At 71.2% G+C, this 229,264-nt stretch carries 195 protein-coding genes and 14 pseudogenes (2 of these 209 cut by a window edge); 106 read left to right on the top strand and 103 right to left on the bottom strand.

Annotated elements, in window-relative coordinates:
• Both murJ and ligD read right to left on the bottom strand, forming a co-directional pair.
• Positions 1–768, bottom strand: the 5' portion of a protein-coding gene (gene murJ / locus WAB15_RS36180) for a murein biosynthesis integral membrane protein MurJ (protein ID WP_407288887.1). 936 nt of this gene lie to the left of the window's left edge; only the first 768 of its 1,704 coding nucleotides appear in the window; it begins with the start codon at positions 766–768; its stop codon lies beyond the left edge, outside the window.
• 10 nt (positions 769–778) lie between these two features.
• Positions 779–1,672 carry a non-homologous end-joining DNA ligase gene (ligD, locus tag WAB15_RS36175; RefSeq protein WP_399145568.1) on the bottom strand — a complete coding sequence of 298 codons (894 nt, stop codon included), beginning with the start codon at positions 1,670–1,672 and terminating at the stop codon, positions 779–781.
• A gap of 30 nt (positions 1,673–1,702) precedes the next feature.
• Between ligD and WAB15_RS36170 the strand changes: the two genes are divergently transcribed.
• Positions 1,703–2,716: a Ku protein gene (locus WAB15_RS36170; protein ID WP_399145567.1), complete on the top strand. Its 1,014-nt coding sequence runs from the start codon at positions 1,703–1,705 to the stop codon at positions 2,714–2,716.
• Between the two features lie 49 nt (positions 2,717–2,765).
• Positions 2,766–3,140, top strand: a complete 375-nt coding sequence (locus WAB15_RS36165) for an RNA-binding S4 domain-containing protein (protein WP_399145566.1) — start codon at positions 2,766–2,768, stop codon at positions 3,138–3,140.
• A gap of 22 nt (positions 3,141–3,162) precedes the next feature.
• Here the strand turns inward: WAB15_RS36165 and WAB15_RS36160 are convergent, their stop codons facing one another.
• Positions 3,163–3,615, bottom strand: a complete 453-nt coding sequence (locus WAB15_RS36160; protein ID WP_407288886.1) for a YchJ family protein — start codon at positions 3,613–3,615, stop codon at positions 3,163–3,165.
• A gap of 195 nt (positions 3,616–3,810) precedes the next feature.
• Here WAB15_RS36160 and WAB15_RS36155 point away from each other — a divergent pair, with 195 nt between their 5' ends.
• On the top strand, positions 3,811–4,005 hold the full coding sequence (locus WAB15_RS36155; RefSeq protein WP_030412631.1) for a hypothetical protein: 195 nt from the start codon (positions 3,811–3,813) through the stop codon (positions 4,003–4,005).
• 157 nt (positions 4,006–4,162) lie between these two features.
• Positions 4,163–5,896 (top strand): hypothetical protein, encoded by a 1,734-nt coding sequence (locus WAB15_RS36150; protein ID WP_407288885.1) that lies wholly within the window; start codon positions 4,163–4,165, stop codon positions 5,894–5,896.
• Between the two features lie 30 nt (positions 5,897–5,926).
• Here WAB15_RS36150 and WAB15_RS36145 read toward each other — a convergent pair whose 3' ends face one another.
• A complete protein-coding gene (locus WAB15_RS36145) occupies positions 5,927–7,432 on the bottom strand; it encodes a PLP-dependent aminotransferase family protein (protein WP_399145563.1) in 1,506 nt (501 codons plus the stop codon).
• Positions 7,433–7,539: 107 nt separating this feature from the next.
• Between WAB15_RS36145 and WAB15_RS36140 the strand changes: the two genes are divergently transcribed.
• From WAB15_RS36140 to WAB15_RS36130, 3 genes are all read left to right on the top strand, one after another.
• Positions 7,540–8,217, top strand: coding sequence for a YczE/YyaS/YitT family protein (locus tag WAB15_RS36140; RefSeq protein WP_407288884.1), 678 nt, complete (start codon positions 7,540–7,542; stop codon positions 8,215–8,217).
• Positions 8,214–9,014 carry a glycerophosphodiester phosphodiesterase gene (locus WAB15_RS36135; protein WP_407288883.1) on the top strand — a complete coding sequence of 267 codons (801 nt, stop codon included), beginning with the start codon at positions 8,214–8,216 and terminating at the stop codon, positions 9,012–9,014. The genes WAB15_RS36140 and WAB15_RS36135 overlap by 4 nt, the downstream gene beginning before the upstream one ends.
• Positions 9,015–9,231: 217 nt before the next feature.
• Positions 9,232–9,612, top strand: coding sequence for a VOC family protein (locus tag WAB15_RS36130; RefSeq protein ID WP_399145560.1), 381 nt, complete (start codon positions 9,232–9,234; stop codon positions 9,610–9,612).
• An 84-nt stretch (positions 9,613–9,696) separates the two neighbouring features.
• On the opposite strand, the gene WAB15_RS36125 is transcribed toward WAB15_RS36130, so the two are convergent.
• Positions 9,697–10,125 carry a DUF6234 family protein gene (locus tag WAB15_RS36125; protein WP_407288882.1) on the bottom strand — a complete coding sequence of 143 codons (429 nt, stop codon included), beginning with the start codon at positions 10,123–10,125 and terminating at the stop codon, positions 9,697–9,699.
• A gap of 250 nt (positions 10,126–10,375) precedes the next feature.
• Between WAB15_RS36125 and WAB15_RS36120 the strand changes: the two genes are divergently transcribed.
• Positions 10,376–11,119, top strand: a complete 744-nt coding sequence (locus WAB15_RS36120; protein WP_407288881.1) for a methyltransferase domain-containing protein — start codon at positions 10,376–10,378, stop codon at positions 11,117–11,119.
• A 137-nt stretch (positions 11,120–11,256) separates the two neighbouring features.
• On the opposite strand, the gene WAB15_RS36115 is transcribed toward WAB15_RS36120, so the two are convergent.
• Together WAB15_RS36115 and WAB15_RS36110 are read right to left on the bottom strand one after the other, a co-directional pair.
• The gene (locus tag WAB15_RS36115; protein ID WP_399145557.1) at positions 11,257–11,667 is read right to left on the bottom strand and encodes a hypothetical protein; all 411 of its coding nucleotides are present in this window, start codon (positions 11,665–11,667) and stop codon (positions 11,257–11,259) included.
• A 214-nt stretch (positions 11,668–11,881) separates the two neighbouring features.
• Positions 11,882–12,520 carry a TetR/AcrR family transcriptional regulator gene (locus WAB15_RS36110; protein ID WP_399145556.1) on the bottom strand — a complete coding sequence of 213 codons (639 nt, stop codon included), beginning with the start codon at positions 12,518–12,520 and terminating at the stop codon, positions 11,882–11,884.
• A 72-nt stretch (positions 12,521–12,592) separates the two neighbouring features.
• Here WAB15_RS36110 and WAB15_RS36105 point away from each other — a divergent pair, with 72 nt between their 5' ends.
• Positions 12,593–14,197: an FAD-binding oxidoreductase gene (locus WAB15_RS36105; RefSeq protein WP_407288880.1), complete on the top strand. Its 1,605-nt coding sequence runs from the start codon at positions 12,593–12,595 to the stop codon at positions 14,195–14,197.
• Positions 14,198–14,296: 99 nt separating this feature from the next.
• On the opposite strand, the gene WAB15_RS36100 is transcribed toward WAB15_RS36105, so the two are convergent.
• From WAB15_RS36100 to WAB15_RS36065, 8 genes are all read right to left on the bottom strand, one after another.
• Positions 14,297–15,016 (bottom strand): helix-turn-helix transcriptional regulator, encoded by a 720-nt coding sequence (locus tag WAB15_RS36100; RefSeq protein WP_399145554.1) that lies wholly within the window; start codon positions 15,014–15,016, stop codon positions 14,297–14,299.
• Positions 15,017–15,026: 10 nt separating this feature from the next.
• Positions 15,027–15,965 (bottom strand): alpha/beta hydrolase, encoded by a 939-nt coding sequence (locus tag WAB15_RS36095; RefSeq protein WP_407288879.1) that lies wholly within the window; start codon positions 15,963–15,965, stop codon positions 15,027–15,029.
• A gap of 390 nt (positions 15,966–16,355) precedes the next feature.
• On the bottom strand, positions 16,356–17,444 hold the full coding sequence (locus tag WAB15_RS36090; protein ID WP_407288878.1) for a RimK family alpha-L-glutamate ligase: 1,089 nt from the start codon (positions 17,442–17,444) through the stop codon (positions 16,356–16,358).
• Between the two features lie 24 nt (positions 17,445–17,468).
• Complete coding sequence (locus tag WAB15_RS36085; RefSeq protein ID WP_399145551.1) at positions 17,469–18,158, bottom strand: DUF4328 domain-containing protein; 690 nt, start codon at positions 18,156–18,158, stop codon at positions 17,469–17,471.
• A 153-nt stretch (positions 18,159–18,311) separates the two neighbouring features.
• Positions 18,312–19,826 carry a transferase gene (locus tag WAB15_RS36080; RefSeq protein ID WP_407288877.1) on the bottom strand — a complete coding sequence of 505 codons (1,515 nt, stop codon included), beginning with the start codon at positions 19,824–19,826 and terminating at the stop codon, positions 18,312–18,314.
• 145 nt (positions 19,827–19,971) lie between these two features.
• A complete protein-coding gene (locus tag WAB15_RS36075; RefSeq protein WP_407288876.1) occupies positions 19,972–21,195 on the bottom strand; it encodes a cytochrome P450 in 1,224 nt (407 codons plus the stop codon).
• Positions 21,196–21,215: 20 nt separating this feature from the next.
• On the bottom strand, positions 21,216–22,607 hold the full coding sequence (locus WAB15_RS36070; RefSeq protein ID WP_407288875.1) for an NAD(P)/FAD-dependent oxidoreductase: 1,392 nt from the start codon (positions 22,605–22,607) through the stop codon (positions 21,216–21,218).
• Positions 22,604–22,858, bottom strand: a complete 255-nt coding sequence (locus tag WAB15_RS36065) for a ferredoxin (protein WP_399145547.1) — start codon at positions 22,856–22,858, stop codon at positions 22,604–22,606. The genes WAB15_RS36070 and WAB15_RS36065 overlap by 4 nt, the downstream gene beginning before the upstream one ends.
• 179 nt (positions 22,859–23,037) lie before the next feature.
• On the opposite strand from WAB15_RS36065, the gene WAB15_RS36060 reads away from it, so the two are divergent.
• From WAB15_RS36060 to WAB15_RS36045, 4 genes are all read left to right on the top strand, one after another.
• Positions 23,038–23,712, top strand: a complete 675-nt coding sequence (locus WAB15_RS36060; protein WP_407288874.1) for a TetR/AcrR family transcriptional regulator — start codon at positions 23,038–23,040, stop codon at positions 23,710–23,712.
• The gene (locus WAB15_RS36055) at positions 23,709–24,365 is read left to right on the top strand and encodes a hypothetical protein (protein ID WP_407288873.1); all 657 of its coding nucleotides are present in this window, start codon (positions 23,709–23,711) and stop codon (positions 24,363–24,365) included. Before WAB15_RS36060 ends, WAB15_RS36055 begins: the two co-directional genes overlap by 4 nt.
• 141 nt (positions 24,366–24,506) lie before the next feature.
• Positions 24,507–25,880, top strand: coding sequence for an MFS transporter (locus tag WAB15_RS36050; RefSeq protein WP_407288872.1), 1,374 nt, complete (start codon positions 24,507–24,509; stop codon positions 25,878–25,880).
• A 304-nt stretch (positions 25,881–26,184) separates the two neighbouring features.
• Positions 26,185–26,562: an RNA polymerase-binding protein RbpA gene (locus WAB15_RS36045; RefSeq protein WP_006601711.1), complete on the top strand. Its 378-nt coding sequence runs from the start codon at positions 26,185–26,187 to the stop codon at positions 26,560–26,562.
• 110 nt (positions 26,563–26,672) lie between these two features.
• On the opposite strand, the gene fxsA is transcribed toward WAB15_RS36045, so the two are convergent.
• The 5 genes from fxsA to WAB15_RS36020 form a co-directional block, all read right to left on the bottom strand.
• Complete coding sequence (gene fxsA / locus WAB15_RS36040; protein ID WP_407288871.1) at positions 26,673–27,269, bottom strand: FxsA family membrane protein; 597 nt, start codon at positions 27,267–27,269, stop codon at positions 26,673–26,675.
• 83 nt (positions 27,270–27,352) lie between these two features.
• A complete protein-coding gene (locus tag WAB15_RS36035; protein ID WP_399145542.1) occupies positions 27,353–28,108 on the bottom strand; it encodes a polyprenol monophosphomannose synthase in 756 nt (251 codons plus the stop codon).
• On the bottom strand, positions 28,105–29,778 hold the full coding sequence (lnt, locus tag WAB15_RS36030; protein ID WP_407288870.1) for an apolipoprotein N-acyltransferase: 1,674 nt from the start codon (positions 29,776–29,778) through the stop codon (positions 28,105–28,107). Before lnt ends, WAB15_RS36035 begins: the two co-directional genes overlap by 4 nt.
• A gap of 518 nt (positions 29,779–30,296) precedes the next feature.
• Complete coding sequence (locus tag WAB15_RS36025) at positions 30,297–31,937, bottom strand: amidohydrolase (protein WP_407288869.1); 1,641 nt, start codon at positions 31,935–31,937, stop codon at positions 30,297–30,299.
• A gap of 56 nt (positions 31,938–31,993) precedes the next feature.
• Positions 31,994–32,434, bottom strand: coding sequence for an Lrp/AsnC family transcriptional regulator (locus WAB15_RS36020; protein WP_077194248.1), 441 nt, complete (start codon positions 32,432–32,434; stop codon positions 31,994–31,996).
• Between the two features lie 208 nt (positions 32,435–32,642).
• Between WAB15_RS36020 and WAB15_RS36015 the strand changes: the two genes are divergently transcribed.
• Positions 32,643–33,068 carry a hypothetical protein gene (locus WAB15_RS36015; protein ID WP_399145539.1) on the top strand — a complete coding sequence of 142 codons (426 nt, stop codon included), beginning with the start codon at positions 32,643–32,645 and terminating at the stop codon, positions 33,066–33,068.
• Between the two features lie 37 nt (positions 33,069–33,105).
• Here WAB15_RS36015 and WAB15_RS36010 read toward each other — a convergent pair whose 3' ends face one another.
• The 3 genes from WAB15_RS36010 to WAB15_RS36000 form a co-directional block, all read right to left on the bottom strand.
• Positions 33,106–34,257 carry a phosphotransferase family protein gene (locus tag WAB15_RS36010; RefSeq protein ID WP_407288868.1) on the bottom strand — a complete coding sequence of 384 codons (1,152 nt, stop codon included), beginning with the start codon at positions 34,255–34,257 and terminating at the stop codon, positions 33,106–33,108.
• The gene (locus WAB15_RS36005) at positions 34,254–35,387 is read right to left on the bottom strand and encodes a hypothetical protein (protein WP_407288867.1); all 1,134 of its coding nucleotides are present in this window, start codon (positions 35,385–35,387) and stop codon (positions 34,254–34,256) included. Before WAB15_RS36005 ends, WAB15_RS36010 begins: the two co-directional genes overlap by 4 nt.
• Positions 35,388–35,582: 195 nt before the next feature.
• Positions 35,583–36,755, bottom strand: coding sequence for an acyl-CoA dehydrogenase family protein (locus WAB15_RS36000; protein ID WP_407288866.1), 1,173 nt, complete (start codon positions 36,753–36,755; stop codon positions 35,583–35,585).
• 357 nt (positions 36,756–37,112) lie between these two features.
• Between WAB15_RS36000 and WAB15_RS35995 the strand changes: the two genes are divergently transcribed.
• Positions 37,113–38,402: a glycoside hydrolase family 18 protein gene (locus WAB15_RS35995; RefSeq protein WP_399145534.1), complete on the top strand. Its 1,290-nt coding sequence runs from the start codon at positions 37,113–37,115 to the stop codon at positions 38,400–38,402.
• 78 nt (positions 38,403–38,480) lie between these two features.
• Here the strand turns inward: WAB15_RS35995 and WAB15_RS35990 are convergent, their stop codons facing one another.
• Positions 38,481–39,137: a TetR/AcrR family transcriptional regulator gene (locus WAB15_RS35990; protein WP_407288865.1), complete on the bottom strand. Its 657-nt coding sequence runs from the start codon at positions 39,135–39,137 to the stop codon at positions 38,481–38,483.
• A gap of 240 nt (positions 39,138–39,377) precedes the next feature.
• Here WAB15_RS35990 and WAB15_RS35985 point away from each other — a divergent pair, with 240 nt between their 5' ends.
• The 5 genes from WAB15_RS35985 (at position 39,378) to WAB15_RS35965 (ending at position 44,880) form a co-directional block, all read left to right on the top strand.
• A complete protein-coding gene (locus tag WAB15_RS35985) occupies positions 39,378–39,887 on the top strand; it encodes a DUF6230 family protein (RefSeq protein WP_407289352.1) in 510 nt (169 codons plus the stop codon).
• The gene (locus WAB15_RS35980; RefSeq protein ID WP_407288864.1) at positions 39,878–40,891 is read left to right on the top strand and encodes a DUF6114 domain-containing protein; all 1,014 of its coding nucleotides are present in this window, start codon (positions 39,878–39,880) and stop codon (positions 40,889–40,891) included. Before WAB15_RS35985 ends, WAB15_RS35980 begins: the two co-directional genes overlap by 10 nt.
• Positions 40,892–40,982: 91 nt before the next feature.
• A complete protein-coding gene (locus WAB15_RS35975; protein ID WP_407288863.1) occupies positions 40,983–42,296 on the top strand; it encodes a GAF domain-containing protein in 1,314 nt (437 codons plus the stop codon).
• A 68-nt stretch (positions 42,297–42,364) separates the two neighbouring features.
• Positions 42,365–43,888 (top strand): aldehyde dehydrogenase, encoded by a 1,524-nt coding sequence (gene adh, locus WAB15_RS35970; protein WP_407288862.1) that lies wholly within the window; start codon positions 42,365–42,367, stop codon positions 43,886–43,888.
• A 437-nt stretch (positions 43,889–44,325) separates the two neighbouring features.
• Entirely contained in the window at positions 44,326–44,880 is a 555-nt protein-coding gene (locus tag WAB15_RS35965) for a hypothetical protein (RefSeq protein WP_407288861.1), read from the top strand.
• A 146-nt stretch (positions 44,881–45,026) separates the two neighbouring features.
• Here WAB15_RS35965 and WAB15_RS35960 read toward each other — a convergent pair whose 3' ends face one another.
• From WAB15_RS35960 to WAB15_RS35945, 4 genes are all read right to left on the bottom strand, one after another.
• Positions 45,027–45,632, bottom strand: a complete 606-nt coding sequence (locus WAB15_RS35960; RefSeq protein WP_407288860.1) for a hypothetical protein — start codon at positions 45,630–45,632, stop codon at positions 45,027–45,029.
• A gap of 82 nt (positions 45,633–45,714) precedes the next feature.
• A complete protein-coding gene (locus WAB15_RS35955; protein WP_407288859.1) occupies positions 45,715–47,604 on the bottom strand; it encodes a trypsin-like serine peptidase in 1,890 nt (629 codons plus the stop codon).
• A gap of 130 nt (positions 47,605–47,734) precedes the next feature.
• Positions 47,735–49,294: a S1 family peptidase gene (locus WAB15_RS35950; RefSeq protein ID WP_407288858.1), complete on the bottom strand. Its 1,560-nt coding sequence runs from the start codon at positions 49,292–49,294 to the stop codon at positions 47,735–47,737.
• Between the two features lie 210 nt (positions 49,295–49,504).
• Positions 49,505–50,008, bottom strand: a complete 504-nt coding sequence (locus tag WAB15_RS35945; protein WP_399145525.1) for a hypothetical protein — start codon at positions 50,006–50,008, stop codon at positions 49,505–49,507.
• A gap of 572 nt (positions 50,009–50,580) precedes the next feature.
• Between WAB15_RS35945 and WAB15_RS35940 the strand changes: the two genes are divergently transcribed.
• The 3 genes and pseudogenes from WAB15_RS35940 to WAB15_RS35930 form a co-directional block, all read left to right on the top strand.
• Entirely contained in the window at positions 50,581–54,435 is a 3,855-nt protein-coding gene (locus tag WAB15_RS35940; RefSeq protein WP_407288857.1) for a polymorphic toxin-type HINT domain-containing protein, read from the top strand.
• A 25-nt stretch (positions 54,436–54,460) separates the two neighbouring features.
• Positions 54,461–54,958: a hypothetical protein gene (locus WAB15_RS35935; RefSeq protein ID WP_399145522.1), complete on the top strand. Its 498-nt coding sequence runs from the start codon at positions 54,461–54,463 to the stop codon at positions 54,956–54,958.
• Positions 54,959–55,297: 339 nt separating this feature from the next.
• A pseudogene (locus tag WAB15_RS35930) lies at positions 55,298–55,420 on the top strand (DNA-binding protein); the annotation flags it as partial.
• A gap of 135 nt (positions 55,421–55,555) precedes the next feature.
• Here the strand turns inward: WAB15_RS35930 and WAB15_RS35925 are convergent.
• A pseudogene (locus WAB15_RS35925) lies at positions 55,556–56,335 on the bottom strand (SAM-dependent methyltransferase); the annotation flags it as partial.
• Positions 56,332–57,090: a TetR/AcrR family transcriptional regulator gene (locus WAB15_RS35920; RefSeq protein WP_407288856.1), complete on the bottom strand. Its 759-nt coding sequence runs from the start codon at positions 57,088–57,090 to the stop codon at positions 56,332–56,334. The gene WAB15_RS35920 and the pseudogene WAB15_RS35925, both read right to left, overlap by 4 nt.
• Positions 57,091–57,360: 270 nt before the next feature.
• On the opposite strand from WAB15_RS35920, the pseudogene WAB15_RS35915 reads away from it, so the two are divergent.
• From WAB15_RS35915 to WAB15_RS35905, 3 genes and pseudogenes are all read left to right on the top strand, one after another.
• Positions 57,361–57,591, top strand: a pseudogene (locus WAB15_RS35915) (transposase); the annotation flags it as partial.
• 241 nt (positions 57,592–57,832) lie between these two features.
• A complete protein-coding gene (locus WAB15_RS35910) occupies positions 57,833–58,672 on the top strand; it encodes an IS5 family transposase (protein ID WP_407288855.1) in 840 nt (279 codons plus the stop codon).
• A gap of 493 nt (positions 58,673–59,165) precedes the next feature.
• On the top strand, positions 59,166–59,726 hold the full coding sequence (locus tag WAB15_RS35905) for a hypothetical protein (protein WP_407288854.1): 561 nt from the start codon (positions 59,166–59,168) through the stop codon (positions 59,724–59,726).
• 389 nt (positions 59,727–60,115) lie between these two features.
• Here WAB15_RS35905 and WAB15_RS35900 read toward each other — a convergent pair.
• From WAB15_RS35900 to WAB15_RS35890, 3 genes and pseudogenes are all read right to left on the bottom strand, one after another.
• Positions 60,116–60,489 (bottom strand): annotated as a pseudogene (locus WAB15_RS35900) (transposase); the annotation flags it as partial.
• Between the two features lie 81 nt (positions 60,490–60,570).
• Entirely contained in the window at positions 60,571–61,143 is a 573-nt protein-coding gene (locus WAB15_RS35895; protein WP_407288853.1) for an IS3 family transposase, read from the bottom strand.
• Positions 61,140–61,439: a transposase gene (locus WAB15_RS35890; RefSeq protein ID WP_407288852.1), complete on the bottom strand. Its 300-nt coding sequence runs from the start codon at positions 61,437–61,439 to the stop codon at positions 61,140–61,142. Before WAB15_RS35890 ends, WAB15_RS35895 begins: the two co-directional genes overlap by 4 nt.
• 68 nt (positions 61,440–61,507) lie before the next feature.
• Here WAB15_RS35890 and WAB15_RS35885 point away from each other — a divergent pair.
• From WAB15_RS35885 to WAB15_RS35875, 3 genes and pseudogenes are all read left to right on the top strand, one after another.
• Positions 61,508–61,777 (top strand): annotated as a pseudogene (locus WAB15_RS35885) (IS630 family transposase); the annotation flags it as partial.
• Between the two features lie 644 nt (positions 61,778–62,421).
• Complete coding sequence (locus tag WAB15_RS35880; RefSeq protein ID WP_407288851.1) at positions 62,422–62,637, top strand: hypothetical protein; 216 nt, start codon at positions 62,422–62,424, stop codon at positions 62,635–62,637.
• 226 nt (positions 62,638–62,863) lie between these two features.
• Positions 62,864–63,018: pseudogene (locus tag WAB15_RS35875) on the top strand (transposase); the annotation flags it as partial.
• Between the two features lie 298 nt (positions 63,019–63,316).
• Here the strand turns inward: WAB15_RS35875 and WAB15_RS35870 are convergent.
• Complete coding sequence (locus WAB15_RS35870) at positions 63,317–64,555, bottom strand: FAD-dependent oxidoreductase (RefSeq protein ID WP_407288850.1); 1,239 nt, start codon at positions 64,553–64,555, stop codon at positions 63,317–63,319.
• Between the two features lie 96 nt (positions 64,556–64,651).
• Between WAB15_RS35870 and WAB15_RS35865 the strand changes: the two genes are divergently transcribed.
• From WAB15_RS35865 to WAB15_RS35855, 3 genes are all read left to right on the top strand, one after another.
• Entirely contained in the window at positions 64,652–65,668 is a 1,017-nt protein-coding gene (locus WAB15_RS35865; RefSeq protein ID WP_407288849.1) for a helix-turn-helix transcriptional regulator, read from the top strand.
• A gap of 357 nt (positions 65,669–66,025) precedes the next feature.
• The gene (locus WAB15_RS35860; RefSeq protein ID WP_407288848.1) at positions 66,026–66,409 is read left to right on the top strand and encodes a hypothetical protein; all 384 of its coding nucleotides are present in this window, start codon (positions 66,026–66,028) and stop codon (positions 66,407–66,409) included.
• Positions 66,410–67,101: 692 nt separating this feature from the next.
• The gene (locus WAB15_RS35855; protein WP_407288847.1) at positions 67,102–68,361 is read left to right on the top strand and encodes a hypothetical protein; all 1,260 of its coding nucleotides are present in this window, start codon (positions 67,102–67,104) and stop codon (positions 68,359–68,361) included.
• Between the two features lie 386 nt (positions 68,362–68,747).
• On the opposite strand, the gene WAB15_RS35850 is transcribed toward WAB15_RS35855, so the two are convergent.
• The 4 genes from WAB15_RS35850 to WAB15_RS35835 form a co-directional block, all read right to left on the bottom strand.
• Positions 68,748–69,554, bottom strand: a complete 807-nt coding sequence (locus WAB15_RS35850) for an alpha/beta hydrolase family protein (protein WP_407288846.1) — start codon at positions 69,552–69,554, stop codon at positions 68,748–68,750.
• A gap of 122 nt (positions 69,555–69,676) precedes the next feature.
• Positions 69,677–71,221: an FMN-binding glutamate synthase family protein gene (locus WAB15_RS35845; protein WP_399145514.1), complete on the bottom strand. Its 1,545-nt coding sequence runs from the start codon at positions 71,219–71,221 to the stop codon at positions 69,677–69,679.
• 704 nt (positions 71,222–71,925) lie between these two features.
• Positions 71,926–72,270: a hypothetical protein gene (locus WAB15_RS35840; RefSeq protein WP_399145513.1), complete on the bottom strand. Its 345-nt coding sequence runs from the start codon at positions 72,268–72,270 to the stop codon at positions 71,926–71,928.
• Between the two features lie 498 nt (positions 72,271–72,768).
• Positions 72,769–73,887, bottom strand: coding sequence for a serine hydrolase domain-containing protein (locus WAB15_RS35835; protein WP_407288845.1), 1,119 nt, complete (start codon positions 73,885–73,887; stop codon positions 72,769–72,771).
• A gap of 187 nt (positions 73,888–74,074) precedes the next feature.
• Here WAB15_RS35835 and WAB15_RS35830 point away from each other — a divergent pair, with 187 nt between their 5' ends.
• Positions 74,075–74,734 (top strand): TetR/AcrR family transcriptional regulator, encoded by a 660-nt coding sequence (locus WAB15_RS35830; RefSeq protein ID WP_407288844.1) that lies wholly within the window; start codon positions 74,075–74,077, stop codon positions 74,732–74,734.
• A gap of 108 nt (positions 74,735–74,842) precedes the next feature.
• On the opposite strand, the gene WAB15_RS35825 is transcribed toward WAB15_RS35830, so the two are convergent.
• Complete coding sequence (locus tag WAB15_RS35825; protein WP_407288843.1) at positions 74,843–75,373, bottom strand: DinB family protein; 531 nt, start codon at positions 75,371–75,373, stop codon at positions 74,843–74,845.
• 119 nt (positions 75,374–75,492) lie between these two features.
• Between WAB15_RS35825 and WAB15_RS35820 the strand changes: the two are divergent.
• Both WAB15_RS35820 and WAB15_RS35815 read left to right on the top strand, forming a co-directional pair.
• A pseudogene (locus WAB15_RS35820) lies at positions 75,493–75,615 on the top strand (IS5/IS1182 family transposase); the annotation flags it as partial.
• 572 nt (positions 75,616–76,187) lie between these two features.
• Positions 76,188–76,634: a hypothetical protein gene (locus WAB15_RS35815; RefSeq protein WP_399145506.1), complete on the top strand. Its 447-nt coding sequence runs from the start codon at positions 76,188–76,190 to the stop codon at positions 76,632–76,634.
• Positions 76,635–76,825: 191 nt separating this feature from the next.
• On the opposite strand, the gene WAB15_RS35810 is transcribed toward WAB15_RS35815, so the two are convergent.
• A complete protein-coding gene (locus WAB15_RS35810) occupies positions 76,826–77,395 on the bottom strand; it encodes a GNAT family N-acetyltransferase (protein WP_399145590.1) in 570 nt (189 codons plus the stop codon).
• Positions 77,396–77,443: 48 nt separating this feature from the next.
• On the opposite strand from WAB15_RS35810, the gene WAB15_RS35805 reads away from it, so the two are divergent.
• The gene (locus WAB15_RS35805) at positions 77,444–78,064 is read left to right on the top strand and encodes a TetR/AcrR family transcriptional regulator (protein ID WP_407288842.1); all 621 of its coding nucleotides are present in this window, start codon (positions 77,444–77,446) and stop codon (positions 78,062–78,064) included.
• Positions 78,065–78,098: 34 nt separating this feature from the next.
• On the opposite strand, the gene WAB15_RS35800 is transcribed toward WAB15_RS35805, so the two are convergent.
• The 5 genes from WAB15_RS35800 to WAB15_RS35780 all read right to left on the bottom strand — a co-directional run bounded on the left by WAB15_RS35800 (position 78,099) and on the right by WAB15_RS35780 (position 80,964).
• Entirely contained in the window at positions 78,099–78,527 is a 429-nt protein-coding gene (locus WAB15_RS35800; RefSeq protein WP_407288841.1) for a hypothetical protein, read from the bottom strand.
• Between the two features lie 168 nt (positions 78,528–78,695).
• A complete protein-coding gene (locus WAB15_RS35795; protein ID WP_407288840.1) occupies positions 78,696–79,088 on the bottom strand; it encodes an ArsC/Spx/MgsR family protein in 393 nt (130 codons plus the stop codon).
• 49 nt (positions 79,089–79,137) lie between these two features.
• Entirely contained in the window at positions 79,138–79,791 is a 654-nt protein-coding gene (gene folE, locus WAB15_RS35790) for a GTP cyclohydrolase I FolE (protein ID WP_407288839.1), read from the bottom strand.
• A gap of 1 nt (position 79,792) precedes the next feature.
• Complete coding sequence (locus WAB15_RS35785) at positions 79,793–80,221, bottom strand: hypothetical protein (protein ID WP_407288838.1); 429 nt, start codon at positions 80,219–80,221, stop codon at positions 79,793–79,795.
• Between the two features lie 173 nt (positions 80,222–80,394).
• Positions 80,395–80,964: a DUF2231 domain-containing protein gene (locus WAB15_RS35780; RefSeq protein ID WP_407288837.1), complete on the bottom strand. Its 570-nt coding sequence runs from the start codon at positions 80,962–80,964 to the stop codon at positions 80,395–80,397.
• Positions 80,965–81,114: 150 nt separating this feature from the next.
• Here WAB15_RS35780 and WAB15_RS35775 point away from each other — a divergent pair, with 150 nt between their 5' ends.
• The 5 genes from WAB15_RS35775 to WAB15_RS35755 all read left to right on the top strand — a co-directional run bounded on the left by WAB15_RS35775 (position 81,115) and on the right by WAB15_RS35755 (position 84,363).
• Entirely contained in the window at positions 81,115–81,795 is a 681-nt protein-coding gene (locus tag WAB15_RS35775; RefSeq protein WP_407288836.1) for a helix-turn-helix transcriptional regulator, read from the top strand.
• Between the two features lie 430 nt (positions 81,796–82,225).
• Entirely contained in the window at positions 82,226–82,831 is a 606-nt protein-coding gene (locus tag WAB15_RS35770; protein ID WP_399145500.1) for a hypothetical protein, read from the top strand.
• Positions 82,828–83,205, top strand: a complete 378-nt coding sequence (locus tag WAB15_RS35765; protein ID WP_407288835.1) for a peptidase inhibitor family I36 protein — start codon at positions 82,828–82,830, stop codon at positions 83,203–83,205. The genes WAB15_RS35770 and WAB15_RS35765 overlap by 4 nt, the downstream gene beginning before the upstream one ends.
• A 290-nt stretch (positions 83,206–83,495) precedes the next feature.
• Positions 83,496–84,038, top strand: coding sequence for a hypothetical protein (locus WAB15_RS35760; RefSeq protein WP_407288834.1), 543 nt, complete (start codon positions 83,496–83,498; stop codon positions 84,036–84,038).
• Between the two features lie 37 nt (positions 84,039–84,075).
• Positions 84,076–84,363, top strand: a complete 288-nt coding sequence (locus WAB15_RS35755; RefSeq protein ID WP_407288833.1) for a hypothetical protein — start codon at positions 84,076–84,078, stop codon at positions 84,361–84,363.
• A gap of 160 nt (positions 84,364–84,523) precedes the next feature.
• Here WAB15_RS35755 and WAB15_RS35750 read toward each other — a convergent pair whose 3' ends face one another.
• Positions 84,524–84,655, bottom strand: coding sequence for a hypothetical protein (locus tag WAB15_RS35750; protein ID WP_399145494.1), 132 nt, complete (start codon positions 84,653–84,655; stop codon positions 84,524–84,526).
• A 647-nt stretch (positions 84,656–85,302) separates the two neighbouring features.
• On the opposite strand from WAB15_RS35750, the gene WAB15_RS35745 reads away from it, so the two are divergent.
• From WAB15_RS35745 to WAB15_RS35735, 3 genes are all read left to right on the top strand, one after another.
• Positions 85,303–86,397 carry a hypothetical protein gene (locus WAB15_RS35745; RefSeq protein ID WP_407288832.1) on the top strand — a complete coding sequence of 365 codons (1,095 nt, stop codon included), beginning with the start codon at positions 85,303–85,305 and terminating at the stop codon, positions 86,395–86,397.
• Between the two features lie 957 nt (positions 86,398–87,354).
• Positions 87,355–88,050, top strand: coding sequence for an LPXTG cell wall anchor domain-containing protein (locus tag WAB15_RS35740; protein WP_407288831.1), 696 nt, complete (start codon positions 87,355–87,357; stop codon positions 88,048–88,050).
• A gap of 110 nt (positions 88,051–88,160) precedes the next feature.
• Positions 88,161–88,763, top strand: coding sequence for a hypothetical protein (locus WAB15_RS35735; protein ID WP_407288830.1), 603 nt, complete (start codon positions 88,161–88,163; stop codon positions 88,761–88,763).
• A gap of 89 nt (positions 88,764–88,852) precedes the next feature.
• Here the strand turns inward: WAB15_RS35735 and WAB15_RS35730 are convergent, their stop codons facing one another.
• The 5 genes from WAB15_RS35730 to WAB15_RS35710 all read right to left on the bottom strand — a co-directional run bounded on the left by WAB15_RS35730 (position 88,853) and on the right by WAB15_RS35710 (position 94,400).
• On the bottom strand, positions 88,853–90,964 hold the full coding sequence (locus WAB15_RS35730; protein WP_407288829.1) for a hypothetical protein: 2,112 nt from the start codon (positions 90,962–90,964) through the stop codon (positions 88,853–88,855).
• 7 nt (positions 90,965–90,971) lie between these two features.
• Positions 90,972–91,409: a hypothetical protein gene (locus WAB15_RS35725; protein WP_407288828.1), complete on the bottom strand. Its 438-nt coding sequence runs from the start codon at positions 91,407–91,409 to the stop codon at positions 90,972–90,974.
• Positions 91,406–92,869: a PrsW family glutamic-type intramembrane protease gene (locus WAB15_RS35720; protein WP_407288827.1), complete on the bottom strand. Its 1,464-nt coding sequence runs from the start codon at positions 92,867–92,869 to the stop codon at positions 91,406–91,408. Before WAB15_RS35720 ends, WAB15_RS35725 begins: the two co-directional genes overlap by 4 nt.
• Entirely contained in the window at positions 92,866–93,231 is a 366-nt protein-coding gene (locus WAB15_RS35715) for a hypothetical protein (protein WP_407288826.1), read from the bottom strand. The genes WAB15_RS35720 and WAB15_RS35715 overlap by 4 nt, the downstream gene beginning before the upstream one ends.
• Positions 93,232–93,821: 590 nt before the next feature.
• On the bottom strand, positions 93,822–94,400 hold the full coding sequence (locus WAB15_RS35710; RefSeq protein ID WP_407288825.1) for a TetR/AcrR family transcriptional regulator: 579 nt from the start codon (positions 94,398–94,400) through the stop codon (positions 93,822–93,824).
• Positions 94,401–94,469: 69 nt separating this feature from the next.
• Between WAB15_RS35710 and WAB15_RS35705 the strand changes: the two genes are divergently transcribed.
• The gene (locus tag WAB15_RS35705; protein ID WP_407288824.1) at positions 94,470–95,804 is read left to right on the top strand and encodes an alpha/beta hydrolase; all 1,335 of its coding nucleotides are present in this window, start codon (positions 94,470–94,472) and stop codon (positions 95,802–95,804) included.
• A 106-nt stretch (positions 95,805–95,910) separates the two neighbouring features.
• Here WAB15_RS35705 and WAB15_RS35700 read toward each other — a convergent pair whose 3' ends face one another.
• On the bottom strand, positions 95,911–96,930 hold the full coding sequence (locus tag WAB15_RS35700) for a helix-turn-helix transcriptional regulator (RefSeq protein WP_407288823.1): 1,020 nt from the start codon (positions 96,928–96,930) through the stop codon (positions 95,911–95,913).
• 161 nt (positions 96,931–97,091) lie between these two features.
• On the opposite strand from WAB15_RS35700, the gene WAB15_RS35695 reads away from it, so the two are divergent.
• Entirely contained in the window at positions 97,092–97,799 is a 708-nt protein-coding gene (locus tag WAB15_RS35695; RefSeq protein ID WP_407288822.1) for an NIPSNAP family protein, read from the top strand.
• 50 nt (positions 97,800–97,849) lie between these two features.
• Here WAB15_RS35695 and WAB15_RS35690 read toward each other — a convergent pair whose 3' ends face one another.
• The 8 genes from WAB15_RS35690 to WAB15_RS35655 all read right to left on the bottom strand — a co-directional run bounded on the left by WAB15_RS35690 (position 97,850) and on the right by WAB15_RS35655 (position 105,118).
• Positions 97,850–98,605, bottom strand: coding sequence for a glycosyltransferase family 2 protein (locus tag WAB15_RS35690; RefSeq protein ID WP_407288821.1), 756 nt, complete (start codon positions 98,603–98,605; stop codon positions 97,850–97,852).
• A 345-nt stretch (positions 98,606–98,950) separates the two neighbouring features.
• A complete protein-coding gene (locus WAB15_RS35685) occupies positions 98,951–99,379 on the bottom strand; it encodes an RNHCP domain-containing protein (RefSeq protein WP_399145482.1) in 429 nt (142 codons plus the stop codon).
• Positions 99,380–99,402: 23 nt separating this feature from the next.
• Positions 99,403–99,762, bottom strand: coding sequence for an RNHCP domain-containing protein (locus tag WAB15_RS35680; RefSeq protein WP_407288820.1), 360 nt, complete (start codon positions 99,760–99,762; stop codon positions 99,403–99,405).
• Between the two features lie 482 nt (positions 99,763–100,244).
• Positions 100,245–101,084, bottom strand: coding sequence for an urease accessory protein UreD (locus tag WAB15_RS35675; protein ID WP_407288819.1), 840 nt, complete (start codon positions 101,082–101,084; stop codon positions 100,245–100,247).
• Positions 101,081–101,791 carry an urease accessory protein UreG gene (gene ureG / locus WAB15_RS35670; RefSeq protein WP_407288818.1) on the bottom strand — a complete coding sequence of 237 codons (711 nt, stop codon included), beginning with the start codon at positions 101,789–101,791 and terminating at the stop codon, positions 101,081–101,083. The genes WAB15_RS35675 and ureG overlap by 4 nt, the downstream gene beginning before the upstream one ends.
• Before the next feature lie 33 nt (positions 101,792–101,824).
• A complete protein-coding gene (locus WAB15_RS35665) occupies positions 101,825–102,499 on the bottom strand; it encodes an urease accessory protein UreF (RefSeq protein ID WP_407288817.1) in 675 nt (224 codons plus the stop codon).
• A gap of 44 nt (positions 102,500–102,543) precedes the next feature.
• Positions 102,544–104,442: an urease subunit alpha gene (locus WAB15_RS35660; protein ID WP_407288816.1), complete on the bottom strand. Its 1,899-nt coding sequence runs from the start codon at positions 104,440–104,442 to the stop codon at positions 102,544–102,546.
• A complete protein-coding gene (locus WAB15_RS35655; RefSeq protein WP_407288815.1) occupies positions 104,435–105,118 on the bottom strand; it encodes an urease subunit gamma in 684 nt (227 codons plus the stop codon). The genes WAB15_RS35660 and WAB15_RS35655 overlap by 8 nt, the downstream gene beginning before the upstream one ends.
• Before the next feature lie 1,146 nt (positions 105,119–106,264).
• On the opposite strand from WAB15_RS35655, the gene WAB15_RS35650 reads away from it, so the two are divergent.
• The 4 genes from WAB15_RS35650 to WAB15_RS35635 all read left to right on the top strand — a co-directional run bounded on the left by WAB15_RS35650 (position 106,265) and on the right by WAB15_RS35635 (position 110,104).
• On the top strand, positions 106,265–107,032 hold the full coding sequence (locus WAB15_RS35650) for a GntR family transcriptional regulator (RefSeq protein ID WP_384427446.1): 768 nt from the start codon (positions 106,265–106,267) through the stop codon (positions 107,030–107,032).
• An 83-nt stretch (positions 107,033–107,115) separates the two neighbouring features.
• Positions 107,116–108,474, top strand: a complete 1,359-nt coding sequence (locus WAB15_RS35645) for an ABC transporter substrate-binding protein (protein ID WP_407288814.1) — start codon at positions 107,116–107,118, stop codon at positions 108,472–108,474.
• A complete protein-coding gene (locus WAB15_RS35640; RefSeq protein ID WP_407288813.1) occupies positions 108,471–109,334 on the top strand; it encodes an ABC transporter permease in 864 nt (287 codons plus the stop codon). The genes WAB15_RS35645 and WAB15_RS35640 overlap by 4 nt, the downstream gene beginning before the upstream one ends.
• Positions 109,331–110,104 (top strand): ABC transporter ATP-binding protein, encoded by a 774-nt coding sequence (locus WAB15_RS35635; RefSeq protein WP_407288812.1) that lies wholly within the window; start codon positions 109,331–109,333, stop codon positions 110,102–110,104. The genes WAB15_RS35640 and WAB15_RS35635 overlap by 4 nt, the downstream gene beginning before the upstream one ends.
• 88 nt (positions 110,105–110,192) lie before the next feature.
• On the opposite strand, the gene WAB15_RS35630 is transcribed toward WAB15_RS35635, so the two are convergent.
• Positions 110,193–110,807 carry an Lrp/AsnC family transcriptional regulator gene (locus WAB15_RS35630; RefSeq protein WP_407288811.1) on the bottom strand — a complete coding sequence of 205 codons (615 nt, stop codon included), beginning with the start codon at positions 110,805–110,807 and terminating at the stop codon, positions 110,193–110,195.
• Here WAB15_RS35630 and WAB15_RS35625 point away from each other — a divergent pair.
• The 3 genes and pseudogenes from WAB15_RS35625 to WAB15_RS35615 form a co-directional block, all read left to right on the top strand.
• Positions 110,778–111,098, top strand: a pseudogene (locus WAB15_RS35625) (MBL fold metallo-hydrolase); the annotation flags it as partial. The gene WAB15_RS35630 and the pseudogene WAB15_RS35625 overlap by 30 nt on opposite strands.
• Positions 111,095–111,340, top strand: a pseudogene (locus tag WAB15_RS35620) (carboxylesterase family protein); the annotation flags it as partial. The pseudogenes WAB15_RS35625 and WAB15_RS35620, both read left to right, overlap by 4 nt.
• A 228-nt stretch (positions 111,341–111,568) precedes the next feature.
• Positions 111,569–111,778: a hypothetical protein gene (locus WAB15_RS35615; RefSeq protein WP_407289378.1), complete on the top strand. Its 210-nt coding sequence runs from the start codon at positions 111,569–111,571 to the stop codon at positions 111,776–111,778.
• Here the strand turns inward: WAB15_RS35615 and WAB15_RS35610 are convergent.
• Positions 111,768–112,478, bottom strand: coding sequence for a TetR/AcrR family transcriptional regulator (locus WAB15_RS35610; RefSeq protein ID WP_407288810.1), 711 nt, complete (start codon positions 112,476–112,478; stop codon positions 111,768–111,770). The genes WAB15_RS35615 and WAB15_RS35610 overlap by 11 nt on opposite strands.
• 199 nt (positions 112,479–112,677) lie before the next feature.
• Between WAB15_RS35610 and WAB15_RS35605 the strand changes: the two genes are divergently transcribed.
• The 12 genes and pseudogenes from WAB15_RS35605 to WAB15_RS35550 all read left to right on the top strand — a co-directional run bounded on the left by WAB15_RS35605 (position 112,678) and on the right by WAB15_RS35550 (position 130,038).
• Positions 112,678–113,634: an NAD-dependent epimerase/dehydratase family protein gene (locus tag WAB15_RS35605; RefSeq protein WP_407288809.1), complete on the top strand. Its 957-nt coding sequence runs from the start codon at positions 112,678–112,680 to the stop codon at positions 113,632–113,634.
• A gap of 389 nt (positions 113,635–114,023) precedes the next feature.
• Complete coding sequence (locus WAB15_RS35600; protein ID WP_407288808.1) at positions 114,024–117,113, top strand: BTAD domain-containing putative transcriptional regulator; 3,090 nt, start codon at positions 114,024–114,026, stop codon at positions 117,111–117,113.
• Between the two features lie 388 nt (positions 117,114–117,501).
• Complete coding sequence (locus WAB15_RS35595) at positions 117,502–119,541, top strand: ATP-binding cassette domain-containing protein (protein WP_407288807.1); 2,040 nt, start codon at positions 117,502–117,504, stop codon at positions 119,539–119,541.
• A 17-nt stretch (positions 119,542–119,558) separates the two neighbouring features.
• Complete coding sequence (locus WAB15_RS35590) at positions 119,559–119,897, top strand: MazG-like family protein (protein WP_407288806.1); 339 nt, start codon at positions 119,559–119,561, stop codon at positions 119,895–119,897.
• Positions 119,898–120,080: 183 nt separating this feature from the next.
• Positions 120,081–120,785, top strand: coding sequence for a DUF2470 domain-containing protein (locus tag WAB15_RS35585; protein ID WP_399145589.1), 705 nt, complete (start codon positions 120,081–120,083; stop codon positions 120,783–120,785).
• Between the two features lie 368 nt (positions 120,786–121,153).
• On the top strand, positions 121,154–122,521 hold the full coding sequence (locus WAB15_RS35580; protein ID WP_407288805.1) for a polyketide synthase: 1,368 nt from the start codon (positions 121,154–121,156) through the stop codon (positions 122,519–122,521).
• Positions 122,422–122,637: pseudogene (locus tag WAB15_RS35575) on the top strand (hypothetical protein); the annotation flags it as partial. The gene WAB15_RS35580 and the pseudogene WAB15_RS35575, both read left to right, overlap by 100 nt.
• Before the next feature lie 159 nt (positions 122,638–122,796).
• Positions 122,797–123,213: an acyltransferase domain-containing protein gene (locus WAB15_RS35570; RefSeq protein WP_407289351.1), complete on the top strand. Its 417-nt coding sequence runs from the start codon at positions 122,797–122,799 to the stop codon at positions 123,211–123,213.
• On the top strand, positions 123,186–125,093 hold the full coding sequence (locus WAB15_RS35565) for an acyltransferase domain-containing protein (RefSeq protein WP_407288804.1): 1,908 nt from the start codon (positions 123,186–123,188) through the stop codon (positions 125,091–125,093). Before WAB15_RS35570 ends, WAB15_RS35565 begins: the two co-directional genes overlap by 28 nt.
• 172 nt (positions 125,094–125,265) lie before the next feature.
• Positions 125,266–126,195, top strand: coding sequence for a class I SAM-dependent methyltransferase (locus WAB15_RS35560; RefSeq protein ID WP_407289350.1), 930 nt, complete (start codon positions 125,266–125,268; stop codon positions 126,193–126,195).
• Positions 126,196–126,437: 242 nt separating this feature from the next.
• Entirely contained in the window at positions 126,438–128,675 is a 2,238-nt protein-coding gene (locus tag WAB15_RS35555; RefSeq protein WP_407288803.1) for an SDR family NAD(P)-dependent oxidoreductase, read from the top strand.
• Positions 128,676–128,688: 13 nt separating this feature from the next.
• Positions 128,689–130,038, top strand: a complete 1,350-nt coding sequence (locus WAB15_RS35550; protein ID WP_407288802.1) for a cytochrome P450 — start codon at positions 128,689–128,691, stop codon at positions 130,036–130,038.
• A 54-nt stretch (positions 130,039–130,092) separates the two neighbouring features.
• On the opposite strand, the gene WAB15_RS35545 is transcribed toward WAB15_RS35550, so the two are convergent.
• Together WAB15_RS35545 and WAB15_RS35540 are read right to left on the bottom strand one after the other, a co-directional pair.
• A complete protein-coding gene (locus tag WAB15_RS35545; protein WP_407288801.1) occupies positions 130,093–131,079 on the bottom strand; it encodes an MsnO8 family LLM class oxidoreductase in 987 nt (328 codons plus the stop codon).
• Positions 131,080–131,218: 139 nt separating this feature from the next.
• The gene (locus WAB15_RS35540; protein ID WP_407288800.1) at positions 131,219–132,046 is read right to left on the bottom strand and encodes an alpha/beta fold hydrolase; all 828 of its coding nucleotides are present in this window, start codon (positions 132,044–132,046) and stop codon (positions 131,219–131,221) included.
• Between the two features lie 206 nt (positions 132,047–132,252).
• Between WAB15_RS35540 and WAB15_RS35535 the strand changes: the two genes are divergently transcribed.
• Positions 132,253–133,122: an alpha/beta fold hydrolase gene (locus WAB15_RS35535; protein ID WP_407288799.1), complete on the top strand. Its 870-nt coding sequence runs from the start codon at positions 132,253–132,255 to the stop codon at positions 133,120–133,122.
• Positions 133,123–133,154: 32 nt separating this feature from the next.
• Here the strand turns inward: WAB15_RS35535 and WAB15_RS35530 are convergent, their stop codons facing one another.
• Complete coding sequence (locus WAB15_RS35530) at positions 133,155–133,547, bottom strand: glyoxalase (protein WP_407288798.1); 393 nt, start codon at positions 133,545–133,547, stop codon at positions 133,155–133,157.
• Positions 133,548–133,985: 438 nt separating this feature from the next.
• On the bottom strand, positions 133,986–135,026 hold the full coding sequence (locus tag WAB15_RS35525) for a hypothetical protein (protein WP_407288797.1): 1,041 nt from the start codon (positions 135,024–135,026) through the stop codon (positions 133,986–133,988).
• Between the two features lie 403 nt (positions 135,027–135,429).
• On the opposite strand from WAB15_RS35525, the pseudogene WAB15_RS35520 reads away from it, so the two are divergent.
• Positions 135,430–135,510, top strand: a pseudogene (locus WAB15_RS35520) (VOC family protein); the annotation flags it as partial.
• A 43-nt stretch (positions 135,511–135,553) separates the two neighbouring features.
• The gene (locus WAB15_RS35515) at positions 135,554–135,601 is read left to right on the top strand and encodes a hypothetical protein (RefSeq protein WP_407289349.1); all 48 of its coding nucleotides are present in this window, start codon (positions 135,554–135,556) and stop codon (positions 135,599–135,601) included.
• An 81-nt stretch (positions 135,602–135,682) separates the two neighbouring features.
• On the opposite strand, the gene WAB15_RS35510 is transcribed toward WAB15_RS35515, so the two are convergent.
• The gene (locus WAB15_RS35510) at positions 135,683–136,222 is read right to left on the bottom strand and encodes a helix-turn-helix domain-containing protein (protein ID WP_407288796.1); all 540 of its coding nucleotides are present in this window, start codon (positions 136,220–136,222) and stop codon (positions 135,683–135,685) included.
• Between the two features lie 53 nt (positions 136,223–136,275).
• On the opposite strand from WAB15_RS35510, the gene WAB15_RS35505 reads away from it, so the two are divergent.
• Both WAB15_RS35505 and WAB15_RS35500 read left to right on the top strand, forming a co-directional pair.
• The gene (locus WAB15_RS35505) at positions 136,276–137,544 is read left to right on the top strand and encodes an alpha/beta fold hydrolase (protein ID WP_407288795.1); all 1,269 of its coding nucleotides are present in this window, start codon (positions 136,276–136,278) and stop codon (positions 137,542–137,544) included.
• Between the two features lie 137 nt (positions 137,545–137,681).
• Entirely contained in the window at positions 137,682–139,214 is a 1,533-nt protein-coding gene (locus tag WAB15_RS35500) for an alpha/beta hydrolase (protein WP_407288794.1), read from the top strand.
• A 22-nt stretch (positions 139,215–139,236) separates the two neighbouring features.
• On the opposite strand, the gene WAB15_RS35495 is transcribed toward WAB15_RS35500, so the two are convergent.
• On the bottom strand, positions 139,237–140,037 hold the full coding sequence (locus WAB15_RS35495; protein ID WP_407288793.1) for a hypothetical protein: 801 nt from the start codon (positions 140,035–140,037) through the stop codon (positions 139,237–139,239).
• A 783-nt stretch (positions 140,038–140,820) separates the two neighbouring features.
• On the opposite strand from WAB15_RS35495, the gene WAB15_RS35490 reads away from it, so the two are divergent.
• Genes WAB15_RS35490 through WAB15_RS35475 form a run of 4 tightly spaced genes read left to right on the top strand, consistent with a single transcriptional unit; the run spans position 140,821 to position 147,931 of the window.
• Positions 140,821–142,236, top strand: coding sequence for a Dyp-type peroxidase (locus WAB15_RS35490; protein ID WP_407288792.1), 1,416 nt, complete (start codon positions 140,821–140,823; stop codon positions 142,234–142,236).
• A gap of 6 nt (positions 142,237–142,242) precedes the next feature.
• Complete coding sequence (locus WAB15_RS35485; RefSeq protein WP_399145454.1) at positions 142,243–144,372, top strand: flavin monoamine oxidase family protein; 2,130 nt, start codon at positions 142,243–142,245, stop codon at positions 144,370–144,372.
• Positions 144,369–146,270, top strand: coding sequence for an alpha-keto acid decarboxylase family protein (locus WAB15_RS35480; RefSeq protein ID WP_407288791.1), 1,902 nt, complete (start codon positions 144,369–144,371; stop codon positions 146,268–146,270). The genes WAB15_RS35485 and WAB15_RS35480 overlap by 4 nt, the downstream gene beginning before the upstream one ends.
• Positions 146,267–147,931: a flavin monoamine oxidase family protein gene (locus WAB15_RS35475; protein WP_399145452.1), complete on the top strand. Its 1,665-nt coding sequence runs from the start codon at positions 146,267–146,269 to the stop codon at positions 147,929–147,931. The genes WAB15_RS35480 and WAB15_RS35475 overlap by 4 nt, the downstream gene beginning before the upstream one ends.
• A 108-nt stretch (positions 147,932–148,039) precedes the next feature.
• On the opposite strand, the gene WAB15_RS35470 is transcribed toward WAB15_RS35475, so the two are convergent.
• Positions 148,040–149,767 (bottom strand): acyl-CoA dehydrogenase family protein, encoded by a 1,728-nt coding sequence (locus tag WAB15_RS35470; RefSeq protein WP_407288790.1) that lies wholly within the window; start codon positions 149,765–149,767, stop codon positions 148,040–148,042.
• A gap of 82 nt (positions 149,768–149,849) precedes the next feature.
• A complete protein-coding gene (locus tag WAB15_RS35465) occupies positions 149,850–150,407 on the bottom strand; it encodes a PadR family transcriptional regulator (protein ID WP_399145450.1) in 558 nt (185 codons plus the stop codon).
• Positions 150,408–150,662: 255 nt separating this feature from the next.
• Between WAB15_RS35465 and WAB15_RS35460 the strand changes: the two genes are divergently transcribed.
• Complete coding sequence (locus WAB15_RS35460; RefSeq protein ID WP_399145449.1) at positions 150,663–151,121, top strand: DUF779 domain-containing protein; 459 nt, start codon at positions 150,663–150,665, stop codon at positions 151,119–151,121.
• Between the two features lie 171 nt (positions 151,122–151,292).
• On the opposite strand, the gene WAB15_RS35455 is transcribed toward WAB15_RS35460, so the two are convergent.
• The 3 genes from WAB15_RS35455 to WAB15_RS35445 form a co-directional block, all read right to left on the bottom strand.
• On the bottom strand, positions 151,293–152,240 hold the full coding sequence (locus WAB15_RS35455; RefSeq protein WP_399145588.1) for a hypothetical protein: 948 nt from the start codon (positions 152,238–152,240) through the stop codon (positions 151,293–151,295).
• Positions 152,241–152,419: 179 nt separating this feature from the next.
• Entirely contained in the window at positions 152,420–152,938 is a 519-nt protein-coding gene (locus WAB15_RS35450) for a lytic polysaccharide monooxygenase auxiliary activity family 9 protein (RefSeq protein ID WP_399145448.1), read from the bottom strand.
• 50 nt (positions 152,939–152,988) lie between these two features.
• Positions 152,989–154,029 carry a LacI family DNA-binding transcriptional regulator gene (locus tag WAB15_RS35445; RefSeq protein WP_399145447.1) on the bottom strand — a complete coding sequence of 347 codons (1,041 nt, stop codon included), beginning with the start codon at positions 154,027–154,029 and terminating at the stop codon, positions 152,989–152,991.
• Between the two features lie 277 nt (positions 154,030–154,306).
• Here WAB15_RS35445 and WAB15_RS35440 point away from each other — a divergent pair, with 277 nt between their 5' ends.
• Entirely contained in the window at positions 154,307–155,254 is a 948-nt protein-coding gene (locus WAB15_RS35440; protein ID WP_399145446.1) for a nucleoside hydrolase, read from the top strand.
• Positions 155,251–156,732 (top strand): MFS transporter, encoded by a 1,482-nt coding sequence (locus WAB15_RS35435; protein ID WP_399145445.1) that lies wholly within the window; start codon positions 155,251–155,253, stop codon positions 156,730–156,732. Before WAB15_RS35440 ends, WAB15_RS35435 begins: the two co-directional genes overlap by 4 nt.
• 125 nt (positions 156,733–156,857) lie before the next feature.
• Here the strand turns inward: WAB15_RS35435 and WAB15_RS35430 are convergent, their stop codons facing one another.
• Positions 156,858–158,000, bottom strand: coding sequence for a hypothetical protein (locus WAB15_RS35430; RefSeq protein WP_407288789.1), 1,143 nt, complete (start codon positions 157,998–158,000; stop codon positions 156,858–156,860).
• A 327-nt stretch (positions 158,001–158,327) separates the two neighbouring features.
• Here WAB15_RS35430 and WAB15_RS35425 point away from each other — a divergent pair, with 327 nt between their 5' ends.
• Together WAB15_RS35425 and WAB15_RS35420 are read left to right on the top strand one after the other, a co-directional pair.
• Positions 158,328–158,738, top strand: a complete 411-nt coding sequence (locus WAB15_RS35425; RefSeq protein WP_399145443.1) for a DUF2795 domain-containing protein — start codon at positions 158,328–158,330, stop codon at positions 158,736–158,738.
• A gap of 116 nt (positions 158,739–158,854) precedes the next feature.
• Positions 158,855–159,322 carry a DUF5709 domain-containing protein gene (locus WAB15_RS35420; RefSeq protein WP_407288788.1) on the top strand — a complete coding sequence of 156 codons (468 nt, stop codon included), beginning with the start codon at positions 158,855–158,857 and terminating at the stop codon, positions 159,320–159,322.
• 86 nt (positions 159,323–159,408) lie between these two features.
• Here the strand turns inward: WAB15_RS35420 and WAB15_RS35415 are convergent, their stop codons facing one another.
• The 10 genes from WAB15_RS35415 to WAB15_RS35370 form a co-directional block, all read right to left on the bottom strand.
• A complete protein-coding gene (locus tag WAB15_RS35415; protein ID WP_399145441.1) occupies positions 159,409–160,158 on the bottom strand; it encodes a hypothetical protein in 750 nt (249 codons plus the stop codon).
• Positions 160,151–160,795 carry an RNA polymerase sigma factor gene (locus WAB15_RS35410; protein WP_407288787.1) on the bottom strand — a complete coding sequence of 215 codons (645 nt, stop codon included), beginning with the start codon at positions 160,793–160,795 and terminating at the stop codon, positions 160,151–160,153. Before WAB15_RS35410 ends, WAB15_RS35415 begins: the two co-directional genes overlap by 8 nt.
• 154 nt (positions 160,796–160,949) lie before the next feature.
• The gene (locus WAB15_RS35405) at positions 160,950–161,375 is read right to left on the bottom strand and encodes a hypothetical protein (protein WP_407288786.1); all 426 of its coding nucleotides are present in this window, start codon (positions 161,373–161,375) and stop codon (positions 160,950–160,952) included.
• A 120-nt stretch (positions 161,376–161,495) separates the two neighbouring features.
• Positions 161,496–162,413, bottom strand: coding sequence for a serine/threonine-protein kinase (locus tag WAB15_RS35400; protein WP_407288785.1), 918 nt, complete (start codon positions 162,411–162,413; stop codon positions 161,496–161,498).
• Positions 162,410–164,230, bottom strand: a complete 1,821-nt coding sequence (locus tag WAB15_RS35395; protein ID WP_407288784.1) for an ABC transporter ATP-binding protein — start codon at positions 164,228–164,230, stop codon at positions 162,410–162,412. Before WAB15_RS35395 ends, WAB15_RS35400 begins: the two co-directional genes overlap by 4 nt.
• Before the next feature lie 578 nt (positions 164,231–164,808).
• A complete protein-coding gene (locus WAB15_RS35390) occupies positions 164,809–165,225 on the bottom strand; it encodes an Asp23/Gls24 family envelope stress response protein (RefSeq protein ID WP_407288783.1) in 417 nt (138 codons plus the stop codon).
• A 51-nt stretch (positions 165,226–165,276) separates the two neighbouring features.
• Complete coding sequence (tsaD, locus tag WAB15_RS35385) at positions 165,277–166,374, bottom strand: tRNA (adenosine(37)-N6)-threonylcarbamoyltransferase complex transferase subunit TsaD (protein WP_407288782.1); 1,098 nt, start codon at positions 166,372–166,374, stop codon at positions 165,277–165,279.
• A gap of 138 nt (positions 166,375–166,512) precedes the next feature.
• The gene (locus WAB15_RS35380) at positions 166,513–167,316 is read right to left on the bottom strand and encodes an ABC transporter ATP-binding protein (RefSeq protein WP_407288781.1); all 804 of its coding nucleotides are present in this window, start codon (positions 167,314–167,316) and stop codon (positions 166,513–166,515) included.
• Positions 167,313–168,380: a FecCD family ABC transporter permease gene (locus WAB15_RS35375; protein WP_407288780.1), complete on the bottom strand. Its 1,068-nt coding sequence runs from the start codon at positions 168,378–168,380 to the stop codon at positions 167,313–167,315. Before WAB15_RS35375 ends, WAB15_RS35380 begins: the two co-directional genes overlap by 4 nt.
• Positions 168,377–169,462 (bottom strand): FecCD family ABC transporter permease, encoded by a 1,086-nt coding sequence (locus WAB15_RS35370; protein ID WP_407288779.1) that lies wholly within the window; start codon positions 169,460–169,462, stop codon positions 168,377–168,379. Before WAB15_RS35370 ends, WAB15_RS35375 begins: the two co-directional genes overlap by 4 nt.
• A gap of 163 nt (positions 169,463–169,625) precedes the next feature.
• On the opposite strand from WAB15_RS35370, the gene WAB15_RS35365 reads away from it, so the two are divergent.
• The 7 genes and pseudogenes from WAB15_RS35365 to WAB15_RS35335 all read left to right on the top strand — a co-directional run bounded on the left by WAB15_RS35365 (position 169,626) and on the right by WAB15_RS35335 (position 179,175).
• Positions 169,626–170,597 (top strand): ABC transporter substrate-binding protein, encoded by a 972-nt coding sequence (locus WAB15_RS35365; protein WP_399145430.1) that lies wholly within the window; start codon positions 169,626–169,628, stop codon positions 170,595–170,597.
• Positions 170,594–171,391, top strand: a complete 798-nt coding sequence (locus tag WAB15_RS35360) for a 2,3-dihydro-2,3-dihydroxybenzoate dehydrogenase (protein ID WP_407288778.1) — start codon at positions 170,594–170,596, stop codon at positions 171,389–171,391. Before WAB15_RS35365 ends, WAB15_RS35360 begins: the two co-directional genes overlap by 4 nt.
• A gap of 64 nt (positions 171,392–171,455) precedes the next feature.
• Positions 171,456–172,694, top strand: coding sequence for an isochorismate synthase (locus tag WAB15_RS35355; protein WP_407288777.1), 1,239 nt, complete (start codon positions 171,456–171,458; stop codon positions 172,692–172,694).
• 17 nt (positions 172,695–172,711) lie between these two features.
• Positions 172,712–174,337 (top strand): annotated as a pseudogene (locus WAB15_RS35350) ((2,3-dihydroxybenzoyl)adenylate synthase); the annotation flags it as partial.
• A 27-nt stretch (positions 174,338–174,364) separates the two neighbouring features.
• Positions 174,365–174,997 (top strand): isochorismatase family protein, encoded by a 633-nt coding sequence (locus WAB15_RS35345; RefSeq protein ID WP_399145587.1) that lies wholly within the window; start codon positions 174,365–174,367, stop codon positions 174,995–174,997.
• 6 nt (positions 174,998–175,003) lie between these two features.
• Entirely contained in the window at positions 175,004–175,234 is a 231-nt protein-coding gene (locus tag WAB15_RS35340; protein WP_399145427.1) for a phosphopantetheine-binding protein, read from the top strand.
• Positions 175,231–179,175: an amino acid adenylation domain-containing protein gene (locus WAB15_RS35335; RefSeq protein WP_407288776.1), complete on the top strand. Its 3,945-nt coding sequence runs from the start codon at positions 175,231–175,233 to the stop codon at positions 179,173–179,175. Before WAB15_RS35340 ends, WAB15_RS35335 begins: the two co-directional genes overlap by 4 nt.
• A gap of 109 nt (positions 179,176–179,284) precedes the next feature.
• On the opposite strand, the gene fes is transcribed toward WAB15_RS35335, so the two are convergent.
• Both fes and WAB15_RS35325 read right to left on the bottom strand, forming a co-directional pair.
• Positions 179,285–180,547 (bottom strand): enterochelin esterase, encoded by a 1,263-nt coding sequence (gene fes / locus WAB15_RS35330; protein WP_407288775.1) that lies wholly within the window; start codon positions 180,545–180,547, stop codon positions 179,285–179,287.
• A 128-nt stretch (positions 180,548–180,675) separates the two neighbouring features.
• Positions 180,676–181,047 (bottom strand): protein kinase family protein, encoded by a 372-nt coding sequence (locus WAB15_RS35325; protein WP_407288774.1) that lies wholly within the window; start codon positions 181,045–181,047, stop codon positions 180,676–180,678.
• A 370-nt stretch (positions 181,048–181,417) separates the two neighbouring features.
• Here WAB15_RS35325 and WAB15_RS35320 point away from each other — a divergent pair.
• A pseudogene (locus WAB15_RS35320) lies at positions 181,418–182,054 on the top strand (TetR/AcrR family transcriptional regulator); the annotation flags it as partial.
• 12 nt (positions 182,055–182,066) lie between these two features.
• Here the strand turns inward: WAB15_RS35320 and WAB15_RS35315 are convergent.
• On the bottom strand, positions 182,067–183,548 hold the full coding sequence (locus tag WAB15_RS35315) for an LVIVD repeat-containing protein (protein WP_407288773.1): 1,482 nt from the start codon (positions 183,546–183,548) through the stop codon (positions 182,067–182,069).
• A 160-nt stretch (positions 183,549–183,708) separates the two neighbouring features.
• Between WAB15_RS35315 and WAB15_RS35310 the strand changes: the two genes are divergently transcribed.
• On the top strand, positions 183,709–184,413 hold the full coding sequence (locus tag WAB15_RS35310) for a DUF305 domain-containing protein (RefSeq protein ID WP_407288772.1): 705 nt from the start codon (positions 183,709–183,711) through the stop codon (positions 184,411–184,413).
• A gap of 103 nt (positions 184,414–184,516) precedes the next feature.
• Here WAB15_RS35310 and WAB15_RS35305 read toward each other — a convergent pair whose 3' ends face one another.
• Positions 184,517–185,380 (bottom strand): DUF6214 family protein, encoded by an 864-nt coding sequence (locus tag WAB15_RS35305; RefSeq protein WP_407288771.1) that lies wholly within the window; start codon positions 185,378–185,380, stop codon positions 184,517–184,519.
• 215 nt (positions 185,381–185,595) lie between these two features.
• On the opposite strand from WAB15_RS35305, the gene WAB15_RS35300 reads away from it, so the two are divergent.
• Positions 185,596–186,966 carry an FAD-dependent oxidoreductase gene (locus tag WAB15_RS35300; protein WP_399145416.1) on the top strand — a complete coding sequence of 457 codons (1,371 nt, stop codon included), beginning with the start codon at positions 185,596–185,598 and terminating at the stop codon, positions 186,964–186,966.
• 47 nt (positions 186,967–187,013) lie between these two features.
• Here WAB15_RS35300 and WAB15_RS35295 read toward each other — a convergent pair whose 3' ends face one another.
• Positions 187,014–187,385 carry an ArsR/SmtB family transcription factor gene (locus WAB15_RS35295; RefSeq protein ID WP_407288770.1) on the bottom strand — a complete coding sequence of 124 codons (372 nt, stop codon included), beginning with the start codon at positions 187,383–187,385 and terminating at the stop codon, positions 187,014–187,016.
• A gap of 178 nt (positions 187,386–187,563) precedes the next feature.
• On the opposite strand from WAB15_RS35295, the gene WAB15_RS35290 reads away from it, so the two are divergent.
• From WAB15_RS35290 to WAB15_RS35260, 7 genes are all read left to right on the top strand, one after another.
• Positions 187,564–188,667 carry an NADH:flavin oxidoreductase/NADH oxidase gene (locus tag WAB15_RS35290; protein ID WP_407288769.1) on the top strand — a complete coding sequence of 368 codons (1,104 nt, stop codon included), beginning with the start codon at positions 187,564–187,566 and terminating at the stop codon, positions 188,665–188,667.
• A gap of 159 nt (positions 188,668–188,826) precedes the next feature.
• Entirely contained in the window at positions 188,827–189,912 is a 1,086-nt protein-coding gene (locus WAB15_RS35285) for a WD40/YVTN/BNR-like repeat-containing protein (RefSeq protein ID WP_407288768.1), read from the top strand.
• A 102-nt stretch (positions 189,913–190,014) separates the two neighbouring features.
• Entirely contained in the window at positions 190,015–190,692 is a 678-nt protein-coding gene (locus tag WAB15_RS35280) for a uracil-DNA glycosylase (protein ID WP_399145412.1), read from the top strand.
• 26 nt (positions 190,693–190,718) lie between these two features.
• Positions 190,719–191,771, top strand: coding sequence for a phospholipid scramblase-related protein (locus WAB15_RS35275; protein WP_407288767.1), 1,053 nt, complete (start codon positions 190,719–190,721; stop codon positions 191,769–191,771).
• Positions 191,764–192,798, top strand: a complete 1,035-nt coding sequence (locus tag WAB15_RS35270; RefSeq protein ID WP_407288766.1) for an N-acetylglucosamine kinase — start codon at positions 191,764–191,766, stop codon at positions 192,796–192,798. The genes WAB15_RS35275 and WAB15_RS35270 overlap by 8 nt, the downstream gene beginning before the upstream one ends.
• Positions 192,799–192,893: 95 nt before the next feature.
• Positions 192,894–193,850 carry a sirohydrochlorin chelatase gene (locus WAB15_RS35265; RefSeq protein ID WP_407288765.1) on the top strand — a complete coding sequence of 319 codons (957 nt, stop codon included), beginning with the start codon at positions 192,894–192,896 and terminating at the stop codon, positions 193,848–193,850.
• 219 nt (positions 193,851–194,069) lie between these two features.
• On the top strand, positions 194,070–194,411 hold the full coding sequence (locus tag WAB15_RS35260) for a nuclear transport factor 2 family protein (RefSeq protein ID WP_399145408.1): 342 nt from the start codon (positions 194,070–194,072) through the stop codon (positions 194,409–194,411).
• 16 nt (positions 194,412–194,427) lie between these two features.
• Here the strand turns inward: WAB15_RS35260 and WAB15_RS35255 are convergent, their stop codons facing one another.
• Both WAB15_RS35255 and WAB15_RS35250 read right to left on the bottom strand, forming a co-directional pair.
• Complete coding sequence (locus WAB15_RS35255; protein WP_407288764.1) at positions 194,428–195,474, bottom strand: lactonase family protein; 1,047 nt, start codon at positions 195,472–195,474, stop codon at positions 194,428–194,430.
• Between the two features lie 113 nt (positions 195,475–195,587).
• Positions 195,588–197,090, bottom strand: coding sequence for an FUSC family protein (locus WAB15_RS35250; protein ID WP_407289348.1), 1,503 nt, complete (start codon positions 197,088–197,090; stop codon positions 195,588–195,590).
• A gap of 265 nt (positions 197,091–197,355) precedes the next feature.
• Here WAB15_RS35250 and WAB15_RS35245 point away from each other — a divergent pair, with 265 nt between their 5' ends.
• Together WAB15_RS35245 and WAB15_RS35240 are read left to right on the top strand one after the other, a co-directional pair.
• Positions 197,356–197,835, top strand: coding sequence for an Lrp/AsnC family transcriptional regulator (locus tag WAB15_RS35245; protein WP_407288763.1), 480 nt, complete (start codon positions 197,356–197,358; stop codon positions 197,833–197,835).
• 51 nt (positions 197,836–197,886) lie between these two features.
• A complete protein-coding gene (locus WAB15_RS35240; protein ID WP_399145405.1) occupies positions 197,887–198,615 on the top strand; it encodes an HAD family hydrolase in 729 nt (242 codons plus the stop codon).
• Positions 198,616–198,817: 202 nt separating this feature from the next.
• On the opposite strand, the gene WAB15_RS35235 is transcribed toward WAB15_RS35240, so the two are convergent.
• Positions 198,818–199,897 carry a sugar ABC transporter substrate-binding protein gene (locus tag WAB15_RS35235; RefSeq protein WP_399145585.1) on the bottom strand — a complete coding sequence of 360 codons (1,080 nt, stop codon included), beginning with the start codon at positions 199,895–199,897 and terminating at the stop codon, positions 198,818–198,820.
• A 372-nt stretch (positions 199,898–200,269) separates the two neighbouring features.
• Between WAB15_RS35235 and WAB15_RS35230 the strand changes: the two genes are divergently transcribed.
• From WAB15_RS35230 to WAB15_RS35220, 3 genes are all read left to right on the top strand, one after another.
• Positions 200,270–201,157 carry a phenylalanine 4-monooxygenase gene (locus WAB15_RS35230; RefSeq protein ID WP_407288762.1) on the top strand — a complete coding sequence of 296 codons (888 nt, stop codon included), beginning with the start codon at positions 200,270–200,272 and terminating at the stop codon, positions 201,155–201,157.
• A 131-nt stretch (positions 201,158–201,288) separates the two neighbouring features.
• Positions 201,289–202,458, top strand: coding sequence for a lactate 2-monooxygenase (locus tag WAB15_RS35225; RefSeq protein ID WP_407288761.1), 1,170 nt, complete (start codon positions 201,289–201,291; stop codon positions 202,456–202,458).
• Positions 202,455–203,456, top strand: a complete 1,002-nt coding sequence (locus WAB15_RS35220; protein ID WP_407288760.1) for a 2-hydroxyacid dehydrogenase — start codon at positions 202,455–202,457, stop codon at positions 203,454–203,456. The genes WAB15_RS35225 and WAB15_RS35220 overlap by 4 nt, the downstream gene beginning before the upstream one ends.
• A gap of 121 nt (positions 203,457–203,577) precedes the next feature.
• On the opposite strand, the gene WAB15_RS35215 is transcribed toward WAB15_RS35220, so the two are convergent.
• The 6 genes from WAB15_RS35215 to WAB15_RS35190 form a co-directional block, all read right to left on the bottom strand.
• On the bottom strand, positions 203,578–206,643 hold the full coding sequence (locus WAB15_RS35215) for a non-ribosomal peptide synthetase (RefSeq protein WP_407288759.1): 3,066 nt from the start codon (positions 206,641–206,643) through the stop codon (positions 203,578–203,580).
• Between the two features lie 585 nt (positions 206,644–207,228).
• A complete protein-coding gene (locus tag WAB15_RS35210) occupies positions 207,229–208,506 on the bottom strand; it encodes a cytochrome P450 (protein WP_407288758.1) in 1,278 nt (425 codons plus the stop codon).
• Entirely contained in the window at positions 208,503–209,123 is a 621-nt protein-coding gene (locus tag WAB15_RS35205) for a GTP-binding protein (protein WP_399145398.1), read from the bottom strand. The genes WAB15_RS35210 and WAB15_RS35205 overlap by 4 nt, the downstream gene beginning before the upstream one ends.
• On the bottom strand, positions 209,104–209,457 hold the full coding sequence (locus tag WAB15_RS35200) for a DUF742 domain-containing protein (protein ID WP_399145396.1): 354 nt from the start codon (positions 209,455–209,457) through the stop codon (positions 209,104–209,106). Before WAB15_RS35200 ends, WAB15_RS35205 begins: the two co-directional genes overlap by 20 nt.
• Positions 209,454–209,858, bottom strand: a complete 405-nt coding sequence (locus tag WAB15_RS35195) for a roadblock/LC7 domain-containing protein (protein ID WP_384427578.1) — start codon at positions 209,856–209,858, stop codon at positions 209,454–209,456. Before WAB15_RS35195 ends, WAB15_RS35200 begins: the two co-directional genes overlap by 4 nt.
• A gap of 3 nt (positions 209,859–209,861) precedes the next feature.
• Entirely contained in the window at positions 209,862–211,418 is a 1,557-nt protein-coding gene (locus tag WAB15_RS35190) for a sensor histidine kinase (RefSeq protein WP_407288757.1), read from the bottom strand.
• Between the two features lie 475 nt (positions 211,419–211,893).
• Between WAB15_RS35190 and WAB15_RS35185 the strand changes: the two genes are divergently transcribed.
• Positions 211,894–212,613, top strand: coding sequence for an alpha/beta fold hydrolase (locus tag WAB15_RS35185; protein WP_407288756.1), 720 nt, complete (start codon positions 211,894–211,896; stop codon positions 212,611–212,613).
• Positions 212,614–212,679: 66 nt separating this feature from the next.
• On the opposite strand, the pseudogene WAB15_RS35180 reads toward WAB15_RS35185, so the two are convergent.
• The 4 genes and pseudogenes from WAB15_RS35180 to WAB15_RS35165 form a co-directional block, all read right to left on the bottom strand.
• Positions 212,680–212,877 (bottom strand): annotated as a pseudogene (locus tag WAB15_RS35180) (IS481 family transposase); the annotation flags it as partial.
• Positions 212,878–212,943: 66 nt separating this feature from the next.
• Positions 212,944–214,209, bottom strand: a complete 1,266-nt coding sequence (locus WAB15_RS35175; protein WP_407288755.1) for an APC family permease — start codon at positions 214,207–214,209, stop codon at positions 212,944–212,946.
• 224 nt (positions 214,210–214,433) lie between these two features.
• Positions 214,434–215,603: an FAD-dependent monooxygenase gene (locus WAB15_RS35170; protein ID WP_407288754.1), complete on the bottom strand. Its 1,170-nt coding sequence runs from the start codon at positions 215,601–215,603 to the stop codon at positions 214,434–214,436.
• Between the two features lie 4 nt (positions 215,604–215,607).
• Positions 215,608–222,810, bottom strand: a complete 7,203-nt coding sequence (locus WAB15_RS35165; RefSeq protein WP_407288753.1) for an amino acid adenylation domain-containing protein — start codon at positions 222,808–222,810, stop codon at positions 215,608–215,610.
• 382 nt (positions 222,811–223,192) lie between these two features.
• Here WAB15_RS35165 and WAB15_RS35160 point away from each other — a divergent pair, with 382 nt between their 5' ends.
• A complete protein-coding gene (locus tag WAB15_RS35160; protein WP_407288752.1) occupies positions 223,193–224,215 on the top strand; it encodes a Ppx/GppA phosphatase family protein in 1,023 nt (340 codons plus the stop codon).
• Positions 224,216–224,260: 45 nt separating this feature from the next.
• Here the strand turns inward: WAB15_RS35160 and WAB15_RS35155 are convergent, their stop codons facing one another.
• On the bottom strand, positions 224,261–226,336 hold the full coding sequence (locus WAB15_RS35155) for a SpoIIE family protein phosphatase (protein WP_407288751.1): 2,076 nt from the start codon (positions 226,334–226,336) through the stop codon (positions 224,261–224,263).
• 262 nt (positions 226,337–226,598) lie between these two features.
• Here WAB15_RS35155 and WAB15_RS35150 point away from each other — a divergent pair, with 262 nt between their 5' ends.
• The 3 genes in view from WAB15_RS35150 to WAB15_RS35140 are tightly spaced (at most 10 nt apart) and all read left to right on the top strand, a layout consistent with a single transcriptional unit that may run on beyond the window.
• Positions 226,599–227,126: a (2Fe-2S)-binding protein gene (locus WAB15_RS35150; RefSeq protein WP_399145387.1), complete on the top strand. Its 528-nt coding sequence runs from the start codon at positions 226,599–226,601 to the stop codon at positions 227,124–227,126.
• Between the two features lie 10 nt (positions 227,127–227,136).
• Positions 227,137–228,132, top strand: a complete 996-nt coding sequence (locus tag WAB15_RS35145) for an FAD binding domain-containing protein (RefSeq protein ID WP_399145385.1) — start codon at positions 227,137–227,139, stop codon at positions 228,130–228,132.
• Positions 228,129–229,264 carry the 5' portion of a xanthine dehydrogenase family protein molybdopterin-binding subunit gene (locus WAB15_RS35140; protein ID WP_407288750.1) on the top strand. Its footprint extends 1,108 nt past the window's final position, so 1,136 of the gene's 2,244 nt are visible here — the first part of the coding sequence; its start codon is at positions 228,129–228,131; its stop codon lies beyond the right edge, outside the window. The genes WAB15_RS35145 and WAB15_RS35140 overlap by 4 nt, the downstream gene beginning before the upstream one ends.

The following is a 229,264-nucleotide window of genomic DNA, read 5'->3' as shown; positions in this document are numbered from 1 at the left end:
GGCGGCCCGTACGAACGGGATCAGCGCCAGGCCCTGGAGGGCGATACCGCCCGTGGTGACGATGCCCAGCAGGTCGATCTGACCGGGGGTGATGTCCTCGATCCGGTCGGGCCCGGCCAGCAGGCCGAGGTAGACGCCGAACATCGCGATCAGCACGATGTTGTTGAGCACCGGCGTCCACATCATCGCGCCGAACCTGCCGCGGGCGTTGAGGACCTGCCCGAAGATGAAGAAGAGCCCGTAGAAGAAGATCTGCGGGAGGAGGAAGCGGGCGAAGACCACGGTGAGTTCGAAGGCCGCGTGGTTCCGGGGCGTGTCGGCGGTGTAGACGGCGACGATCTGCGGGGCGGCCCACACCGACAGCAGGGTGCCGACCGCGAGCACGCTCAGCACGAGGGTGACCAGCCGCTGTTCGTAGGCGCGGCCGCCGTCGGCGTGCTCGGCCCTGGCGCGTACCAGCTGCGGCACCAGCACGGAGTTCAGCGCGCCGCCGATGAGCAGGGTGTAGATGCTCATCGGGACGACGTTGGCGGTGTTGTACGTGGTGGCGAGCAGTCCGGTGCCGAGCGCGGCGGCCTGCAGCACCGTCCGGATCAGCCCCGTGGCGCGGGAGACCACCGTCCCGGTGGCCATCAGGAGCGAGGAGCGCGCCACCCCTTTCCCGGCGTCCTGCTCACCGCCGCCGTCGCCCCGGTCCCCGTCCGCGCCGGATATCCGCCCATCCGGCGCGCGTAGCTGCATGGTGTCGTCCGAAGTCCCGTCGATCATGAGGGTCAATCTATGCCGCTTTGGGAAGTGGACGGGCGCGGTCGGGGTCGAGCAGCGGCGCGTGCAACTCGCCGTGGCGTTCGCAGCGGGGGGCGATCTCGCTGAAGAGGAAGCTGAGTTGCTCCGGTGAAGTGCAGTCGGCGATCTCGTCCCAGGTGACGGGCGTGGAGACGGTGGGGGTGGCGCGGGCGCGCAGGGTGTAGGCGACGGCGGTGGTCTTGGCGGCGGCGTTCTGGGAGAAGTCGATGAAGACCTTCCCGGGGCGCAGGGACCTGGTCATCTTGTCCACGACGAGGTCCGGCAGGGCCCGTGCGGCCTCGGCGGCGAGCCGCTTGGCGTAGGCGGTGGTCCGCTCGGACGGGGTGGGCTCGATGGGCGCGATGAGGTGCAGGCCCTTGGAGCCGCTCGTCTTCGCGTAGACCTCCAGGCCGTCGGCGGCCAGCCGCTCGTGCAGCCACCGCGCCGCGGTGCAGCACTCCACGATCGTGGCCGGTGCGCCCGGGTCCAGATCGACGACGAGGCGGTCGGCGAGGCCCGGCGCCCGGCTCGTCCACTGCGGTGTGTGCAGCTCGACGACCAGGTTCGCGGCCCAGACCAGCGCGGGGAGGTCCTGCAGCAGGACCTGGCGGGTGGGCCCGGACGTCGAATGGGGGACCTCGCAGGTCTGCACCCAGGTGGGGGTGCCGGGCGGCACGTTCTTGGTGAAGAAGCGCTGGCCGTCCGGCCCGTCGGGGTAGCGCAGGAAGGACAGCGGCCGGTCGTGGAGGTGCGGGAGCAGGGCGTCGGCGGTGGTGGTGCAGTAGTGCAGCACCTCGCCCTTGGTGGTGCCGGTCTCGGGATAGAGGACCTTGTCCAGGTTGGTCAGCGAGAGGCGTCGCCCCTCCACGATGGTGATCGGCGACATACGATGAGAATCCCACACAAGGGATGAAATATGCGTTCTATATGGAATGGGTCTATATCGTTCGGGCTGGTCACCATCCCCGTGAAGACGTACAGCGCCACCGACCGCACCTCCTCGGTCTCCTTCGTGCGCATCCACGAGAAGGACGGCGCTCCGGTCCAGTACCGGAAGATCTGCGAGCTGGACGGCGAGGAGGTCCCGAACGAGGAGGTCGGCAAGGGCTATCAGCCGCCCGGCGACGACACCGTCGTGCCGATCACCGACGACGATCTCTCCCAGCTGCCGATGCCGACCGCCAAGACGCTGTCGATCCTGTCCTTCGTCGACCCCGCCGAGATCGATCCGCTCCAGATGGACAAGGCCTACTACCTGGGGCCCAACGGGGCAGCCGCCGTCAAACCGTACGCGGTGCTGCGGGAGGCGCTGGAGCACCATCGGAAGGTCGCGATCGGCAAGGTGGCGATGCGGGGGCGGGAGTCGCTGGCGATGCTGCGGGCGCACGACGGCGCGATCGTGATGCACCAACTGCTGTGGCCGGATCAGATCCGGCCCGCCACCGGTGTCGTACCCGACGAGGTCGAGATCCGCGAGAACGAGATGACGCTGGCCGAGACCCTGATGGACTCCCTGGGCGAGCTGGACCCTGCCGAACTCCACGACGACTACCGGGAGGCCGTCGAGGAACTGGTCGCCGCGAAGCTGGAGGGCGAGGAGCCGGTCGCCCCCGCGACGCCGTCCGGCGCCCAGGTCATCGATCTGACGGCGGCCCTGGAGAAGAGCGTGCGGGCCGCACAGGGGGGCGGGAGGCAGGCCGAGGAGTCGGCGTCCGTGACGCCGATACGGGGGCGGAAGGCGGCGAAGAAGACCGCGACGAAGAAGACCGCGGCCGGTGGCGCGGAAAAGAAGACCGCGGCGCGGAAGACGACGACACGGAAGACCGCGGCGAAGAGCACCGCGAGCAAATCCCCGGAGAAAACGGCGGCCAAGAAAGCCACACCCAAGAAGGCCGCGGCGAAGAAGACCACGGCCAAGAAGTCCGGCTGACCGCCCGCCGCTCGGCCGCCGCGCGCCGCGACCGTTCTAGAGTCTGGGTATGGCTTCAGACGAGGGGACCACCCGCATCGACAGCTGGATCTGGTCCGTACGGCTCACCAAGACCCGTTCGCTGGCCGCGGCGGCCTGTCGCGCGGGGCACGTACGGGTCAACGGCGAGCGGGTCAAGCCGGCGCACGCCGTGCACAACGGCGACGAGGTCCGACTGCTGCACGCCGGACGGGAGCGGATCGTGGTGGTCTCGCGCCTGGTGCGCAAGCGGGTGGGCGCGGCCGTCGCCGCCGAGTGCTTCGTCGACAACAGCCCGCCGCCCCCGCCGCGCGAGATGACGGCGCCGGCCGCGCATCGCGACCGCGGCACCGGGCGCCCCACCAAGCGCGAGCGCCGCGAGATCGACCAGTTGCAAGGTCGCTGAGCCGGCCCGGCGGGGCGGCGGCCTACGCGGGCGGCAGCGCGTCCAGATAGACCCACTCGCCGCTCTCGCGGACGAACCGGCTGTGCTCGTACTGGCTGTCGGTGTGCCCGTCCAGGCTGAAGTGCGCGCGGAACTCCACGGTGCCTTCGGTGTGGAAGGCGGTGCCGCCGATCGCGCCGAGGATCTCCAGCCCGGTCCAGTGCTGCGCCGGTTCGAGGTCGAGGGCCGCGGGGCGGGTCGTCGGGTGCCAGGTGCGCAGCAGATAGCCGGTGTCACCGACGACGAAGGCGCTGTAGCGCGAGCGCATCAGCCGCTCCGCGGTGGGGGCGGTGGCGCGTCCCTGGTGGAAGGCGCCGCAGCAGTCGCGGTAGCTCTCGGCGCGTCCGCAGGGGCAGGGCGCATCGGGGGTGACGGCCGCCGGGCGGCGCGGCGCGCGCGACGGCCTCTTGGGCGGCTTGTTCTTCGGCTTCGACACCCGACGATTGTGCCGGTCGGCGGAGGCGGATCGCGACACGCCGGGGACACGCCGGGGCGACACGCCCTGAAGCTGCGCCCAAATAGGGAATTTCAACGATAAATCACCCATTCGCAGCTTTTGATGGCTTGATACGGGCTGTGAGGCTGGAAGAACTCATGGTGACCGTCCCCACCACCCAGGAGAGAACCCCCCATGATTCTGTCCATTTCCGGCGTCGTCCTGCTCGGTGTCATCGTCTTCCTCTTCTTCCGCAAAGACGGACTCAAGCTGTCCCATGCGCTCGTCTCCGCGCTCTTCGGGTTCTATCTCGCCAGTTCCGCGATCGCGCCGAGTATCAAGGCCGGCGGGGCGAGCCTGGCGAGCCTCCTCGGGGGGATCAAGCTCTAGGGAGATGTCTCCCCGATCTCCTCCGCCGGCTCAACTCCACGGGTCCCGCCCGAACGGGCCGCACCAGTTCCCGTCCGGGCGGCACCGCGTTCCGCACGCCCCGGCTCGCCGCCCACGCCGAGCCGCCAAGACCACCGCACGAGCAACAGGAGAAGATGTGGCACGGCGTCCTCTGCCCCGCATCCTGACCGACCGCGCACCGCTCGCCCGTATGGCCAACAGCGCATCGCTCGCCCGCAGTCGCGAACTCGCGCGCACCGCCGCCGACGGCGCCTCCGACGTGTTCCATCCGCTGATCACCATCGGTCGGGGGCTGCACCGGCTGGCGACGGCCGGCCGGGGACGCTGGGCCGAGACGCCCAAGGAGAGCCGCGGTCCGCTGCTGTGCTTCGTCGGCGCGTGCGTACTGGTGGTCGCCTTGGTGCCGTACGGGCCGCTGCTCGCCCTGATCGCGGCCATGGGGGCGGGCGCCTGGGCGGGGCGGGAGCGCACCACTGTGGAGAGCGGTCCCAGCGAGACGGAGACGGAGCGGCTGCGGGCGCTGTACGAGGCGCTGGTGCCGTACCTCTCCGCCGAGGGCGATCCCGGTCCCCTGTACGCGCACGGCGGCGACTGGCAGCGGACCTTCGACGAGTTCGCCTTCGACGGCGCCGGGCGCCTGGAGCGGCTGCGGCTGAAGTACCCGGCGTACTTCACCGACGGCGAGGACCGGGCCCGGGCCCGCATCGAGCAGGTGCTGTACGCCAAGGCGGGCCGCGGCCGGGAGTACCACTTCGCCTGGGACGAGCTGGCCAATCAGCTCACCGTGACCGTCCTGGCGGCGCTGCCCGCCGATATCGCCGCGCAGCGCTTCGTCACCTCTCCGGGCGAGACGGTGCTCGGCTTCACCGACCCGGACTCGGTGCAGCGGACCCTGCCGGTCGCCGCCGGCCCGGAGCGGCGCGACGCCCCGCCGGTGGTCTGGCGCACCGGACCGCGCTCCGCCGAGCCGCATCTGCTCGCCCTGGGGCAGCCGGCGACCGGCACCACGACGCTGCTGCGCTCGATCGCCCTGCAGGCGCTGCAGCACGGCGACGTACTGGTCGTCGACGGCACCGGCACCGGCGAGTTCGGGTGTCTGGTCGGGCACCCCGGCGTGCTGGGTGTGGAGAGCGGGCTGGCGGGGACCCTGAAGCGGCTGGAGTGGGCCTCCCACGAGACCGAGCGCCGACTGGTCGTCGCGAACCGGGCGCGGCAGGCCGGCCGGCCCGCGCCGGAGGACACCCGGCGACCGCTGTGGATCATCGTGGACCGCCTGACGGCGCTCACCCATATCGCGGCCGCGGAAGGCCGGGACGACCCTCAACGGTGGCTGCAGGTGCCGCTGCGGCACGGCCGGGCGGCCCAGGTCACGGTGGTCGTGGCCGACCAGTTCGACAGCGCCGATCTGCTGAGCGACCCGGTGCGGGCGCACACCAAGGCGCGGGTGGTGCTCGGTCCCGCCACGGTGGACGAGGTACGGACGGTCCTCGGGGCGCCGCCGCACACCACGCCGACGGCACAGGTACCACCGGGACGCGGCTATGCGCGGCTGGGGACCGCTCCCGTCGTGCGGCTCCAGGTGCCGGCCACGCCCGACCCGTTCGACGACGCGACGAGCGAGGCGCACCGGCAGGCCGTTCTGGCGCTGCTGCCCGAGCGTGCGGCCGCGGCCGACACGGAGGCCGATACCGCGGCGGCGGCAGGCGCGGCGGACGGCCGTCCCGCGGGGGGCGATCCGGCGCCGACCACCGAGCCGGCCGGGCCCGCCGCCGAGCCGGTACGAGCGCCCGCGCGAGTGTCGATCGTCAAGGGCGGCGAGTCCCGCACGGTCAAGAGCGGCTCGGTGGAGGCCGTGCGCGCGGAGCGGTGAGCGCCCGGCACCGGCGCTCCCGGCGCTCCGTCAGGCGACGAAGGTGTGCCGCAGCTCCGCTTCCGCCGGGGCGCCCGTCGCGACCAGCCGCGCCGCACCCGCCAGTCGGGCCGCGGCCTCGTCGGCGACCGCGCCGTTGACCGTGAACGGCAGCCGTACGAAGCCCTCGAAGGCGCCGTCCACACCGAACCGGGGGCCGGAGGGGACCCGCACCCCGAGCCGCTCCCCCGCCTCGGCGATCCGGGAGCCGGAGAGCCCGCCGGTCCGCACCCACAGCGTCAGCCCGCCGCGCGGCACGCTGAACTCCCAGTCGGGGAGGTGCCGCTGGAGGGCGGCGACGATCGCATCGCGGTTCTCCCGAGCCTGGTCCCGGCGGATCTCGACGGCCTGCTCCCATCCGCCGCCCTCCAGCAGCGAGGCGATGGCGAGCTGTTCGAGGACCGGTGAGCCCAGGTCGGAGTAGGCGCGGGCGGCGACCAGGCTGCGGATGATGTCGGGGGCGGCGCGCACCCAGCCGATCCGCATCCCGGCCCAGAACGCCTTGCTCGCCGAACCGACGGTGATCACCGCGCTGCCGGCGGGGTCGAACGCGCACACCGGGCGGGGGGTTTCGGTGTCCTCGTCCAGCCGGAGCTCGGTCATGGTCTCGTCGACGACGAGCAGCGTGCCGGCCGAGCGGGCGGCGTCGACCATGCGGCGGCGCTGGTCCTCGGTGGCGAGGGTGCCGGTGGGGTTGTGGAAGTCGGCGACGACATACGCCATCCGGGGCGCGGCGTCCCGCATCACCTGGCGCCAGGCGGGGATGTCCCAGCCGGCCAGCCGTTCCCCGAGGGCGACCGGGACCAGCCGGGCGCCGGCGTCCCGCATCAGCTGCAGGATGTTGGCGTACGAGGGCGAGTCGACGGCCACCCGCTCGCCGGGGCCGGTACACAGGCGACAGATCGCGGCCACCGCGCCCATCGCGCCCGTGGTCACCATGATCTGTTCGGGCATCGTGGGGATGCCGCGGGCGGTGTAGCGGTCGGCGAGCGCCTGGCGCAGCACCGGCAGGCCGGCCGGGTAGTCGCCGTGGGTGTGGGCGTAGAGCGGCAGATCGGCCATGGCGCCCTGGACGGCGCGGGTGAGCCAGGGCTCGGGGGCCGGGAGGGCGGCGCAGCCGAGGTCGATCATGGAGCCGGCGGCCTCCGGGGGCAGCGGTTCCAGGCCGCGGGTGGGCAGCGGATTGCCGGCCGGGACGGCGGTCCAACTGCCGGAGCCGCGCCGGGACTCCAGGAAGCCCTCGGCGCGCAGCGCTTCGTAGGCGGCGGCGACGGTGGTGCGGCTGACGCCGAAGGCCGCGGCCAGCTCCCGCTCGGCGGGCAGCCGGGCCGCGACCGGCACCCGGCCTTCGAGCACGAGCAGGCGTACGCCGTCGGCGAGGCCCCGGTAGGCGGGCAACTTGCGTCCGCCGACGGCGAGTTCGGCGGCTCGCGGGTCCTGCGACCGGAGCAGCCGGGCGAGTTGGGGCGCACCCACCGCTGAAGTCCACTGAGCCATGAAGATCAGTCCACCTTCCCCGAATTGGCTCTACTTCCCGAGCCCGGACATGCCACATGGTGTCATGCGTCGGTCCAATCTTGCCAGGAGGGGGAATTTTCGTGTCCATGACCAGGGGATCCGGCCCACGGAGGGGCCTGCTGGCACGTCGGCTGATCCAGCTCTACACGGGACTGACGCTGTACGGCGTGAGCATGGGACTGATGGTCCGCGCCGACCTGGGCCTGGAGCCGTGGAGCGTACTCAACCAGGGCATATCCCGGCATACGGGCCTCTCGATCGGCACGGTCACCATCGTGTCGGGCGCCCTGATCCTGCTGCTGTGGATCCCGCTGCGCCAGCGCCCCGGCCTGGGCACGGTCTCGAACGTGGTGATCCTCGGGATCGTCATGGACGCGACGATGGCATGGGTGCCCGAGCTGTCCTCGTACGGCGCCCGCATCCCGCTGCTGGCGTTCGCCGTCCTCCTCAACGGCGCGGCGACCGGTCTGTACATCTCCGCCCGTTTCGGCCCGGGGCCGCGCGACGGGCTGATGACCGGGCTGCACCACCGGACCGGCCGCCCGGTGCGGCTGGTGCGGACCTGCATCGAGGTGACGGTGCTCGCGGTCGGCTTCCTGCTCGGCGGCTCCGTCGGGGCCGGCACCGTGGTCTACGCGCTGGCCATCGGACCGCTGGCGCAGCTCTTCCTGCGGCTCTTCGCGATCAAGGGGCTGCCCGAGACCCCGTCGCGGGTGGTGGCCCGCGCCAGGACTTCACCCGAGCGCGCGATACTGCCGGAGTGACCCCCGCGATACGCCTCCGCCACGCCTACCTCGACCACCCCGCGCCGCTCCCCTTCGCCCACCGGGGCGGGTCCGCGGACGGCCTGGAGAACACCGCCGCCGCCTTCCGCCGCGCGGTCGACCTGGGCTACCGCTATCTGGAGACCGATGTGCACGCCACCTCGGACGGAAAGCTGGTCGCCTTCCACGACCCGACGCTCGACCGTGTCACCGACACCCGCGGCGCGATCGGGCGGCTCCCCTGGCGGGCGGTGCGCCGGGCCCGGGTCGCCGGCCGGGAACCACTGCCACTGTTCGAGGAGCTGCTGGAGGAGTTCCCCGACGCGCGCTGGAACGTCGACCTCAAGGTGGAGGCCGCACTCTCCCCGCTGCTGGAGCTGCTGCGCCGCGCCGACGCCTGGGACCGGGTGTGCGTCGGTTCGTTCTCGGAGGCCCGGGTGGCCCGGGCGCAGCGACTGGCCGGCGCCCGGATGGCCAGCTCGCTCGGCACCCGCGGCGTGGCGGGCCTGCGACTGCGCTCGTACGGCCGCGGGGCGCTGCCGCTCGACCGCCTGCTGGGCGCGGCGGTGCGGCGCAGCGCGGTCTGCGTCCAGGTCCCCGAGCGGCAGTCCGGCATCCCGGTGGTCGACCCGCTGTTCCTGCGCGCCGCGCACGCACTGGGCATGCAGGTCCATGTCTGGACGATCAATGACGCGGATCGGATGACGGCCCTGCTGGATCTCGGCGTGGACGGGATCATGACCGACGACATCGAGACCCTGCGGAAGGTGCTGACCGAGCGAGGGTGCTGGGCCTAGGCCACTCCCCCTGGGCGGATCCGCCGTGAGCTGCCCCGCCTGCGCGGCCTACGGTCCTCGCCCGGCGGCCCGGCCGGGCGAGGCGAGGATCCCCAAAACCCTTCGCACCCGCTCGCCCCGCCCGGTACGGTCTCGCGCGTGTGCCCACTGCGCAGAGCCCAAGAGCTCCGCGTGCGGCCGCCCCGGCAGCTCCCCACGCTGAAAGCAGGTTTCTTCCATGGCATGTCGTATCAGTGAGCTCGTGCTCGGTTGCCGCGACCCCGAGGGGCTGGCGCGGTTCTGGTGCGAGGTCCTGGACTTCGTGGTGCTCGATCGCGAAGGGGACGACTGCTTCGAGATCGGGCCGCGCGAAGGGTTCGGCGGCCCGCAGCCGACGATCATCCTCAGCCGCAGGGACGAGCCGGAACCGGGGAAGACCCGGCTGCACATCGACGTCAACCCCACCGACCGCGATCAGGACGCCGAGCTCGAACGCCTCCTGAAGCTCGGGGCCCGCCCGGCCGACATCGGCCAGACCGGCGAGGAGCCGTGGCACGTCCTCGCCGACCCCGAGGGCAATGAGTTCTGCCTGCTCAAGGCCCGCCTCAACCCGCTCTGACGGCTCCGCGCCCCCGGTGCGGCCCACGTGGCGGCCGGGGGCGGTCGGGTGGGCGAGTCTCCCCGTCAGCAGAGTCGGAGCGACTCAGTTACACCTCCCGCTACCGCTGTAGCACGGGGTGTAGCCCGCGCTCGGGACAGGCGCGGGATCCGGGTGGCTCCGGTCGTAGTCGTGCTGCGCCAGCACGAACAGCACAGCCACCGCTCCGGCGGCCAACAGCTGCGACACCACGGTCCACGGCGCGCGGAACAGCGCCGCGAGCCCGGCACATACGATCACGGCGACGAAGAAGTGCTGCATCCAGGCGAGTTGCGCAAGCTGCGCCGTCTCGATCCGGGATTGCTCCCCCTGCGCGGCCCACACCTCCATGCCGTACCCGAAACCGGCCAACAGGAAGACCGCGACTTCCACCACGAACAACGCAAGGCCGATGACAACGTCCCGTGCGCGAGGTGTCCTGCGCGACCAGGGCCACCTACGCCGGGGCGAAGGCTCAGGGAGTGCGTATGTCATGGCCACATCTTGACGGGCCGTCAGGGGGCGCGCATGAGTACGCGTACTCATGCCGTGCGGTCGACTCGGCACCGACACCCGCACGCCCTCTCGTACAGGAGGCCGGGACACGGTCCGCACCTTCGTAGCTTCTGCCAATACGACGGCTTCCCGGGGTTCGTAGAGACTGCCGGGACACATCAGAGGCCACGGCGTTTCCCGGGGCGCGCGCCGAGGCCGACGGCATGACCGAACACGGGAGGACAGCACGATGAGTGTGCAGCAGTATGACGAGATCGGCGAGGCGTACGAGGGCTTCAAGTCCCTGCCGCTGGAGCGGTACGCGGCGGTGCCCAGCTTCCTGGCCATGGTCGGGGACGTGCGTGGCAAGTCGGTGCTCGACCTGGCCTCCGGCACCGGCTTCTACAGCAGGGAGTTCAAGCGGCGCGGCGCCGCGGAGGTGCTCGGAGTCGACATCTCCGGCGAAATGATCGCCGTGGCCCAGGGGTTGGAGGAGCGCGAGCCGCTGGGTGTGCGCTACGAGGTGGGTGATGCGTCCGAACTGCGGCCCCTCGACCAGCGCTTCGATGTGGCCGTGGGGGTCCAGCTGCTCAACTACGCGGAGGACGTGGCCACCATGGAGCGGATGTGCCGCCATGTGCACCGGAGCCTGACGCCCGGCGCGGAGTTCTTCATGGTCAACCAGTCGCCCGACTTCCGGTTCGACGGGCCGTCCCCGGAGAAGTACGGCTTCCGCAGCGAACTGGCGGGCGAGGAGGCCGAGACAGGACCGCGCGTCCGGACCACGGCGCTGCTCGACGGCCACCCGGTCAGTTTCGTCTCCACACTGCCGCGCCGCGAGGTCCGCGAAGCGTGTCTGCGTACGGCCGGGTTCAGCGAGCTGACCTGGGTCCAGATGGAGGTGTCCGACGCCGGCGTGCGCGAGTTCGGCGCGGACTACTGGGCGGACTTCCGCGCCAACCCCCCACTGGAGATGCTGCGCTGCCGCGCCTGACGACCGACCGGACATTCCGGTGGCCCGCGGCCCGACCCCCCTTGGGAATGAGCCAGAACGGGAGCCGGGCCGCCGGTCGTTGATCCGGGCCGCTCCGGGGCCCACGATGAGGCCGCGGCGGTGCCACGACGCGGAGGTCAGCGTGCGGGCTTGGGGCGCCGGGGCCTCGGGCGGCCGGGCCAGCGCACCCAGCGCAGCGCCTCGGCTTCCTTCTCCGGCAGCAGGCCCGCGCCGATGAGCGCGGCCCGGCCCGCCTGCTCCGCACCGATCCGGTAGGCGCTCGCCCAGGAGTCCGTCTCGTGGAAGTAGCCGTCCGTGAGCAGTACCGCGGCCGACACCTCACCGAGCCCCTGCGCCAAGCCCTCCCGGATCGCAGGGAGGAATTCGGCGGGCAGCCGCCGCTCGGACACGGCGCTGAACAGTTCCAGTTCGCCTTCGCCGCCCGGAGGTTCGAAGTCCGCGACGAAGTGCGCGAACGGCCCGCAGCACCCGCGGTTCATCTGCACGCAGACGCTCACGCCGGGCACGGGAACGGGAAGTCCGGTCATGGGGCCACCGTAGGGACGCCGCCATCGCGCGGCCAGCGGATTACGCCGGGGCGCGGCCCGTTGCGGTAGAGCCAGCCGTTGCGTATGGGGTTGCGGTGCATTCTTCTCGGGGTCTTCGAGCTTCGAGCGGCAGGTCGTACACAGGAGGTTCGCGCCGGCGCCCTGACGGTGGCAGGACGGACCTCTCCGCGCGGGCGAAGAGGAACCGTCCTGCTCACGCGCTGTCGTCGTCGGTGGCGAGAAGGGTGCGGCCGGCCGCGAAGAGTCGTGCGCAGCGTTGTGTCATGGCTTCGGGTGACTGGTCGGGGTGGTTGACCCACCAGCGGACCAGGGCGGTGCACAGGCCGCGCCAGGCGTATTTGAGGGCGTCGGCGTCGAGCGGGTCGCTGGATCCGGCGGCGTGGAGGAGGTCGGCGGTCCCGATCGCGGCGAGGTCGTCGATGGCGCCGCGGTAGTACGCCGCGCGGCGGGCGGCGTCACTGTCGGGCGGCAGCGTGGCGTCGTAGAGGACGAACCAGGCCTCGCGCTGCCCGTCCAGGGCGGTGAACAGGGCGTGCAGCACGCGCAGGGAGGTGGGCGGCGCGCCGGAGGCATGGTCGGCCATCGCGGCGCGGATGGCGTCCAGCAGGCGGTCGCCGACCGGGTTCAGGCAGGCGAGGTAGAGGTCCTGCTTGCTGCCGAAATAGTTGTGCAGCAGCGGCTTGGTGACGCCCACGCGAGCGGCGATGGTGGCCACGGTGGTGGCCTCGTAGCCCTGGCTGCCGAACTCCTCGGTGGCCGCGGCCAGCACCTGTCGTTCGCGCACGGCCCTGGGCACGCCCTTGGTGCCGGCCCGGTTGGGGAGCGTTGTCATGGCCTCGATATTACCCTAGGGTAATTTTCCGTTGGGTAAATTGCCTGCCCGGACCTCGCTGGGAGCACACTCATGCCTGCCACCCCGTCCCACCCCGGCACCGCCCGCACCCGTTCCTGGTGGGGCTGGGGCCACGCCGACGCCCACCCCGACGACGCCGAATGCACCGCCATGGGCGCCCTGCTGCCGGGCACCCTGGCTCGCCCGCTACCGATACCCCGGGTCGCCGACCTGCCCCTCGCCCGCCCCGGCGCGACACCCCCGCCCGCACTGGCGCACCTGGTCACCGTCGATCACGAGGCGCGCGCCGCCCACGCCATGGGCAAGGCCTACCGCGACGTCATCCGGGCCCTGCGCGGCCGGCCCGGCCGGATCCCCGACCTGGTCGCCCGACCGACCGACGACCAGGAGGTGGCCGACCTGCTGGACTGGGCCGGCGGGCACGGCGTGGCCGTCATCCCCTTCGGCGGCGGCTCCTCGGTGGTCGGCGGCGTGGAGTACCGCGGCGACGCACACCGCGCCGTGATGTCGCTCGATCTGACCTCGATGGACCGGGTCCTGGAGATCGACACGGCCAGCCGCTCGGCCCGTATCCAGGCCGGCGCGCTCGGCCCCGTACTGGAAGAGCAGCTGCGGCCCCACGGCCTCACCCTGCGCCACTTCCCGCAGAGCTTCGAGTTCTCCACCCTTGGCGGCTGGTTGGCCACCCGGGCCGGCGGCCACTATGCCACCGGCCGCACCCACATCGACGACTTCGTGCAGTCCCTGCATGTGGTCACGCCCGCCGGAGCCGGCGCATCCTGGCGCCTGCCCGCATCCGGCGCCGGACCGTCACCCGACCGCCTGTTCCTCGGTTCCGAGGGCGCGCTCGGCGTCATCACCGAGGCGTGGATGCGCCTGCAGGAACGCCCGCGCTACAAGGCCTCGACGTCCGTGGCCTTCGCCGACTTCGACCAGGCGCTGGACGCGGTGCGTGCCCTCGCCCAGTCCGACCTCGCCCCGGCCAACTGCCGCCTGCTCGACTCCGGCGAGGCACTGCTGTCCGGCGCCTCGCACGACGGCTCCGCCGTTCTCGTCCTGGGCTTCGAATCCGCCACCACCCCCGTCGACGCCCGCCTCGCGAGCGCCCTTGACGTGGTCCGCGCCCACGGCGGCCACTGCGCGGCATCGACGGCGGACCGCGACGCCCCGTCCGACGCGGCCGTGAACGCCTGGCGTTCGACGTTCCTGCGGATGCCCTACCTACGCGACGGCCTGGCCCGCATGGGCGCCGTCGTCGAGACCTTCGAGACCGCCGCCACCTGGGACACGATCCCCGCCCTGATCGACGCCGTCCGCACCGAGGTCGGCGCCGCCGCCCTGAAGGCCACCGGACACCCGGCCACCATCAACTGCCGCCTGACCCACGTCTACCCCGACGGCGCCGCCCCCTACTTCACCGTGGCCGTCGCCGGCCGCCCCGGCGACGAGGTCGAGATCTGGGACGACATCAAGGCCACCGCCAACGACGTCCTGCACCGCCACCGCGCCACCATCACCCACCACCACGCCGTCGGCCGCGACCACCGCCCCGCCTACGACCTCCAACGCCCGGAGCCCTTCACCCTGGCACTACGCGCCGCCAAGGACGCCCTGGATCCCCACCGCATCCTCAACCCGGGCGTCCTGATCGACTAGCAGGACAACGGCGGCAAACCGGCGAGGGCGGGTGTCAGCCGCCTGGTGCTGTCGTCTGCCACGACACGGCATGCTGCCATGGAGTCGCCCTTCGGATCCTCATGGCGGGGGTGTGAGTGAGGCCAGTGCGGTGGGCTGCACCGCATCGGCGGCGGCCGAGCCGAGCAGCAGTTCGGCCAGGTCATGGGGTTGCGCCTGCTCGCCGATGGGAGCCGCTGCGGCGATCCGGTCCAGCCGGAAGCCTCGACCGGCCCGCCGTGTGCGGCACCAGGCGATGAGGTACCACCGGCCGTCGGCGGTGAGCAGTCCGGCCGGTTCCACTACCCGGTCGCTTTCGCGCCCTGCCGCGTCGACGTAGGACAGCCGCAGCGCCATATTGTCGGTGAGAGCCTGTTCCACTGCGGCGCGGACCGCGGTGTCGGTCCGCGCCGGCAGCGCGACGATCCGTGCGGCCAGATCCCGGGACGCCGCCGCGGCGGGGCCGGTCATCGAGGCCGCGATCTTCTGGTACGCCGTACGGGCCGCACCGGCGTAGGGGGCGGAGGCGTCGGCCGCGGCCAGTGCGGCGGCCAATGCCGAGGCTTCCTCGGCTGTGAAGTGGATCGGCGGCAGAGTCATCGCCGGGTCGATCGTCCAGCCCCCGCCTCGCCCGGGTATGGCGCGCACCGGGACACCGGACTCCATCAGCGCCTGGAGGTCGCGCTGCGCCGTGCGCGTGCTGACCTCGAAACGCGCGGCGAGCGCCGCGACCGTGAGCGGCCGCGGCGCCGACGCGCGCAGCTCTTCGACCAGCGCATAGAGCCGAGAAGTGCGGTTCATCGGGCCGACGCTACCGTCCCGCGCCGGCCAGGAACTCCCGCTCACGCTCTTGTTCCCGCTCGGTGATGGTCAGCGGGAACAGCGTGAAGCCGTGCATCGCGCCGGCGACGACGCCGAGTTGCACGGGCGCACCCGCCGCCTGCCACCGCCCGGCCAGGAACAGTGAGTCGTCCAGGAGCGGATCCTCGGTGCCGACGACGATCCGGGCGGGCGGCAGGCCGGCCAGGTCGGCGAAGAGCGGCGAGACCTCCGCATCGCGGCGCTGCTCCGCCCCCATCCCGGGCGTGAACAGCTCATAGCCGCCCCGCAGTGTGTCGGTGTTGCTCAGCAGCCGCCTGGAGCCGAACGACCGCTGGCTCGGTGTCATCGACAGGTCGTACAGGCCGAAGAGCAGGTGGGCCGCCCGGAAAGCGCCGGTGATGCCGTGCCGGTCGCGAAGGCGCAGCAGCGTCACGACACTCAGGTGGGCGCCGGCCGATTCCCCGCCGATCAGCAGCCGTTGGGTACCGAACTCGGCTGCGGCGTTGGCCACCAGCCATCGCGCGACCGCTTCACAGTCGTCGGGCCCGGCCGGGAACGGGTGCTCCGGCGCCAGGCGGTACTCCACGCTCACCACGGCCAGCCGCGCCTCCACGGCAAGCCGCCACAGCTTCTCGTCCTGCCCGCCCGCGGAGCCGAACGCCCAGCCACCCCCGTGCATGTGCAGGTACACGCCGTCGACATGGTCCGGCACGAACGCCCGGACTCTCACCCCGCCCGCAACGACGCGGTCCTGGCCCTGCGGCAACCTCACCGGTGGCGTCTGACCACCGAGCCGGTTGCGCCGCAGGAGCGCCAGCACATTTGCGTCCGGCGCCGCCCCACGCGTCGGACGGCTCGCGGCAGTGGCCTCGAATTGCTCGTTGAATGCCAGGGTCTCGGCGAGGCAGTCCTCATCGGTAATCGTCATGCCGCCGACACTCGCAGCCGTCCGCGACAACACCCTGTCACCGTTTCCCGGTGACCTGTGTCACTCCCCCGCCGCGCCACCCGACATCTCCGTTCAGCCCATGACCGGCGCATGCGGCCAGGGGGCCGACGTGGTCAACGGGCCACGGCGAAGACGCTGATGAAGAAGGGCGCCATGTAGAGCAACAGGAACGCTCCCGCTACGGCCGCCACGACGAGTACGGCCTTCATCGCGCTTTCCACGGCCCGATGGTCGCGGGTGGGTCGTATGGCGGCTCGGGGATCACTCTCGTGTTCCGTCACGGATCCATCCTGCTGGTCACGGTGGTGGCAGGTCATCCGTAGAAGTACTCACGTCACGAGGCCAGGAGCCGTGTCATGGGTGCCCTGATCACAGCATGGCCAGGTGCGCTTCCACGTAGGGGACCGCAACCGACTCCGCGGGGTGCGCCGAGCCGAGCATCGGATGCACGTTGACTTCGAACACCACGCCGCCGTTCTCCACGGCGAGGTCGACGCCGGCGAAGGGCAGCCCCATGGCCTTGGTGGCCAAGACGGCCAGTTCGCAGAGTTCCGCGGGCAGTTCATCGGTCGGCATGGGGGTGCAGCCCGCTCCCTGGGACTCATTGCAGGGGGAATCCGGATCCTCCTGGACATGTTCGCACGCCTGCACGGGGCGTCCGTCCAGCACGGTCACACGGAATTGATGGCGCAGCCCGTCGGAGTTGAAGTTTTCGGCATCCCGGGAGATCAACCAGTCCTGCTCGGAACGGGCGTAATAGTCGATCGCGGCACGCAGTTGCTCATCGGTGGTGATGTGGAAGACGTCATTTCCGCACGTACCCAGCACCGGCCGAGCCCAGACGTTCCGGCCCAGTCTCTCGAATGCCGCGGCGGCTCTCTGCGAGCTGGGCCGGGACAGGGTGATGGACTCCATCTGCGGGATACCGTGCCGGGTGAACCGTTCCACCGTGAGGTTCTTTTCGGTGGCCACCCGCCACGCACCGGCGTCCGTTCCGAGTGAGGCCACCCCGTGCCGGCTCAGCAGTCGCTGGAACGGGGCGAAGCCCCGGCGCTCGGGAGGCTGGATCTCGTAGATGAGTACGGCCGAAGGTGTCACCATCAGGCCCTCGGCCGGCACCTCCAACCGGACGCCCACGTCGGCGATCTGCGTCCGCCCGGTCCCACCGGCCATGAAGTGCCGCGCATCGATCAGTACAGGCGGCCGTCCGGTGAGCAACTCGACGGCGGCGGCCAGAGCGGAACGACTGCCCTCCATCGAGCAGTGATCGGTCATCAACACAACCTCGCGTGTGCCCATATCGGCCTGCTCCCCCTCGCCCACTGGGTCGCGCTCCGCGGCACCCGCGCCGCGAAGCCCGATCCTGCCAGTGTCACTACGGAAGGCGATAGCGCGATTACGGACAGCCCCGCTCGCATGGATCGAGCCGCGAAAGCGGACCACGGCCGAGGCGACCACGGTGGCCAGGCGACCCCGCTTCCCTCACACCGCGTTCTGGGCGAGCCCGTCGGTCTGCCAGGTGGTGATACGCCTGAGGATGAGGATCACCAGCACGCCGGCCACCAGGTAGAGCGCCGCGAGCAGGGTGGTCACGTTCGCGGTGGCCAGCACGTCCTGCTCGGTGGCCTGTTCTGCGGACATTCGCCACTGGATCGGCTTGACGAGAGAGGCGGCCACGAACGACGCCCACCAGGCGTTGATCAGGGCGAGGGGGACGGGTCGCCGGGAGGCGCTGGCCTTCCAGATGTCCGACACGATCTGGTACGGGTACCACAGGTTGACCACCGGGGCGATCCAGGCGCCGACCACCAGAGCCCTGGACCGGCGGTGCGCGGCGGCTCCGCCCATCAGCTCGGCGTTGATCCGCGCCCGCCACAGCCATATCAGGAACGCCACGCCGCCCGCGATCCACACCAGCAACGACGGCCAGGACACGAGCGTCGCGAGGGCGTCGGAGTCGACGGCGAGGAGGTCCGCGTCCGTCACCCTCCCCGCCAGGTAGTCGTGGACGACGAGGTAGTTGCGCCAGCTGGACACCGACACCAGTACCTCACGCACGAGCTCTAACGAGATCAGTAATGTCGCGGCGGTGGCTGCGCCCGTCACCGGCCTGTACGGCTGCGCGCCGACGGAACTCGCGCCGGCCGGCTCGCCCTGCTGTGCACCGTCCATGATTCCCCCGAAGCACGCACGAAACCACTGAGAACTCTTTGGGGTCGGGATGCTACGGCGCGCGACCCTGACATGTCCCCCGATTGCCGGGAAGTCTTGCCGGACTTTCACACCGACGCCGCGGGCCGGCTCGAATCCAGCCACAACGCGGTGCTACCCGAGGCCGAAAAGCTGCAGCGTCCGGACCACCAGCCACCCCAACAGGCCCATTGCCGTTACCAGTTGGATGCCCTTCCACAACGACGTCTGTGTGGCGAAATGCGCCCGCCAGGCCATCGTCCGTCTACGGACCCCCACCGAGGCCAGGGCGGCCTTCATGGCGCGGGCCACGTGGTGGGTGGGCGTAAACGTGATCAACCACGCCCGAGCGGCTTCTTTGGCGCGGGCCACTTGGCGCGCGAGCATGCCTCGCGAGGTCTTGGCGCCGGGCACGGGTCCTACCGGGTGCACATGGGGCGCCCACTGGGAGTCGAAGGTGATGACGGCGGAGGCCGAGGGATCGCCCACAGTCACCTCGTCCAGCCGGATCGGCGCCGGCAGGAGTTCGTCCAGGCGTTGGGCCACGCCCGACAGCCCGTCCAGCGCCAGCAGGACCAGCTTCCGCGCGGGCTGGGTTGCGCGCGCCTGCTCCACCTCCCACCACAGTCCCTCGCTCAACCCCAGTCGCAGCACGATGAGTTGGGACAGCTCCATCATCCGCAGGACCGCGGGCTGCCAGTCATCGTGCGGCAGATAGAAGCGCGCCGCGCCCAAGCGCGGCAGTGGCTCCCCTGGTCTGCCCACCGCGATCACGGGGCCGAAGGCGCCCAACGCCCCCGCGAGCTGCTCCTCCCGCGAATGAAGGGTGACCGTCGCCTGGTCGTCGACCCGGGCCGCGGTGTCGTCGTCGGCGAAGCCGCGCAGGTAGAGCACGGGCTTGCGGCCGTCGGCCAGCAGTGCCTGGGCCGCACCGCGTGCCGAGCGCGGGCGGGTGTAGCGCAGGATCAGGACTCCGGCCCCCAGCGCGGCCAACCCGCAAGGCAGAAGGAGCACTTGCATCGCCAACTGCATCTTGAAGCCTTGTTGCTGAGCCATGCTGACCGCGAGGAAACCAGCCGTGAACAGCCCGTATCCGACGCTGCCGGCCATCAGGAACACCGGCCGTCGCCACCACGGCTGACGCGGGGCCAACTGGCCGACCACCTCGACGATCTCCGCGACGCCCGACCGGCGGCGACGTCGCAGCCACAGCACCGGCACGAGCAGCACCCCGGCGGGCACCGCCCAGCACAGCACTGTCGTACTCGACGAGTTGACGTCCCGGTCGAGCCCCGCCTGCTCCTGCTCGACCTGCGCCGCCAGCCCGGCGACCCGCTCACGGGCGAGGGAGACCCTGCCCTGCCGGGCGTCGCCGGTGGCAGCGGAGACCGCCGACCGGCTCTCCCCCGGCGGCGCGTGGTCAGCGAACCACGCGGCGCCATCACCGACCTCATTGCGTGCGGACACCTCCCCGTCGGCGTAGCGGTCCAGGGCGGCAGTGAACGCCGCGGCCCGCGCCGGGGCATCACGGAAGCGGTCGCGGGCGCGCAGGTCCATGCCCGCGGTGATCGCCAAGTGCAGCGCGACATACACCGTGACGACCGCCACCACCGTGACCAGCCGTGCGAACGCCCGTAAGCGCGAGGTCACCTCCCCCACCCCCTACCTCGACGGAGCACCGCCGCCCGGCGACAAACCGCGTCCCGTAGTACCACTTCGGCCTGCCGGCTGTGGGCGGTTTCGCGAGCCTCTCCCTCTCCCGCCTTGCCCGGCCGTACCCCGCCGCGGAACGTGGTCAGGTCAAGCGCGAATCGGGCACCAGCCGATCGAACGAGACCGCAAGGCGTTCCGGGCCGCGGAGGATGGCGTTCTCTCGGTAGGGCGGGGGGTCGGCGAGCAGGCGGGGGGATTCCAGGCGGCGGGCGAGAGCGGTCAGGGCCATCTGGGCTTCGGCGCGGGCGAGGGTGGCGCCGATGCAGTAGTGGATGCCGCCCCCGAAGCCGAGGTGGGCGTTGTCGGGTCGGTCGGGTACGAAGCGGTCCGGGTCGGGGAAGCGGTGGGGGTCGCGGTTGGCCGCGGCGAGGAGCAGTCGGACGCGTGCGCCCTTGGGGATGGTGGTGCCGGCGAGGTCGATGTCGGCCAGGGTGCTGCGTCCGGACATCTGCACCGGCGGGTCGTAGCGCAGTACCTCCTCCACGAGCGGGGTGGCGAGCTCGGGGTCGGTGCGCAGCCGGGCGAGCGCGTCGGGGTGGCGCAGGAGTGCGAGGGTGCCGTTGGCGATGAGGTTGACGGTGGTCTCGTGGCCGGCGATGAGGAGCAGGCCGAGCGTGACGCGGAGGTCCACCGGGTCCATGGGGCCGTCGGGTCCCTGGGCGCGCATCAGGCCGGAGAGCAGGTCGTCGCCGTCGGTGGCGTCGTGGCGTGCGATGAGTCCTTCGAGGTACTCGATCAACTCGCCGCGCGCCTGCTGGAGTTCGCGGAGCTCTTCCTCGGTCTGGGTGTCGACGGGGTCCAGCCCGCGGGTGAGACGGCGGGCCAGGCTGCCGAAGAGGCGTTCGTCCTCGCGGGGCACGCCGAGCAGTTCGCAGATGACGGTGACGGGCAGGGGGTAGGCCAGGTCGCCGACGACGTCGAGCTGTCCTGGCTGCTCGCTCATGTGCGCGTCGAGAAGCCCGGTGACGAGTGCGTCGATGTGGTCGCGCATGCGGGTGACGCGCGGGACGAACTCCTCGGTGACCAGGCGGCGGAGCTGGTCGTGCCGGGGCGGGTCCTCGACCAGCAGGCTCTTGCGGATCTGCTGCTGTTGCGGGTTGCGGCGGTCGGCGCTGATGCGCGGGTCCCGGAGCAGCAGGCTGATCTCGCGGTGGCCGCTGACCAGCCAGGTGCCGTCCTCCATGCACACCACCGGCCGGCTGCGGAGCTGTTCGTAGCAGGGGTAGGGGTCGGCGCGGTTCTCGTACCGGAGGGCCTGGGCGAACAGGACCGAGGCCGAGTGCTGCGTGGTGGTTGCTGTGGTCATGGTGGGTCTCCCCTCACTCTTCACTGGTGTCCGGCCAGGACGGACGGACTGGTCGGCGGGGTCGGCGGGGTGGGCGGCTGCCCTGGTGCGGAGGCGGCGGGTTGCGGGACCGCGGTGGGTTGCGGGGCGGCGGTGGAGCGCGGGAATTGCGCGTCGACCGGCCGGAGGCAGTCCGGGCCGTCGGTGGCGTTGAGGGCCGGGGGGAAGGGGGCGCGGGCCTCGATGAGGGCGGCGTAGCCGTCCAGCACGCGGGGGCTGTCCACCGCGACGGCGGCGACCAGGCGGCCCCGTCGGCCGTAGGCGGCCACGAAGCGCCGTTGGTCGAGCGCGCCCTGGGTGACGACGACCTGGTCGGCGACGGCGGGCAGCCCCACGCACTTGAGGTTGACCTGGAACTGGTTGGACCAGAACGCCGGCAGGGGCTGGTGGCTGCGGTGGTCGCCCGGCTCGTGGGTCATGTTGTGCGCGGCGGTACGTGCCTGGGCGACGGCGTTGTCCCAGTGGTCCAGGCGCAGGAGCTGCCCGGGGTGGAGCGGGTGCGGCCAGCGGGCGACGTCGCCGGCGACGAAGACGTCCGGCATCGGCGTCCCGTCGTCGGTCAGCGCCCGGCAGGCCTCGTCGCAGACCACCCCGCGGGCGTCGGCGGCCAGGCCGGAGCCGGCCAGCCACTCGGTGTTGGCGAGGGCACCGGCGGCGACCACGGCCACCTCGGCCGGCACCACGGTGCCGTCGGAGAGGACCGCCCGCCGCAGCCGCCCGTGAGCGTCGCCTTCGAGCGCGTGGACGGTGGTGTGCAGTCGCAGGTCCACTCCGGCGTCGCGGTACCAGCGGGCCGCGGCGGCGCCGACGACACCGCCCAGTGCGCTCGCCAAGGGGGTTTTGCTGCGCTGGGTCACGGTCACGTCGAGCCCCAGGTCGCGGCAGGACGAGGCGACCTCGCCACCGGTGAATCCGGCGCCGACGACCAGCACCCGCTCCGGCCCCGCGGCCAGCGCCGCGCGCAGCCGGTCGGCGTCGTCACGGGTGCGCAGCGTGTGGACCCCGTGCAGGGTGCCGCCCTGCCGCTCGGGCCAGGGACGGGCCCGGGTGCCGGTGGCGATCAGCAGTCGGTCGTAGTCGACCTGTCGCCCATCGGCCAGCATCACTCGGCGTTCGCGCAGGTCAAGGCCGGTTGCGGGGGTGCCGAGCAGCCAGCGGGCGGCGATGTCGCGCACCCGGGGAAGCAGGGTGCGGTCGGTGGGCAGCCAGCCGGACAGGACCGCCTTCGACAGCGGCGGACGGTCGTAGGGCGGGTGCGGCTCGTCACCGATGAGCGTGAGCTCGCCGGTGAAGCCCTCGTCGCGGAGCGCCTCGGCGGCGCGCAGCCCGGCCAGGGAGGCGCCGACCACCACGATGCGTTCGGGGGCGTTCATCGCGCACGCTCCGGGGTCGGGGGCACGGGCTCGGTGGCCCTGCCCAGGGTGATGGCCTGTACGGGGCACGCCGCGGCGGCCCGGGCGACCTCGCTGCGCGTGCTCGGGTCGGGCGCGTAGTCGTACTCCAGCGCCTCCTCGCCGTGGAACCGGAAGACGGTCGGCGCGGCGTAGACGCACTGCCCATAGCTCTGGCAGCGGTTGAGGTCCACCACAAGCCGAGGGGTGTCCGGCGGGGAATCGGGGGTCATTTCTTCGCTCTCCTCCCAGTTCAGAGGGGGTTCCGGTGGCTCTTGAGGCCGTCAGTCGCGGCCTTCGGGCGGCTCGCCGGATCCGATCGCGGATGCTATTCAGATAGCGACCACTATTCGGACTGTACATGCTATCCGAGCGTTGACATAGCGATTGCTATCCAAATAGCATCGACAACATGAGCAGTGAGAGTGACGAACCGGTACGGCAGCGACTGACCCGCGCGGAGGCCAAGGCCCGCACCCGGCGGCTGCTGCTGGACGCGGCGGCGCGGGTCTTCGCCCGCAAGGGCTTCACCGGGGCCTCGGTGGAGGAGATCGCCGAGACCGCGGGCTTCTCCATCGGCGCGCTGTACTCGAACTTCAACGGCAAGGAGGCGCTCTTCCTGGAGCTGATGGCCGAACGCGGTCTGGGCCGCGTCGCCGAGGCGGCCCAGACCCTGGACCGGCACGAGGCGGGCACCGGGGAGGCCGCCGCCGAACTGGGCCGTCTGCTGGTGCACGTCGCCGACAAGGACATCGACTTCGCCCCGCTCCAGGCCGAGTTCTGGCTCTACGCGGTGCGCAACCCGCACGTCCTCGACACCATGGCCGGCGCGCTGCGCGCACCGCGCCAGGAGCTGGAGGGCCTGGTGGCCACCTGGCTCACGGAGCAGGGCGCCCCCTCCGAGGTCGGTGCCGATGCCGTGGCCACGGTGGTGGCGGCGCTGTTCCAGGGCCTGGTGCGGCTGCGGCGGGTGGACCCCGACAGCGTCCCCGAAGAGCTCTTCGGCCAGGCCCTGCGCTGGTTGTTCACCGGTATCGGCGCCGCCCCCGACCGGGACCGCCCCGCCCCCGAGGAGCCGGCGTCATGAACCCGGACCGGCACGAGCCGACCCCCGCCCGGAACATCCGCCGGGCCTATGCCGTGGCCGGCCTGGTCATGGCCCTCATGTGGATCGGCGAGGGCAACGAGCCCGCCTGGGCCCACGCGGTGCGCGCCACCTTCCTCCTGCTGCTCCTCCCGCCCCTGCTGCTGCGGACCAACCGCCGCCTGTCCACCGCGTTCCACGAGTCCGCGCGCCCCGGCCCGGCGCTCGCCCGGCTGATCACCGCCCGGGTCCTGATCGTCGCCGCGGCCCTCGTCGCCGGCGCCCTCCTCGGCCACCTGCTGGACCCGCACACCCCCGTCGACACCAGGGCGCTCGGCATCCGGCTGCTGCTGGTCGTGCTGACCGTCCCGCTCCAGATCCGCGCCGCACGGCGAGCACGCGCCGCCGGCGCCCACCCTTCGGCCCGCCCCACGCTGTCGGCGCCCCGGCTGATCTGCGGCAAGCTGAGCCTCATCGCTGCCGCGTTGCTGACGGAGACGCTCCTCGACCCGTATATGGCCAACGCCCAGTTGCTGATCGCCGCCGCCATCGCCGTCGGCGTGGCCGCCCTGGGGCCCAAGATCCACCCCCAGCTGCTGGTCCCCCGGCCCACCGACACCGCCCGGGAGCCGAGCCCGGTCGGCACGGCCGCCTGACCCCGGCCGACGACTTCCGAACGCGGCCGCTGCAGGGCACGTATTCGTGGGTGACGGTGCCGACGGTGCGCCGTATCGTCGACTCACCTCAGAACCGGCGGAAAGCGTCGGCGGGGATGACTGACGGGGGTCGGGGTGGGCGTGCGGAGCGCACAGGTCGGGGCGGGGGACGTGGACGAGGCGGCCGCCCGGCGCCGCGAGCAACGCGGCTGGTACTGGTACGACTGGGCGAACAGCGTCTACTCGACGAGCGTGCTGACGGTCTTCCTCGGCCCCTATCTGACGTCGGTGGCGAAGGCCGCGGCGGACGCGGACGGCTTTGTCCATCCGCTGGGCATCCCGGTGCGGGCCGGCTCCTTCTACGCGTACACGGTGTCGGCGTCGCTGCTGCTGTCCGTACTGGCGATGCCGCTGGCCGGGGCGCTGGCCGACCGGACCGGGCGGAAGAAGCCGCTACTGGGCGTCTGCGCGTACACCGGAGCCGCGGCGACCACGGGGATGTTCTTCCTGGGCGGTGAGCGCTATCTGCTGGGCGGGGCGCTGCTGATCCTGGCGAACGTGGGCTTCGTGGTGTCGTCGATGCTCTACAACTCCTTCCTGCCGCAGATCGCCCGGCCCGACGAGCGCGACGCGGTCTCCTCCCGGGGCTGGGCGTTCGGCTACGCGGCCGGGGCACTGGTGCTGGTCGCCGACCTGGCGCTCTACGGCGCACACGACTCCTTCGGCCTCTCCGAGGGCGAAGCGGTGCGCATCTGCCTGGCGTCCGCGGGGCTGTGGTGGGGGGTGTTCTCGCTGATTCCGCTGCGCCGGCTGCGCGACCGGCGGACGGGGGCGGGCATCGCCACGGCGGGCCCGGCCGGTGGCACCCCGCTGGGCCGGGGCTGGCGCCAGCTGCGGGAGACGCTCGGCGATATGCGCCGCCACCCCCTCACGCTCGCCTTCCTCCTGGCCTACCTCGTCTACAACGACGGCGTGCAGACCGTGATCACCCAGGCCTCCGTCTACGGCTCCGAGGAGCTGAAGCTGGACCAGACGACGCTGATCGTGGCGATCCTGCTGGTGCAGGTGCTGGCCGCGGCGGGAGCCCTGCTGATGGGGCGCCTGGCCCGGCGCTACGGCACTCAGCGGACGGTGCTGGGCTCGTTGGCGGCCTGGACCCTGACGATCGCCGTCGGCTATTTTCTGCCCGCGAGGGCACCACTGTGGTTCTTCGCCCTGGCCGTCGGCATCGGCCTGGTCCTGGGCGGCAGCCAGGCGCTGTCGCGCTCGCTGTTCTCGCATCTGGTGCCGCCCGGCAAGGAGGCGGAGTACTTCTCCGCTTACGAGATGAGCGACCGGGGCGTGAGCTGGCTGGGGCCCCTGGTTTTCGGGGTGACGTACCAGCTGACCGGCAGCTATCGGGACGCGATCGTGTCCCTGGTGGCGTTCTTCGTGATCGGTTTCGTCCTGCTGGCGAGGGTGCCGGTGAGGCGGGCGATCATGGCGGCCGGAAATCCCATACCTGACCGGATTTAGTCCCGGAGGGTGTGGGGCGGTAGTGTACGCCTTTGGCCCACCAGGCGGACCGTTACTGCGCGCTCAAGCATGAAAGGCGTTGGGTGACATCTGCTGCCAGATGTGACAAACCGGGCGTCGGTGGGTACAACAAGGGGCGGCACGAAGGTAGGCAGCGGCGCACAGCGCCTCCGTCAATGGCGGTGGTGGGCGACGGGTGGGCTCATATCCCGATACGGGAATCTTCACCGCCGACCGGACGTTGACCGGATGACGACGACAGCGACACCTGTCCTGTGGGCGACAAGCCCGGGAGGCACGATTCATGAGTGAGCGAGCTCTCCGCGGCACGCGACTCGTGGTGACCAGCTACGAGACCGACCGCGGCATCGACCTGGCCCCGCGCCAGGCGGTGGAGTACGCATGCCAGAACGGACATCGATTCGAGATGCCGTTCTCGGTTGAGGCCGAGATTCCGCCGGAGTGGGAGTGCAAGGTATGCGGTGCACCCTCGCTTCTGGTGGATGGCGATGGCCCTGAGGAGAAGAAGGGTAAGCCCGCGCGTACGCACTGGGACATGCTCATGGAGCGGCGCACCCGCGAGGAGCTGGAGGAAGTGCTGGCCGAACGGCTGGCGGTCCTGCGCTCCGGCACCATGAACATCGCCGTGCATCCGCGCGACACCAACCGCAAGTCCGCCTGACGGCAGACCTGCGACACGCAACACGCAAGGGCCGGGGCCACTGCACTTCGCAGTGGCCCCGGCCCTTGGCGTATCCGCCCGCGGCTCGGGCGGCCCGGACCCTGCCGTGATCAGCCCATGAGCGGCGGGTCCTGGCGGCGCTCCGGTCCCTCGGACCGTGCGGCGTCGTCCTCCCGGATCACCTCGCCCTGGACGACCTTGCCGTCCGGTCGGTGCATCCGGGCCTGCTGGAAGGCGTCACCGAACGAGCCCGGCGCGTAGGTCGCCCGCCGATCCAGCAGCTTCTGCACCCGGCCCTGGATCAGCTTCGCGGTGGGCGGGAGGAGGCAGAGCAGCCCCAGGGCGTCCGACACCAGCCCCGGCAGCATCAGCAGCAGTCCCCCGGCTATCGGGAGCGTGCTGCCGGTGCCGGAACGGTCGCTGCCGGACGCGGCGGGCTTGGGGGGAGCCGTCGGGTCGGCGGGCTGAAAGCTCTCGGTGAGGTTCTTCCAGGCCCGACGGCCGGCCCGCTTGATCACATAGCCGCCGACGAGCACGCCCGCGACCAGCAGCAGAAAGACGGTCAGACCGTTGGTGGCCCCGGCGACCACGGTCAGCAGCCAGATCTCCAGCACCATGAAGGCGGCGATGCCCAAAGGCACGAACCGGCGGGCGCGCGAGCGCCGGGGCGGGCGGGGACCGGTATCTGCGGTGGCTCCGAACGTCATGCCTCAAGTGTGCCTGGCGCGCCCCCCGGCACCCCCCGGGGGTTACGCGTGGGATCACGTACGGGACGCGCCGGCCAGGCCTCTCAGCGGCGGCGGAGCTTGTCCACCCGGGAGCCGACGCCCCAGGCCGTGACCCGCCACAACGCCTCCACGACGATGTCGCGGCTCATCTTGCTGTCGCCGTGCTCCCGCTCGACGAAGGTGATCGGCACCTCGACGACGTGGTAGCCGGCCTGCACGGCGCGGCGGGCGAGGTCGACCTGGAAGCAGTAGCCCTGGGAGGCCACCTCGTCCAGCCCCAGGCCCTGGAGGGTCTCCGCGCGAAAGGCCCGGTAGCCGCCGGTGATGTCGCGCAGTGGCAGGTCCAGCACCAGCCGGGAGTAGGTACTGCCCCCTCGGGAGATGAACTGGCGGTACTTGGGCCAGTTGACGGTGCGCCCGCCGGGCACCCATCGCGAGCCGAGGACCAGATCGGCGCCCTTGAGGGCGGTGAGCAGCCGCGGCAGCTCCTCGGGCTGGTGCGAGCCGTCGGCGTCCATCTCGACGAGCACGCCGTAGCCGTTGTCGATGCCCCACCGGAAGCCCGCGAGGTAGGCGGCGCCGAGGCCCTCCTTGCCCTTGCGGTGCAGGACGTGGACCCGGTCGTCGTCGGCGGCCAGCTCGTCGGCGAGCTTGCCGGTGCCGTCGGGGCTGTTGTCGTCCGCGACGAGGACATGTGCCTCGGGTACGGCGGACCGCACCCGCGCGACGACGGGCTTGATGTTCTCCGCCTCGTTGTACGTCGGGATGATCACCAACGTGGTGCCGAGCGGTCCGTACTGCCGCTGACCGTCTGTCACTGCTGCCCCTTCTCGTCCTTCGTACGCCCGCGCCGGCCGACGGCTAGCGCGGCGGCGCAGGACAGAAGCCCCACGATAGCGAGCGCCCACTCAGGCGCCGCACCGACGCGGTCGGCGAGCGTCGTTTCGTCCCGCAGCGGGATGCGCGCGGAGACCACGCCCTGGGTGAACTCCGGAATCCGGTGGGTGATGGTGCCGTCCGGCGCGACCACGGCGCTGATCCCGCTGGTGGCCGCGGTGACCACGGCGCGGCCGTGCTCGACGGCGCGCAGCCTGGACATCGCCAGCTGCTGTTCGGGCTGGCCGGTGCGGCCGTAGGTGGCGTTGTTGGTCTGAATGACCAGGGCCCGGGCGCCGGCCTTCACGGTGTCGTGCACGATCTCGTCGTAGGCGACCTCGAAGCAGATGACGTCGCCGAGCCTGGCGGGGCCTACGTTGAGCACGCCGGTGTGGTCGCCGGGGTAGAAGTCGCGGGGCACCCGCTGGAACCGCGTGATGATCTTGCTGAGCTGCTCCCGGAAGGGGACGTACTCGCCGAACGGCACGGGGTGCTGCTTGGTGTACGAGGCCCCCGGCCCCTTCTTCGGGTCCCAGACGATGCCCTCGTTGAAGACGTAGCCCTCCTTGGAGGGGTGGTCGACGAGCGCACCCACCAGGACGGGCACCCCGATGGCCTTCACGGCCTCGTCGATCCGGTCGTAGGCCTGCGGGTACTGGAACGGATCGAGGTCGGAGGAGTTCTCCGGCCAGATGACCAGGTCGGGCTTCTTCGCCCGGCCGGCCTCGATGTCGGCGGCGAGCTTCTCGGTGGCCGTCGCGTGGTTGTCGAGGATCCTCATCGGGCGGCCCAGGAAGTCCATGCCGGGCTGCTGGACGTTGCCCTGGACGACGGCGATGTCGACGGTGTCGTCGGCCTTCGTGGGGACCGGAACCAAGGCACCGGCCAGGGCCACCGCGCCGGCCAGCCCGAACGCCTCCAGGGCGGGGAGCGCCCGGCGCAGCCCGCCCTTGCCGCGCAGCCGCCAGAGGGCGGCGGCGCCGGCGGCCAGCAGGGCGCCGGTCAGTGCGACGGCGAAGGTCACCAGCGGGGCCCCGCCGAGCGCGGCGAGCGGGGTGAAGGGCGAGGCGGTGTTCGCGAACGCCAGCCGGCCCCAGGGGAAGCCGCCGAGCGGCAGCCGGTCACGCGCCCACTCCTGGGCGACCCACAGGCAGGCGGCCCACAGCGGCCAGGCGGGCAGCCGGGACGTCGCGGCGAGCGCCGCCCCCAGCACCGTCATGAAGAGCGCCTCGGCGATCGAGAGGCCCACCACCGCGTCCCAGCCGACGACGTGCAGCCACTTCAGCAGGATCAAGAAGAACGGCAGCCCGAACACCAGGCCCGTCCAGGCGCCCTGGCGGGCGGTCCGGCCCCGGGCCAGCAAGGAGAGCGCGGCCACCGCCACCAGCGACAGCGGCCACAGGTCGTACGGCGGGAAGGCGAGGCCCAGCGCGACACCGAAGACCACCGCGAGGCCGGTGCGCGGGGCCTCACGCCGGGCCAGCGCGGCGCACCGCCGGGCCCGTCCAGGGCGCGTCGCCGCGGCGGCGGAGCCGGCCTCGGCGGGCGGCACCGGGTCGCCGGGCATGGCGCCGCCGGCGGCTTCTTCGGTGGTATCGGAACCCGATGGCACGGTCGCGGGCCTCCTGCAAGACGGTCGTGCGGTGTGAGCTGACCGTACATCGGGTGGCCGGGTATGCGGATGCGGGGTGCACAAAAGGTGAATGCCGCGCGCAGGGCCGCGGCGGGTGCGGAGCGGGGCCCGGCGCCCTTCGGGCCGACCTGGGACCCGCTGGCTGCGGGTCGACCGAGAGCCGTTGTCTACTGAGCGTCCGGGCCCCATCCGGGTCGCACCTGCCGACCTGACAAGACTTTCCGTCGCCCCGTGTCGCTGGTCCTGGACCTGGCTCCCAGTGGCGGTGCCCAATTGGCGCACCGCCCCATGGCCCAGCTGCGTTCGACGACTGCGCGGAGGTCTCCCGGTCGGACGTCCTGTGGTGGACTCGGCCGAACCTACCGGCCGTCGACCGCCTGCTGTCAACAGGTCCTCCGCCTGCGTCGTTTTCGCGTCGTCCCAGGTCAGCCGCGAACACCCCTTGGGAGGGCGGGCAGCGGCAGGCGCGGGCCGCTACGGCACGAGTCCGTGCGATGTCACTCGTTCGGCCGCTCGAAGACCGTTCGGCCGGCGACGACGGTGCGCAGGCACACCGGAAGGTCGCCGCCGGGGGTGAGATCGGGCAGACCGGGGGTGCCCGAGCGGGGGTCGGTGGACCAGCGCTCCACCCGCTCGTCCGGCGCCTGGACGAGCAGCTCGCCGGTGCGCCAGACCGCGTAGTCGGCGGGCGCGCCGGGCACCAGGACGCCGGCGTCATCGCGGCCGACGGCCCGCCAGCCGCCGCGGGTGTGCGCGGTGAACGCGGCGCGGGCGGAGATGCCGTGGGCGCGGGTGCGGTGGAAGACCGCGGCGCGCACGGTGCCCCAGGGGTCGAGCGGGGTGACCGGACTGTCGGATCCGAGCGCGATCGGCACACCGGCCTTGAGCAGCGCGGCGTACGGGTTGAGGGTGCGGGCCCGCTCGGCGCCCAGGCGGGCGGCGTACATGCCGTCCGGCCCGCCCCAGGCCGCGTCGAAGGCGGGCTGGACGGACGCGGTCAGGGCCAGTTCGGCGAATCCGGCGATGGTGGCTTCGGTGAGCATCTCGGCGTGCTCGACGCGGTGCCGGGCGGCCCGGATCCGGTCCGTGCCGACCTTCTCGGCGGCGGCCCGTACGCCGTCGACGACGCTGGTCAGAGCGGCGTCGCCGATGGCGTGGAAGCCGGCCTGCAGCCCGGCCTCGGTGCAGGCGGCGACATGGGCGGCGACCGCGTCCGCGTCGAGCCGGGCGGCACCGGTGTGGTCGGCGTCCGCGTACGGGGTGTGCAGATGGGCGGTGTGCGAGCCGAGCGAGCCGTCGACGAAGAGGTCGCCGGCGGCGCCGATCGCCCCGAGCTCACGGATCCGCTCCGCGTCCTTTGCAGATGCGACGGCTTCGGCCCAGTAGCCGACGACGCGCGGACCGGCGCCCTCCCGGGCGAGGGCGAGCAGGTCGAGGAAGTCCTCCTCACCGGAGATGTCCGGGCCCGCGCACTCGTGGACGCTGCCGATGCCGAGCGAGGCGGCGCGGGCCAGCGCCGCGGCCTGGGCCTCGGCGCGCTGAGTCGGGGTGACGGTGGCGTACGCGGCCCGGCGGACGGCGTGGTGCGCGTCGCCGGTCAGCGGCGCCTCGGCGTCGAAGCCGGACTGCCCGCGGACGCCGGGGACCAGATCGAGCAGCGCCGTCGTCACGACCGCTGAGTGCACATCGACGCGGGTGAGATAGAGGGGACGGCCGCCGGTGGCCGCGTCCAGCTCCGCGCGGGACGGCGGACGCCCCTCCGGCCAGGCGCTGGCGTCCCAGCCGTGCCCCAGCAGGATCCGGTCCGCCGGGCGGGCGTCGGCGTACGCGCGGATCCGGGCCAGCGCGTCGGACAGCGTGGCGGCACCGGCCAGGTCGAGTCCGGTGAGCGCGAGCCCGGTCGCCGTGGTGTGCACATGCGCGTCCGTGAACGCCGGGGTGACGAGCGCGCCGTCGAGGTGGAGGACCTCGTCGACGCCCGCGGCGAAGGAGTCGGCGGCGCCCTCCTCGCCGACCCAGGCGATGCGGTCGCCCTCCACGACCATGGCGGTGGCGAAGGGGTCCGCGGGGCTGTGCACCTCGCCCCCGCGCAGCAGGACGGTGCGGGACGGTGCCGAATCGGGGGTGCGCTCGCTCATACCGGACAGTTTGGCCCCTGTGCGCTGCCTCTTCGCGCGCGGGGGGCGATTGCCGGTCAGATGCGCGGCGGGCGGGCCTCGTACGGGGTCGACAGCACGACCGTGGTGCGGGTCGAGACGCCGGCCAGCGTGCGGATGCGGGTGAGCAGATGCTCCAGTTCCAGCGGAGTGGAGACCCGGACCTTGAGGATGTAGTTCTCGTCGCCGGCCACGCTGTGGCAGGCCTCCAGCTCGGGGACCTCCGCGAGGCGGTCGGAGATGTCGTCCGGCGCGCTGGGGTCGAAGGGTTTGACCGAGATGAAGGCGGTGAGCGGCAGGCCCACGGCTTCGGGGTCCACGATCGCCGCGTAGCCCCGGATGACCCCGCGCTGCTCCAGGCGGCGCACCCGCTGGTGCACCGCCGAGGTGGACAGGCCGGTGGCCTTGCCCAGGTCGGTGTAGCTCATCCGCCCGTCCTTGACGAGCAGATCCACGATTTGTCGGTCCAACTCCTCCACCCGTTCAACCTACTGTGCGCGGGCGCATATGCGCATCGCGCGCCGGATCGTGGACACCTCCGCGCCGGTCCATGTGACCAATGCCACACGAGTGAACCGGTGTCGGCGGGGCGCCGGCGATTATGCGCCCGGCATGGAGGGAATTGCTGCTGGTGGCCAGGCCGCCCGCCATAGGAAGCCGGCGGTCCGATCGGCCCACCCGAGGGGGATGGACATCATGCGACGCCTTAAGCAGGACACCGCTGCCGCGAGCATCAGCGCCCAGGAGGGCGACAGTCTCGGCTTCTCCGGCGACGACGGCGCGTACGACGCCTTCGAGACCTTTGAGATCTTCCGCGTGACCTGCCCCGACTGCCTGCAGCCGATCGCGCTGCTGGCGGACGAGGACGCCCTTCCCGAGCACGCCCTGTGCCCCACCCCCTGGAACCCGTTCGGCCTGACGGTCTGCCAGGGCTCCGGCCGTCCGGCGTCCGAGGCCCCGGAGACCGGCGACACCCTCGACACCCAGGAGCAGGACGCGGCGATGCTGCTGACGCTCCCCGAGAGCCTGGACTGGCGCCGTCAGCCGTTCTCGCACATCGGCGGCCCCGGTACACAGCCGATCCGGGTGCCGCGGATGCGCCGCAGCGCCTGAGCGCGCCACTGCCTTCGTCCGGAGGCCGCCGCGGTGCTCACCAGTAGCGGCCCTCGACCATCGCCTCCAGGGTGTCCCGGTGGAGGATCAGCGCATCGGCGTCGGCCGGTACGGGGACCTCGCCGAAGTGCACCTGCCGGTAGGCCACCCGCAGCATGACGATGGCGTGCCGCAGGGCCGCGTAGAGGGTGTGGAAGTCCATATCGCGGGGCCGGTGCCCGGTGAGCCGGGCGTAACGGCTCTCGACGCGGTCGCGGCGTAGGAAGTCGGGTAGTCCTCGCTGGCCGCCGCCCTCCGTGAGGTCCTGGAAGAAGCGGTGGAGATAGACCATCCACCCCAGGTCGAGTTCGCGCGGGCCGAGGGCGGCCATCTCCCAGTCGAGTATGGCGGCGGGCTCGAATCCTTCGTAGACGATATTGCCGATCCGGGCATCGCCCCAGGTCAGGACAGTTTCGCCGGGATCCTTCGGCCAGTGCTCGGGGTCGGTGAGCCAGTCGAAGGCCCGCTCGATGAGCGGCGAGCGCGGACGTCCGTCAACCACCCATGCGTAGTAGGCGCGTTGGGCCTCGACGTGCCGGTGCAAGGCGCCGCCCGTCCCCGCGGTGTCGAGGAACTCGGCGGCTCCCACCGGGACTTGGTCGTGCAGCCGGGCGAGGACCGACACGCTCGCCGCCTCCAGCCCGTCGCGTTGCGCGTCGGTGGCGTCGTGCAGCCAATTCCCCTCGTACGTATAGGGCATGACGTCCGGCGGGACGCGTCCACCGGCACGGGCCATGACGAAGAACGGGGCCCCGAGGTGTGCCGGGTCCTCCTCCAGCCAGAGGGTGCGGGGCACCGGCAGGTCGGTGTGCTCGGCGACCAGGCGCATGGTGCGGTACTGCCGGGCCATGTCGTAGCGGGGGAAGACGGTGTAGGCGGCCGGGTCGGCGGCGAGCCGCAGCGCACAGGAGCGCGGGGTCCCCGGGGACGGCGGGCCGGGGTGGTCGATGTCGAAGAGCAGCGTCTCGCTGGACATGCCGTTGGAGTCGGGGACGGTCGCGGCGGTGGCTCGGGCGCCGGGCAGCCGGGTGCCGAGCCAGGCGGTGAGCCGGCGGGTGAGTTCCTCGGGGTCCCGGGTCGTGGTGCGCGGGCGCCGGTCCGCGGGTACGGCCGGTGCGGGCGCCTCCGGGGGCGACGGGTGGTCGGTCATTCTCCCGCCTCCTGGGCGACGGAGTCATAGCCGGTGAATCCGCTCGGATCGTGCCGGCCGAAGCTGCCGTGCTCGAAGATGCCGTAGCCGGTGCGGCCGTCGAGGGTGAAGCGGGCGGCGTGGTCGGTGACGCCGTACGCGGCGAGCGGGTGCGCCGAGGGGTCGGAGAGGTCGTAGCTGCGGCGGTCGGTCCAGCCGCGTCCGCGCCAGGTGCCGTGCTGCCAGTCGTCGGCGGGCGGGTAGCCGGCGCCGACGGCCAGGGGCGAGGAGGTGAGGATCTCGGCGGTGAGCTCCAGTGGCTTGCGGGTGGGGTCGGTGAGGTGGATGACGGCGCGCTCGGGGTGGCGGGTGCCGGGGCGGTAGCCGATGTCGGTGTGGGGCCAGCCGAGCTGGACGTCGGGGGCGCCGTCGCGGACCAACCGGGCCTCGTTCAGCGTGCGCCGGCCGTCGGCGTCCTCCTGGACGATGACCATGACGAAGCGGTCGTCGAAGCGCACCGGGCACCAGACCCAGTGGAAGCCCTCGGGCCGCAGCTCCTCCCCCGCCCGCCCGGAGTCCTCGCCGGGGATCGGGCGCACGCCCCAGCTGCGGTCGCGGGTTCCGGTCCACTCCCCCGCCGTGACGGCCAGCTCCTGGCCCGCGACGCGGATGCGGCCGGTGCAGGTGCCCGCCTGGACGAACCGCCGGCCCTCCAGCGTCAGCCGGTCACCGCGGTACTGGGTGTGGTGCGGCTCCCAGGTGGCGGGAAACGCCGCGGTCCAGGTCAGGTCGTACGCCAGACCGTCCGGGTCGGCGGGGTCCGGGTCGCAGGTCAGCCGCAGGCGGGCGAGCGGCTCCTCGACGGTGATGGTGAGCGGGCCGACGGTGAGCGCCATCCGGTCGTCGGTGAGCGCGTCGGAGGCCCGTACGGCGTGCAGCCGGTCGCCGAGGCGGAGGGTGGCATAGGCGTCGATGACGCCGGTGTTGGGGTAGACGCCGAGCCCGGCGATCAGCAGCGCACGTCCGGAGTGGTCCATGACGTGGAAGATGCACCGGTCGTAGGCGTTGCGGTCGCCGGTGGCGACATGCCGCATGGATAGCGGGACCTGGTGGATCGGGTACTCGTCGAGCGCGATGGGGCGGTCGGGCACGGTCTCCTCCTGGGCGCACGGTCGGCAGGGGGTCGCCCGGTGTGCGGTGCCGCGGCGGGAGTTGACGGTACGTCAGCTGAGAACGGACGGCCAGACCCCGGGAGGAGGCGGCGCGCTCGGCGGCCGCATCCGGCCGGCTGCGCGCGGAACGGGCCCGGGGCGGGGAAGGTCGCCCTCCTCCGCCCTGGGCCGTCCTCAGCGGGTCTCGGGGCCCGCCAGATGGCGGGCGATGACCATGCGCTGGATCTGGTTCGTGCCCTCGACGATCTGGAGGACCTTGGCCTCGCGCATATAGCGCTCGGCCGGGAAGTCGAGGGTGTAGCCGTAGCCGCCGAGGAGCTGGACGGCGTCGGTGGTCACCCGCATCGCGGTGTCCGTGCAGAAGAGCTTGGCCATCGCCGCCTCCTTGGAGAACGGCAGTCCGGCGTCGCGCAGCCGGGCGGCCGTGAGGTAGAGGGCGCGGCCGGCCTCGGCCTGGGTGGCCATGTCGGCGAGCATGAAGCGCAGGCCCTGGAAGTCGGCGATCGGGCGGCCGAACTGCTGCCGCTCGGCGGTGTAGGCGAGCGCCTCGTCGAGCGCGGCCTGGGCGACGCCGATGGCGCAGGCGGCGATGCCCAGGCGTCCGGAGTCGAGCGCGGACAGCGCGATGGTGAAGCCCTGGCCCTCCTCGCCGAGGCGGCGGGAGTCGGGGATGCGGACGCCGTCGAAGTGCAGCTGGGCCGTCGGGGAGCCCTTCATGCCCATCTTGCGCTCGGGCGCCGCGGCGCTGAGGCCCTCGGCGTCGCCGGGGACCAGGAAGGCGGTGATGCCGCGGGCCCCGTCGCCGCCGGTGCGGGCCAGGACGGTGTAGAAGTCGGCCACACCGCCGTGGGTGGTCCAGGCCTTGGTGCCGTCCAGGGTCCAGGTGTCGCCCTGCCGCGCGGCGCGGGTGGTCAGGGAGGCGGCGTCGGAGCCCGAGGAGGGCTCGGAGAGGCAGTAGGCGCCCAGGAGGCCGCCGCCGAGCATGTCGGGGAGGTGTTCGGCGCGCTGCTCCTTGGTGCCGAAACCGGCCAGTGCGTGGCAGGCGAGGGTGTGCACGCTGACGCCGAGGCCGACGGTCAGCCGCGCGGCCGCGAGCTCCTCCAGGACCTGGAGGTAGACCTCGTAGGGCTGGTTGCCGCCACCGAACTCCTCGTCGTAGGGCAAGGAGAGCAGGCCGGACTCCGACAGCAGCCGGAAGAGCTCGCGGGGGAAGCGGCCGGCGTCCTCCTCCTCGGCGGCCGTGGGCCTGATCTCGCGCTCGGCGAGCTCGCGTACGAGAGTCAACAGATCGCGGGCTTCCTCCGTGGGCAGCCTGCGGTCCACCGGCCGGGGGCCGTACTCGGTCATGGCGGCGCTCTCCTCCCTGTCGGGCGCTGCGGCGACGCACGCGGGGTGGGCGGCGGCGCCGGTTTCCGTAGTGCCAGGCCGATGATCGCGTTCCGGGTCGCGGAAGGCGATGACCTGCGGCTGTGGCGCTAGGAGTATGCCCGATCGGAGGCCCGGCGTCACGGGTTGATCATCACCGACTGCGGAGATCCGGCACACCGCCGGCCGACGAAGTCTTCACCCGCCGGTCATCGAATTGGTCCGAACCATTGACTCAGTGGTCTAGTCCTTCTAACTTTTCCCCCAACGTTCAACGCGTTCATGCCAATTCGGAACGCAGGTCAGGCTCCAACCCTCGCCCCCCTCCGAGGAGACGACATGCTCAGACCGCACCGGATGCGAGCACCGCGCACGGTGATCGCCGCCGCCACCGCGCTGTGTACGGCGGCACTGGCCGGCACCCTGCTCGCCGGACCGGCCTCGGCCCACCAGGCCGGCGCCCCCGCCGCACAAGGCCGGTCCGCGGCCCACCCGGCCGGCACGACGGCGAAGCCGGCCGCCGCGGGCGACAAGGTCGTCGGATACTTCACCAACTGGGGTGTCTACGACCGCAATTACCACGTCAAGAACATCGAGACGTCGGGCTCGGCGGCCAAGCTGACGCACATCAACTACGCCTTCGGCAACGTCCAGGGCGGCAAGTGCGCCATCGGCGACTCCTACGCCGACTACGACAAGGCCTACACCGCCGACCAGAGCGTCGACGGCAAGGCGGACACCTGGGACGACGGCGCGCTGCGCGGCAACTTCAACCAGCTCAGGAAGCTCAAGAAGCTGCACCCGAACCTCAAGGTGATCTGGTCGTTCGGCGGCTGGACCTGGTCGGGCGGCTTCACCGAGGCCGCCAAGAACCCGGACGCCTTCGCGCAGTCCTGCTACGACCTGGTCGAGGACAAGCGCTGGGCGGATGTCTTCGACGGCATCGACGTCGACTGGGAGTACCCCAACGCCTGCGGCCTGACCTGCGACACCAGCGGCAAGGACGCGTTCACCAAGGTCATCAAGGCGCTGCGGACGAAGTTCGGCCAGAACAACCTGGTGACCGCGGCGATCACCGCGGACGCTTCGGACGGCGGCAAGATCGACTCCGCCGACTACGCGGGCGCGGCCCAGTACGTCGACTGGTACAACCCGATGACGTACGACTACTTCGGTGCCTGGGACGCGAAGGGACCGACGGCACCGCACTCCCCGCTCTCGTCGTACAACGGCATCCCGAAGGCCGGCTTCAACACCACCGACACCACCGCCAAGCTCAAGGGTCTCGGCATCCCGGCGAACAAGCTGCTGCTGGGCGTCGGGTTCTACGGCCGCGGCTGGACGGGCGTCACCCAGGACGCACCGGGCGGCACGGCGACCGGCGCGGCACCGGGCAAGTACGAGGCCGGCATCGACGACTACAAGGTGCTCAAGGACCGCTGCCCGGCCACCGGGAAGGTGGGCGGCACCGCCTACGCCAAGTGCGGTGACCAGTGGTGGAGCTATGACACCCCGGAGACCATCGGCTCGAAGATGGCCTTCAAGGACGCCCAGGGCATGGGCGGCACGTTCTTCTGGGAACTCAGCGGCGACACCGCCAACGGCGAGCTGATCAAGGCGATCAAGTAGCGCCGACGGCAGGCGACTCGGCGGGCGGGGAGGCAGCGGCCTTCCCGCCCGTTCGGTGTGCGTCGGTGCCCGGAAGGATCAGGCGGGTGGCCGGGGTGGGGCCGGGCAGCTCGGTTCGTACTCCTCGATCAGGCGGAGGGTGTCGCCCAGGCCGCGCACCAGCAGCGAGACCACCGTCTCGCGGGGCAGTTGCTGGTCGGTCATCCAGTCGAGGGTGACGCCCTCGACGCTGGAGAGCCAGCCGGTCAGCGCGGTACGGGCGAGCGGCGGGATGTCCTCGCGGCCCCAGGCGCCGCGGGCGATGGTGCCGAGCAGCCGGGCGCGTACGGTGTCGCGGATCGCCAGCACCTCGGCGTCGAAGCCGACACCGCCCGTGACGATGGCGCGATAGGCGGCCTGGTGGTGCTGGGCGTAGCGCAGATAGCCTTCAACGGTGCGCTCGACGCGTTCGACGGGCGGCAGGTCATGGGTGCTGCCGGCCCGCTCGACCAGTTCGGCGACCGCGTCCTCGATGATCGCAAGGTAGTAGCCGCGCTTGTTGGTGAAGTAGTAGTAGATCAATCCCTTGGCGACCCCGGCCTGACGTGCGATGTCATCCATGGACAGCGCGTCGTAGGAGGTGTCGGCGAACAACTTCCGTCCGGTGGCTATCAGTTCGGCGCGGCGCGCCTGGGAGCGCCCGGTCCCTCGGGCGGTCGACGAGCCGCCCCCTCCCCGCTGTTGACTCTTATTCAAAATCCGCCCTAGTCTCCAACTGCCAAGAGTTTTGCGCAGTATGACAGAGCGTCATGATTGCGGACCTGGCTGCTCCGCAGGGCGCCTGGAAGCACTTTCCCTCGTGCATTCGACCACTGCCCCGGGGAGGACGCAGTGAGCTCAAGGACAGACATCTCGCCCGAGGGGCGAACCTCCTGGAAGAAGACCGCCGTGGTGGCGCTGCCCGCCGTGCTCGCCGTGGGCGTGCTGGCCACGGTGATGGCGCAGGGCGTGCTGGCCGCGTCGTTCGCCGTCTCCGGCACCCACTTCCAGGTCTCGTCGGGGAAACTGACCAGTCGCGGTCTCGCCTCGTACGTGCACACCGACCGCGACGCCGACGGCGGCGGCCATCCGGTGGCGCTGCTCGGCATCGGCAAGGCGACGCTCGCCGACATCTGCCAGTCGGCGCAGGTGAAGACGCCGGTGGGCACGGTGGTGTTCAAGCTGACCGCGGGCGGCAAGGCCGGTCCGGTGAGCGCCGACAGCCTGGTCATCGACGGTGAGGACCTGGTCGGCGACGCCCGCTTCGGCACCGCCCAGATCGGCCGGGACGCCGCCTCCCTGGACTCCGTGCCGGGCGTGCACGGGCGCAAGGGCACGTTCGGACTGCAGGCCGGGGACATCGAGGTCGCCGGCGTGAAGTCGCACGCCTGGTCGGCCACCGGTGGGAACTTCCACCTCAAGGGACTGCGGGTGAGCGTGAGCCTGGACGGCGCGAAGTGCTTCTGACCGCACGGCGCGCCCGGTGCGGTGCCTGGCTGGAGCGGACGCTGCCATGGCCCGAGCGGCGGACCGCGCTGCGGCGCTGGCGGCGGACCCGACCGTTCTGGGCCGGGCTGCTGCTGATGTGCGGCGGGGCGGAACTGCTGCTGGTGCCGCTGTCGCCGCTGACCGTGCTGGTGAGCCTGGGGCTCGGCGGGCTGGCGGCGCTGGGCATCGGGCTGGCGCTGATCGTGGCGGGGCTGTTCCTGTGGTACGCGCCGGCCGCCCACCACTACGTCAGCGTCCATGCGCTGATCCTGTCGGTGCTCTCCTTCGCGGCGACCAATCTCGGCGGGTTCCTGGTCGGCATGGGGCTGGGCATCGCGGGCAGTGCGATGGGGTTCGGGTGGACGGCCGGGCAGGCCCCGGAGGCGGAGCAGATGCCCGGGCAGGCTCCGTCCGGCGGTCGGGATGCGGAGGCGCTGCGCGGCGGCGCCGGCGGCCCCGGCGGCAAGGCAGGCAAGGCACTCGCCGTCGGACTGCCGGTCGCGCTGCTGCTGACCGTCGGCGGCCCGGCGAGGCCCGCCCGCGCGGCCGCCGGCATCCCGGCGCCGCCGCATCCGCCGACGGTGACCACCACGATGTTCGCGCCGCAGGGCTTCGCCCTGGCCGGGGTCGAGGAGGTACCGACGGCGGACGGCCCGATCAAGGCGATCGTGCTGCGCATGAAGGCGGCCTCGCTCACCGACTACCGGCTCACCACCCGCGACGGTGGCGACGAACTCGGCCTGAGCGCCGACTCGTTGAGTCTCCAGGGCGAGGTCACGCTCTACCTCACCAAGTTCAGCGGCTGCCTGGAGGGCCTGATCTGCCTCACCTTCACCCCGGACACCCTGCCGGTGCCGCCGGTCGTACCGCCCTTCGTCTTCATGACGGACGTGAGCGCCGAACAGGCGCTGGTCACCTCGGATCTGGTCGTCGCGGACGGCCTGCGGCTGCGCGCGGGCGTCCGGAGCGGCGCCGGTGGCTGAGGCGGCGCGCACCACGCGGGGTTTACGGCCCGCGCCGGTACGAGCACCATCGGCCGTACGGGTGCAGGAGCCGCTTCTGGAGAGGTGACACGTGGTCAACCCTTGGCTGGCGATGGAGGCCGGTGCCGATCCGGTGGAGCGGACCCGTACGGTGCGGCGGGCACATGCGGCGTTCCTGGCCGATCCGACCGTCGCACCGCCGGTCCGCCAGGTGGTCGCCGACTCCTGGCGCCGTTCGGCCGACGCCCGGGCCGCGTACGACGGGGCCGCGCCCATCGAGCTGGACGAGAGCGCGCTGCGGACCTACCGGGAGGGGCATCCGCTGGCCCGGGCGATGCCCGTCTTCCGGGAGCTGCTGGGCAGCTTCGCGCAGGACGGGGCGCATCTGCTGGCGGTCTGCGATCCGCAGGGCCGGCTGCTGTGGGTGGAGGGGCACCGCGGGGTGCGGCGCAACGCCGAGCGGATGAACTTCGTCGTGGGCGCCCGCTGGGACGAGCGGCACGCCGGCACCAACGCCCCGGGCACCGCGCTCGCCGCCGATCACGCCGTACAGATCTTCGCGGCCGAGCACTACAACCGGCAGGTGCAGCGCTGGACCTGCGCCGCCGCCCCGCTGCACGATCCGCGGACCGGGCGGCTGCTGGGCGCGGTCGACATCACCGGGGGCGACCATCTGGCGAGCCCGCACAGCCTGGCCCTGGTGCAGGCCACGGCACGCGCCGCGGAGGCCCATCTCGCCTCCGGAGCGCCGGAGTCCGGTGTCTTTCTGACCGCGCTGGGCCGGGACGAGGCGCTGCTGGTCGTGGACGGCGAGCGGCTGCGGCTCGGACGCCGGCACAGCGAGATCCTGGTCCTGCTGGCCCGGCACCCGGAGGGCCTGACCGGTGATCAGCTCTCCCTGCTGCTGTACGGCGAACGCGAGATGCGCCCGGTGACGCTGCGGGCCGAGCTGTCCCGGCTGCGCCAGCTCGTCGGTGCGCTGCTGCACTCCCGCCCGTACCGTCTGAGCCGGCCCGTCGAGACCGATCTCGGCACGGTCGAGGAGCAGTTGGCGGCCGCCGATCCGCGCTCCGCGCTGGGCGCCTATCCCGGTCCGCTGCTGCCGCTGTCGGAGGCGCCCGGCGTGCGACGGCTGCGCGACGCGCTGGCGGACCGGATGCGGTGCGCACTGCTCGCCGCGGGCGATCCCGAACTGCTGCGCGAGTGGTCGCGTACGCCCTGGGGCGAGGACGACCTGGAGATCTTCGAGGCCCTCGTGGGCGCCCTCCCGGAGCGCTCCCCCGCCCGGGCCGCCCCCCGGGCCACCGCCGATCGGCTGCGCGCCGCGTACGGCCTGACCGGCGGCAAAGGCCCGGCGCCGGCCGCCGTGCGCGCCGCAACGTCCGCGCAACCTCGTCCGCTCTAGCCTGCGCACAACGCCCGCCGCACGGGAGCGGCGGGCTTGGTGCCGAGAGCGATATGGGAGGCCGCCCCATGGCCCGTTACGCCAGCCCGGGTTCCGCCGATGCCGTCATGAGCTATCTGCCGCGCTACGACCACTGGATCGGCGGCGAGTTCGTGGCGCCCGCGCTGGGCCGGTACTTCGAGAATCCGACCCCGGTCACCGGGCAGCCGTTCACCGAGGTGGCGCGCGGCACCGCCGAGGACGTCGAGCGCGCGCTGGACGCCGCGCACGCCGCCGCGCCCGGCTGGGCCCGTACCGCCGCCGCCGACCGCGCCGCCGTGCTGAACAAGATCGCGGACCGGATGGAGCAGAACCTGGAGGCCCTGGCGGTCGCCGAGAGCTGGGAGAACGGCAAGCCCGTACGGGAGACCCTGGCGGCCGACATCCCCCTGGCCGTCGACCACTTCCGCTACTTCGCGGGCGCCCTGCGCGCCCAGGAGGGCTCCCTGTCGGAGATCGACCAGGACACCGTCGCCTACCACTTCCACGAGCCGCTCGGAGTGGTCGCCCAGATCATCCCCTGGAACTTCCCCATCCTGATGGCCTCCTGGAAGCTCGCCCCGGCGCTGGCCGCCGGCAACGCGGTGGTCCTGAAGCCGGCCGAACAGACCCCCGCCTCGGTGCACTTCTGGATGAGCCTGATCGCGGATCTGCTGCCGCCGGGCGTGGTGAACATCGTCAACGGCTTCGGTGTCGAGGCCGGCAAGCCGCTCGCCTCCAGCCCGCGGGTCGCCAAGGTCGCCTTCACCGGAGAGACCACGACCGGCCGCCTGATCATGCAGTACGCCTCGGAGAACCTCCGGCCGGTGACGCTCGAACTGGGCGGCAAGAGCCCCAACATCTTCTTCGACGACGTCTCGGCGGCGGCGGACGACTTCCAGGACAAGGCACTGGAGGGCTTCACCATGTTCGCCCTCAACCAGGGCGAGGTGTGCACCTGCCCGTCGCGGGCGCTGATCCAGAGCGGGCACTACGACACCTTCCTGGCGGCCGGTGTGGCCCGTACGGAGAAGATCGTCCAGGGGCATCCGCTGGACACCGACACCATGATCGGCGCGCAGGCCTCCAACGACCAGTTGGAGAAGATCCTCTCCTACCTGGACATCGGCCAGAAGGAAGGCGCCCGCATCCTGACCGGCGGCTCCCGGGCCGAACTGGGCGGCGAGTTGGAGGGCGGCTACTACGTCCAGCCGACGATCCTCGAAGGCAACAACAGCATGCGGGTCTTCCAGGAGGAGATCTTCGGCCCGGTGGTGGCGGTGGCGCCGTTCAACGACTTCGACGACGCGATCGACATCGCCAACGACACGCTGTACGGCCTGGGCGCGGGCGTCTGGACCCGGGACGGCTCCACCGCCTACCGCGCGGGCCGCGCCATCCAGGCCGGCCGGGTCTGGACCAACTGCTACCACGCCTACCCCGCACACGCGGCGTTCGGCGGCTACAAGCAGTCCGGCATCGGCCGCGAGACCCACAAGATGATGCTGGACCACTACCAGCAGACGAAGAACCTGCTGGTGAGCTACTCGCCGAAGAGGCTCGGCTTCTTCTAGACGCAAAGAAAGGGCGCCTGACCAGGGCAGATGCCCGGCAGGCGCCCTTGTCAGGATGCACCTGGGCCGCGAGATGAAATTTGCCCTTAGTGCTGCACCAGTTCAAGGGCAAGCTCATCGAGGGTGAGCGCGGCCTCACGTGCTCGGCGCCACGTCATGCCGTACGCCGAGGCATCGATGTAGTTCCCAGCCGCGTTATGAAACACGCGTCCATCCGGTGCCAGGCCAAAGCGTTCTATGTGTTCGCGGAGCATGCGGACGAGGACCGGCGGAATCGGAACCGGTCGTGGCGAGCGCGGCTCGCGCCTCAGCTCCACGCCGCCAGCCATCCCGGCAACGGCCAGGCATATAGATAGGCCGTTTCGTTTGGATCAGCGTGCGGACCAGAGGAAGATGCCCGCGATGTGGAGTTCGGCCCTGCGAGAAGAGATGAAGCGATGACATTGCATTCCGATGTGGCCGAGTTGCTAGCGGGGGCCGGCATCCTCGACGTGGACGTCGACGATGCCGTCGCGGACGAGCACGTACGAGGGTCCGCGTACCAACGCGTCGTCTCGGTGACCGCTTCCTCGCGGAGCCGCGACCGAGACCGCGCGATCGTGGCCACGATCCTGCGCGACCCCCACGAGATGGGGTCGAAGACGGCGGTGGTCGCCCTCGTGGACAGGATCGCGATGAAGGTGACCGGTCCTGCCGAGTTCCAGCAGTGGTCGGCCGAACTACTGCCAGAGATCGACCAGCTCAAGACGGAGGGGTACCGCGAGTTCATCCGCCGCCGCATCCACGACTGGCTGTTCTACCTATCCATCAAGGACGGTCACGTGCCGACAGCGGCCGAGTTGGCGAAGGTCACGGACTGGATGCAGCGCGTCCTCGCCGAGGAGTCGACGTCGCCGGCGGTACTCGCCCTGCTCGCCGAGTCAGCCAACACCAAGAAGACGCGAGCCATCGCGAAGAACCGCGCCGGAAGCCGCAAGCTGAGAACGAAATGAGTGGGTAGTGGCAATTGGCAGGCGCGCCGACTGCCTCACCCACAAGAACGGCGTCATGTCCGACGATCATGCGGGAGAACACGTCCAGGACGAAGGCGACGTAGGCCCAGCCGGACCAGGTTCTGACGTAGGCCGTTTCGTTTTGATCAGCGTGCGGACCAGAGGAAATTGCCCGCGATGTGGAGTCCGGCCAGGTAGATGGTTGCGGTCTTCTCATAGCGGGTGGCGATGCCGCGCCACTGCTCGAGCCGGTTGATGCAGCGCTCGACGGCGTTGAGCTGCTTATAGGTCTCGCGGTCGAGGGCCGGTGGCCTGCCGCCCCGGCTTCCCCAGGCACATGGCACCCCGCTTTCCAGGAGGTGCAGGAGGGGATGTTCTGCGATGTTAGGTCTGCGTCGGTGTCGTTCGACCTGGAAAGAGATCCACCAGCGTCCGGCCTGTTCCCGGATCGTGGCGCCGAGTATGTGCCTGCCCGGTGGCCATGCGGTGAGTGATCCAGGACATGCCCTCACGCGTGGCCACGTCCCCGATGGCAGGAGGCGGACCGTGCGTGCGTCCAACGGCTTGGCGCGGCCGGCGTCGTAGCAGAACCGGCAGCCGTGCTTGCGCTTGCGCCACTTCGGCCAGTCCAGCCGCGTCCCCTTGCCCTTGCCGGCGCGGGAGTCGAAGTAGTTCTTGATCCCGGCAGCCCGCACCCGGCAGGCTTCTTTCAGGATGCGGGCTTCGCTGAGCGGCGGAGCGGTGGCGTTCATGCCCCGCCGCCTCCGACCGGCGGATGAAGGCTCGGCAACACCAAGACGAACAGCATCGTGGCGGCACCGAAGGCCGCGGAGACTACTGGGGGACCAAAACGCGTTCGGCGGGCAGGGATGTGCTGGTGGCGTCGGGGTGGAGGCTGAGTTTCCCTCCCGGCCAGAGTGCGACGATGTCGTTCTGACCGGGAGGGCCGCCGAAGGCGCCGACCGTGGCCAGCAACGCCTGACGCCAGGGGGACTTGGCCGGCCGCAACCGGTGTTCGCGTCCAAAGGCTGCAGCGGCGATGTTCTCATATGCGGTGACTTCGCCATCTTTCCAGCGGACGAAGAGGTCCTGGTCTCCGGTGTCGGGGCGGAAGTCACCGACTGAGATGTCCCGGGCATGCGGCCAGGTGGTGTCGGGCGGCTTGACGAGCTGCTTCTCGGCGTGCAGCCCGTTGGCGTCCACGTTGGAGTACAGGGTTACTTCTCCGTCGGTCCAGGTGACCACGAGGTCGTCGCTGCGGGTGTTTCCTCCGCCGAAGCGCCCGGCGGCAATGGCGCTCGCGTGGGCCCAGGTGTCGTTGGGGCCCTTGAGCTCCACCTTGTCCGCCAGCTTGGTGTCTTCGGTGACGTCCTTGTAGAGCGTCAGCCTGCCGTCGGCCCAACGGACCAGGAGGTCGTCGTTGGCTCCTCCGGTGAAGTCACCGGCAGTCATGACCGCGGCTTGCTGCCACGTCTTGTCCTTGACGAGCTGGACGTCCTTGCCGAAGCCGTATGTGCCGTTGCCGGGGTAGAGGGAGAGTTCGCCGTCGGACCAGCGCACTATCAGGTCGCTGACGTCGTTGCGTACCGATGCAGGCCGGAAGCGGCCGGTGGTCATGACCCTGGCGTGGGTCCAGGTGTCGGCGCTGCCCATGGAAGGGCCGGTGCTCGGTTCAGGGTCCGGTGGGGCGCCGGTGGCTGCTTGCCGGTAGAGCCGGAGGACGTCCTCGTCGAATTGCGAGGTGTAGCTGGTGTGGTCGTACGGGCCACCGGTCTTGTAGCCGCCGATGGTGCCGGTGAGGTCGCCTCGGCGGCCGTCGAAGTTCTCCAGGAACGGGCCGCCGCTGACGCCGGAGCGGAAGCCGTCGCAGGCGATCTCCATGAAGCGGCCCTGGAAGGCGGTGGTGTCGTTGGTGCACTGCAGCGGGGTCTTCTGGCCACCGGGGTAGCCGACGAGTGTCACGTTCTTGCGTGCGAGCCTCGCGGTGGGGACGGAGGTGAGTTCGTTGCCCCGTCCGACGGCGTCCTCCAGAAGCTTCCCGTCGGCATTCGGGCCGACGCGCAGGAAGGCGAAGTCGACGTCGTCGTCGGGCGTTGCGGCACGGTAGCGGGCGTCGATCCAGATCTTGCCCTCCTGAACCGGGAAGATGCCGTAAGGGGTCTCCCCTGCCTGTCCCTTCGCCGAGGCGCCCGTGCGGTAGCCGGGTACGAAGGCGAAGTCCCGTTGGCGATGGTCGCCCTTGAGGCAGTGGGCCGCCGTGATGACCAGGCTCTTGGTCGGTGAAGCCACGGCGCTCGCGGTGCAGAACTGGTCCGGCGTGGGTGAGCCGTCGGTGCTGCGGATCAAGAACACGCCCACCGTGGCGACACCCTCGGGTACCTGGCGGGTCGGCTCGTTCGCCAGTGACCTCTTGTGCCGCTGCCCCGTTCCCGGGGGTATTTGGCTGCCGGTGGTGCGGGACGGCGAGGCGTCTGCCGGAACGGCGGCGCGGATGCGTTCGGGGGTCCAGTACTGCTGTGCCGTACGCGCCTTGGCGACCGGCTCTTCGGTGCTGCCTTGTGCGGAATCGTGGCCGGTGCCCGGAGGGGCAGGGTGGGTGCTCGCGGTGGCGGTTTCGGTGCCAGGGCCCGGTCCCCCGTGGGGTCGGGCGACGGCCGGGGCGGCGAGGGCGAGCGTTGTGCACAGCGCCAGGGTGGTGGTGCGCATCCACGGTATGCGTTTCACGGAAGCTTCCGATGTGGTGTCAGCCTGCGGAGGACGGGGCCAGTGGGCGGGGCCCACTGGGATACAGCGTCGATTCCGCGTGGTGCGCCAGGGCAGGCTTGGCCGTCCCGGCGCACCGCGCGGTGGCGACTCATCCGACGATCTTGACCTCGTCGGGTGTTCCCGCAGCGCCCACGGCCGGATAGAGCCCGAGCTTTCCGTTGGCCCAGCGGACGATGACGTCATGCGGTCGCTCGTTGGCGACGAAGGCTCCCGCGTTCACGACGGTCGCGTTGAGCCAGGCGGACTTCTTCGGCCGGATGTTGATCTCTCCGTGGAAGCCGGCGGCATCGACACCCGCATAGAGCGTGGCCTCGCCGTCCGACCACCGCACCAGCAGATCGGCGGTCCGCTTCCCGGTGAATTCGCCGGCGCTGATCTGAGTGGCGTGCGACCAGGTCGTGTTCTTGTTGACGAGCAGCTTCTGGGCCTTGTCCGCCACGCCGTTGGTGTCCAGGTCGGGGTGGAGGGTGACGCGGCCGTCGTCCCAGGTCACGAGCAGATCGTCACGCTGCTGATTGGCCGAGTAACGGCCCGCGGTGATCTGCTGGGCGTGCTTCCACACGGTGTTCTTGGCCTTGGCGAGCTGCTTCTCTCCGTGGAAGCCCTGGGCGTCGACATGGGTGTACTGGGTCAGTTCCCCATCGTCCCAGCGCACGACCAGCCCGTCCGAGCCTCCACCGAAGCTCGCGCCGGTGATCTGCTCGACGTGCTGCCAGATGCTCGTCTTGCCCGGTGCCGGTGCCTTGGCCAGCTGGTACTCGGCGGAGAAGGGGTGTCGCGGGTCCTTGTCGTCGGAGCCCTGGTAGAGGGTGACTTCCGCGTCGTTCCAGCGCACGATCATGTCCATGTGCCGGGTGCCGCCGGCCGAGCCACCGGTGAAGTACCCCGAGGCGATGTGGGTGGCCTTCCCCCACGGTGCGGCGGCGAAGACCGGGCGGTAGCGCACCCCCTGCACCCAGGCGGCCAGGTCGTCCACCCGGACATCCACGGCGCTGGTGCGGGTCTCGGCCAGGTCGGTGCCCAGGCAACCGCCCTGCCAGGACGTGCTGTTGACGGCAACCAACTCGATGCGCCCACCGCTGTCACGCAGAGCCGGACCGCCCGTGTCGCCCTGGCACACCGCCGCGTCCTTGCCGGTGATGCCGATCGCCTTGTCCTGGATGGTGTCCACCATGAACGGGGCGGCGTGTAGCTTGTCGGGGACCCACTCGGTCTTGGTGCGGCCGAAGCCCACCACGTTCAACTGCTCCCCCGGGGCGACCGGGTTCGTGCCGATGGCCACCGGGGTGACTCCGCTCACCGGCTTGGCCAGCCGGGCCATCACCAGGTCACGCCCCGCGTAGGGGACGAGTTCGACGACGTCCGCCACGCTGCCGGCCTCACCCGACAGGTCCGTACGACCGACGGTGGCGGTCACCTTCCCCTTGGGAGCACCCTCGTCGATCCTGAAGTCCTTGTCAGGGGCGGCCGCGAAGCACCGGGCGGCGGAGAGAATCCACTGCTTGTCGACCAAAGCGCCGGAGCAGCTGCGCTTGCCGCCGTCGCGCTCGATGTCGATCTTGGCGGTGAACGCATAGGTGCCGTCCGTGACGCTCTCACCCGAGACGGCGTGTGCCGATCCGGTGATCAGCGCACTGCTCGCGACCATGGCGGCCATGGTTAACGTCATCCACGCTCGGCGTGGACGTATGCCAGACATGTTTCGTTCCTTTGACGTCAGTTACCGCATGGGCCCCCTGGAGCGGAGCAGGCCAGGAGCGTCGCAGTCGTGGCTGGTCGAACCAGCAGGCCCCTGCTCTCATCAAGGCGGGTACCGCGCGGGCGGGTGCGCGAGGCGCGGGAGGGCTATCGGCGCGGTTCAGCCGGTGACGCGGAGTTCGACGAGTACGGCCGGGTCGCTGGCGGTACCTTCACCGACGCTCTGATAGCCGTCCTGGGGGCCGGCCTTGGACACGTTGACCGTCTCGGTCTTGCCGCGGGACGTGATGTCGGCGCTGATGGGGTGGCTCGCCGTCTCCAGTGCCCATACCTTGGGGACTTCCAGGGTCACGTAGCCGCGCTGGGCGTTGGCGAGGAAGCAGTAGTCGCCACCGCGCGTCCAGACCTTGATCTGCTGGGGCGAGTTCCCGCAGTCGGCGAGCAGGAGGTGGCCGTCGCCCTTGATGAGTTTGATCTTCTTGTCCGCGAGGATCTTCGCCGCGTCCGGGTAGTCGAACCCCTCCACCGCAGAGGGAGGTTCCTGGCCGGCGGTCACCCCAGTCGGGGCGGCGGAGGCAGAGTGCAGCGACGGCAGGCCGATCGCGGCGCCGAGCAGGCTGAAGAGGCCGGCAGCAAGTAACAGGCTGCGGGTACGAGATCTCACCAACGGTCCTTCCAGGGTGGGTGACGGCGCATCCGCAGCCCCCGTAGTTGTCATGACAGCGTAAGAGCTAAGGGAAAGTATCATGAAACCACAGGTAAAATCGGACAGCTATTGTTTGCGAAGAATCAACGCAATGTGACGTGAGTCACTCAATGGACTCTTGCTGCGCATTTGCATGCTAAAGTCCATCCGCTTGGCCATGAGCATCACCGGGGAACAGGAACCCACGAGGGCACCTTCCCGACCATTCAGCATTCCGCAGGGGTGGAAACTCCCCACTGCGACCATTTCCTTTCACTGGTTGGCTCAAAATATCGCCGATGCCGCAGCCCGTAGCATGGATATGCTCCTCTCGCTGATATTCGATATCCGGCAGACGAGGTTTGCCGACCAGCGGGAAGAGCAATTCCTTGAGGCGAAGAACGCGCTCCAGAGGGAGCAAAGGCAGGGCGAACGGCGCGTTACGTGCCCTGCACCTGGGCCTGCTATTGGCATTGTTGGCGGGCTTGCTCATGCCTGCGCCTGCGTGGGCGGAAGACGGAGCCACGGATTCCGGCGATCCTCCTATTGAGGTGATTTCCGCCAAGCGGGCGTGGATCGTCGAGCAGTGGAAGACAGGGGGGCCAGGGGTCAAGGCCGCCGCGGAAGTCGCCTTGGCGGGCAGTGACGACGACGTCCTGCAGTTTTTCGTGGTGGCCGACGGCGAAGCCTTCCAGGACAACCGGGTGGCCGCCGCTCAGAAGGCGAACGTGGGCGGTCGGGCGCTGCAGGAGGCCGCGCGCAAGGCGCTCGACGGATCTCCCGCGGATCTGGAAGCGTTCCTGGAGGACGGTTGGCAGGGTCCGCTTACGGAAGACCAGCGGGTTCGGGTTGCGCAGATCATCAATGAGGGCGGTCCCGGTGTTCGGGAGGCCGGGCGTGCTGCACTGAACGGTTCCGCTGAAGACGTCCGGAAATTCCTTGACGAGAGCCAGTACGGCAAGCGTGATGAGGATCAGCGGGTCGAGCTTGCACAGATTTTGAATTCCGGCGGTCCGGAGGTCCGTACAGCCGGCCGCATTGCGCTCAACGGTTCCGCGGATGATATTCGGGAGTTCCTCGAGGTCGGCCAGTACGTGGCGCGTGCCCGTGATGAGGAGCAGACCTCAGTCGCGGAGTTGGCCGCCCAGGCACGGGAGGCGGGCCGGCGGGCGAAAGCGGAGACCGAGGCCGCAAAGAAGGCGTCGGCACACGCCGTAACGGCCTCGGAACTGGCCAAGAAGGAGGCCAAGAAGGCGGCGACGGCGGCCGAGGCCGCCAAGGGCGACTCCCGGAAGGCTGCTGCGGCGGCGCAGCGTGCGGCGACAGCGGCTTCGCAGGCCGCGGCCGCCGCCCAGGAGGCCATCGGCGCGGCGCGTGCGGCCACGCATTCGGCGCGCATCGCGGCGAACGCCGCGGCTCGGGCAGCGTCTGCCGCTGCCGGTGCGTCCCAGGCCGCTTCCCGGGCCCGTGGTGCCGCGGCCGCCGCCGCCACCAACGCCAGCGATGCCTCCGCAGCGCGGAAGGCGGCTACCGACGCCCGGGCCGCGGCGAAGGATGCCAGCGCGGGAGCGGACGCCGCCGATGAGGCGAACAAGGCCGCGACGGCTGCCGGGGATGCCGCCCAGGACGCCGTTGCCGCCGGGGCCAACGCCCGGGCTGCCGCCAGCGCCGCGGAGGAGGCGGGGAGTTACGCCGGTCAGTCCGATGCGCATGCTGCCGAGGCGCGGCGTGCGGCTGCGGCGGCCCGTCGCCATGCCGATGAGGCCACCCGCGCCGCGAACGCCGCCACCTCCCTGGCCCGCAAGGCGGCAACCGCCGCTGGTCAGGCGCGCGATGCCGCCAGGTCGGCGGCGAAGCACGCCAACGCGGCCGCCGACGCCGCCGATGAGGCCGCCGACCACGCGGGCGAGGCGGCGAGTGCGGCGACGAAGTCCGACGCGGCCGCCAAGGCCGCTCAGGAGGACGCGGACGCCGCGAGCGCGTCGGTCGACAAGGCGAAGGACATCTACGGCCTGGCGCGGGAGTTCGAGACCGCGGAGATCCTCACCCGTACCAACGAGGGAATCGAGCGCGCCAAGGACCTCAAAGCGGACAACGACCAACTGCAGGCAGACCGGGCCAAGGCGGCCGAGGAACTCAAGAAGTTCCAGACCGAGGCCCAGCGCCTGGCCGCCGAAGCCGGTCAAGTCGGCGCCGACACCAAGGACGTCGTGGCCAAGGGTCGCAAGGTGGCGCTGCTGGCGATGAAGTCCAGTGGCCCCTGGAGCCAGGCGGCAGCCGAGGAAGCCCTGGGCGGCAGCGGTACCGAAGTCGCCGAGTACGTCCGGACCGGCTGGAAGCAGGCCGCGCAGCAGGACGACCGGGTCGATGTCGGGCGCCTGGCCGGAGAAAGCCCCCTGGAATCGGTGCGCAACGCCGCCGAGCATGCCCTCAAGGGTGACGCAGCGCAGGTCAGTGCGTTCCTGACGGACGGTCAGTACCGGGCTGGCGCAGAGGACTTCCGCGTCGAGATCGCGCAGGTCATCAATAGCGGCGGTCCCGGAGTGCGTGAGGCGGGCAGGGCCGCGCTGAACTCCGGATCCACTGACAAGTACTACGAGTTCCTGGCCAACGGGCAGTACACCGCCCGCACGGAGGACGAGCGGGTCCGCGCCGCCCAGCTGATCAACAGCGGCGGGCCGGAGATGAAAGCCGCGGGCCGCGTCGCCCTGGAAAGTCCGCCGCAGCTGCTGCACTCCTTCATCGAATCCGGGCAGTACACCGCCCAGCGCAAGGACCTGCTGGCCGCCACCCACAAGGCACGCGTCCAGCAGCTCATCGCCGAAGCCGCACGGACCGCGGCCACCGCTCAACAGAACGCCGCCGAGGCCCGCAAGGTCGCCGCCCTCGCGGTGCACAAGACCGAGGAGGCGAAGAAGTACGCCAAGCAGGCCCAGGGCTCGGCCGATGCGGCAAAGAACTCCGCCGCCGACGCGGCCAGGTCCGCCAAGGAGGCCGAAGCCTCCGCGACACGTGCCGCCGAGTCCGCCAAGACCGCTCGCAAGGCCGAGGCCGACGCCAACCACGCGGCGTCCAACGCCGCGACCTCCGCCGCCGACGCCGCGGTCTCCGCGCAACTGGCGCACGTCTCCGCCAACACCGCATGGGCCGAAGCACGCCGCGCCCGCGACTCGGCCACGGCGGCGGGCAAGGACGCCACCGCCGCCCACAAGGCGGCCAACGAAGCCCTCGACATCGCCGTCGACAAGTTCAAGGCCGAGGCGGAAGCCCAGCGCAAGGCCGAGGCCGAAGCCAAGAAGAAGGCCGCCAAGGACCCCGGAAAGATCGCCCGCGACCAGTACATGTGCGGAGTCATGGGCTGCGATGCAGCCCACAACTTCCCCAGCTGGTGCATACGCAACGAGGGCTACTGCACCATCCTCGCCGCGGGAACGAAACTCGAACCCGGTCTCGAGAAGATCTGGAAATTCGAGAAGGACCTCCTCGGCATCGGCATGCTCCAGGAGTGCGTGCACACCGGAGACTTCGATGCCTGTATCCAACTCGCGCGGGACGCCGCCTTCGGCGCCAAACTCAAACTGCTCTCCAGGGCCTACGAAGCCCTGCGAGCCCTCGACCAAGGATGCACGCAGTGCTTCCCCGCCGGCACCAAAGTCCTCATGGGCGACGCCTCCACACGCAACATCGAGGACGTCGGACCAGGCGACAAGGTGCTCGCAACCGACCCCGAAAGCGGCGAGACCACACCCCGCAAGGTCACGCGCCGGATCGTCACTGAAGACGACAAACACTTCAACGAACTGACGCTCACCACCCCCGACGGCCCACGGAAACTCACCACCACCTACGAGCACCCCTTCTGGAGCAAGTCACGGCACCGCTGGCTCAAGGCGCAGCAACTCACACCGGGTACAACCCTCCAGAGCAACGGCGGAACCACCGTTCCCGTCCAAGCCAATCGCCCCTTCGACAAGCACGCACGCACCTACAACCTCACCGTCGATGATCTCCACACCTACTACGTGCTGGCGGGGGCCACGCCGGTACTCGTTCACAATGCGAACTGCGGGGTTGGCGGCACCCTCAAGAGGTGGCAGAGTCAGAGTTTCACATTCGGGGACAACTCCTTCCTGCTGAGGAAGCAGGACCTCACTCATATCCTCGAAGGTCATCACCCCTCCTACCTTCGGGGAAATCCGGGCAGTAACACCTTGTTCGACAAGCGGATGAGCATTGAGGACGTCCAGGATGCGATATCTGCAGTGATGCGGCAGAATCAGCGAAAGCTGAGCAATCCGGAATACGCCCAAGGGAAGTGGGACAAGATATACGGAGAGTATCAGGGACGCCAGTACGTTATTGGCTTCGGAGACGGCGTCGTTGGCCAGTTCTATCCACTCCCGTAACCTGCCCCCGAATGACAGGTGAGACATGACGCGCGACAAAGCGGTGACGGTGAAAGCGCGAACCTTCATCGTTTCCGGTTCTAAAGAACTCGTACCGGTCGAGAGCTGTGGCATCAGCTTTTCTCGGGATCGGCGGACCCAAGGAGGAATCGAGCTCTACGTCGACGACTCTCTGATCCTCAGAAGCAGCGACACCGACACGATCGATGCGCTCTGGTCTTTGATCCTCACCTACATCGAAGGCTTCATGGCGGGTCGGAGCGGGGTACTCAATTTCCCGGAGCGCAGGTTTACGTTCGGCCTGAAAAAGATGGACCGCGGAAATATCTTGGTGAAGTTCGCAGACCGAGAAGAGCGGCGCGCCGCTTTGAGTCGCGAGAAGGACGTTCTCGAGGCTCTCACATCAGGCGCCGTAGAATTCTTCAGTGCGGTTCTGGACTCCTCCCCCAAAGACGAATGGAGCTACAGAAGGGACCTCAATGCGGCATTGCGTTTGCATGAGGAGTGCTCAAGCGTTGGGTGATCGGGCTGGTCACTTCATCACTCATCTCCCTGGGCCAGCATTTGAGTGAAGCGCGGAAGCGCTACCCGAGACCACCGCTCGCCGAACTAGGGAGCACTGGCAAACAGAGGCCCCGCCGGGCAACGCCGGGCGGGGCCTCTGCGTGGGGTGACGGCGGTAGTTGACCACGCCGGTCATCCACAACACCCGCAACATTGCCCCAAGCCCGAGGCCAGTGGATCGTCACACCGCACTGCTCCTGCGCATGGGTGCCGTCGCCCCTGTTGGCGACGTGGACGCGACTACTGTGGGGCTCGAAGACGACGCCTCTGGGGATCCGATGAGGGCGGTCTTACCGCGATGCAGCGGGGTCAGGGGAAGCAAGTCCGCTTCGAGGACGCCGAGTTATTCGCGCAAGGGGTGGCGCCGCCGCAGGTCGCGCGGCGGCTGCGGGTCTCCCGGACATCCGCGTATGCCTGGCATGCACGTCGGCGGGAGAGTGGAGTGGAGGCTCTGCGCTCCAAGGGGCCGCCGGGGCGGCAGGCGGCCGATCGCGAGCCAGCTCCGTCCGGTGTCGGGGCGCTGCGGGTCGAAGGGCGGCGGCACCGGGCGGCCGTGTGCCGTCGTGACCTCTTCCAGCGCGTGCACCTCGGGCTGCCAACCGTAGCGTGCGAGCCAGGAGTTGAGGTCTTCCGAGGGTCCGCCGTGCCAGATGTCGACGAGTTCCTTGGAGAGGGCGGCACGGGCGCCGCGAAGCAGTTTGGAGTCCTCCTGGTGGTCCAGTGCGAGGGTGCTGCCCGGAGCCGAGTTGGCGGTGACGCGGTCGAGGAGGAGGTCTGCGGCGTGGGAGGTCAGGGCGTAGAGGATGCCCTCCATCAGCCAGGCGGTCGGCAGGTTGGGGTCGAAGCCGGCCGCGCACAGTGCCGTCGGCCAGTTCTCGCGCAGATCGGTCGGCACCTCCGTCCGTCGGCAGGTGGCGGTGATGTCGTGAGCTGAGAGTACGGCCGCGCGGTAGGCGAGCGTGTCGGCGAAGTCGACTTCGAAGAGGGCTGTCGCGGGAGGCCAGTCGAGACGGAACGCCCGCGCATCCATGCCGCAGGCCAGCAGCACCGTCTGGGGCGTTCCCGCTCGCGCCGCGCTGGTCAGTGCGTCGTCCAGAAAGCGGGTACGGACGGCCACTTGGTCGGCCATCAAGGTGAACAGCTCGGGTGTGGAGGCCGCCGTTTGCGTTCCCGCCGCAAAGGTGGCGTCGCCGGAGGCGTCGAGAAAGTGCTGTGCGTAGGGGTCGGCGAAGAGACGGTCGGGGCGGCGGTGTTCTTGTGCGCGTATCGCGGCCACCCCCAGCGATGTGGTGGCGACGCCGGCCAGTTTGGGGGTGGGCAGGGGGCTGTTCGTCACTGCGGTCCTCCGTTGTTCGGTCGATGCCCGGTCGATCGGTGGTGGTTCAGGGGCCTGGGCCGTGCCCGTGTGGCGCTGCGGCCGCGCCAACTCTCCGGTAGGGGAGGGGAAGTGGCCGCTGGACGGCCGGTCGCCATCCATGCGCGGATGTGCCGGACCCAGCCGGCTGAGATCGCGGGCTCCGGCAGTCCCCCGCGGCGCAGCCCGGCCGCCGGAGGCCGCAGCCCGTCGAGGTAGATGTCGAGTTGGCGATGCGCGAGCGCCTCGTCCTGGGAGAACCCTCCGCCGGGCATCGGACGCGTCAAGCGGAGGATCATGAAGACGATGTCGCCGGTCACCACGTCGTCGCGTAGCAGCCCCGACTCCCGGGCCCGTGCGATCAGACGCCCGAGGGGGCCGACGGCGTCCCGCTCCTCGTCGAGCAGCTTGACGATCTCGACCCTGCCGAAGAGCGACGGCATGACGGCTCCGACCTTGCTGTCCAGGGCGGTGTGCATGAAGCGGCGCAGGGCCTCGAACGGATCGCTCTCCCGCTGCGCAGCGTCCGTTGCCGCCTCGTACAACGCCTCCATGGCGTCGACCGCCACCGCTCGGATCAGCGCAGCGCGGCTGGGGAAACGGCGGTAGAGCGTGGCGATCCCCACGCCCGCGCGGCTGGCGATCTCCTCCAGCGGAACGTCCGGCCCCTCGTGTACGAATAACTGCCGGGCAGCCAGCAGAATCCGAACACGGTTGTGCCGTGCGTCTGCGCGCATGGGGCGCCTCCGAAGTACGTGAAGTCCGGCCGAAGACGGAGGATTTTCCTCCCTCTTCAGAGCACCGTAAGGACATCGGCGGACGCGGGTCCTCAACCCGATCGGAAGTGAGAGGAAATCGCCCCTCTGGTCTCCAGGACGCTCCGCACTGCGGGTGGGCGGCGACCTGTTCACATGGCTCGCGCAGGTGCGGCACGTCCGGCAAACCCCGCCACGGCTTCGGCGTGGCCAAGAGGCATCAGCCATCTATGGAAATCGTGGCGCGCACCCCCGGGGAGCAGGGGCTTCACCCCGATACCGAAGCGGTGGGCAGTCGAGCGGACCTACGGCTGGCTGATGTTCCACCGCCGCCTGGCCCGCGACTACGAGACCCTCCCGGCCCGCTCCGAAGCCATGATCCACCTGGCCATGACCGACCTGATGGCCCGCCGCCTCACCGGTGAAGCCACCGTCTCCTGGCGCGACCCCACATCCCGGTATCAAACGCCATCCACGGGATGAAACCCCGGGAGAAAACGACCTCTAAAAGAGCGTTTTGTCCTGGCGGGCGTGTTTGGTAGCACTTTGGGTGGCGAGCCGGGCTGGTACTGCTGAGGCAGTTGCGTTTGATGTGCCCTGCAGGACGGGTGGCATCGCTCGTCAGTCCGTTTCAGCTGTTTCGCTCCTGTCTGATCCCAAGGCGCCCCCGCTTGACCCCCTTTGCGCCCTGAGGGCAGACCACGTTCAGCGGTACTACCGAAACATGAAGCGACACCGCCCGTATCCCAGTGATCTATCCGATGCCCGCTGGGAACTGCTGGAACCCACCCTGTCCGCCTGGCGGGTCGAGCGAAGAGGCAGGGGCCTGGACATCGGTCGCCCACCCGAGCACGACTTGCGCCGCATCATGGACGCCATCTTGTATGTCGACCGGACCGGGGTCCCCTGGCGCTACCTGCCGCACGACTTCGCCCCCTGGGAAACCGTCTACGGCTACTTCGCCGCCTGGCAGAAAGAGGGCGTCTTCGACCAACTCAACGGCCTGCTCTGTCGCCTGGTCCGCGAGGCAGAGGGCCGGGATGCCAAGCCCAGCGCGTGCGTGCTGGACGCCCAGAGCGTCAAGACCTCCGCCAACGTGCCCGCTGCCGGCCAGGGCATTGACGCGGGCAAGAAGATCGCAGGTCGCAAGCGTCACCTCGGCGTCGACACCCTCGGCCTCCTGCTGGCCGTCTGGGTCACCGCAGCCAGCGTCTCCGACAACGTCGGCGGCATCAATCTGCTCTCACAGATCGCCACCGCCCATCCCCACGTGAGCAAGGCATGGGCAGACACGGGCTACCGCACCAAAGCCATCGAACACGGCGCCCGCCTCGGCATCGACGTCGAAGTCGTCCAACGCAACCCCGCCGTCAGGGGATTCAAAGTGATCCCCCGACGCTGGGTTGTCGAGCGTACCTTCGGCTGGCTGATGCACCACCGCCGCCTCGCCCGCGACTACGAAACCCACCCCCACCGCTCCGAAGCCATAATCCACATCGCGATGATCGACCTCATAACCCGACGCCTCACCCGCGAATCCACCCCGAACTGGCGCTACACCTGAACCTCGAACCAAACACGCCCGCCAGGACAAAACGCTCTTTAAGTGGCGGGCAGGAGGTCAGGCGCACAGCGCCGTCGGCGGCGGCACGATCCTGGCGACCTGGCGCCTGTGTCCGGACGGCAGCGTCAAGGAACGCAGGCACTGCGAACATCGTTTGATGCCCCAGTTCCCCATCGGGCAGGCAGAGTTCTCGAATCGCCGCCCTCTTGGCCGTTACGACGCCTTTGGCGGGCGACAACGATGACGTGGGGGAAGGCGGTCCCCCCGGCCCGCTCTTGCCCACCGGACTCAACCCTTTGCGTCGAGTACCTGTTTCCGAAGCCAATGACATTTCAGTCACCGCTGACAGAAAGGACCAGCCGAGAGGAAGCTGGAGGCTGACGTCAGTCGCCGCAGCCATCCCCGCCTCATGACCACACGTGAAGAAAGCTCCAGGATTAAGAAAAGCGTTAATGATCTGTAAGCCCTTGACCACATTTAGGAGCGTACCGCAATGGCGATGCACAACCACTTCTCAAACGATGCCAGTCAGAATGTTTATGTAGTGCTGGCCATGAACCCTGAATGGCTGGCTGCGGACTTTGTGGCAGACCTCGGGTTAATGGCGGTCGGTATTGGCGAGCTCAAGGCTGCGACATCTGTCACTACGTTGCCGGAGACGATTGCCACGCTTAAGGACGCGTACACGCTCTTCAAGCTCTCCGCCGGTGTCCTCGGTGGCACCATCTCTGTTGGCGGAAGGTCCGCCGAGGCGACCAAGGCCGCTGTCGAGCTGATCACTAAGTTCAAGGAGAATGCGATCAAGATCGAACCCGATCAGACCGTCGATGTTCGGGACAGCAGTCTCTGGGAGCTGTTCAACCTGAGTGGCTGGGCGGCACTTTTGGGAGCCTCCACCGTTTCCATGCTCGTCATGACCGAGGATGGAAAGCACGTAGCCCAGTTCAACTCCGGCGAGGACGACTCGTGGATTGCGACGGACGAGAAGGTGGTCCGCGCCAAGTATGGAACGCTACACGAACCCGACCCGTCGCAGGGCGAGTACGTCTGGTAATTCGGCGTTGGCCAAGTGCCCCTTTCTGAAGGCCCACTGATAGCCGTGCCGGTGTTGTCTCAGCCCGTAACGGGCTGCTGGCCGCGACCACGCGTCGTTCGAAGCCGGCAAGAAGAGTGAAACGTCGAGGCGGGCGGGGCTGAACAGCGAGTTCAGCCCCGCCCGCCTCGGACCCAGAGCTCGCCGTTCAGCCGAGCTCGTAGTCGAACCACATACGATGCGTGCCGTCAGCGTCGACGGCCATCGGCTGGCTCGGGCTTCAGAGGTCGTTTTCCCCCGGGGTTTCATCCCGTAGATAGCGTTTGATACCGGGATGTGGGGTCGCGCCAGGAGACGGTGGCTTCACCGGTGAGGCGGCGGGCCATCAGGTCGGTCATGACCAGGTGGATCACGGCTTCGAGCAGCTGGGTGCCGGCTACGGAATCTTGCACGCTGGCTGCGGTGACCAGCACTGCCAGGAGGAGGCCGATCGTGTCGATCACGATGCTCCGCTTCCTGCCCACGAACTTTTGCCCGCGTCCGTGCCCTGGCTGGAGACGGGGACGCTGGTGGAGGTCTTGACGCTCTGCGCGTCGATCACGCAGGCGGACGGCTTTGTGTTCCGTCCCTCCTTCTGCCGCACCAACTCCCTTAGCAGGCCATTGAGCTGGCCGAATATACCTTCCTTCTGCCACTTCGCGAAGTATCCGTAGACCGTCTCCCAGGGTGGGAAGTCGTGTGGCAGGTAGCGCCACTGGACGCCGGTCGGGTCCACGTACAAGATCACGCTCTGCCGTAGCCCCCAACTCGCGTATCCGGTGGCGGAATTAGGATGATGTGTACTCGCTGCCGCGATCACTGTGGATCAGCAGCCGGGCTCCAGGCCGGCCCGGCCATGGGCCATGTCGAGGGCGTCGACGACGAGTTCGGCGCGGTGGTGGTCGGCCATCGCGTAGTCGGTGACCTCGCGGGTGGCCAGGTCCAGCCGGCAGGCGAGGTAGCGCCAGCCCTCGGCCGTCGGGAGGAACGTGATATCTCCGACCAGCCTGGTCCTGGGGACATCGGCGTGAAAGTCGCGGCCGATCAGGTCCGGGGTCGGCCTGGCCCTCTTGTCGGGCCGGGTCAGGGACCGGCGCCGGTGGGCGCCCTGGATGCCGTGTGCGCGCATCAGCCAGGCGACGCGCTTGCGGTTCACGCGCTGTCCCAGGCGCTGTAGTTTGGCATGGACGCGCGGGACGCCGTAGGTTCCACTGGAGCCGAGGTGGATGACGGTGATCTCGTGGGTCAGGGCCTCGTCGGCAGCCTGGCGGGCGGCGCGGGTCTTCGCCGCGGCGAGCCAGGCGTAGAAGGAGGAACGGGCCACCTTCAGCAGCTGGCACAGGACAGCGACGCCATGGGTGGGCTTCTCCGCCTCGATGAACGCGTACGTGTCGTTCACCGATCGCTCTCCTTCGCGAAGAAGACCGCGGCTTTTCGCAGGACCTCGATCGTCTTGGCCTGTTCGGCGTTCTGCCGGCGCAGCCGCTTGAGCTCCTCACGCTCGGCCGTGGTGAGCTCACCGGGGCGCCCCTCGCCCTGGTCGGCCTCGGCCTGGCGGTACCAGCCGCTCAGGGACTCCGAGCTGATGCCGAGTTCCCGGGCGACGGCGGTGACCGTCTTCCCCGAGGAATCGACGAGCGCGATCGCGTCCCGCTTGGACTCCTCGGTGTACCGCTTCGTGTACTTGCTTCCCACCTGGTGCTACTTCCTCTGGAACCTCAGGTCCCAGTCTCCAGTTGTCCACGATCAAGGGGAAGCTTCGCCCCCGCTTCCACGTGCGCTTCACCCCGACCGGCTCCTCCAGGATCAACCAGGTCGAGCGGTGGTTCGGCCTGCTGACCGACAAACTCATCCGCCGTGGCGTCCACACGTCTGTGAATGCCCTGGAAGCCGACATCAGAGCGTGGATCGCAACCTGGAACCAGAACCCCCGGCCGTTCACCTGCACCAAAACGGCTGACGAGATCCTCAACTCCCTCGCCGACTACCTCTCCAAGGTCAAGCCGACCCACAACATAACCGAGAACAAGTAACCCTCAGGATTTCGGGCGCATCACACTAGCTCACGTCTCCTGCCTGGTGCTCCCGCCATTCGCGAGAGACAAACACCGCTGCGCCTGCTGTCCACTCCTCACGAACCCTGCTCGACCCTGCCTTGACGTGGGGCTTTGGCAGATTCGCGAAATCTGGATCGTGCGGCATACGGCGGTGAGGGTGGCCCCGGACCGCGCCATCAGTTGTGCGCCTGCACGCCTCGTTGTGCGCTAGTGCGCTGTTGTGCAGGGGCTTGCGGAGTCACCCGGCTGGGCGCACTCTCCTCTCACGGCGCCTGGCCGTGCCTCTACGGCCTTCAAGCACCTGATCACCCTGCGCCGTTCCCATGGGTTGGGCAGAAAGGGAATTCCCAATGAATCGCCGACCCGTCAGGTTCTCCCGGCGTATGGCTCGCGTAGCCGCCGCGCTGTGCGCCGCCTCCGCCCTGTTCTGTGGAACTACCACCGTCGCCCATGCCTCCACCGTTCATGGTTGCGCGGACGGGTATGTGTGCGGCTACAACACCACTGGGCACTACGATTCCAGCTCGCCGGACTATGGCAACCCCATTCCTCCTGGCTTTGCGAGGGGTACTCTCCCGTGGAGTGACGGTTCAGCCTGGGGGAATGAACCGGAGCCCAAGGTGGTCAACAATTCCGACAGGTATGTGTCGGAGGGGTACTACATCATCAATCTCGACCTGGTCTGTGTGTACCACCCGATCTCGGCGGATGAGCAGAACCCCAACAGCACCGACTCCACGATTGATTCGACGCAGGTGCGTGCCTTCGCCTGGGGCCCGACGGCCGCATCCGTGGACTCCGACATCATCGTGGACATCGGCAAGTGCGGCGGGTGACGACGCGAAACCATCCGCCGGGTGCGGGCCGCCCGCGCACATCGGGCGCGACTGGGAACTCACGGCTGTAGGTGCCTTACTGGGGGTTCCGGTAGTTCTCGCCGAAACAATGCTAAGAGGTCGCGCAGATAGGCGTGGTGAAGTGGCCTCGGCAGTGATGCAGGCACAGGTCTTGATCATGGAGCTGCGACGCCCTGTGATCACCGAGGGAGAGCTGTGCCTGTGCATCGTCTACGTGCTGCGTAAAGGGGTGAGCTGGCGAGATGTCCCGGCTGAGCGGATCGGCTGCAGCGGCATGACCTGCTGGCGCCGCCTACGGGACTGGACCGAGGCGGCGTATGGCCCCGCCTGCACGAGACGCTGCTGGTCGCTGGCAGGTCGAGGACATCCTTTGCATCTACAAGCCGGTGTTCCGCCGGATTTGCAACGACGGTCAGGTCACGGACAACCTGCTCGCCAAGTGCGCGAACCCGCAGCAGATGAACTGCCGTCACGCTCACTGCGCCGCGGCCTGCTGAGGAGGTGGCGACTCGTGCCCGCCCCTTGCGCCTCCCACGTCCTCCCCCAGCCGCCTCGGGCGCCTCACCCGCCAAGGCATCCTCACCCAAGCCGGACGCGGCCTCTACCAGAGACGGACGTAGCGTCCTCTGAGTGCAGGGCACGGGCGTCGCGCGGCTCGTCAGTGACGTAGCCGGGCGGCTGCGGCCAGAATCGGGGTGCTCACGACGGTCGCTGCGGCGCCGAGTGTGGTGTCGGTGGCCAGGATCCACCGGACGGTCTTCATGGCCAGGGTGAGGACTTCGCTGCCGCGCCGGCGCATGCCGGCCTCGAAATGGTCCACCGCGTCGGTGAGGGTGGCGGTGCCGTCGGCGGCGGCGCTGACGTGCGTGAGCAGGCTGGCGGCGTCGCGGATGGCCGCGCCCGCTCCCATTCCGGCGGTGGGCGGTGTGGCGTGGACAGCGTCGCCCAGCGCGGTGATACGACCCGCAGGCCAGGGCGCGAGATCCTCCGCGCGGGTGGAGGCGGCGTTGAAGCGGAATCCGGCCACGCTGTGCGGGTCGGCTTGGGCGATGACCTCGAGTGTCCGCTCGGCCCAGCCCCGCTCGCGGAACCGGCCGAGCAGCGCGGCCTGCAGTTCGCCGCCACGCAGGTCGCGCAGGGAATCGGTGCTGGTGGATTCGGGAAACATTGCGCCCCAGATGTAGGTGGGTCCGGTGGTGACCGACATCCGCAACTCGGGAGCGTCGAGCGCGGTGTTGCCGACCGGGTCGAGGAAGCCGACGTAGAGCGCTGCTCCGCGCGGGCCGATCGCCAGCCCCGATCGTGGCCCAAGTCGCTGATGCTCGCCGGGGCTGAGGTCTCGCCGGAGGGTGCGGCCGGAGAACCCGATGATGCCCGCCGGGCTGTTGGTCGGGCCGCCCGCCAGGTGGCGGGCGACTACCGAGTGGGTACCGTCCGCGCCCACCACCAGATCCGCCGAGACCGGCGCCCCGTCGGTGAACAGCACTTGGGGCGCGCCGTGGTCATCGTGGCCGACGCCGGACACGTTGCATCCCAAGTGCAGGCCATCTCCGACGGCTTCGGCCAGCAGCATCCGCAGGGTGATCCGATCGACGTCGATGCTTGCACTGTCGCTGAGGTCCGGCCCGTGGCCCAGCAGTCGGCCGCGGCGATCCCAGAACGCGTCGCGCTCGCGCAGTCGCAGCGCCGACCCCGATGCCAGCAGCCGCTGCATGATCATCGGTTCCACCAGATCTTTTAGCGCCGACTGCGCCCGCTCATCCAGGGTGATGTGGTAGCCGCCCGTCGCCGCCACATCGGTGTCTCGGTCGAATACCGCCACCTCAAACCCCCGGCGACGCAGCCCCGCCCCCAATGCAAGCCCGCCGATCCCGCCACCCACCACGACCACCCGCATACCCGACCGTCCTTTCCGCCGCTGCTCGCTGAACAGAACCCACCCTGACACCGGTAGTGGACACCGAGTGGCCACTACCGGTGTCAGGGTGGGACGATGGCGAACACCTCACACCGGGCGTTGCAGCTGTTGTCTCTGCTCGGACCAGGACGGCAGTGGTCGCTGCGCGAGCTCGCCACCCGGCTCGGGACCAGCGAACGCACTGTCCGCCGCGACATCGAAACTTTGCGCCGGCTCGACTACCCGATCGCTACCATCCACGGCCCAGACGGCGGCTACCGGCTCGGAGCCGGGCGAACCCTGCCGCCGTTGCTGTTCGACCACGACCAGGCCCTCGCGGTCGTGGTGGCCCTGCAGACCGCGCCAAGCACGATGTTCGGCCTCAGGGACGACGCGGCGCGTGCGCTGGCGGCTCTGCACCAGGTCATGCCCCCTGCGCTGCGGGCATCCATGGAATCCCTGCGCCTGACTCGGCTGCAGAACTATTGGGAGTTCCCCGCGCCCCCCATCGACCCGGCCGCCCTCACCGCCGTCGGAACCGCGGTACGCCACCGCCACCTCCTCGTCACCGAGACACTGCGTCCCGACGGCACACGCCCCGAACCCAGTGACCCCGACTACCTGCCCGCCCACCGCATCGAGCCACACCACCTGGTCGTCTGGGCCGCCCGGTGGTATCTGGTCGCCTACGACCTCACCGACAACGAATGGCGAGTGCGCCGCGTCGATCGACTGCACCCCCGCCCCACCACGCAGCACTTCGCCGCCCGCGCGCTTCCCCACCCCGACCTCGCCCACTTCGTGATGAGCACCCACGACCGCGGCGACACCCCCGCCGCCTGGCAATGCACCGGCACCGCTCGGCTCAACCTGCCCGCTCACGTCGTGGCCCGCTGGGCACCAGGCGGCTCCGTCGTGGAACACCTCGACACCGAGTACTGCCGGCTCACTCTCGGCGCCTGGTCCTGGGCCGGCATCGCCGGCATCCTCGCCACCTTCGACACCGAACTCACCGACCTCCACCCACCCGAACTCGTCCACGCATGCCGCCGCCTCGCACACCGATGGGCCACTATTGCCGACACCGAGAACCTCGGTCCTTCTCATAAATGACCATCTGTGAGAGTTCCGGGAGAGCCCCGGGAGTGATCACGTCTCCGCACGTCACCGTTCGCAAAAGTCCTCTCGAAACCGGCGTGTTGTGCGAGGCACTTCTGAGTGGACGTGTGGTCACCCGCGCTCGGAGGGCGGCCATAGGCGTCGACGGCTAATCGAGCCGCGCACACTGGGCGTCGGCTATGACGTCATCACCGGCTACCGACCGGCAGCGCCATTCAGCGCAAGCCCGTCGTCTCGACGTGAAACCGACCTCTCCCAGCGCCACCATAGGCACTCTCGCCGGCGGCGAGTCTCTCAAGGGACGGCAGTGTGCGATCCGGCAACCCGTTCTTGCCCAGCTGTGCTGCACGGATGCTGTGGCGGGTGCGGGCGGGCGGCTGGGATTTTCTGGGCTTCGAGGGGCTCAAGGCGAAGTGGGCCGACTACGCCCCCACTTCGCCGGATCTGCCGCTGGTCGTGAGCGCACTGGCGCAGGTGACCACCTGCCTTGCTCCGCGGGCGCGGCTGTTGACCGCGTGGGAGCGTTGGGGCTACTACTGCGAGCGCAAGGACGAGGCCCATCTCGTTGGCCGCTATCTCCTGCACACCGACCTCGCATGGACCAACATCCTTGTCCGGCACGGGCGGGCGCATCTGGTCGACTGGCCGTGGGCGGCACTGGGGCCGGCATGGGTGGACCCGGCGCTGTGGGCGGTGAGGCTGATCTCGGACGGCAGCCACACACCTGCGGCATGATCCGCCGCAGGCGGCACCGTGTACACCACGGACGGAAAGCCGTGGGTCGCTCGGACCAGGCCCTGGGACGTCAAGGCATGCGGCGTGTCACCTGTCTGCAAGAACGCCGGGTCGCTTGGTTGAAGTAGGGGGCTGGCGACCGATGGCTCCGGTTTCATCGTTCATGGCGCTCCGAGTAGGGGCGCGGCCGAACGCCACGCCCCAAGGATGGGTCAGGAGGTGGATTCAGTCACGCCGGCCGTCCCCCGGCGCTTCGAACTGCGTTTGCGGGGGCGCCGGTCCGGCTTGGCGTTCGATGTGGGGGTGGGGTGACCTTCTGTGGCGCTGCCGGCGCCGTCAGCATTGATTCAGAGGCGTCCTCCGCGCGGTACGGATTGGGTCTCGGGGCCTCCGGGGAGTCGGTTGCGTGCCGCTCGGTGTCGTCGTACAGGAGGCCGATGAGCCGATCAAGGGACTGTTCTCGGAGGCCCCGTGACGACAGCGTCACGGGGCCTCCACGTACGCCGCGTCAGGTCCCAGCAGACCTGCTTCACCGCAGCCGAGAGCCCTCGGCACAGGGCTGGCTGTATGACTCCTCGTGGCGCTGGATCACCGAACACCCTGCCCGCCGCTGATCGGAGTGCCGGAAGATGGCGCAGCGGCATCGAACAGCCCTCTTCTGCGCAGCTCCGAGCTGTCTTACCGTCATAGACATGGCCAACGGGGTGTTCCACACCAAGTACGGCATAGAGATCAATCTGACGCACGAGGATCTGGGCCACGAGGATCGGCCCGGTCTCCTCGCCGAGATCACCCGGTCCGTGGGTGAGCGGCCCCGCGACCTGCTCCAGTGCCTACAGGACTACAAAGGCGGCTCTTGCGGGTGCGCGCAGGCCGACAAGAGTTCCTGGATGTTCGTCCGCCGACAACGCCGCGACGGGCGGCTGACGTTGGTGGCCGCGCATCTTCCGATGACCCATGTCGCCACGCCTCAGGAGAGCGACAGGCACAAGGCGATGAAGGAACGAATCGCGCGCACGGCGTCCCGTCACGGCCTCGACGTACAGGTCGAGGTCCGGTCCACCGACCGCCGGATCGTCACGGATGTCCTGATCTCCGGGCCCGCGGCCCGCGTGGGATGGGAGGCCCAGTACTCCCCCATCAGTGCGAGCACCGCCCACCGGCGCTCCGCCCATGCACGCGCAAACGGGATAGCTCCGCTGTGGATCACCGGCGATCCCGCATCCGCACTGATCGACCGGGCGCCGTGGGCCCGTGTGGACGACGTCCCCTGGCAGCGCATCGTCTCACCGCTCGCCATGATCGTCCGCGGCGGCGTGCGGCACCTCCAGATATGGAAGTGCACGCCAGCCAGTGAGCGGCCGTGCCCGGAAACAGGTCAAGTGTGCGGCCGCTTCCACAGCGGCTGGTTCCTCCCCGCCCTGTGCATACCGGAAGAGCGCTCCACCGCCCTCGACGAACTCGTCGTCACCAGCGCCGACGGCGAGCACCTCCCCCTGCGCATCCGCGACCGCTCCGGCAGTCGGCGGGTCTCTCACCTGTGGGCGCTGGCGGCCGACGTCTACCGCTGGCGCGAGCTCACCGGCCAGACTGACGCACCCGCAGAGGCAACGTTCGACGACGAAGAGACCCTCTCCTTCACTCAGGAAGACCTGGACGGGACCTGCCGCTACGCGGAAGAGGGAACATTCGTCAGCGACCCACGCCCACGACGCGAGCTTGCCTCCGCGACGGGCCTGCGCTCCTTTGACCACGTCGAGGACATCCGACGGCCGCAGAGCCGCCCCGTCCGACTCCAGCTGACGGAGAACGAGCGGCGCGTCATCTCCATCCAGCTCCGCTGCCCGCCGTGGGAGATCGGCCCCTGCATCAACGGCTTGCCGCTGCTGTACCACCAACAGACGAAGAACCTGCTGGTCTCGTACTCGCCGAAGAAGCCGGGGTTCTTCTAGGGACCCGAGAAAAGGCGCCTGACCTGGGCTTTTGCCCGTCGGGCGGCTTTCGCTCGGCTCGTTCAAAGCAGGGCCTGGTTTACGTCGTAGCTCCCAGGAGGAAGGGTGTCCAGTTCCTTCTTCGAGTAGTTCGGCGCGATGTAGGCGAGCAGGCGGTTGTTGTCGTCGAAGAAATCATCGGCAGTGCCTGGTGCACCAGGCGCACGGCCAGCCCGCCTTCCGGGAAGGAGGAGGCACTCAGGAGCACCGCACGCCGCACTCCGGCGGCGTGGGCCCGGCGCAGGAAGGGCAGGACGATGCGGTCATCACCGTGCGCAGCCTGTTCCGACGCGCCTGGACCACCACCGCTGGGACGACCGCCCCACCCGACGCCCCTGCCCCCACACCTATCCGAGCGAGCCCTTCGTCACCTGAGAAGTCTTTCCTGCGGGCCGTGACCCGTGGATGTATTGGTCGGCCCAGGCGCTGATGATGTGGGCGGCTCGCTGCGCCTGTCCTCGTGCCGTCAGCAGATGGTCTGCTCCTTCGAGGGAGACGAAGCTTCGCGGGTGCCGTGCCTCGCTGAAGATCTCCCCGGCGTTGTCGATGTCGACGGTGTTGTCGGTCGGCGAATGCAGGACGAGCAGCGGCAGGTCCAACTCGCGGATCCGGTCGCGCAGATGAGCACGGCGGACGTCTTCGACGAAGGCGCGCTTGAGGACTAGGGTCCGCCCGCCGACGAACCACTCGTGCGACCCGTCACTGAGCACGCGATCCACGACCGCGTCGTACTGTCGCTCGACGTGGCTGGGATCGGCAGGCGCCCCGATCGTGGCGACCGCGCGGACGCCGGTCGCCTCGGCCGCTGCGGCGAGGGCGGCGGCGCCTCCCCATGAGTGCCCCACCAGCAGGTCTGCCGGCGTCCCTCGCTCCGCCATCATGGCTGCCGCACGGACCGTGTCCTGGACCTTGACGGTGAAGGAACCGTCCCCCCAGTCGCCGTCGGAGTCTCCGATCCCGAGGTTGTCGAAGCGCAGCATTCCGATCCCCTCGCGTGCCAGCTGCTTGCTGACGCGCGAGGCGGCCGGCGAGTCCTTGCCGAGCGTGAATCCGTGCACGAAGATTCCCCAGCCGCGGATCTCGCCGTCCGGCAGGTCGATCGCCCCGGCCAGTTCGGGGCCGACGACGCTCCGGAATCTCACTTTTTCGGACATGTTGCGATCACCTAGGCAGGGACTGTTCGTGGGCAGGCGGACGAGGGCGACACTAGCTGGTGCCACGCGCGTGCTCCGAGCAGGGGAGCAGTGGGCGCGGTGCCTGTGTCGCTGCCGGCGCGTCAGACGGTCGGCCTCTGCACGGAGGTCGGCTCGGTGGTGAGCAGCGTCGTGATCTCGTCGGCGAGGTGCGGGCCGAGCTCGCCCCAGCCGCCCTTGTAGCCGTAGACGCCGGCCAGGGTGCGGGCCTCGTAGTCGCCGTTCATGATCTCGATGTCGGTGGCCGTGATGAGCGCCGGGTGGGCGACGCCGACGGCCGCCGAGACCTTCATCAGCTCCTTGCGCAGGGTGCGCAGGTAGACAGCGGCTCGGGTGGCCTTCGAGGTCGGGTCGAGGCCACGGGCCAGCCACGGGTTCTGGGTGGCGATGCCGGTGGGGCACTTGTCGGTGTGGCACTTCTGTGCCTGGATGCAGCCGATCGACAGCATCGCCTCACGGGCCACGTTGATCATGTCGACACCCAGCGCGAAGGCGACCGCGGCGTTCTCGGGCAGGCCGAGCTTGCCGGAGCCGATGAAGGTCAGGTCATCGGTCAGCCCCAGTTCGGCGAAGGCACCGTAGACCCGGGAGAAGCCCATCCGGAAGGGCAGCGACACCGAGTCGGAGAAGGTCAGCGGCGCCGCCCCGGTGCCGCCCTCGCCGCCATCGATGGTCACGAAGTCGACACCACGGTCACCACGCGCCATCAGCGTGGCCAGCTCCTGCCAGAACTCCATCTCGCCCACCGCGCTCTTGATCCCGACCGGCAGACCGGTCTCGGTGGCGAGCAGTTCGACGAAGTCGAGCATCGAGTCGACGTCGCTGAACGCGGTGTGCCGCGACGGGGAGGCACAGTCCTTGCCGGCCGGGATGCCGCGGATCTCGGCGATCTCCGGGGTCACCTTCGCGCCCGGCAGCATCCCGCCCAGCCCCGGCTTGGCGCCCTGGGAGAGCTTGATCTCTATCGCCTTGACCGGGGCGCCGGCGACCACGTCCTTGAGCTTGTCGATGTTGAAGCTGCCGTCCTCGTTGCGGCAGCCGAAGTAGGACGTACCGATCTGGAGGACGAGGTCGCCGCCGTTGCGGTGGTACGGCGAGAGGCCGCCCTCGCCCGTGTTCTGCATCGTGCCCGCCAGCGCCGCCCCTTCGTTGAGCGCCGTGATCGCCGCGCCGGAGAGCGATCCGAAGCTCATCGCCGAGATGTTCACCACGCTCGCCGGTCGGAACGCCTTGGCGCGCCCGCGCGGCCCGCCCAGCACCTTGGCCGAGGGCAGTGGGGCCTGCGGGTCGTGCGCGTCGGGCAGCGGGCCGGCGAACGTGCGCTGCTTCAGGTACGCGTGCCCCTGCATGTGCTCGACGTCGTTGTCGGTTCCGAACCCGAAGTAGTTGTTCTCCCCCTTCGCCGACGCGTAGATCCAGGTGCGCTGGTCACGGCTGAAGGGGCGCTCCTCGTCATTGGAGGTCACTATGTACTGGCGGAGCTCCGGCCCGATCGTCTCCAACAGGTACCGCGCGTGCCCGATCACCGGGAAGTTCCGGAGCAATGCGTGCTTCTTCTGGACAAGGTCACGAGCGGCCACGAGTGCCAATGCTGTTGCGGTGGCCGTGGCGATGCTCCGGGCGCGCATGAACGGTCCTCTCCTCGATGCTCGACTCCACTGCCATGCGGTGGAGTCGTCGTGTCGTGTCGGGCGTTGGGCGGCGGGCACGGCCCAGCGGGCGTCAGCGCCGTCGGAGAACGCGAAGCGATATTAGGGGCTCGCTCGGACAGCTGCGGGGGCAGGGTCGTCGGGTGGGGTGGTCGGGTGGGGTGGTCGTCCCTGCGGTGGTGGTCCAGGCGCGTCGGAACGGGCTACGTACGGTGAGGACCGCATCCGAGGGGGCGAAGAAGGAGTTGATGACGCTGGGGCGGCGTTCGTAGCAGCTGCGAGCCGGTAGAAGGCGTTCGGACAAGGGGGCGTGACCAGTACAGGGAAACGTCCCGGCGAGCACAGGCAGCAGGGGCGACCACACCGCGATCAGCCGGACCGAACGCGCCGGCACACCCACCATTGCCCAACTTCGCGTGCAGGAGTCGCGGTTCACTTGGACCTGGGCGGGATGCCGCGGTCGACATCGAACCCGGAAGCTGACGACCGTCTCTACCGGCGGGCCCCGGACTCCCCGGCCGCGCGGCCGCCATCGCGCACCGCTCTGAGCTGCGCCTGACGCGGAACCATGTCACCCGGCGCCCTCCGGCCCTACGGAGGGCGCCGTCGCGTCGCGGGGCTGCCGGGCCCGTCCGGGCGCACGGGAAGCCGGTTCGCTCACCAGCCGTCCTCCACCGCGGTGTTCAGCTGCTGGCCGGCGATGGGAACACGGCCGCGGTGTGGGACGTGGCAGGCGTGGCGCGGAGCAGGTAGCCGGAGAACCAGGTGGGGAAGGCCCGTCGTAGCGTGCTCGGTCCGGTCAGAGTGACCGCTCCTGAGCGCAGGAGCGGGGCCCATGGGGTCTCACCGAGCCAGTAGCGGGTCAGCGCCTCCAGGTCGGCGTCTACGCGCAAGGCCACCTCAAAGCCGCCGTCGTCAGTGCACAGGTCGATCTGCGGCCGGGCAATGTGCAGGAAGTACGGCCCGCCCTCGGTTCCGCGGAAGCGCAGTTCGACGATGGTCCGCCGCTCCGGCAGGTGCTCGGTCACGGTACGGCGGCGGATGTCCCACACGAGGACGTCGGGGTCAAGGTGTTCGGGCCGCAGGCCGCGCCGGTCTGCCCGTATCCACTCATGCAGCCCACGGTAGCGGTCCAGAATCCGTACTTGCCGTGGCGTGGAAGCGATCTAGCGTTACTGCCATGAGCAGCGAAAACACCGAATCCACCGCTCCTTCCGGCCTGGACTTCCTGCGTTCGATCATCGAGGGCCGTACGCCGCAGGCACCCATCGCACACGCTCGGCTTCACGCTCGTCGGCGCCGAGGCCCAGGTGGTCGGCGTCGACGACGGGAAGGTGTACGCACACGCCACCACCACGTGCGCGATCTTCCCCATCCAGTGAGAGCGGCTCCACGAGTGAGGGCCCGAGACGGCCCGATCCGTCGCCGACCACCACCACATGCCCCGAACCACCGTGATCGGCGCCCGCCCGGCGGCGTACGCGCCGCCGGGCGGGCGCCGGAGGTGTCCTTGGCGAGCAGCCCGGTCAGCCGTACATCGCCACGCGGTAGAGAGCCGCAAGCGCGTCGTCGATGGGATGGGGCTGCGGCTTGCCCGAGGAGTCGAGCCTGTTCCACCTCTGCAGGTTCACCGCGACGGACATCTGCCGATTGCCGTCGGCACTGGTCATGGCCAGCGCTCCAGCACCCCAGACCGTGCCGCCATGGCCCCAGAAGGTGCCCTGACCGGGAGCCTCCATCGGGTGCAGGCCGAGGCCGTAGTCGATCGTTCTTCCCTCCTGGGAGACGACCGGGACGGTGCGTTGCATCTGCGCCAGCGACGACGGGCTGACGATCTCGCCGGCGAGCAGCCTGCCGAAGAAGCGGTTGAGGTCCGTGACGGTCGATATCAGCGAGGCCGTCGGCCCGACCCAGGACATGTCGTAGACGCTGTAGTCGCGCGGCGGGTCGATCATGCCGAACCACGCCTCGTAGATCTGCGAGTGCGGCCCGTCGACGCACAGTCCGGTGGGGAATCCCGTGTCCTGCAGCCCGGCACGTTCGATGACGTTCCGGGTGATGTACTGCTCGGCCGTGGTGCCGGCCACCTCCTCCAGGAGTTGGCCGAGGAGCAGGTAGTTGGTGTTGGAGTACACCCCCGGCGTACCGCCCGGGGCGCCGACGGCAGGTGCGGTGACCCCCATCTCGATCAGTTCGGTGGGGTCGAACCGCGTGTACCGGTGGTCCTCCAGGCTCTGGGGGCGGGTGTCCGCGATGACCGGGTACGCCTTGAGGGAGGCGTAGGCGTACGGGAGGTACTCGGGGAAGCCGCTGGTGTGGTTCATCAACATCCGGACCGTGATCGCGTCACCGCGTTCTCCGGGAACCCGCCGCGGAAGGTACCTGCCGATCGGCAGGTCGAGACCGATCTGACCGCTCTCGACCTGCTGCAGAACCGCGGCGGCGGTGAAGGTCTTGGTGATGCTGCCGACGCGGTGCCGCATGTCGGCGGTGACGGGGCGGCCGGTGGCGACATCGGCGACCCCGGCGGCGCCGCGCCAGACCTGGTCGCCGTCACGCACCTCGGCGAACAGGCCCGGCATACCGGCGCGGTGGACGTTTTCCATGGCGGCGTTCAGCTCCGCGGGATCCAGCGGGTTCCTCACGACATGCGTCCTTTCGTAGTCCCCGGGGCGAGCTGCACACCGGCCGCCCGACCCGGGTAACAGGGCACGAGTAGCACGCCGGCCCGCCTACTGCCGGGCCGCTCGGCACTCCCATGCCCTCATTATGCACGCGGTGCGTGCAACACCAAGTGCATAAGTTAGACTGCGTACCGGCGAGAGGGGTGAGATGGCAGGCAGAAGGCGCTGGTCGACCGAGGAGATCCTGGATGCGGCGGCGGAGCTGTTGCGCACGAGCGACGCCGAGTCGTTCAGCGTGCGCAAGCTCGCCGCGGCACTCGGGACCGATTCCTCCAGCCTCTACCGACACTTCCGCAGCAAGACCGAACTGCTGCGCGCGGTCGCCGACCGGATCCTGCTGGCCGCCATGGACGGCCACCGCCCCGAGGGCGACTGGAAGCAGCGCATCACGGCCCTGGCTCTACGCCTGAGAGAAGCCTTCGGCCAGCAGCCCCAGCTCGCCGCGGTCTGGGGACGCTACGCGTCAAGCGGCACCGGTTCCCGGCTGGTCATGGAGGAGGTGCTGCAGGCCCTACGCGCGTCGGGACTGCCCGACGAGGAGATCCCGGCGCGCTACCACCGGATCGCGATCCTCATCGCCGCGTTGATCGCCTCCGAGGCCGGGGTCAGCACGATCACCCTCGAAGAGTACGAACAGGGCATGGAGCTGTTCCGCGTCGCGGTACTCGGCGCCGACCCCGAACGCTTCCCCGCCCTGGCCCACTTCGCCCGCGACGTACGCCCCCTCGGGGCGGACCGCCGCGCCGCGTTCGAGGAGATCCTCGCCGCCCAACTCGCCCACATCGAGGCCGCGATCCGCCCGAGCTAGCCGACTGGCTCGGGAGTGTCTCAGATCCTGCGGGGGCACCGCTGAGGCCGGCCCGGAGGCGAAGCGGCGGCGGCAGTCGTCGCCGAGCGCGGTTGCGTGTGGCTCCGGCTACTCGCCGGTGACACCGTCGGCAAGCTCCCGGACGATGTCGAGTTGCCCGACGTGCCTCGCGTACTCCTGGAGCAAATGGAACAGAACCCAGACCAGCGTCGGCCGCTCCTCCTCGGGCGGGACCCGGCCCCCGAGCGTGGCCATCCGGTCCTCCAGCCGCGCGCCGGCGACGATCGTGCGGGACCGCTCGCACTGGGCGCGGAAGAACGCCGTCACATCCTCGACGGTCTCACCCGCCTCGACACGCCATCTGCCGCCACGGGCTTCCATATCGCCCCACGGCTGTTCGACCTGCCGGCCGGCGAAGCCCCACTGCAACCAGCGCAGCTCCACATAGGCCAAATGCTTCAACAGCTCCAGCGGCGCCCAGCCGGAGGGCAGCCGACTGCCCCGCAGTTCCTCGTCGGTCAGGCCGCCCAGCTTGCGCAGCACGGCGTCACGGTAGAAATCCAGATAGCCCGCCAACAACTCGGCCGGGCAGGTGAGCGTGACATCGGGCTCTGCCGGGGGCTCGGCTTCAGCAGTCATGGCAAGTGATGTTAAGCGGACCCCACACACACGCCACCGCGAAGCGCCCCGCCCGTCGATTACCCGGTCAAGGATGCGAGCCGAGACACTAAAGGGAAGCGTCCGCAGGGCGGGGGGCGACCGTCTCCTGGCCGGCAGGCTGCCGGCGCCTGCACCGCCGCTACGAACGCAAGGCTGAGCGCTTTCTCGGCTTCGTCGGCATCGCCGCCGCTCTGATCAACTACCGCCGCCTCACACGCTGAACCGATGCGAACTGCCCGCAGTGACATGGGTGTTCACGGCTGGGCAGCCATGCGGCTGGTGGAGCAGCGCCGTCAGCGGCGGCAAGTGGACCGAGACCTCAGTCAGACAGTCCCCAGAAAGAGCCGTGCAGGCCGACCTCCGCGAAGTAGGCGGTGGCGGAGGTGAGGTCGCGGCGCGTGTAGCCCGGACTCCGCAACGGCACTGTCTGTTCCTCGACGGATTGCTGTTACACGACTGCCGGACTGTCGTGAAGGGGGGAGCAATATCCTTTTTGCGCTATGGGTGCCTACCTACCGCCTCGATGACTGGGAGTGACCAGCAGATGCCTTGCCCTTCGTCGGCCCCCAAGGGGCGTGGCCAGCGGGCGCTGCCGGTTCTGGGTCTGGCCTTGATGTCCGGCCTGCTGCTGAGCGGTTGCGCGGGGACTGGTGAGCCCCGGAGTGCGGGCCCCACGTCGGTTGCGTCGGCACCCAAGCGGCTGTGGACTCCCAGGCCGACCCCGGCGCCCCTCGACAAGCCCAACTCCAAGGTCAATGACGGACTGCCGGCACCGCTTCCAGCCGTGCCGCGCGTGCCGTCCGGTGACATGCACCGGGTCTCGGCGCTTGCCGTCGCCAAGGCCCAGGCCGCCAGGTCGACCACTCCCCTCGATGAGGAAGGCACCACGCAGAAGATCGGGGACTGCACGACCGCCCGGCAGGAGCCGTGCCCCGTGCAGACACCGGAGTACCGGGACATGAACGGCGACGGCAAGGACGAACTGCTGCTCGGCATCGCGTCGGGACGGTCCAAGACCTTCGTGCACCTGTGGGCTTTCACCGTCAAGGACGGGCGGGTCACCCTGATCATGGACGAAGACACCCGCCCCGTATCGGTGGAGTTGTCGGACCACGATGTGATCGTGCGGGAGCCGGCCGACAGTGGCTATGACGTCCGCCGGGTCTACTCGTGGGACAGATCGGAACAGGCCATGCAGGAGCGGGTCTTCGAGTACGTCGAGTCGAGCTCCAGGAAGTAGACCGATCCAGGCACGCGACATCGGACAGGATCCCCCGCGGCGTCTGCAGCGCCGTGCGCGCGCATCGCACACTCTCCCGACGCCGAGCCATCCCCCCTCCCCCGCGTTCGGTGTCCCACCACAGTCAGGAAGCGGCTGGCGCCGCGAGCTTCTCGTTGCGTACCGGACGCCGGAGCGGCCTCCGGGGTGAGCTACTCACCGAAGAAGCCGGCCTGCTTCTCAGCTCGCCATTCGGGGGCGAGGATCGCCCAGATCTGCTTGTCGTGGCGGGCGCCTGCGTAGGGCCAGGATTCGCGCCGTACGCCCTCCAGCGTCATGCCGAGTCGCTTGGCCACCGCCGAGCTTCGGTCGTTGTCGGACCGGCAGTGCCACTCGGCGCGGTGCAGCCCCCGGCAGGTGAACGCCCAGTCCAGCAGGGCGCGGCATGCCTGGGTCACCAGGCCGTGGCCCTCGGCGGCCGGCTCCAGCCAGCACCCGATCTCGCACGAGCCCGAGGCGGCGCTGAAGTCCGTGAACATCACGCCGCCGACCAGTGCGCCGTCGAGCCGGATGCCGTACAGGCGGGCGCCGTCGGCGGCCTGCCGTTCGGCGTACCGCCGCAGCGTGGCCCGTGCTCCGTCGAGGTCGTCGGTGACGAACCCCGGCCCGACCCACGGTCGGATGTGCTCGCGGGCCCGTTCCAGGTGGCCGGCGAACTCCTCGGCGTGCCATATCTCCAGCGGCTCGAGGCCGGCGTTGTCCCGCAGCGGGAGGGCGAACATGATGACCCCATTCACGTAACAAGCGTTATGACTATGTAGGGTAGCAGCATGCCACGCACCAAGGGGGACCACGAGGCCCGTCGTCGCGACGTCTCCGAGGCGGTCTGGCGGGTGTTGGCCGCACACGGCTTCGGCGGGCTGACCCTGCGCGCCGTCGCCGCCGAACTCGGCGCCACCACCGGCCTGCTCACCCATTACTTCCCCGCCAAGCGCGACCTGGTCGCGCACGCGCTCGACCTGCTCGAAGAGCGCAGCGCCTCCCGCCCCCGGCGCGCTGCCGGGTCGGGCCTGTCCGCCGTCCGGGCTGCCCTGCTCGACGTCCTGCCGCTGAACGCCGAGGCCACCGACGCCAACCGGATCTGGGTGTCCTCCTGGGATGTCGCCCTCGCCGACTCCGCCCTGAGCGGCGACCACGCCCGCAGGTACGCGCAGAGCCGCGACAGGCTGAGCGATCTGATCGCCGCTGCCCAGCGGCTGGGCGAACTGCCCGCCGGAGACCCGGCACGCATCGCGGCCGGCGCCCAGGCCTTCGTGCTCGGGCTGGTGGTGCAGACCCTGTTCGACCCCACGGCGTTCCCGGCCCAGCGCCAGGCGGAGCTCCTCGACGACTACCTGGCGTCGCTGACGTCCCCGCCCGCACCGCACGGCGAGGGCACGGACCCGTCCTGACGACCACGCCTGCGCATCGGCCGGTGGATCCGGCCTACCCGGCCCGCCCCTTGCTCCACAGCCACGGGTGATAGTGCGTGCGCCCCAGCACGTCCCCGCTGTGTGCGGCCGCCGCGAAGCCCGCCACCGGTGTGGAAAGGAGGGTGAGCAGCATCGGCGCATAACCTCCGTCGGTGGCGACTGCCACCACGACGGTTTCGCCCAGGAACACCGTGCTCGCGACCGCTCCGGCAAGCAGTCCCCGCAGCGGGGACCGCGCGGCGAGCCACTCGGGCGACAGCGCGAGTACGCCACCGGTCACCGCACCGGCCAGGACGCCGACCGCCATGCTTCCGCCGACCGCGGTGATGCCGTGCACCAGGCTTGCCAGGGCGCCTCGGTGCGGTCCGGTGATGAGCCAGCCCACGACGGAAACGATCCATACGGAGCCAAAGATGATCGTCGGCACCAGTCCGATGCGCACACCGAGCCGCACACCTCGGCGGACCACCTGTCCGAACGCCACGTGTCCTCCCGAGACCTGGCCGCTGCGCGCCCTCGGCGATCGCTTCGGCGTCACGGTACGTCACGCCTGGTGGGCGTCCGGCGATGGGGTCGGCGAGCCACAAGGGGCGGTGCGGCACGCGGCGGGTCAGTCGTGTGCGGCCGGCGCCGGGGAGTCGCCGGGCCGCGGCAGGACGGCACGTACCGACTCCGCGGAGCGCCCCAACACCGCGGTGCCGTCGTCCGCAGTGATGATCGGCCGCTGGATCAGGGTGGGGTGGCCGGCCAAGGCCTCGATCCACCGGGCGCGGTCGGCCGGTTCGCGCGGCCAGGTGGCGAGGTCCAGCTCGGCCGCGGCCGGTTCGCCGAGGCGTGTGATGTCCCACGGCTCGAGCTCCAGGCGCCGCAGGACGGTGTCGATCTCCTCCGCGGTCGGCGGTTCCTCCAGGTAGTACCGGACCGTGTACCGGGCCTGTTCCGCGTCGAGCAGGGACAGCGCGGACCGGCACTTCGAGCAGGCAGGGTTGATCCAGATCTCCATCGGGCGGTTCTTTCGGTTCCTTACGGTGCGGCGGTGCGCGCCGTGGGTGTCAGGTGGTCAGCCCGGTCAGGGCGAGGAACTCGGCGCGGGAGCGGGCGTCGCTGCGCAGGGTGCCGAGGAGGGTCGAGGTGAGGGTGCTGGAGCCGGTGGCCTGGACTCCGCGCAAGGTCATGCAGGTGTGTTCGGCCTCGATGACGACACCCACGCCCTTGGGTTCCAGTTGGTTCCGCAGCCACTCGGCGACCTGTTTGGTGAGGCGTTCCTGGACCTGCGGGCGGCAGGCGAAGTGTTCGACGACGCGGGCCAGTTTCGACAGGCCCAGGATCCGGCGACCGGGCAGGTAGCCGACGTGGGCGGTGCCGACGAACGGCAGAAGATGGTGCTCGCACACCGAGCGGACCGGGATGCTGCGGGCCAGGACGAGTTCGTCGTAGCCCTCGTCGTTGGGGAAGGTGGTCAGGTCGAACGGGCGGGGGCTGAACAGCTCGGCGTAGGCACGGGCCATGCGCCCGGGGGTCCCCCGCAGACTCTCGCTCTTGGTGGAGATTCCGAGGGCCTGCAGGAACTGCCCGGCGGCGCGTTCGGCGGCGGCCAGGTCGACGCCGTCCGGCGTGTGGACGACGCGCAGCGCGGCCGGCGCCGGCTCCGGTATCTCCGGATCGCCGGGGACCAGGTGCGCGGCGGTGTGGGGACGGTGGGACATGTCAGCTGCCGCCGATGCCCAGGGCGGTGAGCAGGACCAGGAGGACGGTGGCAACGGCGAGGATGCCGTGCGCGGCGACCACCGCGACGGGGAAGTGCCGCTCGGCGGGCTCGGGTTGCGCACCCGCGGCGCCCGCGGTGGCGGTCCCGGCCCGGCGCACGGGGAGCCAACGGGCCAGCATCGTGAAGCCGAGCAGGGCGACGGGCACGAGCAGCCCGAAGGCGGTCCAGGCCAGTGCGTCCCTGTCGGTGATCAGGTAGGCGATCCAGACGATTAGGCCGATCACGGCGAGCGCGAAGTGGCCGAAGACGACCGGGACGGGCAGCCGGCTGCTGCCGCCCTTGGCGCCTCCGCGGGAGAGCCAGGCGCCGAGCAGGTAGAAACCGCCGAGCGCGGTGATCACCCAGGTGATCAGTGCGGCGATGTCCATGAGGACTCCTTGTCGGAAGGGGGATCCCGGCACGGCAGCGGCTGCGCGCGACCTCTGCCGGGCGGTCGTGGGACGGGGCGGCCGGTTGTGGCCGCGGGGTCGTGGGGCCGGGCGGTCGATCGTGGCCGCGGGGCCGGACGGTCGGTCGTGCGGTCGTTGCCGCGGGGGCGTGGTCAGTCGGCTGAACGGCCCGGACGGCCACGGACGGGGGCGAAGCCCTCGGCCTGGGCGGCCTCGTCCGCGACACGGACTCCGTAGCGGTAGGCGAGCTTCCCGCCCAGGTATCCCGAGACGGCCAACGCCGCCAGACTCACGGCGTTCAGTGCGAGCATCCCGGTGCTAGCGCCGCCCGGTGCCCCTCGTTCCGCGTACCGCCACAGGAAGTTCCCGGCGTACGCGGCGGTCACCAGCAGGTTCAGCGACATGTGGACGAGGGCGACGCGGAAGGCCCGGGTGCCGGGCGGGATCGCGAACAGGTCCAGGAAGCCGGGCATCGCCGCGGCCAGCGCCCCGATCACCCCGATAGCGATCAGCCACCTCGCGCCGGCGACCAGGGCGGCCGGGTCGTGCACCAGGCGGGACGCGACGTCGAGCACCAGGCTGCCCACCCACGCGCCGATCGGCACGGTGACCAGCATCGGATGGAAGGGATGCCCGTACGGACCGGCCAGCGCGGCGCTCACCGGCGCCTTGGCCCGCTCGGCCAGCGAATCGTCCATGTCCACCACCACCCTTAGTTTCACCAATAGATTTTGGTCTTATTCGGTGGAGTCGTCAAGGACGCAGCCCTACGCCACATCGAGTGAGAAGCTTCTGGTTTGACCTACAGAAATGCGCGTTATCCTGGAGAGGTGGCCTCCGACGCAACCCCGCAATCTCCGGCAGCCGACGCCATGATCGAGTCCGTCAGCGTCCTGGGCGAGGACTCGCGGCGGAAGATGTTCGCCTTCATCCGGCGCCAGCGCCGGCCCGTGACCCGGGACGAGGCGGCCGCCAGCGTGGGCATCTCCCGCAAGCTCGCCGCCTTCCACCTCGACAAACTCGTCGATGCCGGCCTGCTGCGCGCCCGCTACGCCTCCCCGACCGGGATCCGGAAGGTCGGCCGCCAGCCCAAGGTCTACGAACCCACCGACAACGACATCCGCGTCAGCATCCCCGACCGCCGCCACGAACTGCTCGCCGACCTCCTGCTGGAAGCCGTCCTGACCGAGGACGACAGCGAAACCACGCCGCACGCCGCCGTACGGACGGCCGGCCGGCGCGGCCGGGAACTGGGCGAGTCCGAACGCGAGCAGACCCGCCCCGGCCGGCTCGGCGCAGAACGCGGGCTGAACGCCTGTGAGCGGATGCTCGATCGGCACGGCTTCGAACCGGTCCGCGAAACCCCCACCCAGCTCCGGCTGCGCAACTGCCCCTTCCACCCCCTGGCGAGCAAAGCCCCCGACCTGGTCTGCGGGATGAACCACGCCTTCCTCGCCGGATACCTCGAAGGTCTGGAGATCAGCGGCGTGGAGGCCGTCCTGGCGCCCCGCCCGGGTGAGTGCTGCGTCCAGCTCGACGCCGGCAAGAAGTAGCGGCTCGCCGACCTGCCCCTCCGGCGAACTCACCCTGCAACGACGAGTTGGCGGCTATCAGCTGCCGACCGGCAGAAGGGAGTGAGCCGCGAGCCAGGCTTCTCCCGCCGTCGCTCGTCAGGCAGTTCACGTACCGCCGTCGTCGACGTCCCCGCGACAGCGGCCAAAAAGCCGGCACCCCTGCCGAACCGCCCGACCCGCGGCGAGATCCCCGCCTTCCTTCGCGACCGCAGGCGACGACGACCTGCAGCGGGCGGGCGCAGCACGGCCTGGCTGTTCCCGGTCCGCGGCCCGGGCATCCGATGGACCCGACTGCCCTTGTCCCGTAGGCCACTTGGTCGGTCTGCTGCCGTGTCCTGGGCTGCTCTTGATCGTTTGAAGCGGTGTGGGGATCAGCGCTGCCCGGCCTAGGGCGACAGGTCGGACGGTCGTGGGTGTCGTACTGGCCGTGCTCTGCGCCTGGGGTTGTGCGGCACATTCTCGGCCCGCGCTGCCCACGTCGGAGCATGGCCGCAGTGACCTGATCAAAACCGCTGAGCAGGTGTTGGTGGACCAGTGCTTGACGGCCCGTGGCGCCGTCGGCCCGCCTCCGCGGCAGGAAGTGCTCTTCGGCACCGGTCCGGCCGAGTTCTCAGTCACCCTCGCCACCGGTTACACCGTCCGGGCTCACGCGGACGGCTGTCTGGCCGAGGCGCACCGTTTCCTCTACGGCGACCTGGCTCGCTGGTTTCACGCGGAGGTCGTGGTGAACAATCTGCGGCCCGAGGCCGAAGCCCAACTCGGCAGGGACCCCGGGTACCGGCGGGCACTTGCCCACCGAGCCGCGTGCCCTGACGAAGACACCCGCTGTGTGCGGGCGAGCGGCTTGGACGAGATGCGGGCCCGGCTGGAACCGGCCCGGCTCGCCGATGTCCGGGCGGCGCACCGCGAGGACGTCATCACCTACGACCAGTTGCGCGATCGCGCCGTGCACCGCGCGGCCGAGCTGCTGGAAGACCCACCCACCCCCCACCGGAAAGGTCCGGATACCTCATGAAGAAGAGCCGACTGTTCACCTCGGCCGCCGCGGCGTTCCTCGTGCTCACCAGCAGCCTCGCCGCGGCCGGTCCGGCCGGCGCGGCCGACTGTCCCAGCGGCGAGTTCTGTGCCTGGGAGCACACCGACTACAAGGGGCAGCGTGCCAACTGGTCCGGTGACGACGGCTGGTGGGAGAGCTGGATCGCCGATGAGGACTCTTCCTGGGCCAACCACGGCATCTCTGGCCCCGGCGTCAAGGATCATGTGCAGGTCTACTCCCGGGCGCATCAGGGCGGACACATGACCATCTGCCTCGCCCCTGGCCAGGAGGTCAGCTACAACGGCGCGGCCAATGACAACGGCGACTCCCACACCTGGGCCATGAGCTGCTGAACCGGTCATGGCCGCGATCAGGGCGCCCCGCATCGGGTCGGGGCGTCCTCGCCCCCGGCCCGTGCAAGTAGCCGCCGGCCGAGGGTGAGTGATTCACGGGACACGGCCTAGCTGTATTGATCACGAGCGTTGTTAACAGCCTGCTCGACCAGCTCGGAGCCACCGGAGTTCCGACCCGGCGCGGCTGAGTCGCAGAGGCCTACACGACACCTCAACATGCGAACTCACCAGTCTCAGAGGCAGTGCCCGCCTGAAAGACCACCGTGCTTCCCCCTGCCACCATCAGGACCGTGACGGAGACACAGGCAGCGCTGTACGCCGCAGCGGTTGGCGCGCTCTCTGCGCTCGTAGTCGGGTGCATAGCCGGTTGGGCAGCGCTCCGGCAGGTGGCGAAGACCGCAGAAGCTCAGCGAAGACAAGCCGACTGGCAGCTTCGCAGCGAGGACTACGCCAACTTCGTCCGTGCCATGTTCCGCTTCCGCGCTTCCGTAGGCCACGCTGCGGAGGCCGCGCAGCTCTCTGCGGATCTCGCGAACGAGGTGCGCGCTCTCTACGGGGATCTCGCCAACGTCGCAGCAACGCTCAGTATGCGCATCGCCGCAGATCCCGTGATGGACGCCATGATGGGCCTGGTGAACTGCGCCTATGCTCTGCACTCACGGGTCACCGACCGCAGACAGCTGTACCTGCCCTCACGTGATGTCGCGATGGATCGATTGCTCGAACAATTCGAGGGCGCGGAACTGGCTGTACGCATTGCCTTTCGCGACGATCTGTGGGGAGGGAAGCCTCCGCGGCACAGCAGGCCCGCGCGCACTTCGACCGGTCCTTAGCGCGATGTGTCTTACCCCTCTAGACCTGCCGCGCCGCGTGATCTCTTCGGGCCGGGCCTCCCTGAGCCGGTGCTGGTCCTCCGCACACTCCTGCCGACACGTCTTCAGCTCCTCCGGGCGCCGCTGGCCACCGGAGCGCCGTACGAGCAGGAGTTGCCTGCTGTACCAGGCACTGGTCCGGCACACCGACGGCGGCGTCGCCGTCGTCTGCGGGCCGAGCTGGGCAACGGGCTCCGACGGGATCATCCTGCTCGAAGTCCAACCGGAGAACGGACGTCCCCAGCCCGCGACGAGCCTCCTCAGCCCCGGTGCCCGGCTGTCGTGACAACCGGCCGTTGTGGGGGCTGGATCAATCATCGCGCGGTCCCCGAGCCGGACCGTCGGCTTGTCGCCGTCCCGCCGCACGTGGTCGACGGTGAGGTGGCGGATGCTGTCGACGTGCTGGGCGTGGAGCAGGCCGGCGGCCCGGTCGGCGGTGAGAGTTCTTAGGCCGGCCCCGCGTACGTCACGGTCCTTCCTGGGCCGAGTTCGCGCGCGACGCGTTCGGCCAGCTCCTTGCCGCGACGGTCCAGTTCCCTTCGCCGGGCATCGTCCCTGTCCTCGTCACGCTCCTTCAAGTACAGCTCCATGTTGGCGTCGAAGTCCGCCGACCACCCGTACAGGTCGTCGATCAGCTCGTCCGACAGCCCAAGAGCGGCGGCCGGATCGTCCGGGGCGAAGTCTCCGACCCCTTCCGCACGGAGCGGAAACCACTTGTACTCGCCCTCGACGACGATGTGGAGAGGATGCGGCGGGTCGCCATGCGCGTCGAGGGTCCAGTGCAGGCGCCGGCATCATGGTCCATGCTGGTTCGCTCCTACGATGAAACCGTTGTCGCCCACCATGATGGCCTCGCCGGTTCAGCGGCCCGCCTACACAGCGCACGGCCCAACGCACCGGTATCGCCGTCGGGCCCCGGGCGCGCTTCGGCTTCGCCGCCGAGGGCCGGCAGGAGATCTACTTCGAGGACCGCGGCCGCCGCGCTGATGGGCTGCTGGTGGAGTTCACCGACTCGACTACGCGGAGTTCGACTTCTGAGCGGCCACTTCACTTGGCAGAGGAGTGTTTGAGTGTTGTGGCTGGGGGCTTCGGTCGGCCAGTTGAGAAAGGGTGGCGCGCGCCCACACCGTCCGCCCGGTCGGCCTCGCCGTCAGCGCTCTGTGTCATTATGCGGACGCGTCCCAGGGGAGTGGGCCGCGGCCTATTGATTGCCAGGGGGTTGGGGATGGGTGCGGGTACGGAGCCAGACGGCTCGTCCAGATCTGACGAGGAGTGGGAGCAGTTTCTGCGCGAGTCGGTGGCCGGTGCCGCCGACGCGCCCAAGGAGCCGTCGGCTCGGGCCCGCGAACTGGCGAAGCGGCTGCCCGAGGAGCCCCGTCGCGGCCCGGAGGGCTGGCGCAGCTACCCGCCCGCGCGGCCCAAGCGGCGCACGGGCTGGTACGCGGTCGGGTTGCTGGCCTCGCTGGCGCTGCTGGTGGTGGCGCTCGCGCCGGGGCGGATAGTGGACCTGTTCGCCGACGCTGACTCCCCGCCGCTGCCGGCCGAGACCGCCCGCCCGACCAAGGCGCCCCCGGCGGAGGCGGCCCAACGTCCCACCACGGACGAGCCGTTCCGCGGCTCGCCGGCGGCGAGCTGGGCGAGCGGATCGGCGGGGATCACCGTGCCGAAGGCCCGGGCAGTCGGCTGGATGAGCGCGGCCGAGGTCGAGCGGGCCCTCGCCCGCAGCCGGGACTTCCTCGTCGCGTCCGGCCTGGACCGCGGAGTGCTGCGGGGCGAGCGCCCCGAGAAGGCGATCGCGCTGATCAATCCGCACCAGAAGGACGTCCAAGACCTTCTGAAAACCGCATTCCTCACCCCGAGCGAGAAGAGCGACCCCCTCCTCCTCTTCAGCCGCTTCCAGCCCTCCCGCACACACCTGGTCGGCGACGTCGTGAAGACCCGGGGCCGGCTCACTTACCGGGAGGGCAAGCGCGGGGCGCTCCAGGTGACCGCCGACATCACCTTCGTCTATCCGGTCACCCGCGCGGACGAGGGCGGCGACGACGAGATCGTGCGCACGATCGTCCGGCGCGAGCTGGTCCTGAGCTGGGACGACCCCGACAAGGTGATCACCGAGCCGGGCACGTTCTCGATCGTCTCGTACAAGTACGACATGACCAACGGCGGCTGCGGTGCCCCCACGGGCTACTTCACCCCGCCCTTCGGCACGGACCGCCAGGCGGACGAGGACGGCACGGAGCTCGACCCGTACGACCGCAGCACGCCGGTCGGGCGGGGCGAGTCCTCTGGGGACGAGTGCGGGAGGGCGACGCGGTCCTAGGGGGTGTCCGCCCCAACACCGAGGGCGATAAACATCCAGCCGCCGATCCGCTCCCCGCGCCGGCACCAGGCCGGTACGCAGCACAAGTCGCGCTGGACAGTTCCGTGCTGAATGCCCAGTGCAATGCTCACTGGCCGACTAGAGCGCTCAGTCACATTGAGTGCGACTGATTCCGCATGCCCCTGCACGGCCTGTCATGCGGCGGCTTCGTGCCCGCGCTGGAACAGCTCCTCGTCGCGACCGCCCCGAGGAAGTCCACCCGGCTCGAGCGCGACGAAAGCCCTTCACCGACGACGTGGAGGAGTTACGGACCCTAACGGAAATCCCGGGACACCTCCCACCTTATGCGCCACTTCAGTGACTTGAGCGGGCAACCTTTTCGCAGTGCGAGTCCTCCTACAGGAGGCGCAGGTGTGCGCATGTACGCATGTCTGCAAGCGCACTCACGCACACCATGCGTCATGCAGGGCCCGACCATGACGAACGTCAACCTGTGCCGCCCAGGCGGCACTTGGGATCCGAGAGGTCTGCTGGATGAAGATTCGCCGCGCCCTGACAGCCGCCGCAGCGGCTGCCGTGATAGCGCCCGCCGCCGTACTGGCCACGCCCGCCGCCGCGCTCGCAACGGAGCCGGTGTCCGAGGCCGGTCCCCGCACGCCCGCCTCTCCCGACTCCCCCGATGTCGCAAGACCGGCGGACCGGTTAGCGGATTCCGCCACGAGCGGCGGCGGAACGGGGAACCCGGACGGGCCGCGGCGCCCGGGGGAAGCCGCTGCCGATGGCTCGGCATCCCAGGACCGCGACGGGGCCGCCCGCCCCACTCCGGGGAAGCCGCCGAAAGCCGCCGGGACCACTGAGGGGACCACCGACGCGGGTGGTGCCACCGGTGGAGGCAAGGACGCCGATGATTCCGACGGTGCGGGTCAGTCCTGCGCGTTCGAGTCCGATCAGTTGCACGTGGCCGTCCACGGGCTGCCGCGCCAGCTGACCGCGGGCGGCACCTGGACCTCCTTCTCCATGACGCTCGCCAACACCACCGGCAAGCCCCTGGGGGAGGTCCAGCCCTTCCTGCTCGTGTCCTCCGCCGAAGACGTCGACCGGCCGTACTGGGAGCTGGAGACCGAGTACCGCGACGCCAAGACGGGGCGGTGGAAGACCTTCCACGACGCGGAGCCCGACGACCTGTTCGGCTTCTTTGCCGTCGGTCCGCGCAGCACCGTCACGCTCCAACTGCGCACCCGCGTGGTCAAGGACGCCAAGCCCGGCGCCGGGTACGCGCTCGCCGCCGGCGACTACCGCAACCGCGACGGTTCCTGTGGTTCGGCCAAGGAAGCCTGGTACGACTTCACCATCCTCCCCGCGGGCGCGAAGCCGACGCAGCCCCCGACCGCCAAGCCGGATGAGCCGGGCAAGCCGGGTGGCACGGCCGAGCCCGGCCAGAGCGCCGCGTCCGGGGGCGGTACGAGTGGTTCCGATTCCACCGGTGGCCTCGGCCCGCAGGGCGGCGCCCTCGCCGAAACGGGCTCCTCGTCCGCGCTCCCGGCGATCGCTCTCGCCGGCGGGGCCGCGATGGTGGTCGGCGCGGGTGCGGTCATCGGCGTACGCCGCCGGAAGGGCATGGCCGGTCCGGGCGCCACGGACATCACCGCGTAAGCCCGATCATTTCTCCAAGAACCTGATAACCCAAGGATCCACGGCCTGCGAACTCAACGACACGGGAAACAAAGGCTCCAAGGGTCCGAAGAACCGGGAGAGAGATCTTCATGAAACTGCGCCGCGCCCTGTCGGCCTCGGCCGCGACGGCCGCCCTGCTCCCCGTGGCGATGGCCGCCGCGCCCGCCTCCCAGGCGGCTCCTGCCGCGGACATCCCGACGTGCTACGACCTCGACACCGCCTACGGGCAGTACCACAACAACACCTTCGTGGGCCGCTCGTTCGGCATACCCAAGTCGATCACTCTCGGCACTCACTGGACGACCTACACCGCCACGCTCACCAACGCCTCGGCGAAGGAGCTGAAGACGTTCGAACTCAGCGCCAAGCTGGGCAGTTACGTCTACAACGAGGGTGAGCGCGACCTGAGCCCGTACGGCGATCTGCAGTACTGGGACACCTCGCAGCGCGCCTGGAAGACGCTGCGCGATGCCGGTGGAAACGCCCGCGGCACCATCCCCGGCCCGAAGACGCTGAAGCCCCGCGAGTCCGTCCACGTGCAGCTACGGTTCAGGGTGAGTAAGGACCTGCCCCTGGACCAAGCGTACGACGCGTTCACCGGCCTCACCGGCACCTTCGTCGACCGCTACCGCGACATGGACTGCACGGCCCACGGCGACGCCGGCGGCGGTTTCTCCCCCCGCAAGGGCTGAAACCCACGGGGAGGGCTGCCGCCGTCGCGGCCCGACGGCGGCAGCCCCACCAGCCGTGCGGTGGCCAGAGGCCGGCGGCCTGCCGGGGTTCACGCGGCGGGGCGGTTGCCGCGGCTCGGGCGGTTGCGGAAGCCGAAGAGGATGGCTGCGAGGGCGAGCAGGATCACCACGAGGAGGGGCCCGTTTCCGCCGGTCAGGCGGGTGGCCTGGTCCTTGAGGTCGCCCCAGAAGCCCCGTTCCGGCGCCTGGACGGAACCGCCCAGCCAGATCGAGCCGTCGGCCGCGGTCACCCGGCGGTCGGTGGAGGACCGTGCGGACTGGGCGAGTTGTGGGTAGCGCTTGCGCATGTCCGCCGAGGAGACGCCGGTCAGCTGGACGTTCGTGAGGTCCGCGCCGCCGTACACGTAGCGGGTGATGCGCTTGTACCGCCCGTCGGTGGTCTCCCGCTTGATGTCGAACTCCTTGTTGCGGTAAGAGCGGACGTAGGCGTCGAAGACCTTTTTGGGACGCCAGTCGCCGGTCATCTTGGCCGGGCCCAGGTCCTTGGAGTCGATCAGCGTGTCGAACGAGGTCCGCTGGCCCTGTCGGTGCCGCTCGCGCACCCACTGCGCGATGATCCGCGCCATGAACGCGCGGCGCAGCGGCGCGTACTCCGGGTCGTTGTTGACCGCCTTCACGACCTTGGGCAGCACGAGGGTGCGCTCCAGGTTCTCGTTGTGGGCGTTGGTGGACGGATCAGCGTTGCACGGCTTCGCATAGGGGTCGTCGATGTGGTCCGATTGCGTCTTCACGTCGAGCTGTGCTTTGAGAATGTAGAGCGCATCGCCGTCCTGGCGCACCTCGACCTTGCCGGGCACGATCCACATCCGGGAGGAGAAGCAGAGGGAACCGTCCGCGGAGCTTTTGAGTTGCCGCCAGTACTCTTTTCCCGTCGCCGAGTCGGGGTGCAGGATCTTCGCCGATGTGCGCTTCATCTGGAGGTCGGCCTCCAGCATGGCGCGTCCGGCGTTGGTTTGTCCCATCGCGGCGTCGACGATGCGGTCCGGTTCGGTGGGATTGAGATTGACCCAGAACTTCTGCGGATCGAGCACCAGCCAGGTCCGCAGATCGGATCCCAGGTTCTTCACCATCCGCATTCCGAGTGCGGTGTTCTGCTGGTAGCCCTTCGGTAGGGGTTGCGAGGAGTAGGCGTACCGCACCCCGCTCGAGGTGTCCGAGAGGTAGCGCATTTCCAACGTCGAGAAGTCCACGCCTCCGTAGGCGTCGGCACCGGGCGGGGAGCCCAGGAGTTGCTGGAGGGCGCCTGACCGTGTGCTCTCGTCCTCCTCGTCACAGGGTCCGGCGGCGAGGGGCACGGCCATCGCCATGACGCGACGTCCGTGGCCGCGTCCCATCGAGGTGCAGGGGGTTTCCGGGCTTCCCGATACCGGTAGGGCTGTCTTGGCCTGTTGCCCCGCCTGTTCTTTCTCCCGGTTGAGTATGGAATTGGCCTTGCTGTTGAGGGCGTTCACCCGGTTCGCGGACTCCGCCTTCTCCTGCTTGGTCGCGTAGTCCGTTCCGGACACGAAGTTACTCTTGTCATTGCCCTTGTTGTTCTCGTCGATGGCGCTGGTGAGTTTGCGGCATTCCGCACACCGGCCACGGTCCGAGAAGCCGGCCTTCGCCCGCTTCATCAGCCTTTCGGTCGCCTTGTGGCCCAGGCCGAGGCTTCGGAGGACGGGGTACAGAAATTTGTCGTAGATGATGGCTTCGGAGTGGTCCTTGCGTGGGTCGTTGACTGCGGCGAACTCCAGGAGTGGGCCGTCCCCCTGAATGCCTATCCGGTCGAAGAGCGCCTCGTTCCCCTCGCGCTTCAGCAGCTTGCCGTACCCGATGTAATAGTCCGAGCGAGAGGGGTTTTCATCGAACTGCCGTGTGATCGATTCCAAATGTGTGGCCTGAAAATTGCTCACATCGAACCAGATGACGGCCAGATTGCGGTTGCCGTCATGCATGTTGAGTGTTTGGTGCGCTTCGTATCCGGCCCGGCCGATCGGGTCGGCCAGGAGTTCGTGAACGATGTCCGCGAACTCGCCTCCCGCCTCGGGCGTCGCGGACTGGCCGGTCTCGGGGGTGTCGGACGCCACCGCCGAAGGGGCCGGTTGGCCGGCGAGCAGGACACCGACGGCCAGGAGGGCGGCGCCCCACCGGCCTCCGCGCACGGCACGGCTAGAGCGGCCGGTCCGCACGGTGCCCACCCGTCTCCTGCTCGGTCCGGTGCGGGAAGCCGGAGACCGGATCGGCCTCGCCGTCGCGCCGGCGGCTCACCGCGACGCCCGCGGCGTCCAGGTAGCCGATCAGGGCCAGGCTCGGGCCGGTGCTCCCGTTCTCCGCGGGCGCGCCGAAGCCCTTCTCGGCCTTCCGGTGGGCGCACCAGCTCGCCGCGACGAGGGCGCCGGGAACCAGAACGGCGACCGCCCCGGCGCCGCCGAGCGAGGCGCCCGTCGAGCACGTCTTCGGGTGGCTCAGGTCGCGGATGTCGAACGACGGCTTGTAGCCGATCCCGACCGAGCAGGCCGAGGCCTGCTGCGGGGTCAGGAGCAGCACCGTTCCGGCGAGGGCGGTGGCGCTGACGGCCGTCCGCCAGGCAGTTCTCAGACCGTTCATGGGGTTACCTCCGAGGACACGCCCTTGAGTCGCGCGATCCGTGCGCGCAACTCGTCGGCGTGAGCTGTGTCTGTGGGATCGTTCTGCACGTGGTGGCCGGCCAGGTCCAACTGGACGGAGTGCAGGCGGTGCAGCGCACGGGCCGCACGCCAGCCGCGCCAGCGCCAGGCACCCACCACCGCCCAGAGCCGCAGCGCGGGCGAGATCAGAACCGGCACCTCCGCCTGGGTGATGGCCGGGCCCGCTGCGACCTCCTCCGCCACGGCCGCCCTCAGCGCGGGTGCGCGTGCCCGTAGACCACGGACCAGCAGCGCGAGGGTCAGGGCGATCAGGGGCAGTTGGGGGAGCAGCCACAGGAACGGGGAGACCACCAGGACGTCGAGCGCACTGCCGACCTCGACGTGTTCCCGGACGAGCCCGGACAGCCACCCCGACAGGAGCTCGGAGGCCGTGGCCCCGCCGATCGCCCCCACCACGGCGGCCGTCGCGATGAGCCCGCGCCGCCGTGCCCGGGCTGCGACGCCGAGCCCGGCCCCCAGCAGCGCGCCGTAGGCCACCTGCCCGCCGAGCAGGCCGATCGACTGCCGGATCCAGTACTCGAAGCCGCCGGTCGACCCGAGCATGCCGCCCAGCGAGCCGTAGATCTTCATGTACATGGCGCTCTCCACGAGGTTGAAGCCGAGCCCCACGGCGGCGCCGAGGACCAGGCCGCTCACGGCATCGGTGACGCGGTGGCGGAACAACAGGAAGAGCAACGCGACGCCGCCCGCGACGGCCAGCGCGTCAACGACGCTGAGGTGCACGATCAGCAGGTCGATGGTGCGGAACTGGTTCTCCGCGAGTCGACTGATGTCGGTGAGGGAGGACTTTCCCAGGTGGCCGAAGAGGGTGCCGAACGCGAGCCCGCTGTAGGCGCGGCCCAGTCCGAACACGATCAACGCGCCCCAGGCGAACGCGGCCAGCAGTGCGGCCAGCGGGACCCGGGCGAACCGCACCCCGCCGCGCAGCAGGAGCAGGACGAGGGCCGTACTGGGCACACAGGCGAGCACCAGCGGGAAGTACTCGACGACGACCACCAGCGACAGCAGACCGAACGGCAACAGCAGGCACCCCAGCGTCAGCCAGGTCAGCGCCACCGAGCGCCGGTCGGATCGGCGCAGGACGGCCGCCGCGATCTGGATGGCCACCCCCGCCACGATGCCCGCCAGCGTGCACCAGAAGACGGCGCGCGGCATGGACAGCAGCCGGTCGAGCGAGCCCGCGAAGCCGGGCATCTTGCCGAGGCCCGCGGGCAGTTCGTAGAAGATCGACAAGGCCGGCTCGTCGGGCAGCACCCGCGGGCGGGTCATGTTCAACAGCAACTCGACCAGGTACAGGACGATCGCGATCCGGGCGATCATCAGCGCCCTGGTATGCGCCAGTTGATCGTCCCGCAACGGCAAGGAAACGAGGCCCTTCACGAGCCACCTCCCGTCAGATCGGTCGGCAGGGGAGGCAGGTCGGTGGGCAGGTCGGTGGGCAGGCCCGTGGGGAAGTCCGTGGGCATCGGGGGCAGGCTCGGCAGGCCCGTGGGCAGGTCCGTGGGGAATCCCGTCGGCATCGAGCCGGGATCCGTCGGCAACGAGGGCATCTTCGGCAGTCGTGGGACGCTCACGGTGGGAGAACTCGTGAGGCCGACGACCAGGGACGCCGTCAGCAGCACCGCACCGACCAGTCCGCCCGCCAGGACCAGCCGGACCGGTACCCGGCCGGGACCCCCCTCCCCGCCTTCGGTGTCGCTCACCGCCGACTCCGGCGGCGACGCGCCGGACGTGTTCGCCATACCCATTTCCCCCACTCCCCCTGACTGGCCATCACTCATCGGAACCCCACACACTCCACGCGGATCCGGCGGAACGCGCGGCCAGGGGCGAACACCGCCCCCGACGCCGCACCGGGCCCGCCGTCGGCCCCAGCTACTCCTTGCGGAGCCGGGCGATGGTGCCGTCCAGGTCCACTGTCGTGGGAGGCACTGAAATCCCGATGAAATAGCGATGACGCAGGCGGCGGTCCGGGCGCGACGCCGGGCCCGTCGCGCGGCCCCCAGAGAGACCTCGTGCGCGTCCTCCGCCCCGTGGGCGTTCGCCTCCGACCGCCGCCCGGCACCTCCCCGTCGCGGCCGAGGCGGGATCGCCTCCCAGCCGTTCTGGCGGCACTGACATGACGGTACGGGCGGCCCGGTGGGGTTCACGGGGTCAGGGGTTCACCACGCTCCAGCGCTCGGCCAGGATGTCGTTGCACGAGGCGAGGCGGACGCTGCCGCGGTCGGCGTCGGGGGCCAGCAGACAGAGGTGGTTGGCTTCGTTGCGGTATACGGGGGCCCACGGAAGGCGCCTGACCTGGGATTCTGTTCCGGTCAGGCGCCTTTGCTCGTCAGGGGGGCGCCCAGCCGCGCAGTACGGCGTGAATCGTTGATCGGAACGCGGTCTCGGCTGCGGTGCCGTCGAGGGCGCCGGCGAGTTCGAGGGTCACGAGTCCGTGCAGGGCGACCCACAGCGAGACGGCGATCAGCGTGGTGTCGCCCGCGAGGGTGTGGTCCGCCACGGCGCGGTCGATCGCCGCGAGGAGCGGTCGTACGGGGTCGTGGTCGCCGACCCGGCCCGACGGGTCGAAGGACTGCGCGCCGCCGAACAGCACGGTGTACAGGTGGCGGTGTTCGCGTCCCCAGCGGCGATACGCGGCGGCCAGCGCGTACAGGTCCTCGACGGCGACCTCGGAGGTGGGGACCGCCGTCACGTCCTGGAACAGGCCGGCGACCGCCCGGTCGCGCACCTCGCGGACCAGTCCGTCCTTGCCCTGGAACAGCGTGTACACCGCCGCCGTCGACGTCCCGGCGGCGGTGGCCAGCGCGCGGACCGTGACCGACTCCTGAGGACGGGTGGCGAACATCTCGGTCGCGCATGCCACGAGCCGTTCTTTGACGGCGGCGTCGTTCGTTCTCGGCCTTCCCACGAGGAGCAGTCTACCCAGGCTGCTAACATCGTTTTGAAACGACGTTTTAAAACACAGGGGGAGATTGCCATGCCACCGTCCGTCATACGTCCCTTCCGCCTCGTCGGCCGCGTGCTGGCGCATACCGCCGCGATGGTGGGGCTGGTCGCCGTCTTCTTGGCGCTGATCGTCGCCACCGACGGCGCGGGATCGGGGTTCGCCGCGTGGTCCGCGACTGTCGGCATCGCGGTCGTCGCGGCGCTGTGGCGGGGCCGCCGCCGGCCCTGGCGGGGACGGCTGGCGCCGTTCCTGCCGGTGTTCGTCGCGGCGGCCCTGACGCTGTCGGTGTGCGTCCCCACCGTTCCCACGGCGCGTCGCCATCCGCCCGCCCTGCCGTTCGTGACCACCGAACACTGGAGCCTGTCCACCGGCAGCCGGGTCGCGGTCTACCACTACCCGCCCACCGGCAACGGCCCCCGGCACCGCGTTCCGCTCGTCTACCTCAACGGCGGGCCGGTGCGCGGCATCTCGTTGCTCGACCACCGCTTCCTGCGGCGGCTCACGAGAGAGGGCTACGACGTGTACACCTACGAGCAGGCCGGCGGCGGACGCAGCGACTTGCTGCCCATGGACCAGTACTCGATCACCCGGTCCGTCCGCGACCTCGGCGCCTTCGTCGACAGGCTCGGCAAGGGCCGCGTCGACGTGCTGGGATTCTCCTCGGGCGCAGTCCTGCTCACCCGCGCGCTGGCCGAACCGGCCATCGCCGCACACCTGCACCGAGCGATCATCGCCGAGCCCGGCCCGATGGACGGCCCCACCACGCGGATCGCGGGGCAGAAGGGCCGGCCGTCGGCTCGCGGCATCGCGCCTGCGATGGCCGGACCGCGCTCCACACACCTCCCGCGGTACGCCGTCGCCTTCGGCTTCGCGCGGCTCGGTCTACTCAGCCCGGACAACGGGCTGTTGGGGCAGGCCGAGGGCGACAACGCCTTCACCGCCGCCGATCTCGGCAGCGACACCGCCTCCGCCTACTGCGCGAAGGACGCGCATCGCATCCCGGTCGAGGACACGGCGCGGAACTTCTCCTTCAGCGCCGCCGCCAGCCTCCGCGTTCAGCAGACGCTCAAGGACTCCCCCGCCATCGCCCCGCAGTTGAGGCGCTCCCGGACACCCGCGATGCTGATGATCGCCGAGTGCTCCTCCCAGGTCCGGCAGTGGGCGACAGCCGTCCTCGCCGACGCCCCTGCCATCCGGCGCACCCAGTACATGCCCGGCGTCGGCCACCACATGTGGAACGGCCTGAGTGACAACGACCGACGAGCGGCAGCCGTCATCACCGCGTTCCTCCAGGACAAGCCCGCCCCGCTGCCCGACTACCCGACCCGAGCCGACATCCCGGCCTTCCTCCACGACCACAAGTAAGCGGGCACGGAAGACGCATGGCCACCGGGTTCTGCGGCCGGCTGTCCTGGCCGGCCGCACCCGACGGCGGGATGCGAGCTGTTGCGCGCACCGTTGCCGTCCCGTCTCATTCGATCTCGCCGGTGGGTGAGCCGGTCGTCTGTACCGCGCGGGCGGATCCGTAGGCTCTGGCGAGTACGCCCACGGTGTCGGCCATGGCCTGGCGCAGTTCGGCCGGCGCGACGACCTCGACGTCGACGCCGAGCCGCAGCAGCTCGCCGCACGCGTGCGCGGTGCTCTCGGTCGGGATGACCGCCGCTATCCATCCGTCGTCACCGACGGCGGTCGCGGTGGAGTCCACAGCCCGCACCAGCTCCGGGGGGACGTTGTCGGGCAGACGCCGGCGTCCCCGCGGGGAAAGGCGGATGGTGGCTGTGCCGGTATAGCGACGGGCCAGAAAATCGTCGAGATACGAGGTCCAGTAGGCGCCCAGGTCGAAGTCCGCAGGCCGGTCGAACCGCTCGTCGCTCAGCACCGCGTCGAGGACCTGCGACACCCGGTAGGTCGCGATCCGGTCCTTCACGGCGGCGACGAGGTACCAGACACCGGACTTGAGTACCAGGCCGTAGGGGCGAAGACGGCGATCCACCTCTTGTGGCGCGCGCCAACGCCGGTAGCGCACATCCACCGCACGCTGGGTGAGCACCGCGTCGACGAACAGGGGCAGGTACGGTGCCTGTTCGGGTTCCCGGTACCAGCCGGGCGCGTCCAGGTGGAACACCGCCGCGGTCCGCATCGCCTCCTCCCGCAGTCCCGTCGGCAGTGCGGCCAGCAGTTTCAGCCGTGCCGCCGTCACCTCCGGTGCGAGCCCCAGGTCGGCGGCCGGGCCGGGCAGCCAGGCGAACAACAGCGCCCGCGCCTCGCCCTCGCTCATCCCGGTCAGGCGGGTGCGATAGCCGTCCAGCAGTTGGTAACCGCCTCCGCGGCCCGGCTCCGCATAGACCGGCACCCCGGCGTCCTGCAGACGCGCCAGGTCACGGTAGGCGGTCCGCACGGACACGCCCAGCTCCTCGGCAATCCCTCGCGCGGACATGCGGCCGCGGGATTGCAGCAACAGCAGCACCGACAGCAGTCGACCGGCAGACATGGGCGCATTCTCCCCGGAAACCCTGACAGCACCTGTCACACGGCCCCCCTACTGTCGGCTCGCGCCCGGCTCCGACCGAACGAGCCGGGAACCCGCGCCCGCAGAAGAGAACCGAACTGGAGCCCGCCGTGCCCCCCACCGCCCCTGACAGCCACCCCGCCGTGATCGAGCTTCGCCAGTACACGCTGCGATCCGGCCGGCGCGACGAGCTCATCGAGCTGTTCGACCGAGAGTTCGTCGAAACCCAGGAAGAAGCCGGGATGATCGTGCTCGGCCAGTTCCGGGACCTCGACGATCCGGATCGCTTCGTCTGGCTGCGCGGATTCCGGGACATGGCGGTACGGCACGACGCTCTGACGGCCTTCTACGGCGGCCCCGTCTGGGCCGAGCACGGCCCCCAGGCCAACGCCACCATGATCGACTCCGACGATGTCCTTCTCCTGCGCCCCCTGTCGGACGCGAACGAACTCGCCGTCCTCCCGTCCAAGCGGCCCCAGGTCGGCGCTCCGGCACCGGAGCGATTCGTGTCCGCCACCGTGTGGTCCTTCCCTCCCGGGCGGCACGACGGCATCGACCTGATCCGGGACGGCCTCCTCCCCGTGCTCCACAAGACCGAACCCGTGCCGCTCGCCGCCTTCACCACCGAGACGGCGCCCAACACCTTCCCCAGGCTGCCGATCCGCACCGGCGAGAACATCGCCGCGATCTTCACCTCGTACCCCGATGAGGCCGCTCACCGACGGCACCTCGCCCACGTACAGGCCCACCCCCTCGTACGGGAGGAGATCCTGCCGGGCATCGAACGAGAACAGACAACAGCCCCCCGGACACTACGGCTGGCGCCCACAGGCCGTTCGCTCGTCTCCTGACCTGCCTCATCCGGGCCACCGAACCGCCTGCGTACGAAGGGCGTCCACCCTCACCCGCTCACGTGCTGGCGTACCTGCTGCCACTCCCAACCCGACTCCCGCAGGGCGCGGGCGCGTTGCACGAGCGCGTCGGTCCGGGTGGCCGCTTCGGTCGGTTCCCAGTAGTGATCGGAGGCGGTCGTCTGGTGCGGATGCTTTCGGTAGAAGACGCTCGGCTCCGCTATGAATTCACCGGGTGCCACGGCCTCCGCGGCAAGGAGCAGAGCAACCGTCTCGGCTCCGGACAGTGCCTGCCAGCCGCCGAGCGCCATCACCAGGCGACGGTGAGCGGCGAAGGTGGTCGCCTGAACGGACAGACGTCGCTCCAGCACCTCGTGATAGAAGCGGCCGGGCTCCAAGGTCCCACCCGCAGGGTCGCACGGACCTGGTGCCGTCCTCCCGTCCTCGTGGAGGTCGATGCAGGCGGATACGCACCATGGGACACGTTCCAGGGTCTCGATGTCCCGCTCCAGCGCGCCGGGCAGCAGCACGTCGTCCGCGTCCAACGTCCGTATCAGCTCTCCCCTCGCGCGCGCGAGGGCGTGTGTGCGCGTCACCGCTATGCGCGCGCGCAGCCCCGTCCCGTAGGTGATCCTGGGGTCACTGGGCAGGCTGTTCCCGGGGATGCCCGAGGTGCCGTCCTCTTGCACGCACCACTCCCACTGCCAGTCATCGGGGAGCTTCTGCTCACGCAGGGATTCATAGGTGTCACCGATGAAGTGGTGGCCGCCTTCGTGTACGGCGGTGATGACGCTGATGGTTCGCATGGGATGGTCCTGTCGGAGAGGGATTGGCCCGTCCGCGATCATGACATGGAGCAATGGCCAAGGCTCACTCTCGGTGCCCAGTGCGTCCATCCCGCTAAAAACCTGAAAACGTCTGGCCAACGGGCAATCCAGCGGTCGGGTGCGGCGGGATGGCCGCGAGCCGGGTCGCGGTAGCCGGCGGCGGTGAGCCCACCGTCGGTCCAGGTGACCACCAGGTCGTCGCGACGCGCGCAAGGAAGTCGGACTCCGCGGACGGATCAGTGCTCTGCGCGGTGGAGAAGACCCCGTGGGGTTGGTCGGCGGGGGTGCCGGTGCCGCGCACACCGGCACCCCCGGGCCTTCTCCCTACAGGGTGAGCAGGGTGCGGCTGGCCATGGTGGTGTCCTGGAGCGGTCTGAGTGCCAGACGGACCAGGGCGAGGGCGTTGTCGTCACCGGCGATGCGGTTCGCGCTGAGTTCGGCGCAGGTCAGACACTGGTGGACGAGCATCCATTCACCGTCCGGCCGGGTGAACATGCACAGTGCCTCCATCCGCCCTCGGCAGTCCGAGGCGCGGTCGCCGGGGATGCGGTGGTCGACGTGGAGACTGGCCAGGCAGTTCGGGCAGTGGTTGCGGTGAACGGTGCCCGGGGCGGTCAAAGGCACGTCCAGACGGCAGTTGACGCACCGGAAGGCGTTGGTGCGGTGGCCGCTGTTCCCGTGCAGGACGTCCTTGTGCCGCTGCGGACGCCGTGCCGCCCGGGCCCGGCTGTGGGGCTGCTTGCGTCGTGGCATGTCGTACTCCTCCTTCCGCCGGTTCACAGGCTGCCGAGTGCTTCGAGCGGGAACGGCGGCTGTGCGAGCGGGCGGACGGCCATACGCATCAAGATGAGTTGGTTGTCGTCCGTGCAGACGGGGTTGGAGGTGAGCTCGTCGCAGCGCACACAGCGGTGGACGAGCATCCAGTCACCGGTGCGCAGCACGGCGATGGCGATCGGGGTCATACGGCCCTGGCAGTGACTCGGGCCGCCCTCGACGTGGTCGCTGACGTGCTGGGAGTGCAGGCACGACGGACAGTGGTTGCGCCGCGTTCCGTCGGCGGCGAAGGTCGAAACGGTGAGACCGCACCATGCGCAGGTGAAGGTGTCGATCTTGAGAGTGTTGTTGGTGCTGGACACCCGGGGTGCTCCTTGCTGAAAGGGTCTGCGATGACAGCAAGAGCCGGCCGAGCGATCCTCGACGAAGAATCCATGCGCATCCGCCGCCCCCTGGGGCAGGCAGGTGCTGCTTGGCGATGAAGACACCGGAACTCACGTCCGGTCGCCGCGCGGAAACGGCGGCAAGCGAGACGGTTGGTTACGCGGTGCGGCGAGGCGCGCTCGGCGCGGTCCGGGGCATAGACACTCTTCCTAGGGCACACGGGCCCGGTCAGCGATCCGCGATCTGCGGTCGCCGGTCACCGTAACAAGATCGCCGGAAGGCGTGCCAGCGAATTTCCCCGGGCGGCTCCACGGCGAAGTGCGGGTGAGATGCCGACCAATCCGCTACTCCCACTACCTCGCTGCCAACCCTGCACCAGTGGTGGTCGAGAGGGCACCGCGCCCGGCATCCGGAAGTCGACGGCGGGCAGGAGCCCGGCGTGCGCCTTGGACGGTCACGCTCAGCCCTGGTGGCCGAAGGCGGCACCGTACGCCCGGTCGAGGAGGCGGCGCAAACGGAGGCCGTCCTGGGCGACCGCGGTGACGAGTGCGGCAGGGCCGGCGAGCGGGGCCAGTACGGCCTGGCTCGGATCCGGGGTGTCGGTGAGCAGTGGGGTGTCGGTGAGCAGTAGGGGTGCGGGCGGGGTGTCCTCGAAGGCCGGGTCGACGATGAGGAGTTGGCCGGTGGATCGGTGGTGGGCGAGGACGGCGGGGCCGTCCCAGCCGACCGCGCCCCGTCCGTACTCGGCTTGCTGGTCGAGCAGGGTGCGCCCCCCGCGCCGGACGGTCAGGCGGGTGGCCACGTGGCCCGGTGGCTCCCCGGCGCGTCCGAGGATCTGTTCCTCGCGCAGCACGAGCCGGGCCGTGGGCGCGAGATCAACGGTGAAGGTCTGCTGCAGGTCGCTGCCGGCGGCGCTGATCAATGGTTTGGGCAGCCAGTGCAGTTGGGCCCCCTCTTCGGCGGTCAGGTCCACGTCATAGGTGGCGGGTTCGGGCGTGGCGCCCTTGAGGGCGAGGGTCGCGGTGGTGGAGGTGACGTGCAGTGCCGCGCCGTGCTCCGCGGTGGCTTCGATGCGCAGCCGGTCGCCGCCGAGGGGTGCGCTCATGGCACCGACGATGGTGACCCGGGCCTCGCTCCCGCGGGGGCGCAGGCGGCGCAGCTCGAAGGGGCCGTCGCCGTCGAGGGCGGTCAGCGTCGTGGTGCCGCCCCGGCCGGTGGCCGTGATGCGGGCGGTGGCGCGTACGCCCGAGGTGGTCGGCTCGGACGCAGGTGTCGCGGCTTCCGGGGTCGTGAAGGTCATGCGGCGCCCGCGGTCCAGTCGGCGAGGCGGTCGCGGACCCAGTCGGCGACCGGCTTGACGCCGTCGGGCTGCTTCAGCGCGGTGAAGGCGACAGGGAGGTCGCCGCGCTGGGCCTTGGCGTCGCGAGCCATGCCTTCCAGATCGACGCCGACGTAGGGCGCGAGGTCGGTCTTGTTGATGACGAGCAGGTCGGCGGTGGTGACGCCGGGGCCGCCCTTGCGCGGGATGTCGTCCCCGCCGGCGGTGTCGATGACGAAGATCTGGGCGTCGACCAGTCCCTTGGAGAAGGTCGCGGTGAGGTTGTCGCCGCCGGATTCCACCAGGACCAGGTCGAGCGAGCCGACGCCCTCGGAGGGGAACGCGGCCTCCAGGTCCTCGACGGCTTCGAGGTTGGCGGAGATGTCGTCGCGGATCGCGGTGTGCGGGCAGGCGCCGGTCTCGACGGCGGTGATCCGCTCGGCGGGCAGTACGGCCTCACGGCGCAGGAATTCCGCGTCCTCGCGGGTGTAGATGTCGTTGGTGACGACGGCGATGGACAGTTCGTCCCGCAGTGCCCGGCACAGCGCGGCGACGGTGGCGGTCTTGCCGGTGCCGACCGGGCCGCCCAGGCCGATGCGCAAGGCGCGCCGAGTGCCGTCGGGGCGTGCAGGGGCGGCGGCGCTGTAGGCGTGCCGCTCGGGGAAGGTGTCCTGGTGGTCGAGGTGCATACGGGCTCCGTGCTTGTGTGGGAGGGACGCAGGTCAGGAGGCGAAGAGCCGTACCGGCCAGGCGGCGTGCGCCTCGGCGGTGATGTCCAGCAGGGGCGCGGAGGCGGCGGGCAGGGCGTCGCAGCCCTCCGCGGGGATGCGATCGGCGGCCTCGGTGGCCGCGGCCGCCACCCTGTCGAGGTCGGCGGCCAGACGGGCGAGGACGGCGGTGGCGTCGAACGGGTCCAGGCTCAGCAGCCGGACCGCCGCCGTGGCCGGGCCGCTGACGCTCTCGTACGCCGCGGCGTGGGCGGCGTCCAGGGGTGTCAGGCCGGCGGACCGGGCGGCCAGGCCGAGGACGACGGGCTGGTGGGCGCCGCGCGGGCGGGCCGCGGCCAGCGCGTCGAGTGCGGGGCTCGGCCAGGTGGCGCGGGCGGCTCGCATCAGCTGGCGGCCCAGTTTCCGTGCCGTGGACCGCAACGCCGGCACCGGGGTGCGGGCGTCGGCGGCCTCGTCCAGCACCAGGGGGTCGACTCCGGCGGCGGCCGCGGCGGCCAGGGCCGCCGCGACCAGGCCCGCGGTGTGCAGTCGCCCCCGGCAGAAGTCCGCCAGCGAGGCGCTGTCGGTGACGCGGCCCGCCCGGACCGCCGGTTCGGCCCCGCCGGAGTGCGCATGCCCTCCGGCGGGGAACCGGCCGTCGGCCAGGACGAGCAGCGCGGCGCGTGTCATGGTGCGCAGCTCACCTTCCACTCTCTGTGCTGTGTCGGCGGGCCTCAGAAGAGGAAGTACCGCTGGGCCATGGGCAGTTCGGTGGCGTAGTTCCGTTCGACGCCATGTCCGTCGATCTGTGCGGACACGTCCTCCACCTTCGCTCCGCCGACGATGACCTCGAAGGTGTCGGGGTCGATCTCGACGTCGGGGCAGGCGTCGTTCTCCTTCATATGCTCCTTGCGGATGCTCCGCGTGTCGCGGATGGCCTTGAACTCCTTACCCAGCTTGAGGCGTTCGGGAAGGCCGTCGTCGATGGCCTGGCGGGTGACGAAGTTGAACGAGTTGGAGCGGGGTGACAGGCCGGTGGACCCCCACACGGCGCGGGGCAGGACCGGCTGCGGGGTGGGGATGGAGGCGTTGGCGTCACCCACCTGCGCGTAGGCGATCTGTCCGCCCTTGAGGACCGTATGGGTCTTGACCCCGAAGAACTTCGGCTCCCACAGCACCAGATCGGCGAGCTTGCCCACCTCGACCGAGCCGACCTCCTCGTCGATACCCTGGGCGATCGCCGGGTTGATGGTGTACTTCGCGACGTAGCGCCGGGCTCGGTTGTTGTCGGCCCGGTTCGGGGCGGGGTGTTCCCGGCAGACGTCCGTCTCCCGGGTGCAGCCGTCGCCGGGCAGGAAGCCGCGCCGCTGCTTCATGACGTGCGCGGTCTGCCAGGTCCGCAGCACGGTCTCGCCGATGCGGCCCATGGCCTGGGCATCGGAGGACATGATCGAGATGGCACCGAGGTCGTGCAGGATGTCCTCGGCTGCCATGGTGGAGGGCCGGATGCGCGAGTCGGCGAAGGCCAGGTCCTCCGGCACGGCGGGGTTGAGGTGATGGCAGACCATCACCATGTCGAAGTGCTCCTTGACCGTGTTGACGGTCAGCGGCCGGGTGGGATTGGTGGACGCGGGCAGCACGTTCGGCTTGCTCACCATGGTGATCATGTCCGGTGCGTGCCCGCCACCCGCGCCCTCGACGTGGAACACATGGAGGGGCTCGTCGCCGATGGCCTCCAGGGTGCTCTCGACGAAGCCCGCCTCGTTCAACGAGTCGGCGTGGAGGGCCAGTTGAACGCCGGAATCCCTGCACACCTGAAGGCAGGACCGGAGGGTGGCGGGCGTGGCGCCCCAGTCCTCATGGATCTTGAAACCGATCACGCCGGCGTTCACCTGGTTGCGGAGCGACTCCTCGGACATGGTGCTGCCCTTGCCGAGCAGTCCGACGTTGACCGGGAAGCTGTCCAGCGCCTCGAAGGTCCGGGCGAGGTGCCAGCGGCCCGGCGTGACCGTGGTGGCGGTGCTGCCCTCGGCCGGCCCCGTCCCGCCGCCGATGAGCGTGGTCACTCCCGCGGCCAGGGCCTCCCCCACCTGCTCGGGGCAGATGAAGTGGACGTGGGTGTCGACACCGCCCGCCGTGAGGATCTTCCCGTTGCCGCCGATCACCTCGGTCTCGGGACCGATGACGAAGTCCGTGGCGACCGGATGGTCGTCGTGGATACGGTCCATGGTCTCGTGGTTGTACGCCTTGCCGAGCGCGGCGATCCGGCCGTCGCGGAGCGCGACATCGGCCTTCACCACGCCCCAGTGGTCCAGGATCACGACACCGGTGATGACGGTGTCGGGAGCGTTGGGACGTTCCGGATGCCCCGGCCCCGCGGGGTCACGCGGAACTGCGGACTGCCCCATCGACTCCCGGATCACCTTGCCGCCGCCGAAGACCATCTCGTTGCCGCTGTGCTCCGGACCGCCCGACCAGTCCTCGGTGATCTCGATCCGCAGCTGGGTGTCCGCAAGGCGGATGCAGTCGCCCTTGGTCGGACCGAACAGGTCGGCGTAGTCGGCGCGGGCCAGGCCCCCGCCTTCGTCGCCGCGCGGAGTCCGGGGTTCGGGGCGGGTCGTGGGGTCAGTCATCGAGGTCACCTCCGACACAGCCGCGCAGACCGAGGACGCGGCGTTCGCCCTCGATGCGGATCAGCTCGACCGGCTGCGGGATACCGGGCTCGAAGCGCACGGAGCTGCCGGAGGCGACGTTCAGGCGCTTGCCGTAGGCGACGCCCTTGAACTTGCGCTCGGGTTCGTCGGGCCCACTCCAGGTGAGGCCATCGTTGACCTCGGCGAAGTGGTAGTGGGAGCCGACCTGGATGGGACGGTCGGCCGTGTTGCAGACGGTGAGTTCGGTGATTTCCCGGTCCTTGTTGAAGGGAATGTGGCCGGCCCCCTCCGGGTGGTCGATCTTCCCCGGATGCACGAGGGACTCGTCATCGGACTCCGCACAGCAGTCACGACGGGGGACGGGGTCGTGGAGGGTCACCAGCTTCGTACCGTCGGGGAAGGTCGCCTCCACTTGGACGTACGAGATCATCTCGGGCACGCCCTCCATGACCTCCTCGCGACCGAGCACCTTCGCCCCGGAAGCCATGAGTTCGGCAACGGTACGGCCGTCCCGGGCCCCTTCGAGGATGTGCACGGTCAACAGAGCCATGGCCTCGGGGTAATTGAGTCGCACACCACGGGCCCGGCGTTTTTCGGCGACGTCCGCCGCCACATGAATCATCAAACGCTCTTGCTCATGCGGAGTCAGGTGCATAGCATTACCATGCCTTTGCATTCCTTCGGAATCACTGGAGTTTCCTTCGGCGGCGTCCCGCGCCGGACACCGGCAGAAAGAATTCGGTAGCACTTACCGACAGATCAACACAGCCTCGGCTGGACGTCTTCGGACATGACGAATACGCATGCACGCGAAGTCAGGGGATTCCAGCCACGCGACGCTTTCATCACTGACACTCAGGAGGAGAGAGCGACAGGCCATTGGGTGGTGCGGAGTCCGCATTCCTGAAACGGGATGCGGAACGGAGTCCGTCGACCCTGGTCGTGGCTGCTCACCGCCCTCTTACTATGCCCCCCAACTCTTCGGTGCCAGCCTTGATCGTGGCCGAGAACGACCACCAGATTCCCCGTTGCGTCCGCCCGGGTAAAGAGACACTTCCAGCCACGCGAAACAGCGACGCCCCCCTTCCGTAGACCACACCCCTGGCGACCGACGGAAGGAGGCGCCAGGCAACGGAAGGCAAACGATCACAGAATCAGCAGGACAGAACAGAACTTCCTGGCAATTCAAGCACTGCCGCCCTCCCGTCAAAGGCTCCCGAGCATCGGGAAGGACCGACGCATCGTGCTCCATATGACAGGGACAAGCTCCCCAAAGAGCCCGGCCGCTAGCGTGACCCACCGAACGCTCGTGCCGAGTTTGAGGCTGCCGAGCACGGGAATGCCGGTCACATAAGAGCCCGCTAATAGCGGGCGACATAGCGTTTGCGCTGCGCACCCGTTCGGCGTGAGCCACCAAACTTCGGCGACTGGTCCGAAAAGCAGCGCCTACTGGCGGGCTTCCTCCCGCCGACATCTTGAGGAGTTCGCTCACCGAGCCGGTGAAACGGCGGCCCTGGACGAAGCGGCAGCCGATCGTCCACGCGCCGGGGTCGTCTCCCAGGTGGTGATCGGCCCGTTCCGTGACGCCGACGCCCTCCTTGCTCACGTACGACTCTGTACGGTCAGGCGCCCTACGTAGCCGCCGAGCCCCGCCGTAGCAGTCCACGTTGTGGGCGTCGGGGTGGCGGATCTTTGCCCTTGACCGGCAATGGCGCAGGTCAGAGCGGTGCGGCTCGGGCTGTCAGGTGGCGCAATACTGCCGCAACACCATCGGGGGCGCCGCGCCGGTACGTTCCCTGCCATGCCAGCCGAACGCATCCCCGCCTCGCTTCCGGTCGCCGCCGCGCGCCGTCGGCGGCTGCGTGCGGACCGGGCCCGGCAACTCGCCGATCTGCTGCGCCACCAGATCCTGGCGGGCGGTTTTCCGCGCGGCGTCCTCCCGTTGGAGAACGTCATCGCCGCCGACTACCGGGCCAGCCGCAACACCGTCCGGCTCGCCCTCGACCTGCTGCGCGGCGAGCAGCTCGTGGAGCGCAAGGCCGGCGTCGGCACCGTCGTGGTCTGCGAGAAGTACGCGCACGGCCTCGACCGGCTCCAGGGCCTGGCCGAGACCCTGCACGAGCACGGCCGGGTCACCAACGAGGTCCGCACCGTCGGACCGGTCAGTGCCCCCGGCCCGGTGGCGCACCGACTCGGCCTGCCCGACCACACCGACGTGCTCTGTATCGAGCGGCTGCGCCGCCTCAACGGACTGCCGCTCTCCCTGGACCTGTCCTATCTGCCCATGGACGTGGGCGGTGAACTGCTCGGCTGCGACCTGGAGTCCACGGACGTGTTCCGGCTCCTGGAGACGCTGACCGGCGGCCCACTGGGGCATGCCGAGATCACTCTCGAAGCCGTGAACGCCGACGCCCACTCCGCAGCGGTGCTGCAGGCTCCGCGCGGGAGTGCCGTGCTGATGCTGGAGCGGCTGACCCATCTGCCCGACGGGCGGCCCGTGGACCTGGAGTTCATCCGCTTCCGCGGCGACCGCATCACCATGAGCGGCGTCCTGCACCGCTCCGTCTGACCCCGTTTCCCACACCGGCTCCACCCGCATCACCTCCCCGTTCCCCCAGCGACTTCCCGCTACCGCCCTCCCTGGAGACAGCCATGCCTGTTGTCCCGCTCCCCCAGCGCCTGCCACTCCCCCGGCTCCTGCCGTTCGCCCTGCTGCTGCCGCTGGCCACGGCGTGCGGCGGTGGCGCGGCCGGGGCCCAGGACTCCAAGACCGTCACCGTGACCGTCGGATACCAGTCGAAGACCATCAACACGGTCACCGCCGGAACGCTGCTGCGCTCCCTCGGCTACTTCGAGGAGGAGCTCGCGGCCCGCGGCAAGAAGGACGGCCTCACGTACAAGGTGAAGTGGCAGGACTACGCGACGGGCGCCCCGATCACCGCCCAGATGACCGCCGGGAAGATCGACATCGGGTCGATGGGCGACTTCCCGCTGCTGATCAACGCGGCCCGCGGCCGGCAGCTGGGGCAGCCGACGCGGCTCGTCTCGGTCACCGGCTACAACCTGCGCGGCGGCCTCAACACCGTGGTCACCGCACCCGGCTCACCCCTGCGCTCGCTGGCCGACCTGCGCGGCAAGAAGGTGTCCACCAGCGTCGGCTCGGCCGCCGACGGCACGCTGGTCCGCGCCCTGAAGCAGGCCGGGATCGACCCGGAGCGGGGCATCGAGAAACTGAACCAGCAGCCCAGCGTCGGCGCGTCCGCCCTGGCCGGGGGCAACGTAGACGCACTCTCCCAATTCGTGGCCTGGCCCGGCCAGTTGGCCTACCAGGGCAAGGCGAAGGCCCTCTACGACGGTGCCGACCTGAATCTGCCGACCTTCCACGGCGTCACCGTCCGGGAGAAGTTCGCCAAGGAGCGCGCCGGGGTCCTCGACGACTTCCTCAAGGCCCAGCGACGGGCGACCGACTCTCTGCGCAACCGGCCGGTCGCCGCCGCCGAGACGGTGGCCAAGGAGACCGGGCTCCCCGCCGAGGTGGTCTACCTCTACAACGGCGCCCACGGCATCTCCACCTTCGACCCGGCGCTGCGCCCGGAGTTGATCGCCGCGCTGGAGAAGGACGTGCCGATCCTGAAGGCGGCCAAGCTGGTGGGCGACGTCGACGTGGACTCCTTCATCGACCCGGCACCGCTGCGACGGGCCGCGCGCACCGCCTCCTATCCGAAGGCGGACGCCGCCAAGGCCGAGCTGTGGCTGAAGGGCCGGGCCACCACCCGTACCTTCGACAGCCCGAAGGAGCTGCTGAAGGCCGCGAAGGGCGCCGAGGTGCGGGCCGCGTACGTACCGGACGCGCTGACCGGCACCCTGTGGTTCGCCAACCGGGCGGTGTGGGTCGCGGACGGCTCCGACCTGCGGGCCTTCGTCACCCCGGCCCACGCGAAGACGTACATCGAGCGGCACGCCGGGGCCCGGGTCGTCAGCTACGCGGATGCCGTGAGGCGCGCCTCATGAGCGCGGGACGGTGGCTGGTGCGGGCGGCCTCGCTCGCCGCGGCCCTCGGCCTCTGGCAGCTGCTGACCTCCCTGGACGTCGAACTGTGGCTGCGGTTCGGCCAGTTCCCCACGGTCGGCGAGGTGGCCTCCGCCTTCGGCGACCGGCTGGTCACCGGCCCGTACTGGCAGGACCTCGGCCACAGCCTGCGCCGTATCGTGGTCGGGTTCGTGCTGGCCGCGGTGGTCGGGGTGGCCGCGGGCACGGCGATCGCCCGGTCTCGGTGGGCCGCGGATCTGCTCGGCCCGCTGGTGGAAGTGGCGCGGCCGGTCCCGGCGATCGCGCTGGTCCCGGTCGCGATCCTGCTGCTGCCCACCAACGAGCAGGGCATCGTGTTCATCACCTTCACCGCGGCGTTCTTCCCGGTCCTGGTGTCGACCCGGCACGCGGTGCGCGCGCTCACGCCCATATGGGAGGAGGCCGTGCTCACCATGGGCGGCGGCCGGCTGCGGGTGCTGTTCTCGGTGGTGCTGCCCGGCGCGCTGCCGGGGATCTTCGGCGGGCTCTCGGTGGGCATCGGCGTCGCGTGGATCTGTGTGATCTCCGCGGAGATGATCTCCGGTGAGTACGGGGTCGGCTACCGCACCTGGCAGGACTACACGGTCGTCGACTATCCGGGCGTCTTCGTCGGCATGGCCACCATCGGCGCCCTCGGCTGGCTGACCTCCACCGCGGTGGAGTTCCTCGGCCGCCGCGCCACCTCCTGGCTGCCGCGCCCGGCCGAGCGCGCCCCGTCCCGTGCGGCACGCCGCGCCCTGAGTGCCACTCCCCCAGCCGCCCCGTCCCCCGCTCCGGCCCTCGACAAGGAGCCCGTCCCATGAGTCCCGCGAGTCCTGCAAGTCCCACGAGCAAGAGCACCGCTCCCGTCCAGCAGGGCGCCGAACTCGCCCTGGACGACGTACGACTCGGCCATCGGGCGGGGCAGGCCCTGCCCGGCACCGTGCGGCTGCGCATCGCACCGGGTGAACTCGTGGCCGTGCTCGGCCCGTCCGGCTGCGGCAAGTCCACGCTGCTGCGCACCCTCGCCGGGCTGCTGCCCCCGTTGGGCGGGCGGGTCACCCAGGACGGGACGCCGGTCGGCGGGCCCGCCGCCGACCGGGCGCTGGTCTTCCAGGAGGACGCCCTGATGCCGTGGCGGAGCGTCCGCGCCAACGTCGAACTGCCGCTGGCCGTCCGCCGGGTGGCCAGGGCCGACCGGCAGCGGATCGCCGACGACTGGCTGCGGCGGGTCGGCCTCGCCGGGCACGCCCGCAAGCTGCCGCACCAGCTCTCCGGCGGGCAGCGGCAGCGCGTTCAGCTGGCCCGCGCGCTGGCCGGGCGGCCCCGCGCGGTCCTCATGGACGAGCCGTTCGGCGCGCTCGATCCGCATACCCGCGCCGAAATGCAGGACCTGCTCGTGGAGATCCTGCGCGGCACCGGCGTGACCGTCGTCTTCGTCACCCATGACGTGGACGAGGCCCTCTACCTCGGCGACCGGATCGCCCTGCTCACCTCCGGCGAGGTCCTGGGCGTCCCGCACCCCCGGCAGCGGGACGCCCACGAGGCGCCGGGCACCATCGGGCTGCGCCGCCACGTCCTGGCCTCCCTGTGACGCGTAGCCTCACGGCCCGACTCCCGGCGTCACGGTTCGACTGCCGGCCTCACCCCTGACTCCCGGCCTCACGGCATGACTTCCAGCCTCACGGCCGAGTCGTCCAGTACCGCTTGAGCACCTCCAGTTGGAGGGAGCATTCCAGGGAGGTGACCTCCTCGCTTCCCTCGAAACCGCCGGTGAGGAAGTCGGCGAGGTGCTCCTCGTCGCGGAAGACCCCTCCGTGGGTGAAGACCGAGGCGGCCGCCGTGAGGGCGAGGAATCTGGTCGCGGGGTGGTCCGCGAGCGAGGCGGCGAGCCGCTTCACGGCGCCCGGGCGGCAGCCGATGCCCAGTACCGCCTCGACCGCATAGCCGAGGTCCCGTGGATCCACCTCGACGCGCGGGCGCAGCAGGCCGGATCGGAGCAGGGCGGCGACGGTGCGGCGGGCCCGGGACTCGGTGATGCCGAGCGTGCGGGCGATGGTGGAGAAGGGCGTGCGGGCGTCGTCGCGCAGCACGGCGACGGTGTCGCGCTCCAGGCCGCTCAGCGGTGTGCCGGACGGACGGGCGGCACTCGGGGTGGTCTCCTGCCCCGCGAGCGCGGCGATCTGATCGGGCGTCAGGCGAGGGAGTCGCCAGGCCGCGGCTGAGGTCGTGCGTGCAGACGTGGGTGCTGCGCAGCGGCGGCCGAGAATCTGACGCTGGCCCCGGCGCCCGGCCACACTCCGGGCTCCTGTGTCGTGCTGCTGACCTCCGGTCGGGACCGTGCCGTCTTCGTGGGCGATCTGCTGCACAATCCGGTGCAGGTGGTCGAGCCGGACTGCAACAGCTGCTTCTGCGAGGACCCCGCGGGTGCCCGCGCCTCACGCCACCGGATCCTCGGCGAGGCCGCCGACACCGGGCGGATCGTCTTCCCGGCCCACCTGCGCGGCGAGCGCCCGGGGATGCGGGTCCAACGATCCGGCGGCCGGTTCGCCATCCGCTCCTGGGCGTCGCTGGAGGCCACGGCATGACCGGGGCCGACGGTGGCGCCACCCGCCCGGACCCTGCCCGCCGGAGCACCTCGGGCCCCGACCGCGCGCAGGCCGCGGCGCCCGGACCCGTCGTCCGTACGACGGGCGGACGGGTCCGCGGCCTGCGGCGGGACGGGGTTCAGGTGTTCCACGGGATCCCGTATGCCGCCGCGCCGGTCGGCGCGGCCCGCTTCGCGGCCCCGGCCCCCGCCCCCGGCTGGCACGGCATCCGGGACGCCACCCGGCCGGGGCCACCGCACCGGCTGGCAACCGCGCACTCGCCGACGCCCACTGCGCCCTCCCCGGCGCCCGGACCTACGCCTACTCGTTCACCTGGCGGTCCACCGCCTTCAACGGGCGGCTCGGCGCCTGCCATTGCGTCGAGCTTCCCTTCAATCTTCGACCGCACGGATCTCCCCGCGCTGTACGGCGAACACGCCCTGCTCGGCCCCGCCCTGCCGCACCGCGGAGTGGCGGACCTGGCGGCCCGCACCCACGCCGCCTGGGTCGCCTTCGCCACCCACGGCGACCCCGGATGGGAGCCCTACGGCACGGCCCGGCGGGCGACGATGCACATCGACGACGCCTGGCGACTCCGTTACGGCGCCCCCGCCTCGTCCGCCGGGGAAAGCGCGGTGGGACCGACAGCGGCCGTACCCGTACCCGCACCTAGAGACTGAAGGAGTCCGCCAGGGTGTCGATCTGCGCGGTGAGCAGGGTCGATGCGCGGTGCCCCATCCCGGCGTACAGGCCGGCCACCTCCAAGCTGACCGTGCCGTGCAGCTGCGACCAGGCCAGCACCGTACCGGCGAGGGCGGTGCCCGCCGCCTCGCCGCGCGGCGGCAGCCCGGTGTGCTGCGCCACCCAGTCGGCGACGCCGTCGTCCTTGCGTACCCACGCGTCCATCTCGGCGACGGTCGGCCGCAGCGCCTCGACGGGCACACCGGCGGCGAACACCTTCAGGAACGGCCCCAGGACGGCCCGCGCGCGCTGGAGCGTGTCGGGCGGAGCCGCGTAGCCGGGCAGCGGCGTTCCCTGGATCAGGAGATAGCGGTGCGGCTGCGCGACGGCCCAGCTCCGGTAGGCGCCGGCGAGGGCGTGCAGGGTGGACCGCGCGTCCCCGGCGGAGCCGCCGTCGGCCTGTGCGATGGCCTGCGCCACGTCGTCGTAGGCGTCCCGGATCAGCTCGCCCAGCAGATCGTCGCGGCCCGCGAAGTAGCGGTAGAGGGCCGGCCCGGACAGCCCCATGTCCTTGGCGATCCGGGTGAGCGCGACGGCCTGGACGCCGCCCTCGGCGAGCTGCTGCAGCGCGGCCGCCTTGATCTCCGCACGGTTCTGCTCGCGGTAGCGCTCCCGGGGGCTTCGTACCTCGGCGGCCATGTTCTCCTCCTGCGTTGCGGGGCGGCGGGACGGCATGGGTGAGCGGCCCTCGCTCATCGTAACCATCAATTCAGTTGCGATGGCCGATCGCAAGAGTTATGGTCTCTAACAGAAGTGAGGAAGTGAAGCGAAGGAGTGCTCCACCACCTCGCCCACCTCTGATCCGAACCACCCGCCATCCCGGAGAGAAGGAATCGCCATGTCTGTTGCAGCACGCCGTCTCCATGTCGTTCTGGGCGCCGGCCCGGCCGGCACCACGCTCGCCGCGGAGCTCGCCCGCCGGGGCCATGCCGTACGACTGGTCAGCCGCTCGACGCCGGACGGCGCCCCCGAGGGCGTGGAGCGCCGTGCCGCCGATGTGAGCACGCACGACGGGGCGCGGGCCGCCGTCGAGGGCGCGGATGTCGTGTACCACTGCGTGAACGTCGCCTATCACCAGCAGACCGCGGTGATGCCCCGGGTCCAGCAGGCGGTGCTGGCCGCCGTCGAGGCGACCGGGGCACGGCTGGTCGTCCTGGACACCCTGTACCCGTACGGCCCGACGCACGGCGAGGCGATGACGGAGGACACTCCCTGGCGGGCGACGAGCCGCAAGGGAGTGATGCGGGCGGAGCTGGACGAGGCCTATCTTGCCGCTCAGCGTGCGGGGCGGGCCCGTGTCGTCCTCGGCCGGTCGGCCGACTTCGTCGGCCCCGGCGTGCTCAACTCGACGCTCGGCGGCGCGGTGTTCCCGCCCGCACTGACCGGCGGCGAGGTCCTCGCGCTGGGCGACATCGACCTGCCGCACAGCTACACGGCCATCCAGGACGTGGCGAAGGGACTGGCCACCCTCGGCGAGAACCCGGAAGGCGACGGCCGGGTGTGGCATCTGCCCACCGCTCCCGCCCGCACCACCCGCGAGATCCACTCGATGATCGAGGAGCGGGTGGGCGGCCCGCTGCGGCGGGTGGTGCTCGACGAGCCCCGCCCCTTCGGGCCGTTCGACGCGACCTTCATGGACGAGTACGCGGAGATGTTCTACCAGCACACCGAGGCGCAGATCGTGGACTCCTCGGCGTTCGAGCGGTCCTTCGGCCTCCGTCCGGCGCCGCTGGAGGCGACGCTCGACGCCACCCTCGGCTGGTACCGCACACTGCTGGCCGGCTCGCGGAACTGACCTGCCGCACCCGGCCGTTGGCGCCCCAGGTCCCGTACCGCTCCGGGATATCGCGCCATGGCGTACCGGCCCGGGTCCACCACCGTATGCCGTCGGTGTCCTGGTCGGGTGAGCGGCGGGCGTCCCAGGAAGGCGTTCCGGGCAAGGGGTGTTTCCGCAGGTCAGCGCCGTGTCGGCATTCCAGCCTTCTTCTTCGGCCCGGATTCGTTGCCGTGCGGACGGCCGACCCCGCACGCTCTGACTCGGACCTCGCCGAGAACAACGGAGCGCATGTCTCGGTGAACCCGCCCTCCCCCCTTTGCGTCTCGATGAACGACTGAGACCCCGTCCTCCCCTCTGCGTCGCCCCCTTCCCCCCTCCTCCGTAAATCTCTCCAGTCGGGATGCACGATGAAAGACGATGTACGGTCCCCCGGCCTTCGATTCGAGATCCTCGGCCCGTTAAGCGTCAGTTCCGGTGCGGAGCAGGTGGATCTCGGTACGCCGAAGCAGCGTGCTCTGCTCGCCCTGCTGGTGATCCACGTCGGCAGCGTGGTGTCGCTGCCCGTGATCACCAAGGCGATCTGGGGGTCCAACCCACCGAGTCAGGCGACCTCGACGCTGCAGGCGTACGTCTCCCGACTGAGGAAGGCGCTGCACCGCCACGACCACTCCGTCCGGGTCGTCCACCATCTCCAGGGCTACGTCCTGGCAGCCGATGCCCGACTGGTCGATGCCGCGGTCTTCGAGGCGCGGGTCGGGGACAGCCGGGAACTGCTCAAGGCCGGCGATCTCCACGCCGCTCGCTCGACGGCGTGGACCGCCCTGGAGCTGTGGAACGGCACCCCGATGGGCGAGTTGTACGGCTATGAGTTCGCGGTGGCGGAGGCGGACCGCCTGGAACGCATCCGCCTTCGGGCGCTTGAGGTGTGGGCCCAGGCCAGCCTCGATCTGGGCGGCTACGAGGAGGTGACGGTCCGGCTCGGTGAGGAACTGAGCCGCAATCCCGGACTGGAGCGGCTGGGCGGGCAACTGATGACGGCCCAGTACCACTTCGGCCAGTCGGCGGAGGCGCTGTTGACGTACGAGCGGATGCGCCATGCGGTGGCGGAGGACCTGGGGGCCGATCTCAGCAGGGAACTTCAGGTGCTGCACGCGAGGATCCTGCGGCAGGACCTTTCGGCCCCGCCGGGCCCGGAGCCGGCGCAACGGACCGTACTGCCTTCGGGAGCGGCCTCGGCACCAGCACCGGCCCCGGTCCCGGTCCCGACCCCCGTGCCGCCGGTCGAGGAGCCGGCGCCCGCGGTGTCCCCGCCGCCCGGCGACCGGCTCGTCGGCCGCCGGGCGGAGATGCAGCGGCTGGAGCGCCTGCGGGCCAAGGCCCTCAGCGGTCGTGGCCATGTGGTGCTGGTCTGCGGTGAGCAGGGCATCGGCAAGACATGGCTGCTGGAGCAGGCCGAGCGCGGTCTTGCCGCCGACGGGTTCCAGGTGGTGCGCTCGCACTGCGTCGGGACACCGTCGGACCCCGGCTACTGGACGTGGGAACACCTCGTACGACAGCTGGAGTCCGACGGCGGCACGGGCGAGACCGGCTCCGTGAACCTCGTCGCGCGGGCCGAATGGCCGCCCGAGCAGCATCTCGCCCACCAGATGCGGATCTGCCAGGCCGTGCTCGCCGCCGCGCGTCGGACGCCGGTGGTGCTGCTGGTCGAAGATCTGCACCTCGCCCACGCCCCCGTACTCGAAGTGCTCCAACTGCTGGTCAAACAGGTCGGCCAGGCCCGGGTCATGCTGGTGGCCACGCTCCGCGACCACGAGCTGGCGAGGACTCCGGCGGTGCGCCGTGCCGTGGCCCGCGTCCTCCAAGAGGGCAACACCAGCATGCTCCGGCTGGAGGGGCTCACCGAGGAGCAGAGCCGGGAGTTAATCGCCTCGGCGTCGGGAGCGACGCCCTCGCCGGGCGAGACCCGGCGGCTCCAACGCGCCTCCGGCGGCAACCCCTTCCTCCTGCTCGGCGCGGTCGGCGCACCCACCACCGGGGAGCGGCCCTCGGTCCCTTTCGAGGTGCGCGAGGTGCTGCACGAGCGGCTGAGCGAGTGCTCCGCGGACACGCTCGATGTGCTGACCCTCTGCGCCGTGATGGGCATGGACGTGGACCGTCCCCTGCTGGCGGACCTCCTGTCCACGCTGGGGCTGGGGCACACGCTGATCGACGACGCGGTGCAGACCGGTCTGCTCCGCCACGACCCGGCCGCCGAAGGCCGGCTCTCCTTCACCCACGGCCTGACGCGTGACTTCCTCCTGGACGCCATCCAGCCGGTCACCCGCGCCCGGTGGCACCAACGTGTGGCCACCCTGCTGGCTCCGCGCTGCCAGCCGGGCGACGACACCGCCGAGATCCGCCACCACTGCCTGGCGGCCGCCCGGTTCCTGGGTCCCCGCGTGGGCCTGCGCCCACTGCTGGCGCTGGCCGACCGGGAGCAGGCCCGCTTCTCCCACACGGCCGCGCTGCACTGGCTGCAGGCCGCGGCGTCGGTCGTCGCGGCGCTGCCCGCGGACGAGCCGACCGCCGCCGTGGAAATGGAGTTGCGCAAGCGGATGATGCGGCTGCACGCCCTGATGGACGGCTACGGCTCGGCCCGCTTCGAGAAGGCGCTCGACGATGCCCAGCAGCTGGAGCGGGCCTTCGACGCCAGCCGGCCCACCGGGCTGCTGCACGTGCAGGCGATCAGCGCGCTCACCTCGGGCCACTATGCGCAGGCGGCGGAGATCGGCGGTCTGCTCTACGAGTTGGCCGACCACGGCGGCGGGCCGCAGGCACGGTCGGCGGCCTGCTACGTGGACGGGGTCACCCTCTATGTGAGCGGCCGGCTGGACGAGGCACTCGCCGCGCTCGCCGAAGGCGTCGAGATCACCGACACCCTCGACACCCCCTGCGCGCTCCAGCGGGACCAGCGCATCGGCTACCGGGCCCACCTGGCCCTCGGCCACTGCCTCAACGACGACCCGACCCAGGCCCGGCGCTACCGTTCGGAACTGCTGAACGTCACCCAGTCCGACCGCTACGAACGGCCCTGGGACAGGGCCTTCGCCCGGTACGTGGATGCCCTGATCGCCATCACCGAGCACGACGTACGGGGTGCCCTGTCCGCCGGCAGGGCGGGCCTGGACCTCGCCGCCCGCTGCCAACTGCCGTTCTGGCAGCGCATGCTCGCGGTCCCGCTCGGCTGGGCCGAGGTGCACCAGGGCATGCACGAGAGGGGGCTGACCCGGATGCGGAGGGCGCTGCGGGACGCGGCCCCGTACCGGACCGTGCTGCGCCGAACCCTCCACCTCGGGCTGCTCGCCGACGCCCTGCACTCCGCGGGCGCCCAGGACGAGGCCCGGCGGACCGGCGCCTCGGCCGCCGAGGAGGTCGAGACGCGCGGCGAGTACTTCTGCTACCGGCCGCAGTGGCCGTTCGCCCGGCTGCTGCCGCGAGCGGCGGCGCTCACGCCGTAGGCGCGGGGCTCACGCCGTAGCCGTGGGGCTCACGCCGTAGCGCGGCTCGGCAGGTCTCACGCCGTAGCCGTGACTCAGAGCGATCCGAGCTGTTCGAAACCCGCTCCCCAAGCGCCAAGCACCCTCCACCGGCGATTGGAACATGCGTTCAGGATCTGCCCCCGACATACCCGTTACGGGTAGCGATCCGGGCCGTTCTTAGAGCACCTGTACTCATCACCTCCCCTGGAGGAACCCTGAATCCCTTAACCGTCCCCGCGGAGGGACCCGCCGCGTTCGAATATCGGCCCTCTGGCCCGTGCCTGGCCGAGGACGTCTCAGGGCGAGTGGTGGACGCCTGGGTGCCCGGCGCCCGCCGCCCCTCACGACCGGATGCGAGGTGGCGGGCATGAGCGAGACCGACGAGCCGACCGCCTCCACCGATCCACGGAAAGAGGTACCGAGGCAAGTACCCACGCCCCGCGGTGCGGTGCTGGCGCTGCCACCGTCGTCGATGCCCGCCGGCCCGGCGAGCGACGACATCACCGACGGGCTCAAGGAGGCGTACTGGTCGATCTACGACGGGGCCGCGGCCCAGGCCACGGTCGGCCAGATCCTCGCCGGGCTTCCGCGCACCGTGCGCCAGATCGGCCGGCTGGCATGGCGGACCGACCGCCCGGCCACCGTGGCCGTGGTGGTGCTCCAACTGGTGTCCGCGGCGATGTCCGCCTTCGGCCTGGCGGCCTCCGTCGCCGTCCTCCAGCAGCTGTTCGCCCAGGGCCCGACCCCCGACAAGGTCCGCGCCGCCGTCCCGCAGATCCTGCTCGTGGTGGCCTTCCTCGCCGCCCGGGCCCTGCTCGAAGCCGGTGTCTCCGTCGCGCAGGCCCGCGTGACGCCGAAGATCCGTACCGCATTGGAGAGTGACTTCCTCCAACTGACCGCACACGTCCGCCTTGAGGTGGTCGACGACTCCGACTGGCACGACGACGCCTACCGGGCCAACGACCGCGGGCTGTTCTACGCGCGGCAGATCGTCGGCCAGGTCGTCTCCCTGGCCTCCGCCTTCCTGGGGCTGATCGGCACCGCCGGTGTCCTGACCGTCCTGCACCCCCTGCTGCTCCCCCTGCTCCCGCTGTCCGTCCTGCCCGTGGGCGCCGCAGCGGTGCGCACCGCCCGGGCGCGGTTCCACAGCTTCCGGCGGTGGAACGCCCTGCAGCGCCGGGTACGGGTCTTCTCCTGGCTCCTGCTGGACCGCGACTCGGCCGCCGAGCTGCGCGCCGACACCGCCCAAAAGGCCCTGCTCGACGAACACCGCCGCCTGACGACGCGCATCGCCGAGGAGGACACCCGCCTGGGGGTGAGTGCCGCGTGGCTCACGCTGGCGGGGCAGGGTCTGGGCGGGATCGGAGCCGGAGTCACCTACGTCGCGCTGGGTGCCATGCTGATCGCCGGATGGCTGCCGCTGGCGGCCGGCGCGGGCGCGGTGATCGCCATCCAGGCCGGTCGGACCTCCCTGACCCAGTTCGTCGAAGTCGCCCACCTCGTCTACGAGCACGCGTTGTGGGTGACCGACCTGCTGGCCTTCCAGGAGCGATGCCGCACGCTCCAGCCGTGCCATGGCAGGCGACAAGCACCCCGAACCGTCGCGGAGATCGTCCTCCAGAACGTCGGCTACACCTACCCCGGCAACGACACCCCCGCCCTCGACGGCATCTCCCTGACCCTGCGCGCCGGAGAGACCGTGGCCTTCGTCGGCCTCAACGGGTCCGGGAAGAGCACGTGTTCACGTCTGATCGCCGGTCTCTACACCCCACAGAAGGGGTCGGTCCTGTGGGACGGGGTGGATGCCGCGGACCTGGACACCGAGTCCCTCCAACAGCGGGTGGCCACGGTGCTGCAGGACCCGGTCCGCTTCCCCTTCAGCGCCCTGGCCAACCTCACGGTCTCCCGCGGCACGCTCACCGAGGCCGACCCGCAGCGGGCGCTGGCCGCCGCGCGCGCCTCCGGTGCCGCACAGGTCATCGCAGGTCTGCCCGGTACCTGGCAGGCGCTGCTGTCCAAGCGGTTCCGCGACGGCCAGGAACTGTCGGCCGGACAGTGGGCGAAGATCGCGGTGGCCCGCGGCCTCTACAAGGACGCTCCCGTGCTGCTGCTGGACGAGCCGACCGCGAGCATGGACCCGCGCGCCGAACACGACGTCTACCAGGCGGTGCTGCGCGGCAAGCTCCGCGACGACCAGATCACCGTGCTGATCTCCCACCGGCTGGCCAGTGTCGTCGACTGCGACCACATCTACGTCTTCGACGCCGGACGCATCACCGAATCGGGCTCCCACCAAGACCTCATGTCCCTCGGAGGCGACTACGCCCAGATGTTCACCCTCCAGGCAGCCGGCTACCAGACCGAACCCGCAACCCCTGTCAGCGACTCCAGGACGGCTCACTCGTGAAAGAGGACCACTCCACCATGGACGGACACATCTGGGACACCATCGCGCACCTGGCCCGCCGCTTCACCGCGCATGACGGCGAGCGGGGGCTGGATCAGGCGCAGCAGTGGACGTTGCAGGTGCTGAAGATCGCCGAGGAGACGGGCGAGGCCGCGCAGGCCGTCATCGGTGTGCGCGGCACCAACCCGCGCAAGGGCGACAGCCACACCTGGCAGGACGTGCACGCCGAGGTCGCGGACGTGGTCATCACCGGGTTGGTCGCCCTTGCCCGTATGCGACCCGATGACGCAGCGGAGTATCTGCATCGGCAACTGGCCGCGAAATCGGTCAAGTTCCTAGGTGACGAGCGCTCTTGATCCGGCACTCCTGTGATCCGGCAATCCGGCTCACGCGGGCGCGCGATGCTCCACCGAATGCGGCGAGGCGCGTAAGAGGGGTTCGTGTGCCGGGAGGCAACCCTTCCGCTTCACATTAGGTTAGGCTTACCTAAGTAGACGCTTCACTGGTTGCGTCTCCCTACCCTCGTCTGGAGCACCCGGATGCGCCCCTTCCCCACCCGCGCCGCCGCACCGACCGCCGCCGAGCGCGTCCGGTCGATCCTGGCCGCCGCCCATTCGATGACCGTAGTGAGCGACGGACTGCACAGCGAAGTGCGTCGTCTCGACGGCGCGGGGGCGATGGGCCACTTCCACCTGCACGCGCCGTGCGAGGACCCCGACGCCCAGACGGCAACGCGCATCCCGGTCCGGTTGGAGCTCACCGACATCGCCCCCACCCCCGTACGCGACCGGGTGCGGGCCCGCGTCACGGTGACCGGACTGCTGGCCGGCCCGTACAGCGCGCAGGCCACCGAGAGCACCTGTATGGAGTTCGGCCAGGCGGTCCTGGAGGACGCCCGGGGGCGCAGCTACGTCGACCTCCACGCCCTTGAGGTGACCGAACTCGACCCGATCGCGACCAACGAAGCGAGCATGCTGACCCACCTCGTGGACGACCACGGCGAACTCGTCCCCCTGCTGCTGCGCCTCGTCCGCCCTCGTCCGGGCAGCGGCATGCTGCGCGCCCTCCCGGTGGCGATGGACCGCTACGGCGTGACCCTGCGCCTGGAATACCCCCACACCCACCACGACGTCCGGCTGCCGTTCAAGACCCCGGTGACCGACATCGACCAGGCCGGTCCGCAGATCCACGCCCTCCTCGCCACGGCACGCCGTCTGTCCCATGCGAACCATCTGCCGGCCTGACCGCCGGGCGGCATCAGGGGGCCGGTTGACGCGGCGGGTCGTCGGATGAGCAACGGTCCCCCACAACGGTGAACTTGCTGCTGGGCCTTTCGGCGCGACCGCCTCGTCAGCCCCGTGGAAAGTGCTGCTCAGTGAGTTGACGGGGCCTCGCGAGGGTGGTGTCGGCACGGCCGGTGCCACGTTCTGCCCTCTCGTGCCGCGCCTGGACTTCTTGGAGCATTGCGCTGTCGGCACCACTGGGCAGCGGCGATGCCGAGCCCCGCAAGCCTCCGTCTCCGAGGGCGCGCCTATCGCAGGAAGAATGGCGGAGCCCTCAGAGCCGCTCGCTTCATGCTCCGTCGCGCCCCGGCACCATGTGAGGAGCGCGGATGAGCGCGAGCAACGCACCCGGCCGGTACCAGCCGATCGCCATCGTGGGGGCCGCCTGCCGATTGCCCGGTGACATCGGCGATCTGGGTGAGCTGTGGCGAGCGCTGGAAACGGGCCGGGACCTGGTCGGTGCGGCGCCCGCCGAACGGTTCGACCCCACCCGCTTCATCGATACGAGCATGCCGCGCACCGGCAAGAGCTACACCGCCGCGGGCGGCTTCCTGTCCGACATCGCCTCCTTCGACGCCGCGTACTTCGGGATCTCCCCGAGGGAGGCCACGCAGCTGGACCCGCAGCACCGGCTGCTGCTGGAGTTGACCACGGAGGCACTGGACGACGGGGCGATCGACCCGGCACTGCTGGCAGGCTCCGACACAGCCGTCTACATCGGCATCTCCGACGCCTCCTACGGCGCCCTGCAGATGCTCAAACCATGGGCCATCAGCCCGTACACGATGTCGGGTGCGGCCTCCTCCATCGCCGCCAACCGGCTCTCCCACGCCTTCGACCTGCACGGCCCGAGCATGGCGGTGGACACCGCGTGCTCGTCCTCGCTGGTGGCTCTGGACCGCGCCTGCCGCACGCTGTGGGACGGCACCAGCCGCATGGTGCTGTGCGGCGGCGCGAACGTCCTGCTCTCGCCGTACCACTACGTCGGCTTCTCACAGGCGTCGATGCTCTCCCAGCGCGGCAAGTGCGCCGCCTTCTCCGCGGACGCCGACGGCTTCGTCCGCGCGGAGGGCGGCGGCATGGTGCTGCTCAAGCGCCTCACCGACGCACTGGCCGACGGCGACCGGGTGCACGCGGTGATCCTGGGCAGCGCCAGCAACAGCGACGGACGCACGGCGGGGCTCTCCCTGCCCAACCCCGAGGCACAGGAGGATCTGCTGCGCCGGGTGTACGCGGACTTCGGAGTGCACCCGGACGAACTGGTCTACTTCGAAGCACACGGCACCGGGACCCTCGCGGGGGACCCGATGGAGGCCCAGGCCATCGGCCAGGCCCTGGGCATCCGGCGCATCACCGGCCCGCTGCCGATCGGTTCGATCAAGACCAACGTGGGCCACCTCGAACCGGCCTCCGGAATGGCGGGGCTGTGCAAAGCCCTGCTGGTTCTGCAGCACCGCACCGTCCCCGCCTCCCTGCATGCCGCAATCCCGAATCCACACATCGACTTCACGGGACTGGGCATCGACCTGGTCACCGAAAACCGCTGCCCCTGCCGGCCACGGCGCGGCCGGTCGTCGGCGTCAACTCCTTCGGCTTCGGCGGCGCCAACGCCCATACCATCGTACGGCGCCGCAGCCCGCCACCGATGCCACCGGGCGGCGGCACCCCACCCCCGGAAGGCCTGCCGATCCTGGTGACGGCCCGCACCCCTCAGGCGCTGACCGAGGCGACCTCCCGCATGGCGCAGCACCTCAGGACCGCCGATCCGGAGGGCTTCTACGACCTCGCCTACACCTCCTGCCTGCGTCGGGGCAAACACGCGCACCGCACCGCCGTCCTCGCCCGCACGCCGCAGGAGGCCACGGACAAACTCGCCCGAATCGCCGAGCACGGCTCCGGTCCGACCGCCGAGGCGGTGCACAGCGGCCGGGTGGCGTTCGTGTTCTCCGGCAACGGTTCGCAGTGGCCCGGCATGGGCGCGGATCTGCTCACCAACGACCCGGTCTTCCGCGCGGCCGTCGCGTCGGTGGACGCCGAACTGGCGCCCCGGCTGGGCTGGTCGGTGGCCGAGGAGATGGCCCGACCACGAGAAGACCGGCGGCCGGCGGCGACCGAGGTGGCACAACCACTGTTGTTCGCCGTGCAGTTGGGCGTCGTCGCCGTACTGCGCTCCCAAGGGGTGCAACCGGCGATGGTGCTCGGCCACAGCGTGGGCGAGGTGGCCGCCGCCCACACCGCCGGAGCCCTCACCCTGGCCCAGGCCGCCGAGGTCCTCGCGGTACGCAGCCGAGCCCAGGCGGCCACCGCGGGATCGCGGCCGGATGGCGGCCCTCGGCCTGGGCGCCGTCACAGGCCGCCGAAGTGCTGTCGGATCGCCCGGGGTTGGTGATCGCCGCCATCAACTCCGACCGGGACGTGACGGTTTCCGGACCCGAGCCCCAACTGCGCTCCCTCGCCGCCGACATGATCGCCCAGGACACCGTCTGCACGGTGCTGGAACTGGACTACGCCTTCCACAGCGCCGCCATGGATCCTCTCCGGGAGCCGCTGCTGCGGGCGTTGGAGGGCCTGGCGCCCGCACGGGGCCGAGTGCCGCTCTACTCCACGGTGACCGGCGCACGCATCGCCGGCATGGACCTGGACGCCGCTTACTGGTGGCGCAACGTCCGCCGGCCGGTCCTGTTCGCCGCGGCCGTCGACAGTGCCCTGGACGACGGCGCAGACCTTTTCGTGGAGATCGGCCCCCACCCCGTCCTGCGTTCCTATCTGCGCCGGATCACGGCCGACCGCCCGCGGACGACCACCGCCGTACTGCCGACGTTGCACCGCGCAGCCGACGGGCCGAAAGACCTGGCCACCACCCGCGCCACCCTGCTCGCCGCCGGAGCGGCCACCGACTGGAGCCGGTACTTCCCTCAACCGGGCCAGGTCGTCGGCCTGCCCGCCTACCCGTGGCAACGGGAACGGCACTGGGGCGGCGGCAAGGAACTGTGGACCCGCAACGGGCCGTTGGACCACCCGCTTCTCGGCGCCAAGGTGGCCGCTCCCATGCCCCTGTGGTCCGGCGCCGTCGAACCGGTCCTGGTGCCGTGGCTCACCGACCACCGGGTGGCCGGCTCCGTCGTCATACCCGCCACCGGATTTCTGGAGATGCTGCTGGCGGCCGGCGAACGGGCACTGGGGACGGCGGTGTCGGTGGACCGTATGGACATCAGCAGCCCGCTGACCATCCCCTGGGCCGAGGCCTCCGCCGTCCACACCCAGGTCGCGCTGAACCCGGATGACCAAGTGGCGACCATCACCAGCACCGACGAGGGCGCCGGCGAACCGCGGCCGCATGTGCGCGCACGGGTCCGGCGGCGTATCGGCGGCGCCCCCGGTCCCCTGGATCCGGCCGGCCTCCGGGCCCGCTGCACGCGCCGCATCGCCGCGGCCGACCAGTACACGGCGCTGGCGGAGAAGGGGTTGGCGTACGGACCCGCCTTCCAGGTCCTGACCGAGCTGCGCGTGGGGTCGGGCGAGGTGCTGGCCGCCTACCGAATGTCCGAGCCGACGCAGCACTTCACGGCACACCCCGCGCTCCTCGACGGCGCGCTGCAGGCCGGTGCGCCGCTGCTGTCGAGGCGACTGACGGCGCACGACGACGCCTACCTGCCCTCGGCCTTCGAAGCCGTCCACGTCTGGCGTACGCCCGCCGCCGAGGGCCTGGTGCACGGAGCGGTCCCGCACCGCCGCCGAGGTCTGCTGGGACATCACCGTCACGGACGAGGACGGCACGGTCAGCGTCGAACTGCGAGGCTGCCGGCTGCGCCGTCTCCCCAGCCCCGTGCACGCACCCGTGACCCGGCATCACACCGTGCTCCGCGCCGCCCCGCACACCGACACCCCGGCCCCGCCGAGCCCGCTGCCCGACTCCCGGCTGATCGCCGCCGCCTGCGAGGAGCGCATTGCGGAACTGCGCCGGACCGTACGGCCGTTGCGGTGCGCCGAGGCGGCGGAGCGGTTTCAGGAGTACTTCGCCGAAGTGATGACGGCAGCCATCAGAGCCCTTCTGCCCGATCCCGCCGAGCCGTTCACACCGGCGGAGCTGACCGCGGCAGGCATGCTGGAGAAGTACCTTCCCCTGATGAAGCTGGAGCTGCCGGTCCTGGAGCGGCGCGGTCTCGTCACCCGTACGGCGCCTGGCCACTGGGTGCTGACGTCCGCCGAAGGGCCGTCGTCGGATCTGCTCGGCACGGCATTGCTGGACTTTCCCGCGTTCGGCAATGAAGTGGCGCTGGCGGTGCGCAACAGCTCGCAGATCCCGCAGCTGCTTCGCGGAGAGCACGACCCGCTGGAGATCTTGACCGGCGAGGGGGCGGAACACGTCCTTGAGCTGTTCTTCGACACCGCACCCCTCAACCGCTTCCACCACCGCATCGCGCAGACGCTGGCCGGGGAAATGGCCCGGCGCTGGCCGGCCGACCGCCCGCTGCGCGTCCTGGAAGTCGGCGCCGGCACCGGCGGCCTGACCGGCGCCCTGCTCCCCGTCCTGCCGGCCGACCGCACCACGTACCTGTACACCGACGTGTCGGCGTACTTCCTCCCCCGCGCCCAGCAGCGCTTCGCGCGGTACGACTTCGTGCGGTACCGCACCTTCGACCTCGACGTGGATCCGGTGGAGCAGGGCCTGGCCGAGGGCGGTTTCGACCTGGTGGTCGCCGCCAACTCCCTGCACACCGGCAAGGACCTCACCGCCACCCTGGAGCGGATCGCCGCCCTCCTGGCCCCCGGTGGCCGTCTGCTGAGCATCGAGCACCACCATCCCGAAGCGCTGATCCCCTGGTTCGGGTTCCTGGACAGCCTCTTGCACCACCACACCGACCACGAGCTGCGCCCGGGCGCCATCCTGCTGCCCCGGGAGGAGTGGCCGCCGCTGCTGGAGCGCTGCGGCTTCACCGACCTCGTCCAGACGGGGGACGACCGCGCGTCGGACCTCACCTCCGCCTCCGTCATGCTGGCCACCGCTCCCCGGAAGCCCCGTGAACCGCCGCCCGAACCGCCCGTCGGTCCGCGGGGCGCGGCCTTCGTCCTGGTCACGGAGGAGCCCGCCGAGGAGTCGCTCGCCGACTCCGTGGCGGAGCTGCTCACCGCCGACGGACGGCATGCGGTCCGCCGCGTCCGCGCCGACGAGGACGTACGGGAGTGGCGACAAGAGATCGGTGAACCGGCCGAGGACCTCCACCTGGTGCTGGTCCTGGCCGACCGCGCCCCCTCCGGCGTGGCCGGACTCACCGAGCACACCGCCCGACGAGCGACTCTGCTGCGCGGGTTGGCGCAGGCCCGGGAAGGCCGCCTTCCGCAGGGCCGCACCTCGAACTGTGGCTGGTGACCCACCCCAGCGGCGCCCTCCCCCCTGACCCGAGCGTGCCCAGACCCCCGCCGACGCCGTGGCCTGGGGCCTCGGCCGCTCCCTGAGCAACGAGCTCCCCGACCTGTCCGTCCGGCGGATCAGCCTCGACCGGTCCGGCGCCCCGGCCACCGACGCACGGCGGCTGGCCCGCGAACTGCTCGCGTCCCTCCGACGAGGACGAGATCGCCCTCACCGCACAGGGCAGGTTCGTCCTCCGCGCGATGCCGCTGCCCGCCACGCCCGCCGGTGCTGCCGACCACTACGCCCTGGGCGTCCGCGACCCCGGGCTGTCCTACCGCCTCGCCTGGCAGGAGATCGAGGGCCGGAAGCCGGGCATCGGGGAGGTCACGGTGGCCGTGCGGGCCGCCGCCCTCAACTACCGCGACATCATGCAGAGCGTCGGCCTGCTACCGGCCGAAGCCACCGCGGGGGGTCGGCCCGCGACACGCGGACTGGAGTGCGCCGGCGTCGTCACCGCCGTGGGACCCGGGGTCGGCACGGCCGCTGTCGGCGACCGCGTCTTCGGCCTCGCCCCCGCGGCACTCGCCTCCCATGTGACCAGCCCGGCCCAGGCGTTTCAGCACATACCCGACGACATGACCTACACCGAGGCCGCGGCCACCATTCCGGTGGCGTTCGGCACCGTCCACTACAGCCTCGTCACCCTGGCACGGCTCCAAGCAGGCGAAACGCTCCTCGTCCACGGAGCAGCCGGTGGTGTCGGACTGGCGGCCCTGCAGTACGCCACCGCATGCGGCGCGCACGTCATCGCCACCGCCGGCAGCAGCCTCAAGCGGGACTTCCTGCGCCAGCTCGGCATCCAGCACGTCCTCGACTCCCGCTCCCTCGACTTCGTCGAGCAGGTCAAGCCCCTCACCCGCGGGCGGGGCATCGACATCGTGCTGAACTCCCTGGCGGGCGAGGCCATCACCCGCAGCCTCGAACTGCTCCGGCCCGGCGGCCGGTTCCTGGAACTCGGCAAACGGGACATCTATGAGAACAAGCCGCTGTTGCTGCGCCCCTTCCGCAACAACATCGCCTTCTTCGGAGTGGACCTCACCAAGGCCCTCATGCATCGGCCCGACGAGGCGATCGCCTTGGTCGAGGAGGTCGGCGAGCGGGTGCGCAGCGGTGCCTACCGTCCGCTGCTGCACACCGTGTACCCGGCGGCCCGGGTCGCCGACGCCTTCGCGCTCCTGCAGCACTCCCGCCACATCGGCAAGGTGGTCATCGCCTTCGACCCCCTCGACGAACCCGTCACCGTCGAAGCGGAACCCGCCCGTCCCGCCCTGGATCCGCAGGGTACCTACCTCGTCACGGGCGGACTCAGCGGCTTCGGGGCCGCCACCGCGCACTGGCTGGCCGACCGCGGGGCCCGCCACCTCGTCCTGATCGGCCGGCGTGGGGCGGCCGCCCCCGAGGCCCCGGCCCTGCTCGACGCACTGACCCGCCGCGGAGTCCAGGTGACCGTTCGGGCGATGGACTGCGCGGACCTGGCGGGCATGCGTGCCCTGCTCGACGGCATCGATGCCGCGGGGCATCCGCTGCGCGGCGTGGTGCACTGCGCCATGCACCTGGACGACGCACCCTTGAGCGAGCTGTCCGAGGAACGCTGTGCCGCCGTGTTGGCCCCCAAGGCTGGCGGCGCACTGGTGCTGGACCGACTCACCCGCGACCGGCGGCTCGACCTGTTCCTGCTGGTCTCCTCGGAAGCCGCACACATCGGCAACCTGCACCAGGCCCCGTACGTCGCGGGCAACCTCTTCCTCGAAGCCCTGGTACGGCAACGGCGCGAGGCCGGGCTCCCGGCCCAGGCGGTCTCCTGGGGAGCGCTCGGCGAGACCGGATACGTCCTCCGCAACGACCTGACCGCCCAGCTCTCCGCCATCGGACTGGAACCCCTCCGTCTCCGCGATGCGTTCGCCGCCCTCGACGATCTGCTCACCCGCGACACCGCGGTGGCCGGAGTCGCCCGCTACAACTGGGCCCGGGCCCGCGGTCTGCTACCCGCCCTGGACACCCCGCGCCACAGCCTCCTGATGCCGTCGCACGGCGAGACAGGCGGCCGATCCCACGATGAGCTCCTCGCCGAACTGGCCGCCCTGCCCCGGGAAGAGGCCCGCGCCGCGGTACAGAACGCCCTCACCCAGCTGCTGGCCAACGTCATGCAGATGGACCCGGACACCCTCGATCCGCACCGCAGGCTGGACGAGTACGGGCTCGACTCCCTGATGGCCGCCGAACTCCTGATGTCACTGCGCCACCGCTTCGACATCGACATCCCCCCGATGGAGCTCCTGCGCACCGGCCGCACCATCGACGGCCTGGCCACCCTGCTGCACCTGCGCCTCGGTGCGCACCACGACCAGACCGCGGCCGCCGAGCCCACGGCCACCGACCTGCCCGGCCAGCGGTCCCCCACTCCCGAACCTCCCGCACTGCCCGTACCGCGAGCTTGAGAGGGACAGCGATATGCAACAGCGGCCACCCGCACGAGCGTCGGTCCTGGAGACGCTACTGCTGGGCGTCACCGTCCTCATCCCCACCCTGGCCCAGGGGGCGATCCTGCGCCGCCCCCGCATGGTCCGCCTCGCCGCCCGATTCGACACCAACCGCAGCGCCAATCGCACCCTCGCCAACCTGCGCCGACGGCACGGCGCGGGCCCGGTCTCGATCACCGTTCCCGGACGGCGGGTAGTGCTGCTGCTCTCCCCGCAGGACGCCCGCCACCTGTTCTCCGCCACTCCCGCCTCGCTCACCCCTGCCAACCGGGAGAAGGCCGGCGGGCTACGTCATTTCGAACCCGACGGAGTACTGATCTCCCCGACCGAAGTCCGCCCCGAACGCCGTGCGTTCAACGAGGCCGTCCTGGACTGGGGCGCCCCCGCCCACCGGCTCTTCCCGGCCCTCGCCCCCCGCATCCGTGCGGAGGCCCAGGCCCTCCTCACCCGCCACCTCGACTCGGACCGACCCCTGGGCTGGGACGACTTCTCCGCGGCCTTCTGGCGCGTCATCCGCCGTGTCGTGCTCGGGGACACCGCCCGCGACGACCACCGCATCACCGAACTGCTGGCCGCACTGCGCGCCGACGCCAACTGGCTCAATCTCCTCAGGCCGAAGGAGCGGACCCGCGAGGCGTTCCTCGCCGGTGTGCGCGCGTATGTGGAGCGTGCCGAGCCCGACAGCCTGGCCGCCCTGGTCGCCGCCACCCCGTGCGCCGAAGGGGCCGAACCCGCGGGGCAGATCCCGCACTGGCTCTTCGCCTACGATGCCGCCGCCATCGCCACGTACAGCGCCCTCGCCCTCCTGGCCGGCCACCCCGAACACACCGACCGCGTGCACACCGAGATCGACGGCACCGAACCCGACCAACCGGCCACCGCCGACGCGCTGCCCCTGCTGCGGGCCTGCGTCCTGGAGTCGCTGCGACTGTGGCCCACCTCGCTGGCCATCCTCCGCGACACCACCGCGGAGACCACCTGGCACAACGGCACCACCACCCCGGCCGGCACCGGCATCGTCTTCTCCAGCTCCTTCTTCCATCGTGACGCCCAACACCTTCCGTACGCAGACGAGTTCGAGCCCGACGCCTGGCTCGACGGCCGCAACCAGGGCAACTGGGCGCTCGCCCCCTTCAGTCACGGCCCCGCGAAGTGCCCCGGTCAGGACCTCGTCCTCTTCACCGCCGCAACGTTCCTCTCCGCTCTGCTACGCGACCACAGGGCTCTCCTGCTGCTCCCCCGGCGCCCCCTCGTCCCCCCGGCCCCGCTGCCCCACACCATCGACCACACCGCCCTCCGCTTCGCGCTGACTCCCAAGTAGCCGCGGCGGCGGACTTCCCGCCACCGCCGGTCTGGACGACTCCCTTTGTGCTTCCTACAGCGCCTTCGTGGCCTCGACGTGCTTCTTGATGAGTTCGTAGGAGTGGATGCGGTCGTCGAGGTCGTAGACGGGGGTGGTCAGCATCAGCTCGTCCGCTCCGGTCGCATCGGCCAGTTGCGCGAGCCGGGTCACGACGGTCTCGGGCGTCCCGACGGCCTGCTGTCCGCGGAAGGCGGCCAGTGCCCGCCGCTCCTCCGCCGTGAAGGGGTGGGCGGCCGCCTCCTCGGGCGTGGGGAAGGGGGTCTCACTGAGGCCCTTGAGGAGGCCGGCCTTGACCACGTTCATCGGTTCGCCCCGCCATACGGCCTCCTCCTCCGTCTCGGCGCACACCGTCTCGACGCACAGCAGCACCCGAGGTCTCTCGCACCAACGCGACGGGGTGAAGTCGGCCCGGTAACGCTCCAGCGCTGCCGGGGTGTTCTCCGGGCGGATGTGGTGGGCGAGGGCCATCGGCAGGCCGAGGCTCGCCGCGAGAGCGGCGCCCGCGGTGCTGGAGGCCAGCAGCCACGGCTCCGGAAGCGGGTCGAGTGCGACTTCGTCGACCAGGAAGGACAGGATCGCGGCCACGTCGTCGCGGTACTCCGCGTCCGTCGTCGGTCCGGCCCCGCGGCGCAGGGCCCGTGCGGTGGTCTCGTCGAAGGTGCCGGGGCCACGGCCGATACCCAGGTCGATGCGGCCCTGATTCAGGGCGGCCAGCGTTCCGAACTGCTCCGCCAGTGCGAGGGGGGCGTGGTTGGGCGCCAGCACTCCGCCCGAACCGAGGCGGATCGCCGAGGTCGAGGCGGCGGAGTGCGCGGTCAGCACAACTGGCGGGAAAGCGCCGATGGCGGGCGAGTGGTGGTGCTCGGCGTACCAGACCCGGTGGTAGCCCAGCCGCTCCATTCCCTGCGCGAAGGCGGTGGTGTCGCGCAGGGTCTTCACGGCTCGGGTCCCCGTCTGGACCATCGCGACTTCCAACGCTGAAAGCGGTACATCGATCATGCCGTCAGCATAGGGATCGGGTGTCGGCCGGGGGCCCGGCGATCCACCTGTTCTCGGCCACACGGCGGGGGCCGGCACGGCGGGTTGGAGCGACGCGGCGGAGTGGGGCGCGGTGGGTGTGATGGGACGGGGCCCGCGCTCAGTCCCCGTTGGCTCCGGTGGCTCCCGTGGCCCCGAAAACCTCCCTCAGCGCCCCGGCGAAGCCCGCCGTGTGGGACAGGAAGCCCACATGTCCGCCGGGGAACTCCACGATCCCGGTACCGAGCCACTCCGCCAGGGTCCGCGTCGTACGGTGCAGAAGCGTCTTGGGCCCCTCTCCGCCGACCACCAGGGCGAACGGCCCGCCGCGCAGCGCGTCGGCGTCCGGCCTGAAGCGGACGAACGAGCGCAGCTCGTACGCCAGGCAGGTCTCCATATTGGCGCGGATGCGTGCCAGCATCTGCTGCACCGGTACGGGCAGGTTCTGCGCTGGTTCCGGGGGTCCGTCCACGCCGATCTCCGTAGTGAACCTCAGCATCGCGGGGTCGACACCCTCGCGCTCGTACAGCTCGTACACCTCCTGGAACAGGGCGTGCCAGCGGTCGGCGTCGGGCAGCAGGTCGATGACGAACGGCTCGTGTGCCACCAGCGCCCGCACCTGGCCGGGGTGCCGGGCCAGGAGGTCCATGCCGATCATTCCGCCGTAACTGGTGCCGAAGACATACGCCGGCTCCTCTCCGGCGACCGCGCCGAGCAGGAGGTGGGCGTCATGGCCGAGCTCCTCGATCCGCTGCGCCCGGGGCGGGCCGGTGAGGCGGCTGCGGGAGTTGCCGCGCAGGTCGTGGGTGACGACGGTGAAGTCGTCCGCCAGCAGGCCGGCCAGCGGCGCGAACATGGCCGCGTCTCCGTCACCGCCGTTGACGAGCAGCAGCGGCGGACCCGATCCGCGCACTTCGTAGTAGATCTCGGCCCCGGGAACGGTCAACATGCCAGTCTTCATAGGACCTTCAGGGTGCACCGATGACGGGGTACGGGGCAATCACCTGATAACGTCCCCGTGTACATGACCGACCTAGGAGGTGAGACCCATTACCGCTGTATCAGGCTGGGTGCTCTCCTCCCACATGGCTGTGCGGTTCATCTGACGTAGGTGGCCCTGGGAGCGCCCACAGGCATCCCGAAAGGCCCACACCTATGTATTTCACCCCGGAGACGACCTCAGAGGTCTCGCCCACCTTCTCGGCGTACGACGGAACCCGGCTCGCCTACCACGTCATCGGCCACGGTCGTCCCCTGGTCTGCCTGCCCGGGGGCCCGACGGACTCCGCATACCTCGGCGACCTCGGTGGCCTCGCCGCACACCGTCGGTTGATCCGGCTGGACCTCCGGGGCACCGGCCGGTCGGCCGTCCCGGAGGACGCCGCCTCCTACCGCTGCGACCGGCTGGTCGAGGACGTGGAGGCCCTGCGCGAGCACCTCGGCCTGGACCGGATCGACCTGCTCGCGCACTGCGCCGGCGCGAATCTGGCCGTCCTGTATGCGAGCCGCCATCCGGAACGCGTCCGGAGGCTCGCGCTGATCACACCGAGCGTCCGGGCCGTCGGCATCCCGATCGGCGACGAGCTCCGGCTCAGGACCGCTCGGCTGCGCCGGGGCGAACCGTGGTTCCCGGCGGCTTTCGCGGCCCTGGAGGCGATCGTGGCGGGTGCGGCCACCGACGGCAGTTGGCAGGCCATCGCCCCGTTCTCGTACGGCCGTTGGGACGAGGCGGCGCAGGACCATCAGGCTGCGGCGGACGACCGGATGAACATGAAGGTGGTAGCCGCCTTCGGCGCCGAAGGCGCGTTCGCCCCGGACGCCACCCGCGCCGCGCTCGCCCGCTTCGCCTCGCCGGTCCTCCTGCTAGCCGGGGAGGTGGATCCGGGCGCCCCTCCCGCCACGGTGGGTGAGTTCGCCGGACTGTTCCCACACGCCGAACTCATCGTCCAGCCCGGAGCCGGACACCATCCGTGGCTCGACGACGCCGAACGGTTCGCGGCGACGACAGCGGGGTTCCTGGGGTAAGGCGCGAAGACGACGCCCTGGTCATGCCGACATCAGCAATCGCGGGCGGGTTCGAGGAACTCAAGCCGATTGCCCAGCTTGTCGAACGCATAGCAGCGATCGTGGCCAGGGAAGTCGTCGTCCCAGGTGACGCTCACGCCGTTGTCCTCCAGCCGCTCGGCGAGCGCTTGGAGCGAGCTCACCAGGATGCCCGGATGCGCCTTCTTGCTCGGGCGGAAGTCCTCTTCGACTCCCAAGTGGACCTCCAGGCCCCCACTTCGGAACCAGCACCCACCGCGAGCCGCCAGCACCGGCGGCTTCTCAAGCTCTGTCATACCGAGAACGCCTCCCCAGAACTCGCGGCAGAGTTCTTCAGCACCGTGAGGGATCGCAAGCTGCACGTGGTGCAGGCCACCCAAGGCGTATCCGGGCGTTTCCCGGTCCATATCTCCTCCTCGGCCAAAAAGTCTCGACGTCAAGATAATGAGAGCCGAGTGCCCCCGACAAGGGGCAGGCACTTGGCCCGCTGCCCCTTCGCGCTCAATCGAGTCGTCTTCTCAACGGCCCCAGTCATTCGGGCTTCCGTCTCAGCGGACCTTGTCGCGCGGCTCAGTGCACCGGGGGTATGAGTGCGGAGGCGACGGCGTCTGCGAGCCTCCACCGCCTCCCGGACCTGGCGTTTCCGACGTGTGCGGTGGCCGCGGCGAGTCGTCGTCCGTGCGGTCGCGGTCCCCCCTCGGCCGGGGGAGGTTTACCACTACCGAGGGGGTTCCGCCCGCATGCTCGGCGGATTCCGGAACCTGAGGTCGCAGGGTGATCGCTCGGGTCAGGAGCGCGGCAGCTGCAGAGCCGGCGGCCGCCTCGGCGCCGAGCAGTGCACGGACTCAGAACGACACGGTGAGGGAGATGGCGACGATGTTGACGATGAGGTACAAGCCCGTCGCGATGGCGAAAATGCGGTTATTGAAGCGCCGCGCCGCCGGTCGGGCCATGGGATCGGTCAACAGCTTCAGGATGTACGTGGTGTTGGCGACACCGATCAGTACGTAGAGCAGGCTCATGAAGTGGATCTCTTCGACCAGCGTCACGTTCAGGAGGGTGCCCAGCGCCTCGTCGACTGCCCGCAAGTTGAGCACGATCGTGAAGAGCGCGGTACCGAGAATCCCGAGCCGTGCGACCATGGCGACCTCGTCGTCCTTCGACCAGATCAGAAACGAGATCAGGGTGACCAGGAAAGCCGCATATACCGGCATGATCTGCTTGCCGAAGCTCGTGATGTCCTCGCGGGTGAGCTGGAACCCGATCACCAGCTGGGAGTAGCGGCTGCTGGCTCCTGGCTCGAGCCGGGGATCGCCGAAGTTCGTCCGGTAGGGCGCGTCCACGACACCGATCCGGAATTGCGTGATCTTGAAGTCGTCGACATGGATCCTGGGGTTGTACGTGGAGTTCTTCACATCCGCCCGGTAGACGAACCGCGACTCGTCCAGCTCGTTTTCCTCAACCTGGATCCGGACGACCTGTTTGTCGAACGGAAAGTCCGTCAGGTCGAAGTTCTGCCGGAAGGTCCCGGACACTTTGACCTGCGTCCAGTACTCGTTGTCCACCTTCTCGCTGGAAGGCTCGGTCAGCACCGTCCTCGTCGCGTTGGTGAACTCAAGACGCTGGACAGCGGCAAGATCCTTGCGTGGGCACACGCTCCACAGCCACAGGTCCGCGTCCACGGTGCGCCTGACCGGATCCATCGCGTAGAGGTCGGTGACGTAAGCCCCGACGCGGCAACTGGGCACGGCCGCAGCGGCGGGCGTGGCGATGATCAGCGTGCTCAGCACCGCAGCGGCCGCTGCGAGCAGGGCGCCCGCTCCCGACCGGAGCCCGGCCGGGAAGCCACGTCGGCCGTCCGTTGGCCCGCCATACGAACGGGGCATACCCGCGAGCCTCCAAGAACACCAGCGGGAGCAGCAGGAACTGCCCCAGGGGAGCGTTTCCACGCGGGACCATAACCCGGCGGCCGAGGCAAGATCGCGATCACAGCGGCCCACCCCCGCAGACCGGCTCAGGATGCACCCGTTCGGCCCATGCCCAGGGCCGCGGCGCGACGCGGCTGTCGACCACGCAGGCGGCATGCTCGTGATCGCCCAGGCAGTGCCCCCTATGCGGACAGGTGGCGGGGCGGTGCGGGCGGATTCGTCTCGGCTATGTAACCGAGCCCGCGCGTCTCACCTGATCCAGTCCCCGCGGGTCAGCGGAGAAGCGGACGACTGACGTCGTTGAGACAGGACACCCGCGACCACGACAAGGAGTGCTGACACGGCGAACCGCTGGGCCGGAGTGACCATCGACTGCGTCGACGTGGAACGAGTGGCGGGATTCTGGAGCGCACTACTGGGTCGTCGCCCTCGGCGGCCGATTCACCGGCGAACGGCACGACTACGACGAGGGTGTGGTCGTCGTGATGACCGATCCCGAAGAGCACGAATTCTGCCTGGTCCAGTACTGCTGACCGGCGCGGCTCACCACGACGCCGTCACCCGCCACCGAATGGGCACCGCGCACCCAGACTCCGACGAGACCGCGGTGTCGGCTACAGCGGGTCTTGCCTTTCGGCGGGGAAGTGGATGGGACTGAGGAGGTAGCGGGTACGTTCCGGCGAGGGTTCGTTGGCGAGGAGGGGTGCGATGGCGGCCTGCATCGCGCCGATCAGCGCAACGAGTTCGTCCCTGCTGAGCCAGATCGCGTGCTGCCGATAGCCGACGAGATCTTCCACGGGATCGCTGCCTTCGCGCTGCAGATAAGCGCCGAACTCCGCGATGAGGGCGGCCATGGCGGCAGCGAATGCCCGCTCGTGGTGCTGCGGGGTGAGCGCACGCGCGGTTTCCGTGTCGATGCCCGGGTGTTCCTGCCCTAGCCGGTAGCGGCGTTCGACGGCGCCCCGCACCCGCCGTTCGTCGGCGACGTCGAGGACGCCAGCCGCGGCGAGCAGGTCGACGTGCCGGTAGACCGTCGCCTTGGACACGTCCGGGATCAGGGCACACAGCTGCCCAGTGGTCAGGACCCGTCCGCCGCGCAGTGCGTGGACCAGGCGGAGGCGGACAGGGTGCGCCAGGAGTTCCAAGGTGTCCATGAGCCAACTTTCTCACACATGCTACCTTTCTCAAATCTAAGAAAGGTGAGGGGATGCAGACTGCAGAGAAGACCGCCGTGTCGGTGGTCGAGTGGGCACGCGATGGCCGTTTCAAGGAGATCGCCGCACTGTTCACCCCGCCGTTGCGTGCCGCGCTGACCGCCGAGGCACTCCAGGCGGCCTGGCTCGCCGGGACCGCGGGAACCGGTCCGGTGACGGACCTCGGCGAACCGTCGAGCGAGCCCCTGCGGCCGAACCTGATCCGCGTCAGCGTCCCCTTGGTCTGCGAGCGGGGACAGCTGACCGCCGTCATGTCGGTCGACTCCGCCGGCCTGCTGAACGGGCTACGCCTTGCGCCCCCTGCCTGCGCACCGTGGGCGGCGCCCTCCTACGCGGATCCGGACGCCTTCGAGGAGCACGACGTCACGGTCGGATCCGGTGCTCTCGCCGTGGCCGGCACCCTCACCGTTCCGTGTGGCGACGGCCCGTGGCCCGGGGTGGTGCTACTGAGCGGCGGAGGTCCCTTCGACCGGGACGCGACCAGCGGACCCAACAAGCCCCTCAAGGACCTCGCCTGGGGTCTGGCCAGCCGCGGCGTGGCGGTGCTGCGCCACGACAAGGTGACCTTCACGCACGCGGCGGAGGTGGCTGCCGCGGACGACTTCACGATGACACGCGAGTACGTCCCCTACGCCGTCGCCGCCGTGCGTCTGCTCCAGGAGGAACCGTGCGTCGATTCCGGCCGGGTGTTCGTCGCCGGGCACAGCATGGGTGGCAAGGTCGCCCCGCGGGTCGCCGAGAGAGAGCCATCCGTCTCGGGTGTCGTGATTCTGGCGGGCGACGCCGCGCCCATGCACCGGGCGGCCGTCCGGGTCGTAGGTCACCTCGCCGCCCTCGCCCCCGGCCCGCACTCCGAGGCGGCCCTCGCGGAGATCACCCGTCAGGCCGCGACCGTCGAGACCGCCCTGGTACCCGGTACGCCCCGAGAGGAGCTACCCTTCGGGCTTCCCGCCTCGTACTGGCTGGACCTGCGCTCCTACGACCCGGTTGCCACCGCCGCCACCCTGGACAAGCCGCTGCTGATCCTCCAGGGCGGCCGCGACTACCAGGTCACCGTCGAGCACGACTTGTCCCTCTGGCGCAAGGGACTGGCCGGGCGTCCGGACGTCACCATCCAGGTCTACGAAGCCGACGACCATCTGTTCTTCCCGGGGACAGGACCGTCGACGCCCGACGCGTACCTGGCACCGCAGCACGTCGACGCGGCGGTCATCACGGACGTCGCCGCATGGCTGGACTGCGGGCTTCCACGCGAATCCTGACAGCGGGCGTCTCACTACCGGGTGAGCCGTTCTTCGACGCGCGAGAAGCACGCACCGTCGGTGGCGGGGGCTACCCCCACCACTGGCGTCGGGCCTGCCGCATGGGCAAAGGAGGGTGGCTCAACAACCCTTGTCTCATGACGACTTATCCCCACAGGCGCTCCCTTCACTTCCTTCGTCCGCTGCCGCTGCTCCTCACGCTCTCCGCCACCGCCGCCGCGATGACGCTGACCGCTGTCGCTCCCCCGAAGGCGCAGGCCGAGACTGCCGCCGCGCCCGGGCTCACCTGGCGGTCCTGTGCACAGCCCGGCGGGCCCGCCGGGCAGGAGTGTGCCGAGCTACCGGTGCCGCTCGACTACCGCGATCCGAAGGGACCGCAGCTGACCTTGGCCGTGTCCCGCATCCGCAGCGATCGGCCGGCGGCGAGGCGCGGGACGCTGCTGATGATCCCCGGAGGACCGGGCAGCTCCGGGGTGCAGTGGCTGCGGCGGAAGGGAGATGCGCTACGGAAGGAGATGACGGGCCGGTACGACCTCGTCAGCTTCGATCCGCGCGGGGTGGGCGCCAGCACGACCGCGAGCTGTGGGCTCGACGCGGACGACCGGCATCTGGTGCACCTGCGGTCCTGGCCGGGGCCGGACGGCGGGATCGAGGAGAACGTCGCGCGGTCGCGGCGGATCGCCGCGGCGTGTGCGCGCCACGGGGGCGCCGCGCTGCGCAGTTTCTCCACGGCGAACGAGGTGCGCGACATCGACCGCTTCCGCCAGGCGCTGGGCGAGGAGAAGCTGTCGGCCTGGGGCGCCTCGTACGGGACCTATGTGGGCGCCGTCTATGCGCAGAAGTACCCCCACCGCACCGACCGTTGGGTGCTGGACAGCAGCGGCGACCCCGATCCGTCGCGCGTCGAACGAGGCTGGCTGGTGAACATGGCGGCGGGCGCCGACGACCGCTTCCCCGACTTCGCGGCCTGGGCATCGGCTCCGGCCCGGGAGGACGAAGGTCTGCGGCTGGCCCAACGGGCAAAGGACATACGGCCGTTGTTCCTCGCACTGGCGGCGGAGTTGGACCGTGCGCCGAAGGAGACGACGACGGCGGGTGTCCCGCTGACCGGCGACCGCCTGCGGCAGGCGCTGCAGAACGCCCTCTACGACGACGACTCCTTCGCCCCGCTGGCCCGGCTCGTCCAGGCGGCCCGCCTCCCGGCCGAGAAGCCGGTCCTGCCCGCCGCGCTAGCCCAGCCCCTGCGGGACCAGGACGCCGCGGTCACCGTCGCGGTCATCTGCAACGACGTGCGCTGGCCGAGCTCGGTCCCCGCGTACCGGCGCGCGGTGGCCGCCGACCGCGTCCGGCATCCGCTCACGGCCGGGATGCCGGCCAACGTCTCGCCCTGCGCCTTCTGGAAGGACGCACCCGCGGAGCAGCCCACCCGGATAACCGCCGAGGGCCCGTCCAACATCCTGATGATCCAGAACCTCCGGGACCCCTCCACCCCGTACTTCGGCGCCCTGAAGATGCGGCGGGCCCTCGGCGACCGGGCCCGCCTCGTCACCGTCGACCACGGCGGCCACGGCGTCTACCTCGGCAACGGCAACGCCTGCGGCGACCGCAAGGTCACCGCGTTCCTCTCCACGGGGCAGCGCCCGGAGCGCGACGTGAACTGCGGGCGATGACCCGCCTGGGCGGCCAGTGGCGTCAGCCGACGCAGACGACCCCCAGCAGGCACACATGTGACGGCGACGCCGGGTCGGCCGACGGCGCGGTCGGCTCGGCCGTCGGCGTGGTCGCCGGCTCCTCGTTCGTGGACGAGGAGCCGGCGTCGGACTGCGTGCCGGATCCGGGCGCGGCCGCCGGCGCCGGCGCGGAACCACCGTTGCCGCCGCTGCCACCGTTCCCGGCGTGGGTGCTCGCGGCCGGCGCGGGCGCGCTGTGCGACGCCGCGCTCGCGGGCGCGGAGGGCCGGGCGGTGTATCCGGCGTCGGGGTGCCGGTGCGTCGCGGTGGGTGGAGGCGTGGCGGCGGTGGTGTCCTTGTGCCCGCTGGAGGTCATGGGCGGACGCGCGCCGGGATGCCGTGAAGCCCGGTCGTCCGGCTGCTCCGCCCCATCGGTGGCCAGGGGGTGGGACTTGGCCGCACCCTCCGGGTCCGACGCCGCGGACGCGTGCGTCTGGCCGTTGGACGCCTTGTCCGGCAGCAGAGCCACGGTCAGGGCACCGCCGGCAAGGGCGAACGCCGTCGCCGCCACGGCGCGGCGCTTGTGCTTCTTCCAGCGTGCGAGCTGCCGGCGCCGGGCCGCCCGCCCCTGGCCGGTGGCGGCGGCCGCCGGGCCGCTCTCCGGGCCGGCACCCGAGGCATCCGCTCGCGCGGCCTCCTCGTACCCGCCACCGTCCGCCGGCGCGGCACCGGAGTGGAGAGCACCGGCGTCAGGTCCGGGAACCGCGGCCACCTCGGTCTGCCATGCCTCCCAGGCTTCCCACGTCGTCGCGGTGGCGGCCACCGAGCCGTCGCGGTGGGCGTTCGGGGCTATGTCCGGGGCGTAATCACCGCATCCCGGGCATACGAGAGCCCCATTGAGGTTTCGGCGGCAGGACGAGCAGTAGTCCATCTGCGAGCTTTCTGTGCTGCGTCGCCAGGGACGCCGGCGATCTGTTTTCACGTTCGCACGTGGGGTCGAGCGGCCAGCAACGCTAACGGCACCCACAGAAGACCGCAGGTAGAGGTTGTGACGCTTCCGTGGAGATTCTCTGCCGACGGCGCCGGCACTCCGGACATGTCTCGATGAATGCCGGGATGGACCGCTGGACCTGGTGGCGCCGGGTGTGGTCCACGCGGGCAGGAGGCCTGCCACGGCGAGGGGCGCTGTAGCGCCGCCGGCGTTCACTTCTTCACCCGGTCCAGCCTGCCGAGCGCGTGGCCGGTGGCGGCGTCGGCCAGTGCACACGGGTCGGGGCCGGGCCCCCGTCACCGCGCCCGTCGCACGTCCGGTCGCGGCCGGTCACCGGGACGAGTGGTCCTGTGCTCCGGTTGGCGCCGGTGCCTCTGCGGGGTGGCCGATCCGGTGCTGGGCTGGCGTCACAGGCCGTGCACCGGCTGGCTTTGGTGTGCCCTTGTGCTTCTTCCGCATCCATTTCGCCGTCGGGGGTGCCGGGAGCCGGATACGTGTGCGCGCGAATCCCCTCCTATGCGCCCTGGGCACCCGAATTTCCAGAGGAGAGCAGTGACCACTATTTCAGCGCGCCCTACGGCCGCGCCTGATATCGAGCAGCTTCCGGAACCACCCTTGCGCCGGTCCAGGGAAATCCAGGGAAACATCCTGGCGGCGTTCAACAAGGACTACACGGCTTTCCGCTATATGCGCTTCCCGGACGACGACGGCGCGGGCGGCCGCGGCTGGCTGTCCGTCATGCTGAACACGGTCGCGGTGACCGCCGCGGTCGAGGATTTCAATGAGGAGTTCTCCCTCTCCCGCCGGGCCTGGGGCCAGGACCCGTCCCTCACCGCCACCTGGGTCGGGGTGTCGTTAACCTTCCCGGGCCTGCTCCAGGTCGTCCGCGAGCCCGAAAGGGTGAAGCAGGACCTGGCGCCCTTCGGGTCCTTCATGAAGGGCGCGGCCGCGCGGGCGGCGGACCTCGGCGACCACGGTACGAGCGCCCCCGAGAACTGGCAGTTCGGCGCGGACGGCGCCGCTGTGCACGCCGTACTGATCGTGGCCGCGGACACCGAATCCGCGCTGAACGACAAGCTCGGCAATATCGCCGCCGCGGATGCGGCGCACGGTGTGACGCTGGTCCATCAGGACGACGGCCGCACCCTGGCCGGCGATCTGCGCGGCCATGAGCACTTCGGCTACAAGGACGGCATCTCCCAGCCGGGCGTCAAGGAATTCCATCGCGAGGACCGGGACAATCCCGGATTCCGGGAGAACCGTCCGGGTGCCACCTTGGTCGAACCCGGCGAGTTCGTCTTCGGGCACAAGAGCGAGAGCGGAACGCCGCCCGAGGCGCCTTCGTGGATGGACAACGGTTCCCTCCAGGTGGTGCGCCGGCTGCGGCAGGACGTCGCCGGCTGGAACGAGGCCGTGGTGCGCGAGGCGGGCAAGTTCCAGCCGCACGCCGTCTCGCCCGATCTGCTGGGCGCGTGCCTGGTCGGCCGCAAGAAGGACGGTACGCCCCTCGCGCAGGGCCAGAACCCGGTGACCGGGGTCGGTCCGGGCGGCAACGATTTCACCTATGAGAACGACGGTGCGGGGAGACAGACCCCGTGCGCCGCGCATATCCGCAGAACCCATCCCCGGCACTTCGAGACCACCCAGCGGCACCGCATCATGCGCCGCGGTATTCCCTACGGTCCCGCGTACACGGGAGGCCATGACACGGCGGACCGCGGTCTGATGTTCGTGTGCTACGGCACCTCGCTGGAGCGACAGTTCGAGTTCGTCCAGCGCGCCTGGTCGAACAACCCCGGTTTCGTTCCCGGCACGGAGGGCGCGCCCAACGGCATCGACAAGGTGACCGGCACCCTCAAGCAGGGCGCTTCCGGCAGCCCGGACGCCCATATCGTGCTGGCCGACGGCCAGGAAGGCACCGTGTCGATGGACCGCTTCGTACAGACCACCGGCGCCGTATACGCCTTCACCCCCTCCATTTCGACTTTGCGGCGGCTCGCCGCGAACCAGTCCCTGCACGAGAAGGCCTGAGCCGCCATGCCCAAGAACCGCCATGACATCCGCGATGAGCGCACCGGCGTCGAGCGCGCCAACGACAAGACCCACCAGCAGCTGGCCCGCGAACTGCTGCTGGTCGGTCCCGATCCGGCCAACGAGGACCTCAAGCTGCGCTACCTCGACGTCCTGATCGACAAGGGGCTGGAACGCCCGGTCGCCCCCAAACGCATCCTGATCGTCGGCGCCGGCATCGCCGGCCTGGTCGCCGGCGATCTGCTGACCCGTGCCGGGCACGATGTGACGATCCTGGAGGCCAACGCCAACCGGGTCGGCGGCCGGATCAAGACCTTCCACACCAAGAAGGGCCAGCCGTCGCCCTTCACCGACCCCGCACAGTACGCGGAGGCCGGGGCGATGCGGCTGCCCAGCTTCCACCCGCTGACCCTGGCGCTGATCGACAAGCTCGGCCTGAAGCGGCGGCTGTTCTTCAACGTCGACATCGATCCGTCGACGGGCAACCAGACCGCGCCCGTGCCACCGGTGGTCTACAAGTCGTTCAAGGACGGCAAGGTCTGGACGAACGGCGCGCCCAGTCCCGAGTTCAAGGAGCCGGTCAAGCGCAACCACACCTGGATCCGCACCAACCGCTCCCAGGCCCGGCGCGCCCAGTACGTCCAGGACCCGTCCCAGATCAACGAGGGCTTCCACCTCACCGGCTGCGAAGCACGGATGACCGTCGGCGACATGGTCAACCAGGCCCTGGAGCCGGTGCGCGACTACTACTCCGTACGGCAGAACGACGGCACGCGGGTCAACAAACCCTTCAAGGAGTGGCTGGACGGCTGGGCCGCGGTCGTCCGCGACTTCGACGGCTATTCGATGGGCCGCTTCCTGCGCGAGTACGCCGGGTTCAGCGACGAGGCCATCGAGGCGATCGGGACGATCGAGAACATGACGTCGCGGCTGCACCTGGCGTTCTTCCACAGCTTCCTGGGCCGCAGCGACATCGACCCGACCGCCACGTACTGGGAGATCGAGGGCGGCAGCCGGAAGCTTCCGGAGGCGCTCGCCAAGAACCTGCGGGACGAGATCGTGATGGGCCAGCGGATGGTCCGGCTGGAGTACTACGACGCGGGCCGGGACGGCCACCAGGGCGGGCTCACCGGGCCGGGTGGCCCCGCCGTCGCCATCCAGACCGTGCCCGAGGGCGACCCGTACGGAGAGGTGCAGACCTGGACCGGTGACCTGGCGATCGTCACCATCCCCTTCTCCAGCCTGCGGTTCACCGCCGTCTCGCCGCCGTTCTCGTACAAGAAGCGCCGCGCCGTGATCGAGACGCACTACGACCAGGCCACCAAGGTGCTGCTGGAGTTCTCGCGCCGCTGGTGGGAGTTCACCGAGGCGGACTGGAAGCGGGAGCTGGACGCCATCGCGCCCGGTCTGTACGAGTACTACCAGCAGTGGGGCGAGGACGATGCCGAGGCCGCGCTGGCGGTACCCAAGAGCCTGCGCGATCTGCCGACCGGGCTGCTCGGTGCGCATCCGAGCGTCGACGAGAAGCGGATCAGCCGCAAGCAGGTGGAGTACCACCAGAACTCCTCGCTGCGCGGCGGGGTACGGCCGGCCACCCACGCCTACGGCGGCGGTTCCACCACCGACAACCCCAACCGCTTCATGTACTACCCCTCCCACCCCGTCCCCGGGAGCCCCGGAGGCGTGGTGCTGGCCGGCTACTCCTGGTCGGACGACGCCGCCCGCTGGGACTCCTTCGAGGACCACGAGCGCTACGGCTACGCCCTGGAGAACCTCCAGACCGTGCACGGCCGCCGGATCGAGGTCTTCTTCACCGGCGCCGGCCAGACCCAGAGCTGGCTGCGCGACCCGTACGCCTGCGGTGAGGCCGCGGTCTACACCCCGCATCAGATGACCAGCTTCCACCTCGACGCGGTACGGGCCGAGGGGCCGGTGCACTTCGCCGGTGAGCATGTCTCGCTCAAGCACGCCTGGATCGAGGGTGCGGTGGAGTCGGCGGTGCGCGCGGCCCTCGCCGTCAACGAGGCCAACGCGGCCGAGGAGGTCGTCGCCGGGCTGGCCGCGGCGCCCCGCGAGGAGCGCCGGTCCGGCGCCGCGGCACCGGACCGTTCGCGCGAGGAGGTGCTGACGTCATGACCACGACCACGACCACGACCTGCACGGTGGCCGAGTACCTCGCCATCAGGCTGGAACAGCTCGGTATCACCCATCTGTTCGGCGTCCCGGGCAACCACCTGGGCCCCTTCCTGTCGACCCTGCACGCCAAGACCAAGGTGCGCTGGGTGGGCACCCCCACCGAGGGCGGCGCGGGGCAGGCCGCGGACGCCTATGCACGGGTGAAGGTCGCCGACGCGGAGATCGCGCTCGGCGAGCAGGGCATCGGCGCGGTGGCGGTCACCTACAGCGTGGGCGCGTTCAACCTGCTCAACGCGATCGGCGGCGGCTTCGCCGAGTATGTGCCGCTGATCGCGATCAACGCCGCGCCCACCTACGAGCAGTGGCTGAACCAGCGGGCGATCGGCCTGCTCACCTCGCATATGTCCCAGCGCCCAGAGAGCAACCTGGACGTCTACCGCCAGGTGACGGTGGACGCCCAGGCCATCTCCAATCCGGGCCTGGCCCCCACCCAGATCGACAGCGCGATCACCGCCTGCCTCTCGCACCGCAGACCGGTCTACCTGGAGGTCATGGAGGACGTCTGGGAGGCGCGGTGCGCCGCGCCGCGCGGCCGTCTGACGCGGCAGCAGCGGCCGGTCACCGCGCAGAACGCGAAGATGCTCGACCGGGCGGTAACGGCCTGCGTGGACCTGATCCGGAGCCAGGAGAAGCCCCCGATCCTGTGGGCCGGCGAGGAGATCGACCGCTTCCGGTTGTCCGACGAGTTCGAGAAGCTGGTGCGCGAGACCCGCATCCCGTTCTGCACCACCGTCGGCGCCAAGTCCGTGGTCTCGGAGTACACCCCGGGCTACTCCGGCGTCTACAACGGCAAGGCCAGCAATCCGGACGTGGCCGAGGTGTTCAACAACGCGGGCTGCCGGATCGGGCTGGGCACCTGGGCGACCTCGAAGAACCTCGGCGGCGTGCGGTCGATCGGCGACGACTGGGCGGTCGCCGCCCACGAGGGCGTGCATGTCGGCTCGTCGTACTTCCCCGATGTGCAGCTCGCCGAGTTCATTCCCGCGCTGCGCCGGCGACTGGTCCTCGACTTCGGCGCCGGCGCGTTCGAGGCGGACCACTTCGCCCTCGCACGCAAGGACGGTCTCGACGTCCCCGCGAGCACCGCCGCCTTCCTGGACGCCCAGATCGGCGGGGTGTATCCGGAGAGCGTGACGTACGACAGCTTCTTCCGGCATGTCAACGCCTTCCTGGAGTCGCAGACCGGCGAGCCTCCGGGCGAGCGCGGCAATCCGTTCACCGTGGTGTCCGACGCGGCGTTCGCGCTGATCGGCTCGATGAATCTGCGGATGGCCGAGCGCGCCTCGTACGTGGCGCAGAACAGCTGGCTGTCCATCGGCTACTCGGTCGGCGCGGCCACCGGGGTGGCGCTCGGCCGGCAGCACGCGGGGAAGCGGCCGCTGGTCTTCGTCGGCGACGGCTCGTTCCAGGAGACCTGCCAGGAGATGTCCACCCAGGTGCGGCACGGTCTGCGCCCGGTGGTGTTCGTCCTGGACAACGAGGGCTTCTACGGCATCGAGCAGATGCTCGTCCACCCCTGCTTCTACAAGGAGGGGACGTCGACCCCGCCGTCCGACGGCGCCGACTTCTACAACGAACTGCACCCGTGGCGGTACGAGAATCTCGCGGACGTCTTCGGCTCCGCCAAGCACCCCATGCACGGCTTCGCCGTCCGTACGCACGACCAGCTCGAAGCCCTGCTGAAGCAGATCGGCGAGCCCACCGACCCGATCAACCAGGGCCCGATCGTCGTACGGGTGCAGTTCGAGCGCCGGGACTACCCCGAGGCGCTCAAATACAAGATCGCCGAGAACTGTCCGCCGCCCGGCGGCGCACCGTCGGAAGGGAGCGCGGCATGACCGGCTCGAAGAAGCAGCGAAGCGGCGCGGCGGACGCCACCGTCGACGACTCCGCGAAGGCGCTCCGGCACGCCATGAGCGGTCTGTCCGGACCGGAGACCACCGGCTGGACGGGGACCGTACGGCCCGACGGCCGCCCCGGCGAGGGCGAGAAGGTGCTGATCCTGGGCGCCGGCGTCGCGGGCCTGACCGCCGCCTACGAACTGAGCATGCTCGGCTACCGGGTCACCGTCCTGGAGGCGCAGGAACGCGTCGGCGGGCGCAACCGCACCGCGCGCCGGGGCGACGAGCTCTATGAGCTCGACGAGAAGGGGAAGGTCACTCACACGCACACCTGCGCGTTCGACGAGGGCCTGTACCTCAACCTCGGGCCCGGCCGGATCCCGTACCACCACCGCCGGGTGCTCAAGTACTGCCGGGACTTCGGTGTGGAGCTGGAGCCGTACGTCATGGAGACCACGGCGAACCGCGTCCGTCCGCCGGGCGCCGAGGTGACCTGGCCCAACCGGCGGGTGGCCAACGACACCCGTGGCCATCTCGCGGCGAAGCTCTCCGAGACGCTGACGAGCATGGACGCCTTCACCGGTGAACTGCGGGATCTGCTGCGGGTGTTCGGCGCGCTGGACACGAACGGCAAGTACCGCGGCTCCACCCGCTCCGGCTATCTGGACGGGCCCGGCATCGAGGAGTGGCCCGAACCGGCCCCTCCGCTGTCGTTCGAGGACCTGGTGCACTCGGGCTTCTGGAAGGCGCGTTTCTACCAGCCCGTCGACTATCTGTGGCAGGCCACGATGTTCCAGCCGGTCGGCGGCATGGACCACATCGTCAAGGCGCTGGCGCGGGAGGCCAAACGGGCCGGCGCGAAGATCGTGCTCGGCGCCGAGGTCCGTGAGATCGAGATCGACCCGCGCGGCCTGGGGGTCGCCCTCACCTACCGCAAGGGCGAGGACGAGTTCCACGACAGCGCCCGCTACTGCGTCAGCAACATCCCGATCCCGGTGCTCCGCAAGCTCAAGCTGACCCGCTTCTCGGATCCCTTCCTGAAGGCGATCAAGGTCGTGGAGTTCGAGAAGACCTGCAAGGTCGGCTGGCAGGCGAACCGCCGCTTCTGGGAGGGCGACCTCGACAGCTGCGACGACACCGAGGGGATCTACGGCGGCATCAGCTGGACCGGCCACAACATCACCCAGATGTGGTACCCGTCCAACGACTACTTCTCGGACAAGGGCACCCTGACCGGCGCCTACAACTTCGGGAGCGCCGCCGAAACCCTCGGCAAGCGCGCACCGGACAAGCGTCTGGAGCTGGCCCGCAAGGGCGCCGTCGAGCTGCATCCGGAGTTCGCGGACAAGAAGCTCGTCCCCGACGAACAGGGCGTCTCCATCGCCTGGCACAAAGTGCCCTACCAGCTGGGCGGCTGGGCGGCCTGGAAGCCGCGCGAGGCGACGCACAAGAAGGCGTACCGGCAGCTGCTGCAGCCCGAGGGCACCGACGCGTTCTTCGTCACCGGCGACCAGATCTCGCCGCTGCCCGGATGGCAGGAGGGCGCCATGATGTCGGCCCACTACGTCACCCAGCAGATCCTGGGCATCATGCCCCTGAGCGCGCCGGAGGAGGTGGCCGTTCCGGACTCGGTCGCGCTGACGCAGGGTCTGTTCTGATCGGTTCGGGGTCTGTGGCCAGGTCCGTTCCGATCGGTTCCGGGGGGCCGGATCGCCGATGTGCTCGGCCGATCCGGCCCCCCGTTCCGTGCCGCTGCCCAGTGGCGGCTACGGCGCCATCTCGTACGCCCCGGCCAGCGCCTCGACGCGCTCCCAGACGCGCTGCGAGCGGGCGTCGTCGACGACCGGGCGACGGACCGCGCCCAGCGCCCAGCGCTGCTGTTCGGCGGTGGCGGAGCCCTTGCCGTGCAGCTCGACGGCGTGCGCGGAGAAGTCGCGTACGAGGACGGCGAACAGCTCGTCGAGCACGTCCTGCTCAAGGCCGGTCAGGCGGGCCTGCTCCAGGATCAGCTGACCGTGCACGACCAGCGCGAACAGCTGGCCGACGGCGAGCAGCAGATCGAGGTCACGGCTCTGCTCCTCGTCGGGGGCCGCGGTGGTGACGAACTCGCACAGCGCGTCGGCCTGTTCCCGCAAGCGGGCGACATTGGGCAGCTCGACGTAGGCGTCGTAGGCGGCGCGCCAGTCGTGGAAGCGGATGGCGCCCAGCCCGCGGGCGGGTCCCTGCTGGAAGAGGAACGCGTCGTCGGCCGCGTCCAGGCGGGTCTCGACGGGCGGGTACTCGGTCGGGGCCAGCAGGTGGTTGCCCATGAACTTCAAGATCAGCGCCAGGTTGACGTGGACCGTGCCCTCCAGCTTCGGCAGCCCCCGGATCTCGGTGGCGGCCTGGGCGAAGTAGGTGTCCTTCTCGAAGCCCTTGGCGGCGATCACGTCCCACATCAGGTCGATGACCTTCTCGCCCTCGGTGGTCACCTTCATCTTCGTCATCGGGTTGAAGAGGAGGTAGCGGCGGTCGTCGGGGCCGGCGGAGCGGAAGTAGTCGACGGCCCGGTCGCTGAACAGCTTCATCCCGATGAGGCGGACGTAGGCGTCGGTCAGCTCGCGGCGCACGTGCGGGAAGGCGGTGACCGGACGGCCGTAGAGGATGCGGTTCTGCGCGTGGGTGACGGCCTCGTACATCGCGTGCTCGCAGATGCCGATGGAGGCGGTGCAGAGGTTGAACTTGCCGACGTTGACGGTGTTGAGGGCGGCGTCGAAGGCCGCGCGGCCGGTGTGCAGGATGTCGTCCGGCCTGACCGGGTAGCGCTCCAGGCGGAACTCGCTGACGTACTTCGAGGAGTCGACGACGTTCTTCACCAGGTGGTACGCCTCGTGGCGGCTGTCGGCGGCGAAGAAGACATAGCCGTCCGGGCCCTCGACGTCGGTGCGGCGGCCGAAGACGGAGACGAGCCCGGCGGCGTTGCCGTTGCCGATGTAGTACTTGGAGCCGCTGGCCAGGAAGCCGCCGGCACCGTCACTGTCCGGCTCCAGCAGCATGTCGGTGGAGTAGATGTCGGCGCCGTGGGACTTCTCGGACAGGCCGAAGGCGAACACCTCGCCCTGGTCGAGGAGTTCGGCCGCGCGACCGCGGGCCGCGGCGTTGTCGCTCTGCCAGACCGGGCCGAGACCGAGGATGGTGACCTGCCAGGCGTACCAGTAGTCGAGCCCGTAGAAGCCGAAGATCTCGTTGAGGACGGCGATCCGGGCGGTGTCCCAGCGCTTGTCCTGCTGCCCGCCGGCGGCGGAGGCGGGCGTGAGGAACGTCGCGAACAGCCCTTCCTTGGCGGAGAACGCCAGGAAGTCCGCCAGCCAGGCGCGGGAGCGGTAGTCCTCGATCAGCTGGCGCTTGCCGCGCTCCTCGAACCAGTCGACAGTGGCGCGCAGCAGCCGGCGGGTCTCGGGGTCGAAGTGCGCCGGGTCGTAGGTGCGCGGGTTGAACAGCAGCGGGTCGGCCATGGGTGTTCGCCTTTCCGGCTCGGGAGTTGGGGCTGGGAAACGGAGGCTGGGAAGTCGGGTGGGTCGGGGACGGGGCGCCGGTTCAGCGTGCGGAGCCGAGCCGGCGGAGGGTGGCGAGGACGTCGTCGAGCCAGGCGAGGGTCATCCGCTCGTACGCGATACCGCCGCGCAGCACGACGTGCTGGAGCTCCTGCCCGGCGTCCAGCGGGTCGGGAGCCTCGGGGCCGGTGAAGTCGCGCCGCTCCCCCGCGAGATAGTGCGCGAGGCGGTCGGTGTGCGCCTGGTGGTGCCGTTCGACCTCGCGGATCAGCGCGGCCGGGTCGTCGAAGGCCGCGCCGCGGATCTTCACCGCGAGCTCGTGCCGGACGCTCTCGGGCTCGATCGGCTCGTGCAGCCACTGGGAGAGGGCGGCCCGGCCCAGGGCCGCGACGGAGTACTCCTTCTTGTCCGGCCGGCCCTGCTGCGGCACCTCGCGGACATCGATCCAGCCGTCGCTCTCCATCCGCTTCAGGACGCGGTAGATCTGCTGGTGGGTGGCGGTCCAGAAGTAGCCGATGGAGCGCTCGAACCGCCGGGACAGCTCATAGCCCGAGCCCGGCTTCTCCAGCAGGGAGACGAGGATCGCGTGTTCGAGCGCCATACCCCGATCCTTCTATGCAACGAGTTGCATAGACAAGGGGCGCCACGCGGGTGAGACACGGCTCACCCGCTCGCCCGGCCCCGGCGCGCGGTGGTGTGCAACCACCTCGCAACCTTGCCGGCGGTTAACTGGGCGGGGCGCATCGGCGGCCCGTTGGTCATGATCCGGCCGGTCAGGACAGGAGAGGCACATGTACCGCTGTGAGACGAGGAACCCGCAGGTCAGCTGCTTCGGCACGACGCCGGGCCGGTTCTGATGGGCGGCGGCGACGGGTGGGAGGCGGCCGTCCCCACGACCGGGGTGGCCGAGGGAGCCTCGCGCATCGCGCTCAGCGCGGCGGCGAGCGAACTGCTGCGGCTGCTGCGCGATCAGCACGGACCGCTGATGTTCCACCAGTCCGGTGGCTGCTGCGACGGCAGCGCGCCGATGTGCTACCCCGCCGGGGAGTTCCGTACGGGATCGTCGGATGTGCTGCTGGCCCGGCTGAGCGTGGCGGGGGTGCCGGAGCCGGTGGGGTTCTGGATGTCGGCGGACCAGTTCGAGCGCTGGCGGCACACGCATCTGACCGTGGACGTCGTACCGGGGCGGGGCAGCGGCTTCTCCCTGGAGGCACCCGAAGGGGTGCGCTTTCTGATCCGCTCGCGGCTCCTCAGCGACGAGGAGCGGGCCCGGCTCGGGGAGACACGCCCTGGCGGCGGCCGCGGGCAGTGGTGAGGCCCCACGCACGGGGGAGAGCGTGGGGCCTCACTTAGACAAACGGGCATCGGACGGCATCGGTTCCCCCGCGGTGGAGATTCGGCAAGAAAATCTTGTACGGGATGTGCACGGGGGCGTTTCCCGACCGGTGGCCGCGGCCCGGTAGGCAGTCGGGGCCCCGTCCGGCGGTCAGGCCTCGTCCTGGACCAACCGGTCCAGCAGCTCCTGGAAGTCCCCGCTCACCACGATCCGCAGCCCCTCGCCGTCCGGCTCGCTCAGCGGGGTCATCACGCCCCGGCGCCACCAGAACACCTTGGGGCTGATGGCGCCCGCCGCGTCCTCGTGGCCGGCCGCCGCGAACTGCGCCATGGCCTGCAACGCCGGGATGACCTGGGCGTCGTGGATGCGGTGGAACGCCAGCTGGTGCCGGAAGGGCATGGCGACCAGCGCACCGTCCGCGGTGAGCCCGGTGCCCATGATCCGCTGCACCAGCTCGTCGAGCACCAGGACCCGGCTCGCGGTGAAGAAGGAGTCCCCGAGCAGCACCTCGAACGCCGAGCCGTCGCCGCGGCGCACCGTCTCATGCCCCTCGACGGGCAGCGCCCGCAGATTGTTCATCGCCCGGATGCGCAGCTCGGCCACGTCCCCGAGGTCGGTCAGCGAGTCCTCGCTCAGCATCTGCACCGCCTCGGGCAGGTCGAGGGCGAGCACCTCGCGCAGCCCCGGCGCCGGCTCCCGGCCGTAGCGGAAGGAGTCCGAGGCCGGCAGCGTCTCCTGGGCGACGACCCGGGGGTAGAGGCAGGCCCGGATCTCGTCCCCGCTGAGGATCTCCAGCGGCTGCGGGCCGTCCATCGTCCGCAGCACCTTTCCGACGTGATCCCGGATCAGCGCGGGCCAGCTGCGCTCGCCGCGCCGGTCGCGATGGCAGACCGCGGCGAGGTTGCCGAGGCCGAACTGGCGGCCCGCGGAGTCGGTGACCAGGCCCGCGTACACGGTCACTTCGAGGCCCTGTTCCGCGAACGCCTGGCGGACCTGTGATCTGAAGACGCCGCCCTCCCGCTCGGAGAAGAAGCCGAACTCCCCGTCGCGTGCGAGTTCACGGGAATCCCGCTTCGGTCCTCGGCGGAACAGGCCCATCTCTTCCTCCCGGCAGCGGCCACCCACATCGGCCATGAATGAGCCGATCGTAACGGGTGTACCCGCCGCCCTCGTCGCCCTGCTGACTGCCGCTCACCGCACGGACCGGCTCAGGACGACGAGGTGGTGGGGACGCCGGGGGAAGTCAAGGGATGCGCCCGAGGGGGGAGGGGCTCCCTTCAGCCGCCGATATTGACGTCGATACAGGCGTAGAAGGCGTTCGCGGTGTCGGCGATGTTCCAGACCGCGAGGATCTTCTGCTTACCGGTGATGCCGCCGAAGTCGACGGTGTGGGTGACGGTCTCGGGCGGCTGGGCACCGCCGTCGTTGAACTCCGCGACTTTCTGTCCGCCGACGAAGTACTGCCAGGTGCTGGTGGAGTGACGCGCCGTCAATTTCCAGCTGAAGGTCTGGGAGCTGCCGATCGGGGTGACCTGCCAGCCCTTGGAGTCATCGTCGAGATCGGCGAACTGGCTGTTGCCGCCGCTGCAACTGGTCAGCCCCTTGGGGCCTTCGACACTCTGCGGCTCCCATTTGATCGGCCCGCATTCGATGGTGCCGGCGGCACACTGCGCCTGCCGACTGGGGGGCGAGGAGACATATCCGTGCGCGCTGGCCGGGCTCACCGGCAAGGTGACGACGAGCAGCGGGGCGATTCCCGCACCGATGGCTAAAGCCAGCCTTCTCTTCCTGTCCATGTCAACCCTTTCGCGAGGGGGGTGAAGAGCGCGAGGGTGAGGTGATTGGTCTAGACTTTACTCGCTGACCGCGTACGGTCAAGGGGTCGCGGGTCCGGCACACTGGAGGCACGGACGACGAGTTGGGGTGCGAGCCGGACCGTACGCCGCGGGCCCGGATCTCCCCCGGCCGGCCGACGGGCCAGCAACCGGGCGGCCTCGGCCGCCAGTTCGCCGACCGGCTGACGGACGGTGGTCAGCGCGGGGTCCGCGAGGCCGGCGAGCGGGATGTCGTCGAAGCCGGTGACGGCGACCTCGCCCGGTACGTCCGCGCCCAGCTGCCGCAGCCGCTGCAGCGCACCGGCCGCGATGAGGTCGTTGGCGCAGACCACGGCGTCCGGCCGGGAGGGCCAAAGGCGGTCGACGGCGGCCCGGCCCCACTCCACGGAGAAGTCGCCGAGCGCGCTGCGCCCGGGCGCCTCCGGGTCCAGGGCCGCGGCGCCCGCCTCGTAGGCCGCACGGCGCTCGACGGCCGTCGACGCGGTTCCGGCCGCACCGATGAAGCACGGGCGGCGGCGGCCGGTGGCGGCCAGATGCTCCAGCACGAGGGCCATACCGGCCGCGTTGTCGACGGCGACGGAGTCGGCGACGCCGGGGCCGCAGCCGCGGTCCAACAGCACCAGCGGAACCTGGGCGGCCGCGGCGGCCACCGCCTCCCGGCTGCGCCGCTCGTCGACCGGTATCAGCAGCAGGGCGTCGACCCGCCGGCTCAGCAGGGCGGCGATCCGGGCCGCCTCGGTCTCCGGGTCGTCGTCGCAGTCGGCGAGGAGCACCGCCCGCCCCTCGGCGTGCAGGGCGTGCTCCAGCTCCCGGACGAGGGTGGGGAAGAAGGGGTTGGTGATCTGCGGCAGGACGAGTCCGACGGTCCCGGTGGAGCGGCTGCGCAGGGCCCTGGCCACGTGGTTGGGGCGGTAGCCCAGGCGCTCGGCCGCCTCGCGCACGGTGCGGGCGGTCTCGGCGCCGACCGGGCGGGTGCCGGCCAGCACGCGGGAGACCGTGGCGATGGAGCAGCCCGACGCCAGCGCGACGTCCTTCAAGGTGACTTCGGCCACGGTGGGGTGCCCTTCGAGTCGAGCCGTACCGGCATGAGGGCGGCCACCGTACCGGATGGGGGCGGCAAACGTTATCACCGCTCACACACCGTGCCATCAGGGCGGATCAATGCCCGCGAAACCGGTCGGATGGCTCACATTCCGTTGACATCAGGTGGCGGAATGAGCCAAATTCTCGGAGAACGTTTTCCAGCGGCAGCAGCCCCCTGCGGCGCTCCCAGAGACTTCACCCGGCACCCCCCGCACCACCGTTCCGCAGAGCAAAGGGGCTCTTCCGTTGGCCAGAAAGATCATCCTCGACTGCGACCCGGGGCATGACGACGCGATCGCCATGCTCCTGGCGCATGGGAACCCCGACGTCGAGCTGGTCGCCGTGACGACCGTGGTCGGGAACCAGACGCTGGAGAAGGTGACCCGCAACGCCCTGTCCGTGGCGCGGATAGCCGGGATCACGGGCGTCCCCTTCGCGGCCGGCTGCCCCCGTCCGCTGGTACGGGACATCGAGACCGCACCGGACATCCACGGCGAGACCGGGCTCGACGGCCCGGAGCTGCCCGAACCCGCCATAGAGCTGGACCGCCGGCACGCGGTGGACCTGATCATCGACACGGTGATGTCCCACGAGCCCGGTGAGATCACCCTCGTCCCGACCGCGGGCCTGACCAACATCGCCATGGCCGTGCGCAAGGAACCGCGGATCGCGGAGCGGGTGCGCGAGGTCGTGCTGATGGGCGGCGGCTACCACGAGGGCAACTGGAGCGCGGTCGCCGAGTTCAACATCAAGATCGACCCCGAGGCCGCCCATATCGTCTTCAACGAGAAGTGGCTGGTCACGATGGTCGGCCTGGACCTCACGCACCAGGCGCTGGCCACTCCCGAGGTCGAGGAGAAGATCGCCGCGGTCGGCACCAAGCCGGCCACCTTCGTACTGGAGCTGCTGGAGTTCTTCCGGGAGGCCTACCGGGAGAACCAGGGCTTCGACCACCCGCCGGTGCACGACCCGTGCGCGGTGGCGTACGTCATCGACCCGGACGTCATGACGGTACGCAGGGCTCCGGTGGACATCGAACTGCGGGGCGCGCTGACCCTCGGCATGACCGTGGCGGACTTCCGTGCGCCCGCGCCGGCCGACTGCACCACTCAGGTCGCGGTCAAGCTCGACCACGAGCGGTTCTGGAACCTCGTCGTGGACGCGCTGGAGCGGATCGGCGACGTCACGGCATGAGCGTCTCCACCACTCAGCGCCCGCCCGCACCGGCGGGCGGCACCGGATCCGGCGTCCGCACCGGCGTCCTGCTCACCGCCCTGCTCGCGGCGTGCTTCGCCTTCCAGCTCAACGCCAGCATGCTCAGCCCCGCGCTGAAGAACATCGAGGACACCCTCGGCGCCAGCTCCGCCGAGATCGGCCTCACCCAGACCGCGTTCTTCACCTCGGCGGCGCTGTTCTCACTGTTCCTGCCGAGGCTGGGCGATGTCATCGGCCGCCGCCGGGTGCTGGCCGGCATGCTCGGCCTGATGGTCGTCGGCTGTGTGATCGCCGCGCTGGCGACCAGCGTGCCGATGCTCTTCGCGGGCCGCGTCGTCCAGGGCGTCTGCGGTCCGGTCGTCCCGCTGTGTCTGATCATGCTGCGGGTCGAGGTGTCGGAGCCGAAGCGGTACGGCACCCTGCTCGGCGTGATCACCGCGGTCAACGGCGGAATCGCCGGTGTCGACTCGCTCGCCGGCGGCTACCTCGCCGACCACCACGGCTTCGGTTCGGTCTTCTGGGCGATGGCGGTCGTGGCGGCGCTCGCCGCCGTCCTGGTCGCCACCCTCACCCCGGAGTCCAAGGCACCCGTCCTGGACGACGGCGGGAACCCCGCGGCCCAGGGGTCGGGCGCCCGCCGGATGGACTGGCCCGGTGTCGCCCTGCTCGTCGTCTCCGTCGGCTCGCTGCTGACCGCGCTCAACGAGGCGGGCAAGCTCGCCGCGGCCGACTGGACGCTGATCGCCGTACTGGTCGTCGTGGCCGCGGCCGCCTTCGCCCTGTTCTGGCGCACCGAGAACCGCAGCGGCCACCCGCTGGTCGCCACGCACCATCTCAAGCAGCGCGCCACCTGGGCCACCCTGCTGACCACCGTGCTCACCATGACCGGCGTCTTCGCCGTGATGAACGGGCTGATACCCGCCTTCGCACAGGACGCCCAGGCCGGTCTCGGGATGAGCGCCGAGCAGTCCGCGTGGTGGACGCTGTCGCCGTACGCGCTGGCCGGACTGGCCATGGGCCCGCTGGCCGGCCGTCTCGCGGCCACCTACGGTTACCGCCGCGTCCTGCGGTTCGGGCTGGTCGGCTCGGTGGCGACGGTGGTGCTGATGCTGCTGACGATGCACAGCCACTCGCAGGTCCTGCTGCTGGTGACCTCCGTCCTGGTGGGCATCGCCTACGCGGGTGTGGCGAACATCGTCCTCAACGGACTCGGCATCGTGCTCTCCCCCAGCGACAACCCGGGCTTCCTGCCCGGTCTGAACGCGGGCGCGTTCAACCTCGGTGCGGGGCTGAGCTTCGCGGCCCTCTACGCGGTCAAGACCGCCGCCGCCCCGGCGGACCCGTCGTCGCCCGGTGGCTACACCGCCGGCATGATCGCCGGTGTGCTCATCCTGGCCGCGGCCATCGCCACCTCCTTCCTGATCCCGAAGCCGGTGGCGGCCGAAGCCCAGGACTGAGGCACTCCGTACGAGCACAAGGGGCCGCCCGCCGACCGGATGTCACCGGTCGGCGGCCGGCCCCTTGTGCGGTTGCGGTACCCGCTCGGTGGCCGCCGTGGGCGGCCGGGACGGCGGTGCGGTGGTCACTCCGGCGATTGCCCCTCCGACCGGCGCAGGATGGCGCCGAGTCCGCCCTCCGGCGCCTGTTCGAGGTCGCGGACGACCACGATCTCGGCTCCGCCGGCGACCGCGCACCGCACCAGGGCGTCGTCCGCGCGTGCGGTCGCCGGGCGCTCCTCCCCCATGGCCTGCACATCCGCGCCCCGTACGGCCAGTTGATCCACTCCCTCGCCCACCCATACCTGCCGTGCGATATCCGCACCGTGCGGGCTGACCAGCAGCGTTTCGATCCGGTGCGCCCGCGCCGCCTCGACGAGGGCGGGGATGCCGGCCGCGGCCCGCGGAGCGCTCCGGCCGCCGGACCCGGCGCCCGTACGGAAGCGGTCCGTCACCTGCGCGACGTGCTCGCGCTCCCGGACGGCCCGGATCTGGGCGATGTCCCGCTCGACCAGATCGCGCTCGGCCCCGGGCGCGCGCCCGCCGTGCTCGCTCTCGTAGGTGACGGCGCGCAGCCGTGAGGGCAGCTTGTCGTGCACCAGATGCCGCTCGTGCGCCTCGCCGCCGATCAGCACGACGGCCTCGGCGCCGCTGCTGTCGAACGCCTCGCGCACCGCGTCGGCGATCTCCCCGGCGCTCTGCTCCCAGGTGCGCCCCGCCGTGGCCTGCAGATGCCGTTCGGACCAGTCGGCCGGGGCGGTGCGGGGCGGGGGACGTTCGGTGTCACCGGCCCGGCCGGTGTCGTCGGCGCCTCGCTCCCCGAGCACGACCAGGTCCGCTCCGTTGCGGTCCAGGCGGACCACGAGGCAGACGGGGTCGTCGCCGATCGCCGCCAGCAGGGGGGTGACCCGGGGTACCGGCCCCCAGGCGGCGAAGGGAGTGGCCGGGGGGCCGGGAAGCGGTGTGTCCAGCACGACCACGCCGTCGTGGGCGAAGAGCACCCGGCCGGTGTGCGCGCCCGGTGCGCTGTCGCGCGGCGCGACCAGGGCCTCGTGCACGGCCCCGCAGGTGGCCTCGTCCGCGCCGAGCGCGAAGAGCTGGGCCGTGGTGGCGCTCGCCAGCAACTCCTGTTGTTTTTCGACGTCCTCGGTGCCGTGCGAGATATCGGCGTAAACGGTTGCCCAGGGCCCTGGCCGATCGATGACCGGTCGAAGGAGCGAGAGTCGCATGGCGCTGCCTCCTTGGATTCCTCGGATTCCTCGGATTCTGCCGGTATGCGGTTGGCTGCCATCGGTATCGCGTTGCCGTCGGCGAGACGCGGTTGGCTGCCATACGAATTCCCCTTCCGGAAATGGCGTATGCATGACGGGCATATGCCTCTGCCGGACGACCCGGTCACCTTCCGTACCCGGCTGCGCGTATTGCGTAAACGGGGCGGAAAGCGCCCCTGAAACCGCGCCTGTGGCGGCCTCCGGTTGTTAGGGCGAAAGGACCGGGGAAACTGGGAGAAACGCGTCGGGTCGGTACGACACCCAGAGCCGGAGGCAGCGATGGTCATGGAACACGGAACGGACAAGACCGGACCCGCACGGGACGACGTGATGAAGAAGCAGTTGCGCGGGGAGTTCACCACGGTGCGCTCGCTGCGCACGGACGAGGAGCATGAGCTCCAGCCGGCGGGCGAGGACCAGCCCCTGGCCGCGTGGTCCCCCGAGAGCACCTTCCGGGGCGGCACACCGACCGGTATGACCGAGCAGGACGTCGGGCTGCGCTCCGAACTGGCTCAGCACCTCGGCCGGAGCCTCTACCCGGCCGACAAGAACACGATCATCGAGACGCTGCGGCGCAACAACGCACCGGACCGGCTGGTCGGCATGGCCGAGCGGCTGCCCGCGCACGAGCGCTTCGGCAATGTGCAGAGCATCGCCGAGGCCGTCGGGCTGCACACCGAGCACCGGCGCGCCTGACACCGGCTCGGTCCGTCCTGGCGCTGCCGGGCGGCGCCGGCAGGCGGACAATTGGTGATACCGGCACCTGCCGCAGTCCGCGGCGGGGCGAGCGAAGGGGAAGAGGGAGGGCGGTTATGTCCGACGACGCGATGGGCGACGAGGTCTACCAGCCGCCCCGAACCGATCCCCAGGACAACCCCAACGACCTGGACATGGAGGACGCCCTCGACGAGCCGGGGCTCGACGAGACGCTGGACACCGGCTACTCGCCCCCCGAACGGCCGTACGTGGTCAATCACGCCGGGACCACCGCACGGGAGCTGCATGACGGCGACACCCTCGAACACCGGCTGACCCTGGAGGTACCGGAGGTGAGCGCGCCCGACGGCGACGGTATCGGCGATCTGCCGGGCGGGGTGGGCGAGCCGTTGGACGCCGAGTGCGGCGACGAGCGGGCCGGGCGGCTGGTGGGCGCCGACGAGGGGTTCTGGCGTGGCGGCAGCAACGACATCTCCGCCCGGGACGTCGGCATCGACGGGGGCGCGGCGTCGGCGGAGGAGGCGGCGGTGCACATCGCCCGCGACGAGGATCTTCCCGAGTAGGCGGCGCGGTCCCCGGCGGCCGATTCGGCCCTCCGTCCAGGACACGCCCTGAGGTCTGGTTACCGGCCGCGAAAGCGGCTCCCCCGTCACCGCGCGGTGAACTGCGCGGTGGCCAGGACACTGCCGTCGGCCGCGAGCAGCCGGACGCCGGAGAGCGTGGCGGGGTCCACCGAGGCCGGGGCGCCCCAGTAGCCGTCTCCGTCGTGCAGGTCGAAGGTGCCGACTCGGACGGTGCTGCCGTCGGTGCGGTCCAGCAGGCAGGTGACCTTGCCGTCGTACGGGATTCCGGCATCGGCGAGGTCGACGTCCATGAACACCCAGCCGTGCTCCCCGGGATGGGCGTAGAGGTCGCCGACCGGCTGCCGATGCCCCGCACCGGCTCCGGTCAGCTGCGCCCACAGCACATGCGTCCCGGCCTGGACGGGCCGCACGGGACCGGCCGCCATGTTCTCGATGGCCGTGCCGAGGGCCCATCCGCCGAACCCGAAGCCGAGCGCCAGCACCGCCGCGGCGGACGCGACCCGCAGCCGTACGCCGCGGCGGAACCCCGCGCGCCGGCGCCCGAGACCGCGGGCCGTCTCGCGTCCGTCGCGCTCGGCCTGGGCCTGCGTCAGCCGCCGCGCCACCCTGGTCTCGAAGCCGGCCGGCGGTTCGCTGCGGGGCAGCAGGCCGAGCAGTCCGTCACCGACGAGGGCGAGCTGCTCGATGTACTCCCGGCAGTCCGCGCAGCGGTCCAGATGGGCGGCCGCCTCGGCCCGCTCCCGGCCCGAGAGCACGCCCAGTGCCAGCTCGGCACCGGTCTCGTGCAGCTGTTCGCAGCTCAGGTCCCTAGTCATGGCCGCCTCGCTCGGGGGTCCCGGGTTGCGGACGTGTGGGATGCGCCGACGCGGGGTGCGGTTGCGTGGGATCGGGCGAGGTGAGCGTGGCCCGCAACTTCGCCATCGCGGCCCTGATCCGCGTCTTGGCGGTGCCGAGCGGGATGTGCTCCCAGTCGGCGACCTGCTGAGCCGTCATCCCGTAGATGCCCGCCATCACCAGTGCGCGGCCCTGTTCGCCCGGCAGCCGCGCCACCGCGGCCCGCAGGGCGGACGAGGCCTCGTCGGCGAGCGCCCGGTCCTCGGGGGTGTCGGTCACCGCGCCCAGGAGGGCGTCGAGGTCCTCGGGGGCCACCGGCTCCGGCCGGCGCGACCGGACGGCGTCGATGGCGAGGTTGTGCGCGATGGTCGTCAGCCAGGCGGTCACCGATCCGCGGCGGGAGTCGTAGATCTGCGCATGCCGCCAGGCGCGTTCGAAGGTCTGCTGGGCGATGTCCTCGGCGAGCTGCGCATCGCGGGTGACCGCGATGGCCACGCCGAAGACCGTGTGCTGGAAGCGCCGTACGAACGTGACGGCCAGCTCCGGGTCGCCCGTGGCCAGACCAGCCAGCAGCGCCTCGTCCGGGATGCGTCCGACCGGGAGCTGCAACCTCTGCATACCCTTGTCTACGGTCCGCCCCGGCCAGGGGATTGCCTGGCGGTTACGGAAGACCACGCACCCATTCTCCCTCGGTGCCGACGCCTCGACGGGGGTCGGCGGGCACCGGTACACGGGCATCGGGACCGGGGGCGCGGCGGTGCTCACGGCAGGGCTACCGAACGTGTACGGACGCGGCGGGGCGGGTGACCGCGGTGGACGCGGTGCGAGTCCGCTCCACACCGCACCACACGACGAAGGCGACGACGAACGCCACCTCGGCAACCATGGACAGGACTCCGTACGGCGGGTCCCAGCCCACTTCCTGGTAGTCCGGCAGCCCGACGGTACGGGACAGCGCGAAGCCGAGCACCATGCCGGCGCTGACCGCCGTGCCCAGCAGCCACGCCGGCAGCGGGCGCGGCCGCGCCAGGCCCGCGGCGGCGACGAGCAACGCCACACTTCCGACCAGGAACAGTATTCCCATGTACGCCACTTCCTCCAGGTGTTCGGGGACGAGCAGGAGATGGACCACGGCGCTGAGGAGCGCGCAGACACCGGCCACTCCCCTCAGCGACGCCTCGGCCAGACGAGCGGACATCGGGCACCTCCTGGAGTTCGCCGGTTCGGAGCTGTCTGAGGTACGTCGTGGGCCCGGCGAATGGTTCATGATCGTCCCCGCGATGGGCGGAGACGGGACGTCCGTTCGCGGGCCCGGTGTTCAGCCGGCCGCGGCCGCACGCCGGTCGTGCGGCAGCACCCCGTCGAGTGCCGCCGCGAGCTGGGTGAGGGACGGCCGGGCCGCCGGATCGGGGGCGAGGCAGCGGTCGATCGCCGCGCCGAGGGTGTGCGGAAGGCGCCGTCGCGTGCTGACGGCGGGAGCCGGCCCGTCGAGCTGCGGATACCGGTACCGTCCGGCTTCCGCCTCCTCCTGCGATGCGCTGCCGGTGTCCCAGGTCGCCGCTCCGCTGCCGTCCCAGGTCCCGCCGTCGTCGAAGGGCACCTCGCCGGTTGCGGCCTCGTACAGGGTGCCGCCCAGTCCCCAGACGTCGGCCGCGGGGGTGAGCAGCCCGCCGCGGGCCTGCTCGGGAGCGAGGTAGCCGAGGGTGCCGATGCCCGGTGGGGCCGGGCCGGGCGGGCGGGCGACGCTCAGGTCGAGCAGCTTCGCGCGCCGGCAGCCGACCACGACGTTGGACGGCTTCAGGTCGAGGTGCAGCAGGCCGTGGCCGTGCAGGTAGTGCAGCGCCGAGCACAGTTGCAGGCCGAGCAGGGCGAGGTCGGCGGCGGCCAGCCGGCGCCGGCGGCGGTCGATGAGGTGCGCCAGGGTCTCCCCGGTGAGCGTCTCCAGCACCACGAAGGGCTGCGGGGTCCGGCCCGTCTCGTAGCCCCGGACCAGGTGCGGGTGGGTGAACGTCTGGAGCCAGCGGCCCTCTTGCAGCAGTCGCTCGCGCAGCCGCCGCTCGCCTCGCCGGTCCGGGCGCAGCACCTTCACCACGCATCGGCACTCCCGCTCCTGGCTCCAGGCGTCGTACAGATCCAGCCAGCCGGTGCGGCACAGATGGGCGAGGACCTCGTAGCGCGGGGCCACCGTCGTTCCGGCCGCCAGCGGCGGGGGCTCGGGGGCCGGCGCGCGGGTCATGGCACGACCTCGGCCGGCGCCGGGTCGCCGGGCCCGTGCAGCCGGTAGAGCCGTGCGTAGGTCGCACTGCGGCGGAGCAGCTGCTGGTGGGTGCCGCGGTCGGCGACGCGGCCGTCATCGAGCAGCAGGATCTGGGTGGCGTCGCGCACGGTGAGCAGGTTGTGGGAGATCAGGATCGTGGTGCGGCCGCGCATCAACCGGCGCAGCGGCTGCAGGACGTGCCGGCCGGATTCCGCGTCCAGGCCGGTGGTCGGCTCGTCGAGGAGGAGTACGGGCGCATCGCGGATCACGGCGCGGGCGATGGCCAGGCGCTGTCGCTGTCCGCCGGAGAGCAGCCGGCCGCGCTGACCCACCAACGTCTCGTAGCCGTGGGGGAGTTGGCTGATGAAGCGGTGGGCGTCCGCGGCGCGGGCGGCCGCGACGATCTCCTCGTCGCCGGCGTCGGGGCGGCCGTAGGCGATGTTGTCGCGCACCGTGCCGTGGAGGACCAGGGTCTCCTGGAGCAGCATGGCGACGTTGTCCCGCAGGTCGTCCAGGCGCAGCTCGCGAAGGTCGTTCCCGTCGAGGCGGATGGTGCCGTGGTCCGGGTCGTAGAAGCGCAGCAGCAGCTTGGCGGCGGTGGTCTTCCCGGCGCCGCTGGCCCCGACCAGTGCCAGCGTCTCGCCGGGCGCCACGCGGAACGAGATCCCCGACAGGGCCGGCCGGGTGGTCCCGGGGTAGCGGAAGGAGACGTCCTCGAACTCGACGCCACCGCGGGTACGGCCGAGCGCGCGCGGAGCCGGGGCCTGGAGGACCTGCGGCCGCTGGTCGAGCAGCTCGATGATCCGCTCCGCGGCGGCGGACGCCGAGAAGAAGGTGTTGCTGAGGCCGGAGATCCCGCGGATGGGACTGTAGAGCCTGCTCAGCAGGGTGAGGAAGACCATCAGGCCGCCCAGGGTGAGGTGGCCCTGGGTCAGTTGCCAGGTGCCCAGGCCCATCACGAGCAGCGCGCCGGCCAGCTCGATGAGGTCGACGACCGTGGCGTACACCGCTCCGATGCGCGCGGAGGCCATGGCCGCCCGGAACCTGCCGAGGTTCTCGCGCTCGAACCTCCGGTGCTCCCACCGTTGCCGGTTGTACGCCTGCACGAGCGCGATATTGCCCAGGGCCTCTTCGGTGAGCGCGCTGATCGAGCCGCTGCGGCGCCGCCGCTCCCGCGACGCGGCCTTCACCCGCCGGGCGAAGCGGCGGGCGGTGCACCAGAACATCGGCGCGATGACGAGGGCGAGCAGCGTCAGGTCCCAGCGCAGGTAGAACAGCACGCCGAGGAAGACGGCCAGCCGCATGACCTGGGCGATCGCGTCCACGATCCCGGAGAGCAGGAACGTCTCGACCGCGTCGACGTCACCGGTGACGCGGGAGAGCACATCGCCGAGCCGCCGCCGCTCGAAGAAGCCGAGCGACAGCCCTTCGACATGGCGGAACAGATCGGACCGCAGGGCCAGCAGGAATCGTTCGCCGACCCAGGTGGAGGTCACCTCGTCGGCGAAGTCGAGGACTCCGGCGAGGAAGGTCAGCGCCAGGTAGGCGAGCGCGATCGGCAGCAGGAGGTGCAGATCGCGCGGGACCAGCATGTCGTCGATGACGATCTTGAACAGCCAGATCTCGGCCGCGTCGACGACCGGTCCCAGCACGACGAAGGCCAGGATCACCACCAGCCAGCGCCGGCCGCCCCTGGTGTAGGGCCAGAAGCGCCGGAAGACCTCGCGCAGGGCCACCGGCGGGGCGGCCTCGACGATGCCGTCCGCGCCGTCGGGGTCCTCAACGACGGACAGCAACCGCCGCAGGCTCCAGATCAGGCGGCGCGTCGTGGCAGGGCGGGTCGTCCCCGTGCCCGTGCCTTCGCCCGGGGCGCCGGCGCGGGAGGGAGCGTCTGGCCGCGCGCTGCTCATGCCGTCTCACCCACTGATGCGGCCGGGCGGTAAGCCCGGCCGCCGACAGACACGTCGAGTGCTCAGTACCTCCCTCCATGGCCCCTGCCGTGGCCATGGCTGCGGCCGTGGCGCCGACGCCGGCGCCGACGGCGGTCATGGTCGTGTTCGCTGGTGTCCCTGCGCCGGCCCGTCGTCGAGCGGTCGCGACGGCTGTGGCCCAGCGCGGGAGCCAGGTTTTCCAGGACTCCCATGCTCTTCCCTTCCTTGTGGACCCCTCAGAACCACCATCAACCACGTATACGAAACAAACCGGAAAATGGATTCAACCCGCTGCCGGACCCCGTGCATGGTCATCGGCGCCGGCTGCACCGGCGCCGAAGTCGCCGCCCACGGCGCGCTGTTCACCGATGCCCCGGCGCGGCACTACCCGGGGCTGCGGGACCTCCCGCACCCGCTCCCGCTCGTACGGGTCGTACCGGCCGTCACCGCACCCGTTCCTCGGTCTCCTCCTCCTCTTCGGGGAGTTTCACATCGCTCACCGCGATGTTGACCTCGACGACTTCGAGCCCGGTCATCCGCTCCACCGCGGCTATCACGTCCTCGCGCACCGCCCTGGCCACGTCCGGGATGACCTCGCCGTACTCGGCGACGATGTCCAGGTCGACCGCCGCCTGCTTCTCACCGACTTCGACCTTGACGCCGTGCGTCGCGGTCGTGCCTCCCCCGGGTACGCGCTTGCGCAGCTCGCCCACGGATCGGGAGAGACCGCTGCCCAGGGCGTGCACTCCCGCCACATCCCCGGCCGCCAGATATGCGATCTTCGCGACCACGCCGTCGGCGATGGTCGTCCGCCCGAGGCTCCCCGCGTTCCGCTTCCCTTGCTCGGAAGGTCCGGTCATCGCGCATCACCCTCTGCTCCATTACGGGGACAATTCGGCCCTCTCTTCACGCTAGGGCGCGAGGCGGGAAGCCGCCTCTCTTCCTTTGCCGACCCGGCAATCGCCTTTGGGGTGCAGCGCCGCCCGCTCCAGCGGTGCCGACGGGTCGATGGACACCTCCAGCGGGGCGGGTTCGGCACCCGCCCGGACCAGCAGATCCCCGACGGCGGCGATCATCGCGCCGTTGTCCGTGCACAGCTTCAGCGACGGCACGCGCAGTGCGATGCCGGCCGCCCGGCAGCGCTCCTCGGCCAGGGCCCGCACCCGGGAGTTCGCGGCCACCCCGCCCACCACGACCAGGGTGTCCACCCGGTGCTCACGGCACGCCGCGACGGCCTTGCGGGTGAGCACATCGGCCACCGCCTCCTGAAGCGCGGCCGCACCGTCGGCCAGCGGCAGATCCTCGCCCTGGATGCGGTGCCGCTCCGCCCAGCGGGCCGCGGCCGTCTTCAGCCCCGAGAAGGAGAACGCATAGCGGGCGTCCCGCGGCCCGGTCAGCGGGCGGGGAAACGTGACGGCGCGCGGATCACCGTCCCGGGCCGTCCGGTCGATGGCGGGGCCGCCCGGATAGGGCAGGCCGAAGACCCGCGCGACCTTGTCGAAGCACTCCCCGGCCGCGTCGTCCACGGTGTCGCCCAGGTGCACGATCGGATCGCGTGCCAGGTCCCGCACCAGCAGCAGCGAGGTGTGTCCGCCGGAGACGATCAGCACCATGCAGGGGTCGGGCAGCGGTCCGTGCTCCAAGGTGTCGGCGGCGACATGCCCGGCGAGGTGGTGGACGCCGTACAGCGGCACATCCAGCGCATACGCCAGGGACTTGGCCCCGGCCAGGCCCACCTGGAGCGCACCCGACAAACCGGGGCCGGTGGTGACGGCGATCGCACCGATGTCCGCCATGCGCAGCCCCGCCGCGTCCAGTGCCCGGCGGACCACCGGCGTGAAGGAGTGGACATGGGCGCGGGCGGCGATCTCGGGGACCACCCCGCCGAAGCGGGCGTGCTCGTCCATGCTCGACGCCACCGCGTGCCCCAGCAGCCGCCCCTCCCGCACCAGCCCCGCGCCGGTCTCGTCGCACGACGACTCGATGCCGAGCACTACCGGAGAGCCCACACCGCCACCTCTTTCACCCATCTAATGCAATTGCAAGTAATAAGCAATAAGGATACGGCGGGGTGGGACGGCACAAGAGGCACCGGTCCGACGGCAGGCCTCTTCGCCCGCCCGTCCACCCGTCCGCCCATCACACCGTCAGTTGCCGCCGCGGGCCCGGGGAACGACGACCGGCGAGGCGTCGCCGGGTGCCCGCAGGATGTCGGCGTCCAGCGCGTAGAGCTCCTTGACCAGGGCCTCGTCGACCGTGTCGCGGGGAGCGCCCTCGGCGATGACGCGGCCGTCCTTCATGGCGATGACGGTGTCGGCGTAGCGGGCCGCGGCGGCCAGGTCGTGCTGGACCATGACGACGGTGCGGCCGGCGGCGGCCACCTCGCGGACGAGTTCGAGGACCTCGACGACATGGCCGAGGTCGAGGGCGCTGGTGGGTTCGTCGAGGAGGACGACGGGGGTGTGCTGTGCGAGGACCATCGCGAGCCAGCAGCGCTGACGCTGGCCGCCGGAGAGCCGGTCGAGGCGTTCGGCCGCCAGCTCGGTGGTACCGGTGGCCGCCAGCGCCTGGCGTACGGCCTCCTCGTCCTCGCGCGACCACTGGCGCAGCAGGCCCTGGTGGGGGTGGCGGCCGTAGCGGACGAGCCCGGCGACGGTCACGGCCTCGGGGGCGCGCGGCGACTGCGGCAGCAGGGCGATACGGCGCGCGGCCTGGCGCCGGCTCATCCGCCAGACGTCGGCGCCGTCGGCATGGACCGTGCCGGATTCCGGGCGGTGCAGCCGGGCGAGGGTCCGCAACAGGGTGGACTTGCCGCAGCCGTTGGGGCCGACGATCGCGGCGACCCGCCCCGCGGGAACGGCGAACTCGGCGTCCCTGACGACCGTACGGCCGGGGTATCCGGCGCTCAGCGCGCGTACTTCGAGCCCGGGAGTGGCACTCATGCTGGTCATGCCTTTCTGGTGGTCCGGTCCGAGCGGAAGAGGACCCACAGGAGGAAGGGCCCGCCCAGGACGCTGGTGACGACGCCGACCGGGAGTTCGACGGGTGCGGCGACGCGTCCCAGTGCGTCGGCCGCGACGATGAGGGCGGCGCCGGTCAGCGCGGAGCCGAGGACCGGGACGCGGGTGGCGCCGCTGAGCCGCTGGGCGAGGACCGGGGCGGCGAGGGCGACGAAGGCGATGGGGCCGCCGACACCGACCGCGATCCCGGCGAGCGCCACGGCGAGGGCCAGGGCGGCGGCCCGCAGGCGTCGCAGATCGACGCCGAGGCTCGCGGCCATGTCGTCGTCGAAGCGCAGGAGTTGCAGGTGGTGCCCGGCAGCGAGGGAGAGCGGCAGCAGGAACAGCAGGGCGATCAGGAGCGGCGTACCGACGCCACCGTCGCGCCCGTTGAGGCTGCCGACGGCCCAGAGGAAGACGCCGCCCGCGGTGTTGTCGTTCTGGCGGGACATCACGAGATCGCCGACCGCGCCGATGAAGGTGGAGACGCCGATGCCGACGACGAGGACGCGGTAGCCGCGGCCGCCCGCACCGCCCGCGCACAGTACGACGAGCGCCGCCGCGGCGACGGCGCCGAGCGGGCCGAGCCACCAGCCGCCGACCATGCCGGTCGCGGAGCCGGCCGCGGAGGCGACGACCGCGGCGGTGGCGCCCTCGTTGACACCGAGGAGGTCGGGGGTGGCGAGGCGGTTGCCGGCGAGGGTCTGGGTGAGGCAGCCGGAGACGCCGAGGGCGGCACCGACCATGAGGCCGACGAGGACGCGGGGCAGCCGGAAGTCCCGCACGATCATGACGCTCCCGGGATCGCCGGTGCCGAGCAGCCCGGAGAGGGTCTGCGCCGGGCTCATCCCCGTCGAACTCGCCATGACGGCGAGGGCGATGAGGACGAGGAGCAGCGGCACGAGGAGCGCCGCGGCGAGCGCGCTGCGGCGGGGGAAGAGCCAGGAGAGGGTGGTGGTGCGCAGGACCGTGCTGTCGGGCGGGGTGACGTCCGGTGCCGTGCCGGAAGGGGTCATGCCGAGGCTCCTGCGGTCGACAGGCGGGACGAGCGGGCGATCCACACGAGCAGCGGTCCGCCCACGAACGCCAGCAGCACGCTGACCGGTGTCTCCCAGGGCCGGATGACGATCCGGGCGAGGATGTCGGCGAGGATCACGACATCGGCCGCGATGAGTGCGGACAGGGCGAGTTGGGCGGTCATCCGCGCCCCGGCCAGCGTCCGGGCGGCGTAGGGGGCGAGCAGGCCGAGGAAGGCGATGGGCCCGGCCACCGCGACCGCGCAGCCGGCCAGCAGCGAGACCGCGGCCGCGACCACGAGCCGGATCCGGCCGGGGTGGTGGCCGAGCGAGCGGGCGCCGTCGTCGCCGAGGCCGAGCGCCGACAGCGGGCGGGCGCAGCCGAGCGCGGTGAGCAGGCCGACGGCGACCAGCGGCAGCAGCGGCACGAGGTCGGAGGTCTCCACCCCGGCGAGGGAGCCGATCGTCCAGTAGCGGTAGGTGTCGAAGGTCGCCTGGGTGCCCAGCAGTACGTACGAGGTCATGCCGTGGAAGGTCGCGCCGAGCGCGGAGCCGGCGAGGACGAGCCGCAGCGGGGAGCCGGCGGCGCGTCCGGACCCGGCGAGCAGCAGCACGACCGCGCTCGCGGCCATCCCGCCGAGCAGGGCCCACAGCAGCAGCGCGAAGGAGGAGGCCGCGCCGAAGAAAGTCAGCCCGACGACGACGGCGAAGGCGGCGCCGGAGTTGACGCCGAGCAGTCCGGTCTCGGCGAGCGGGTTGCGGGTCGCGGACTGCAGCAGGCAGCCGGCGGTGCCGAGGCAGACGCCGACGAGCACGGCGGCGAGCGTACGCGGCAGGCGTACGTCCAGGACGGCGAGCCGGAGTTGGGCGTCGGCTCGGGCGGCGGGGTCGCCCACGAGGTAGTCCCAGGCGCGGGCGGGGGAGCTGGATCCGGTGCCGACGAGCAGCGAGAGCAGCACCAGGCCCACCAGGAGGACGGCGAGTGCGGCGGCCGACCGAAGGGGAGGGCGCGCCGGGGTCGGCGGGCGCTCGCGACGACCGTATCCGGTCGTATTCGGCCGCTCTCGTTGCGTTATTGACATATGGTTAGCCTAACCTAAGTTCAGTTGGCCGGTACGGGCACTGCGCAACGCACCCGGATGCCCGGAATGACCTCATTTTTCGTGTCGTCCACCTCCCCGGTAACAGCGCCGGAATGCGCTCTTCCGGGACCAACCCCCCATCGAACAACGGAGATTTCAGGTCATGATGTCCCTCTCTTGCCGCGGCACGGCCCGCCCCGTCGTCGCGGCCGTCCTCCTCGCCGGCTGCGCACCGCTCCTGAGCGCGTGCGGATCCGGCGAACAGGACGCCGGCTCCGGCGGCGGGAGCCGCACGGTCCGCATCACCGACGCGACCGGAGCGAAGGTCCGGGTGCCGGCCGCACCGCGGCGCGTCGTGGCGCTCAGCGAGATGGACCTGGACTCGGCGCTCGCGCTCGGCGTCGAGCCGGTGGGCCTGGCCGCGGGCCGCGGCCAGCAGGGCGCCCCCGGATACCTCGCCGAACGGGCCGCGGGCATACCGGTCGTGGGCGCGGTGACCGGCCCGGACATCGAGAAGGTCGTACGGGCCAGACCCGATGTCATCCTGGCCGGGCAGACGGCCGACGCACAGGTACTCAAGCAGCTGCGGGACATCGCACCGACCGTCGTGACGATCGACGGCGGCAAGGACTGGAAGAAGTCCCTCCAGCTCACCGGCAAGGTGCTCGGCAAGGCCAACGCGGCCGAGAAGTTCCTCGCCGACTACGGCACCAAGGCCGCCGCCCTGAAGAAGGACCTCGGCGCACAGGCCGGCGCGCAGGTGTCCGTGGCCCGCTATTCGGCGAAGGGCACGGCCGTCATGCAGCAGGGCGTGTTCATCAGCGATGTGCTCAAGGACCTGGGCTTCCGGCGGCCCGGCGTGCAGAACGACAAGGGCGAGGGGCACTCGACGCCGATCAGCGACGAGAACCTCAAGGAGGTGGACGGCGACTGGCTGTTCATCGGCACCCTCGCCGCCGCCGGCCGGGACGCGGACCTGCTGGACCGGCTCACCGAGAAGCCCGCCTACCGGCAGCTGAAGGCCGTGCACAACCGGCAGGTGACCACCGTCGACGGCTCCAAGTGGACGAGCCTGGGCGGCGCCGAGGCGGCGCTGTCGGTGCTCGGCGACATCCGGAAGGCCATGGTCAAGTGAGCACCGAGGGGGAACTCACCGGGCGGCTGGCCCTCGTGACGGGGGCGGGCCGGGGCATCGGCGAGGCGGTGGTCCGCGCGCTCGTCGAACGCGGCGCATGTGTCCTGGCCACCGACCTGATGCCCCAGGGCGCCGAGCGCCTCGCCGAGCGGTACGCCGACCACGTCACCGCCCGGCCGCTCGACGTCACCGACGCCACGGCCGTGGAGGCCCTCGTCGCCGAGGCCGAGGACACGCTCGGCCCGCTGGACATCGCGGTCAACGTCGCGGGAATCCTGCGGAGTTCACCGGCCGTGGACCTGGCCGACGAGGACTGGGCGGCCACCTTCGCCGTCAACACCGACGGCGTCTTCCACGTCTCGCGGGCCGCCGCCCGCCGAATGGCCGAGCGCGGCTCCGGCAGCATCGTCACCGTCGCCTCCAACGCGGCCGGCATCCCCCGCGCGGGGATGTCCGCCTACGCCGCCTCGAAGGCCGCGGCCGTCATGTTCACCAAGTGCCTGGGCCTGGAGGTGGCCGCGCGGGGCGTCCGCTGCAACACCGTCTCCCCCGGCTCGACCCGCACCGAGATGCAGCGCGCGATGTGGGCGGCCTCCGGCGAGGACGACGAGGCGGCCGCCGTACGTCGCGTCGTCGAAGGAGACCCGGCGGCGTACCGCACCGGTATCCCGCTCGGCCGGATCGCCGAACCGGCCGACATCGCCGAGGCCGTCGCCTTCCTCGTCTCCGACCGCGCCCGGCACATCACCCTGCACGACCTGTACGTCGACGGCGGCGCGACCCTGCGGGCCTGAACCGGCCGCAAGCCGCCCGCACCACTTTCGACTTCGGCCCGTGCCCTCCCCACTGGAGACACCCATGTCCGCCTCACTGTACGAACCCACCTCCCCCGTCCCGGACCCCGCCCTGACCTCGCTGCTCTCCCCCGGCGCGGCGAGCGCCCTGCTCGGCGCCTGCCGCCCCGGGGAGGACCGCTTCCTCGCCACTCCCCGGCACACCCTGCTCGCCCGGGGAACCGCCGCCGAAATCCCCCACGACGAACGGCCGTTGTCCAGACGGGTGCACGAGGCCCTCGACGCCCGGCGGCACGCGGGCGAGCCGACGCCGATCGTCGTCGGCTCACTGCCCTTCGCCCCGGACGCGCCGCCCGCGCTCGCCGTCCCCGAGTCCGTGCAATGGGCGCCGCCGCTGCACGAGGACCCGCTTCTCGCGCCCCCGGCCGCCGCGGGCCGGGGCCCGCTGACCTCGGTGCCCGCCGCCGCGGACTGGCAGGTGCGCGAAGTGCCGTCGCCCGCGCGGTACGGCGAGGTGGTCGCCGCCGCGGTCGCGCGGATGCGGGCCGGTGAGCTGGACAAGGTCGTCCTCGCCCGCACCCTGGAGCTGACCGCGGAGCGGGAGCCCGACCTGTCGGCGATGCTGCGGCACCTGGCCGGCCGCGACCCGGGCGGCTACACCTTCGCCGTCCCCAGCGGTCCTGGCCGCACGCTGATCGGCGCCAGCCCCGAACTGCTGGTGTCCCGCCAGGGCGGCCGGCTCACGGCCAACCCGCTGGCCGGCTCGGCACCGCGCAGCACCGACCTGGCCGAGGACGTGCGCAATGCGGCCGCGCTGCTGGAGTCGTCCAAGGACCTCCATGAGCACGCGGTCGTCGTCGACGCCGTACGCGAGGCGCTCGCGCCGTACTGCACGCGCCTGGACGTGCCCGGGCGACCGACGCTGGTGCGTACCGCCGCCATGTGGCACCTGTCGACGACGGTGACCGGCGAGCTGGCCGAACCCTCCACCACGGCACTGGAGTTGACGGCCGCCCTGCATCCGACACCGGCCGTCTGCGGTACGCCGACCGACCTGGCGCGCAGCGTCATCGCCGCGTCGGAGCCCTTCGACCGGGGCCCGTACACCGGCATGGTCGGCTGGCAGGACGCGGACGGCGACGGCGAGTGGGTCGTGACGATCCGCTGCGCCGAGGCCGAGGGCCGCACGCTGCGGCTGTTCGCGGGTGCCGGCGTGGTGGCCGCCTCCACTCCGCAGGCCGAGACCGCCGAGACCGCCGCCAAGTTCCGTACCTTCCTCAGCGCCGTGGGAGCCTCCCTGTGACCACCGAAGCGCGCGCCCTGGCCACCACCCCGGGCCTGGACGCCCCCACCTGGCCCGCCGAGTTCGCCGAGCGCTACCGCGCCGCCGGCTACTGGCGCGGGGAGACCTTCGGGCGGATGCTGCGCGAGCGGGCCGCCGCCCACCCCGAGCGGACCGCCCTCGTCGACCCCGCACCCGAGCGCCGCACCTGGACGTACCGGGAGCTCGACGAGCGCGCCGACCGGCTGGCCGCCGGCTTCGCGGCGCGCGGGATCGCCAAGGGCGACCGGGTCGTGGTGCAGCTGCCCAACGTCGGTGAGTTCATCGAGGTGGTCTTCGCGCTGTTCCGGATCGGCGCGCTGCCCGTCTACGCGCTGCCCGCGCACCGCGAGACGGAGATCGGCTACTTCTGCTCCTTCACCGAAGCCGCCGCGTACGTCGTCCCGGACCGGCACGCGGGCTTCGACCACCGGGCACTGGCGTCGACGATCAAGGCGCGGACGCCGAGCCTGCGGCACGTCTTCGTCGTCGGCGACCCCGGTGAGCACACCGCACTGTCCGACGTGCCGTGCGACCCGGTGCGGCCGGCCGACGGGCCGGAGCCGCACGAGCTGGCGTTCCTGCAACTGTCGGGCGGGACGACGGGGGTGCCCAAGCTCATCCCGCGCACCCACGACGACTATCTGTACTCGCTGTGGGGCTCCAACGAGATCTGCGGCGTGGACGCGGACACCCGCTTCCTGGTCGTACTGCCCGCGGCACACAACTTCCCGATGAGTTCGCCCGGTTGGCTCGGTGTGCTCTACGCCGGAGGCACCGCCGTCCTGTGCCCGCGGCCCGACCCGGCGACCGCCTTCCCGCTCGTCGAAGCGGAGCGGATCACCATGACGGGGCTGGTGCCGCCGCTCGCCCTGGTGTGGACGGAGGCCGGACCGCGGGCGGAGCACGATCTGTCGAGCCTGGAGCTGGTGCTCGTGGGCGGGGCCAAGTACAGCCAGGAGGCGGCCCGCCGGCTTCAGCCCGCGCTGGGCTGCCGGCTGATGCAGGTCTTCGGCATGGCCGAGGGGCTGGTCAACTACACCCGCCTCGACGACGACCACGAGACGACCGTGACGACCCAGGGGCGGCCGATCTCCCCGGACGACGAGATCCGCATCGTCGACGACGCCGGCCACGAGGTCCCCGAGGGCGCGTTCGGGCATCTGCTCACCCGCGGCCCGTACACCGTCCGCGGCTACTGGCGCGCCCCGGAGCACAACGCGACGGCCTTCACCGACGACGGCTTCTACCGCACGGGGGACATCGTGCGCCGCACCCCGACCGGGCACCTCGTCGTCGAGGGCCGGGCCAAGGACCAGATCAACCGGGGCGGGGAGAAGGTCGCGCCGGAGGAGGTCGAGAACCTCATCCTCGGCCATCCGTCCGTGCACGACGTGTCCGTCGTCGCCGTGGCCGACGACTACCTCGGCGAGCGCACCCTCGCCTACGTCATCCTGCGCGAGGGCGCCGAACCGCTGCGGCCCGCCGCCGTCAAGCGCTTCGTGCGCGAGCGCGGGATCGCCGACTACAAGGTCCCCGACCTGGTCGAGTTCGTCGACGCCTTCCCGCAGACCGGGATCGGCAAGGTCAGCAAGAAGGGCCTGCGGTCCACCGCGGCCACCGCCCAGCAGCACCGAAAGGCCCCCGCCTCCATGGCACTTCCCGCCATCGCCCCCTACCCGCTGCCGACCGCGGACGAGTTGCCCGCGAACCGGGTCGCCTGGACCGTGGACCCCGCGCGCGCCGTGCTGCTCGTCCACGACCTCCAGCGCCACTTCCTCGACGCCTTCCCGGCCGGCGAGCAACCGGTGACCGGGATGCTCGACAACGCGGCGCGGCTGGCGAAGGAGTGCCGCCGCCGCGGTGTACCGGTCGTCTACTCGGCGCAGCGGGGCGGCCAGACGCCCGAGGAACGCGGTCTGCAGCTGGACTTCTGGGGCCCGGGCGTCGCGGACGATCCGCACGCCCTCGCCCTGCCCGAGGCCGTCGCGCCCGAGCCCGGTGACACGGTCCTGACCAAGTGGAAGTACAGCGCGTTCGTCCGCACCGAACTGGAAGGGCTGCTGCGCGACGCGGGCCGCGACCAGCTCGTGATCGTCGGCGTGTATGCGCACATCGGGGTGCTGATGAGCGCCTGCGACGCGTGGATGCGGGACATCCAGGCGTTCGTGGTCGCCGACGCCGTCGCCGACTTCTCCCGCGACGATCACGACCTGGCGCTGCGCTGGGCCGCCGGCCGCTGCGCGGTCGTCACCACTACCGACGCGCTCTTCAAGGAGGTCTGAGCCGCCATGGCCCTGACTTTGGACCAGATCCGCAGGGACGTCGCCGACTGCCTCGGCGAGGAGCCCGTCGACATCCCCCTGGACGAGAACCTCGTGGACTACGGGCTGGACTCGATAAGGATCATGACGCTCGTCGAGCGCTGGCGCCGGGAACACGGCGTCGAGGCCGGGTTCGTGGACCTCGCCGAGCGGCCCGCCATCGACGCCTGGGCGCCGCTGCTGGGGGTCACCCCGTGACGACGCTGCTCACCGGAGGCGCCCGGCCGCAGCCGGCCGGCGCCCCGGGCACCGTGCTGCCGCTGACGGCGGCCCAGTCGGGCATGTGGTACGCCCAGGCCCTCGATCCGCTCAGCCCCGCGCAGAACACCGCGGAGTGCCTGGAGATCGACGGGCCGCTCGATGCGGACCTCTTCGCCCAGGCCCTGCGCCGCGTCACCGCCGAGGCCGACGCCCTGCGCGTGGTGCGCATCGAGGACACACCGGAGGGGCCGCGCCAGTACGTCCTGGACGCGGTCGAACCGCCGCTGACCGTACGCGATCTGCGCGCCGCGGACGATGCCGAGGGGGCGGCCGAGGCGTGGCTGCGGGCCGACCTCGCCCAGCCCTTCGACCTGGCGGACGGCCCGCTGTTCCGGCACGCCCTGTTCCGCGTCGGCGACGAGCGCTGGCTGTGGTACCAGTGCATCCACCATCTCGTCATGGACGGCTTCGGCTACGCCCTCCTGGTACGCCGCACCGCCGAGGTGTACGGCGCCCTGGCGCGCGGTCGGGAGCCGGGCCCGAGCCCCTTCGGCGCCCTGGCCGACCTCGTCGCCCAGGACCGGGAGTACCGCTCCTCCGAGGACTTCACCGCCGACCGCGCCCACTGGTCCGCCGCCTTCGCCGACCGGCCCGAGGTGCCGCGGCTGGCCGGCCGCGGCGCGCCGCCCGCGCGGGCGTTCCGCCGCCGCACCGCCCATCTGCCCGCGGCGACCACCGAGGGCGTCCGGGAGCTGGCCGCCCGGCTCCGCGCGACCTGGCCGGACGTCCTGATCGCCGCCCAGGCCCTCTACACCTCCCGGGCGAGCGACCGGTCCGACGTCGTGCTGGGGCTCCCGATGATGGGGCGGATGGGCTCGGCCGCCCTGCGCGTGCCCGGCATGGTCATGAACATCCTGCCGCTGCGGCTGACCGTCGCCCCCGACGCGACGTTCGCGGAACTCGTCCGGCAGGTCGTGCTGGGCATCCGCGAGGTCCGCCGCCACCAGCGCTACCGCTACGAGGACATCCGCCGCGACCTGGGACTGCTCGGTGAGGGCCGCGCCCTGGTCGGCCCGCTCGTCAACGTCATGCCCTTCGACTACGGCGTGGAGTTCGCCGGCGTGCCGGCGCGGGCACGGAACCTCTCCGCCGGGCCCGTCGACGATCTGACCGTCAACATCTACGACCGCGCCGACGGACGCGGTCTGCGCATCGATCACGACGGCAATCCGACGCTGTACGAGGACGCCGGACTCGCCGCCCACCAGGAGCGGTTCCTGCATCTGCTGGACCGGCTCACCACCGCCGATCCGCACCTGCCGCTGACCGCGCACGGTATCGCCACGCCCGCCGAACACGCCCTGGTCGTCGAGGAGTTCAACCGCACGGACCGGCAGCTGCCGCCGACGACCCTGATCGGGCCCATCGAGGCGCGGGCCGCCCGCACACCCGGCGCGACCGCCCTGGTGTACGGGGCGACCTCGCTCACCTACGCGCAGCTCAACGCCCGCGCCAACCGTCTGGCCCGGCATCTGCAGACCCTCGGTGCCCGGCCCGGTGCGGTGGTGGCGGTGTCGCTGCCGCGCTCGGTGGAACTGGTCGTCGCCCTGCTCGCCGTGCTGAAGGCCGGTGCCGCGTACCTGCCGCTCGACCCGGACTATCCGGCGGAGCGGCTGGCGTACATGCTCGACGACGCCGCGCCCGTGTGCGCCGTCACCGACCACCCCGGACGGCTTCCCGACGGTCCGGGAACACCGCTGGTCGCCCTGGAAGGGCTCGATCTGAGCGGGTACCTCGCCATCAACCCGGGGCGCCCGCTGACGCCCGCGCACCCCGCGTACGTCATCTACACCTCCGGTTCGACCGGCCGCCCCAAGGGCGTGGTCGTCCCGCACGGCGCGATCGACAACCGGCTGCGGTGGATGCAGGCCGAATACGGTCTGACGGCCGCCGACCGGGTGCTGCAGAAGACGCCGTCGTCGTTCGACGTGTCGGTGTGGGAGTTCTTCTGGCCGCTGCGCGAGGGCGCGGCGCTGGTCGTCGCCGAGCCCGGGGGCCACCGGGACCCGACGTACCTGGCCCGCCTCATCCGCGAACAGGCCGTCACCACCTGCCACTTCGTGCCGTCGATGCTCAAGGCCTTCCTGGCCGGACCGGACGCGGCCGGGTGCCGGGGGCTGCGCCGGGTCTTCGCCAGCGGCGAGGCGCTGCCCCGGGAGACCGCGAACGCCTTCGCCCGCGCGCTGCCCGGTGTCGCGCTGCACAACCTCTACGGGCCGACGGAGGCCGCCGTCGACGTCACCCACCACACGTGCGTACCGGACGGCGGCGGTCCGGTACCGATCGGCAAGCCGGTGTGGAACACCCGCCTGTACGTGCTCGACGCGGCGCTGCGCCCCTGTCCGCCGGGTGTCCCCGGCGAGCTGTACCTGGCCGGGCGGCAGCTCGCCGACGGCTATCTCCACCGTCCCGAGCTGACCGCCTCCCGGTTCGTCGACGACCCGTTCGGGCCGCCCGGCGGGCGGATGTACCGCACCGGCGACCTGGCGCGCTGGACGGAGCAGGGCGAGGTCGAGTACCTGGGCCGCACCGACGACCAGGTCAAGCTGCGCGGCCAGCGCATCGAACTCGGCGAGATCGAGGCGGCGTTGACGGCGCAGGACGGGGTGGACGGCGCCTGCGCGCTGGTGCGCGACGACGGGGACGGCAACGGCTCGGCCGGTCAGCGGCTCGTGGGCTATGTGACCGGCGGCGCGGACCCCGCGGCCGTACGGGCCGGGCTGGCCCGCGTGCTGCCCGAGCACATGGTTCCGGCGGCCGTCGTCACCCTCGACGCCTTCCCGCTGAGCCCCAACGGCAAGCTGGACCGCCGCGCCCTGCCCGCCCCGGTCTTCACCGGCGGCGCGGGCGGGCGGCGCCCGTCGGGTCCGCGCGAGGAGGCCCTGACGCGCCTGTTCGCCGAGGTGCTCGGGGTGGAACAGAACGGCCCCGACGACGCGTTCTTCGACCTGGGCGGCACGTCCCTGCTCGCCGTGCGGCTGGTGGCGCGGGTGCGCGAGGCGTTCGGCACCGAGCTGACGATCGGCTCGCTCTTCGAGTCGCCGACACCGGCCGCGCTCGCCGCCCGGCTCGACGGCTCGGGTCCGGCGGCCGAGGACGCCCTGGACGTGCTGCTGCCGCTGCGCGGTGCGGGCGCGCGGCCCCCGCTGTTCGCCTTCCACCCGGCCGGCGGCATCACCTGGTGCTACGCGGGCCTGTCCGCCCGCCTCGGCCCGGACCAGCCCTTCTACGGCGTCCAGGCGCGCGGCCTGGTCCACGACGAGCCGCTGCCGGACGCTCTGGAGGAGCAGGCCGCCGACTATGTGCGGCGGCTGCGCGCCGTCCAACCGCACGGCCCGTACCGCCTCCTGGGCTGGTCCGTCGGCGGCGTCCTCGCGCACACCGTCGCCGTGCTGCTCCAGGAGGCCGGCGAGGAGGTCGCCCTGCTCGCGCTGCTCGACGCGTTCCCCTCCGAGCAGTGGCGCGAGCGCCCCGCGCCCGAGGAGGGCGATGCGCTCACCGCGGTGCTGCGGATGGCGGGCTTCGACCGTACCGACGAGCGCACCCGCGACGATGTGCTGGCCACCCTGCGCCGCGCGGGCAGCCCGCTCGCCGGGCTCCCCGACCACACCCTGTCGAAGATCGTCGACATCGTGCCGAACCACGCGCGCATGATGCGCGCGCACCGCCACCGGGCCTACCGGGGCGATCTGCTGTTCTTCACCGCCGCCGCCCCGCGCGCCGAGGACTGGCTGACCTACGAGGCGTGGCGGCCGCATGTGAGCGGCACGATCACCAACCGGGATCTGGACTGCACACATCCGCAGCTGATGCAGGACCGGCGGCTCGACGAGATCGCCGCCGTGCTGGCGGCCCGCCTGAAGGAACTCGACGCATGACGCCGCAGTCCGGTCGCTCCGCTCCGTTCGGCCCGGCGCCCGACGGCCGCGGCACGGGGTGACCACGGGCCTGTGGTGGGGCGGCCGCACCGCCCCGCCACAGGCCCGCTCAACTCTTGCCGGACAGCAGGCCGACCAGGCCGTCGGCCAGCTCGGTGCGCCAGCACAGGTAGTCGTGGCCGCCGTTGAACTCGCGGTAGACGGCGTCCTGGTAGCCGGCGACGACGAGGGTGTCCCGCAGCCGCCGGGCGGCGGGCAGCGCCACCCACTCCTGCTCGCCGAAGGAGAGCCAGAAGCGCACGGGAAGCCGCGGCGAGGCGGCGAGGCGGCCGGTCAGCCACTCGGCATCCGGGCCGTCGGGCCACCAGAACGACCCGGACTGGGCCAGGGCGTTGCCGAACCGGTGCGGCGCCGTGAACGCCGCGTAGGCCGCGGTGAGCCCGCCGAGGCTCTGCCCGGAAACCACGGTCCGCGCGGGGTCCTCGGTGATCGGCAGCCGCCCGGCCACCCAGGGCAACAGCTCGTCGGCGAGGAAGGCCACGAACTCCGGACGGCAGGTCAGCTCCGCCCAGCGGGTGCCCGCGTCCACGGACTCCGGCAGCACGGCGGCGAGCGGCGGGATCCGGCCGTCGGCGATGAGGTTGTCCAGGAGGTGCGCGACACCGAGCCGCGGCTGCCAGTGCTCACCGTCGAGCAGCACGAGAACGGGCAGCTCCTGCGGCTGCCGCGCTGCGAGCGCCGGCCGGTACAACCACACCCGACGCTGCCCGCCCAGCTGCCGGCTCGGCACCTGGAAGTCCCGCACCGTCCCCCGCGCCACACCTTCCCTCGGCTCCCAGTCCACCGCGTCAGGCGCACCGGGGAGTTCGGCGTACGCGACCGGATCCCCGCTCCAACGGCCCGGCAGCGTCCGGGAGTTGTACGGATCGGCGTGGCGCTGGGCGCGCAGCCACTGCCAGTAGGCGGGGTCGTCCGGACCGGGACCGCCGCCTTCGTCGACGTGGATGTCGTAGGTGCCGCGCCAGTCGCGGCGCAGCCGGACCGTCCAGTGCCAGACGTCGGTGCCCGGGAGGCGCTCCATGAGATTGCCCTCGGGTGCCCGCGGGTCGGCCAGCTTGTTCGGCATCACCTGCACCCGGCGGGTGGCGGGCGTGCCGCGCCACAGGTACGTCACGGCCGCATGCTCTTCGCTACCCTCCGGGTCGGGCGAGACGAGCGGGGCGCCACGGCGACGGACGTCGGCCCAGAACTCCTCGACGCCGGCTGGCGAGGTCGGCAGGAAGCCGGGCCCCGCGAGACGCGGAAGCGCGTGGGGGCGCGCCAGCCGGGGCGGGTGGCGCGGGGTGCCCTGGGGCGGCACGGGTGCTGACATACGGGCGGACTCCGAACCACGAGAGATCGACTTAGGGTCACCTTACCTTCGCATCGATCGCATCGCGGACGGCACTCCGTCCGGCAGGGGTCAGCCACCTTTGCAGAGTCACGGCGTTTGCCAACTGCCTACTGCACCGCGTTGCGGAGTTCCCGGCAGATTGTCGAGATGGCGGGGCGGTCGGCCGGGCTACGGCTCATCATCTGCTCGATCAGCCCGCCCAACGGGCCAGGTACGTTGATGGGCCGGTGCGGCTTGTCCACGATTGCTTGCCGCTGGTCCCTCCGGTCGGCGTCGTCCGGGTAGGAGACGTGCCTCCAGCCGGTGACGGAGATGAACAATGACGCGCCCAGCGCGTACACGTCTGCTTCCTTCGTCGGCACAGCGGTGCCGCCCTCCAAGATGCTCCGTGAGATTTCTGGTGCCTCGTAGTGGACGAGACAGCCACGGTAGGGGAAGTCATAGATCTCGGGGACCTCGCCGCCCTGCGCCAGAGCCACATCGATGAGAGCCGACCTCCCAGACAGCGACGATCAGGCCGACGCCCGATGGCGGTGCCGGCCCCAAGACTGTGGCTGCCCGCCTTGGTGACACCGTCGAGGTCGCCATAGCCCGCGTCCGCACATCTATTTCCGGACGAAGATCAAGGCATGCACGAGGCTCATGGGGACGTCCTCGAAAGTGCGCCGGATGTGCGCTCAGCCGGCCCGCCTGACGCATAACCCCAGGTAGACCGGCTGATGCAGCCCGATTCGGACGATCCCCCGTTTCGCCCGAATCAGGCAGTCTGACCGGAATCCGCCCGAGAACGGACATCCGGAGCCGCGCTGAGTATATTGGCTCTCAGCCAGTCAACGCAGGAGTTACAGGATGTCCCCCCGCAGCGCATCGGTCAATGAAGAATTGCGGCGGCGGTCCCGCGAGCGGCTGCTGCGGGCGGCGGTCGAGCTGGTCGGGGAGCGCGGATACGAGGCGACCACGCTCGCGGACATCGCACGGCGGGCCGGGACGGCGCGCGGGCTGGCCTCGTACTACTTCCCCGGTAAGCGCCAGCTGCTGCAGTCCGCCGTGCACCGGCTGATGCATCTGACTCTGCAGGCCGCGCTGGAGCGCGAGCCGCGGCCGAGCGGGCCGGACGCGGGGCGGGAGCTGCTGGCGCGGGCCATCGACGCCATCCTGGGGCTGGCGCATGATCGCCCGCTGCTGATGCGCACGCATATGGCGGGGATACTGACGGCCGAGGGGTTCATCCAGTGCCCCGAGCAGCAGCGGCTGGCCCAGTTGCTGCGCGAGACGGTCGTGGCGTACGGATCACCGGATCCCGACGCCGACTATCCGCTGCTGCGGGCACTGCTGATGGGTTCGGTGGTCCCCATGCTGCTGCCGGGGGCGCCGATGCCGCGGGCCCGGCTGCGGGCCGAGTTGTTCCAGCGCTACGGGCTGGACTGGGAGTCGGGCTGCCCGCCGGACGACTGAGCCGCCCGGCGGGACGCGGGCGCGGTGCCCGGTGCCCGGTGCGTCAGCGGTAGTCGGGCTGGGTCTGGACGTTGAGCTCCCTCATGCGGACGGTCTTGGCGCTGTCCGTCAGGCGGTCGTCGATCGCGAGGACGTCGAAGCCCTTGGCGATGTCGTTGGAGTAGATGTGGCCGTTGTAGTAGTACGCGGACCACGCGCCGCCGGTGACGAGCGAGTCGGTGGAGATCGGGCCGCGTTCGAAGTAGCCGATCTCCTTGGGGTGGGCGGAGTCGGTGAAGTCCCAGATCGAGACGCCGCCCTGGTACCACGCCTGGACCATGATGTCGCGGCCCTTGGCGGGGATCAGCGATCCGTTGTGGGCCACGCAGTTCTCGGTGTCGGCCTGGTGGCGCGGGATCTTGTAGTAGCCGCGGAAGACCAGCTTGCGGTGGGTGCCCTTGCCGGTGATGTCGTAGATGCCGTCGGCACCGCGGTCCGGACCGACCCGGTCGTTGCAGGTGGCCGCGCCGCCGCCACCCAGCTCGTCGGTGAACACCACCTTGTTTCCACGCTCGTTGAAGGTGGCCGAGTGCCAGAAGGCGAAGTTGACGTTGTCCTGGACCCGGTCGATGACCTGGGGCGCGGCCGGGTTCGCGATGTCGATGAGCACACCGTCGCCCATGCAGGCGCCCGCGGCCAGCTTCAGCTTCGGGAAGGTGGTGATGTCATGGCAGCCGGTGGTCTGCGACACGCCGGGGTTGGTCGGTCCGCCGGGGTTGCCGCCGTCCGGGAAGAGGACGGGGAAGTCGATGACCGCGGCCTTTTCGGGGGCGGAGCGCGGCACCTTGATGACGGAGATCCCGTCGTGCGGCGGCTGGCAGTCGGGGAAGGTCGCGCTGGGCGCGTACGACGAGACGTAGATGTAGACGTTCCGGCGCTCGGGGACCAGCGTGTGGGTGTGCGAACCGCAGGAGGTCTCGACGGCGGCGACGTACTTGGGGTGCGCCTTGTCGCTGATGTCGAAGACCTTCATGCCCTCCCAGGAGGACTTCTCCGTCGCGGGCTGCGGTGTGCTGCTGCAGGAGTCGTCGGTGCGCGAGGAGTCCGTGGACAGGAAGAGCAGGTCTCCGGAGACCGAGACGTCGTTCTGCGAACCGGGGCAGAGCACCTGGCTCACGGTCCTCGGTGCCTCGGGGCGGGAGATGTCGTAGACGACGAAGCCGTCGTAGTTGCCGGCGAAGGCGTACCTCCCCTGGAAGGCGAGGTCGGAATTGGTGCCCTGGAGCGCCTGCTTGGGGATGTTGGTCAGATGCCGGACGTTGTCGCTGTGCACGACCTCGTCCTTGCCCGGTATCTCGCCGTTCTTGATCGCGGCCCGGGTGTCCGCCGCCTTGTCGGGGCCGACCTCCTTGGCCGCGGCGGGGTGGTCCCCCGGGTCGGGGGTCGCGGCCGCGGGTTGGGCCATGAAGAGAGCGGCCACGAGCCCGAGGGCCGCGGCCGCCGCGCCGAGGGATCTGCGCCGCACGCGGGGTCTGTGCAACGACATCACAAGGTCCTCCCTTGGAGTCCGTTCCGATGTGAACGGTTCTTGGCCCCGGTAGTATCGCGCTACTCATGTACACATCAATAGAAGGCAAGGAACATGTAACGCCTCAGTAGGGCTGGTGGCTCTTTCCGGCAAGGGCGGGGCGGCCAGGGCCCTTTGGATGGTCCGACGGACAGGAGTGTGTGCGTTGACGCGTCCCAGGAGAGAGCGCCCCAGGAGAGTGCCCCGCCTCGCCGCGGCGGGCTCGGTGCTGGCCGTCTCCCTTGTGCTGAGCGGCTGCTCGTCCGACGGCGCCGCCACCAAGGCGAGCCGGAGCCCCGACCCCCAGGTGGTGGCGCCGGGCAAACCGGGGGAGCCGGCGAAGATGCTCACCGCCGACGAGGCCAGAAAGGCACGCGGTGACGACGCCCCCGACTCCGCCGACTTCGGCTACGTCCAGATGATGATCCCGCACCATCAGCAGGCGCTGGTGATGACGGCGCTGGCGAAGCGGCATGCGGCCGATGCGCGGGTGGGGCGGCTGGCGGCGCGGATCTCCGCCGCCCAGGGGCCGGAGATCGGCGCGATGAAGGGCTGGCTGAGCGGCCACGGCGGGCCGCGCGCGGAGGGCCACCACCCTCACGGGGCCATGCCCGGAATGGCCGGCGCCGCTCAGCTCGAACGGCTGCGGGCGGCGCGCGGGGCGAAGTTCGACGCGCTCTTCCTGACGTTGATGATCACCCACCACCGGGGCGCGGTCACCATGGCCACCGAGGTGCTCTCCGCGGGCCGGAACACGCTCGTCGAGGAGATGGCCAACGATGTCATCGCACAGCAGAGCGCCGAGATCGGGCGGATGGAGCGGATGCGGGCGACGCTGCGGTAGGCGCGGCGGGGGCGGCCGGGCGGGCAGAGTCGCGAGGTGCGCGGGACGGGCCGCGCGGTCGGGGCACGGCGTGACGGGACGCTCGTACGGGTGGGTGCGAGGGTCAGCGCTTGTTGTGACGCGGCGTCAGCAGGCCCTCGTCGCGGGCTCCGGCGATCAGCCGCAGCGATCTTCGACGGTTGCGGCCGGTGGCCAACATGACGGCCAGCACCGGATCACGCCCCTCGCGCTGGGCCTGACGGTAGGCGTCCGCGGCCAGCCTGCGGCGCTCGGCGGCCCGCGACCGGGCGAGCAGGGCGGAGCGGGCGCGCTCCTCCGGCCCCTCCCCCGGCCCCGGCGCCTCGGCCGCCGGCTGCGTCGACTCCTCCGTGGCCGCCCCCTGCGCCGCCTCGGCCCCGGCGCCCGCCGGCTCCGGAGCCGGCGCGTACGCCGCCTCGGGCTCCGGCTCCGGCTCCGGCATCGGATCCGCCGATTCCTCCTGCGGCGCCGCCCCGTTCGGCGGCTCCGGTGCCGGGCCGCCGGTCACCGCCCCGTGCGCCACACCCGTCACCGTCGCGCGCGCCGGACCCGCCGTCGGCTCGTCCGCGGACCCGGCCATCGCCCCGCCCGCCCGCTCCGGCGAGGTGGCCGCCGGACCGGGCTGCCGGGGCGCGGGCCGGGTCTTCCGCGGCCGCCCGGTGGCCGTGCGGAAGGCGTCGTCCAGGGGGCCCTCGATCCAGCGGGCCAGCTCGGCGAGGCCGTCCGGGGTCAGCGGCGGGTCGGCCCGTACGTCCTCGACGGTGATGTGGTCGTCGGAGACCGTCACAAGGACATCGATCCGCGCACCGTCGGCGAACGTCAGCCGGGCACTGCACCAGGGCCCCAGGGGATCCAGCCGGGGCGGCGGACACCCTCGGGCGTCGCCTCCGGTCGCCTCGTCCGGGGCGGCGGGCTCGGAAACGGGCGCGGCGGTGCCGTGCCCCCGCAACTCCCACGTGGGCCACTCCCGTGGCGCGCCCTGGGCTTCATATCGGTGATTAACGGTATAAAAGTCACTTTCCGACACATTTGAAAACCTAGCCTCAAGGCCACCCGGGCCAGTGGCGCGGCACGCTCATCCCAACGGGAGCAACCCCGATAGCGCATCTCCCGCCGCGCGCCCGCCGGTGCGATCCTGGGGGTATCCCGCGGAAGGGGCCACTCGTGCTTCGTGTCGCAGTGATCGGTTCCGGACCCAGCGGTGTCTACACCGCCCAGTCCCTGATCGAGCAGCAGACCGTACCGGACATCGAGGTGTACGTCCTGGATCGGCTGCCCTGCCCGTACGGTCTGGTGCGCTACGGCGTCGCACCGGACCACGAGAAGATCAAATCGCTGCAGAACAATCTGCGTACGGTGCTGGAGCACCCCAAGGTGCACTTCCTGGGCAATGTGGAGGTGGGGTCACCGGGACTGGGCGTGCAGGAGTTGCGGGAGATCTTCGACGCGGTGGTGTTCTGCGTGGGCGCCGCCACCGACCGGCATCTGGGCATCCCCGGTGAGGACCTGCCCGGCAGCCGTCCGGCCACCGATTTCGTCGCCTGGTACAGCGCGCATCCGGACGCGGCCGCGACCCGTTTCGCCCTCGCGGCACGCTCCGCCATCGTGATCGGCGTGGGGAACGTGGCGGTGGACGTGGCGCGGATGCTCTCGCGCCGGGCCCCCGAACTCGCGGCCACCGACATGCCGCAGGGGCCGCTCGGCGCACTCGCGGACAGCCACGTCGAGGACGTCTGGATGATCGGCAGACGAGGGCCCTCGCAGGCCAAGTTCACCACCAAGGAGCTGCGGGAGCTGGGCGCGCTTCCGGGTACGCAGGTGGTCGTGCGGCCCGACGAACTGGCGCTGGATCCGGCGTACCGGGATCCCGGCGAGCTGCCGGCGGTGGGCCGGCGGAACGTCGAGGTGCTGCGCGGGTGGGCGGAGCGCCCGGCGGACGCGGCGCATGCGGCGGAGCACGGGCGGCGGATCCATCTGCGGTTCTTCCTGCGCCCCGTGGAGGTGCTCGGGGACGCCGACGGGGTGCGCGCGGTGCGGTTCGAGCGGACCGCGCCCGACGGGCACGGCGGCGTCACGGGTACCGGTGAATTCGAGGAGATCGAGGGCCAGTTGGTGCTGCGCTCGGTCGGCTATCGGGGAACGCCGCAGCCGGGCCTGCCGTTCGACGAGGCGACCGGCACGGTGCCGCACAAGGAGGGGCGGGTGCTGCGCAACGGGACACCGCTGCCCGGCCTCTATGTGGCGGGCTGGATCAAGCGGGGCCCCACGGGGGTGATCGGCACCAACCGGCCGTGCGCGAAGGAGACCGCGCTGTCGCTCCTGGCGGACGCCGCGACGCTGGCGGAGCGCGCGACGGCCGAGGACCCGATGGCCGCGCTGACCCGGGCGGGGCAACGGCCGGTCCCGTGGCCGGGCTGGCTGGCCATCGAGGCCGCGGAGGCGGAGTGGGGGCACGGACTGGGGCGCGGCACCGTCAAACTCCCGGACTGGCAGGGCCTGCTGGCGGCGGCCCACTCGGCGGACGTGACCGGCTGACCGTTCCGGCTACCGCGCGGCGGGGCCGCTACCGCGCGCCGAGGCGGCTACGACTCGTCGAGGCGGCGCTCCTGCAGTTCCGCCGCCCGCAGGACATCGTCGAGCAGGCCGGGGAAGAGCGCCTCCAGGTCGGCCTCGCGCAGCCGGTTCATCTTGGCGGTGCCGCGGTAGAGCTGCTGGATGACGCCGTGCTCGCGCAGCACCCGGTAGTGGTGGGTGCAGGTCGACTTGCTCACCGGGAGCTCGATGTCCGCGCAGTTCAGCTCGCCCTCGGCGGCGGCCAGGGTGCACACGATGCGCAGCCGCATCGGGTCGGCGAGGGCGTGCAGGACGTCGGTCAGCCGGATGTCCTCGCGGGCCGGGTGCTCCAGCGAACGGGTGCCCGGCGGGGCGCCCGTTGACGTCGTATCGGTCGGCATGACGGCTCCTGACTGGTCTGCGGGACTCGGATCGGCGCGGCGCCCTTCCCGTGCGTTCATAGTCGACCCGCTCATTGTACGAGAAGCATCGTAGTTTGACATCCACCGTAGTACGACGCTTATCGTATGAGTGCGGGCCCAACCGGAGCCCGCTCCTCTCCACGCACAGGAGCCTGCCGTGAGCGCACTGTTCGAGCCCCTCACCCTTCGCTCGCTGACCATCCCGAACCGCCTCTGGATGGCGCCCATGTGCCAGTACTCCGCGGATCCCGAGGGCCCGGCGGAGGGCGTGCCCGGCGACTGGCACTTCCAGCACCTGGCGGCACGGGCCGTGGGCGGGACGGGCCTGATCCTCACGGAGGCGACCGCGGTGAGCCCCGAGGGGCGGATCAGCCCGTACGACCTGGGGCTGTGGAACGACGCCCAGACCGAGGCGTTCCGGCGCATCACCGCCTTCCTCAAGTCGCAGGGGACCGTCGCGGGCATCCAGATCGCCCACGCCGGCCGCAAGGCCTCCACCGAGCGCCCCTGGGTGAACCGCGGCGGCCCGATCCTCCCCGGTCAGCGGCACGGCTGGGAGCCGGTCGGGCCGAGCCCGCTGCCGTTCGGCGAGGGGTTCGCCACCCCGGCCGCACTCTCCGTGGAGCAGATCCGCGAGCTCGTCGCGCGGTTCGGTGCGACGGCCCGGCGGGCGCTGGACGCGGGCTTCGAGGTGGCCGAGATCCACGGCGCCCACGGCTACTTGATCAACGAGTTCCTCTCGCCGTTCAGCAACCGGCGCACCGACCACTACGGCGGCTCCTACGAGAACCGGACGCGGTTCGCACTGGAGGTCGTGGACGCGGTGCGCGCGGTCTGGCCCGACGAGCTGCCGGTCTTCTTCCGGATCTCGGCGACCGACTGGCTCACCGAGGACGACGGCGACGACCGCGAGGGCTGGACCGCCGACGACACCGTGCGTTTCGCCCGCGACCTCAAGGAGCACGGCGTCGACCTGCTGGACACCTCCACGGGCGGCAACGCACCGGACGCGAAGATCGTCACGGGACCGGGCTACCAGGTGCCGTTCGCCGAGCGGGTCAAGAAGGAGGCCGGTCTGGCCGTGGGCACCGTCGGGCTGATCACCGAAGCACGGCAGGCCGAGAAGATCGTCGCGGACGGTCAGGCCGACGCCGTACTACTGGGCCGCGAACTGCTGCGCACCCCCAGCTTCGCGCAGCACGCGGCGCGGGAGCTGGGCGCGTCGATCCGCGTTCCCGAGCAGTACCACCGCGCCGTCTGACCCGGCACGGGGGACGGTGCTCGCGGTGTCGGCCGCGCCGCGGCCGACACCACACCGCACCGTGTGACCTGCGCGGACAGCCGCCGGGACGCCATTGTCAGTGGTCGGGTGCAGACTGGCCACTGTCTGAGACAACGGCGTCCCGGAGGTGTTCCGGCAATGACTGACGTACTACTCGCGGTGGGTACCCGCAAAGGGCTCTTCACCGGCCGGCGGCGGCACGGCGACTGGGAGTTCAGCGGCCCCCATTTCCCCTCGCAGGCGGTGTACTCCCTCGGGATCGACACCCGCCGTGCGACACCCCGGCTGCTGGCCGGCGCCGACAGCGCCCATTGGGGCCCGTCGGTGTTCCACTCCGACGACCTGGGCGAGACCTGGCAGGAGCCCGCCCGCCCCGCGATCAAGTACCCCAAGCACACCGGCACTTCACTGGAGCGGGTGTGGCAGCTGCATCCCGCGGGCCCGGCCGCCCCGGGTGTGGTGTACGCAGGCACCGAGCCCGGCGGCCTGTTCCGCTCCGAGGACGGCGGCGAGACCTTCGAGCTCGTCCGGGCGCTGTGGGACCACCCCAGCCGCGAGAAGTGGGTGCCCGGCGGCGGTGGCCTGGCGGTCCACACGGTGATCACCGACCCGCGGGACGCCGACGCGGTCACGGTCGCGGTCTCCGCGGCCGGCGTCTTCCGCACCCTCGACGGCGGCGCCAGCTGGGCGCCGTCGAACAAGGGCGTCCAGGCGGTCTTCCTGCCGGACCACCACCCCGAGTTCGGCCAGTGCGTCCACAAGATCGCGCAGGACCCGGTGAACCGCGACCGGCTGTATCTGCAGAACCACTGGGGCGTCTACCGCAGCGACGACGCCGGCGCGCAGTGGAAGGACATCGGCGGCGGGCTGCCCTCGGACTTCGGTTTCGCCGTGGCCGCGCATCCGCACAGAGGCGATATCGCCTACCTCTTCCCGATCACCGCGGACATCGACCGGGTGCCCGCCGAGCACCGCTGCCGGGTCTACCGCACGACCGACGCCGGCGGGAGCTGGGAGCCCCTGAGCGAGGGGCTGCCGGCGGAGGAGCATTACGGCACGGTGCTCAGGGACGCGCTGTCGGTCGACGACAACGACCCCGCGGGAGTGTATTTCGGCAATCGCAACGGCGAGGTGTACGCCAGCGCGGACGACGGCGACAGCTGGCAGCAGCTCGCCGCCCATCTGCCGGATGTGCTGTGCGTACGGGCGGCAGCCCTCGCATGAGCGGACAACGGGGCCGGGCGGCCGGGAAGTTCCGCGGCCCGTGCGGCGCAAGCACAGGCCATCGATTAAGAGGGAGCGGCCGTCGGCCAGTAGGGTGATCCCGTGGCTGCACGACCTCTCCAAGACATCGTCGAACCAGGCTGGGCCAAGGCACTTGAGCCCGTAGCCGACCGGATCGCCGCGATGGGCGACTTCCTGCGGGCGGAGATCGCCGCGGGACGGACCTATCTGCCGGCCGGCAACAACGTGCTACGCGCCTTCCAACAGCCCTTCGACGAGGTGCGGGTGCTGATCGTCGGACAGGACCCCTACCCCACACCGGGGCATGCGGTCGGGCTCAGTTTCTCGGTGGCGCCCGACGTCCGCCCGCTGCCGGGGAGCCTGGAGAACATCTTCCGCGAGCTGCACTCCGACCTCGGCCTGCCCCGGCCGTCGAACGGCGATCTGACCCCCTGGACACGCCAGGGCGTACTCCTGCTGAACAGAGCGCTGACCACCGCGCCCCGCAAGCCCGCCGCACACCGCGGCAAGGGCTGGGAGGAGGTCACCGAGCAGGCCATCCGGGCGCTGGTGGCACGCGGCCGTCCGCTGGTGTCGGTGCTGTGGGGGCGCGATGCGCGCAATCTGCGGCCGCTGCTCGGCGAGCTGCCGGCCGTCGAGTCCGCGCACCCCTCCCCCATGTCGGCCGACCGGGGCTTCTTCGGCTCGCGGCCCTTCAGCCGGGTGAACGACCTGCTGGCTCGGCAGGGCGCGCAGCCCGTCGACTGGAGGCTGCCCTGACAGCGGGCGACGATAGTGTGCCCCGCATGACGAATGCGAACATCCCTGCGGGTTGGTACGCCGACCCGCAGGGCACCCCCCACCAACTGCGCTGGTGGGACGGGTCCCAATGGACGGAGCACACCCACCCGGGGCAGCAGGCCGCCGCCCCGGCCCAGGCCCAGGCCGCTCAGCCCGGCCCTCAGCAGCCCGCGCAACAGCAGCCGGCCGCGCAGGCGCCGGCGCAGTTCGCGCCGCAGCAGCAGCCGGTGGCGCAGGGCCAGGCCGCCCCGTATCCGGGCCAGCCGCAGGGCGGCGCACCGTACGGCCAGCAGGGCCAGGGCTACCCCCAGCAGATGCCGGGCCAGCAGGCGCCCGGCGTGCCGGCACAGCAGCCCTACGGCCAGCAGCCGATGCCGGGGCAGCAGGGCGCGCACCCGGGGGCCGTGCAGCAGCAGGTGCAGCAGCAGGCCGGGGTGGCACCCACCGGTCCGGGCGGCGGCACGCTGTTCACCGAGCCGGTGCTGGTGGTCAACCAGAAGGCCAAGCTGATCGAGGTCACCAACGAGTACAGCGTCTTCGACCAGCACGGCAACACCATCGGCTCGGTCGTCCAGGTCGGCCAGAGCACGGCCAAGAAGGTCCTGCGGGTCGTCTCCAGCCTCGATCAGTACATGACCCACAAGCTGGAGATCCGGGACGGCTACGGCCAGCCGCAGATGGTGCTGACCCGGCCCGCGAAGTTCATCAAGTCCAAGGTGATCGTGGAGCGCCCGGACGGCTCGCCGGTGGGCGAGATCGTGCAGCAGAACGCCATCGGGAAGATCAACTTCGCGATGATGGTCAACGGCCAGCAGATCGGCGCCATCAAGGCCGAGAACTGGCGCGCCTGGAACTTCGCGATCGTGGACCACGCCGACACCGAGGTCGCCCGGATCACCAAGACCTGGGAGGGCCTGGCCAAGACGATGTTCACGACTGCGGACAACTACGTCCTGCAGATCCACCATCAGCTGCCCGACCCGCTGCTGAGCCTGGTCGTCGCCACGGCCCTGACCGTCGACACCGCCCTCAAGCAGGACGCCCGCGGCTTTGGCTGAGCCCGCGGGCCGCGGCCCGGACGCGCTCGGGACCGGGCGGGGCCATGTCCTCGGCGTCGACTCGGGCGGCTCCGGGCTGCGGATCGCCGTGGCCCGCGCCGACGACGCCGAGGCCCGGCCGCTGGCCTCGTACGCCTCGGACGAGCCGGTGCGCACCGGCCCCGCCGGTATCGACGCCGCGCATCTGCTGTCCCAACTCCTGCCCGCAGCCGAGGAGTTGGCGCGCGAGGTGGGTGCGGACGGGTTCGTGACGGTGTGTGTGGGCGCGGCCGGGATGGCGTCGCTGGGCGATGAGCTGCGCGCCCGGCTGCCGGCCGCGCTGGCCACCGCGTTCGGGGTGCGCGCTCTCGCGCTCGCGGCGGACGCGGTGACCGCGTACGCGGGGGCGCTGGGCCAGCGGCCGGGCGCCGTGGTCGCCGCGGGGACCGGCGTGATCGCCCTGGGCACCGACCTGACCGCGTCGGGCGGGTGGCGGCGCGCGGACGGTTGGGGCCATCTGCTGGGCGACTGCGGCAGCGGCGCCTGGATCGGCCGGGCCGGTCTGGAGGCCGCGCTGCGCGCCCACGACGGGCGGCCGGGCGGTTCGGCCGCCCTGCTGGCGCGCGCCGAAGCGGTGTTCGGGCCGGTCGACGGGCTGCCCGGCGCGCTCTACCCGCGCGCCGACCGGCCGGCCGTACTGGCCTCGTTCGCCCCCGAGGTCGCCCGCTGCGCCCGGAAGGACGACGCGGTGGCGCTCGGCATCCTGCGGGCCGCCGCGGGCCACCTCGCCGACGCCGCGGCCGCGGTCTGCCCGCCGGGCGCCGGCCACGTGGTGGCCTGCACCGGCGGGCTGTTCGGGATCGGCGCGCCGCTGCTGGCCCCGCTGCGCACGGCGCTCGCCGAACGGCTCCCGGACGCCCGCCTCGCGGACGCCGCCGGCAGCCCGCTCGACGGGGCGCTGACGGTCGCCGCCGCGCTGGCCGGCGCCCGCCTGCAGCTGCCCGCGGATATGAAGTTGTTGCAGATCACACGGCCTGCGCCGGGGTAGTACCACCAAGACGCGCGGGATAAAACGGGACGGATACCTCGGCACCGAACCCTGCCCCGGCGCGGGGGCGGTCCGAGGCGTTAGCATGCGGCGCCATGAGTTCCCCCACTGGGCCCGCACCTGGCTCGCACGATTTTGACGCCGCACTCCCGAGCCCTGGAGCCGCGCCCGGCCTGCCTGTACGAATGCCGCGCGCGCGGCAGTCCGGCCGCCACCGCAAGCCGGAGCCGCTCGCCGCGCCCGAGGGCGCACCCGCCCTGGTCCTGGCCGTGCCCGGAACCCCCACCTCCGCCTCCCGCAGCCTGGCCGAGGAGGTCTCCAGCATCGCCCGCTCCGAGCTTCCGGGCCTCGACGCCCGGATCGGCTACGTGGACGGCGGCGATGACGAGTTCCCGTCGCTGGAGGCCGTGCTGGCGCACGCCGCCGCCGAGCAGAAGGCCCGCGCCGACGCCGCCGGAGATCCCGACCCGGGTCCCGCCGCGGTGGTCGTGCCGCTGCTGGCCGGCCCGGACAGCGCCCTGCTGCGCCGGATACGCCAGGCGATGATGAACAGCGGGTCCGGCGCCGAGCTGACCGACGTCCTGGGGCCGCACCCGCTGCTCGCCGAGGCGCTGCACGTCCGGCTCTCCGAGGCCGGTCTGGCGCGCGCCGACCGCGCCCGGCTGTTCACGGTCGCCACGGCCGCGGACGGCATCATCCTCGCCACCGTGGGCGGCGAGGAGGCCGTGCAGGCCGCCGGGATCACCGGCATGCTGCTCTCCGCCCGGCTCGCGGTGCCGGTGCTGGCCGCCGCGCTGGACCAGGAGGGCGCCATCTCCCGTACGGCCGAGCAGCTGCGCGGCTCCGGTTCGCAGCAGCTGGCGTTGGCCCCGTACCTGATCGGCCCGGAGATCGCCGACGGCCTTGTGGGGGCGGCCGCGGCGGAGGCGGGCTGCGCGTCGGCCGAGGCGCTGGGTGCCTACGGCGCGGTGGGCCGGCTGGTGCTGTCGAACTACGCGGCGGCGGTGGGCATCACCCTGCCGACGCAGGCGCAGGGGGCGCCGGTCCGCTAGGGCAGGCATCGCCAGGGGCAACGATCGCCTCGTCAGGGCCGTCTTCGCGCAGTGCGCGGGGCGGCCCTGCGCGTTTCCCGGCCGGCTTGGGCTCCCCGGCTCCCTTCCGAGCGGCGCAGACGGGCGTCAGACGGCCCGCGAGCGCACCGGTCGCGGATCCGGCGGGCGGGCGGCTCTACGCTCGGCAGAGAGCCGCACAGAGCCTTGGGAGGCACGTTCATGACGAACATCGACATCGTCCGCGCGGGTTTCGCCGCCTATCTCGCCCAGGACCGCGAGGCCATCGACCGGCTGCTCGCCGACGACTTCGTCTTCACCAGCCCCCAGGACGACCACCTCGACAAGACCGCCTTCCTTCAGGTCTGCTTCCCGACCGCGGACCGGCTGCGCCGGCAGGAGATCCTCGACGCGGTGGCCATCGACGACCACCAGGTCTACGTCCGCTACACGTACGAGCTGAAGACCGGTGAGCGCCATCGCAACGTCGAGGTGCAGACCGTGCGCGAAGGCCGGATCACCGAGGTGCAGGTGTACTTCGGCGGCCGCTTCCCCGAGGGGTGAGCCGCCCCGCGGCCGGTCAGACGAAGACGACGCAGGAGGCGGCCGGTGCCTGGACGGCGCCGCCGCGGACCGGGATCCCGGTCCGCGGGTCGACGGCGAACCAGGTGACGTCGCCGGAGCGCTCGTTGGCCGCGTAGAGGTGCCGGCCGTCGGGCGCGAGCGCCAGATCGCGGGGCCAATGGCCGCCGCAGGCAACGGTGGTGACGAGGGTCGCGGTGTCGCCGGCGGTGTCGAGGGAGAGGACCGAGATGCTGTCGTGGCCCCTGTTGGCGGCCCAGGCGAACCGGCCGTCCGGGGAGAGCACGAGCGCGGAGGGGAAGGTGCCCGCCGCCTCGACGCCGTCCGGGAGGAGACGGGTCTCCCCCAGGAGGGTCAGCGCGCCCCCGTCGGCGTCCCACCGGCAGAGCGTCACCGTCGGGTCGAGTTCGTTGATGACGTAGGCGCGGTCGCCGCGCGGGTGGAAGGCGAGGTGGCGTGGGCCGCTGCCGGGCCGCAGCCGTACCTCGTCGTGCAGGGCCAGGGCTCCGTCGGAGCCGAGCCCGCAGATCCGGATCGAGTCGGTGCCCAGGTCGACGCTGAGCAGCCGGCGTGCCCCGGGGGCGGGCTGCACGGCGTGCGCGTGCGGGCCCTCCTGGCGGTCGGTCCGCGGACCGCTGCCCTGGTGGGCGAGCACGGTGGCCGGGCCGCCGAGCGAGCCGTCGGCCCGTACGGGGAGCGTACTGACGCTGCCGGAGCTGTAGTTGGCGGTGACGAGGTGGCCGGCGGCCAGCGTGAGATGGGTGGGGTCGGCGCCGTCCACGGGGACGGCGGGCGCGAGCAGCTCGGGCCCCCGGGGTGTGAGGGCGAAGGCCGCCACGGCGCCGTCGGTGGTCTCGCTGACCGCGTAGAGGTGCCGGCCGTCGGGGCTCGGGACCAGGTAGGAGGGGTTGGCGAGGGCGTCCGTGGAGTGCAGCGGGGTGAGTGCGCCGGACTCCGGGTCGACGGCCGCGGTGGTGATCCCGAGGCCGCCGGCGGCGGTGAAGGAGCCGATGTACGCCCGTCGGCCGCTGTCGCTGGTCCCCACTGGTCCGCCCTTCGTCCGCCTGCCCGTTGAGGTGCTCCGGCGACGCTAACAGCCGCGGCCGGGGCGTCTTGGGCGATGGCCGGAATGCGGCGGCCGGGGCCCTCGGCGCGGCCTCAGGACGCCGCGAACGGTGCCCGCGGTGAGCTGCGTACCGGGTGGGCGAGGGCGGTGAGGGCGGACTCCAGGCTGTGCAGATGCGCCAGGGCGCGTTCGGCGCCGGGGTGGTGGTGCGCGGTGGCGGCGGGGGTCTCGGGGGTGGCGGCGGGCTCGGCGCCGGGCGCGAAGAGGGTGCCGACGACGGCCTCGACGCGCTGGCAGGCGGCGGTCAGCCGGGCGTCGTGCGAGGCGGCCGGGTCGGCGGCCACCTCGGCCAGGCCCCGGACCTGCGCGGCGCAGTCGTCCAGGTAGGTCATGACCTGGCGGGCCCGGGCCTTGCGGTGCCGCAGCGGGCTCAGCGGATGCAGCAGCGGGGCGAGCGAGAGCCGCACCCGTGCCAGCAGCAGTTCCAGCTCGGCGACGTGCGGGGACGGGTCGGCGTGCAGATCGCCGGCCAGCCTGCGGGCGGAGGCGGCGGTGCAGTCGCGGACGCAGCGCACGGCGCGCTGGATCCAGGCGTCGGTCGCGGCGTGCGTGGTGACCGGCAGCACCAGCGCGACGGCCAGCGCCGCGCCCAGCGCGCCGACGAGGGTCTGCTCGAAGCGCAGCGCGAGGAGTCCGGGGTGCAGCACGCCCAGCAGGCCGTACAGCAGCCCGGCCATGACGGTGACGAAGAACATCATCCAGCTGTACGAGGGGCCGGCGGTGTAGAAGATGCCGAACACGCAGACGGCGACCAGGGCGGCGGTGGGGGCGGGGGCGCCGTGCAGCGGGACGGCGACCACCAGGCCGGCCGCGATGCCGACGACGGTGCCCACCACCCGGCGGAAGCCGCGGACCAGCGTCTCCCCGCGGGAGGAGGTGTTGACGAAGATCCACCAGGCGGTGCCCACGGCCCAGTACCAGCGGTCGCTGGAGACCGCCTGGCCGACCGCGAGCGCGAGCGCGCAGGCGAGGGTGTTCTGGACGGCGAGCCGGGTGGTGGGGCGGGCGAGGCCGCGGCCCACGAGCGGCGCGGGGGCGGCCGGCGGCGGGGTGCGCCGCTCCAGGCACCAGATGCCGAAGCGGACCGTGCTGCTCGCGACGAGTGCCAGCGCCACCGCCGCGGCGAGCTGCGGAAGCTGCGCGGGAACGGCGTGCAGGAACTGCGCCGCGAAGACCATCATGAACGCGAAGATGCCCAGCGCCTGGCCGCGCGGGCCCCAGCGGCGGGCGTAGACCCCGCAGAAGACCACGAGCAGGAAGACCGCGTCGCGCGCCGTCGGCAGCTCGTGCAGGGCCGTGGCGAGGGCGAGGACGGGCAGCCCGACGACGGGCAGCAGGGCGGTGGTGCCGGCCTGGCCGCGGACGGTCGGGTCGCCGACGGTGAAGAGGGCCAGGAGCGCCGCGAGGCCGCCGAGGATCGAGGCCGGCAGCGGGAGCCCGGTCAGTTCGGCGGCGGTGACGGCGAGGGCGATCCCCAGGACGGCCCGCAGGGACGTACGCAGGCGCAGCCGGCCCGGGTCCGGTGCCACAAAGATCCTCTTCACGTGCGGAAACCGCCCCCTTCTGCTCCGGTTCGATCCGGCCCGATGCGACCCGCCGCGGCACACCCCTGCCGGCGGGCAAGACAAAGGCGCTGCGGGGGTCCGTACCGGCTTCCTTGCCGGTCGGGCGCAGCCCTGCAACGCCATCTGTGGAAGAGATAAGCACCGACAGGGCAGCTGGCTCAACCGACGCTGTGTTCACTGGGCCATTGGTACATTCAGCAGGAGACTTCACCGACCGAGAGGGGGCCGTTGGGCCATGCCCGTGGACGCCCTGGATGCCAAGATCCTCCGGCTGCTGCTGGAGCAGCCGCGTACCAGCGTGCGGGAGTACGCCCGGCTGCTCGGGGTCGCCCGGGGCACCGTCCAGGCCCGGCTGGACCGGCTCGAACGGGACGGTGTGATCACCGCGTACGGCCCCCGGCTCTCCCCCGCCGCGCTCGGCCACCCGGTTCTGGCCTTTGTCCACATCGAGGTCACCCAGGGGCATCTGGAGGAGGTCGCCGCCGCCCTGGCCGAGGTGCCGCAGATCATCGAGGCGTTCTCGACGACCGGTGGCGGGGATCTGCTCACCCGGGTGGTGGCCCGGGACGCGGCACACCTGGAGGATGTGATCCAGCGGCTGATCAGCCTGCCGGGCGTGGTCCGCACCCGTACGGAGATGGCGCTGCGCGAGCGGGTGCCGCATCGGATGTTGCCGCTGGTCGAAGCGGTGGGGGGAGCCGCGAAGCCGCGCTGAGCCGCGACCTTCCGGGCTCGGGCCGCGGCGCGTCTTGGCATGCTGGAGGGCATGAGCGCCTCCCCCGCCTCCCGGGTCGCACCCGACTCCGCCGCCCGGCGCACTCCGGTGATCTTCGACCTCGATGGCACGCTGGTGGACAGCGAACCGAACTACTACGAGGCGGGGCGCCGGCTGCTGGCCGGCTACGGCCTGGCGGACTTCAGCTGGGAGCAGCACGCCCGCTTCATCGGCATCGGCACCCGCGAGACGCTGGAGACCCTCAGCCGGGAGTTCGGTATCGACGCACCGGTCGAAGAGCTGCTGGCCGGTACGAACCGCACGTATCTGGAGCTGGCGCGGGCACACACCGAGGTCTTCCCGGAAATGCGCGCGTTCGTGGAGCGACTGGCCGCGGCCGGGCACCCGATGGCGGTGGCGTCGGGTTCGTCGCGGGCCGCGATCGAGGCGGTGCTGGCCGGTACGGGGCTCGATGCGCTGCTGACCACGCTGGTGTCGGCCGAGGAGGTGGCGCACGGCAAGCCCGAGCCGGATGTGTTCCTGGAGGCCGCGCGCCGGCTCGGGGTCGATCCGGCGGAGTGTGTGGTGCTGGAGGACGCGGCGCCCGGTGCGCTGGCGGCTCACCGGGCGGGCATGCGGTGCATCGCCGTCCCGTATGTGCCCGCCACCGCCGACGACCCGGCCTTCGCGCGGGCCGGGCTGCTGTTCAAGGGCGGTCAGGGGGAGTTCACGGCGCGGGCCGCGTACGACTGGCTGGAGCAGCCGGTCCGGTCCGCCTGATCGCTCCGCTGGCGGTCACCGGCCCGTCCGCGCCCGGGACGGGAGCCGAACGCCGGACGGCCACGGGGCGGGGCCCTACGCCGGACGGCCACCTCCGCTGTCCTGTGCGGAGGTGGCCGCCGGGTGTCTGCCGTGCTTCGGCACCGGGTGGAGACCGTGCCGGACCGGAGGGCTTCCTCCGGAAGGCCGGCTAACGGAGTGGTCACTCCATGCCCAGCGACTTGCACGCGTCGGCGAGATCGGCGCAGAGCAGGTCGGTCCGGACGACGCCGTCGCGGACGACGGTGTCCTTGAGGTTCTTCCTGGTGACGACCCGCGCGTCGAACAGCCGGGCCGGGATACCGGACTTGGTGCTGTTTCCGGCGGTGGTGGTCGTCAGGGAGTTGATGCTCTTGCCGCGCAGCAGTCGGAAGGCGATTTCTGCGGCGGTTTCGGCCTCCGGCCGGACATCCTTGTAAATGGTGAAGTACTGGGTGCCGGCGACCAGCCGCTGGAGCGCGGGGAGTTCGGCGTCCTGGCCGCCGACCGGCACATCCTTGATGTTGGCCGACTTGAGGGCCGCGGCGATACCGCCCGCCATACCGTCATTGGCCGAGTAAACGGCGTCAAATCCTTGCGCGCCATGCGCGTTGATGACATCGGTCATCTTCTGCTTGGCCGTCGCGGCGGACCAGTCGGGGATGTCCTTCTCGAAGATGATCTTGTGGATCTTGCCGTCGAGGACCGAATGGGCGCCCTTCTTGTAGGCCGGCGCGTTCGGGTCGGTCGGCGAGCCGTTCATCATGACGACATCGGCGGAGGCCGCACCCGAGCCGAGGGCGGTCAGCATCGCCTTGCCCTGGAGCTGGCCGATCTTCTCGTTGTCGTAGGACACGTACGCTGCGACATCGCCCTCGGCGAGCCGGTCGTACGCGATGACCTGGACGCCCTTCTTGGCCGCGGAGCTCACCCAGCTCTTGACCGCCTGGGAGTCGACCGGGTCCAGAATGATGACCTTGACGCCCTTCTTCACCAGGGCGTCGAACTGTCTCTTCTGCGTGTCGACCTGCTGCTCGGCATTCCCGTAATCCACCTTGCATTCAAGGCAGAGCGAGGCTATGCGAGACGTAATGATGCGGCGGTCGAACTTCTCGTAGCGGTCTGCTTTGTTCTCCGGGAGGAGCAGACCAATGGCATCCTTGCCGGCCCCGGCGTCCTGCTGTTCCTTCCCGCAGGCCGCCAACGGCGCTGCCAACGAAAGCGCCACTGCGCCGGTGAGGGCACGCCGCATTATTGCATTCATTTTTTCGGTACCTCCCATGGGGCCGCCTGACCCGGCCCAGAACGGCTGAAGTGAACGTCACCCTCCGCCCCATCGTCAAGAATCGAGGCAATAACGATACAAAAGTGAGGCATGAGTTGGGCCTCTGAACGACGTTCACTCACGGAGCCTTCCGGAACGTTCCTTTATCGCTGTATCGGACGTTCTCGCCGTATCGCACGTTCCCTCCGTATCGCACCTTCTCACCGTCTTGCCCGACCTCTCCGCGGATGCACCCTTCGACCGCTCATGGGAAACTTGATCGAGGCGTGGCGCCGGCCGGCCGGGCCCGCGCCGGAAGGGCGGTCCCCCGATCGCCGAGCGCTATGTGCAGGTCGCCGAAATGTCATCGTCATGAGTACGGCGCGACGTCACACACCCGTTTCCGCCGACGGCCGGCTGGGCGGCCCGTCCCAGCACCCCGGTCGGCGCGACCCCGCCTATCTCCGGCGCCGCGCCGCCCTTGCCGCGCCGGCCGCCGGACACCGCGTCGGGGCACCGTACGCGTCCGTCGACTACACCGAGGCGGAGCACCGCACCTGGCAAGTGGTGCACGAGGCGCTCGGCCCCGCGCACCGCGCCCATGCGTGCCGCGCGGTCCTCGACGCCGGCGAGGACGCGGCCATCCCCGCCGAGCGGATTCCGCAGCACGCGGAGGTCAGCGCCCGTCTCACGCCCCGCACGGGCTTCGCCTTCACGCTGGCCGGCGGGGTGGTGCCCAACGAGAGGTTCCTGGGAGCGATGGAGCACGGCTACTTCCACGCCGTGCAGTTCGTCCGGCACCCGGCCGTCCCGCTCTACACCCCCGAACCCGACGTGCTGCACGACGTGTTCGGCCACGGCATCCATCTGTCGGACCCGCGCGTCGCCCGTCTCTACCGCCTCGTCGGCGAGGCGGCCAACCACGTCCGCACCGAGGAGGCGCTCGACATCCTCAGCCGGGTGTACTGGTTCACCCTCGAATACGGGCTGATCACGGAATCCGGTACGCCCAAGGCCTTCGGCGCGGCCCTGTTGTCCTCGTACGGCGAGATCGCCGCCCACGACAGCCGGGAGGTCCGCGAGCTGGACATGAGCGCCGCGGCCGGCACCCCGTACCGCATCTCCGGCTACCAGCCCGTCCTGTACGCCGCCCGCTCCCTGGAGCACCTCGAAGACCTCCTCGGCGCGTTCTGCGCGGACTTCGACGACGACGTCGCGCAGCGGCTGCGGCTCCCGGTCCTCTCCCGCGACCGGGCGTAGGGGCCGCGCGCCCGCCACCGGGCGGCGGATTTCTCCGCGCGTCGGCCCTCCGCGCGGTGGACGGATCTCCTCTCCCTCGCCAGGATCTCGGTGGAACACGCGTTCTCAGAGAAGAGAGGCGGAACGTACGGATGGCGAAGCACTGGGCGGACTTCCAGTACGAGATCTATCTCCAGGGCATGACGGGCTCCGTTCCCCGGCTGCCGACGGATCTGACCCGGCTGGAGGAGCTCACCGAGCAGCGCCTGGGCCAGGGCCCGGTCGGCTATGTGGCGGGCAGCGCGGGCAGCGGCAGCACCGCGGCCGCCAACCGTGCCGCGCTGGACCGCCGGCGGATCGTGCCGCGCATGCTGCGCGATGTGGAGCAACGCGACCTGTCCGTGGAGGTGCTGGGCCGGTCGCTGCCGGCGCCGCTCGCCCTCGCGCCGGTGGGCGTGCTGTCGATCATGCACCCGGAGGCCGAGCCCGCGGCCGCCCGGGCCGCCGCGGCGCAGGGCGTGCCCTACATCCTCTCCTCCGCCTCCAGCACCCCCATGGAGGAGGTCGCCGGGGCGATGGGCGACGGGGAGCGGTGGTTCCAGCTGTACTGGGCGAAGGACCGCGAGGTCACCGCGAGCTTCCTGGCCAGGGCCAAGGCGGCCGGCTTCACCGCGCTGTTCGTCACGCTCGACACTCCGCTCCTCGGCTGGCGTCCGCGCGACCTGGACCGGGCGTATCTGCCGTTCCTGCACTGCGTGGGCACCGCCAACTACTTCAGCGACCCCGCGTTCCGGGCGGGCCTGGCCAAGCCGGTGCAGGAGGATCCGCAGGCGGCCGTGCGGCACTTCGTGGGGATGTTCGCCGACCCCGCCAAGACCTGGCCGGACCTGGCGTTCCTGCGGGAGAACTGGGACGGTCCGATCGTGCTCAAGGGCGTGCTGCACCCGGATGACGCACGGCGGGCCGCCGAGGCCGGCGTGGACGGTGTGGTCGTCTCCAACCACGGCGGACGCCAGGTGGCGGGCTCGGTCGCCGCCGCGGACGCGCTGCCCCGGGTCGTCGAGGCGGCCGGCGACCGGCTCACCGTCCTCTTCGACAGCGGCATCCGCACCGGCGACGACATCTTCAAGGCGCTCGCGCTCGGCGCGCGTGCGGTGCTGGTGGGACGCCCGTACGCGTACGGACTCGGGCTGGACGGCCAGGCGGGCGTCGAGCACGTCATCCGCTGTCTGCTCGCCGAGTTCGACCTCACCCTGGCCCTGTCCGGCCACTCCCGCCCCACCACGCCGTCCGCCGACGACCTCACCGAGGAAGCCCGATGACCGCCGAGCCCGCGACCCCCACGACCATGAAGAACATCCTCGCCGTCATCTCGCCGCATGTGGGCGGACGCGCCGCCGGCGCCGCGCTCGCCGAGGTCTTCCCCGGCCGGGCCCACGTCACCGTCGTCGAGACGACGGACGAGGACCCCGCGGCGCTGCGCGCGGCCCACATCGTCATCACCGGGCTGGGACCGGTCACCGCCGAACACCTCGCCGCCGCACCGGACCTGGAGCTCGTCCAGTGCGCCAGCCACGGCTTCGACTACGTCGATCTCGCCGCCGCCCGCGACCGGGGCGTCCCGGTCTGCACCATCGGCTCCAGCGGCGCGGAGAAGCAGAACGTCGCCGAGCAGACCTTCGCCCTGATGCTCGCCCTCGCCAAGCAACTCGTGCCGGCCCACACGGCCCTGGTCGAGGCCGACTGGGCACTGCCGCGGCTGCAGCGGTCGCTGACCGAGCTGTCCGGCAAGACCCTGGGCATCGTCGGCCTCGGCCACATCGGCGAGGAAGTGGCGCGCCGGGCCGTCGCGTTCGACATGACCGTCGTCTACACCGGCCCGCGGCCGGCCGCCCCGGAGACCGAGGCCCGGCTCGGCGGCGCCCGCCACCTGAGCCTGGACGAACTGCTGCGCACGTCGGACTACGTCACGCTGCACGCCCCGCTCACCGAGGCGACCCGCCACCTCCTGGACGCCGAACGCCTCGCCCTGCTCAAGCCCACCGCGTTCGTCGTCAACACCGCGCGCGGCGCGCTGATCGACCAGGACGCCCTCGCCGACGCGCTCGCGGCCGGCGCGCTGGCCGGGGCCGGGATCGACGTCTTCGACCCCGAGCCGCCCACGGCGGCGCTGCGCCTGCTCAAGGCCCCGAACGTGGTGCTCTCCCCGCATGTCGCGGGGGTCACCCGCGAGACGCTGGTCCGCATTGCGCTGGCCGCCGTGGAGAACGTGGCGGGCCATCTGGCGGGCAAGCCGCTGCGGGACGTCGTCACGACATGAGCGGACGTCAGATGCAGTGCTCGTGCTGCCTCATCGCCCCACGCCACTCCCGTGCCCCACCCGTCAGTTGCCCGGGACCGGGCGCCACCACGGAGGAGGTCCGGTCCCGGGGGCGGGAACCTCAGCTGCGGCCCCCGAGGAGGCCGTCGCGCTTGAGGGCGGTGAGGTAGTGGTCCAGCAGCGCATCGTCCACCGGAGGGCAGGACGCGGTCCACGCGGGCCACACCTCGTCGGTGCGGGTGCGCCGCACTTCGGGGAAGACGGTGTCGAGGTACATCTCCTTGACGCTGAAGCCGGCCTGCTTGGCCCGGGTGAGGAAGAGCGGGGTGAACGGGGCCACCGGCGAGGTGGGACGGGCCTGTACGTGGGCGACGAGCGCGTCGGTCCACTCCTTGTAGCTCACGTCGTCGATGCGGTGCCCGGCGGAGCGCATCCGGTCGACCATGTCGCTGAGGAACGCCGGTCGGGGGTTGGTCAGATGGACGACGCCGCCGAGGTGCGGGAGCCGGGTGGCGATGCCTACGACGGCGTCGGTGACCGCGTCCACCGGCACCAGGTCGAGCGGGAGCGGGACCGCGGGTGCCAGCCCCATCTCCACGATGGCGTCGAAGACGGCGCAGATGGCGCTGGTGGTGTTCCAGGCGCCGGTGCGGCTGTGTCCGGTGATCTCGTAGGGGCGGTGGATGGTGACCGGCAGACCGGCACCGGCGGCGTGGCCGAGCATGCGCTCGGCGACCCACTTGGTCTCGGGGTAGCCCATGCTGAGCAGTTCGGGGTGGCTGAGCGGGGTGGCCTCGTCGACGTGCCGTACGCCGCCGACGCCGCTTCCGGCGAGCACGGCCGTGGTGGAGACGTAGTGGAGGGGGACGCGTCGCGGACCGGCCAGTTGGACGAGGGTGCGGACAGCCTCCACATTGGCCCCGCGCAACCGGCGGTAGGGGTAGAGGAAGTTGACGTGCGCCGCGTTGTGCACCACCAGGTCGACGGTGTCCGCGAGCCGGTCGAAGTCGGCGGCGGCCATGCCGAGTGCGGGGCGGGCCAGGTCGGCGGGTATCGGGCGGATGCGTCCAGGGTCGGTGAGCCGGACGCCGTAGCGCGCCATCGCCTCGTGTATGCGGCGCATCGCCTGCGGTTCGTCCGCGGCGCGCACCGGGCAGTGGACGGTGGCCTCGGTGTCCCTCACCAGCCGTTCGAGCAGGAACGCGCCGACGAAGCCGGTGGCCCCGGTGAGCAGGATGTGGCGGGCCCGGGTCGGCCTGGGCGCGGGGCCGGCGGTGGCGGGCGGAAGCGGGGCCGGAACGGCTTCGGCCTCGTAGTCCGGCTCCGCGCAGTCGCCTTGGGCGGCGAACGAGCCGCAGGTCGTCGAGCGGAACGCGGCGAGCTCGGGGGCGGCGAGCAGGCCCTGCAGCAGCGGCGTGAAGCGCTCCGCGGGGAGGCCGAGCCGGGCGAGGGTACGGGTGACCGTGTGGGCGGCCAGCAGCGAGTTGCCGCCGGCGGCGAAGAAGTCGGTGGTGTCGGTCACCGGTGTGCCGAGCACCTCGGCCCAGATGTCCGCGACGGCGTCACCGCTGGGGTGGGCGGCGTCCTTCCCGGCTCCGCCTGGGGTGCTGCACGACGCCGCCACGGTGTGCAGGGCGGTGTAGTCGATCTTCCCGTTGGCCGTGAGGGGGAGGCGTTCCAGCGGAGTGATGGGGGTGGGGAGCGCGTGCGGGGGCAGCTGCGCCGACAGGTGGGTGCGCAGTGCCGCCGGGTCCGGAGGGCAGTCCGGGCGCGCCGGGGTGACGAAGGCGGTGATCCCCTTGCCTATCCCGTCGTGGTCGCTGACCAGCACCGCGGCCTCGGCGACGTCGGGGTGCCCGCGCAGCAGGGCCTCCACCGCCTCCAGTTCGACGCGGAAGCCGCGGATCTTGACCTGCCGGTCGGCCCGGCCCAGGAATTCGAGCGTGCCGTCCGGGCGCCGGCGTCCCAGATCGCCGCTGCGGTAGAGGCGGAGCGTCTCACCCGAGGGGGCTTCCCGGGTGATGAAGGCGCGGGCGGTCTCGTCCGGCCGGTCGAGGTACTCCAGGGCCAGGCCCTGGCCGCCGATGCAGATCTCGCCCTGCTCGCCGGGGCCGGCCCACGTTCCGTCGGCGCGCAGCAGATGGCAGCTGCTGCCGGCCACCGGGCGCCCGATCGGGATGGCGGACGTACCGGGCGCGACGTGCTCGACGTCGTACGCCGTGGCCATGATGCCGCCCTCGGTGGGCCCGTAGCCGTTGATGAGGTGGCGGGGACGCCCGGCCGCGCAGACCGCCGCCGTCAGATCGGGGTTCATCGCCTCACCGCCGATCAGCACCATGTCCAGGGAGCCGAAGATCCCGGGGCGGTTGCGCACCGTGTGGTGGAACAGGCTGGTGGTCAGGAACGCATGGGTGATGTCCTCGGTACGGATCAGCGACTGCAGCCGGTCCGTGTCGAGCAGGACGTCCGTTTCGGCCACGACGAGGCAGCCCCCGTTGACCAGGGTGGCCCAGGTCTCGAAGAGGGCGCCGTCGAAGGAGAGGCCGAAGGTCTGCAGTACGCGCTTGCCCGGGCCGGCGCACCAGGGGTTCGCCCCGGCGGCGAGCCGGGCCACGGCGCGGTGCGGGAAGACCACCGGCTTGGGGCGTCCGGTGGTACCGGAGGTGAACAGGATGTACGCGCTGTCGTCGGGAGCGCGCTCGACGGCGGTCGGACTGTCGCCCAACGGGCCGGGGCGGGTCTCCATCAGGGTGTCGAAGTCGACCCACTCGACCGGGCCGCCGTCCGAAGGCACCGCGGCGGCGTGCCCGGGAAGCACGACGGCCAGCCGTGCGCGGGCGTCCGTGAGCATCTGTGCCGAACGGGCCGAGGGGTACTGGGCGTCCACGGGGACGCATACCGCGCCCGCCTTCAGGATGCCGGCCATGGTGACCGTCGCCTCCCATGAGCGGACGCCCAGGACGGCGACGGCGTCGCCTCTGCGTATGCCGAGGTCGTACAGCGCTCTCGATATGGACTGCGACCAGTCGTCCAACTCCCGGTACGCATAGCTCCGGTCACCGTCCCGTACGGCGGGGCTCTTGGGGTTCAGAGCCGTCCGACGGGCCAGGAGGACGGGCAGGGAGGCGCCCTGCGCGGGGGCTTGGGCGCGGTGCCGGGTGGTGGCGACGGGCGTGCTGGTGTTCATCAAAGCTCCACACGGGGGAATGGGGGTGATGCGGGCGGCAGCGGAGCGCCGGGGGCGGGGTGTGCGGTGCGCCGGAGGGCTGCGAGGGCTGTCGTCCTCCGCCGGCCGTGGGGCGGTGGTCCGGCCGGGGACGAACGGCGCGGCCCTTGTTGCCGGGCCGTGGGCGGGGGTCAGCTCGCTCTCGCGCGACACCTTGGGGACCGGCGCACAGGGCCGGCGGCGCGCAGCTCCGCATCCACCGCCCGTAACGCGTGAAACGAGCTCAAGGGCAACACCGGGGAATGCCCGCAGACTTGGTTCAGGTGCTCTTCGTCCTGCCAGGGCACGTGACGCCTTCCTCTACGGGAGCCTCGGCGAGCCGTCTTGCTCTTATGCCCCATCTGTGCTCCGCGGCATCACTTCCCACTTCGGCATCACTTTAAGACAAGATTGCCGTCAAGCCGTGGCGTAATAAAGCTCACTCTTGACCAGCCATTCTTTGGCCAAGACACGCCAAATGCCCCGGGGGCGGGCCTCGTTCGCCATCCGGGGTGAATGGCTGACGAGGTCCCGCTCACGGGGCTCGGGGAAGGCGACCGGTCGCGGCTACCGGCGGCTCGGTGTGAACTGCACCGGCAGCGCGACGAGGTGGCGGTACATCAGCGAGGTGGACCACTCCAGTTCGGTCTCGGGGACGGCCAGCCGGAGGTCGGGCAGGCGGGTGAGCAGCGTGTCGACGGCGGTGTCGGCGATCGCCCGGCCGATGTGCTGGCCAGGGCATTCGTGCGGACCGCTGCTGAAGGCGAGATGGGACCGGTTGCCGTGCACGGGTGCCGTCAGGTCGGGACGGATCGCCGGGTCCGCGTTCGCCGCCCGCAGGCCGAGCAGCAGCATGTCGCCCGCCTTGATGGCCTGTTCGCCCAGCCGGGTGTCGCTGGTCGCCCAGCGTCCCAGCAGCGTCATCATCGGCGGCTCGTCCCACATGACCTGCTCCAGCGCATCGGGCAGCGTCATATGTCCGCCGGTGAGATGCGCGCGGAAGCGCGGGTCGGTGAGCACCATGCGCAGCGCGTTCGCGATGAGGTTGACGGTGGTCTCGTTCGCCGCGGTGAGGATGAGCCGCAGATGTTCGCGGATCTCGTCGTCGCCGAGGCCGGCGGAGTGCTCGATCAGCTTGGACGGGAAGTCATGGCCGGGGTTGGCACGCTTGCGCTCGACCAGCTGCTGAAGGGTCCGGGTGATGAATTCGTTGCTGGCCACGGCGGTCTGCGTACCGTTGAGCACGTCCTGGACGGCGGCCGCCAGACTCGGTCCGTGCTCGTCCGGCATGCCGAACAGCTGCGTCATGACGAGCAGCGGGAGTTCGGCGGCGAACTGGCCCACCAGGTCGGCCTGTCCCGTTGCGGCGAACCGGTCGACCAGTTGGTCGGTGAAGCGGGTGACATGGCGCCGGATGCCGCGGGACTCGAAGCGCCCGAGGCTGTCGGTGACGGCGCCGCGCAGCCGGCGGTGCTCCTCACCGTCGACGAAGACGCACAGCGGCTGCCAGGTCGTGATCGGTGCCAGCGGATGGTGGGGCGGCACCCTTCCCTCGGCCATGTCCCGCCAGTGGCGGGAGTCGCGGGAGAAGACGCTCGGGGTGCGCAGGATCTCCAGGTTCTCGCAGTGTCCGAGGACCAGCCAGGCCGGGAGGTCGCCGTGGACGAGTACCGGTGCGACCGGGCCGTACTCGGCGCGCAGGACCTCCTGCACGCCGACGAGGTCGGCCTGGACGTCGGCGTCGTGCAGCCGGTACAGGCTCTCGGGGGCACGGCCGTGCGCCGGGCAGCCCGGCGGCGGCGCCAGGTGTGCGGCGGAGGCGTGCTCGGGGAAGTTGGCGGTCAATTGGGCTCCGAAGTCTGGGCGGAGGAGCGCAGGTAGCGCATCAGTGTGATCAGGACGTCCCGGCTCGACGACCGCTGGCGGGCGTCACACACCACGATCGGCACCTGTTGCGGGAGGTCCAGCGCACCGCGCAGCTCCTCGGTGTCGTACGAGTTCGCGTCGGGGAAGGCGTTGACGGCGATCACGAAGGGCACTTCGGCCTCTTCAAGGCGGCCGATCACATCGAAGCTGACTTCGAGGCGCCGGGTGTCGACCAGGACGACGGCGCCGAGCGCGCCTTCGAACAGGCCGTTCCACAGGAACCAGAACCGCTGCTGGCCGGGCGTGCCGAACAGGTAGAGCACCAGCTCCTCGTTGAGGCTGATCCTGCCGAAGTCCATGGCTACGGTGGTCGCGGTCTTGCGCTCCACGCCCGAGACGTCGTCGACGTCGGTGCTGGCCTCCGTCATCGTCTCTTCGGTCGTCAGCGGCCTGATCTCACTCACCGAACGGACGAGAGTGGTCTTGCCGACGCCGAAGCCGCCCACGACCACGATCTTGACCGCCGCGGAGGCCGATGACGGCAGCTGGTCCTCGCGCCGAGGCTCCGTGACGAGGTCAGAGCTTCTGGAGACCATGGATAACCGCCTCAATCAGTGCTAGGTCGGGGAGTTTGGAGACCGGCGCACGGGCCTCCACCCGCCCGTCGGTCAGGAGGTCGGCGAGGAGCACGCCGACCACGCTGGCGGGCAGCGCTAAATGCGCGGAGATCTCGGCCACGGACAGCGGCGACCGGCAGACCCGGAGGATCGCCACGTGCTCGGGCTGCATACCCGGCTGCGACTCCTCCAGGGCGACGATCAGCGTGACGAGGTCGAGCTCGGCCTGCTCCTCACTTCCGGTCCGGCCCCCCGTGATCACGTACAACCGCTCAGGACCGCTGTGGTCCCAGTCCTGATCGGATTCGCTCACGCCGTCCGCCCGTCGGTGCGCGGCGGGCTGGTGAGGTGGGCACCTATCCGGGCCACCAGGTCGCGCATGCACTGTCCGACGAGCCCGGCGTCCACGCCCTCGTCGGCGAGCACCGCCAGGTGCGCCCCGGCACCGGCGGCCATCAGGTACATGAAGCCGCCGCTGACCTCGATGACGACCATTCTCATCCGGCCGTCGCTGTGCGGGAATTCGGAGGCCACCGCCACGGAGAGGCTCTGCAGTCCGGAACCGATGGCGGCGAGGCGGTCGGCGGTGTCCGGGGACGTGTCGTACCGCGCCATGCACAGGCCGTCCGACGACAGCACCACGATATGGCGGGTCTGGGGGACGCTCTCCGCGAGGTCCTTGAGCATCCAGTCCATGTCCGCGCGCTGATACATCGGTTACTCACCCTTGTCTGACGTGTCGTTGCTGGTCCGGGCGGGTGCCGACGTCGGTCGTTCGCCGGCGAGGCCACTGCGCAGCTCGGCCATCCAGACGCCGGGCGCCGGTTCCTCGTGCGCCGTCGCCGCCGGGCCCGGCCGGGCGGAGGCCGCCTTGCGGGCGGAGTTCGGAGAGCGCCGACGCCGCTGCGGCAGGCCGCTGGCCGTCACCTCGGTCCCGGTGTGTTGCTCCTCGGCACGGTCCAGGGGGGTGGACGCAGCGACTGCGCCGGGGACCTCCGTGATGGACCGAGGCGCGGGAAGTGTGCTCGGTGTCTGCTCGGGCGCCGGCGCGGCGGGCTGGGCCGCGCTGTGGGACGGTGCCGTCCGCGGACCGGAAGAGGCGCCGATGCCGTGCGCCCTGCCCGGTGCGGGCGCGGTGGTGATGGACGCCTTCGGGACGGTCAGTACGGCGCGCACACCACCGTAGGCCGAGGGCGGCAGCGACACCTGGAAGTCGTAGGCCCGCGCCAGGCGGCCGACGACCGCGAGGCCCAGCCGCGGCGATTCGCCGAGGTCCTTGAGGTCGATGCCGGCCCGTGCCTCGTTCAGCATCCGCTCGGCCCGGGCGCGGGCCTCCTCGCTGAGGCCGATGCCGCCGTCCTCGATCTCGATGGCGATGCCCATGTGCACTTCCACCGCCGTCAGATGGACACGGGTCTTGGGCGGCGAGTACCGGGTGGCGTTGTCCAGCAGCTCGGCCAGCGCGTGGATGAGCGGCTCGACGGCCGGGCCGACGACGGCGACTTCGGCGACGGAGTGCAGCTCGACGCGCTGGTAGTCCAGGATCCGGGACATCGCACCGCGCAGCACGCTGTAGAGCGGTACCGGCTTGCTCCACTGGCGCCCGGGCCGGGCGCCACTGAGGACGGCGATGCTGTCGGCCAGGCGGCCGATCAGGGCCGTGCCGTGGTCGAGTCGGAGCAGGTCGGCGAAGAACGCCGGCTCCTGGCCGTGCCGGTCCTCCATCGCGCGCAGGTCCGTCGCCTGCTGGTGGACGATGGCCTGGACGCGTCGGGCGACGTTCACCACACCGCGCTGCGCGGAGTCGCGCATGGACTCCTCGGCCTGCACCGCCTCTACGACCGAGCGCAGCAGCGCCTCGTGCGCCGCCCGGAACTGCGGGCTGAGGCCGTTGTCCTCGACGGTGAGGGACAGCAACACGTCCTCGGCGAACTCGCCTTCCTGGAGCCTGCTGACGGCCACCGGGAGCTGCTGCTCGGCCAGCCGGATCGTCGCCGCCTCCTGCTGCCGCAGATGCTGGGCGAGCAGCGACTCGCGCTCGAGTGCCGTGGCGCGCAGCTCGGACAGGGCCCGGCTGCGGCGTGCCACCGCCGCCGAGAGGACCGCGATGACCGCCGTGGCGACCACGCCGCACCAGATCACCGCCCAGGTGGCCGCGGGCGGCACCAGCACCGCGGTGACCGCCGTCGCCACGGCCGCCACGACAGCGGGTGCCGACCACGCCGCAACGGAGCCGGAATGAGAGCCTCCGGGTGACGACGCAGTGCGAACCATCAACATCCTTAATCGCGGTGAACTGCAAGGCGCGTGGGTTTCGGCGCGGCGGTGACGACGGTGTCGGCCCCACCTGACCCACTCAAGGCGTTAACAAAACCATTAGTTGAATACAAGGAGAATCGCCGCTCTCCCCTGTACTCAACTGGTAACAGTGTAACCAGAATTGATCACCAGTCACGGTCGCACCGCTACCCGCGGTACGCGCTGAGACGGTTATCACACACCCCGTGCCTGAACGGCGGCTCTCCGGCAGTGGTGTTGGCCACTTCCGCGAGCTGGGACTTGTCCGGTCGATCATGCTGACGAACGGCCACCCCGGACGCGCGGTCCGGCCGCCGATGGTGCAGGGGCCGCGCAGTATCGTCGGGAGTCCTGAGTGCGGCCACTCGGCCCGCGACCCATGGGCGGGGCGGCCCGCTTCGCGCCACGGTCTCTCGCACCATCCGCAGCTCGGACAACGGAGGTACCGCACATGAACGCCGACACCGGCCGACCGACCTTCCTGCTGGTCCACGGAGGCTGGCACGGAGCCTGGTGCTGGGACCCCGTACGCGCCGCGCTCGACGCCGACGGTTGGCGGTCCCACGCCGTCGACCTGCCCAGCGCCAATCCCCCGGCCAGCCGGCCCGACGGCGCCCGGCCGGTGGGCATGCTGGACGACGCGGATGCCATCCGGGACAGCCTCCGGCGCATCGACGGCCCGGTGGTGGTGATCGCCCACTCCTACGGCGGCGTCCCCACCACGGAGGCCATCGCGGATGCCCCGAACGTGGTAGAGGCGGTGTACCTCGCCGCTTTCCAACTGGACGCGGGCGAGAGCGTCTTCACGTTCCTCGGAAAGCCCGTGCCGGACGACGGCACGGACCACGCCCCGCCGTACGAGGACGCCCGGCGGATACTCTTCGACGACGTGCCCGAGGCCGATGCCGCCCGTGCCGTGGCGCGGCTGCGCCCGCAGAGCGTACGGTCCTTCACGGAGAAGGTGACCACGGCAGGATGGCGCACCGTGCCCTCCAGCTACATCGTCTGCGACCGCGACCAGGCGCTCGAACCGTCCCGGCAACGCGAGCTCGCCACGCGCGCCGATTCCGTCCACCGGCTGCCGAGCAGCCACTCGCCGTTCCTCTCCATGCCCCGGCAACTTGCCACTCTCCTGGGCCGGATCGCCACCTCCACCCTCCCCGCCCCGTGACGATGATTCGCCCCGTCCCGGCTAGGGCTTGTCCGGTCGTTCATGTGGCTGCCTTGGGCCCGGGTCGGCGTAGCCGGCGCCGTTGCGGCGGTCTTTGTTCGGGCTGGAGGCGGCTCGGCCGAGGGTTTTGTGGCCGCCGCCGTCGGGGATGCGGCCGAGCTTCTTGACGTCGATGTGGACCAGTTCGCCGGGCCGGGTGCGTTCGTAGCGGCGGACTGGTTCGCCAGTGGCCCGGTCGATGACGGCCAGAGGCGGCAGGCTGTGGCCTCACCTCGTTCAAGCACCACCAAGGTGCATGTCACCCGTCACCGACATCCCGGGACAGCACACCTAGGACGTGGCCTTACGGCGCAGGCCGTAGGCGAGTGCGCCGACGGCCAGGACCGCGGCACCGGACAGCACCGAGGACGGCGGCAGGGCGAAGGCCAGCAGCAGGCAGCCTGCAAGACCGAGTACCGGCACCGCGCGCCGGCGAAGTCCCCCGTCCGGGGCGAGGGTCCAGGCGCTGGCGTTGGCGATGGCGTAGTAGGCCAGCACCCCGAAGGAGGAGAACCCGATCGCCCCGCGCACGTCCACGGTCGCCGCGAGGGCCGCCACGACCACACCGACGGCCAGTTCGGCGCGGTGCGGCACCTTGTACCGCGGGTGGACGGCGGCCAGGGCGGAGGGCAGGTGGTGGTCCCGGGCCATCGCCAGCGTGGTGCGCGAGACGCCCAGGATCAGTGCCAGCAGCGAGCCGAGCGCGGCGATCGCGGCACCGGCGCGGACGACCGGCGCCAGGCCCGGCAGGCCCGCGGCGCGGACCGTGTCGGCGAGCGGGGCGGTGGACACCGCCAGCCCCCGGCTCCCCAGTACGATCAGCGCCGCCACCGCGACGGCGGCGTAGACGATCAGCGTGATGCCCAGGGCGAGGGGCACGGCGCGGGGAATGGTGCGGGCCGGGTCGCGCACCTCCTCACCGAGGGTGGCGATCCGCGCGTACCCGGCGAACGCGAAGAACAGCAGACCAGCCGCCTGCAACAGGCCGCCGAACGTGACGTCGCCGCCGATGTCCAGCCGGCCTGCGTCCGCCGCGCCGGAGGTGAGGGCGGCGCACACCACCGCGGCGAGCACGGCCAGCACGACGGCGACGATCGCGCGGGTGAGCCAGGCGGACTTCTGCACCCCGGCGTAGTTGACGGCGGTCAGCGCCACCACGGCGGCCACCGCCACCGCGTGTGCCTGGGACGGCCATACGTAGGAGCCGACGGTCAGCGCCATCGCCGCGCAGGAGGCGGTCTTGCCGACCACGAACGCCCACCCGGCCAGGTATCCCCAGAAGTCCCCCAGCCGTTCGCGGCCGTAGACGTAGGTGCCACCGGACGCCGGGTACCGCGCCGCCAGCCGCGCCGAGGAGGTGGCGTTGCAGTACGCGACCACCGCCGCCACGGCGAGCGCGAGCAGCAGCCCCGACCCGGCCGCGTGCGCCGCCGGTGCCAGGGCGGCGAAGATCCCGGCGCCGATCATCGCCCCCAGGCCGATCACCACCGCGTCGAAGAGGCCCAGCCGCCGCTGCAGCTCCTCCGGGCTTCCGGAGCCGGTCGATGGCGTGTTCATGGCGCACTCCTCGGAGACGTCGGCGGGCATCCGGCGTGGACGGAAACCGGCATCGGGAGACGATATGTGCCCGGGTCGCCGTCCCGCACTCCTGCCCGGGATCCGGTCGTGCGGGGGGCGCGGTCAACAGCCGCCGGGCCGGGGCGAGGCGGTCGCCGAGAACGGCACCGCCCGGACCCGGTGGCGGGTCCGGGCGGTGTCGTCGCTCGGTGCGGTCCGATCGGCTAGACGCCGGGGAAGGTCATGGCCTCCTCGTTGCGGCGGACGAGTTCCTCCCGGGAGGCATGCCGGAAGTAGTCGTCACGGGCCTGCCGTTCGGCGGGGGTGGCCGCCTGTTCGACGTCGCTCAGCGAGCGGGAGGCGTCGACCATCATCCGGGTGCGCTCGCGCCGCCGGTCCTCGTACCTGCGCAGGGCGCCCGGCAGGTCCGCGGCGGCGTCCGGCTCGGCAAGGGTGTGCGCCAGGACGACGGCGTCCTCGATGGCCATGCACGAGCCCTGCCCCAGCGTGGTCAGCATGGGGTGGGCCGCGTCGCCGAGCAGGGTGACCCGGCCCGCTCCCCACCGCTCCAGGAAGACGCGGTCGCGGGAGGGCACGGCGAGGATGTCCTCGCTCGGGGTGACGTCGATCACCGCCCGGACCTCTTCGGCCCAGTCCGCGTATGCCAGGACGACATCGTCCTTGGTGCCCTTCCAGTCGTGGGACTCGGAGGCGGGCATCTCCTTCGTGCCCCACCAGTAGTAGCGGCCGTGGCCGATGTCGATGAGGCCGAAGCGCTGTGCGCTGCCCCAGTAGTGGTGCACGGCGCCCGGGACCATGACGGGGTGCTGGAAGGGGACGATGCCCAGCCAGCAGACATAACCGCTGTCCTGGGAGTCCTCCCCCGGTCCGACGAGTTGCCGGCGGACGGCCGAGTGGAAGCCGTCGGCGCCGATGAGGATGTCGCCGCGCACCTCGCGCCCGTCCTCCAGCCGGACCGTGACGCCGGTGTCGTCGGAGTCGAAGCCGGTGACGGCGGCACCGAGGTGGATCGGGTCGCCCATCTGGTCGAGCAGGGCTTCCTGGAGGTCCGAGCGGCTCAGGCAGACGCTGGGCTCGCCCACGTTGTCGCAGGCCTCCTTGAACGGCAGATCCCTGATGAGCTCCCCGCGGTGGTCCAGGATGGTGAACGATTCGGCGATCCGGCCGCGCTTGGCGAGTCCGAGATCGATGTCGAGGGTGGCGAGTGCGGCGATGGCGTTGCTCATCACCGACAGTCCGGATCCGGCGGCGCGCAGCTCGCCGGCCCGTTCGAACACCTCGACGTCGAGGCCGGCTCGCCGCAGCGCGAGGGCACAGGCGAGTCCGCCTATGCCGGCTCCGGCGACGAGGGCCTTCACACGGTTCTGGGACATCTCGTCAGCTCTCCTCACGGGCTGCGGACCGGTCGGTCCGGATCAGTTCGGCGACGGTCTTCGCCACGTGTTCCACGTACGGTTCCTCCATGATCGTCAAGTGGTCGCCGGGGACGCTGACGACGTTGATCGGGCCGTCGGTCATCGTGCTCCAGCCGTTGCAGGCGTCCTGGTGGCGGGTCCGGGCGGCGCCGTGCATCTCGGCGAGGACGTCCGGCAGCGGCTCCATGGCGCGGATCAGGGTGGGCTCCAGGTGCTCGTCCTGGGGCCGGTAGTCCAGTGCCGCCTGCCAGTTCGCCTGGTAGACGTGGAAGAGGCGGCGGATGACGGCCCCCGAGCTGCCGGCCGGCAGCACACCGGCCTCGCCGGCGAGCCGGGCGATGAAGTCGAACTTCTCCTCGACGGTGGTCAGTTCCGTCGGGATGTCCTCCACCGGGGAGCCGCCGCCGCGCTCCAGCCACAGCAGTTCCCAGAAGAACCAGCCCAGCAGCGCGTCGTCGTCGTGCCGGGTGCGGGGCCCCGGGCTCAGGGCGGTGGTGTCCAGCAGGACGAGTTGGTTGATCTCCTCCCCCGCCGCGCGCAGCTGGCGGGCGATCTCGAAGGCCACGAAGCCGCCGAAGGACCAGCCGCCGATGGTGTACGGGCCGTGCGGCTGCACCGTGCGCAGTGCGGTCACATAGCTGGCGGCGATCTCCTCGACGCGGAGCAGCGGAGTGGTGCCCGGGTCCGCGCCCGCCGCCTGCAGTGCGTACAGCGGCTGGTCGACCGGGAGATGGCGGGCGAAGCGGACGTAGCACAGCACGTTGCCGCCCATGGGATGGACCATGAACAGCGGCGGGCGGCTGCCGTTCGGGCGGATCGGCACCAGGGGCTGGAAGGCGGCGACCGCGTCACCGTTGCGGAGCCGGGCCGCGAGTCCGGCCACGGTCGGCGCCGCGATGAACTCGGACAGCGCGATGGTCACCCCGTAGCGCTGCTCGATCTGCACCACCAGCCGCATCGCGGTCAGCGAGGTGCCGCCCAGGTCGAACAGGCCGGTGTGGATGCCGACCGACGGCAGGTACAGCAGATCCGCCATCATCTCGGCGAGCGCGCGTTCGTAGTCGTCGCGGGGCGCGGTGTCGTCGGGACCGGCGGCCGTGGTCAGCGGTGCCTTGCGCAGTGCGGCGTCGTCCCGTTTGCCACTGGGCGTCAGCGGCAGCCGCGGGGTCCACTGCAGATGCGAGGGCACCATGTGCTCGGGCAGTGTGGACTGCAGCCGTTCGCGGATGCCGGGCAGGTCCTCCTCGGCGCCGTCGCCGACGAGGAACGCCGCGAGGAAGGTGTCGCCGTTCTCGCGCTGCCGTGCCACGACCGCGGCGTCGCGGAGCTGCGGGTAGTCCTCGGCGAGGGCGGTGAGGGCCAGTTCCACCTCGGCGGGCTCGACGCGGAAGCCGCGGACCTTGACCTGCGCGTCGGCGCGTCCCGCGTAGACGACGGCGCCGTCGGACAGCACCAGGCCGAGGTCGCCGGTGTGGTAGAGCACCTGCCCCTCGCCGCCGAACGGGTGCGGGACGAAGCGCTCCTTGGTCAGGTCGGGGCGGCCTTCGTAGCCGTGGGCCAGGCAGGCGCCACCGAGGTAGACCTCACCGCGTGCGCCGGCCGGAACCGGGCGCAGGCGGTCGTCCAGGACGTGCACCTCGGCACCGTCGATGGCGTACCCGATGGGCGGCAGCGCGGGGAACGCGGCCGGGTCCCCGGCCATGGTGAAGGCGGTGGCGACATGCGTCTCGGTCGGCCCGTACTGGTTCTCCAGCACGGCGTCGGGGAGTGCGGCGCACAGCCGGCGGATCTCCCCGGTCACCCTCAGCTGCTCGCCGGACGAGATCAGCACCCGCAGGGCACGCGGGGTGATGCCCAACGCGTCGGCGGTCTCGGCGAGTTGCTGGAGGGCCACATACGGCAGGAAGACCCGCTCGATGCGCTCGGTGTCGATCCGGCGCAGCAGTGCGGGCATATCGCGCCGCTCGCCGTCGCTCACCAGGTGCAGCGCACCGCCCGAGCACAGGGTGGAGAAGATCTCCTGGAAGGAGACGTCGAAGCTCAGCGGGGCGTACTGGAGCGTCGCGCCGCCGGCGGCCGAACTGGGGGCCTGTATCTGCCAGTCCACCAGGGCGGCCAGCGAGCGATGCGGCATCGCGACGCCCTTGGGCCGGCCCGTGGAGCCGGAGGTGAACAGCACATACGCGGTGGAGTCCGGCGTGAGGTCCGGGCCCGCGGTGGCGTCCGCCGACTCTCCTTCGGACGCCGGGGACGGCTCGGTCACCGATTCGGCGGGCAGCACCAGCGCGGGGTCGCCCGTGAGATGGGCGTAGGGGGCATGGGCGATGACGCGGAACGGCCGGGCCTGCTCCAGCATCGCGGCCAGTCGCCGGGCGGGGTAGCCGACGTCGAGCGGCAGCACCGCGCAGCCGGCCCGCATGACGCCCAGGATCACGGCCATCGTCTGCGGCGACCGGTCCATGGCGATGCCGATCCGGGCCTCCCGCGGGGCGCCCAGTGCGCGCAGCCGGCCGGCCACGTGCCCGGCGGCTTCGTCGAGCCGCTGGTAGCTCCACCGCTCCTCGCCGGCGGCCAGCGCGGTCGCCTGCGGGGTGCGTGCGGCCTGGTCGGCGAAGCGGGTGACGACGGTGGGCGCGGCGGTGGCCTGCGCGAGAGCCGCGGGCCGGGCGAGGAAGGCGAAGTCGGGTTCGGTGTGCGGCTCCTCCACCATCCGCTGGAGGATCTTCAGATACCCGTCCGCGAAGAGTTCGGCCTGGTCGGCGGAGAAGGTGGCGCCGTCGCAGTCGATGCGCAGCCACACCCGCCCGCCGTCCGGTTCGGTGACCGCGTTGACCAGGAGGCGGAAGTTGGTCTCCTCCCAGGTACGGAAGTCCCGCAGCCGCAGGCCCGGCAGGTGCAGGATCTCGGCGAGCTGGTGGAAGTGGACGTAGTTGAAGGCGGTGTCCAGGACCGGGCCGCCGTGGTCCTCCTGGATGGCGCTGAGCGGGTAGCGGCGGTGGTCGTGACCGTCCTGCTCCTGCCGGAAGGCCTCGCGCACCACGTCGAGCCAGCTGTCGTGGGCGGCGTCGAGGCGCAGTGGCACGGTGTTGAGGAAGAGGCCGGCGATCCGCTCGGCGTGTGCCAGCTCGGGCCGCCCGTGGGTGACCAGCCCGGTCGTGAGGTCGCGGGTGCCGGCGAGCATCGCCAGCGTCAGGCAGTGCGCGGCGAAGAGCACGGACTTGACCGGCACGGTGTGCTCGGCCGCGAAGTGCCGCACCCGCGCCGTGAGCGCGTCGGGCAGCTCGACCCGGCGCGCGGAGGGCTCGGCGCCCTGGCCGCCCGGCAGGTGCGGGCCGAACGCCTCGATCTGCAGGGGCTCGCTGCCGGCCAGCTTCTGCTGCCAGTAGCGCCGGGTCTCCTCCGAGCGCAGGGCCTGCTGCTCGTCGCGTACGTGCGCGGCGGGTGAGGGCAGCCGAGGGGTGTCGACGGCGCCGGTGTCCAGGCCCAGGCCGTGGGCGTAGTCCTGGAGGAGTTCGCCCACGAGGGTGGCCACGCTGCCGCCGTCGAGGAGCGCGTGGTGGAAGCTGAGGACCAGGTCGACGGATGCGGGCCGGACATGGGCCCGGAAGAGGTACAGCGGCGCCCGGTCGAAGGCATAGGGGTGCCGGCGGCGTTCTTCGATGTGCCGGTGTATCTCGGCGTCGGCGGCGCCGGGTTCGAGGGAGCGCAGGTCCGCGACGTCCAGTCCGCCGTCCGCCTCGGGGTGGACGACCTGGAGCGGCTCGGAGAAGCCCGCCAGGGCGAAGGCGGAGCGCAGCGCCGGGTGCCGCGCCACCAGTTGCCGGAACGCCGCGCGGAACGCGCCCTCGTCCCAGGGCAGTTCGAGGGTGTACTGGAAGACGTCCTTGTAGGTGGCGGAGGTCTCGTGGCGGCGGCTGTGGTAGAGCAGGCCGAGCTGGAGCCGGGTCAGCGGGAAGGCGTCCTCGGCGCCTTGGAGGCCGGCCCGGTCCACGTGCGAGACGAGGGCGAAGGGTTCGGGGGCGGCGTCGCCCGCGTGCCCGGTGGCGTCGCCCGTCTTGGCGGCCAGTTGCGCGACCGTCGGGTTGCGGACGAGGTCGGTGAGCGAGAAGCGCAGCCCCTCGGCCTCGGCCGCGGCCCGCACCTTGAGCATCAGGATCGAGTCGCCGCCGAGCGCGAAGTAGTCGTCGTGCACCCCGACGGTCTCCCGGCCCAGTACGGCGGCCCAGACCCGGGCCAGCGCGGCCTCGACGGGGGTACGGGCCGTCTCGCGCGCCGCGGTGTCCTCGGTGTGCGGGCCGTCCTGGGGTGCGGGCAGTGCCCGGCGGTCGGCCTTGCCGTTGGGCGTGAGCGGAATGGCGTCGATCGGCAGGAAGTACGCCGGGACCATGAAGCCGGGCAGGATTCGGGCGAGTTGCTCGCGCAGCCGGACCGGGTCGTGCGCGGTGTCGGCGACGTAGTAGCCGACCAGATGCGTGCCGCGGTCGGCGGTGGTGCGGTCCACGACGAGGGCGTCGCGGATGCCGGGGACCGAGCCGAGGGCGGCCGCCACCTCGCCCAGCTCCACGCGGTTGCCGCGGATCTTGACCTGGCCGTCCATCCGGCCGAGGTACTCCAGGGTGCCGTCCGCCAGCCACCGTGCGAGGTCGCCGGTGCGGTACGTGCGGCCCTCCGGCACGAACGGGTCGCGCAGGAACTTCTCGGCGGTCAGCTCGGGGCGGTCCAGATAGCCCCGGGCCACGCCGACGCCGCCGATGCACAGTTCACCGGCGACGCCCACCGGCTGCGGCCGGCCGTCGGCGTCCAGCACGTACAGCCGGGTGTTGTCGATCGGCCGGCCGATGGGCACCCGCGTGACGGGCCGGGCGGGATCGGCCGGGCAGTCGTAGTACGAGACGTCCACGGTCGCCTCGGTCGGGCCGTAGAGGTTCGCCAGCCGCGCCGGGTGGTCGGTGCCGAAGACGCGCTGGAACTGCTCGACGCGGGCGGGCGGCAGGGCCTCACCGCTGCAGAAGACCTGGCGCAGGGAGCCGGCGCCCTCGCGGGCCTCGGGCGAGTCCTGGAGCAGGTCGAGGAAGGGACCGAGCATCGAGGGGACGAAGTGCGCGACGCTGACCCGCTGTTCACGGATGGTGCGCAGGATCTCGCGCGGGTCCTGCTGGCCGCCGGGCGGCAGCAGCGCCACGCTCGCGCCCTCGATCGCCCACCAGAACAGCTCCCACACGGAGACGTCGAAGGAGACCGGCGTCTTCTGGAGCAGGACGTCGTGCTCGCCGAGCGGGTAGCGGCGCTGCATCCACGCGAGCCGGTTGACGACGCTGTGGTGCTCCACCATCACGCCCTTGGGGCGTCCGGTCGAACCGGAGGTGTAGATGACGTAGGCCAGGTCGCGGGAGGTGGCGACCGGTTCCAGCGGGGCGCCGCTGCCCTGTAGCAGGTCGTCGACGCGCCGTACGGTCATCCCCTCGGCGGCCTCGGTGACGGGGGTGTCGCCGTCGACGATCACGACCTTGGCGCGGCTGTCCGCCAGCAGGAACGCCACGCGTTCGGCGGGGTAGCCGCGGTCCACGGGAACATAGGCGCCACCGGACTTCAGGACGCCGAGGAGGGCGGCCAGGAGCTGCGGCCCACGCTCCATCATGAGGGCGACCCGGTCGTCCGGGCCGACTCCCTCGGCCCGCAGGGCCCGTGCGACCTGGTTGGCCCGCTCGTCGAGTTCGGCGTAGGTCAGGGTCTCCCCCGCCGCCCCGATGACGGCGGTCTGCCGGGGGCGGCGGACGGCCTGCGCCTCGAACAGCGCGTGGAGGGTGGCGTGGTGGGCGTAGGGCACCCGCGGGCCGTGGCTGCGTACGGCGGTGAGGTCGTCGTACTCGGCGGGTTCCAGCATCCCGACGTCGGACAGCGGACGGTCCAGGTCGGTCAGTCCCTGTGCGACGAGCGTCTTGAGGTGGCCGGCGACCGAGGTGATCGGGAGGTCCTCGTCGAAGACGTCGCAGGCGTACTCCAGGTCGATGTGGAGGTCGGCGGTGTCGTCGAAAGCGGAGACGATGACGCTGAGCGCGTCCTGCTCGTGCGAGGGGGCCATCATGGACGTCTCGCGGGCGACGCCGGGTATCTGGTCCGGGCGGGGCCAGCGCATATAGGAGATCTGCACGTCGAAGAGCCGGCGCGGGCCCTCGGCCGACGCGGGCAGCTGGCGCAGTACGTCGCCGAGCGAGAGCCGTTCGTGGCGCTGCAGGTCGCGGGTCGCGCGCTGCGTGGCGGCGACCACCTCCCGCACGGTGCGGCCGCCGTGTGCGGCGATCCGCAGCGGCAGGGTGTTGGCGAAGTGGCCGGGCACCGCCCGGTGCCGCTCGTCGGGCCGGTTGAGGAAGGGGATGCCGAGGACGGCCTCCCCGCTGCGGTGCACCCGCGTCAGATACGTGCCGAACATGGCGGCCAGATAGGTGAACGGTGAGAAGCCGGCGGCGCGGATCCCGTCGACGAGCGCGCCTTCGATCACGAACGAGTGGCGGGACCGCTCGCCGGTACGTCCGGAACGGGGGAACAGCGCGGGCTCCACGCCGGCCAGGGCCTCTCGGTGGAAGGCCCGGTCGCGGTCGGCTTCGGCGCCGGCCCGGTAGGCGGCCTCCTCCTCGACGAAGGCGAGGTAGGAGGACGGGGCGGGGCCGGCTTCCTCCCGGCCGCCGGTCACCCGCGCGAAGTCCTCCAGGATCTCCCGGCTCAGCTGGTTGACCGCCCAGCCGTCGGCGACGATGTGGTGCGCCTTGATGTGCAGATGGGTGACGGTCGGGCTCTCCAGGAGCAGGGTCGCCTCGACCATCGGCCGGTCGATGAGCGGCAGGGCGCGGGTCAGCGATCGCCGTATCCACGCGTCACACGCCGCGGCCGGTTCGCGCTCTTGCGTCAGATCGAGCCGCTCGACCCGGACGCCTTCGGGCGCGGCCCACTGATGGGGCGTGCCGGCGCTTTCGCCGAAGCACAGCCGGAAACTCTCGTGGCGGGATAATGCGCGCTCAACACACTCGACAAGAACTTCGTGGTCCACGTCACCTTGTAGTCGCTCATGGAGTACACAATTGAACTGGGGTGATTCCGGTTCCTGGCGAGCAGCGACCCAGATGTCCCGCTGATAAGCCGTCAGTGATATCGGTGATTGCTGTTTCACGCGTCCTTGCCCTCTCCCACGGGCCGCACCGGCAGCCGAGTACCCAACATGATCAACATCATGCATCCCCGCATGTCCGATCCCATCGGACGCATCGGGGGGAGAGGAAAAGGAAAGACACAAACCCGCCAATCGAAGCGGACACCACGCGCCGCACTTACCAGATCCGGAATTACGTCGACCCACTCGTCGATCGAGCCCTGGAAATGCTTCTTCGCGCCTCGATCGCGCCATGCGCAAAGTTGTCCGAAAACAACACTGGCCAAGAACCCGCAGACCTGCAGACCGCTTGCGACTCGCCTGTGATTTGCCTGCGAGCCGCCACGGTCCGCGCTTTATCGATATTCAGTACGGCTCATCAATATCCGGCACCACCACGCACGTGAGCACGATAAGTGACATCATGATTACGGAGCGGGGTCGAGGCGGCGAGTTCCGGGAAGGCGGCTGGATGCGGCAGGCGGGTGTGCTGGACGTCGGGTGCCACAGTGCGCTGCTCACGGTGGTGCGGTGGCAGGGGGCGATACTGGAACCGGTCTTCTCCCACAAGGTGCGGCTCAGACTCCACAAGACCCTCGACCGGAAGGGGCGGCTGGGCAAGGCCGGGGTCAAGAGCGTGCAGCGCGCGGTGGCCGAGGCGACCACCGCGGACCCACATCTGCGCCTGCCGGAGGTGTTCGCGTTCGCCACCTCCGTCATCCGGGACGCCCCCAACCGCGAGGAGGTCATCGCGCGGGTGGCCCGCACGACCGGCACCTTGCTGCGGGTGCTGCCCGGCGAGGAGGAGGCCCGGCTGGCCTACGTGGCGGCCCGCCAGTGGACGGGCTGCGCGGTGGGCCCCTTGCTGGTCCTGGACATCGGCGGCGGCACCGTGGAGATCGCCTCGGGGACCGGCGGCCAGCCCCGTGTCGTCCGCTCGCTGCCGCTGGGCGCCCGCCGGATCACCCGGGACTGCCTGCCCGGCGGTATCGCCTCCTCCGGGTGGCGGCTGGCCGAGGTCCGCCGGCATCTGCGGCACTGCCTGAGTATGGAGCCGGGGGTGCCGCGGGCGGCGCCTGGGCAGCGCGTGCTCGCCTGCTCGAAGACCTTCGAGCAGCTCGCGCGGTTCGCCGGCGCCGCATCCGACGAACCGCGGCGAACGGGGCGGCAGCTGACCCTGCCCCAGCTGCGCGCGGCGATCCGCGTGCTGGCCGATGTCGCCCCGGATCGACGGGGCGCCCTGCCGGGCATCTCCCGGCACCGCGCCGAGCAGTCCCTGGCGGGTGCGCTGATCGCCGAGGGCCTCATGGAGGCGTGCGGGGTGGCGAGTGTCGAGATCTGCCCCTGGTCCACGCGCGAGGGGCTGCTGCTCGAACGCCTCGGCGTGCTCGACGGCGCCTATCCGCACGACCGGCCCGCCGGGTGATCCACCTGGCCCCGGCCCGTGGCGCGGGCCGGGGCCAGGTGCGGGTCAGGGCCAGGGCCGGGCGCGGGCGATGAGGACCGCGACATCGTCGTGGTCCTCCGGGTCGCGCAGGGTCTCCAGGAGCCGGTTGCAGGTGTCCTCCAAGGTGGGGTCGGGGGTGGCGAGCAGACGGCACAGCAGGTCCAGGCGCTCGTCGATGGCGTGCCGGCGGCTCTCGACCAACCCGTCGGTGTAGAGCACCAGTTGGTCGCCGGGGTGCAGGTCGAAGGTGGTGGATTCGAAGGGGACGCCGCCGACCCCGAGGGGGACACCGGTGGGCAGGTCGAGCAGTTCGGGCGGCCGCCGGGCACGCATCAGGACGGGGGGCAGATGTCCGGCGACGGCGATGCGGCAGGCCGCGCGGTGCGGATCGTAGACGGCGTAGGCGCAGGTGGCGTACTGCTCCAGGTCGGCGGTGATCTTGTCGATATGCCGCAGCACGTCGGTCGGCGGGATGTCGAGGTCGGCCAAGGTGGAGGAGGCGGTGCGCAGCCGGCCCATCGTGGTGGCGGCGGCGATGCCGCTGCCCATCACATCGCCCACGACCAGCGCGGTCTTGTCCGCCACGAGCGGGATGACGTCGAACCAGTCGCCGCCGACTTCGCTGGTGGTGCCGGCGGGCTGGTAGCGGGTGGCGATCTCCAGGCCCGACGGCTGCGGCGGACGGGCCGGGAGCAGGCTGCGCTGGAGGGTGAGGGCGGCATTGCGCTGGCCTTGGTAAAGGCGGGCGTTGTCGATGCAGACCGCGGCCCGGTCGGCCAGTTCGCCGGCCAGCGTGAGGTCGTCCTCGTCGAAGGGCAGCGGGTTGCGGGCGCGGGTGAGGCCCAGCGCGCCCAGCACCTCGCCGCGGGCGATCAGCGGCGTCGTGAGGTAGGTGTGGATGCCGGCCCGGGAAAGGAGGGCGGCCGCCTCGGGGTCCCGGGCGATATGTGCCAGGTCGTCCTCGTCGACGTGCGGGATCAGGATGGGGCGGCCGGTCCGTACGCACCGGGTGGCCAGCCGGTCGGGTCCGTAGCCGGCGATGTGGCCCGGAGGGTCGGCGGCGCGGACCGCCTCTGTGGGGTAGGCGGCCTTGACCGCGAGGGCCCGGAAGCGTGCCTGGCGGGTGCCGGGGGCCGGGGGCGGGCGGTCCTCCAGGACGGAGTCCAGGACGTCCACGGCCGCCACGTCGGCCAGCTCGGGCACGGCGACCTCGGCCAGCTCGCGGGCGGTCCGCTCCACCTCCAGGGTGGTGCCGATACGGGCGGAGCCGTCGGCGAGCAGCGCGAGACGGCGCCGGGCGCGGGCCACCTCGGTGGTCGCGCGGTAGCGATCGGTGACGTCCACCACCAGGCCGGCCACCCCCAGCACCCGCCCGCCGGGGTCCTCCAGCCGGTAGTAGGACACCGACCAGGCGTGATCGTGGTCGGGGTCGGCTGCGGTACGACCCAGGGTGTACTGGTCGACCAGGGGGTCGCCGGTCTCCAGGACCTGCCGCAGCGCGCCCTCGATCTCGTCGGCGTCCAGGAACGGCAGCACCTCGGGGACCGACCGGCCGAGGTGGTCCTCGGCGGACAGGCCGTTGATCCGCTCCAGCGCCGGGTTGACGGCCAGGTACCGCAGATCGGTGTCCAGGACGGCCAGCCCGATCGGGGACTGTGCGACCAGCCGCGTGGACAGGGCCACATCCCGCTCCACCTGGCGCAGGACCGCCTCGTCGGTGGCGATGCCCAGGGCGTAGAAGTCCCCCCGGTCGTCCAGCAGCCGCATGTTGCGGAACTCCACCAGACGGGTGCTGCCGTCCTTGTGCCGTACGGGGAAGGCCCCGGCCCAGCTCTGGCCCGTCCCCATCACCTCGGTGAACAGTGAGACCACCAGGTCCAGATGCCGCTCATGGACCAGCAGCCGGCCCGCGAAGCGGCCCAGCGCCTCATCGGCGGTGTAGCCGAACAGCTCCTCGGCCTGCGGGCTCCACAGCACGATCCGCCCCTCGGCGTCCAGCAGCACCGCCGCGACACCGAGCAGATCCAGCAGCCCGCTCGGCTGTGTCGCCGCAGGCGTCGGCTGGTCGCCCATGGGGCCGAACGGGTCGGCGGTGGTCATCCCCGGTCCTCCCTCCGGCGAGCGAGCTCCGGGCGGGGGTGACGGCTTGCGGGCACGATGCGTCGCTTCCCGGCTCGGACAGTGCGCGGGCCGGACACTCGCGGCTGCCCTTGCTTCGATTCTGCCTCTCCCCCACCGCGGCGGCCCGAGGGCGGACGGCCCGCGGCGGTGGCCGTCCGGCGCCGCCGAGGCAACCGGTGTCGGGTCGCGGCCGCGAAGCGGATGAAACAGGATGAAAAATCCAGCCTGAGGAGGTCTGCCCGTGTCCGCTCCCCACAGCCCGTCCAGGGCGCCCGCGGCCGCCGTACTCCCGGAACGCGGCCCCGACCCGGTGAAGATCACCCTGAACGTCAACGGCGAGGACCGGACCTGCGAGGTCGAACCCAGGGTCAGCCTCCTGGACGCACTGCGTGAGCGCCTGGACCTGACCGGTGCGAAGAAGGGCTGCGACCAGGGCACCTGTGGCGCCTGCACGGTATGGGTCGACGGGCGCCGGGTGCTGGCCTGCCTCACCCTGGCGATCGCCTGCGAGGGCCGTGCGGTGTCGACCGTCGAGGGCTTGGCCGAGGGCGACGAGCTGCACGCCATGCAGCGCGCGTTCGTCGAGCAGGACGCCTTCCAGTGCGGCTACTGCACCCCCGGCCAAATCATGTCGGCGGTCGCGCTGCTCAAGGAGGGCCACGCCTCGGACGACGCCGAGATCCGCGAGTGGATGAGCGGCAACATCTGCCGCTGCGCCGCCTATCCGCACATCCAGGCCGCCATCCGCGCGGTCCGCGACCAGACCTGAGGAGACCTCCGTGCGGCCCATCAGCTACTCCCGCGCCACCGCCGTCGCCGACGCGGTGGCCGCCGTCGCCGCGGACCCCACCAGCGACTTCCTGGCCGGCGGCACCACCGAGGTCGATCTGCTGCGGCAGAACGTGCTGCTGCCGCGCCGGCTGGTGGACATCAACGATCTGCCGCTCACCCAGATCGAGGACCGGCCGGACGGCGGTGTGTACATCGGCGCGCTGGCCCGTATGAGTGAGGTGGCCGCGGCGCCCGCCGTACGGGAGCGCTACCCGATGGTGGCGCAGGCGCTGGAACTCGGCGCCTCCGCACAGCTGCGCCACATGGCCAGCATGGGCGGCAACATGATGCAGCGGGTGCGCTGCGGCTACTTCCGCGACGCGACGTCCCCCTGCAACAAGCGCGATCCGGGCAGTGGCTGCAGCGCCCTGGACGGCTTCAACCGCGGGCACGCCGTGCTCGGCGTCAGCGACCACTGCATCGCCACCCACCCGTCGGACGTCGCCGTACCGCTGGTGGCTCTGGACGCCCGCATCCACACGGAGGGCCCGCGCGGCCGGCGGGTCTACCCGATCGACGACTTCTTCCTGCTGCCCGGCAACACCCCGCATCTGGAGCACCCGCTGGAGCACGGGGAGCTGGTGGTGGGCATCGAGGTTCCCGGCCTGCCCGCGGCCCGCACCTCCCTGTACACCAAGGTCCGCGACCGCGAGTCGTACGAGTTCGCGCTGGCCTCCGTCGCCGCCACGGTGACCGTGGAGAACGGCGTGATCGGCGAGGTGCGGCTGGCGCTGGGCGGCGTGGCCACCAAGCCCTGGCGCGCCCGCCGCGCGGAGGAGGTGCTGCGCGGCGCCCCCGCCCGCACCGAGACCTTCGCACGGGCCGCCCGCGAGGAGCTCGCCGCCGCCCGCACCGTGCCGCTCAACGCCTTCAAGGCCGAGCTGGCCCAGCGGACCGTCGTCCGAGTCCTGGAGACCCTCACCCCACCGGAGAGCCCGTCATGAGCACACCGACCCTCGCGATCGGACAGCCCACCGACCGCGTCGACGGCCGCCACAAGGTCACCGGCGGCGCGCACTACTCCGCGGACGTGCTCCTGGTCGGCATGGCGTACGCCGTCCTGGTCGGCGCGCGGGTGCCGAGCGGCCGGATCACCGCGATCGACGCCTCCGAGGCGCTGCAGGCCGAAGGGGTGCTCAGCGTCCTCACCCACGAGAACCTGCCGAAGGCCGCCGGCCAGCCCCCGCTGATTCCCTCGCTCGCCGGGATGCCCGCTCCGGGCCAGACCTTCTTCCCGCTCCAGGACGAGGTGGTGCACTACACGGGGCAGCCGGTCGCCGTCGTCGTCGCCGACACCCTCGAACGGGCCCAGCACGCGGGTGCGCTGATCCGGGTCTCCTACGAGGAGACGCCGTCGGTCACCACCCTCGACCAGGGGCGCGACGAGGCGTACGAGCCCGAGGCGATCTTCGCCGGCTTCATCCCGGGCCGCAGCGAGCGCGGCGATGTGGAGAGCGGGCTGGCGCAGGCCGAGGTGCGCATCGACGCCACATACACCTACGCCGCGAACAACCACAACCCCATCGAGCCCTCGGCCACCACCGCGGCCTGGGACGGCGACCAGCTGACCCTCTACGACGCCACCCAGGGGGTGACGGCCACCCAGCTCACCGTGGCGGCGCTGCTCGGTCTGACGCCCTCGAAGGTGCGGGTCGTCTCGCACTACGTCGGCGGCAGCTTCGGCTGCAAGGCGATGATCTGGGCGCACCCGGCGCTGGCCGCGCTCGCCGCCCGCCAGGTCGGACGCCCCGTCAAACTCGCCCTCAACCGGGAGCAGATGTTCACCTCGGTCGGCCACCGGGAGGAACAGGAGCAGCGCATCACGCTGGGCGCGGACAAGGAGGGCCGGCTCACCGCGCTGCGCCACCACAAGCTCTCGCCCACCTCGCACTTCGACGACTGGGCCGAGCCCTCCCTCGGCGTCGCCGGCCAGATCTACGCCTGCCCGAACTACGAGGGCGTCTACCGGCTGATCCGCGCCAACACCATGACGCCGACCTTCATGCGGGCCCCCGGTGAGGCCTCCGGCATGTTCGCGCTGGAGAGCACCATGGACGACCTCGCCCACCGGCTGGG

This window comes from Streptomyces sirii (genome assembly GCF_045690365.1).
GTDB classification, from domain to species: domain Bacteria; phylum Actinomycetota; class Actinomycetes; order Streptomycetales; family Streptomycetaceae; genus Streptomyces; species Streptomyces sirii.
The sequence above is the reverse complement of the archived record's forward strand: the minus strand, read 5'-3'. Positions and strand labels throughout refer to the sequence as shown.

Bases quoted from the DNA above. Each gene is read 5' to 3' on its own strand.
- ligD (WP_399145568.1), bottom strand. From the start codon at position 1,672: ATGTCGCCGATCACCATCGTGGAGGGGCGACGCCTCTCGCTGACCAAC.
- WAB15_RS36170 (WP_399145567.1), top strand. From the start codon at position 1,703: ATGCGTTCTATATGGAATGGGTCTATATCGTTCGGGCTGGTCACCATC.
- WAB15_RS36165 (WP_399145566.1), top strand. From the start codon at position 2,766: ATGGCTTCAGACGAGGGGACCACCCGCATCGACAGCTGGATCTGGTCC.
- WAB15_RS36155 (WP_030412631.1), top strand. From the start codon at position 3,811: ATGATTCTGTCCATTTCCGGCGTCGTCCTGCTCGGTGTCATCGTCTTC.
- WAB15_RS36145 (WP_399145563.1), bottom strand. From the start codon at position 7,432: ATGGCTCAGTGGACTTCAGCGGTGGGTGCGCCCCAACTCGCCCGGCTG.
- WAB15_RS36140 (WP_407288884.1), top strand. From the start codon at position 7,540: ATGACCAGGGGATCCGGCCCACGGAGGGGCCTGCTGGCACGTCGGCTG.
- WAB15_RS36130 (WP_399145560.1), top strand. From the start codon at position 9,232: ATGGCATGTCGTATCAGTGAGCTCGTGCTCGGTTGCCGCGACCCCGAG.
- WAB15_RS36125 (WP_407288882.1), bottom strand. From the start codon at position 10,125: ATGACATACGCACTCCCTGAGCCTTCGCCCCGGCGTAGGTGGCCCTGG.
- WAB15_RS36120 (WP_407288881.1), top strand. From the start codon at position 10,376: ATGAGTGTGCAGCAGTATGACGAGATCGGCGAGGCGTACGAGGGCTTC.
- WAB15_RS36115 (WP_399145557.1), bottom strand. From the start codon at position 11,667: ATGACCGGACTTCCCGTTCCCGTGCCCGGCGTGAGCGTCTGCGTGCAG.
- WAB15_RS36110 (WP_399145556.1), bottom strand. From the start codon at position 12,520: ATGACAACGCTCCCCAACCGGGCCGGCACCAAGGGCGTGCCCAGGGCC.
- WAB15_RS36105 (WP_407288880.1), top strand. From the start codon at position 12,593: ATGCCTGCCACCCCGTCCCACCCCGGCACCGCCCGCACCCGTTCCTGG.
- WAB15_RS36100 (WP_399145554.1), bottom strand. From the start codon at position 15,016: ATGAACCGCACTTCTCGGCTCTATGCGCTGGTCGAAGAGCTGCGCGCG.
- WAB15_RS36095 (WP_407288879.1), bottom strand. From the start codon at position 15,965: ATGACGATTACCGATGAGGACTGCCTCGCCGAGACCCTGGCATTCAAC.
- WAB15_RS36085 (WP_399145551.1), bottom strand. From the start codon at position 18,158: ATGGACGGTGCACAGCAGGGCGAGCCGGCCGGCGCGAGTTCCGTCGGC.
- WAB15_RS36075 (WP_407288876.1), bottom strand. From the start codon at position 21,195: ATGACCACAGCAACCACCACGCAGCACTCGGCCTCGGTCCTGTTCGCC.
- WAB15_RS36070 (WP_407288875.1), bottom strand. From the start codon at position 22,607: ATGAACGCCCCCGAACGCATCGTGGTGGTCGGCGCCTCCCTGGCCGGG.
- WAB15_RS36065 (WP_399145547.1), bottom strand. From the start codon at position 22,858: ATGACCCCCGATTCCCCGCCGGACACCCCTCGGCTTGTGGTGGACCTC.
- WAB15_RS36060 (WP_407288874.1), top strand. From the start codon at position 23,038: ATGAGCAGTGAGAGTGACGAACCGGTACGGCAGCGACTGACCCGCGCG.
- WAB15_RS36055 (WP_407288873.1), top strand. From the start codon at position 23,709: ATGAACCCGGACCGGCACGAGCCGACCCCCGCCCGGAACATCCGCCGG.
- WAB15_RS36045 (WP_006601711.1), top strand. From the start codon at position 26,185: ATGAGTGAGCGAGCTCTCCGCGGCACGCGACTCGTGGTGACCAGCTAC.
- fxsA (WP_407288871.1), bottom strand. From the start codon at position 27,269: ATGACGTTCGGAGCCACCGCAGATACCGGTCCCCGCCCGCCCCGGCGC.
- WAB15_RS36025 (WP_407288869.1), bottom strand. From the start codon at position 31,937: ATGAGCGAGCGCACCCCCGATTCGGCACCGTCCCGCACCGTCCTGCTG.
- WAB15_RS36015 (WP_399145539.1), top strand. From the start codon at position 32,643: ATGGACATCATGCGACGCCTTAAGCAGGACACCGCTGCCGCGAGCATC.
- WAB15_RS36010 (WP_407288868.1), bottom strand. From the start codon at position 34,257: ATGACCGACCACCCGTCGCCCCCGGAGGCGCCCGCACCGGCCGTACCC.
- WAB15_RS36000 (WP_407288866.1), bottom strand. From the start codon at position 36,755: ATGACCGAGTACGGCCCCCGGCCGGTGGACCGCAGGCTGCCCACGGAG.
- WAB15_RS35995 (WP_399145534.1), top strand. From the start codon at position 37,113: ATGCTCAGACCGCACCGGATGCGAGCACCGCGCACGGTGATCGCCGCC.
- WAB15_RS35985 (WP_407289352.1), top strand. From the start codon at position 39,378: ATGGCGCAGGGCGTGCTGGCCGCGTCGTTCGCCGTCTCCGGCACCCAC.
- adh (WP_407288862.1), top strand. From the start codon at position 42,365: ATGGCCCGTTACGCCAGCCCGGGTTCCGCCGATGCCGTCATGAGCTAT.
- WAB15_RS35965 (WP_407288861.1), top strand. From the start codon at position 44,326: ATGACATTGCATTCCGATGTGGCCGAGTTGCTAGCGGGGGCCGGCATC.
- WAB15_RS35960 (WP_407288860.1), bottom strand. From the start codon at position 45,632: ATGAACGCCACCGCTCCGCCGCTCAGCGAAGCCCGCATCCTGAAAGAA.
- WAB15_RS35950 (WP_407288858.1), bottom strand. From the start codon at position 49,294: ATGGTCGCGAGCAGTGCGCTGATCACCGGATCGGCACACGCCGTCTCG.
- WAB15_RS35935 (WP_399145522.1), top strand. From the start codon at position 54,461: ATGACGCGCGACAAAGCGGTGACGGTGAAAGCGCGAACCTTCATCGTT.
- WAB15_RS35920 (WP_407288856.1), bottom strand. From the start codon at position 57,090: ATGCGCGCAGACGCACGGCACAACCGTGTTCGGATTCTGCTGGCTGCC.
- WAB15_RS35910 (WP_407288855.1), top strand. From the start codon at position 57,833: ATGAAGCGACACCGCCCGTATCCCAGTGATCTATCCGATGCCCGCTGG.
- WAB15_RS35905 (WP_407288854.1), top strand. From the start codon at position 59,166: ATGGCGATGCACAACCACTTCTCAAACGATGCCAGTCAGAATGTTTAT.
- WAB15_RS35870 (WP_407288850.1), bottom strand. From the start codon at position 64,555: ATGCGGGTGGTCGTGGTGGGTGGCGGGATCGGCGGGCTTGCATTGGGG.
- WAB15_RS35865 (WP_407288849.1), top strand. From the start codon at position 64,652: ATGGCGAACACCTCACACCGGGCGTTGCAGCTGTTGTCTCTGCTCGGA.
- WAB15_RS35860 (WP_407288848.1), top strand. From the start codon at position 66,026: ATGCTGTGGCGGGTGCGGGCGGGCGGCTGGGATTTTCTGGGCTTCGAG.
- WAB15_RS35855 (WP_407288847.1), top strand. From the start codon at position 67,102: ATGGCCAACGGGGTGTTCCACACCAAGTACGGCATAGAGATCAATCTG.
- WAB15_RS35850 (WP_407288846.1), bottom strand. From the start codon at position 69,554: ATGTCCGAAAAAGTGAGATTCCGGAGCGTCGTCGGCCCCGAACTGGCC.
- WAB15_RS35845 (WP_399145514.1), bottom strand. From the start codon at position 71,221: ATGCGCGCCCGGAGCATCGCCACGGCCACCGCAACAGCATTGGCACTC.
- WAB15_RS35830 (WP_407288844.1), top strand. From the start codon at position 74,075: ATGGCAGGCAGAAGGCGCTGGTCGACCGAGGAGATCCTGGATGCGGCG.
- WAB15_RS35825 (WP_407288843.1), bottom strand. From the start codon at position 75,373: ATGACTGCTGAAGCCGAGCCCCCGGCAGAGCCCGATGTCACGCTCACC.
- WAB15_RS35810 (WP_399145590.1), bottom strand. From the start codon at position 77,395: ATGTTCGCCCTCCCGCTGCGGGACAACGCCGGCCTCGAGCCGCTGGAG.
- WAB15_RS35805 (WP_407288842.1), top strand. From the start codon at position 77,444: ATGCCACGCACCAAGGGGGACCACGAGGCCCGTCGTCGCGACGTCTCC.
- WAB15_RS35795 (WP_407288840.1), bottom strand. From the start codon at position 79,088: ATGGAGATCTGGATCAACCCTGCCTGCTCGAAGTGCCGGTCCGCGCTG.
- folE (WP_407288839.1), bottom strand. From the start codon at position 79,791: ATGTCCCACCGTCCCCACACCGCCGCGCACCTGGTCCCCGGCGATCCG.
- WAB15_RS35785 (WP_407288838.1), bottom strand. From the start codon at position 80,221: ATGGACATCGCCGCACTGATCACCTGGGTGATCACCGCGCTCGGCGGT.
- WAB15_RS35775 (WP_407288836.1), top strand. From the start codon at position 81,115: ATGATCGAGTCCGTCAGCGTCCTGGGCGAGGACTCGCGGCGGAAGATG.
- WAB15_RS35765 (WP_407288835.1), top strand. From the start codon at position 82,828: ATGAAGAAGAGCCGACTGTTCACCTCGGCCGCCGCGGCGTTCCTCGTG.
- WAB15_RS35745 (WP_407288832.1), top strand. From the start codon at position 85,303: ATGGGTGCGGGTACGGAGCCAGACGGCTCGTCCAGATCTGACGAGGAG.
- WAB15_RS35735 (WP_407288830.1), top strand. From the start codon at position 88,161: ATGAAACTGCGCCGCGCCCTGTCGGCCTCGGCCGCGACGGCCGCCCTG.
- WAB15_RS35725 (WP_407288828.1), bottom strand. From the start codon at position 91,409: ATGAACGGTCTGAGAACTGCCTGGCGGACGGCCGTCAGCGCCACCGCC.
- WAB15_RS35715 (WP_407288826.1), bottom strand. From the start codon at position 93,231: ATGGCGAACACGTCCGGCGCGTCGCCGCCGGAGTCGGCGGTGAGCGAC.
- WAB15_RS35705 (WP_407288824.1), top strand. From the start codon at position 94,470: ATGCCACCGTCCGTCATACGTCCCTTCCGCCTCGTCGGCCGCGTGCTG.
- WAB15_RS35700 (WP_407288823.1), bottom strand. From the start codon at position 96,930: ATGTCTGCCGGTCGACTGCTGTCGGTGCTGCTGTTGCTGCAATCCCGC.
- WAB15_RS35690 (WP_407288821.1), bottom strand. From the start codon at position 98,605: ATGCGAACCATCAGCGTCATCACCGCCGTACACGAAGGCGGCCACCAC.
- WAB15_RS35685 (WP_399145482.1), bottom strand. From the start codon at position 99,379: ATGCCACGACGCAAGCAGCCCCACAGCCGGGCCCGGGCGGCACGGCGT.
- WAB15_RS35675 (WP_407288819.1), bottom strand. From the start codon at position 101,084: ATGACCTTCACGACCCCGGAAGCCGCGACACCTGCGTCCGAGCCGACC.
- ureG (WP_407288818.1), bottom strand. From the start codon at position 101,791: ATGCACCTCGACCACCAGGACACCTTCCCCGAGCGGCACGCCTACAGC.
- WAB15_RS35665 (WP_407288817.1), bottom strand. From the start codon at position 102,499: ATGACACGCGCCGCGCTGCTCGTCCTGGCCGACGGCCGGTTCCCCGCC.
- WAB15_RS35660 (WP_407288816.1), bottom strand. From the start codon at position 104,442: ATGACTGACCCCACGACCCGCCCCGAACCCCGGACTCCGCGCGGCGAC.
- WAB15_RS35655 (WP_407288815.1), bottom strand. From the start codon at position 105,118: ATGCACCTGACTCCGCATGAGCAAGAGCGTTTGATGATTCATGTGGCG.
- WAB15_RS35650 (WP_384427446.1), top strand. From the start codon at position 106,265: ATGCCAGCCGAACGCATCCCCGCCTCGCTTCCGGTCGCCGCCGCGCGC.
- WAB15_RS35645 (WP_407288814.1), top strand. From the start codon at position 107,116: ATGCCTGTTGTCCCGCTCCCCCAGCGCCTGCCACTCCCCCGGCTCCTG.
- WAB15_RS35640 (WP_407288813.1), top strand. From the start codon at position 108,471: ATGAGCGCGGGACGGTGGCTGGTGCGGGCGGCCTCGCTCGCCGCGGCC.
- WAB15_RS35635 (WP_407288812.1), top strand. From the start codon at position 109,331: ATGAGTCCCGCGAGTCCTGCAAGTCCCACGAGCAAGAGCACCGCTCCC.
- WAB15_RS35610 (WP_407288810.1), bottom strand. From the start codon at position 112,478: ATGGCCGCCGAGGTACGAAGCCCCCGGGAGCGCTACCGCGAGCAGAAC.
- WAB15_RS35605 (WP_407288809.1), top strand. From the start codon at position 112,678: ATGTCTGTTGCAGCACGCCGTCTCCATGTCGTTCTGGGCGCCGGCCCG.
- WAB15_RS35600 (WP_407288808.1), top strand. From the start codon at position 114,024: ATGAAAGACGATGTACGGTCCCCCGGCCTTCGATTCGAGATCCTCGGC.
- WAB15_RS35595 (WP_407288807.1), top strand. From the start codon at position 117,502: ATGAGCGAGACCGACGAGCCGACCGCCTCCACCGATCCACGGAAAGAG.
- WAB15_RS35590 (WP_407288806.1), top strand. From the start codon at position 119,559: ATGGACGGACACATCTGGGACACCATCGCGCACCTGGCCCGCCGCTTC.
- WAB15_RS35585 (WP_399145589.1), top strand. From the start codon at position 120,081: ATGCGCCCCTTCCCCACCCGCGCCGCCGCACCGACCGCCGCCGAGCGC.
- WAB15_RS35580 (WP_407288805.1), top strand. From the start codon at position 121,154: ATGAGCGCGAGCAACGCACCCGGCCGGTACCAGCCGATCGCCATCGTG.
- WAB15_RS35570 (WP_407289351.1), top strand. From the start codon at position 122,797: ATGGGCGCGGATCTGCTCACCAACGACCCGGTCTTCCGCGCGGCCGTC.
- WAB15_RS35560 (WP_407289350.1), top strand. From the start codon at position 125,266: ATGGCCCGGCGCTGGCCGGCCGACCGCCCGCTGCGCGTCCTGGAAGTC.
- WAB15_RS35555 (WP_407288803.1), top strand. From the start codon at position 126,438: ATGCCGCTGCCCGCCACGCCCGCCGGTGCTGCCGACCACTACGCCCTG.
- WAB15_RS35550 (WP_407288802.1), top strand. From the start codon at position 128,689: ATGCAACAGCGGCCACCCGCACGAGCGTCGGTCCTGGAGACGCTACTG.
- WAB15_RS35545 (WP_407288801.1), bottom strand. From the start codon at position 131,079: ATGATCGATGTACCGCTTTCAGCGTTGGAAGTCGCGATGGTCCAGACG.
- WAB15_RS35540 (WP_407288800.1), bottom strand. From the start codon at position 132,046: ATGTTGACCGTTCCCGGGGCCGAGATCTACTACGAAGTGCGCGGATCG.
- WAB15_RS35535 (WP_407288799.1), top strand. From the start codon at position 132,253: ATGTATTTCACCCCGGAGACGACCTCAGAGGTCTCGCCCACCTTCTCG.
- WAB15_RS35530 (WP_407288798.1), bottom strand. From the start codon at position 133,547: ATGGACCGGGAAACGCCCGGATACGCCTTGGGTGGCCTGCACCACGTG.
- WAB15_RS35525 (WP_407288797.1), bottom strand. From the start codon at position 135,026: ATGCCCCGTTCGTATGGCGGGCCAACGGACGGCCGACGTGGCTTCCCG.
- WAB15_RS35510 (WP_407288796.1), bottom strand. From the start codon at position 136,222: ATGGACACCTTGGAACTCCTGGCGCACCCTGTCCGCCTCCGCCTGGTC.
- WAB15_RS35505 (WP_407288795.1), top strand. From the start codon at position 136,276: ATGCAGACTGCAGAGAAGACCGCCGTGTCGGTGGTCGAGTGGGCACGC.
- WAB15_RS35500 (WP_407288794.1), top strand. From the start codon at position 137,682: ATGACGACTTATCCCCACAGGCGCTCCCTTCACTTCCTTCGTCCGCTG.
- WAB15_RS35485 (WP_399145454.1), top strand. From the start codon at position 142,243: ATGCCCAAGAACCGCCATGACATCCGCGATGAGCGCACCGGCGTCGAG.
- WAB15_RS35480 (WP_407288791.1), top strand. From the start codon at position 144,369: ATGACCACGACCACGACCACGACCTGCACGGTGGCCGAGTACCTCGCC.
- WAB15_RS35475 (WP_399145452.1), top strand. From the start codon at position 146,267: ATGACCGGCTCGAAGAAGCAGCGAAGCGGCGCGGCGGACGCCACCGTC.
- WAB15_RS35470 (WP_407288790.1), bottom strand. From the start codon at position 149,767: ATGGCCGACCCGCTGCTGTTCAACCCGCGCACCTACGACCCGGCGCAC.
- WAB15_RS35465 (WP_399145450.1), bottom strand. From the start codon at position 150,407: ATGGCGCTCGAACACGCGATCCTCGTCTCCCTGCTGGAGAAGCCGGGC.
- WAB15_RS35460 (WP_399145449.1), top strand. From the start codon at position 150,663: ATGGGCGGCGGCGACGGGTGGGAGGCGGCCGTCCCCACGACCGGGGTG.
- WAB15_RS35455 (WP_399145588.1), bottom strand. From the start codon at position 152,240: ATGGGCCTGTTCCGCCGAGGACCGAAGCGGGATTCCCGTGAACTCGCA.
- WAB15_RS35450 (WP_399145448.1), bottom strand. From the start codon at position 152,938: ATGGACAGGAAGAGAAGGCTGGCTTTAGCCATCGGTGCGGGAATCGCC.
- WAB15_RS35435 (WP_399145445.1), top strand. From the start codon at position 155,251: ATGAGCGTCTCCACCACTCAGCGCCCGCCCGCACCGGCGGGCGGCACC.
- WAB15_RS35430 (WP_407288789.1), bottom strand. From the start codon at position 158,000: ATGCGACTCTCGCTCCTTCGACCGGTCATCGATCGGCCAGGGCCCTGG.
- WAB15_RS35425 (WP_399145443.1), top strand. From the start codon at position 158,328: ATGGAACACGGAACGGACAAGACCGGACCCGCACGGGACGACGTGATG.
- WAB15_RS35420 (WP_407288788.1), top strand. From the start codon at position 158,855: ATGTCCGACGACGCGATGGGCGACGAGGTCTACCAGCCGCCCCGAACC.
- WAB15_RS35415 (WP_399145441.1), bottom strand. From the start codon at position 160,158: ATGACTAGGGACCTGAGCTGCGAACAGCTGCACGAGACCGGTGCCGAG.
- WAB15_RS35410 (WP_407288787.1), bottom strand. From the start codon at position 160,795: ATGCAGAGGTTGCAGCTCCCGGTCGGACGCATCCCGGACGAGGCGCTG.
- WAB15_RS35405 (WP_407288786.1), bottom strand. From the start codon at position 161,375: ATGTCCGCTCGTCTGGCCGAGGCGTCGCTGAGGGGAGTGGCCGGTGTC.
- WAB15_RS35400 (WP_407288785.1), bottom strand. From the start codon at position 162,413: ATGACCCGCGCGCCGGCCCCCGAGCCCCCGCCGCTGGCGGCCGGAACG.
- WAB15_RS35390 (WP_407288783.1), bottom strand. From the start codon at position 165,225: ATGACCGGACCTTCCGAGCAAGGGAAGCGGAACGCGGGGAGCCTCGGG.
- WAB15_RS35380 (WP_407288781.1), bottom strand. From the start codon at position 167,316: ATGACCAGCATGAGTGCCACTCCCGGGCTCGAAGTACGCGCGCTGAGC.
- WAB15_RS35375 (WP_407288780.1), bottom strand. From the start codon at position 168,380: ATGACCCCTTCCGGCACGGCACCGGACGTCACCCCGCCCGACAGCACG.
- WAB15_RS35370 (WP_407288779.1), bottom strand. From the start codon at position 169,462: ATGTCAATAACGCAACGAGAGCGGCCGAATACGACCGGATACGGTCGT.
- WAB15_RS35365 (WP_399145430.1), top strand. From the start codon at position 169,626: ATGATGTCCCTCTCTTGCCGCGGCACGGCCCGCCCCGTCGTCGCGGCC.
- WAB15_RS35355 (WP_407288777.1), top strand. From the start codon at position 171,456: ATGTCCGCCTCACTGTACGAACCCACCTCCCCCGTCCCGGACCCCGCC.
- WAB15_RS35345 (WP_399145587.1), top strand. From the start codon at position 174,365: ATGGCACTTCCCGCCATCGCCCCCTACCCGCTGCCGACCGCGGACGAG.
- WAB15_RS35340 (WP_399145427.1), top strand. From the start codon at position 175,004: ATGGCCCTGACTTTGGACCAGATCCGCAGGGACGTCGCCGACTGCCTC.
- fes (WP_407288775.1), bottom strand. From the start codon at position 180,547: ATGTCAGCACCCGTGCCGCCCCAGGGCACCCCGCGCCACCCGCCCCGG.
- WAB15_RS35315 (WP_407288773.1), bottom strand. From the start codon at position 183,548: ATGTCGTTGCACAGACCCCGCGTGCGGCGCAGATCCCTCGGCGCGGCG.
- WAB15_RS35310 (WP_407288772.1), top strand. From the start codon at position 183,709: ATGGTCCGACGGACAGGAGTGTGTGCGTTGACGCGTCCCAGGAGAGAG.
- WAB15_RS35295 (WP_407288770.1), bottom strand. From the start codon at position 187,385: ATGCCGACCGATACGACGTCAACGGGCGCCCCGCCGGGCACCCGTTCG.
- WAB15_RS35285 (WP_407288768.1), top strand. From the start codon at position 188,827: ATGACTGACGTACTACTCGCGGTGGGTACCCGCAAAGGGCTCTTCACC.
- WAB15_RS35275 (WP_407288767.1), top strand. From the start codon at position 190,719: ATGACGAATGCGAACATCCCTGCGGGTTGGTACGCCGACCCGCAGGGC.
- WAB15_RS35265 (WP_407288765.1), top strand. From the start codon at position 192,894: ATGAGTTCCCCCACTGGGCCCGCACCTGGCTCGCACGATTTTGACGCC.
- WAB15_RS35260 (WP_399145408.1), top strand. From the start codon at position 194,070: ATGACGAACATCGACATCGTCCGCGCGGGTTTCGCCGCCTATCTCGCC.
- WAB15_RS35245 (WP_407288763.1), top strand. From the start codon at position 197,356: ATGCCCGTGGACGCCCTGGATGCCAAGATCCTCCGGCTGCTGCTGGAG.
- WAB15_RS35240 (WP_399145405.1), top strand. From the start codon at position 197,887: ATGAGCGCCTCCCCCGCCTCCCGGGTCGCACCCGACTCCGCCGCCCGG.
- WAB15_RS35235 (WP_399145585.1), bottom strand. From the start codon at position 199,897: ATGAATGCAATAATGCGGCGTGCCCTCACCGGCGCAGTGGCGCTTTCG.
- WAB15_RS35230 (WP_407288762.1), top strand. From the start codon at position 200,270: ATGAGTACGGCGCGACGTCACACACCCGTTTCCGCCGACGGCCGGCTG.
- WAB15_RS35225 (WP_407288761.1), top strand. From the start codon at position 201,289: ATGGCGAAGCACTGGGCGGACTTCCAGTACGAGATCTATCTCCAGGGC.
- WAB15_RS35220 (WP_407288760.1), top strand. From the start codon at position 202,455: ATGACCGCCGAGCCCGCGACCCCCACGACCATGAAGAACATCCTCGCC.
- WAB15_RS35215 (WP_407288759.1), bottom strand. From the start codon at position 206,643: ATGAACACCAGCACGCCCGTCGCCACCACCCGGCACCGCGCCCAAGCC.
- WAB15_RS35205 (WP_399145398.1), bottom strand. From the start codon at position 209,123: ATGGTCTCCAGAAGCTCTGACCTCGTCACGGAGCCTCGGCGCGAGGAC.
- WAB15_RS35195 (WP_384427578.1), bottom strand. From the start codon at position 209,858: ATGTATCAGCGCGCGGACATGGACTGGATGCTCAAGGACCTCGCGGAG.
- WAB15_RS35190 (WP_407288757.1), bottom strand. From the start codon at position 211,418: ATGGTTCGCACTGCGTCGTCACCCGGAGGCTCTCATTCCGGCTCCGTT.
- WAB15_RS35185 (WP_407288756.1), top strand. From the start codon at position 211,894: ATGAACGCCGACACCGGCCGACCGACCTTCCTGCTGGTCCACGGAGGC.
- WAB15_RS35175 (WP_407288755.1), bottom strand. From the start codon at position 214,209: ATGAACACGCCATCGACCGGCTCCGGAAGCCCGGAGGAGCTGCAGCGG.
- WAB15_RS35170 (WP_407288754.1), bottom strand. From the start codon at position 215,603: ATGTCCCAGAACCGTGTGAAGGCCCTCGTCGCCGGAGCCGGCATAGGC.
- WAB15_RS35155 (WP_407288751.1), bottom strand. From the start codon at position 226,336: ATGACCACCGCCGACCCGTTCGGCCCCATGGGCGACCAGCCGACGCCT.